General features: G+C 30.1%; 222 protein-coding genes, 1 other RNA gene, 1 pseudogene, 1 riboswitch and 1 other annotated feature (2 of these 226 only partly in view). Of the genes and pseudogenes, 27 read left to right on the top strand and 197 right to left on the bottom strand.

The window, feature by feature from the left end; translation table 11 throughout:
* The 22 genes from BD821_RS01380 to BD821_RS01275 all read right to left on the bottom strand — a co-directional run.
* A protein-coding gene (locus BD821_RS01380) for a penicillin-binding transpeptidase domain-containing protein (protein ID WP_104408977.1) crosses the window boundary here: on the bottom strand, nt 1-1,108 show its 5' portion. Its footprint begins 536 nt before the window's first position; the window shows 1,108 of its 1,644 coding nt (coding positions 1-1,108); the start codon lies at nt 1,106-1,108; its stop codon lies beyond the left edge, outside the window.
* Nucleotides 1,109-1,175: 67 nt separating this feature from the next.
* On the bottom strand, nt 1,176-1,796 hold the full coding sequence (gene udk / locus BD821_RS01375; protein WP_029453348.1) for a uridine kinase: 621 nt from the start codon (nt 1,794-1,796) through the stop codon (nt 1,176-1,178).
* Nucleotides 1,796-3,022: a peptidase U32 family protein gene (locus BD821_RS01370; protein ID WP_104408976.1), complete on the bottom strand. Its 1,227-nt coding sequence runs from the start codon at nt 3,020-3,022 to the stop codon at nt 1,796-1,798. The genes udk and BD821_RS01370 overlap by 1 nt, the downstream gene beginning before the upstream one ends.
* Entirely contained in the window at nt 3,022-3,672 is a 651-nt protein-coding gene (locus BD821_RS01365; RefSeq protein WP_104408975.1) for an O-methyltransferase, read from the bottom strand. Before BD821_RS01365 ends, BD821_RS01370 begins: the two co-directional genes overlap by 1 nt.
* 22 nt (nt 3,673-3,694) lie before the next feature.
* Nucleotides 3,695-5,512 (bottom strand): translational GTPase TypA, encoded by a 1,818-nt coding sequence (typA, locus tag BD821_RS01360; protein WP_104408974.1) that lies wholly within the window; start codon nt 5,510-5,512, stop codon nt 3,695-3,697.
* Between the two features lie 293 nt (nt 5,513-5,805).
* Nucleotides 5,806-7,473, bottom strand: a complete 1,668-nt coding sequence (locus BD821_RS01355) for a ribonuclease J (RefSeq protein ID WP_029453352.1) — start codon at nt 7,471-7,473, stop codon at nt 5,806-5,808.
* A gap of 34 nt (nt 7,474-7,507) precedes the next feature.
* A complete protein-coding gene (locus tag BD821_RS01350; protein ID WP_029453353.1) occupies nt 7,508-7,972 on the bottom strand; it encodes a Fur family transcriptional regulator in 465 nt (154 codons plus the stop codon).
* Nucleotides 7,973-7,994: 22 nt separating this feature from the next.
* Nucleotides 7,995-8,258, bottom strand: coding sequence for a DUF1292 domain-containing protein (locus tag BD821_RS01345; protein ID WP_029453354.1), 264 nt, complete (start codon nt 8,256-8,258; stop codon nt 7,995-7,997).
* A 56-nt stretch (nt 8,259-8,314) separates the two neighbouring features.
* Nucleotides 8,315-8,728, bottom strand: coding sequence for a Holliday junction resolvase RuvX (ruvX, locus tag BD821_RS01340; protein WP_104408973.1), 414 nt, complete (start codon nt 8,726-8,728; stop codon nt 8,315-8,317).
* Between the two features lie 52 nt (nt 8,729-8,780).
* Complete coding sequence (locus BD821_RS01335) at nt 8,781-9,035, bottom strand: IreB family regulatory phosphoprotein (RefSeq protein WP_104408972.1); 255 nt, start codon at nt 9,033-9,035, stop codon at nt 8,781-8,783.
* Between the two features lie 244 nt (nt 9,036-9,279).
* A complete protein-coding gene (alaS, locus tag BD821_RS01330) occupies nt 9,280-11,919 on the bottom strand; it encodes an alanine--tRNA ligase (protein ID WP_104408971.1) in 2,640 nt (879 codons plus the stop codon).
* 59 nt (nt 11,920-11,978) lie between these two features.
* Nucleotides 11,979-12,150, bottom strand: a binding site (T-box leader).
* A 64-nt stretch (nt 12,151-12,214) separates the two neighbouring features.
* A complete protein-coding gene (locus tag BD821_RS01325; RefSeq protein ID WP_029453358.1) occupies nt 12,215-13,234 on the bottom strand; it encodes an AI-2E family transporter in 1,020 nt (339 codons plus the stop codon).
* Between the two features lie 22 nt (nt 13,235-13,256).
* Nucleotides 13,257-13,736 carry a PRC-barrel domain-containing protein gene (locus tag BD821_RS01320; protein WP_104408970.1) on the bottom strand — a complete coding sequence of 160 codons (480 nt, stop codon included), beginning with the start codon at nt 13,734-13,736 and terminating at the stop codon, nt 13,257-13,259.
* 123 nt (nt 13,737-13,859) lie between these two features.
* Nucleotides 13,860-14,291: a Fe-S cluster assembly scaffold protein NifU gene (nifU, locus tag BD821_RS01315; RefSeq protein WP_104408969.1), complete on the bottom strand. Its 432-nt coding sequence runs from the start codon at nt 14,289-14,291 to the stop codon at nt 13,860-13,862.
* A gap of 1 nt (nt 14,292) precedes the next feature.
* Nucleotides 14,293-15,477, bottom strand: a complete 1,185-nt coding sequence (gene nifS / locus BD821_RS01310) for a cysteine desulfurase NifS (RefSeq protein ID WP_104408968.1) — start codon at nt 15,475-15,477, stop codon at nt 14,293-14,295.
* A gap of 12 nt (nt 15,478-15,489) precedes the next feature.
* Entirely contained in the window at nt 15,490-15,933 is a 444-nt protein-coding gene (locus BD821_RS01305; RefSeq protein ID WP_029453362.1) for an RrF2 family transcriptional regulator, read from the bottom strand.
* A gap of 217 nt (nt 15,934-16,150) precedes the next feature.
* Complete coding sequence (locus BD821_RS01300) at nt 16,151-17,416, bottom strand: replication-associated recombination protein A (RefSeq protein ID WP_104408967.1); 1,266 nt, start codon at nt 17,414-17,416, stop codon at nt 16,151-16,153.
* Nucleotides 17,417-17,588: 172 nt separating this feature from the next.
* Nucleotides 17,589-18,524, bottom strand: a complete 936-nt coding sequence (gene arcC / locus BD821_RS01295) for a carbamate kinase (RefSeq protein ID WP_104408966.1) — start codon at nt 18,522-18,524, stop codon at nt 17,589-17,591.
* A gap of 144 nt (nt 18,525-18,668) precedes the next feature.
* Nucleotides 18,669-19,652 (bottom strand): ornithine carbamoyltransferase, encoded by a 984-nt coding sequence (gene argF / locus BD821_RS01290; protein ID WP_104408965.1) that lies wholly within the window; start codon nt 19,650-19,652, stop codon nt 18,669-18,671.
* Nucleotides 19,653-19,682: 30 nt separating this feature from the next.
* Entirely contained in the window at nt 19,683-20,906 is a 1,224-nt protein-coding gene (gene arcA, locus BD821_RS01285) for an arginine deiminase (protein ID WP_104408964.1), read from the bottom strand.
* A 391-nt stretch (nt 20,907-21,297) separates the two neighbouring features.
* The gene (locus tag BD821_RS01280; RefSeq protein ID WP_104408963.1) at nt 21,298-21,798 is read right to left on the bottom strand and encodes a flavin reductase family protein; all 501 of its coding nucleotides are present in this window, start codon (nt 21,796-21,798) and stop codon (nt 21,298-21,300) included.
* A gap of 118 nt (nt 21,799-21,916) precedes the next feature.
* Nucleotides 21,917-23,152: a serine hydroxymethyltransferase gene (locus BD821_RS01275; RefSeq protein WP_104408962.1), complete on the bottom strand. Its 1,236-nt coding sequence runs from the start codon at nt 23,150-23,152 to the stop codon at nt 21,917-21,919.
* 205 nt (nt 23,153-23,357) lie between these two features.
* Here BD821_RS01275 and BD821_RS01270 point away from each other — a divergent pair, with 205 nt between their 5' ends.
* Nucleotides 23,358-24,131, top strand: a complete 774-nt coding sequence (locus tag BD821_RS01270) for a threonine/serine exporter family protein (protein ID WP_104408961.1) — start codon at nt 23,358-23,360, stop codon at nt 24,129-24,131.
* On the top strand, nt 24,128-24,580 hold the full coding sequence (locus BD821_RS01265) for a threonine/serine exporter family protein (protein ID WP_104408960.1): 453 nt from the start codon (nt 24,128-24,130) through the stop codon (nt 24,578-24,580). Before BD821_RS01270 ends, BD821_RS01265 begins: the two co-directional genes overlap by 4 nt.
* Nucleotides 24,581-24,737: 157 nt before the next feature.
* Here BD821_RS01265 and BD821_RS01260 read toward each other — a convergent pair whose 3' ends face one another.
* The 24 genes from BD821_RS01260 to hflX form a co-directional block, all read right to left on the bottom strand.
* Nucleotides 24,738-25,010, bottom strand: coding sequence for a metal-sensitive transcriptional regulator (locus BD821_RS01260; RefSeq protein ID WP_104408959.1), 273 nt, complete (start codon nt 25,008-25,010; stop codon nt 24,738-24,740).
* A 153-nt stretch (nt 25,011-25,163) separates the two neighbouring features.
* Nucleotides 25,164-26,939 (bottom strand): aspartate--tRNA ligase, encoded by a 1,776-nt coding sequence (aspS, locus tag BD821_RS01255; protein WP_104408958.1) that lies wholly within the window; start codon nt 26,937-26,939, stop codon nt 25,164-25,166.
* 11 nt (nt 26,940-26,950) lie between these two features.
* On the bottom strand, nt 26,951-28,210 hold the full coding sequence (gene hisS / locus BD821_RS01250) for a histidine--tRNA ligase (RefSeq protein ID WP_104409114.1): 1,260 nt from the start codon (nt 28,208-28,210) through the stop codon (nt 26,951-26,953).
* Nucleotides 28,211-28,279: 69 nt separating this feature from the next.
* Nucleotides 28,280-29,734, bottom strand: coding sequence for a coproporphyrinogen III oxidase (locus tag BD821_RS01245; protein WP_104408957.1), 1,455 nt, complete (start codon nt 29,732-29,734; stop codon nt 28,280-28,282).
* Nucleotides 29,735-29,751: 17 nt separating this feature from the next.
* Nucleotides 29,752-30,357 (bottom strand): MBL fold metallo-hydrolase, encoded by a 606-nt coding sequence (locus BD821_RS01240; RefSeq protein WP_104408956.1) that lies wholly within the window; start codon nt 30,355-30,357, stop codon nt 29,752-29,754.
* 17 nt (nt 30,358-30,374) lie between these two features.
* Entirely contained in the window at nt 30,375-30,824 is a 450-nt protein-coding gene (dtd, locus tag BD821_RS01235) for a D-aminoacyl-tRNA deacylase (RefSeq protein ID WP_104409113.1), read from the bottom strand.
* Nucleotides 30,825-30,837: 13 nt separating this feature from the next.
* Nucleotides 30,838-33,024, bottom strand: coding sequence for a RelA/SpoT family protein (locus BD821_RS01230; RefSeq protein ID WP_104408955.1), 2,187 nt, complete (start codon nt 33,022-33,024; stop codon nt 30,838-30,840).
* A 124-nt stretch (nt 33,025-33,148) separates the two neighbouring features.
* On the bottom strand, nt 33,149-33,667 hold the full coding sequence (locus tag BD821_RS01225; protein WP_029453387.1) for an adenine phosphoribosyltransferase: 519 nt from the start codon (nt 33,665-33,667) through the stop codon (nt 33,149-33,151).
* A 29-nt stretch (nt 33,668-33,696) separates the two neighbouring features.
* Entirely contained in the window at nt 33,697-34,563 is an 867-nt protein-coding gene (locus BD821_RS01220; protein WP_104408954.1) for a DHH family phosphoesterase, read from the bottom strand.
* Between the two features lie 187 nt (nt 34,564-34,750).
* Nucleotides 34,751-35,605: a protein translocase subunit SecF gene (secF, locus tag BD821_RS13365; protein ID WP_169993886.1), complete on the bottom strand. Its 855-nt coding sequence runs from the start codon at nt 35,603-35,605 to the stop codon at nt 34,751-34,753.
* A 5-nt stretch (nt 35,606-35,610) separates the two neighbouring features.
* Complete coding sequence (gene secD, locus BD821_RS13360; protein ID WP_169993883.1) at nt 35,611-36,855, bottom strand: protein translocase subunit SecD; 1,245 nt, start codon at nt 36,853-36,855, stop codon at nt 35,611-35,613.
* An 81-nt stretch (nt 36,856-36,936) separates the two neighbouring features.
* Nucleotides 36,937-38,301, bottom strand: coding sequence for a thioether cross-link-forming SCIFF peptide maturase (scfB, locus tag BD821_RS01210; protein WP_104408953.1), 1,365 nt, complete (start codon nt 38,299-38,301; stop codon nt 36,937-36,939).
* 63 nt (nt 38,302-38,364) lie between these two features.
* Nucleotides 38,365-38,502, bottom strand: a complete 138-nt coding sequence (scfA, locus tag BD821_RS01205; RefSeq protein ID WP_035794446.1) for a six-cysteine ranthipeptide SCIFF — start codon at nt 38,500-38,502, stop codon at nt 38,365-38,367.
* Between the two features lie 70 nt (nt 38,503-38,572).
* Nucleotides 38,573-38,944 carry a TIGR04086 family membrane protein gene (locus BD821_RS01200; protein WP_169993880.1) on the bottom strand — a complete coding sequence of 124 codons (372 nt, stop codon included), beginning with the start codon at nt 38,942-38,944 and terminating at the stop codon, nt 38,573-38,575.
* Between the two features lie 58 nt (nt 38,945-39,002).
* Nucleotides 39,003-39,287, bottom strand: a complete 285-nt coding sequence (gene yajC / locus BD821_RS01195; protein WP_104408951.1) for a preprotein translocase subunit YajC — start codon at nt 39,285-39,287, stop codon at nt 39,003-39,005.
* A 16-nt stretch (nt 39,288-39,303) separates the two neighbouring features.
* Nucleotides 39,304-40,431, bottom strand: a complete 1,128-nt coding sequence (gene tgt, locus BD821_RS01190; RefSeq protein WP_104408950.1) for a tRNA guanosine(34) transglycosylase Tgt — start codon at nt 40,429-40,431, stop codon at nt 39,304-39,306.
* A gap of 209 nt (nt 40,432-40,640) precedes the next feature.
* Entirely contained in the window at nt 40,641-41,666 is a 1,026-nt protein-coding gene (gene queA / locus BD821_RS01185) for a tRNA preQ1(34) S-adenosylmethionine ribosyltransferase-isomerase QueA (RefSeq protein WP_104408949.1), read from the bottom strand.
* 22 nt (nt 41,667-41,688) lie between these two features.
* A complete protein-coding gene (gene ruvB, locus BD821_RS01180; protein WP_104409112.1) occupies nt 41,689-42,711 on the bottom strand; it encodes a Holliday junction branch migration DNA helicase RuvB in 1,023 nt (340 codons plus the stop codon).
* 27 nt (nt 42,712-42,738) lie between these two features.
* Entirely contained in the window at nt 42,739-43,338 is a 600-nt protein-coding gene (gene ruvA / locus BD821_RS01175; RefSeq protein ID WP_029453397.1) for a Holliday junction branch migration protein RuvA, read from the bottom strand.
* A gap of 176 nt (nt 43,339-43,514) precedes the next feature.
* Complete coding sequence (locus BD821_RS01170; protein WP_104408948.1) at nt 43,515-44,108, bottom strand: hypothetical protein; 594 nt, start codon at nt 44,106-44,108, stop codon at nt 43,515-43,517.
* Between the two features lie 68 nt (nt 44,109-44,176).
* Entirely contained in the window at nt 44,177-44,914 is a 738-nt protein-coding gene (locus BD821_RS01165; protein ID WP_104408947.1) for a YebC/PmpR family DNA-binding transcriptional regulator, read from the bottom strand.
* Between the two features lie 143 nt (nt 44,915-45,057).
* Nucleotides 45,058-45,705, bottom strand: coding sequence for a YigZ family protein (locus BD821_RS01160; protein WP_104408946.1), 648 nt, complete (start codon nt 45,703-45,705; stop codon nt 45,058-45,060).
* 40 nt (nt 45,706-45,745) lie between these two features.
* The gene (locus BD821_RS01155; protein WP_104408945.1) at nt 45,746-46,642 is read right to left on the bottom strand and encodes a nucleotidyltransferase domain-containing protein; all 897 of its coding nucleotides are present in this window, start codon (nt 46,640-46,642) and stop codon (nt 45,746-45,748) included.
* A gap of 61 nt (nt 46,643-46,703) precedes the next feature.
* A complete protein-coding gene (hflX, locus tag BD821_RS01150; protein WP_104408944.1) occupies nt 46,704-48,497 on the bottom strand; it encodes a GTPase HflX in 1,794 nt (597 codons plus the stop codon).
* 381 nt (nt 48,498-48,878) lie between these two features.
* Here hflX and hpt point away from each other — a divergent pair, with 381 nt between their 5' ends.
* Nucleotides 48,879-49,400 (top strand): hypoxanthine phosphoribosyltransferase, encoded by a 522-nt coding sequence (hpt, locus tag BD821_RS01145; RefSeq protein WP_104408943.1) that lies wholly within the window; start codon nt 48,879-48,881, stop codon nt 49,398-49,400.
* A 114-nt stretch (nt 49,401-49,514) separates the two neighbouring features.
* On the opposite strand, the gene yunB is transcribed toward hpt, so the two are convergent.
* The gene (gene yunB, locus BD821_RS01140) at nt 49,515-50,150 is read right to left on the bottom strand and encodes a sporulation protein YunB (RefSeq protein WP_104408942.1); all 636 of its coding nucleotides are present in this window, start codon (nt 50,148-50,150) and stop codon (nt 49,515-49,517) included.
* Between the two features lie 127 nt (nt 50,151-50,277).
* Here yunB and BD821_RS01135 point away from each other — a divergent pair, with 127 nt between their 5' ends.
* Nucleotides 50,278-52,746 carry a transglycosylase domain-containing protein gene (locus BD821_RS01135; protein ID WP_104408941.1) on the top strand — a complete coding sequence of 823 codons (2,469 nt, stop codon included), beginning with the start codon at nt 50,278-50,280 and terminating at the stop codon, nt 52,744-52,746.
* Nucleotides 52,747-52,788: 42 nt separating this feature from the next.
* Here the strand turns inward: BD821_RS01135 and dcd are convergent, their stop codons facing one another.
* From dcd to BD821_RS01100, 7 genes are all read right to left on the bottom strand, one after another.
* On the bottom strand, nt 52,789-53,313 hold the full coding sequence (dcd, locus tag BD821_RS01130) for a dCTP deaminase (protein ID WP_104408940.1): 525 nt from the start codon (nt 53,311-53,313) through the stop codon (nt 52,789-52,791).
* Nucleotides 53,314-53,377: 64 nt separating this feature from the next.
* An RNA gene (gene rnpB / locus BD821_RS01125) (RNase P RNA component class A) lies at nt 53,378-53,748 on the bottom strand.
* A gap of 57 nt (nt 53,749-53,805) precedes the next feature.
* Nucleotides 53,806-54,612, bottom strand: coding sequence for a Nif3-like dinuclear metal center hexameric protein (locus BD821_RS01120; protein WP_104408939.1), 807 nt, complete (start codon nt 54,610-54,612; stop codon nt 53,806-53,808).
* Nucleotides 54,613-54,614: 2 nt separating this feature from the next.
* The gene (locus tag BD821_RS01115) at nt 54,615-55,328 is read right to left on the bottom strand and encodes a tRNA (adenine(22)-N(1))-methyltransferase (protein ID WP_226104389.1); all 714 of its coding nucleotides are present in this window, start codon (nt 55,326-55,328) and stop codon (nt 54,615-54,617) included.
* A gap of 88 nt (nt 55,329-55,416) precedes the next feature.
* On the bottom strand, nt 55,417-56,505 hold the full coding sequence (gene rpoD / locus BD821_RS01110; RefSeq protein WP_029453409.1) for an RNA polymerase sigma factor RpoD: 1,089 nt from the start codon (nt 56,503-56,505) through the stop codon (nt 55,417-55,419).
* A gap of 2 nt (nt 56,506-56,507) precedes the next feature.
* Nucleotides 56,508-58,274 (bottom strand): DNA primase, encoded by a 1,767-nt coding sequence (dnaG, locus tag BD821_RS01105; protein WP_104408938.1) that lies wholly within the window; start codon nt 58,272-58,274, stop codon nt 56,508-56,510.
* A 246-nt stretch (nt 58,275-58,520) separates the two neighbouring features.
* Entirely contained in the window at nt 58,521-59,552 is a 1,032-nt protein-coding gene (locus BD821_RS01100; RefSeq protein ID WP_104408937.1) for a deoxyguanosinetriphosphate triphosphohydrolase, read from the bottom strand.
* Nucleotides 59,553-59,697: 145 nt separating this feature from the next.
* On the opposite strand from BD821_RS01100, the gene BD821_RS01095 reads away from it, so the two are divergent.
* Nucleotides 59,698-60,765 carry a CotS family spore coat protein gene (locus BD821_RS01095; RefSeq protein WP_104408936.1) on the top strand — a complete coding sequence of 356 codons (1,068 nt, stop codon included), beginning with the start codon at nt 59,698-59,700 and terminating at the stop codon, nt 60,763-60,765.
* A gap of 41 nt (nt 60,766-60,806) precedes the next feature.
* Here the strand turns inward: BD821_RS01095 and ppdK are convergent, their stop codons facing one another.
* The 27 genes from ppdK to gpr all read right to left on the bottom strand — a co-directional run bounded on the left by ppdK (nt 60,807) and on the right by gpr (nt 87,885).
* Nucleotides 60,807-63,434 carry a pyruvate, phosphate dikinase gene (ppdK, locus tag BD821_RS01090; RefSeq protein WP_104408935.1) on the bottom strand — a complete coding sequence of 876 codons (2,628 nt, stop codon included), beginning with the start codon at nt 63,432-63,434 and terminating at the stop codon, nt 60,807-60,809.
* Between the two features lie 76 nt (nt 63,435-63,510).
* Nucleotides 63,511-64,182 (bottom strand): transcriptional regulator CcpN, encoded by a 672-nt coding sequence (gene ccpN, locus BD821_RS01085; protein WP_423236753.1) that lies wholly within the window; start codon nt 64,180-64,182, stop codon nt 63,511-63,513.
* 103 nt (nt 64,183-64,285) lie between these two features.
* Nucleotides 64,286-64,861 carry a DUF4342 domain-containing protein gene (locus BD821_RS01080; RefSeq protein ID WP_104408933.1) on the bottom strand — a complete coding sequence of 192 codons (576 nt, stop codon included), beginning with the start codon at nt 64,859-64,861 and terminating at the stop codon, nt 64,286-64,288.
* 201 nt (nt 64,862-65,062) lie between these two features.
* On the bottom strand, nt 65,063-65,815 hold the full coding sequence (recO, locus tag BD821_RS01075; protein ID WP_029453416.1) for a DNA repair protein RecO: 753 nt from the start codon (nt 65,813-65,815) through the stop codon (nt 65,063-65,065).
* A gap of 68 nt (nt 65,816-65,883) precedes the next feature.
* Nucleotides 65,884-66,774, bottom strand: a complete 891-nt coding sequence (era, locus tag BD821_RS01070) for a GTPase Era (RefSeq protein ID WP_104408932.1) — start codon at nt 66,772-66,774, stop codon at nt 65,884-65,886.
* 9 nt (nt 66,775-66,783) lie between these two features.
* Nucleotides 66,784-67,185 (bottom strand): cytidine deaminase, encoded by a 402-nt coding sequence (locus tag BD821_RS01065; protein WP_104408931.1) that lies wholly within the window; start codon nt 67,183-67,185, stop codon nt 66,784-66,786.
* Between the two features lie 117 nt (nt 67,186-67,302).
* A complete protein-coding gene (locus tag BD821_RS01060) occupies nt 67,303-68,001 on the bottom strand; it encodes a diacylglycerol kinase (protein ID WP_029453419.1) in 699 nt (232 codons plus the stop codon).
* A 116-nt stretch (nt 68,002-68,117) separates the two neighbouring features.
* On the bottom strand, nt 68,118-68,618 hold the full coding sequence (ybeY, locus tag BD821_RS01055) for an rRNA maturation RNase YbeY (RefSeq protein ID WP_104408930.1): 501 nt from the start codon (nt 68,616-68,618) through the stop codon (nt 68,118-68,120).
* 2 nt (nt 68,619-68,620) lie between these two features.
* The gene (locus BD821_RS01050) at nt 68,621-70,687 is read right to left on the bottom strand and encodes an HD family phosphohydrolase (RefSeq protein WP_104408929.1); all 2,067 of its coding nucleotides are present in this window, start codon (nt 70,685-70,687) and stop codon (nt 68,621-68,623) included.
* Nucleotides 70,688-70,726: 39 nt separating this feature from the next.
* Nucleotides 70,727-71,851 carry a sporulation protein YqfD gene (gene yqfD, locus BD821_RS01045; protein WP_169993878.1) on the bottom strand — a complete coding sequence of 375 codons (1,125 nt, stop codon included), beginning with the start codon at nt 71,849-71,851 and terminating at the stop codon, nt 70,727-70,729.
* The gene (yqfC, locus tag BD821_RS01040; protein WP_029453423.1) at nt 71,844-72,128 is read right to left on the bottom strand and encodes a sporulation protein YqfC; all 285 of its coding nucleotides are present in this window, start codon (nt 72,126-72,128) and stop codon (nt 71,844-71,846) included. Before yqfC ends, yqfD begins: the two co-directional genes overlap by 8 nt.
* Nucleotides 72,129-72,299: 171 nt before the next feature.
* Entirely contained in the window at nt 72,300-72,749 is a 450-nt protein-coding gene (locus tag BD821_RS01035; RefSeq protein ID WP_029453424.1) for a GatB/YqeY domain-containing protein, read from the bottom strand.
* A 25-nt stretch (nt 72,750-72,774) separates the two neighbouring features.
* The gene (gene rpsU / locus BD821_RS01030) at nt 72,775-72,951 is read right to left on the bottom strand and encodes a 30S ribosomal protein S21 (RefSeq protein ID WP_029453425.1); all 177 of its coding nucleotides are present in this window, start codon (nt 72,949-72,951) and stop codon (nt 72,775-72,777) included.
* A gap of 118 nt (nt 72,952-73,069) precedes the next feature.
* Nucleotides 73,070-73,414, bottom strand: a complete 345-nt coding sequence (locus BD821_RS01025; protein ID WP_104408927.1) for a histidine triad nucleotide-binding protein — start codon at nt 73,412-73,414, stop codon at nt 73,070-73,072.
* Nucleotides 73,415-73,425: 11 nt separating this feature from the next.
* Nucleotides 73,426-74,733: a tRNA (N(6)-L-threonylcarbamoyladenosine(37)-C(2))-methylthiotransferase MtaB gene (gene mtaB, locus BD821_RS01020; protein WP_104408926.1), complete on the bottom strand. Its 1,308-nt coding sequence runs from the start codon at nt 74,731-74,733 to the stop codon at nt 73,426-73,428.
* Nucleotides 74,733-75,482, bottom strand: coding sequence for a 16S rRNA (uracil(1498)-N(3))-methyltransferase (locus tag BD821_RS01015; protein WP_104408925.1), 750 nt, complete (start codon nt 75,480-75,482; stop codon nt 74,733-74,735). The genes mtaB and BD821_RS01015 overlap by 1 nt, the downstream gene beginning before the upstream one ends.
* Nucleotides 75,483-75,494: 12 nt before the next feature.
* Nucleotides 75,495-76,436 carry a 50S ribosomal protein L11 methyltransferase gene (gene prmA / locus BD821_RS01010; RefSeq protein WP_104408924.1) on the bottom strand — a complete coding sequence of 314 codons (942 nt, stop codon included), beginning with the start codon at nt 76,434-76,436 and terminating at the stop codon, nt 75,495-75,497.
* A gap of 306 nt (nt 76,437-76,742) precedes the next feature.
* Nucleotides 76,743-76,985 (bottom strand): glutaredoxin family protein, encoded by a 243-nt coding sequence (locus BD821_RS01005; RefSeq protein ID WP_104408923.1) that lies wholly within the window; start codon nt 76,983-76,985, stop codon nt 76,743-76,745.
* A gap of 225 nt (nt 76,986-77,210) precedes the next feature.
* Nucleotides 77,211-78,329 carry a molecular chaperone DnaJ gene (dnaJ, locus tag BD821_RS01000; protein ID WP_104408922.1) on the bottom strand — a complete coding sequence of 373 codons (1,119 nt, stop codon included), beginning with the start codon at nt 78,327-78,329 and terminating at the stop codon, nt 77,211-77,213.
* 100 nt (nt 78,330-78,429) lie between these two features.
* On the bottom strand, nt 78,430-80,280 hold the full coding sequence (gene dnaK / locus BD821_RS00995; protein ID WP_104408921.1) for a molecular chaperone DnaK: 1,851 nt from the start codon (nt 80,278-80,280) through the stop codon (nt 78,430-78,432).
* A gap of 38 nt (nt 80,281-80,318) precedes the next feature.
* Complete coding sequence (gene grpE, locus BD821_RS00990) at nt 80,319-80,918, bottom strand: nucleotide exchange factor GrpE (protein ID WP_104408920.1); 600 nt, start codon at nt 80,916-80,918, stop codon at nt 80,319-80,321.
* Nucleotides 80,919-80,954: 36 nt separating this feature from the next.
* Nucleotides 80,955-81,989 carry a heat-inducible transcriptional repressor HrcA gene (gene hrcA, locus BD821_RS00985; RefSeq protein WP_104408919.1) on the bottom strand — a complete coding sequence of 345 codons (1,035 nt, stop codon included), beginning with the start codon at nt 81,987-81,989 and terminating at the stop codon, nt 80,955-80,957.
* 188 nt (nt 81,990-82,177) lie between these two features.
* Nucleotides 82,178-83,305, bottom strand: coding sequence for a radical SAM family heme chaperone HemW (hemW, locus tag BD821_RS00980; protein ID WP_104408918.1), 1,128 nt, complete (start codon nt 83,303-83,305; stop codon nt 82,178-82,180).
* A gap of 45 nt (nt 83,306-83,350) precedes the next feature.
* The gene (gene lepA, locus BD821_RS00975) at nt 83,351-85,159 is read right to left on the bottom strand and encodes a translation elongation factor 4 (RefSeq protein WP_029453436.1); all 1,809 of its coding nucleotides are present in this window, start codon (nt 85,157-85,159) and stop codon (nt 83,351-83,353) included.
* 111 nt (nt 85,160-85,270) lie between these two features.
* Nucleotides 85,271-85,618, bottom strand: coding sequence for a hypothetical protein (locus tag BD821_RS00970; protein WP_104408917.1), 348 nt, complete (start codon nt 85,616-85,618; stop codon nt 85,271-85,273).
* A 132-nt stretch (nt 85,619-85,750) separates the two neighbouring features.
* Nucleotides 85,751-86,851, bottom strand: a complete 1,101-nt coding sequence (locus tag BD821_RS00965; protein WP_104408916.1) for a stage II sporulation protein P — start codon at nt 86,849-86,851, stop codon at nt 85,751-85,753.
* 56 nt (nt 86,852-86,907) lie between these two features.
* Nucleotides 86,908-87,885, bottom strand: coding sequence for a GPR endopeptidase (gpr, locus tag BD821_RS00960; RefSeq protein WP_104408915.1), 978 nt, complete (start codon nt 87,883-87,885; stop codon nt 86,908-86,910).
* Nucleotides 87,886-88,062: 177 nt separating this feature from the next.
* Between gpr and rpsT the strand changes: the two genes are divergently transcribed.
* Complete coding sequence (rpsT, locus tag BD821_RS00955; RefSeq protein WP_029453440.1) at nt 88,063-88,329, top strand: 30S ribosomal protein S20; 267 nt, start codon at nt 88,063-88,065, stop codon at nt 88,327-88,329.
* Nucleotides 88,330-88,414: 85 nt separating this feature from the next.
* On the opposite strand, the gene holA is transcribed toward rpsT, so the two are convergent.
* From holA to deoC, 7 genes are all read right to left on the bottom strand, one after another.
* The gene (gene holA, locus BD821_RS00950; RefSeq protein WP_104408914.1) at nt 88,415-89,431 is read right to left on the bottom strand and encodes a DNA polymerase III subunit delta; all 1,017 of its coding nucleotides are present in this window, start codon (nt 89,429-89,431) and stop codon (nt 88,415-88,417) included.
* Between the two features lie 44 nt (nt 89,432-89,475).
* Nucleotides 89,476-91,221 (bottom strand): ComEC/Rec2 family competence protein, encoded by a 1,746-nt coding sequence (locus tag BD821_RS00945; protein ID WP_104408913.1) that lies wholly within the window; start codon nt 91,219-91,221, stop codon nt 89,476-89,478.
* Between the two features lie 71 nt (nt 91,222-91,292).
* Nucleotides 91,293-93,842 (bottom strand): HAD-IC family P-type ATPase, encoded by a 2,550-nt coding sequence (locus BD821_RS00940; RefSeq protein WP_104408912.1) that lies wholly within the window; start codon nt 93,840-93,842, stop codon nt 91,293-91,295.
* 205 nt (nt 93,843-94,047) lie between these two features.
* Nucleotides 94,048-94,806 carry an RNA polymerase sporulation sigma factor SigF gene (gene sigF, locus BD821_RS00935; protein WP_104408911.1) on the bottom strand — a complete coding sequence of 253 codons (759 nt, stop codon included), beginning with the start codon at nt 94,804-94,806 and terminating at the stop codon, nt 94,048-94,050.
* An 8-nt stretch (nt 94,807-94,814) separates the two neighbouring features.
* Nucleotides 94,815-95,243, bottom strand: coding sequence for an anti-sigma F factor (gene spoIIAB / locus BD821_RS00930; protein ID WP_104408910.1), 429 nt, complete (start codon nt 95,241-95,243; stop codon nt 94,815-94,817).
* A gap of 22 nt (nt 95,244-95,265) precedes the next feature.
* Nucleotides 95,266-95,592, bottom strand: coding sequence for an anti-sigma F factor antagonist (gene spoIIAA / locus BD821_RS00925; RefSeq protein ID WP_029453446.1), 327 nt, complete (start codon nt 95,590-95,592; stop codon nt 95,266-95,268).
* A 221-nt stretch (nt 95,593-95,813) separates the two neighbouring features.
* The gene (gene deoC, locus BD821_RS00920; protein WP_104408909.1) at nt 95,814-96,488 is read right to left on the bottom strand and encodes a deoxyribose-phosphate aldolase; all 675 of its coding nucleotides are present in this window, start codon (nt 96,486-96,488) and stop codon (nt 95,814-95,816) included.
* Nucleotides 96,489-96,882: 394 nt separating this feature from the next.
* Between deoC and BD821_RS00915 the strand changes: the two genes are divergently transcribed.
* Nucleotides 96,883-97,302 (top strand): hypothetical protein, encoded by a 420-nt coding sequence (locus tag BD821_RS00915; RefSeq protein WP_104408908.1) that lies wholly within the window; start codon nt 96,883-96,885, stop codon nt 97,300-97,302.
* A 133-nt stretch (nt 97,303-97,435) separates the two neighbouring features.
* Here BD821_RS00915 and BD821_RS00910 read toward each other — a convergent pair whose 3' ends face one another.
* Entirely contained in the window at nt 97,436-99,991 is a 2,556-nt protein-coding gene (locus tag BD821_RS00910) for a calcium-translocating P-type ATPase, PMCA-type (RefSeq protein ID WP_104408907.1), read from the bottom strand.
* 167 nt (nt 99,992-100,158) lie between these two features.
* Between BD821_RS00910 and BD821_RS00905 the strand changes: the two genes are divergently transcribed.
* Complete coding sequence (locus BD821_RS00905) at nt 100,159-101,805, top strand: putative manganese-dependent inorganic diphosphatase (protein ID WP_104408906.1); 1,647 nt, start codon at nt 100,159-100,161, stop codon at nt 101,803-101,805.
* Between the two features lie 135 nt (nt 101,806-101,940).
* On the opposite strand, the gene BD821_RS00900 is transcribed toward BD821_RS00905, so the two are convergent.
* The 71 genes and pseudogenes from BD821_RS00900 to BD821_RS00555 all read right to left on the bottom strand — a co-directional run bounded on the left by BD821_RS00900 (nt 101,941) and on the right by BD821_RS00555 (nt 171,191).
* Nucleotides 101,941-102,708: a hypothetical protein gene (locus tag BD821_RS00900; protein WP_104408905.1), complete on the bottom strand. Its 768-nt coding sequence runs from the start codon at nt 102,706-102,708 to the stop codon at nt 101,941-101,943.
* A 156-nt stretch (nt 102,709-102,864) separates the two neighbouring features.
* The gene (locus tag BD821_RS00895) at nt 102,865-103,656 is read right to left on the bottom strand and encodes a flagellar hook-basal body complex protein (protein WP_104408904.1); all 792 of its coding nucleotides are present in this window, start codon (nt 103,654-103,656) and stop codon (nt 102,865-102,867) included.
* A gap of 12 nt (nt 103,657-103,668) precedes the next feature.
* Nucleotides 103,669-104,451, bottom strand: coding sequence for a flagellar hook-basal body complex protein (locus BD821_RS00890; protein ID WP_104408903.1), 783 nt, complete (start codon nt 104,449-104,451; stop codon nt 103,669-103,671).
* Between the two features lie 196 nt (nt 104,452-104,647).
* Nucleotides 104,648-105,064 (bottom strand): DUF6115 domain-containing protein, encoded by a 417-nt coding sequence (locus BD821_RS00885; protein ID WP_104408902.1) that lies wholly within the window; start codon nt 105,062-105,064, stop codon nt 104,648-104,650.
* 5 nt (nt 105,065-105,069) lie between these two features.
* A complete protein-coding gene (locus BD821_RS00880; protein WP_104409110.1) occupies nt 105,070-105,768 on the bottom strand; it encodes a FliA/WhiG family RNA polymerase sigma factor in 699 nt (232 codons plus the stop codon).
* A gap of 38 nt (nt 105,769-105,806) precedes the next feature.
* Nucleotides 105,807-106,463 carry a flagellar brake protein gene (locus BD821_RS00875; RefSeq protein WP_104408901.1) on the bottom strand — a complete coding sequence of 219 codons (657 nt, stop codon included), beginning with the start codon at nt 106,461-106,463 and terminating at the stop codon, nt 105,807-105,809.
* A gap of 14 nt (nt 106,464-106,477) precedes the next feature.
* A complete protein-coding gene (locus tag BD821_RS00870; RefSeq protein ID WP_104408900.1) occupies nt 106,478-107,335 on the bottom strand; it encodes a MinD/ParA family protein in 858 nt (285 codons plus the stop codon).
* On the bottom strand, nt 107,329-108,609 hold the full coding sequence (gene flhF / locus BD821_RS00865; RefSeq protein ID WP_104408899.1) for a flagellar biosynthesis GTPase FlhF: 1,281 nt from the start codon (nt 108,607-108,609) through the stop codon (nt 107,329-107,331). The genes BD821_RS00870 and flhF overlap by 7 nt, the downstream gene beginning before the upstream one ends.
* On the bottom strand, nt 108,610-110,682 hold the full coding sequence (gene flhA / locus BD821_RS00860; RefSeq protein WP_029453459.1) for a flagellar biosynthesis protein FlhA: 2,073 nt from the start codon (nt 110,680-110,682) through the stop codon (nt 108,610-108,612).
* Between the two features lie 16 nt (nt 110,683-110,698).
* Entirely contained in the window at nt 110,699-112,540 is a 1,842-nt protein-coding gene (locus tag BD821_RS00855) for a fused FliR family export protein/FlhB family type III secretion system protein (protein ID WP_104408898.1), read from the bottom strand.
* 11 nt (nt 112,541-112,551) lie between these two features.
* Nucleotides 112,552-112,821: a flagellar biosynthesis protein FliQ gene (gene fliQ / locus BD821_RS00850; protein WP_104408897.1), complete on the bottom strand. Its 270-nt coding sequence runs from the start codon at nt 112,819-112,821 to the stop codon at nt 112,552-112,554.
* A gap of 10 nt (nt 112,822-112,831) precedes the next feature.
* Entirely contained in the window at nt 112,832-113,599 is a 768-nt protein-coding gene (gene fliP, locus BD821_RS00845; RefSeq protein WP_104408896.1) for a flagellar type III secretion system pore protein FliP, read from the bottom strand.
* On the bottom strand, nt 113,592-113,954 hold the full coding sequence (locus BD821_RS00840; protein WP_104408895.1) for a flagellar biosynthetic protein FliO: 363 nt from the start codon (nt 113,952-113,954) through the stop codon (nt 113,592-113,594). The genes fliP and BD821_RS00840 overlap by 8 nt, the downstream gene beginning before the upstream one ends.
* A 45-nt stretch (nt 113,955-113,999) precedes the next feature.
* Nucleotides 114,000-114,470, bottom strand: coding sequence for a flagellar basal body-associated FliL family protein (locus tag BD821_RS00835; protein WP_104408894.1), 471 nt, complete (start codon nt 114,468-114,470; stop codon nt 114,000-114,002).
* Nucleotides 114,467-115,201 carry an OmpA family protein gene (locus BD821_RS00830; protein ID WP_029453465.1) on the bottom strand — a complete coding sequence of 245 codons (735 nt, stop codon included), beginning with the start codon at nt 115,199-115,201 and terminating at the stop codon, nt 114,467-114,469. The genes BD821_RS00835 and BD821_RS00830 overlap by 4 nt, the downstream gene beginning before the upstream one ends.
* The gene (locus BD821_RS00825) at nt 115,194-116,006 is read right to left on the bottom strand and encodes a motility protein A (protein ID WP_029453466.1); all 813 of its coding nucleotides are present in this window, start codon (nt 116,004-116,006) and stop codon (nt 115,194-115,196) included. The genes BD821_RS00830 and BD821_RS00825 overlap by 8 nt, the downstream gene beginning before the upstream one ends.
* Before the next feature lie 13 nt (nt 116,007-116,019).
* Nucleotides 116,020-116,211 (bottom strand): flagellar FlbD family protein, encoded by a 192-nt coding sequence (locus tag BD821_RS00820; RefSeq protein WP_029453467.1) that lies wholly within the window; start codon nt 116,209-116,211, stop codon nt 116,020-116,022.
* 116 nt (nt 116,212-116,327) lie between these two features.
* Entirely contained in the window at nt 116,328-117,407 is a 1,080-nt protein-coding gene (locus BD821_RS00815) for a flagellar hook-basal body complex protein (protein WP_104408893.1), read from the bottom strand.
* Nucleotides 117,408-117,484: 77 nt separating this feature from the next.
* Nucleotides 117,485-117,880, bottom strand: a complete 396-nt coding sequence (locus BD821_RS00810) for a TIGR02530 family flagellar biosynthesis protein (RefSeq protein ID WP_104408892.1) — start codon at nt 117,878-117,880, stop codon at nt 117,485-117,487.
* Between the two features lies 1 nt (nt 117,881).
* A complete protein-coding gene (locus BD821_RS00805) occupies nt 117,882-118,553 on the bottom strand; it encodes a flagellar hook assembly protein FlgD (protein ID WP_104408891.1) in 672 nt (223 codons plus the stop codon).
* Nucleotides 118,554-118,575: 22 nt separating this feature from the next.
* Entirely contained in the window at nt 118,576-119,928 is a 1,353-nt protein-coding gene (locus BD821_RS00800; protein ID WP_104408890.1) for a flagellar hook-length control protein FliK, read from the bottom strand.
* Between the two features lie 5 nt (nt 119,929-119,933).
* Entirely contained in the window at nt 119,934-120,371 is a 438-nt protein-coding gene (fliJ, locus tag BD821_RS00795) for a flagellar export protein FliJ (RefSeq protein ID WP_104408889.1), read from the bottom strand.
* Between the two features lie 41 nt (nt 120,372-120,412).
* Nucleotides 120,413-121,720, bottom strand: a complete 1,308-nt coding sequence (fliI, locus tag BD821_RS00790; RefSeq protein WP_104408888.1) for a flagellar protein export ATPase FliI — start codon at nt 121,718-121,720, stop codon at nt 120,413-120,415.
* 21 nt (nt 121,721-121,741) lie between these two features.
* Nucleotides 121,742-122,482, bottom strand: a complete 741-nt coding sequence (locus BD821_RS00785; RefSeq protein ID WP_104408887.1) for a FliH/SctL family protein — start codon at nt 122,480-122,482, stop codon at nt 121,742-121,744.
* Nucleotides 122,466-123,482: a flagellar motor switch protein FliG gene (gene fliG, locus BD821_RS00780; RefSeq protein ID WP_029453475.1), complete on the bottom strand. Its 1,017-nt coding sequence runs from the start codon at nt 123,480-123,482 to the stop codon at nt 122,466-122,468. The genes BD821_RS00785 and fliG overlap by 17 nt, the downstream gene beginning before the upstream one ends.
* 5 nt (nt 123,483-123,487) lie before the next feature.
* Complete coding sequence (gene fliF / locus BD821_RS00775; RefSeq protein WP_104408886.1) at nt 123,488-125,044, bottom strand: flagellar basal-body MS-ring/collar protein FliF; 1,557 nt, start codon at nt 125,042-125,044, stop codon at nt 123,488-123,490.
* A 20-nt stretch (nt 125,045-125,064) separates the two neighbouring features.
* A complete protein-coding gene (fliE, locus tag BD821_RS00770; protein WP_104408885.1) occupies nt 125,065-125,364 on the bottom strand; it encodes a flagellar hook-basal body complex protein FliE in 300 nt (99 codons plus the stop codon).
* A gap of 10 nt (nt 125,365-125,374) precedes the next feature.
* Nucleotides 125,375-125,803, bottom strand: coding sequence for a flagellar basal body rod protein FlgC (flgC, locus tag BD821_RS00765; protein WP_104408884.1), 429 nt, complete (start codon nt 125,801-125,803; stop codon nt 125,375-125,377).
* 2 nt (nt 125,804-125,805) lie between these two features.
* Entirely contained in the window at nt 125,806-126,210 is a 405-nt protein-coding gene (flgB, locus tag BD821_RS00760; RefSeq protein ID WP_035794453.1) for a flagellar basal body rod protein FlgB, read from the bottom strand.
* Between the two features lie 443 nt (nt 126,211-126,653).
* Complete coding sequence (locus BD821_RS00755; protein WP_104408883.1) at nt 126,654-127,499, bottom strand: flagellin N-terminal helical domain-containing protein; 846 nt, start codon at nt 127,497-127,499, stop codon at nt 126,654-126,656.
* A 588-nt stretch (nt 127,500-128,087) separates the two neighbouring features.
* The gene (locus tag BD821_RS13355; protein ID WP_169993876.1) at nt 128,088-128,249 is read right to left on the bottom strand and encodes a hypothetical protein; all 162 of its coding nucleotides are present in this window, start codon (nt 128,247-128,249) and stop codon (nt 128,088-128,090) included.
* A gap of 369 nt (nt 128,250-128,618) precedes the next feature.
* Nucleotides 128,619-129,039 (bottom strand): annotated as a pseudogene (locus tag BD821_RS00750) (flagellin N-terminal helical domain-containing protein); the annotation flags it as partial.
* Between the two features lie 275 nt (nt 129,040-129,314).
* Complete coding sequence (gene fliT, locus BD821_RS00745; protein WP_104408882.1) at nt 129,315-129,671, bottom strand: flagellar protein FliT; 357 nt, start codon at nt 129,669-129,671, stop codon at nt 129,315-129,317.
* Nucleotides 129,672-129,674: 3 nt separating this feature from the next.
* Nucleotides 129,675-131,330, bottom strand: coding sequence for a flagellar filament capping protein FliD (gene fliD / locus BD821_RS00740; protein ID WP_104408881.1), 1,656 nt, complete (start codon nt 131,328-131,330; stop codon nt 129,675-129,677).
* Nucleotides 131,331-131,386: 56 nt separating this feature from the next.
* Complete coding sequence (fliS, locus tag BD821_RS00735) at nt 131,387-131,773, bottom strand: flagellar export chaperone FliS (RefSeq protein ID WP_104408880.1); 387 nt, start codon at nt 131,771-131,773, stop codon at nt 131,387-131,389.
* A 14-nt stretch (nt 131,774-131,787) separates the two neighbouring features.
* The gene (locus tag BD821_RS00730) at nt 131,788-132,102 is read right to left on the bottom strand and encodes a hypothetical protein (RefSeq protein ID WP_104408879.1); all 315 of its coding nucleotides are present in this window, start codon (nt 132,100-132,102) and stop codon (nt 131,788-131,790) included.
* Nucleotides 132,103-132,144: 42 nt separating this feature from the next.
* Nucleotides 132,145-132,504, bottom strand: coding sequence for a flagellar protein FlaG (locus BD821_RS00725; RefSeq protein WP_104408878.1), 360 nt, complete (start codon nt 132,502-132,504; stop codon nt 132,145-132,147).
* A 23-nt stretch (nt 132,505-132,527) separates the two neighbouring features.
* On the bottom strand, nt 132,528-132,743 hold the full coding sequence (gene csrA / locus BD821_RS00720) for a carbon storage regulator CsrA (RefSeq protein WP_104408877.1): 216 nt from the start codon (nt 132,741-132,743) through the stop codon (nt 132,528-132,530).
* A 4-nt stretch (nt 132,744-132,747) separates the two neighbouring features.
* Nucleotides 132,748-133,173: a flagellar assembly protein FliW gene (gene fliW, locus BD821_RS00715; RefSeq protein WP_104408876.1), complete on the bottom strand. Its 426-nt coding sequence runs from the start codon at nt 133,171-133,173 to the stop codon at nt 132,748-132,750.
* 21 nt (nt 133,174-133,194) lie between these two features.
* Nucleotides 133,195-134,166, bottom strand: a complete 972-nt coding sequence (flgL, locus tag BD821_RS00710) for a flagellar hook-associated protein FlgL (protein ID WP_104408875.1) — start codon at nt 134,164-134,166, stop codon at nt 133,195-133,197.
* A gap of 24 nt (nt 134,167-134,190) precedes the next feature.
* Nucleotides 134,191-135,972 carry a flagellar hook-associated protein FlgK gene (flgK, locus tag BD821_RS00705; protein WP_104408874.1) on the bottom strand — a complete coding sequence of 594 codons (1,782 nt, stop codon included), beginning with the start codon at nt 135,970-135,972 and terminating at the stop codon, nt 134,191-134,193.
* A 13-nt stretch (nt 135,973-135,985) separates the two neighbouring features.
* Nucleotides 135,986-136,396, bottom strand: a complete 411-nt coding sequence (locus BD821_RS00700; RefSeq protein WP_104408873.1) for a flagellar protein FlgN — start codon at nt 136,394-136,396, stop codon at nt 135,986-135,988.
* A complete protein-coding gene (gene flgM / locus BD821_RS00695; protein ID WP_029453494.1) occupies nt 136,397-136,681 on the bottom strand; it encodes a flagellar biosynthesis anti-sigma factor FlgM in 285 nt (94 codons plus the stop codon).
* A 200-nt stretch (nt 136,682-136,881) separates the two neighbouring features.
* Nucleotides 136,882-138,072, bottom strand: coding sequence for a flagellar motor switch phosphatase FliY (gene fliY, locus BD821_RS00690; protein ID WP_104408872.1), 1,191 nt, complete (start codon nt 138,070-138,072; stop codon nt 136,882-136,884).
* A complete protein-coding gene (fliM, locus tag BD821_RS00685; RefSeq protein ID WP_104408871.1) occupies nt 138,065-139,060 on the bottom strand; it encodes a flagellar motor switch protein FliM in 996 nt (331 codons plus the stop codon). Before fliM ends, fliY begins: the two co-directional genes overlap by 8 nt.
* Before the next feature lie 20 nt (nt 139,061-139,080).
* Complete coding sequence (locus BD821_RS00680) at nt 139,081-139,482, bottom strand: chemotaxis protein CheW (protein ID WP_104408870.1); 402 nt, start codon at nt 139,480-139,482, stop codon at nt 139,081-139,083.
* Between the two features lie 15 nt (nt 139,483-139,497).
* Complete coding sequence (locus tag BD821_RS00675; protein ID WP_029453498.1) at nt 139,498-139,857, bottom strand: response regulator; 360 nt, start codon at nt 139,855-139,857, stop codon at nt 139,498-139,500.
* A 17-nt stretch (nt 139,858-139,874) separates the two neighbouring features.
* On the bottom strand, nt 139,875-140,483 hold the full coding sequence (locus BD821_RS00670; protein ID WP_104408869.1) for a chemotaxis protein CheC: 609 nt from the start codon (nt 140,481-140,483) through the stop codon (nt 139,875-139,877).
* Nucleotides 140,484-140,525: 42 nt separating this feature from the next.
* The gene (locus tag BD821_RS00665) at nt 140,526-142,541 is read right to left on the bottom strand and encodes a chemotaxis protein CheA (protein ID WP_104408868.1); all 2,016 of its coding nucleotides are present in this window, start codon (nt 142,539-142,541) and stop codon (nt 140,526-140,528) included.
* Between the two features lie 12 nt (nt 142,542-142,553).
* Complete coding sequence (locus tag BD821_RS00660) at nt 142,554-143,321, bottom strand: CheR family methyltransferase (RefSeq protein ID WP_104408867.1); 768 nt, start codon at nt 143,319-143,321, stop codon at nt 142,554-142,556.
* 1 nt (nt 143,322) lies between these two features.
* Complete coding sequence (locus BD821_RS00655) at nt 143,323-144,417, bottom strand: protein-glutamate methylesterase/protein-glutamine glutaminase (protein ID WP_104408866.1); 1,095 nt, start codon at nt 144,415-144,417, stop codon at nt 143,323-143,325.
* A 15-nt stretch (nt 144,418-144,432) separates the two neighbouring features.
* A complete protein-coding gene (locus tag BD821_RS00650) occupies nt 144,433-144,921 on the bottom strand; it encodes a chemotaxis protein CheD (protein ID WP_104408865.1) in 489 nt (162 codons plus the stop codon).
* 9 nt (nt 144,922-144,930) lie between these two features.
* Nucleotides 144,931-145,380 (bottom strand): chemotaxis protein CheW, encoded by a 450-nt coding sequence (locus BD821_RS00645; protein ID WP_029453504.1) that lies wholly within the window; start codon nt 145,378-145,380, stop codon nt 144,931-144,933.
* Nucleotides 145,381-145,394: 14 nt separating this feature from the next.
* Nucleotides 145,395-147,332 (bottom strand): flagellar assembly protein A, encoded by a 1,938-nt coding sequence (locus tag BD821_RS00640; RefSeq protein WP_104408864.1) that lies wholly within the window; start codon nt 147,330-147,332, stop codon nt 145,395-145,397.
* 149 nt (nt 147,333-147,481) lie between these two features.
* Nucleotides 147,482-148,333 (bottom strand): aminotransferase class IV, encoded by an 852-nt coding sequence (locus tag BD821_RS00635; RefSeq protein WP_104408863.1) that lies wholly within the window; start codon nt 148,331-148,333, stop codon nt 147,482-147,484.
* Between the two features lie 156 nt (nt 148,334-148,489).
* Nucleotides 148,490-149,131, bottom strand: coding sequence for an HAD-IB family hydrolase (locus BD821_RS00630; RefSeq protein WP_104408862.1), 642 nt, complete (start codon nt 149,129-149,131; stop codon nt 148,490-148,492).
* 78 nt (nt 149,132-149,209) lie between these two features.
* Complete coding sequence (locus tag BD821_RS00625; protein WP_104408861.1) at nt 149,210-149,644, bottom strand: DUF1292 domain-containing protein; 435 nt, start codon at nt 149,642-149,644, stop codon at nt 149,210-149,212.
* A gap of 201 nt (nt 149,645-149,845) precedes the next feature.
* Nucleotides 149,846-153,364: a pyruvate:ferredoxin (flavodoxin) oxidoreductase gene (nifJ, locus tag BD821_RS00620; protein ID WP_104408860.1), complete on the bottom strand. Its 3,519-nt coding sequence runs from the start codon at nt 153,362-153,364 to the stop codon at nt 149,846-149,848.
* A gap of 257 nt (nt 153,365-153,621) precedes the next feature.
* Complete coding sequence (locus tag BD821_RS00615) at nt 153,622-154,047, bottom strand: flavodoxin (RefSeq protein ID WP_029453510.1); 426 nt, start codon at nt 154,045-154,047, stop codon at nt 153,622-153,624.
* A 215-nt stretch (nt 154,048-154,262) separates the two neighbouring features.
* Nucleotides 154,263-155,327 (bottom strand): undecaprenyldiphospho-muramoylpentapeptide beta-N-acetylglucosaminyltransferase, encoded by a 1,065-nt coding sequence (locus BD821_RS00610; protein WP_104409109.1) that lies wholly within the window; start codon nt 155,325-155,327, stop codon nt 154,263-154,265.
* Nucleotides 155,328-155,421: 94 nt separating this feature from the next.
* On the bottom strand, nt 155,422-157,491 hold the full coding sequence (locus tag BD821_RS00605; RefSeq protein ID WP_242971442.1) for a PAS domain-containing sensor histidine kinase: 2,070 nt from the start codon (nt 157,489-157,491) through the stop codon (nt 155,422-155,424).
* 224 nt (nt 157,492-157,715) lie between these two features.
* A complete protein-coding gene (recJ, locus tag BD821_RS00600) occupies nt 157,716-159,479 on the bottom strand; it encodes a single-stranded-DNA-specific exonuclease RecJ (RefSeq protein ID WP_242971441.1) in 1,764 nt (587 codons plus the stop codon).
* A 151-nt stretch (nt 159,480-159,630) separates the two neighbouring features.
* Nucleotides 159,631-160,179, bottom strand: coding sequence for a DJ-1 family glyoxalase III (locus tag BD821_RS00595; protein ID WP_104408859.1), 549 nt, complete (start codon nt 160,177-160,179; stop codon nt 159,631-159,633).
* A 52-nt stretch (nt 160,180-160,231) separates the two neighbouring features.
* Entirely contained in the window at nt 160,232-160,810 is a 579-nt protein-coding gene (locus BD821_RS00590) for a glycerol-3-phosphate responsive antiterminator (RefSeq protein WP_104408858.1), read from the bottom strand.
* A gap of 15 nt (nt 160,811-160,825) precedes the next feature.
* On the bottom strand, nt 160,826-163,756 hold the full coding sequence (locus BD821_RS00585) for a DNA topoisomerase IV subunit A (protein ID WP_104408857.1): 2,931 nt from the start codon (nt 163,754-163,756) through the stop codon (nt 160,826-160,828).
* 56 nt (nt 163,757-163,812) lie between these two features.
* Nucleotides 163,813-165,768 (bottom strand): DNA gyrase/topoisomerase IV subunit B, encoded by a 1,956-nt coding sequence (locus BD821_RS00580; RefSeq protein WP_104408856.1) that lies wholly within the window; start codon nt 165,766-165,768, stop codon nt 163,813-163,815.
* Nucleotide 165,769: 1 nt separating this feature from the next.
* Entirely contained in the window at nt 165,770-166,816 is a 1,047-nt protein-coding gene (gene mnmH, locus BD821_RS00575; RefSeq protein WP_104408855.1) for a tRNA 2-selenouridine(34) synthase MnmH, read from the bottom strand.
* A 324-nt stretch (nt 166,817-167,140) separates the two neighbouring features.
* Entirely contained in the window at nt 167,141-168,565 is a 1,425-nt protein-coding gene (locus tag BD821_RS00570) for a spore germination protein (protein WP_104408854.1), read from the bottom strand.
* Nucleotides 168,566-168,570: 5 nt separating this feature from the next.
* Nucleotides 168,571-169,713: a Ger(x)C family spore germination protein gene (locus tag BD821_RS00565; RefSeq protein WP_104408853.1), complete on the bottom strand. Its 1,143-nt coding sequence runs from the start codon at nt 169,711-169,713 to the stop codon at nt 168,571-168,573.
* Nucleotides 169,691-170,791 carry a GerAB/ArcD/ProY family transporter gene (locus tag BD821_RS00560; protein ID WP_104408852.1) on the bottom strand — a complete coding sequence of 367 codons (1,101 nt, stop codon included), beginning with the start codon at nt 170,789-170,791 and terminating at the stop codon, nt 169,691-169,693. The genes BD821_RS00565 and BD821_RS00560 overlap by 23 nt, the downstream gene beginning before the upstream one ends.
* Nucleotides 170,792-170,927: 136 nt before the next feature.
* The gene (locus BD821_RS00555) at nt 170,928-171,191 is read right to left on the bottom strand and encodes a hypothetical protein (RefSeq protein WP_029453522.1); all 264 of its coding nucleotides are present in this window, start codon (nt 171,189-171,191) and stop codon (nt 170,928-170,930) included.
* A gap of 214 nt (nt 171,192-171,405) precedes the next feature.
* Here BD821_RS00555 and BD821_RS00550 point away from each other — a divergent pair, with 214 nt between their 5' ends.
* Nucleotides 171,406-173,145: a MutS-related protein gene (locus BD821_RS00550; protein ID WP_104408851.1), complete on the top strand. Its 1,740-nt coding sequence runs from the start codon at nt 171,406-171,408 to the stop codon at nt 173,143-173,145.
* 115 nt (nt 173,146-173,260) lie between these two features.
* Here the strand turns inward: BD821_RS00550 and BD821_RS00545 are convergent, their stop codons facing one another.
* From BD821_RS00545 to BD821_RS00520, 6 genes are all read right to left on the bottom strand, one after another.
* Nucleotides 173,261-174,622, bottom strand: a complete 1,362-nt coding sequence (locus BD821_RS00545) for an MATE family efflux transporter (protein ID WP_029453524.1) — start codon at nt 174,620-174,622, stop codon at nt 173,261-173,263.
* Nucleotides 174,623-174,839: 217 nt separating this feature from the next.
* Nucleotides 174,840-176,567 carry a phosphoenolpyruvate carboxykinase (ATP) gene (locus BD821_RS00540; protein ID WP_104408850.1) on the bottom strand — a complete coding sequence of 576 codons (1,728 nt, stop codon included), beginning with the start codon at nt 176,565-176,567 and terminating at the stop codon, nt 174,840-174,842.
* Between the two features lie 410 nt (nt 176,568-176,977).
* Nucleotides 176,978-177,229 carry a GlsB/YeaQ/YmgE family stress response membrane protein gene (locus BD821_RS00535; RefSeq protein ID WP_029453526.1) on the bottom strand — a complete coding sequence of 84 codons (252 nt, stop codon included), beginning with the start codon at nt 177,227-177,229 and terminating at the stop codon, nt 176,978-176,980.
* A 246-nt stretch (nt 177,230-177,475) separates the two neighbouring features.
* A complete protein-coding gene (locus BD821_RS00530; protein ID WP_104408849.1) occupies nt 177,476-178,867 on the bottom strand; it encodes an MATE family efflux transporter in 1,392 nt (463 codons plus the stop codon).
* A gap of 289 nt (nt 178,868-179,156) precedes the next feature.
* The gene (gene nrdG, locus BD821_RS00525; RefSeq protein WP_104408848.1) at nt 179,157-179,666 is read right to left on the bottom strand and encodes an anaerobic ribonucleoside-triphosphate reductase activating protein; all 510 of its coding nucleotides are present in this window, start codon (nt 179,664-179,666) and stop codon (nt 179,157-179,159) included.
* Nucleotides 179,667-179,698: 32 nt separating this feature from the next.
* Entirely contained in the window at nt 179,699-182,008 is a 2,310-nt protein-coding gene (locus BD821_RS00520) for an anaerobic ribonucleoside triphosphate reductase (RefSeq protein WP_104408847.1), read from the bottom strand.
* A 185-nt stretch (nt 182,009-182,193) separates the two neighbouring features.
* A riboswitch (cobalamin riboswitch) is annotated at nt 182,194-182,371 on the bottom strand.
* Nucleotides 182,372-182,569: 198 nt separating this feature from the next.
* Here BD821_RS00520 and BD821_RS00515 point away from each other — a divergent pair.
* On the top strand, nt 182,570-182,854 hold the full coding sequence (locus tag BD821_RS00515; protein WP_104408846.1) for a DUF1294 domain-containing protein: 285 nt from the start codon (nt 182,570-182,572) through the stop codon (nt 182,852-182,854).
* A 5-nt stretch (nt 182,855-182,859) separates the two neighbouring features.
* Here BD821_RS00515 and BD821_RS00510 read toward each other — a convergent pair whose 3' ends face one another.
* The 7 genes from BD821_RS00510 to BD821_RS00480 all read right to left on the bottom strand — a co-directional run bounded on the left by BD821_RS00510 (nt 182,860) and on the right by BD821_RS00480 (nt 188,591).
* Complete coding sequence (locus tag BD821_RS00510) at nt 182,860-184,911, bottom strand: HAMP domain-containing sensor histidine kinase (protein WP_104408845.1); 2,052 nt, start codon at nt 184,909-184,911, stop codon at nt 182,860-182,862.
* Nucleotides 184,889-185,581: a response regulator transcription factor gene (locus tag BD821_RS00505; protein WP_029453531.1), complete on the bottom strand. Its 693-nt coding sequence runs from the start codon at nt 185,579-185,581 to the stop codon at nt 184,889-184,891. Before BD821_RS00505 ends, BD821_RS00510 begins: the two co-directional genes overlap by 23 nt.
* Before the next feature lie 282 nt (nt 185,582-185,863).
* Nucleotides 185,864-186,019 carry a hypothetical protein gene (locus BD821_RS00500; protein ID WP_104408844.1) on the bottom strand — a complete coding sequence of 52 codons (156 nt, stop codon included), beginning with the start codon at nt 186,017-186,019 and terminating at the stop codon, nt 185,864-185,866.
* 400 nt (nt 186,020-186,419) lie between these two features.
* Nucleotides 186,420-186,641, bottom strand: a complete 222-nt coding sequence (locus BD821_RS00495) for a YdbC family protein (RefSeq protein WP_104409106.1) — start codon at nt 186,639-186,641, stop codon at nt 186,420-186,422.
* Between the two features lie 97 nt (nt 186,642-186,738).
* Nucleotides 186,739-187,923, bottom strand: a complete 1,185-nt coding sequence (locus tag BD821_RS00490; RefSeq protein ID WP_104408843.1) for a coenzyme F420-0:L-glutamate ligase — start codon at nt 187,921-187,923, stop codon at nt 186,739-186,741.
* 147 nt (nt 187,924-188,070) lie between these two features.
* On the bottom strand, nt 188,071-188,301 hold the full coding sequence (locus BD821_RS00485) for a CsbD family protein (protein ID WP_104408842.1): 231 nt from the start codon (nt 188,299-188,301) through the stop codon (nt 188,071-188,073).
* A 59-nt stretch (nt 188,302-188,360) separates the two neighbouring features.
* Nucleotides 188,361-188,591 carry a CsbD family protein gene (locus tag BD821_RS00480; protein WP_104408841.1) on the bottom strand — a complete coding sequence of 77 codons (231 nt, stop codon included), beginning with the start codon at nt 188,589-188,591 and terminating at the stop codon, nt 188,361-188,363.
* A gap of 320 nt (nt 188,592-188,911) precedes the next feature.
* Between BD821_RS00480 and BD821_RS00475 the strand changes: the two genes are divergently transcribed.
* On the top strand, nt 188,912-189,970 hold the full coding sequence (locus BD821_RS00475; RefSeq protein ID WP_104408840.1) for an endonuclease/exonuclease/phosphatase family protein: 1,059 nt from the start codon (nt 188,912-188,914) through the stop codon (nt 189,968-189,970).
* 57 nt (nt 189,971-190,027) lie between these two features.
* Nucleotides 190,028-190,294, top strand: a complete 267-nt coding sequence (locus BD821_RS00470) for a hypothetical protein (protein ID WP_104408839.1) — start codon at nt 190,028-190,030, stop codon at nt 190,292-190,294.
* Nucleotides 190,295-190,406: 112 nt separating this feature from the next.
* On the opposite strand, the gene BD821_RS00465 is transcribed toward BD821_RS00470, so the two are convergent.
* The 4 genes from BD821_RS00465 to BD821_RS00450 all read right to left on the bottom strand — a co-directional run bounded on the left by BD821_RS00465 (nt 190,407) and on the right by BD821_RS00450 (nt 196,015).
* Nucleotides 190,407-191,681, bottom strand: coding sequence for an L-cysteine desulfidase family protein (locus BD821_RS00465; protein ID WP_242971440.1), 1,275 nt, complete (start codon nt 191,679-191,681; stop codon nt 190,407-190,409).
* A 26-nt stretch (nt 191,682-191,707) separates the two neighbouring features.
* Nucleotides 191,708-193,006 carry an APC family permease gene (locus BD821_RS00460; protein WP_104408838.1) on the bottom strand — a complete coding sequence of 433 codons (1,299 nt, stop codon included), beginning with the start codon at nt 193,004-193,006 and terminating at the stop codon, nt 191,708-191,710.
* A gap of 19 nt (nt 193,007-193,025) precedes the next feature.
* A complete protein-coding gene (locus tag BD821_RS00455) occupies nt 193,026-193,760 on the bottom strand; it encodes a gamma-glutamyl-gamma-aminobutyrate hydrolase family protein (RefSeq protein WP_104408837.1) in 735 nt (244 codons plus the stop codon).
* 245 nt (nt 193,761-194,005) lie between these two features.
* Nucleotides 194,006-196,015: a sigma-54 interaction domain-containing protein gene (locus tag BD821_RS00450; RefSeq protein WP_104408836.1), complete on the bottom strand. Its 2,010-nt coding sequence runs from the start codon at nt 196,013-196,015 to the stop codon at nt 194,006-194,008.
* Between the two features lie 225 nt (nt 196,016-196,240).
* On the opposite strand from BD821_RS00450, the gene BD821_RS00445 reads away from it, so the two are divergent.
* The 4 genes from BD821_RS00445 to BD821_RS00430 all read left to right on the top strand — a co-directional run bounded on the left by BD821_RS00445 (nt 196,241) and on the right by BD821_RS00430 (nt 198,991).
* A complete protein-coding gene (locus BD821_RS00445) occupies nt 196,241-196,858 on the top strand; it encodes a HutD family protein (protein WP_104408835.1) in 618 nt (205 codons plus the stop codon).
* Nucleotides 196,859-197,120: 262 nt separating this feature from the next.
* The gene (locus BD821_RS00440) at nt 197,121-197,492 is read left to right on the top strand and encodes a GntR family transcriptional regulator (RefSeq protein WP_104408834.1); all 372 of its coding nucleotides are present in this window, start codon (nt 197,121-197,123) and stop codon (nt 197,490-197,492) included.
* Between the two features lies 1 nt (nt 197,493).
* Complete coding sequence (locus BD821_RS00435; RefSeq protein ID WP_104408833.1) at nt 197,494-198,195, top strand: ABC transporter ATP-binding protein; 702 nt, start codon at nt 197,494-197,496, stop codon at nt 198,193-198,195.
* Nucleotides 198,196-198,232: 37 nt separating this feature from the next.
* Nucleotides 198,233-198,991 carry a hypothetical protein gene (locus tag BD821_RS00430; protein ID WP_104408832.1) on the top strand — a complete coding sequence of 253 codons (759 nt, stop codon included), beginning with the start codon at nt 198,233-198,235 and terminating at the stop codon, nt 198,989-198,991.
* 152 nt (nt 198,992-199,143) lie between these two features.
* Here BD821_RS00430 and BD821_RS00425 read toward each other — a convergent pair whose 3' ends face one another.
* The 5 genes from BD821_RS00425 to BD821_RS00405 form a co-directional block, all read right to left on the bottom strand.
* Nucleotides 199,144-200,082 carry a DUF2935 domain-containing protein gene (locus BD821_RS00425; RefSeq protein ID WP_104408831.1) on the bottom strand — a complete coding sequence of 313 codons (939 nt, stop codon included), beginning with the start codon at nt 200,080-200,082 and terminating at the stop codon, nt 199,144-199,146.
* 95 nt (nt 200,083-200,177) lie between these two features.
* The gene (locus BD821_RS00420; protein WP_104408830.1) at nt 200,178-201,287 is read right to left on the bottom strand and encodes a 2-aminoethylphosphonate aminotransferase; all 1,110 of its coding nucleotides are present in this window, start codon (nt 201,285-201,287) and stop codon (nt 200,178-200,180) included.
* Nucleotides 201,288-201,308: 21 nt separating this feature from the next.
* Nucleotides 201,309-202,442, bottom strand: a complete 1,134-nt coding sequence (aepY, locus tag BD821_RS00415) for a phosphonopyruvate decarboxylase (protein ID WP_104408829.1) — start codon at nt 202,440-202,442, stop codon at nt 201,309-201,311.
* Nucleotide 202,443: 1 nt separating this feature from the next.
* Nucleotides 202,444-203,742: a phosphoenolpyruvate mutase gene (aepX, locus tag BD821_RS00410; RefSeq protein ID WP_104408828.1), complete on the bottom strand. Its 1,299-nt coding sequence runs from the start codon at nt 203,740-203,742 to the stop codon at nt 202,444-202,446.
* Nucleotides 203,743-203,773: 31 nt separating this feature from the next.
* Nucleotides 203,774-204,718, bottom strand: a complete 945-nt coding sequence (locus tag BD821_RS00405) for a winged helix-turn-helix transcriptional regulator (protein ID WP_104408827.1) — start codon at nt 204,716-204,718, stop codon at nt 203,774-203,776.
* Between the two features lie 376 nt (nt 204,719-205,094).
* Between BD821_RS00405 and BD821_RS00400 the strand changes: the two genes are divergently transcribed.
* Complete coding sequence (locus BD821_RS00400; RefSeq protein WP_104408826.1) at nt 205,095-205,862, top strand: SDR family NAD(P)-dependent oxidoreductase; 768 nt, start codon at nt 205,095-205,097, stop codon at nt 205,860-205,862.
* A gap of 225 nt (nt 205,863-206,087) precedes the next feature.
* Here BD821_RS00400 and BD821_RS00395 read toward each other — a convergent pair whose 3' ends face one another.
* The 4 genes from BD821_RS00395 to pip all read right to left on the bottom strand — a co-directional run bounded on the left by BD821_RS00395 (nt 206,088) and on the right by pip (nt 210,362).
* The gene (locus tag BD821_RS00395; protein ID WP_104408825.1) at nt 206,088-207,191 is read right to left on the bottom strand and encodes an ABC transporter permease; all 1,104 of its coding nucleotides are present in this window, start codon (nt 207,189-207,191) and stop codon (nt 206,088-206,090) included.
* Entirely contained in the window at nt 207,191-208,312 is a 1,122-nt protein-coding gene (locus BD821_RS00390) for an ABC transporter permease (protein ID WP_104408824.1), read from the bottom strand. Before BD821_RS00390 ends, BD821_RS00395 begins: the two co-directional genes overlap by 1 nt.
* 14 nt (nt 208,313-208,326) lie before the next feature.
* Entirely contained in the window at nt 208,327-209,097 is a 771-nt protein-coding gene (locus BD821_RS00385) for an ABC transporter ATP-binding protein (protein WP_243169642.1), read from the bottom strand.
* A gap of 305 nt (nt 209,098-209,402) precedes the next feature.
* Complete coding sequence (gene pip / locus BD821_RS00380) at nt 209,403-210,362, bottom strand: prolyl aminopeptidase (RefSeq protein ID WP_104408823.1); 960 nt, start codon at nt 210,360-210,362, stop codon at nt 209,403-209,405.
* 270 nt (nt 210,363-210,632) lie between these two features.
* Here pip and BD821_RS00375 point away from each other — a divergent pair, with 270 nt between their 5' ends.
* The 6 genes from BD821_RS00375 (at nt 210,633) to BD821_RS00350 (ending at nt 216,037) form a co-directional block, all read left to right on the top strand.
* Nucleotides 210,633-211,841, top strand: a complete 1,209-nt coding sequence (locus BD821_RS00375) for an alanyl-tRNA editing protein (protein ID WP_104408822.1) — start codon at nt 210,633-210,635, stop codon at nt 211,839-211,841.
* A 113-nt stretch (nt 211,842-211,954) separates the two neighbouring features.
* Nucleotides 211,955-212,221 carry a spore coat associated protein CotJA gene (locus BD821_RS00370; RefSeq protein WP_169993874.1) on the top strand — a complete coding sequence of 89 codons (267 nt, stop codon included), beginning with the start codon at nt 211,955-211,957 and terminating at the stop codon, nt 212,219-212,221.
* Nucleotides 212,211-212,498, top strand: coding sequence for a spore coat protein CotJB (locus tag BD821_RS00365; protein WP_029453564.1), 288 nt, complete (start codon nt 212,211-212,213; stop codon nt 212,496-212,498). Before BD821_RS00370 ends, BD821_RS00365 begins: the two co-directional genes overlap by 11 nt.
* A gap of 3 nt (nt 212,499-212,501) precedes the next feature.
* Nucleotides 212,502-213,083: a manganese catalase family protein gene (locus BD821_RS00360; protein WP_104408821.1), complete on the top strand. Its 582-nt coding sequence runs from the start codon at nt 212,502-212,504 to the stop codon at nt 213,081-213,083.
* Between the two features lie 772 nt (nt 213,084-213,855).
* Nucleotides 213,856-214,725: a ribosome small subunit-dependent GTPase A gene (gene rsgA / locus BD821_RS00355; RefSeq protein WP_242971439.1), complete on the top strand. Its 870-nt coding sequence runs from the start codon at nt 213,856-213,858 to the stop codon at nt 214,723-214,725.
* Between the two features lie 124 nt (nt 214,726-214,849).
* A complete protein-coding gene (locus BD821_RS00350; protein ID WP_104408820.1) occupies nt 214,850-216,037 on the top strand; it encodes an anaerobic nitric oxide reductase flavorubredoxin in 1,188 nt (395 codons plus the stop codon).
* Between the two features lie 210 nt (nt 216,038-216,247).
* Here the strand turns inward: BD821_RS00350 and BD821_RS00345 are convergent, their stop codons facing one another.
* From BD821_RS00345 to BD821_RS13605, 4 genes are all read right to left on the bottom strand, one after another.
* Entirely contained in the window at nt 216,248-216,457 is a 210-nt protein-coding gene (locus tag BD821_RS00345) for a hypothetical protein (protein WP_104408819.1), read from the bottom strand.
* Between the two features lie 94 nt (nt 216,458-216,551).
* Nucleotides 216,552-216,833, bottom strand: coding sequence for an ASCH domain-containing protein (locus BD821_RS00340; RefSeq protein WP_341456777.1), 282 nt, complete (start codon nt 216,831-216,833; stop codon nt 216,552-216,554).
* Nucleotides 216,834-217,083: 250 nt separating this feature from the next.
* Nucleotides 217,084-217,305 (bottom strand): N-acetyltransferase, encoded by a 222-nt coding sequence (locus BD821_RS13610; protein WP_242971438.1) that lies wholly within the window; start codon nt 217,303-217,305, stop codon nt 217,084-217,086.
* A 54-nt stretch (nt 217,306-217,359) separates the two neighbouring features.
* Complete coding sequence (locus BD821_RS13605; protein WP_242971437.1) at nt 217,360-217,566, bottom strand: hypothetical protein; 207 nt, start codon at nt 217,564-217,566, stop codon at nt 217,360-217,362.
* A 371-nt stretch (nt 217,567-217,937) separates the two neighbouring features.
* Between BD821_RS13605 and BD821_RS00330 the strand changes: the two genes are divergently transcribed.
* A complete protein-coding gene (locus tag BD821_RS00330; protein WP_104408817.1) occupies nt 217,938-218,945 on the top strand; it encodes a DUF1002 domain-containing protein in 1,008 nt (335 codons plus the stop codon).
* A 72-nt stretch (nt 218,946-219,017) separates the two neighbouring features.
* Here the strand turns inward: BD821_RS00330 and arsM are convergent, their stop codons facing one another.
* Both arsM and BD821_RS00320 read right to left on the bottom strand, forming a co-directional pair.
* On the bottom strand, nt 219,018-219,818 hold the full coding sequence (arsM, locus tag BD821_RS00325) for an arsenite methyltransferase (protein WP_169993871.1): 801 nt from the start codon (nt 219,816-219,818) through the stop codon (nt 219,018-219,020).
* A gap of 178 nt (nt 219,819-219,996) precedes the next feature.
* Complete coding sequence (locus tag BD821_RS00320; RefSeq protein WP_029450650.1) at nt 219,997-220,269, bottom strand: ArsR/SmtB family transcription factor; 273 nt, start codon at nt 220,267-220,269, stop codon at nt 219,997-219,999.
* A 297-nt stretch (nt 220,270-220,566) separates the two neighbouring features.
* On the opposite strand from BD821_RS00320, the gene BD821_RS00315 reads away from it, so the two are divergent.
* Entirely contained in the window at nt 220,567-220,758 is a 192-nt protein-coding gene (locus tag BD821_RS00315; protein WP_104408815.1) for a YwbE family protein, read from the top strand.
* 105 nt (nt 220,759-220,863) lie between these two features.
* Here the strand turns inward: BD821_RS00315 and BD821_RS00310 are convergent, their stop codons facing one another.
* Nucleotides 220,864-222,522: a M3 family oligoendopeptidase gene (locus tag BD821_RS00310; protein WP_104409102.1), complete on the bottom strand. Its 1,659-nt coding sequence runs from the start codon at nt 222,520-222,522 to the stop codon at nt 220,864-220,866.
* Between the two features lie 276 nt (nt 222,523-222,798).
* On the opposite strand from BD821_RS00310, the gene BD821_RS00305 reads away from it, so the two are divergent.
* A complete protein-coding gene (locus BD821_RS00305; RefSeq protein WP_242971436.1) occupies nt 222,799-224,433 on the top strand; it encodes a methyltransferase domain-containing protein in 1,635 nt (544 codons plus the stop codon).
* A gap of 146 nt (nt 224,434-224,579) precedes the next feature.
* On the opposite strand, the gene BD821_RS00300 is transcribed toward BD821_RS00305, so the two are convergent.
* Nucleotides 224,580-225,635: a uroporphyrinogen decarboxylase family protein gene (locus tag BD821_RS00300; protein ID WP_104408814.1), complete on the bottom strand. Its 1,056-nt coding sequence runs from the start codon at nt 225,633-225,635 to the stop codon at nt 224,580-224,582.
* Between the two features lie 136 nt (nt 225,636-225,771).
* Nucleotides 225,772-226,689 carry a LysR family transcriptional regulator gene (locus BD821_RS00295; RefSeq protein ID WP_104408813.1) on the bottom strand — a complete coding sequence of 306 codons (918 nt, stop codon included), beginning with the start codon at nt 226,687-226,689 and terminating at the stop codon, nt 225,772-225,774.
* 145 nt (nt 226,690-226,834) lie between these two features.
* Between BD821_RS00295 and BD821_RS00290 the strand changes: the two genes are divergently transcribed.
* Entirely contained in the window at nt 226,835-227,767 is a 933-nt protein-coding gene (locus BD821_RS00290) for a (4Fe-4S)-binding protein (protein WP_104408812.1), read from the top strand.
* Nucleotides 227,768-227,875: 108 nt separating this feature from the next.
* Here the strand turns inward: BD821_RS00290 and BD821_RS00285 are convergent, their stop codons facing one another.
* Nucleotides 227,876-229,093 (bottom strand): NAD(P)/FAD-dependent oxidoreductase, encoded by a 1,218-nt coding sequence (locus tag BD821_RS00285; protein ID WP_104408811.1) that lies wholly within the window; start codon nt 229,091-229,093, stop codon nt 227,876-227,878.
* A 289-nt stretch (nt 229,094-229,382) separates the two neighbouring features.
* Nucleotides 229,383-230,686, bottom strand: the 3' portion of a protein-coding gene (locus tag BD821_RS00280; RefSeq protein ID WP_104408810.1) for an ABC transporter permease/substrate-binding protein. The gene runs 121 nt beyond the window's last position; only the last 1,304 of its 1,425 coding nucleotides appear in the window; its start codon lies beyond the right edge, outside the window; the stop codon is at nt 229,383-229,385.

The following is a 230,686-nucleotide window of genomic DNA, read 5'->3' as shown; positions in this document are numbered from 1 at the left end:
CTGTTACCTCTCCATTTCCACTAATATTAAGTACTTTTTCAAATATTCCTTGTTTTTTTGCATATTCTTCTATAGTATCCCACCCTATTGTCTTTCCCACTTGTGCAAAAATATTATTGCAAGAAATTAAAAGAGCCTCTTCTAATGTTAGCTCTCCATGAGCCCTTTTACATATAGAGTATTCATTAAATTCACAATTGAATTTACTTTGTATTGAAAACAGACCCTTATCGATAGCTATTTCTTCTATTAATAATTTAAATATAGAACCTGGCACATATCCATTTTCTGTAGTTGATGCTAAATTTATATTAGGTTTTTCTTCATCTCTTTGAGCCATTACTTTTATTTTTCCTGTATGTGCTTCTACAAGGGTTATACCTATTTGATTGTAATGTTTATATTTATCTTGACTTAGTATTGTTCTAACAGAATCTTGCATATCTTTATCTAAGGTTAATCTTACATTTATTCTTTCATCATCTATACTATAATTCCCATCTTGCATACTTCCATCTAAGTTCTTTTCAAATGTTACTGTAGGAACTTTGTTACTTTTTGTATTTTCATATATATTATATTCTAAAGAATCCACCTTTTTTACTTCTTTATTGGATTTTAAATTAGTAATCATATTTTCAATTTTCCAGGCTTCATTTCGATTTACTTCGTCATAAACATACAGATAGATTCCTTTTACATCCTTTAGTAATTTTAGTTTATCATAGGTATCTTTATCTAATTTCAAATATATCTTAGAACTATTAGATGATATTAACATTTTTGAAAGATCATAGTCTTGATTGCAATTTTTTAATATGTAACTAAACGCATATATACTACTCACGCTTGTAGAGTTATTATTTCTTTTAAATGTAATTAAGTCTACCGCTAACATATATCTTCTTTCATATTCTACTAAGTCATTACCCTTTGAATCTAATACATTAAAATTTAGTTCATTTATCTTTTCTATATATTTATATTGAGAGTCTGCAATTACTTCAAGTTCATTACCCTTAAAGTACTGTATCTGCAATATTCTTGCTACTAAAATAATAAAGAGCAATGTTAAAATAATTTTTATAGTTTTAATTCTTTTTAGCATAAAAACACCTCACTATCTAAAATTCTTGACAGTAGCGAGGTGTTTTATTCATTTTAAATAAAATTTATTAGTTTTGTAATATATGTTTTATATTCGCAACTATTATATCTATAGCCACTTTATTATGACCACCTTCTGGAATTATTATGTCTGCATACCTTTTTGTAGGTTCTACAAATTGCAAATGCATAGGCCTTACTACATTTAAATATTGATTAATCACTGATTCTACAGTTCTTCCTCTTTCATTTATATCTCTAAGTAACCTTCTTATAATTCTAACATCTGCATCTGTATCAACATAAAGCTTTATATCTAATAGGTCCCTAATTCCAGGATCTTCCAATATAAGAATACCTTCTAGTATTATTATATCTCTAGATTCAACTTTAACAGTTTCTTTTCTTCTGGTATGCTCTTCAAAATTGTACATTGGTTTTTGAATAGTTTCTCTATTTAATAAAGCTTTTAAATGCTGAATAAGTAGGTCCGTATCAAAAGCTTTAGGATGATCATAATTAGTTTTAATTCTTTCACTTATATCCATAAAACTTTGATCTTTATAGTATGAATCTTGTTCTATCATAGCTATACAACTTTCATCAAATCGGCTATATATTTCTTTTGATATAGTGCTTTTTCCAGATCCAGTTCCACCAGCGATACCTATTAATACAGGATTATTCATTATTTCGCCCCCTTGCTCTTAATAAGCATATCCTTGGGTTTCAATGAAGTCGTTGTATGAAATTTAAATATCATTTGGGCCCTTGGAGCAGAATCTATATCATTATTTAATTCATCTGTCATATTGTTTACACATACCAAAACACCATTTCCATAAGGACTTAGTACTTCTAGATCATCACCTTTTAAAACTTTATTACGTTGTTCTACAGTAACAATATTAGTTAGTGGATCATAATGTTTTACTACACCTACTATGTCATAATCTCTTATATACGAAGATGTTTCATATATTTGTTTATTAGATTCATCAAAATAAAATCCTGTATGATAATCTCTATGACTAACTTTCATTAACATTTCAATTAGACTTTGATCAACTTTATAATTTTTAGGATCTTCGAAATAATCATCTACAGCTTGTCTGTAGGCCTTTACCACAGCGGCAACATAGTATGAACTTTTCATTCTTCCTTCAATTTTGAAGGAGTAAATGCCGCTCTTAACAAGTTCTGGTATATGTTCTATCATGCATAAGTCCTTTGAATTCATTATGTAGCTTCCCTTATCATCTTCTATAACCTGAAAATATTCTCCTGGTCTTTTTTCTTCCATAAGGTAGTACTTATATCTACATGGCTGAGCACAAGCTCCTCTGTTCGCATCTCTTCCTGTCATATAATTAGATAAGAGACATCTTCCAGAATAAGACATACACATAGATCCATGTACAAACGCTTCAAGTTCACAACTAGATGGTATATTTTTTCTAATTTCTTCAATTTCTACTAATGATAATTCTCTTGCGAGTACAATTCTTTTGACCCCTATACTATGCCAAAACATAGCTGATTTCCAATTTACATTATTAGCTTGAGTACTTAAGTGAAGTTCTAAGTTAGGTACTACTTCTCTAGCAGTCATTATAATTCCAGGGTCTGACACTATCAATGCATCAACTCTCAAAGATTCTAATTCTTTAAGATAATTTTCAAGTCCAATAATATCATCATTATGAGGAAAAACATTTAAGGTAACATATACTTTCTTTCCTCTATCATGAGCATACTTAACTCCAAGCTCTATATCCTCTGTAGTGAAGTTATCGGCAAAAGCTCTAAGATTTAATTTGCTACCACCTAAATAAACTGCATCTGCACCAAAATCAATGGCCGTAATTAACTTTTCAAGGCTTCCTGCTGGAGCTAATATCTCTGGTTTTCTCATCATATTCCCCTCCTTTTTGTAACTGCTATTCCGTCCCCCATAGGTATGACAGATGTAATAAGTTCCTCATCTTTTGAAACTAGTTCAAGATAGGTTCTCATTCTTTTTACTATAGTTATTTTTCTTCTTTTTACTAATTCATCAGATGGAACCATTCCTCTAAAAAGTACATTATCCGCTATTATTATTCCATCCTTATTAAGAAGCCTTAAGCAGTGTGGCAAAAAGTGATTATAATGACCTTTTCCAGCATCCATAAATATAATATCAAACTTATCTTCTATAGATTCAATTATTTCTAGGCAATCACCTTCTAATATTTCTATATCATCCTCGAATCCATATTTATGTATGTTTACTGTAGCCTTTCCCACCATTTCTTTGTCTCTTTCAATAGTAGTAATCTTACTATTTCTTTTTGAAGCAACGCTCATTAAGATAGATGAATATCCAATAGCTGTACCAAGTTCTAATATACGTTTAGGTTTTGTTAAATCTACCATCAGTTCTAAAAACCTTCCTGTTTCTTTTTGAACTATTGGAACTTTGTTATCTATTGAATATTCTTCTAACTCTTTTAGCATGCCCTGGTGGTCAGGTATTAGCCCTCTTAAATACTTTTCCATGTAGTCAAAAGTTACACCACCCATTTTATCCTCCTAAATTAATTATTTAAGCTCTGCTTTTTCTTTTTCTTTCGTTACTATCTAAAATTCTTTTTCTCATTCTAATAGTTTTTGGTGTTACTTCTACTAATTCATCACTAGTTATAAACTCCAGACACTGTTCAAGTGACATTGGGCTTATAGGTGTTAATTTTAAAGAGTCATCTGCTCCTGAAGATCTAGTATTTGATAAATGCTTTTTCTTGCATACATTTACTTCAATATCTTCTCCTCTTGAACATTCTCCAGCTATCATTCCATGATAAACCTCTGTACCTGGTGATATAAATAAGCTACCTCTTTCTTGAGCATTATATAATCCGTAAGTTATAGCTATTCCATCTTCAAATACTACTAATGATCCTCTTTTTCTTTCAGGAATATCACCTTTATAAGGTTCATATGATTCAAATATGTGGTTCATTATTCCGTTTCCTTTAGTGTCTGTCATGAATTCATTTCTAAATCCAATAAGTCCTCTTGCTGGAATTAAAAATTCTAATCTTGCATAACTGTTTATAGCTGAAGTCATATTAACCATTTCTGCTTTTCTAGGTCCTAATTTTTCCATGATTACTCCCATGAATTCTTCTGGTACATCTATAGTTAATCTTTCTATTGGCTCGTACTTTCTACCATTTATTTCTCTATATATAACAGAAGGCTTTGACACTTGGAATTCATATCCTTCTCTTCTCATAGTTTCAATTAATATGGATAAATGAAGTTCTCCTCTTCCATTAATTTTGAAACAATCTGGAGAAATTTCTTCTATTCTCATACTTACGTTAGTTTCAAGTTCTTTTACAAATCTATCTCTTAAGTGTCTTGATGTAACATATTCTCCATCTTTACCTGCGAAAGGTGAGTCATTAACCATAAAATTCATACTTAAGGTTGGCTCATCAATATCAACAAATGGAACAGCTTCTGGTTCAGTAGCATCTGCTATAGTGTCACCTATATTAACGCCTTCTATTCCACTTAATGCTACAATATCTCCAAGTTTAGCTTCTTCTACATCTTCTCTTGCAGTTCCATTATATACATAAAGGTTAGATATTTTTGCATTCTTATTTTCTCCTGTTCTAGACATTAAAACAACATTTTCGTTTTTCTTTATAACTCCTCTTTGTACCTTTCCTATGGCAATTCTACCTACATATTCATTAGAATCTATAGTTGTTATAAGCAATTGAAGAGGCTTATCTATATATCCTTCTGGTGCTTTTACTCTTTTAATTACCATATCAAGCAAAGGTATCATATCCATATTTCCATCTTCTGGATCTAATCTAGCATAATTTCCTTTAGCTGATGCATAAACTATAGGGAAGTCTAATTGTTCATCAGTAGCTCCAAGTTCAATGAACAGTTCAAAAACTTCATCGATAACTTCTACTGGTCTTGCATTAGGTTTATCTATTTTGTTTACTACAACTATTGGGTTTAGTCCAAGTTCTAATGCCTTTTTTAGAACAAATTTAGTTTGAGGCATAGGTCCCTCATATGAGTCAACTACTAGTAGAACACTATCTACCATTTTAAGAACTCTTTCTACTTCTCCACCAAAATCAGCATGACCTGGTGTATCTACTATATTTATTTTAACTCCATTATAAGTTACAGTTGTATTTTTAGATAAGATAGTTATTCCTCTCTCTTTTTCTAGATCATTAGAGTCCATAACCCTCTCTTCTACTCTTTCATTTGCTCTATAATTATGACTTTGTTTTAGCATAGCATCTACAAGTGTAGTCTTGCCGTGATCTACGTGGGCAATAATCGCCACGTTTCTAATATCGCTTCTTATAAATAAACTCATGTTTTAGCCTCCAAAATTTAAGATTTGATTCTTATACACAAAACAAAATTGGATACGCCAAAGTACCCAATTTTGTTCTTAACCATATTAATTCTAATATTATGTTATTGAAATGTCAACTTAGTAATTAATAATAATTAATATATAGGATAAATTTCTATTTATACAATTTATGCAAGTATTTCATTTTGCCCTTATTAAATGGCTTATATACTTAGTTTCACATTAAATGCTTATGCACTTTAATGTAAAATAAAAAGTTTTTTTACAAATTATTTTTTTGTATAATTTAACTATATCTCCATTATTATAGGAAGTATCATAGGTCTTCTTTTTGTTTTTTCATATAAGAAAACTCTTAATCCTTCTTTTATTGTAGATTTCATGGTAGCCCAATCTGTAGAATGTTTTTCTTCACATATTTTTAAAGATTTCTTCACTACTTCTCTAGCCTCTTCCATAAGTTCTTCAGATTCTCTTACATATACAAATCCTCTAGAAATTATATCCGGACCTGCAATAACATTGCCTGTTTCTTTTTCAATAGTGATAACTACTGTTAAAATACCATCTTGAGATAAATGCTTTCTATCTCTCAATACGATATTCCCCACATCTCCTACACCAAGTCCATCCACAAATACTTGACCTGAAGGCACAGTTCCATTTTTTCTTATAGTTTCTCTACTAACTTCTACTACATCTCCAATATCCATAATTAACATTCTTTCCTCTGGTGTTCCAAGCTTTAATGCCAGTTCAAAGTGTTGCTTTAAATGACGATATTCGCCATGTACAGGCATAAAAAACTTAGGTTTAACTAATGTATGCATAAGCTTTAGTTCTTCTTGACATGCATGACCTGAAACATGAACATCAGCTAAAGCCTCATATATAACCTCTGCGCCCTTTTTAAATAATTGATTTATAACTTTAGACACTAATTTTTCATTTCCAGGGATAGGTGTTGCTGATATAATTACCATGTCCCCTTCTATAATATTTACTTTTCTATGTTCAGATGCAGCCATTCTAGTTAATGCCGACATTGGCTCTCCCTGACTTCCTGTAGTTATAATAACCAATTGATCATTTGGATATTTATTTATGGAGTCTATATTTATAAGTATATCCTTTTCAAAATTAAGATATCCAAGTTCTGTAGCTACACCAACTATATTTTCCATGCTTCTACCTGAAACAGCTACTTTTCTATTATACTTTGAAGCTGCTGTTATTATCTGTTGAATCCTATGAACATTTGATGCGAAAGTAGCAACAATAATTCTTCCTTTAGCTGTGGAAAAAATATTTTTAAAAGTTTCTCCAACTGTACTTTCTGACATAGTGTATCCTGATCTTTCAACGTTTGTACTATCTGCAAGCATAAGCAATACACCTTTTCTTCCAAGTTCAGCAAATCTAGATAAATCAGCTACATCTCCATCTATTGGTGTATAGTCTATCTTAAAATCTCCAGTATGAAGTATAGCTCCTAATGGAGTGTGGATAGCTATAGCTACAGAATCAGCTATACTATGATTAGTTTTTATAAACTCTACAGATACACTTTTCAATTTAATTATATCTTTAGGGCTTACTCTTATTAGTTCTGTGGTGCTTAAAAGACCATGTTCCTTAAGTTTTGTTTCTACTATTCCGAGTGTAAGCTTAGTTCCATAAATAGGTACATTCAACTGTTTAAGCACATATGGAAGTGCACCTATATGATCTTCGTGTCCATGGGTCAAGAAGATTCCCCTTACCTTATCCTTATTTTTTATGAGATATGTTACATCCGGTATTACTATGTCTATACCAAACATATCCTCATCTGGGAACTTTAACCCGCAGTCAATTACAATAATGTCCTCTTTGTATTCTATGACAGTCAAATTCTTACCGATTTCATTGACTCCGCCAAGAGGAATTATCTTTACTTTTTCCTTTTCCTTTTTCAAATCAACTTTCCTCCTTTTATGTTAAACACCACAGCTAGTCTTTATGATCCTTTTTATAGCATTCTTCGCAAATACCAAAAAACTTTACACTGTGGTCTTTGATTTTAAATTTGTATCCTTTTTCAATTTTTTCTTCTAAGGATTCTAAAAGATCCCCTTGAACTTCTATTACTTTTCCACAGTTATTACATATCAAATGATGATGTCTATGAGTTTCATCCTCATGAACTAACTCATATCTGCTACATCCGTCATTTAAATCTAACTTATATATTATACCAAGCTCCTCAAGTAAAACTATAGTTCTATATACTGTAGCCAAGCCAATCTCAGGACATATCTTTTTAACCTCATCATAAATTTCTTCAACGGTTAAATGACTTCCTTCATTGTCGATTATAGTATCTACTATAGCCCTTCTTTGAGGAGTTAGCTTATATCCTCTTCCTTTTAGATCTTCTTTTAATTTATTAATTTGTGCTGATGTTAAAATTGACATCATAAATACCCCATTTCACCAATTAATTAAGCTGATCCTCTGAGAAAATTGCACTATAGGCTTCAGCTACTATTTCAAATTCTTCATCATCGTCTACAGTAACTAAAATGTCATTTCCTTCACTATCCTTTAATATCTTCAAAGCAATTGCATCAGTTTCACTTTCCTGCATAGAAGCCACTATTAAATATTCATTTTCCTCTATATCAAACTTTGTAATTATTTCAAATTCAATTTCATTTCCCTCTTCGTCCTTAAGAACTACTGTATCTGTATTTTCTTCCACTTTATTCTCTCCCTTATTAATATCATTTTAAAAGTTACATCTATTTTTATCAAGTTTTACTTAGAGATTCTATCTAAGTAACCTTGAAGTATATATGTAGCTGCAACTTTATCTATTATTTTCTTTCTCTTTGACCTTGAAAGGTCCGCCTCTAGCATTGCCTTTTCAGCAGCAACAGTCGTAAGTCTCTCATCCCACATTTCTATAGGTAAATTTAAAGCTTTTTTTATATGTTCTGTAAAGCTTAAAATGCTTTCTCCTTGAGGTCCTATGCTTCCATTCATATTTTTAGGTAGACCAACCACAATAGTTTCTACTCCATATTCTTCACATATTGTCCTAAGCTCTTCTAAGTCACTTTTTTTGTTCTTTCTTCTAATAGTAGTGATACCTTGGGCCGTATAACCTAGAGGGTCACTTATAGCCACCCCAATAGTTTTAGTTCCCATATCAAGTCCTAATATCCGCATAAATTGTCCCCTTTTAAAATATTAAAATAATAAGTGCCCCAAAGGGCACTTATTATTTTATACCTAAATAAGATTTTAAAACTTCTTCAAGTATTTCATCTCTTTCAAGCTTTCTTACTAAAGCCCTCGCACCATTATAATTTGTTATATAAGTTGGATCTCCAGAAATTAAATAGCCTACTAATTGATTTACAGGATTATATCCCTTTTCTTGCAAAGAATCAAAAACCTCTGTAAGGATCTTTTTAGTTAAAGCCTGTTTATCTCTATCAAAATCAAACTGCATAGTATTTTCATTATTACTCATATTTTTGCTGCAAAAAAACTAAAAGTTTAGAGCAGCTTCACCCCCTTACACATTATGAATTAAATGTAAGAATGATATCTCCATCTATATTATTTATCTTTACATCTACACTTATTCAAATCCTCGATGCTCATATTTATATTATAAATCAAAATACCAAAATTGTACACTATATAAATTATGAGTTTGAAATATAATAAACTTTTTGTAACAAGTTTATATATATTTACAATTCAAAATAATTTTATTTTATTAATTCTTTAAGTGTTTCTTCTACACTTTCTAAGGCTTCTTTAATTTTTTCAGTATTCTTACCACCGGCTTCTGCCATATCAGGCCTACCGCCTCCGCCTCCGCCAGCTATAGTTGCAGCTTTCTTTATTATCTTGCCACAATGTACGCCTTTTGATACTGCATCCTTTGATGCCATAGCTACTAAACTAACTTTATTTTCTTTACTACTAGCAAGAACCACTAAACTATTTTCAATTTTATTTCTTAATTTATCTGCAATCTCTCTTAACTCATTTGAATCCATATTGTGAAGCTCCGATGTTATTATCTTAAATCCAAGAACATCTTTTACATCACTTAACATTTCATCTTCTAATCCTTTTGCAAGTTCAGATTTTAACTGATAAATTTCTTTTTCTTTATCCTTTAACTCTTCAATATTACTGTTAATTTTAACTATAAGATCCTTTTCTGAACATTTTAAAATTGAAGAACTTTCTTTTATTAGCATTTCCTTATTTTCAAGATAGTCTATAGACTTAAATCCAGTTATAGCCTCTATTCTTCTTATTCCTGAAGCTACCCCTGATTCAGATAAAATTTTAAACAGCCCTATTTCTCCAGAATTATTAACATGTGTTCCTCCACAAAGTTCTTTACTAAATGATTCTATAGATACAACCCTTACATTTTCTTTATATTTATCTTCAAATAGAGCTATAGCTCCAGTATCTTTAGCCTCGTCTATAGTCATCTCCTCTGTAGTTACAGGGAATGCTTCCATTATCTTTTCATTAACAAGCATCTCTACTTCTTTTATTTGTTTGGATGTAACTGCTGAAAAATGAGTAAAATCAAATCTTAATTTATCCTCATCTACGTAAGATCCAGACTGTGCAATATGCTCTCCTAAAACTCTTTTTAAAGCTTCATGTAATAAATGAGTAGCTGTATGGTTTCTACAAATTGCTTTTCTTCTTTTATTATTTAATACTAACTTCACCTCATCATTTATGGATACTTCTCCATTAATAACATTAACAAAATGCATTATTTTTCCTGAGATGTTCTTTTTACAATCGTAAACCTCTGCCTTAAACAAGCTATTTTCAATTATTCCTTGGTCTCCTACCTGGCCACCCATTTCTGCATAAAAGGGTGTGCTTTCTACTAATATAATGCCACTTTCTCCAGCTTTTAAAGTAGATACATTTTCTTCTCCCTTTATTAAAAGAAGTACCTTAGAACAATCTTTAATGCTTTTGTATCCTACAAAATTAGAAGTTAAATTTTTATCTATATTCTCTAGTATACCACTATTACTTCCCATATAGTTTGTTTCATTTCTAGCCCCTCTTGCCCTTTTTCTTTGAAGCTCCATTTCTTTATTGAACCCTTCTGTATCTACCGTTAGACCTTTTTCATTCAATATTTCTTCAGTTAATTCTAATGGAAATCCAAAGGTATCATAAAGTTTAAAAGCCTTAATTCCTTCTAAAGAAGCTTTGCCTTCCTTTTGGAATTCTTCTATATATTCTTTTAATATGTCTATACCAGCATCAATTGTTTCATTAAATCTTTCTTCTTCTAGTAGTATGACCTTATTTATATAATCTTTTTTATCTATTAATTCTTTATATGCTCCGCCATAATTTTCTATTACCTTTTCAACTATATCATTAATAAATGTTCTTTTTATCCCTAAAAGTCTTCCATGTCTTGCAGCTCTTCTAAGAAGTCTTCTTAATACATAACCTCTACCTTCATTAGAAGGTAGAACGCCGTCTGCTATTAAAAAAGCCACACTTTTAGCATGATCTGCAACTATTCTTAAGGATATATCCATGTTTTTATCTTTTCCATAAGTAACTTTTGATATCTTTGCTACTTCCAATAATATATCCTTTATACTATCAATTTCAAATATACTTTCTGTTTCTTGCATAATTGTAGCGATTCTTTCAAGTCCCATACCTGTATCAATATTAGGATGGTCTAACTTATTATATACGCCATTTTCATCTTTATTAAATTGAGTAAATACAAGATTCCAGAATTCCACTATTCTATCATTTTCTGAAGCCTTAATAAAATCCTCATTAGTTTTTATTTCACCTTCGCCTCTATCAAAATGTATCTCTGAAGATGGTCCACAAGGTCCTTGGCCTATCTCCCAGAAATTATCTTCTTTTCCTAATCTAAATATTCGGCTTGAATCTATATCTGTTTTATTTACCCAGATATCAAAAGCTTCATCATCTTCTAAATAAATAGTTACATATAATTTATCTTTTGGTATATCTAAAACCTTAGTAACAAACTCCCAAGACCATGGTATTATTTCATCTTTAAAGTAATCCCCGAAGGAAAAGTTACCTAACATCTCAAAAAAAGTAGCATGCCTTGATGTCTTACCTACATTGTCTATATCTCCTGTTCTAATACACTTTTGACAGGTTGTTACCCTTTTACTTGGAGGAGTTTTAATTCCTGTAAAATAAGGTTTTAATGGCGCCATACCTGCATTTATAAGTAATAAGCTCTTATCTTCTTTTGGAACTAGTGGAAAACTTTCTATTACTAAATGGTTTTTAGCCTCAAAAAACTTCAAATACGTTTCTCTTAACTCATTCAAACTCATATATTTCATATACATATGCCTCCTAATATAAATTTTATAAAATTGAAACAAAAAAAACTCTCATCCCAGACAGGGACGAAAGTTACACTTCCGCGGTACCACCCTAATTATGCATATTAAATGCATCTCTTTAATATTTAGCTCTGAGATAGCTTTCATCTTTTAACTTAAGAAGTTTCCACCAGACACTTCCTCTCTACATAAATTAATAAGACTACTCTTTCTCTTCACAGCTAAAATATTTATTTATATGAAGATTATAGATTATACTTATATTTATGTCAATATTTCAAAAAACATTTTTTTAAAATAAGTAGTAATTTATATCTTCATAAACAACCTTTATAATAACACCTATAGGCACTGCTATAATAAGCCCTAATAGCCCTCCTAGTTTGCCTCCTACTAGTATTAATAGTATAATTATCATAGGATGCATAGATGTGCTGTAGCCTATGATTTTAGGGGATACAACATCTCCTTCAATTTGTTGAATTATATATAAAAATAGTGTGATCCATAATGCCTTTTCTGTAGACTTAAATAAGGCCATGATTATAATGGGAATAGCTCCAAATAAAGGTCCAAAGTAAGGTATTATATTAAAGAGTCCATTTATCAGAGATAATAATAAAGGAAATTCTATTTTAAAAATGATTAATGATATAAATGTAAAAGCCCAAATTACAAAACAAAGTATAAATTGACTTATTATGTATCGTCCTAAAATTTCGTCTATATCTTTAGCTATGTTAGTTACAACTCTTCTATTTTTAACTGGAAAAATCATAAGAAGTTTCTCTAATATAATTTCTTCATCTATTAAAAAATAATAAGATAAAACAGGAACCACAGCATAGCCTAAAGAGTTTTCTCCAATTTCTATTATTCTTTCTACCGTATTACTTGAAATATCAACTACATATCTATTTATTTTTTCTCCTATTAATTCTTCTAATATCATTAGGGTTTTATTGTTAGATAACTTTAGTTTTCCATATATATTACTTATAAAACTATCCATATACTCTAACCTTGGATATAGGTTCTTACTTTCTCTAATTATTATAGGGATTATTGTAATAAATGAAAATATAAATAACACTAAAAAAAAGCTTATAACAAATATTGCAGAAATCTTTTTGTTTATTCCAAGTTGCATAACCTTTTTATGAACTGGTTTTAGGCTATAGGCTAGCATAAATGAAAATATAGCTATACCACCTAATTTTCTAACTATATCAATAGAAAATAAAATATAAAATAGTAATAACAAGACTATAAATATAACTAAGTATTTTATCTTTTTATTTAAAACCTTCATATTTTTACCTCAATAATAGAGCTTACCATAACCTTTTATTTGGTAAGTTCATAAATTCTATTCCTTCCCTTTCATAAATAATTATATTATCCTCACCTAGTATAAGGTTTCTTGGTGATATTATCTTTTTATGGCTAAATAACTTGTATAAAAAGCCTTCACATATTACCATTGCCTTTATAGTGTAATCTTCTGGGTCTATTATTATATCTTCTAAAAAGCCTACTATATTGTCATCCTTATCTATAACTTCTAAGTGTCTTATACTATTAAATTCTAAGAACCTATCTTTACATTTACCCTTCGCTATTATTCTTTCATTTATGTATATTATATCCTTAATAGAAATATTTATATCCTTTGCCATTAAAGATGGGGAGGATACTTTAAATCCTGTAACTTTAGCTTTTGAAAAGTTAATTAAGACATCTTTAACTTCACCCATATTCTTACCATCTTTATCTATAACCTTTTTAAAAATTATATCTTTATATCTCCACATACTATAATCATCCTATCTTTTAAATAACCTTTCTTATTACTCCTAACTTATACATATATATATTTTGCCTAATAACGCAAAAATAATACCCGAGTTCGGGTATTATTTTTATATATTTAATATCTATTCTCCATGAACTTCGCTATGTAATTCATCATGGTTATGTTCTTTGTAATCCCATGGTTTAAGCCCAATGGATTCTCTATAATTGTTTATAGCTTTATGAATTGCCTCTTCTGCTAAAACTGAACAATGCATCTTAATGGCTGGTAGACCATCTAACGCTTCTGCAACCGCTTTATTAGTTAATTCCCATGCTTCTTCTAAAGACTTTCCCTTTATAAGTTCAGTTGCCATACTTGATGATGCTATAGCTGATCCACATCCAAAAGTCATAAACTTAACATCTATTACTATATTATCTTCAACCTTCATATATATCTTCATTATATCTCCACATTTAGCATTTCCAACTTCACCAATACCATTTGCATCGGCTATTTCCCCTACATTTCTTGGATTTCTAAAATGATCCATTACCATATCGCTATACATATTAAAATTCCCCCTTTTTAATAAAATCATGCCATAAAGGTGACATATTTCTGAGTCTATCTATTATTTCAGGTACCACAGATAATAAATAATCTACTTCTTCTTCTGTGTTTCCATCACCTATAGATAATCTTAATGAACCATGTGCTCTTTCATGATTAAGACCTATAGCTAAGAGGACATGCGATGGATCAAGGGCCCCCGAAGTACAGGCACTACCGCTAGATGCACAAATATTCTTATCATCTAAGGATAATAATATACCTTCACCTTCTATGAATCTAAAACATACATTAACGTTTCCTGGTAATCTATTTTCGCTTATAGGTCCATTTAATTTAGTGTGAGGTATTTCCATAAGCCCAGTTATAATCTTATCTCTTAATATTGTAAGTCTTTTACTGCTTTTATCCATTTCATTTACTGACATCTCCAAAGCCTTACTAAGCCCTACTATACCTGCTATATTTTCTGTCCCTGCCCTCTTACCTCTTTCTTGAGCTCCGCCATGAATTAAATTATCAATTTTAATTCCTTTTTTAATATACAAAGCACCTACACCCTTAGGTCCATAAAATTTATGTGCTGCAAGAGACAACATATCTATATTCATTTCTTTAACATCTATCGGTATATGTCCTACAGCTTGAACTGCATCAGTATGAAATACAACATTTTTATCTCTACAGATTTGTCCTATTTCTTTTATAGGCTGTATTGTTCCAATTTCATTATTAGCAAACATTATTGAAACTAATATAGTATTATCCTTTATAGCAGATTTTAACTGTTCTAAATTTATAAATCCTTCTTCATCCACATCTAAATATGTAATTTCAAAACCGTGTTTTTCTAAATATTCGCAGGAATGTAGTACAGCATGATGTTCTATTTTGCTTGTTATTATATGGTTACCCTTATTAAAATTAGCAAATGCAAATCCTTTTATAGCGAAATTATCTGCCTCAGTTCCACCACCTGTAAAAAATATTTCATTTCTATCGGCATTTATAGCCTTGGCTACCTTATCTCTACTTGAATCTATAACCTTTCTTGTGTCTCTTGATATGGAATATACCGATGAAGGATTTCCATAATGTTCGCCAAAATAAGGTATCATTTCATCTAACACCTCTTTTTTTGTATACGTAGTTGCAGCATAGTCCATATATACTACCTTTTGCATATTACCAGCCCCTTACTTTTCAATTTTAATTTCTTGGCTTGAAGACTGTATTCTATTATAGTCATCTACCATATCTTTTAAAGTAACAGATTGCATAACACTGTCTATGCTATTTTTTACTTTAGCCCAAAGAAGTCTTGTAGCACAGCAATCCATGTTATTACAATGAGTACCTTCAACGCAATCTGAAATTTCTATAGGTCCTTCTAAAACTTCTATAATATCTGCAACAGTTATCTCTTCCGGTTTTCTATTTAAAATGTATCCACCCTTTGCACCTCTTACGCTCTTTATTATATTTGCTTTTCTAAGAGGAGAAAATAACTGTTCAAGATAATACTCTGATATATTTTGTCTTTCTGATATACTTTTAATCGAGATAGGTGTTTCATCACAATTTACAGCTAAATCAAGCATTGCCTTTACACCATATCTGCCTTTGGTAGATAGTTTCATATTAATCACTCCTATTAATGTTGAGTGTTTCACTTGGTTTTCATGATAATTTTATCAAATCCGACTAGAATTGTCAACAATGATTTAGATAGTAAAATTTCAGATTATTTATTAATTAATGTTTCTAATATTATCTTTATACAATTAAACATATTGTAATAATACTATCCTTTAATAATGATATATCTCAATACTAAATGCTGATTAATTTTTAAACCTATTTAATCTTATCCCAGTATTCTTTAGATGTCCTCTCCATTTTATTATTCCCATATTCATAATAAACACTATCTTTAATATTATTTGGTAAGTATTGTTGTTGCACATAATTGTTTTTATAATTATGTGGATATTTATATTCCACTCCCCTATTTAAATTTTTAGCTCCACTATAGTGAGCATCTTTTATATGAATTGGAATATCTCCAACTTCCCTTTTTTCTAAATCATCAAGTGCTCTATCTATAGCAACTACTACAGAATTAGATTTAGGAGACGTAGCTAATAATATAACAGCCTGTGCTAAGGGTATCCTTGCTTCTGGGAAGCCTAACATCATAGAGCAATCCACGCAGCTTTTAACCATGGCAATTGCATTAGGATATGCAAGACCTATATCTTCACTTGCTATAACCAATATTCTTCTACATATAGATATCAAATCACCAGCTTTAATTAATCTTGCTAAGTAATGAAGTGCAGCATCTACATCACTTCCTCTTATGGACTTTTGAAAAGCACTTAAAATATCATAATGGTTGTCGCCTAACATATCGTAGGCTATAACCTTAGTCTGAGTGCTATCTTTTGCAATATTTAAATCTATAATCACACTATATTTTTCATTTGGTGGAGTTGAATATATTCCAATTTCTAAAGCATTTATAGCTTTTCTCACATCTCCATTAGAAGCATCTACAATATATTCTTTTGCCTCATCTTCTAACTCTACGTTTATATTTTCTTCTTCCTTATTTATTATTTCTATAACCCTGTCTATAGCAATTTTCATATCTCCTTTTTCTACAGGTTTAAATTCAAATATAGTGGATCTGCTTAAAATAGCTTTAAATATATAATGATAAGGATTTTCTGTAGTACTAGATATAAGCGTAATCCGACCATCTTCGATAAATTCAAGTAAAGATTGTTGTTGTTTTTTATTAAAGTTTTGTATCTCATCTAAATAAAGAAGTATTCCATTTATACCTTCAAAAGTATCTAGAGTACTTACAATTTGTTGAATATCCTTCAAGCTAGAATTTGTTGCATTAAGCTTATAAAATGTTTTATTGCTTTTTTTTGCAATTATATTAGCAACAGTAGTCTTACCTACCCCTGGTGGTCCATAAAATATCATATTAGTAATACGTCCACTTTTTAAAATTCTATCTAAGATCTTTCCATTACCTAATATATGTTTTTGACCCACTACCTCATTTAGTTCATTAGGTCTTAATTTATCTGCTAAAGGTTTCCTCATATTAATCACTCTTTCAATATAATAATTCATATTCTTTTATATTTATTTTACCATAAAAATAAAAGGATATCCTACGTATCTAGGATATCCTTTTATCTCTTTTTACAAAATAATTTTTATATACTGATTTTATATTAATTATATTTTAACTTAAAATATTTTATTAAATTAATTATAAACTTATAGATGTGCCTGTAATACCCTCTAAACCTTCTTTTACTTTATCTAATGATGTTATTACAGTTTCTCTATCTTCCTTAGATGCCGCAAACTTTATAGCTGCCTTAACTTTTGGCAACATAGACCCTGGTGCAAAATGACCTTCCTCCATATATTTATCCATTAATTCCACAGTTACTTTGTCTAAAGACTTTTCTTCTGGTTTTCCGTAATTTATATAAACCTTTTCTACTGCTGTTAAAATAAGCAGTTTATCTGCATCTAATATTTCCGCTAATTTTTCTGATGCAAAATCTTTATCTATTACAGCGTCTACGCCTTTAAGATATTCATCCTTTTCTATTACAGGTATACCCCCACCGCCTACAGTGATTACAATATGGCCTGCATCTACTAGAGCTTTTATAGAGTTTTCCTCCACTATTCTAACAGGTAAAGGTGATGCCACAACCCTTCTCCATCCCCTACCAGCATCTTCTTTAAATACATATCCTTTTTCATCACTAATCTTTTCTGCTTCTTCTTTTGTAAAAAATGAACCTATTGGTTTAGATGGATTATTAAAATTTTCATCTTTTTCATCAACTACAACTTCCGTAATTAATGTAACTACATCTTTATTTATATTTCTTTTCATTAATTCAATTTTTATAGCTTGTTGAAGATGGTATCCTATGTATCCTTGGCTCATAGCACCACACTCTGGAAAAGGCATCATCACATTGCTACTTGAAGACTCATAGGTAGAAACTATTTGACCAACCTGTGGTCCATTTCCATGAGCTATTATAATATTATGACCTTCCTCTACTAAATCTACCAAATATTTTGCTGTATCTTTTGCTGTATTTAATTGACTATTTGCAGAAGTATCCTTGGGATTTGCTTGAAGGGCATTTCCTCCTAAAGCAATAACTATTTTACTCATTTATCCATCTCTCCTTGCAATCTTATTTTACACATAATAATTATATCATTTTTATAAGCTCTTACGTCTTCTTTATAATAATTAAAGGAGCTAATTTTAAAATTAGACTCCCTTAATTATTATTGTTTAATTTTTAATGTAAAATTACAATGTAGATACCATAACTGCCTTTATTGTATGCATTCTATTTTCAGCCTCATCAAAGACTACTGAATGCTTACTTCTAAATACTTCATCTGTAACTTCTCTAATATCAAGATTATTATTTTCTTTAGTTTCTTTTGCAACCTTAGTTTCAAAGTCGTGGAATGAAGGAAGACAATGCATAAATATAACATCATCATTTTCTGTTGTTCTTAACATATCCATATCAACTTTGTAAGGAGTTAATAGCTTAACTCTTTCTTGTAACTTATCTTCTTCTCCCATAGATACCCATATATCTGTATAAATAACATCTGCGCCCTTTATATCTTTTACATCATCTGTAAGTTCTATAGTTGCACCAGTAGTTTCTCCAATTAATTTACACTTTTCTACTATGCTCTCATCTGGCCATAATTCTTTTGGAGCTAAAGCCATATATTTCATTCCCATTTTTGCACATCCGTACATTAAAGCATATCCCATGTTATTTCTTGCATCACCAACAAAAACCATTTTAACTTTGTTTAAAGGTTTGCTTATATGCTCTTCTATAGTCAAAAGGTCTGCTAAAACTTGAGTTGGATGATCACCATCTGTAAGTCCATTCCACACAGGAACTCCTGAGTGCTTAGCTAAAAGTTCCACTGTTTCTTGCTCATATCCCCTAAATTCCATACCATCATAGAATCTTCCAAGAACCTTTGCAGTATCTTCAATAGACTCTTTTTTACCCATTTGAGAATTACTTAAAAATGTAACATGAGCACCTTCATCAAGTGCAGCGACTTCAAAAGCACATCTAGTTCTAGTAGATGTCTTATCAAAAAGTAACACTATATTTTTTCCTTCTAGTAATTTACCATGAATACCTGCTCTTTTTTTAGACTTTAAGTCCTTAGATAAATCTAATAAATACCTTATTTCTAGTGGTGTGAAATCCAATAATGTTAAAAAACTTTTACCTTTTAAATTAACAGCCATTTTAATACCTCCATATATGTTATTTTTATATTATACATTTTCTCTCCATATAGGCATACTCATGCATCTTGGGCCACCTCTGCCTCTTGAAAGTTCAGAACTTTTCATAGTTAATACTTTTATATTGTTTTTATCAAGTAGCTCGTTTGTCACATAGTTTCTCTCATAAGTAATAACTTTTCCTGGAGCTATAGCTAAAGTGTTAGATCCATCATTCCACTGTTCTCTAGCTGCTGAAATAATATCTCCTCCACCACATCTTATAAGGTCTACTGATGGTAGTTTAAGAACCCTTTTTAAAACTAGATTTAAATCTTCTTTATGTGCTTTAAACAACAAATTTTTGTCCTTATCTTTTGTTATTTCATAAATATTAAGTGGGCCTTCTATTTCAGGGTGAATTGTAAACTTGTCATAATCTACCATAGTAAATACAGTATCTAAGTGCATAAATGCCCTGCAAGAAGGTATTTCTAAAACTAATACTGTTTCAAAACCTGACTCACCATTCAATAAGTTATCTGCTAAAATCTCTATAGCTTTTGGTGATGTTCTTTCACTACATCCTATTGCAAGAACCTTTTTTGATAACACAAGCTGATCTCCACCTTCTAAACTGTAAGGTATATCTTCGTTATACCAAAGTGGAATATCCTCCTTTTTAATTGAATTATGATTTTCATAAATATATTTTGAAAATAAACTTTCTCTACCCCTTGCTAATGTATGCATATGATTAATACTTAAGCCCCTTCCAATTGATGTAGATGGATCTCTAGTAAAATATGCATTTGGCATTGGATCTAAATAAAAAGGATATTTATTATCTATTAGTTCCACCAAAGAAGAGGGTTTAGCAATTCTTATTTCATCTTTTCTAACTCCAGCTATTAATTTATCTACCATTTCTTTTGTATCCATACAAAGTAGGTATTCTTTTAAAGATTCTTTAATTTGATTTGAAGTTATATTACTTTCCTTTAAAAATTTCGACAAAAATTCTTCTTTCACTTTTTGATCTTTTAATGAATCTGCTAATAATTCTTCTAAATAATATACTTTTACACCATTTTCTTTTAAAATGTTTGCAAATCCATCATGTTCTTTTTGTGCTTCTTTAAGATAAGGTATATCGTCAAAAAGTAATCTATCAAGGTATTCTGGTACAAGGTTTTCTATTTCCTTTCCAGGTCTATGCAACATTACTTTCTTTAATTCACCTATTTCAGAAGTTATGTTTATACTTTGAGACAACTTGTACACCTCCATATATTTATTGCATTATACATATTACATTATAAGCTATAACAAGTTTTAGTTAAAATCAAAATTACCCCTTAAAAGCTCATATAAAATGGTAGCTTTCAAAATATTCAATTTATTCGTGCTAACATCTTGCTATATAGTATATACTTTATTATGCTATTCCATACTAGAGTTGTTTTTCTTAATATACTATGTATTATCGCATAAATCCATATTAATATTCACTTACCTTAATTTTTTGTATAACTATGCATATATAGTTTAGCAAAATTTTAAATTATTTTTATTAAAACCTAAATTTCACTTGAAAGTTGTACTATATATTTTTAAAAGGAATATTATATAAATATATCTACTGCAAATATACCATATAAGTCATTTAATCTTCTCCTATGTAGTAGTCCACTATTTCTCCATAAAATACGGTATGATAGTCGCCTTCTAAATAAGTGTTTTTACTTATTTCATCATCCATTATTTCAGGATTTATATCATGTTTGTAAATGACTTTACACTCAAAATATGCATCACAGCCTTCAATAATAGGTGTATTTAGTTTGTTTGAATCTTTTGATTTTACTCCTGTTAATTTAAACTTATCTATATCTCTCCCAGAAGTAGATCCAAAGACTCCTAATTGTTTTTTTATATTACTATCTAGAGGTATACTTATTGTAAACTCTCCACTTTTATTTATTAACTCATTTGTAAATCTTGATTTTCTGACATATATAATAAATATAGGTTTTCCAAAAGCAACACCTATATTCCCCCAGCTTATAGTCATTGTATTCAAAGTTTTTTCATTCTTACAAGTTAAAAAGCCTCCATGTTTATGAAAACTTTTCATAGCTTTATCATTACTTTTTAGACCTTCCATTGTTTATAATTCCTCCTACTTACTTACATATTGTGTATCACTATTATAACATACTTTCAAAAAATAAGAATGTGAAGAGAACCTTCACATTCTTATTAATAATCTTTTATGTTAAATCTTAGTCATATAGAGGAAATCTTTTGCAAAGTTCAATTACTTCTTGTCTAACACTAGAGATATCTTTATCTCTATTTTCTATAACTTCATTTATAAGTTTTGCTATAGTCTTCATATCTTCTTCTTTAAAACCTCGAGTAGTAACCGCAGGTGTTCCTATTCTTATTCCGCTAGTTACAAAAGGACTTAAAGTTTCAAAAGGTATTGTGTTTTTATTTACAGTTATCCCCACTGTATCTAATAACTTTTCTGCATCTTTACCTGTAATATTTTTATTACTTAAATCAAGTAATATTAAATGGTTGTCAGTACCATTAGATACTAATCTAAATCCGTACTTGGTTAATTCTTCTGCTAAAACCTTTGCATTTTTAACCACTTGATTCATATAATCTTTAAATGAATCTTTTAAAGCTTCTTCAAAACAAACAGCCTTTCCTGCTATAACATGCATCAAAGGTCCGCCTTGCATTCCTGGGAACAAACTCTTATCTATTTGCTTTGCAAATTTTTCTTTACATAATATAGCTCCACCTCTAGGGCCCCTTAAAGTTTTATGAGTTGTAGTAGTTACAAAATCTGCATAAGGAACTGGTGATGGATGAAGTCCTGCTGCAACCAGCCCTGCTATATGAGCCATATCTACCATTAAGTATGCTCCTACTTCATCAGCTATCTCTCTAAATTTTGCAAAGTCAATAATTCTTGGATATGCACTTGCCCCTGCAACTATCATTTTAGGTCTATGTTTTAAAGCCATTTCCCTAACCTTTTTATAATCAATTTGCTCACTATCTTTTTCTACACCATAGGAAACGAAATTAAATAGCTTGCCTGAAAAATTTACTGGGCTACCATGAGTTAAATGTCCACCATGACTTAAATCCATCCCGAGTACAGTATCTCCTGGTTTTAATACTGCAAAGTATACTCCCATATTAGCTTGTGATCCAGAATGAGGTTGTACGTTAGCATGCTCTGCATTAAATAACTTTTTCATTCTATCTCTAGCTAAATCTTCTGCTTTATCAACAACTTCACAACCACCATAATATCTTTTTTGAGGATATCCTTCTGCGTATTTATTTGTTAAAGGTGATCCTACAGCCTCCATTACAGCTCTGCTAGTAAAGTTTTCTGAAGCTATTAACTCTATATTGTATTCTTGCCTCTCCATTTCTTCTTTTATAATATCTAATATTTCCCCATCGTTTTTTTCTAAATATGAAAATTCCATATCAAACACCCCTTTAAATCGTTATTATAATTGAAAAATATCCTTCTAACCCCCATTATAGATTTTAATAGGATAATTTTCAACTATAATTTACAATAAACTCAAAATAATTTTAATATTCTAAACAAACTCTTAGATATTTTTTTTGTGATATAATTAATTTTAATAGAATATGTGAAAGGTCACATAGAAAGTGGTGACATATATGGACGTGAACAAAATTATTTCTATAGCAACTGAAGCTGGACGTATAATGCTTCAAAGTGGTGGAGAAACCTATAGGGTTGAAGAAACTATTTCTAGAATATGTGACGCTTACCTTATAAAAAATTCAGATAGCTATGTAACACCTACAGGTATAATGGTATCAGCTACTGATATATATGGACATAATATTTCTATAGTAAAAAGAATAAAAAATAGAACTATTGACCTAGAAAAAGTATCTCAAGTAAATGATTTATCAAGAAATATTAAATCTAAAGGTATTACTGCTGATGAATTTTTAGAACAACTTAAAGTCATAGAAAAGGAACCTAGATATGGATATAAAATCACCATACTTGCTTCCTCATTTATTGCAGCATTTTTCACACTTATATTTGGTGGAAGCTCTGGTGATTTTTTAGCGTCATTTTTTATTGGCGGTATTATCCAATATATAACAATTTACGGTTCTAAACTAGACATAAACAGCTTTTTTATAAATATAATTGGTGGTATGTTGTCCTCAATATTAGCTATATTATTTGTTACCTTAGGTATTTCATCCAGTATAGACAAAATAATTATAGGTTCTATAATGCTTTTAGTACCTGGCATAGCCATAACCAATGCTGTACGGGATACCATAGCTGGGGACTTGGTAGCAGGTCTTGCACGTTCTGCTGAGGCCATGTTAATAGCAGTTGGGATAGCAGTTGGATCAGGTATTGTTCTAAGTTTTTGGTTTTTATATGGCGGAGGTTTTTTAATATGATATTAAAAATAGTTTATTCTTTTATAACAACTTTAGGATTTGGCATATTATTCAATATAAAAGGTAAAAAATTAATATTTGCATCTATTGGAGGATCCATAAGTTTATTTTTTTACCTCTTGTTTTTAAAATTTAATTTTTCAGATTTATCTTCTTTATTCTTCAGCACTATTATTTTTAGTATATACGCGGAAATATTAGCTAGAGTTTTAAAAACTCCAGTAACTACTTTTACAATTTGTGCATTAATCCCCTTAGTTCCTGGAGGTGGAATGTACTATACTATGTTAGAGTCTATACAAGGAAATGTAGAACAATCTTTAAAAATTGGCATTGATACCTTATCCAAAGCTGGAGCATTAGCCATTGGAATTGTTTTTGTTTCTTCTATATCAAAATTTATACGCGCAAGAAATTTTACGCATTTAAAAAATACAAAGGATTCTTAATACTTGTATCTTTTAAATTTTTACTACTCTTACATACTATTAAATCTATTACATGAGTTTATTTATAAAATTAGAGGGCAGATTTTTATCTGCCCTCTAATTTGTAATATAATAGCCCACTTGATATTAATTATAAAAGGTCTTTAGGTCTTCCTGCTTATTTCAAAAACATCAAGAGTGTACTTACTAAGTTTTCTACCTTTTCATTATTTTCCTTAGTTTCTTCTAAATCCATGCAATTTATAGCATAATTTTCTAGCATAAGTCCACCCACCTTATTTATTGCTGCCCTAACCGCAGCAATTTGTACTAACATATCCTTACAGCAAGCTTCCTTTTCCACCATGTTTTGTATTCCTTTTACTTGGCCTTCAATTCTTCTTAATCTTACATATATATCCTTTTTTAAATCCTCACTTCTATCTTCCATGAAATCACTCCTCATACATACCTATACCCCGTATAGTCAATTTATTATAACATCAATTTTATACTATATCAATAACAAAAAACAAACCCTATTTTGCTGTTTAATGTTTTCCATTAATCAATGATACAAAATAGGGTTTTAATTTAAAGTTATTTATTTAATTAATTCTATTCCAAGCTCCTTAAGTTGCTTTAAATCTACCACATTTGGTGCTTCTGTAAGTGGGCAGAATGCATTTTGATTTTTAGGAAACGCAATAACATCTTTTATATTATCTGTTCCTGCCATAAACATAACTATTCTATCAAGGCCAAAAGCTAATCCACCATGAGGTGGTGGTCCAAATTTAAAGGCCTCTAATAAGAATCCAAATCTTTCCCATGCACTTTCGCTGGTAAATCCTAAAACATTAAACATTCTTTCTTGAAGTTTAGAGTCATGTATTCTTATACTTCCCCCACCTAATTCTTCCCCATTAAGAACCATATCATAAGCTTTAGCTCTAACTCTACCAGGATCTGATTCTAGATACTTTATATCCTCATCCATTGGAGATGTAAATGGGTGGTGTGCTGCCTGAAATCTATTTTCTTCTTCGTTATATTCTACAAGTGGAAACTCTGTAACCCATGAAAAGTTAAATTCCTTATTATCTTTTAAAATTTCAAGTTTTTTAGCAATTTCTAATCTTAAAGCTCCTAAAGCTTGAAATACTACAGAATTTTTATCTGCTACAATTAATATTAAATCTCCAGGTTTTCCTTCTACAGATTCTATTATTCCATTTAATTCATCTTCACTTAAGAATTTAGCTATTGGCGATTTTATTTCTTCACCCTTTAAAGATATCCATGCAAGTCCTTTTGCCTTATAAGTCTTTACGAACTCACCTAATCTATCTATATCTTTTCTTCCCATAGAGGATCCGCCTTTTACGCAAAGAGCTCTTACTGAACCTTTTATTTCCAGAGCATCTCTAAACACTTTAAACTCTGAATCTTTTACTACTGAACTTATATCTTTTATTTCCATGCCAAATCTTAAATCTGGCTTATCTGATCCGTACTTTTCCATAGCTTCCTTGTATGTAAGTCTTTTGAAAGGTATTTTTACTTCTACATTTAAAACTTCTTTAAATACAGTTGCTATTAACCTTTCATTTAGTGTCATAACATCATCTGCTTCAACAAATGACATCTCAAGATCTACTTGGGTAAATTCAGGTTGCCTATTGGATCTTAAATCTTCATCTCTAAAACACTTAACTATTTGAAAATATCTGTCAAAGCCTGACACCATCAATAATTGCTTAAATAACTGTGGTGATTGAGGTAATGCATAAAACATACCTTCATAGTTTCTACTAGGTACTAGGTAGTCTCTTGCACCTTCTGGAGTGCTTTTAGTAAGCATTGGAGTTTCTATTTCTAAAAATCCTTCTTTATCTAAAAAGTCTCTTATAGCTTTAGACGCCTTATGTCTTATATAAAATATATTTTGCATATCAGGTCTTCTAAGATCTAAGTATCTATACTTTAATCTTATAGATTCTGCAGCATCTAAATTTTCTTTTATATATATAGGCGGTGTTTCTGATTCAGATAATATCTTTATTGTTTCTACATTAAGTTCCACCATTCCTGTAGGCATATTTACATTTATTGATTCTCTTTTTACAACTACTCCTGTTACTGCAATGCAATATTCTGGTCTTATGGCATTTCCTTTTATAGATACTTCCTCAGCTACATCTTCCTTGAAAACCACCTGAAGCATGCCTGTTCTATCTCTAAGGTCCATAAAAAGTAGTCCACCTAAATTTCTCTTCCTTTGAACCCATCCCATAACAGTAATAGTTTCACCTATATTTTCTTCTCTTAACTCTCCACACATTTTTGTGCGTTTAAGTCCATTTAAAGCCTCGCTCATTATATTTCCTCCTACTGTAAGTTATTTTTCATTGTGTCAATAATTTCAGCTATATTATTTAATTCTACATTAAACTGTTCACCGTCACTCATTCTCTTAATCTTAACCTTATTTTCTTTAAGTTCATTTTCCCCAAGTATCATTGTATACTCAGCACCCATTTTATTAGCATATCTCATCTGAGCTTTAACGCTTCTTTTTAGATGATCACATTCGGCTTTAATGCCTTCTTGTCTTAATTTATAGGTTATTTTATATGCTTCTAAGTTTGCCTCTTCTCCAATGGATCCTACATACATGTTAATAATCACAGGTTTTGGTATTTCTATTCCCTCTTCATCTAATGTCATAAGTAATCTTTCCATACCCATTCCAAAACCTACTGCTGGCATCTTTGGACCATCAATTTGTTCTATCAAATAGTCATAACGTCCTCCACCACATACAGTAATATTATCATTTACAATTTCAAATACTGTTTTGCTATAATAATCAAGCCCCCTTACTATATAATGGTCTATTTCATACTTTATACCTACAGTCTCTAAGTGAAGTTTTAGATCCTCAAAATGTATTTTGCATTCATCACAAATATAATCTAATATAACAGGAGCATTCTTTGTTATTACTTTGCAACTTTCTTCTTTGCAATCTAGAATTCTCATAGGATTCCTACTATAACGTGTCTTACAGGTATCACATAACTCATTAAAGTTTTCTTTTAAGAATTCTTTTAATACTTCATTATATTTTTCCCTACAAACTGGACATCCTATACTATTTATTTTGAGTTTTAATCCTTTTATACCAAAGCTTTCATAAGCATTCATAGCAATACTTATAATTTCAGCATCCAATGATGCTCCTGATACTCCAAAGGCTTCAACGCCAAATTGATGATGTTGTCTAAGTCTTCCTTTTTGCACATTTTCATATCTAAATACAGGGGTAAAGTAATACATCTTTGTAGGTTGAGTTTCACTGTATAATGCATTCTCTATAAATGCTCTTACAGCAGGCGCAGTACCTTCAGGTTTTAGTGTTATACTTCTTTTAGCCTTATCCTCGAAGGTATACATCTCTTTTTGAACTACATCTGTGGTTTCTCCCACACCCCTTGTAAAAAGTTCTGTATGCTCAAATATAGGCGTTCTTATCTCTCTATAACCAAAATTTTCTGCTATATTTGAAAGAATATCTGCTATATAGTGCCACTTATATGCATCCTGTGGCAACATATCCTTTGTTCCTTTTGGTGCCTTTATACTTATAGCCAATTGACTTCACATCCTTACATAAAACTTAAATTTATTAAAATCACACTTTATAATATATACTTATTATTTATATAGGGTTTCTAATAAAGCTTTCTTTTTTTCTATAACTTCATCAATTCTTTTTATATATTCCCCTACATCTTTTATGTTTGCAAATCTTTCAATTCTATTTTCATCTAAAAATACTACCTTCGAAACAGCATCTGCTCCTAAAGCAATTATAGTCTGTCTTTCTTCAATGATTTGCATGTTATATATGCATTCTTTACCCAAAACGCTGTAACCTATGTTTTCCATATTACAAGGCATGTTTTTTTGCCTATACATATAATATGGTTCCATATTCAAGTCCTCTGCTATATTCTTTGCCCCATCATACATTTTTGTAATTTCATCTTGATTTGCAAGTTCATAGTTTTTATTTAATTTTAGATCTTCATATAGCTTTGAAGCTCTTTTTACTGAAAGTCCATGAACAGTTATACTTTCAGGTGCTATATCTTTTATAACATCTAAAGTATGATTAACATCATCTGACTTTTCACCTGGTAAGCCTAAAATTATATCCATATTTATATTATTAAACCCTAAATTTCTAGCCATATTAAATTTATCTATAACATCTTCCACCGAGTGATTTCGTCCTATAATCTTAAGTGTATTATCGTTCATTGTTTGAGGATTTATACTAATCCTATCCACTAAATAGCTTTTCATAGTTTGTAACTTATTTTTTGTTATCGAATCTGACCTTCCACATTCAACAGTAAATTCTGTTACCTTAAAATCCTTAATTAAATTTTCATATATATTTTTCATTACATATTCGAAATCAGAATCTCCAACTGCTGTAGGTGTTCCTCCACCAAAATAGATGGTATTAATATTAAGATTTTTCAACTTTATAAAATGGGATAATTCTTTTATTTCCTTTATCAAAGCGTTTATATAGGGCTCTACTAAGCTTTTATTCCCTGATATAGGGTTAGATGCAAATGAGCAGTACAAGCATCTAGTAGGACAAAACGGCATGCCTAAGTATATGCTAATATTGTTCTTATCCGTATTTATGAAGTTTTTCTCGTGCTTTGCAACCTTTATGCAAAGTTTAACCTTATTTTCTTTAACCAGATATTTATGATTGAAATATTCAATTATTTCTTCTTCTGAATATCCTTGTTTAACTAAATTTAATGCTATTTTACTAGGTCTAATTCCTATTAATGTACCCCACGGTAATTCTGTTGAATATAATTTGCTAAAATAAAGATAAATATATCTTTTTATCTGATTCTTTTTACTATCCTCTTCATTAAACTCAAAGTTTTTAGTGAAGTCTTTACCTGATATTTCTATAAACCTTTCTTCTATATCTATACAAAAATCTTTCTCTATTTTAGAAAGTTTAATTTCTTCTATTTTAGAGAAGGTAATTTCTTCTAGACTGTGAAACAAACTCACAATTTGATAAACTTCATATCTATAATTCATATCATTTAGTTTTATATTAACACTCATAATTACTCCTATCCATATTATAAAAATGGATTACTTTTCTTTTCTATTCCAATGCTAGATTTTGGGCCATGACCTGGATAAACTATTGTCTCTTCTTTTAATACCATTAATTTAGCCTTTATACTATCTATTATAGTTTGAAAGTCTCCTCCAGTTAAATCTGTTCTTCCTATGGATCCCGCAAAAAGGGTGTCTCCTGTAAAAACTTTATCTTCTACTAAAAAGCTCACTCCCCCCGGAGTATGCCCTGGTGTTTCTAAAACTATTATTTTCTTGTCACCAAAACATATAGTATCTCCGTCTTTTAATAGAAAATCAACCTGTTCATGATTTTCAAATTCTCCAAACATATAGGCTCCATTAATCATTAATTCTTCATCCCTTTGGTTTATACCTACTTTACAGTTATATTTCTCTTTAAGCTTTATAACTCCACCGGTATGATCTACATGTCCATGAGTGAGTAAAATATATTTTATCTTAGCACCTATTTGTTCTATTGATGACATAATATCATCCTCATCTCCACCTGGATCTAAAATCACAGCCTCCTTAGTAGATTCATCCATAATTACATAACAGTTAGCAGCATAAACTCCTGCAGGTATTCTTTTTATTATCATCTATAATCAACTCCTTTTTAAAAAGTCTTTTTACTTTCTAATATTAAAGTAACAGGTCCATCATTTTCAATAGATACTTTCATATCTGCTCCAAAAATTCCAGTACCAACATTTAAATCTTCCTCTTTAAAAAGAGAAATAAAGTATTCATATAATTCTTCTGCTTCTTTTCCCGATAATGCCTTAATAAAACTAGGCCTTCTCCCTCTTGTACAATCTCCATACAAAGTAAATTGAGAAATTATAATAATATCTCCCTTAACATCCATTAATGATTTATTAAGCTTACCATTCTCATCTTCAAAAATTCTAAGGTTAAAAATTTTATTTTTTAAGTATTTTGCATCCTCTATAGTATCATCTACTGAAATACCTAGTAGTACATTAAGTCCCCTATCAATACTTGATATGGTTTTTCCGTCTATAGCTACACTAGAATTTATTACTCTTTGAACTACAGCTTTCAATGCATTCACATCCTTAATATTTTTTTCTATATACCTCAATAACTCCTTGTATTTTTTTAACTCTTTTCATAAATTCCTTAAGCTGTTCAATATCATTTATTTTTAATCTTATATTTATAGTTGCTATATTTCCTTTAATGGATTTAGCATTAATTGCATGCAAATTCATTTTAGATTCTACAATTACAAGCATAACATCTGTTAATAAACCACTTCTATCTTCAGCTTTTAGTTGTATATCTGATATATATCCATCAACTCTATTATTTCCCCATTCTACTTCTATAAACTTTCCATCATCATCCGAATCCATGTTTTGTATATTTTTACAATCTGACCTATGCACTGATATTCCTCTACCTTTAGTTATATAACCTATTATATCGTCACCTGGAACTGGACTACAGCATTTAGCAAAACGTACCAATACATTAGTAAGTCCTTTTACAGTTATTCCATAACCTTTATCATTTCTAGATTTTTCATCATGATGACTTATATCATCCTCTGTGATTTTTGATTGTAAACTTTCTAAAGCGCTACTGTTATTACTAGAAGTTCCTTCTTTTAATTTTATAACTATAGTAGAAGGTACCACTGCCCCCATGCCAACAGCTGCAAATAAATCATCTATATTATTAAAATTATATTTTTTTAAAACCTTATCAAAAATTTCGCCTTTAGCAATTTCGCCAAAATTATATCCTTGTTTTTTAGATTCTTTTTCAAGTATCTCTTTACCTTTTGATGCATTTTCTTCTCTTTTTTCTTTTTTAAACCATGCTCTTATTTTACTTTTTGCTTGATTACTTTTTGCTATGTTCAGCCAATCGATACTAGGTCCCTTAGGTGTAGCTGAAGTTAAAACCTCAACTATCTCACCGGTTTTAAGTTTATAATCAAGTGGTACCATATTTCCATTTACCTTAGATCCTATACACTTATTGCCTATATCTGTATGAATTCTATAAGCAAAATCTATAGGCGTTGAATCATAAGGTAAGTTTATCACTTTACCTTTAGGTGTAAATACAAAAACTTCATCTGAAAATAAATCTATTTTAAACCCTTCCATAAATTCTTCTGCATCTGAAGTTTCTTTTTGCCATTCCAACATATCTCTAAGCCAAGAAAATTTTGAATCTGAGTCCCCACCCTCACCTTGACCTTTATCTCCCTCTTTGTACTTCCAATGAGCTGCTATACCATATTCTGCAGTCTTATGCATTTCGAAGGTTCTTATTTGTATTTCAAAAGTTTTTCCTTGAGGTCCTATTACTGTTGTATGAAGAGATTGATACATATTAGGTTTAGGCATAGCTATATAATCTTTAAATCTTCCTGGTATGGGTTTATATACCGTGTGAACTATACCTAAAACCGCATAGCAATCTTTTATATTATCTACGAGTATTCTTATAGCTGTTAAATCAAATATTTGATCAATAGTTTTATTTTTATTAACCATCTTTCTGTATATACTATAAAAATGTTTTGGTCTTCCTTCAATATCTGATTCAATAGATGCATTTTCTAGCCTATTACTAAGATCCGATATTATAGTACTAATGTACTCTTCTCTTTCAATTCTCTTTTCAGCTATACGTCTAACTAAATCATAATATTCATTAGGATTTATATATCTAAATGCTAAATCCTCTAATTCCCACTTTATTTTAAACATTCCAAGTCTATGGGCTAATGGTGCATATATATCAAAGGTTTCTTTCGCCTTTTCTTTTTGTTTTTCTACAGGCATATATCTAAGTGTACGCATATTATGCAATCTGTCTGCTAGTTTTATGAGGATAACTCTTATGTCTTTTGTCATAGCAAGAAGCATTTTTCTTACATTGTCAGCTTGTTGCTCTTCTTTAGTTTTATATTTTATTTTTCCAAGCTTTGTGACACCGTCTACCAATATCGCTACTTCTTTATTAAATTCTCTTTCAATATCTTCAAAACTATAGTCTGTATCTTCTATAACATCATGAAGGAGTCCAGCTGCTATAGTATTATCATCCATACCAAGGTCTGCCAAAATGCATGCAACCTCAATAGGATGAACTATATAAGGTTCACCTGATTCTCTCCTTTGCTTTTCATGAGCATAATTAGCCAAATTATAAGCCTTTTCTATAAATTCCTTATCTACGTTATTACAATTTTTATCGATTTTCCTCATTAACTTTTCTAGCATTGGATTACTCTCCTCTAAAAAACTTTCATTATATTTATCATTAGGTATAAAGCCAATGGCTGGTTATATAACCAGCCATTGTTTTTAATAATTATATATTATATATTAATATTTTTCAATGAAGTTATATATCATATTTTACTAAAGACATAACATCGTAACCTTTAAGCTTATCTTTTCCTTTTAAATCTGTAAGTTCAATTACAAAATCTATGGCCTGTACTTTTCCACCCGTATTTTCTACTAATTTAGCTACAGAACATATAGTGCCACCTGTAGCAAGTAAATCATCTATTATTGCCACTCTTTGTCCCGGCTTTATAGCATCTTTATGAATTTGTAATATATCACTTCCATATTCTAAGTTATACTCTTCGCTTATAGTTTCATAAGGTAATTTTCCTTTTTTCCTAATAGGTACAAATCCAACTCCTAAAGCATAAGCAACCGGAACTCCAAATATAAATCCTCTAGCTTCAGGGCCTACTATAACATCAATATTTTTGTCTCTTAGATGATCTACAATACTATCTATTGTGATTTTTAAAGATTCACCATCACCTATCAACGTTGTTATATCCTTAAAGCTTATACCTTCTTTTGGAAAATTTTCTATTACCCTTATTTTTTCTTTAAAGTTCATCTTATTACCCCTCCACAAATCAAAAAATGTTATGCATTTAAAATGCTATTGTTTACCTCTTTACTTAAATACTTTGATATTTGTATAGCTCTGTATGGTTCCTCTGTAGTTAAAAGTTCTACAACAATTCTAGCATTATCCATTCTCCCTATAGCGTTTAAAGTTGGTGTTAATAAAAAGACTATCTTTGTTAAATTTTCTTTGTTAAATTCTCTAATATTATGATATTTTAATAACGCCTTTAACCCATAATTATTTGTATGAGTAAGGTATTTTAATCCAGCTTCATATATTATTTTATTTTCGCCTTTAATTTCTTTACCTGAAGCTATTGTTCCAAGCATAACTAGGTCTATGTACTTATTTATACTTTTCATATTATAATAACTTGCTATAGCTTGGCATAGCTTAAAAACCACTCCACAATTAGAAAGATTCCTTTCTTTATAATTAGAGTCCCTTAAATTAGGATTTAGCACTAAGAAGCAATCATAATCATTTTCCGGTCTATTATCTGCGATAATAATATCAAGTTCCATATTTTTGCACCATAATTCTTGTTCTTTAGACTCAACTAAGCAACCTACTGATATTAAAACGTCTGCCCCTAAAAATTTTATGTGGTTTTTTATAACTTCACTGTCTAATTTACAGTTTTCACTAATATCTTCTGAAATATAATATTCTACATCTGCATTTAAATATTTTAAAACTAACAGTAATAAGGATACCCCAAATATACTATCTAATTCTGAAGAACCATATACTACTATTTTTTGTCGCTCATTAATGGCATTTACTAACCTATCAATGGTAAACTTCATATCATTAAACATAAATGGATCATATTCATACCATTGTTTCGAGCTATATATATTCTCTCCATTTTTGTGCATATCTAAACTCCTCCAAATTACTTAGAAACTAATTATAGTTGAATCTTTTCAATTATACAAACTACTTTATCCGATGGCTGCTATGACCCTGGATAAGTTCTTCTAAGACTCACTTGATGTAAAAAACAACATAAATCTTCAACTAGCATTGAAGATTTATGCTTATAAATTTTATTTATGATTAATATTATTTATTAAATTTTCTTTTAAATACTACCCATAGAGGGCTTGCAATAAAAATTGAAGAATAAGATCCCCAAAGTATTCCTACAGTTATAGGGAAAGTAAATTCTCTAACTGCTGGCACAAATATATAAACACTAACTATTGTTATTAAAGTAGTTAAAACTGTATTAATTGATCTAGTAAGTGTTTGAGTTATACTTGCATTAGCAACCTCTCCAATATCTTTTCTTCTCATAATTTTAAGATTTTCTCTTATTCTATCAAATATTACAATGGTATCATTTATTGAGTATCCTACTATTGTAAGAATTGCTGCTATAAATGGGGAATTTACAGGCAACTTAAATAATGAATAAATTCCAAGAGTTATAATAACATCATGTAAAAGAGCCAATATAGCTGCTAGTGCAAAACTAATTTCAAATCTTATTCTTACATAAATAAGCATTCCAAGAGTTGCTACCATTAAAGCTATTATAGATTTTTTAGTAAGTTCTTTACCTATAGATGCACCTATTTCTTCTTGAGATACTAATGCACTACTTTCTAAAGAGTACTTATCTTTTATTTCTTTAAACATTTCTGAAACCTTTTCCGAATCCAAGTTGTTACTTTTTATTTCTAACTGACTGCCTTCTACCTTGGTTGTAACTGCATCATTAGCATATTTTTTTATTATTTCTTCCTCAACCTCTATCTTAGAAAAATCTTTTCCAAAATCAATTAAAACCTTTGTACCACCTTTAAAATCTATACCAAAGTTTAGTCCATTAATAGCTAAAGAAAATATACTTATAACTATTAACACTATAGATATAGAAAACCATATCTTACTCTTTTCTACTATCTTAAGCACTAATACTACCCCCTCTTTACACCAAATCTAGATGGTTTACTTAGCATTCCCATGTTAAAAGCTAAATTCACTAATAATCTAGTAATTGTTATCGCAGTAAACATGCTTAAAATAACACCTACCATAAGAGTTAATGCAAAGCCTTTTACTGCACCTGATCCCAAATAATAAAGTACAATTCCTGCAATTATTGTAGTTATATTTGAGTCTAGAATAGAAGAAAGCGCTCTATTAAATCCTGAGTCTATAGATGATTTTATTGATTTTCCTGTCTTTAATTCTTCCTTTATCCTCTCAAATATGAGGACATTTGCATCTACTGCCATCCCTATGGTTAATAAGAATCCTGCAATACCGGGTAGTGTAAGTACTGCACCTATATATGTGAATGCATATAATACCAGTAAAATATATAATGTTAATGCAATATCTGCTAAAAGTCCTGGAACCCTATAATATAAAATCATAAATAAAAATACTAAGGATATCCCAACTAATCCTGCTTTTAAACTACTTGGTATAGCTGTAGCACCTAATGTGGGGCCAACAGTCTTTATAGATACTGTTTTAAGCGGAACAGGAAGTGCTCCTGATTGAATTACTCCTGCAAGTTTTTTAGCCTCATCATAATTTCTATTACCTGTAATGGTAGCCTTTCCATCACTTATAATACTTTGCACCTGAGGATCTGTTAATTTTTCTTCATCCATGTATATAGTTATATTTTGGTGTAAGTATTTTTCTGTAGCTTCTGCAAACTTTTTAGTTCCATCCTCATTTAGTTCAAGGCTTACTATGTTTTCACCCTTATCGTCTACAAAAGCTGTAGCCTTTTTTACATCCTTGCCTGTAAGGATAGTATCCTTTTCCGGTCCAACGAACTTCAAATCTCCAGTTTTTGTAAGTGTATCTACAATAGATTTTGAATCAAAACTTCCTGGTATATCTACTCTTATTCTGTTATTTCCTTCTGTACTTAAAGAAGTTTCTCCTACACCTAACTTATTTACTCTCATTGAAAGTAATTCTTTAGTTATTTCTAAATCTTCATTTGATACCTTCTCTTCAGACGCAACTTCTTGCAGTACCGATACTCCACCTTGTAAATCTAATCCCTTTGTTATGACTTTATCAAATGACTTAAATTCATAACTTCCAATATTCAAACCAAAGGCTCCAGCATAACCTAAAAATCCAACGACTAAGGCTATTGCTATAAACAAAATAGTACTTTTACCTTTTAACTTCATGTTTATCCCCCTCGCTAAATGCTGATAGGCTTAATTATATCCTTTAGGATATTATTAGTCAATAATATCCACCTTTTTACATTACATAGTTTGAGCTTTTAGTGCTATGGCGCACTCTATTCTTTTCTTTTGCATTTTGCATCCTAGTTCATATGGAATGTTCATATCTCCATTAAAATTAAAATTATTAGCTTGGCATCCACCACTACAATAGAATTTAGCCCAACATTCTTTGCATACAGGCTTGTTATAAATATGCGCTTTTTTAAATTTATTAGACATCTCCATGTCTAAATCTCCTTTAAATATATCTCCCATAATAAAATCTTTATTTCCTACAAATTGATGACACGGGTATATTTCTCCATCGGGAGTTACAGCTACATATTCATGTCCTGCTCCACAACCTGATATTCTCTTGTATACACAAGGTCCACCTTGAAGATCTATATTAAAGTGGTAAAATTTAAATTCATTACCTTCTTTATGCCTTTTTAACATTTCGTCATATAAATTATCATATTGTTTAAATATAGTTTCTAAATCTTCTTCTCTTAAAGATAAATCATGATCTTCAGGAAGTACAACTGGTTCTATAGATATTTCTTTAAATCCTTCCCCTGCAAGATACATAATATCTTCAAAAAAGTCTGTATTTTCTCTTGTAAATGTTCCTCTAACATAATATTGCTTAGATTTATCTCTTTTTTCTACCATCTTTTTAATCTTAGGTAATATAGATTTTTGTGTTCCACTACCATCTCTTCTGACTCTAACTGCATCATTTACAGATTCTCTTCCGTCTATAGATAGTATTATATTTACCATATTTTTGTCTAAATATTCAATTATCTCATCATTTAGTAAAGTTGCATTAGTAGTCATAGTAAATCTAATATTCTTATTGTAAACTTTTTCTTGTTCTCTTGCGTAAGCTACTATTTCTTTTATAATTTCAAATGCCATTAAAGGCTCTCCGCCAAATAAATCAACTTCAATATTTTTTCTAGGTCCTGATTTTTCTATAACAAAATCAATAGCCTTTTTACCTACCTTTGCAGACATAGTTTTTCTTGCACCTTTGTATTCACCCTCATCGGCGAAACAATATTTACATCTTAAATTACAATCGTGTATTATATTAAGACATAATGCTTTTATATATGGAGATGAGTCTTCTTTATCTGTTTTTCTTGCAATATCCTCATATAAATCTTCAGAGTATAATAACCCTTCTGTTACAAGTTCATTGATATCTTTTAAAGCCTCAGTTATATCCTCTTTAGAATATTTAAGCTTTAGATTTTCTAATATTATTTGTTTATCTTGTAATTCATTTTCATCCAAAATATCATAAACAAGTTCGTCCACCATATGTAGGCTTCCGCTATTTACATCTATAACATAATAATCATCATTTTGAATAAATTTGTGTATTAATGACATTAATATTCCCCCTAACGAACATAAGGCAGTAACATTTTAAGTTACTGCCATGCAATTTAAAAATTAGTTTTCACAGGCTAAGTTAGCAACTGTGCAAGATGTTTTACATGCAGATTGACATGAGTTTGCACACTCTTTACATCCAGGTTTACTTAAGCTATTCTTTATATTAGACTTGTTTAAAGTTTTTATATGTTTCATGTCCTCATCCTCCATTCATCAACGTTTTCTGTTTCATTGTAACACAATTATATCCTTAAATAAAGAACTTTTATAGATTTATTCCTAACATTCCTGATAATGCCCCCATACCCAAAGCTATAAGTATTCTATAAAATGCATATAGGTTTATAATATCTTTAAATCCTTGCATAAATCCAGATATACACATTATTAAAATCATATAAACTAAAGATAATATCATTCCACTAAGCCATCCTTTTTTTTCATTAGCTCTTGCTACATATATGGCTCCATATATTACACTTAAAGAAGTTATTATAAGGTACACAACGGAACTTACATTACTATTTATATCTATAAACCTCATTAGTATGGAATAAACTATTACCATGATTACCGTTAATAAAAACGATCTTGCAGTACCCTTTACTAAGTTATTTACAAAAGCATTATTTTTCAAAATAAAACACCCCCTATCTATTAATAATTATGAAGATAGGAGGTGTTTTATTACATTATTATTCTATTGTCTTATCTTTTTCTTCCACTACGCTAGCAATTCCTTGTTTAGATATTTTAAGTCTTGATCTTTCAGGACCACTTTCAATTATTACAAAGTCATCTTGAATATTTATAACCTTACCCATAATTCCACCTCGAGTTAATACCTCATCATTTGCTTTTAACTCTTGAAGCATATTGGAGTATTTTTTTCTTCTTTTATTTTCTGGTATAAATACAATTGCATAAAATAGCCCTAGCATTAATACTATAGGTAAAACATTTTTTAATATTTGTGACATTAATATCACTCCTTTCTTAAATTTCTCCCCACTCTGTGAGTTTTTGTTTTTTAAAATCTCTGAAATAATCGCCATCTATAGAATCTCTTACTTCTTCCATTAGTTTATTATAAAAATATAAATTATGCAATACGCAAAGTCTCATAGCTAACATTTCTTTAGCTTTAAATAGGTGCCTAATATAGGCCCTCGTATAATTCTTACAAGCTGGACAATCGCATCCTTCATCTATAGGTCTTTTATCTAACTCAAATTTGGCATTCATAATATTTATTTTTCCGCTTTTTGTAAACACATGTCCATGCCTACCATTTCTAGCCGGTAGCACACAATCAAAGAAGTCTACCCCTCTTTCTACAGCTTCAAGTATATTTTTAGGCAGGCCCACGCCCATAAGATATATAGGTTTATCCTGAGGAAGATGTGGCACAACAGAATCAATTATTCTATACATATCTTCATGACTTTCTCCTACTGCAAGACCACCTATAGCATAGCCATCTAAGTCCAATTTAGATATAGTTTTTGCATGTTCTATTCTTATATCTTCATAAACTCCACCTTGATTTATTCCAAAAAGCATTTGTTTTTTATTTATAGTATCATCTAAAGAATTTAATCTATCTAATTCATTTTTGCATCTAATAAGCCATCTAGTTGTTCTATCTACAGAGGCTTCAACATATTCTCTTGGAGATGGATTTGGTATACATTCATCAAAAGCCATTGATATTGTAGATGCTAAATTACTTTGAATCTGCATGCTCTCCTCGGGTCCCATAAATATTTTACGTCCGTCTATGTGAGAGTTAAAATAAACACCTTCTTCTTTTATTTTTCTCATGCTAGCTAAGGAAAATACCTGAAACCCACCTGAGTCTGTTAATATTGGTCTATCCCAATTCATAAACTCATGTATTCCTCCTAATTCCTTAATTACTTTATCCCCTGGTCTTAAATGAAGATGGTATGTATTAGAAAGCTCTACTTGGCATTCAATTTCTTTAAGATCCATAGATGATACCGCTCCCTTTATAGCTGCTAAGGTACCAACATTCATAAACACTGGGGTTTGAATAGTCCCGTGAGGCGTTTTAAACTCTCCCCTTCTTACCTTCCCTGTAGTTTTAAGTAATTTATACATCATTTCACCCTTTTCTCATCACAACTATATTTCAAATTGTATTAATATTATATTAATTTATTGACTATTTTATCCGATGGCTACCATCCGTAACATCCCTCTCCTCTTCAAAGTGTGGGATGACGGCTGCTACACCCCTTTATAAGTTCTTCTAAGACTTTGATTGAGATATGTATCTCTTATAAGCAAACTCCATCTAAGTCTAAGAATCACTTGATGAACATAGCATCTCCAAAGCTAAAAAATCTGTATTTTTCTTCTATAGCTACCTCATAAGCCTTTATTACATTTTCCTTTTTAGCTAAAGCGCTTACAAGCATTATTAATGTAGACTCTGGCAGATGAAAATTAGTAATTAATTTATCTACAACCTTAAATTCATATCCCGGATATATAAATATATTTGTCCACCCGCTACTTTCTTTTAAAGGAAATCCATCTTTACCTAAAGTTTCTAAGGTTCTACAAGATGTGGTTCCTACAGCAATAACTTTTCCGCCATTTTCTTTCGTTTTATTTATTATATCTGCATTTTCCTTATCTATATGATAATACTCTGAGTGCATATCGTGTTCTTCTATAGTTTCTACCTTAACAGGTCTAAATGTTCCAAGCCCCACATGTAAAGTAAGGTAAGCTATATTAACTCCTTTTTTCTCAATATTCTCAAGAAGTTCTTTTGTAAAGTGTAATCCTGCAGTAGGAGCGGCTGCTGAACCGCTTTCTTTAGAATAAACTGTTTGGTACCTTTCTTTATCTTCTAATGTAGCTTTTATATAGGGTGGCAAAGGCATTTGTCCAAGTTCATCTAAAACTTCTTCAAATATACCTTCATAACAAAATTTGATTATCCTATTTCCATCGTCTTTAACTTTTGTAACTTCAGCCTTTAATCTTCCATCCCCAAAACTAAATATAGCGCCAACCTTTGCTCTTTTACCGGGTTTTGCAAGAGCTTCCCAGCTATCGCCTTCCGTCCTTTTTAATAATAAAAATTCTATTTTCCCACCGGAATCCTCTTTTTCTCCGATAATTCTTGCTGGTATAACCCTAGTATTGTTTAATACTAAAGTATCTCCTTTATTTAAATAATCTACTATATCATAAAATATCTTATGTTCTATTTGTCCAGTATATTTATCTAAAACCATAATTCTAGATTTTGCTCTATCCTTTAAGGGATATTGAGCAATAAGTTCTTCTGGTAAATCAAAATCAAAATCACTAACTTTCAATTACTACACCTCTTACACAAAGTTACTCTCCAAAAAGAGTTGGTTTATCTTTATTTAAATTAAATTTTTCTAATTTGTTTAAATGAATATATGCTTTTTCTGTTGCCATTCTTCCCCTAGGTGTCCTTACTATAAAACCTTTTTGCAAAAGATATGGCTCGTACACATCCTGTATTGTATCTAATTCTTCACCTACAAAATAAGACAATGTCTCTACTCCAACAGGTCCACCATTAAAACTGTCTACTATAGCTTCTAATATTCTATTGTCAATTCTATCGAATCCCATATCATCAACATCTAAAAGTTCTAGTGCAAGCCTTGCAGTTTTATAATCAATATTCCTATGTCCTTTAACCTCTGAATAATCTCTCACCCTTTTAAGTAATCTATTTGCTATTCTTGGTGTACCTCTGGATCTTCTAGCTATCTCTGAGGCTCCTTCTCTATTTATACTACATCCTAGTATATGAGAAGACCTTATTATTATTTCTGTAAGTTCTTCATCTGTATAAAACTCCATAGAGCAAAGCACACCAAATCTATCCCTAAGAGGAGATGTTAAAAGACCAATCCTTGTGGTAGCTCCAATTAAAGTAAACTTACATAAATCAAGTCTAATAGATTTTGCTGATGCACCTTTTCCGATAACTATATCTAATGCATAATCCTCCATTGCCGGATAAAGTATTTCTTCAATACTCCTATTCAATCTGTGAATTTCATCAATAAATAACACATCATTTTCTTTCATAGTTGTTAGGATAGCTGCTAAATCACCACCTCTTTCTATGGCAGGTCCTGATGTAACCTTTAAATCTCCACCCATTTCTTTAGCTATAATATTAGCAAGTGTAGTTTTACCAAGACCTGGTGGCCCATAAAGCAATACATGATCTAATGATTCTTTTCTATTCTGGGCTGCCTTTATAAATATATCTAATCTCTCTTTAACTTTTTCTTGACCTATATATTCTTTTAACTTTTGAGGTCTTAAGCTATATTCATTAGTAATATCTTCTTCCTTAGATTTTGCAGAAATAATTCTATCTTCATCCAAAACTTGCCCTCCCTAATTCATTAAGTACTTAAGACAATCTTTTATCATTGTTTCAACAGAATCTGAAGGCTTTAAGCTTTTAAGAGCACTTTCTACTTCTCTTTTTGTATATCCTAAAGATAGTAATGCTTCAACTACTTCTTCTTGTATATTTTTAAATGCCTTATCTTCAGCATTATCTCCCTTTAAGTCTTCTATCTCCACATCTTCTACCTTTATCTTGTCTTTAAGCTCTAATATAATTCTCTGAGCGGTCTTTTTACCTATTCCAGGTGCTCTAATAAGTGTCTTTTCATCCTCAGTAAATACTGCATACTTAAGTCTTTTCACAGTAGATATAGATAATAAAGAAAGTGCTGCTTTGCTCCCCACACCATTTATAGTTAGAAGTAATTTGAACATCTCTAATTCTTCTTTAGTTATAAACCCATATAATCCTATAAAATCTTGTCTTACAACTTGTTCGATAAAAATCAAAGCAGTTTCATCTATCTTAGGCATATTAGAAAGAGTACTTCCTGATGTAAATATCTTATATCCAATACCGTTATTTTCAATTACTATATAATCTTTATGCATGCCTTTAAATTCGCCTTTTATATATTCATACAATCTATTTACCCCTTATACCATATTTATTTAAAATCTATATATTACTTTAACATTTACGCTAAAATAATTCAATAATGCCAGCTTTTATTTTCAAACATTAAATATATTAATATTACGAAACTAGGTTTAAAGCGAGAACAAGTATCCTTTAAGATTTGTCCTCGCTTTTTAATATTCTATGATTCAATTTCAGCTATTTGATCATAAGCCTCTTCTTTAGTTTCAAATTTTAATTGCTTATTTTTGAGCAAAACTCTATCTCCTTCAGGTAAGCTATCTACTTTTCGTGTTATAATATCTTTATTATAATCTTCTATAAATAACTTACCTTTATCATCGCTCTTAAATATAGCTACAAAACCTTTTTCCTCTCCTAAGTAATACCTACCAGGTTCAAAAGATTTTTCAATGTTTTTCACTAGAATTATCTCCTTATCAGTTACGGAAGATAATTCGTATCCTTCTTTAAGGTAAATTTCTTCTAAAGAGCTTTTTGTAATTTTGTCTTTATCCTTTGTTTTAAACTCTTTTATGGTCTTTTTTAATTTTACTGTAGAATCACCAGTTGTAACATCTACCTCTTTTAAAACTAAACACAAATCATCATCTAATTGATCTTCTTGTTTAGAATCATACACTGATAAATTACTACTTGCACTCTTATCTAAAGATGCTTCTTTCGATCCACCTATAAAATATCCTACAAAAAACAAGGAACCAATTAAAAATAGTCCTATAATCAATAATAATACATTCTTTTTCGCTTTCATAACATCACTCCTTAGTGACATTATGTCCAAAAATATAAACCTTATACATCAAATAATACTATTATCTGTTATTCAAAGCCTTCTGGAAATTCAGCATTGTGCCATACGTTTTGTACATCATCATCTTCTTCTAAAACGTCTAGCATCTTTTCTACTTGAGTAGATACTTCTTCATCTATAGTGACGTATGTATCCGGTATCATTTTTATTTCAGCCTCTAAAAATTCTATGGACTTTTCTTCTAATTTCTCTCTAACGGTGCTAAACTCTTCAAATTCAGTAGTTATGATATAAACCTCATCTTCTGATTCAAAGTCCTCTGCTCCAGCTTCTAAAGCCATCATCATTAATTCATCTTCATCTAAAGAATCATTCTTTTCAATTACTATTTGCCCTTTTCTCGTAAACATAAAGCTTACACAACCACTAGCTCCTAGATTACCGCCATGTTTTGTGAATGCATGTCTTACATTACTTGCACTTCTATTCTTATTATCCGTTAAGACCTCCACAATTACAGCTATACCAGAGGGCCCATATCCCTCATAAGTTATTTCTTCATATACAACGCCACTTAAGTCTCCAGTAGCCTTTTTTATAGCCCTGGTTATAATATCTTGAGGCATATTATTAACTTTAGCTTTTGCAATAACATCTCTTAATTTAAAGTTTGTATCTGGACTAGGTCCTCCTGCTTTAGTTGCTACCATTAATTCTTTACCTATTTTAGTGAATATTTTACCTCTCTTAGCATCTGCCTTCCCTTTTTTAGCTTGTATATTGTGCCATTTTGAGTGCCCTGACATAAAATTTCCTCCTAACTTAAAATAAATATTTGTCTTTGATTTTCCTACACTATTATATCACAAAACCTTCATTTTCTTCAATAAAACATCATAAGTAAAACTTTTAAGGATAATAACTAAATTTTACGAAACTAAACTATAATTTATATATTCTTAAATAGTCTATTACCTTGTTTAAAAAACATATCTTTTTCACCTTTTATTACGGTTACTTTACCACTAGTAGCATCTATAATTTTAGTTTCAATAATTTCTATTTTTTCTATCTCACTATATATATTAATCTCCACTTTGTCCGTGTACAATATATCTTCAATATACCATTTGTTTTCATTACATATAAATTGAACTTTACCTAATGACTCATACTCTAAAATAAACTTTAATAAAATTCCACTTACCTTTTCTACTATGCCTGCCTTTTTAATAGCTAAACTAGCACCTTTAGTATAAGCTCTTATAAGCCCTCCCGCTCCTAAAAGTATGCCTCCAAAATATCTAGTTACAACAATTACACAATCAGTAATGCCTGTTTTTTTAATTACTTCTAAAATTGGTACTCCAGCAGTACCTTGAGGTTCACCATCATCGCTATATCTTTGTATCTCAAAATTTTTTCCAACTATGTAAGCATAAACATTATGTGTAGCATCTTTATGCTTAGACTTTATATGTTCTATAAAATCCTTGGCTTCATCTTCCTCTTCTATTCTTTTAATATAACCAATAAAAAGGGACTTTTTTTCTTTAAATTCATCAATAGCTTCCTGTTTTACTGTTATATACTTCAAAATTATACCTCTTTCTTATTTTAAATCTTAAACTATACAATTAAATAAAGTATACATTTTCTTTAATTATATAATTTCCTTTTAAATCATTGTAATTTCTAAAATCTTTTTTTACGAGATTATTTTTCCAAAGTTCATTTAATATATCTTCCATATCTATTTCATAACTTTCAAATAATGGATCGTTTTTTATTTCTTCTGCACTTAAAAGATCATCTTTTATCCTCATAAATTCAAGCAGTAACCTAGTGCTCTCTTTTATATTCTTATCTACAGATGACTTTAAAAAGTCTAAAGTTTCTTGCACTATTTTAACTGAATCTTCTTTACTAAAAAACAACTTATCCACACATTCTTTAAATTCATCATTAATATTCATTGCCATGGAAGTAGCATCTTTGCTTATCATATAACCATTGCAATTTACATATAGTCTTGCAAAATCTTCTATAGCACGAATTGCAGTACTGTAAGCTACATATATTCCATCATTACTTAAATATTTTTTACAAACATCTATACTTTTAAGGGTTTTACCAAGATACACCATATTCCATCTTTCTCTATCTAAGTCTGGGTAATACCTGCCATTATTATATCTTGTAGTAACGTCTAAGTCTTTTGAAAATACTAATCTTGAAGATGCAAATATTCTATGGATAAATCCTCCTCTAAGGTCACTTTCATGAAGTTGCAAGAACTTTTCCTTGCTCATAAGCTTTATGTGTACAGCTACTCCCTTTTCTTCTGTGTATATATTTTTAATCTCATTAGAATAATCTTTTAATATAACAAAAAGATCTATATCTGATTCTTCCCAAAAGTCTCCTGTAACCATACTTCCAAAAACCATAACCGCTAAGATATTTTCACTTGGTTTCATTTTATTCATAAGCGAATTAAAAGCCTTTTGGTATTTCAATATGATATTATCCATTTCTTCTCTTCCCCTTTTATAATTATCTATATTTAATATAAATACCATTCAATTATAAATATTAATTTTCTTTAATGAATTGTCTACACTTATTGTAAATTTCATCATCAACTTCTGCTTTTATATATGTTCCTTCATCTTCATAAGTAGATTCTATTATTTTTGCATTTCTGTGTAAGTATGCTACTACAGATTGTTCACTATAGGGTATTACATATTCCACCTTCTTTAACTTGTTAGGTAATTTGTTTGCAATAGTTTCTAGTAACAACTCAAGGTTTATATTTTCTTTAGCTGATATTGAAACAATTTCATACTTTCCCTTATACATATTAATTAAATCTTCTAGTTCTTCATTGCTTATATTATCTATTTTATTTAATGCAAGTATCATAGATTTATCTTTTACACCTAGTTCACTTAATACTTCTTCTACTGCCTGTATTTGTTCATTAACATACTCTGCTGATGAATCTACTACATGTATTAAAACTTCAGAATAAATAACCTCTTCCAAAGTAGATTTAAATGCTTCTACCAATTCATGAGGTAACTTTCTAACAAATCCTACAGTATCAGTTAGAGTAATTAATCTATTATCTAAAAGATTAATAGCTCTTGTTGTAGTATCTAATGTTGCAAATAACATATCTGCTTCAAAAACCTTTGATTTTTCAATAGAATCTTTTGGCATTGCCATATCATATAAGGCATTTCTTAATGTAGACTTTCCTGAGTTAGTGTACCCTACTAAGGATATTTGTGGTATGTTTTGTTTGTTTCTTTTTTCTCTTTGAGTTTCTCTAGTCTTCTTAATTTTAGAAAGTTCTGCTGTTAAATCATATACTGTTTCTCTTATATGTCTTCTATCTGTTTCTAATTTCTTTTCTCCAGGTCCCCTTGTTCCTATTCCACCACCTGTTCTTGAAAGTATAGCACCAAGACCTGTAAGCCTTGAAAGCCTATATTTCAATTGGGCAAGTTCTACCTGTATTTTCGCTTCCTTCGTTTTAGCTCTTGTTGCAAATATTTCTAATATTAATGTAGTTCTGTCTATTACCTTACATCCAATAGCTTCTTCAAGATTTCTTACTTGGGATCCTGAAAGCTCATCATCAAATATTATTACATTAGCTCTTAACCCTTGCCTTAATAGGGATATCTCTTCCACCTTACCTTTTCCAATGTAATAGGTTGGATCTATCTTACTTCTATTTTGAAACACACTAAAAAGCACAGGAATATCACAAGCTTTTGCTAGTTGACCTAGTTCGTCTAAGCTCTCTTCTGTATCAGATCCAACTATAATTGCCTTTTCCCCGTTATCCTCTTCTATTTCATTACTTTCTATTATATTTTCAATACTTTTCACCTTATTTATAAAATCAAAATCTAAACTTTCTTTTAAAGTTAATCCTTCCATAATTTCTGGTACCAATAGGTTATCTTTAACATCACAAAATCCAACACTTATATCCGTAAGTTTTTCATTTAAAACACCTATGGCAACTATAGAGTCCAGTTTTAATTTAAGTAAAGCTGAGTTATCAATTGCAGATAATCTTGAATTTCCATTGGGATGAGTATGTATTATCCTAACTCCTGAAAGCTTCTTTTCTTTTATATTAATCATGGGTATTTCTACAGTGCTACTATCTCCTATAGCAACCCCTACTACCTTACCTTTTCTATCTATAGCAACACTTATTTCTCTTCCGAGCCGAGAGCTACTATCTACTAAAACATTTAAAATTTCTTCAGTAAATAACATATACTTTGGCAAAGTCATTTCACTTATATCTTCTAAATTATCTATTATATTCTTTTTTACACCATCTATACTTCCATATATCATAATTTTCACTCCTTTTATAACTATTTCAACTTTTCATTTTAAAAAATTTTCCTATAAAATACGCCTGCTTCGAAAACTAAAATATATTGTTTAAATTCAATTACATTATACTTTTCAACTTTCATATAATTTTATACCATAAAAACATGGTTGTAAATAGACTAGACAATGATTACCCTTTAAAGTAAGCTATAATTAATATTAAAAAAATACTAATTTAGTGTATATATTTTTCTTAAATAGGATATTCTATTTAAAATAATTCTTTTGAATTTATCTGTTAGATTTATAATCCTAAATAAAAAGTCTTGAAATTGGTACTTTTAAAAGGTATATTAATTATATAATTTTTTTTGAAAATATCATATATGGAGGATAGCAATGGAAGAAAAAAGTCGTAACATACTAATAAGTGAAAAGGAAATATCTAATAGGATAATTGAGGTTGGCAAGAGTCTTTCAGAATATTATAAAGGGAAAAACTTATATGTGCTATCTTTATTAAGAGGTAGTTTTATTTTTACAGCAGATCTTGTAAGAAGTATTACTGTGCCTACTAAAATAGAATTTATGACTACTTCTAGTTATGGACATGGTGAAGAAAGCTCTGGTTTAGTTAAAGTTGTTAATGATATTCCAGACAACATACAGGGATATGATGTCTTAATAGTAGATGATATTGTAGACAGTGGTATCACTATGGAATTTGTTAAAAATCACGTTAAATCTTTAGGTGCATCTAGTGTTAAATGTTGTGTTCTTTTAGACAAGCCAGAAAGAAGAAGCGTAGACATAAAGCCTGATTTTTGTTGTTTTGAAATAGAAGATGTATTCGTAGTTGGTTATGGGCTTAATTATGGTGACTATTATAGAAATATACCTTACGTTTTCAACTGGGAATAATATTAAATCTACCTATTAAATAAGTCTGGCACTATATTTTATATTGTGTCAGACTTATTTAATTACATTAACATCTTCGTGCAACTTATATTTAATAATATTTTATACTTGTTATTAATGTACTAAGTCTAAATCTACTGAAGTTCTTGGAACCTTTCCAACTATTATTGTTTCACTTACAGGCATTTCACAAACTACCTCTATATCAGAACTATTAAATGGTATTACCACTCTAATATTACTTACAACTTGCACATATATTTTATGCCTAGTTTGATTTATCCCTGCACTTTCAAAAATAGAGCTATAACTAACTTTAGTATCTCCAATAGTCCGCATTTTTATATTAATATCAGGTCCTAGATTTGATATTATATTATTATTAAATACATACCCAATAGGTATTTTTATACCTACCTCACCAAGATCTTTTATGTCCTTTTGACATTTCATAGCTACATTAATAGATAAGTAATTAAGTTTTATTGTATCCGCCCTAAGCATCACAATATCGCCTTGATTATCTTTTTCTATACTTATAATATCATTGTAATCAAATTCCTTAGAATATTCCTTTAATATATTTTCATTTATAATTTCATTAACCCTAATACGCACTTCCGCGTTAGCTACATATACTGCCTTATTACCTATACTTTTTTCTATAAAATATAAGGATATTATAGCTATAAAAAGAATAATACATAAGAAAAATAATACTTTTAAAATCGGGAGCTTTTTTGTCTTCATTTTATATCCTCCAGTAAAAAAAGTTTTTATAATCTAATCATTTTATAATATGATATAATATGGTATAATATTTTAAATCTGACCAATTTAAATAAAGTTAGTTTTAGATAGAAGATAGGAGGAACTTATGGTTCAGCATAAAAATAAAACAAAAAAAGATAAAAAGAGTAAGCATATATTAAGAAATATACTGTTAACCTTTTTATTCATATGTTTATTTTCAGGAGCTACTCTTTTAGGAATTGGATATTCTATGATTAAATCAGCTCCAGAACTGAATATAAACGAATTATTATTATTAAATGAAGTCTCAGTAATGTATGATAATAAAGAAAGTTACATGGATAACGTTCCAACAGATGAAAAACGAACAGTTATTACCATTGATAAAATGCCAATAGATCTTCAAAATGCTTTTATAAGCATAGAGGATGAACGTTTTAGACAACATCATGGAATAGATGTTAAAAGAGTATTTGGTGCCGTGTATATAGATGTAAAGAATAAAATAACTGGTAAATCTGGCCTTCATGGAGCATCTACCATAACACAACAACTTCTTAAAAATACGCTTTTAACTCCTAAAGTTTCAATAAAGAGAAAAGTTCAAGAGATGTACTTAGCCATTGAACTTGAAAAAAAGTTAAATAAAGATCAAATATTAGAAGCCTATTTAAATACTATATTTTTAGGTGGAAAAGCTAATGGAGTAGAAGAAGCTTCTAATCAGTACTTCAATAAACCAGCTATAGAATTAAACCTTATTGAATCTGCTTACTTAGCTGGTATGAATCAAAGTCCATCAGTATACTACCCATTTTCACCTTCCTCACAAAAAGACCCCTCAAAATATCTAAACAGAACTAAAATTGTTTTACAAAAGATGTTGGAGATGGGAAGTATTGATGAGGAAAGATATAATACCGCTATAGAAGATTTAGATAATGGTTCCCTAGTATTTGAAAAACCAAATTATGAGGAAAAATTAAATTATGAATGGTTTTCTTTGGAAGTTTTAAAAAGAGTGAAATCTGATTTAAAAAGACAATATAACTATACCGATAAAGAGGTTTCAAGACTAGTTACCTACGGTGGTTTGAAAATTTATACTACCATGGATAAAGATCTACAAGACTACTCACAAGATATAATAAATAACACTAGTAAATATATAAATATACAAGAATATACTATTAAAAGTGGTGACATAGATGTTGTCCAGCCTCAAGTGGGGGCTGCTATAATGGACTACAGAAGTGGTGAAGTAAAAACCATAATTGGCGGTAGGGGTGATCTCCCACCTACATCTTATAATAGGGGAGCTTCATTAGGTTTTTTAAAACCTACAGGATCTGCTATTAAACCTTTAACAGTATATGCTCCAGCTATAGACATGAAACTCGCAAATGCAAGTTCACTAATAAATGACACACCATTAACCGATGAAGAATTTAAAAGATTTGGTTTTAGCAATGGTGATGTAGTAAAAAACGTGGATGGTCAATTTAGAGGACCTATAACCTTAAGAACAGCACTAACTTACTCAGTTAATATTGCTGCTTTAAAGTTAGAGGATAATATAGGGAAGTCCAACGGCGTAGAATACGGCAAAAAATTCGGACTTATATTTAATAAAAGATCACAAGAATCTCTCTCTGCTATATCCCTTGGAGAATTTGATAATGACCCTAAAGATAAGGATGGTTCTAATCCATTGTATATGGCTGCTGCTTATGGTACTTTCGGTAATAATGGAATATACACAGAACCAATACTTTACACCAAGGTAACAGATAGAACAGGAAAAGTAATTTTAGAAAGAACCCCTGATAAAAGAAAGGTTATATCTCCTGAAGCATCTTATATATTATATGACATGCTTAAGGGCCCAGTTATAAATTACAGTGGCAGAAATGCTAAATTTAGTGATATGCCTGTAGCTGGTAAAACTGGTACTTCAGAAGGAAATAAAAATCTTTGGTTTGCTGGACTCACTCCTTACTATTCAGCAGCTGTTTGGATAGGAAGTGATACACCAAAGGAAATTAAAACTATTGGCAATGGCGAGACTGCAAGTGGTAACACTGCTGGAATCTTATGGCGAAAGCTTATGGAAAAGGTTCATGAAGGATTAGAGGTTAAAGACATTAATATTCCAGAAGGCCTTAAAATGTCAAAAGTTTGTTTAGACTCTGGAAAGCTTGCCACGGAACTTTGTTCAAAAGATCCTAGGGGTAATCATAGAATAATTGAAGATTACTTTATTGAAGGCACCATTCCAAATTCTTTATGCGATGCCCATGTAGAGGTTAAGATAAACAAACTTAATGGTAAAAGGGCTACAGAAAATACACCCAAAGACCTTATTGAAACAAGGGTTTTCATAAGCAAAGCTTATGCCGGCTCTGTTACAGATGCTTATATGGTTGAACCTACGGAACTAGATGATTATAAATTAACTCCAGAACCTGATAAAATTATTAAAGATGAAAAGGTAATTCCTCCAGTTCCTGATAAACCTGGAAGTGGCAATGTAAATGTTCCACCAATAGAGCTCCCTGTAACACCACCACAAACTAAACCTAATAACAATTAAAACAAAACACCTAGACACTTATAGTCTAGGTGTTTTTACTATTTATTCTTCCTTAAAATCCTTAAATAATAAGCTTGGTTGTATATCAGTATTATTTTGATACTTGCCACTTATATACTTATCATAGTCTCCTTCAATCTTATGGTAATATATCTGACATATTTCCACTCCAGCATAAATTCTAATAGGTTGAATACAAAACATTTCAAGTGTCCAATATCCACTAAATCCCACATCTCCAAATCCTGCTGTTATATGAACAAACAAACCAAGTCTACCTACAGAAGATCTTCCTTCTAGCATGGGAACATAATTTTGAGTTTTAGTATACTCTAAGGTCCTACCAAGATAAAGCTTATTAGGCTCTAATAAAATCCCCTCATTAGGTATAATAATCTTTTTTGCTTTGTTTTCTTTTTTCATATCTAATATATGGTTATCATAAACCAAAAGTTCGTTATGAAGTTTTAGATTATAACTATTAGGGTTAATTTGGGATTTATTAAAAGGCTCTATAAATATTTCTTTTCCAATTTTATTTTGAATTTCTTTTCCTGATAATATCAAAATGATACCTCCTTATTTATACTTATATATAAAAATAACACTCAACAAAATCGAGTGTTATAAGTATGCGAGACAAACCTGTAAGCCGAGTTCTGTATTAAGCAATCATCTATCTAGGCCCATTGTTACCAATAGGCTCCAGCGACGCACCCGAAGGCAGAACGAGCAGTTCCATTTACCTTCCTATTCGGTCTTGCTCCAGATGGGGTTTACATAGCCGCAAAGTCGCCAATGCGCTGGTGAGCTCTTACCTCACCTTTCCATCCTTGCCAGTAGTCAAAGACTAACTCGTCATCTTACGATGATTCTGGCGGTATCTCTCTGTTGCACTATCCTTAGAGTCACCTCTACTGGGAGTTACCCAGCACCCTGCTCTATGGAGCTCGGACTTTCCTCTCCTGAGAAATTCTCAGCAGCGATTGCTTGGTTTACTTGCAAAGACAATATTAACACATTACTCAAAGAAAATCAAAGCATTTTTTTAAAAATCATTTAAAATATTTCATAAGGTTCTTTTTCAACCTCCGAGAAAAACACTTTCACGGTTGGATCCTTTAAATTTATATAATCTTCTATATTTTTAGAAATAATTTTAAATAATGGCTGTTCGCAACTAAAATGTCCCACATCTATTATAAATAACCCCATCTCCTTATAGTCACTAACAAAATGATATGTTGTATCACCAGTAATTATACACTGTGCCCCTAGATTTCTAGCTAACTCAAAATAGTCCTGTCCGCTGCCATTTATTAATGCTATCTTGGTTATTTTATTATTTAAGTCCCCAACAAATCTTATGTTTTTTAACTGAAACTTTTCTTTGACTGTATAACATAGTTCCTTTGCAGTAATCCATGTTGTAAGTTCTATTATTCGTCCTATACCTGCCTTTTCTATACTTGAACTAGATTTGTCCATTATATATGCATCTTTTATGTTTAAATCTAATAATTGTATCATTGTATCATTCATTCCATTCTTTACTGAGTCTAAATTTGTATGACTACTATAAAGATTTATATCAGCTTTTATAAGTTCAATAATCTTTTTTCCTTGAAGTGTTTCTGTGGTTATAGATGATGGCTTTTTAAAAAGTAAAGGATGATGTGATATTATCATATCTACACACTTTAACTTAGCTTCATTTATAACTTCTAAGTTACAATCTAAACAAAATAAAATAGATTTAACTTGATCCTTTTTATTGCCTATCATAAGACCTACATTATCATAAGATTCCTTTAATTCAATCGGAGCTATGCCTTCCATGTAATCTACAATATCTTGAACTATCATAATTAAACTAACAACCTTTCTAATTTAATTTTAAAATCTTCTAAAAATAATTTTCTAGCAATTGCATTTGAAGTATTACCATTTAAATATAATAATATCTTTTCTAATTCTTGTATTTTAGATATAATATAATCTTTTATTAATGGATGATTTTTATCTATGAGTAAAGGACTCACAGTATAATATATATCTTCATTAGTTCTAAATCCATTACCACCATATCTTATCTTAAAAAACTCATAATAAATACCTTCATCTATGCACATTTCTTCATCTAAAATTTCAAAATTATTATTATAAAGATACTTTCTTAATACTTCTGCATTTTGGGTTGGTTGTAAAACTAAATATTGGAGACTTTTAACTATGCTTAAATTTTCTATAAGTATTTCTTTTATAAGGTTACCACCCATTCCTGCTATAATAACACCCTGAACTTTTTCATCTTTTATTGTGTTTAATCCTGATCCTTTTTTACATTTTATTCTCTTTTCTAGTCCATAGCTCTTAACATTAACTTTTGCTCTTTCTACTGGATGACTATTTATATCAGATGCAATAGAAAAATTACAAATATCTCTTTCTATAAGGTTTATTGGTATGTATCCATGATCAGTTCCTATATCAGCTATAGTATTGCATTTATCACAAAGGTTAATTAATTTATTTAATCTATTACTTAATTCCATATCTTTTCCCTTTCTTTTCTTTCCCATAAATTTTAAAAAGTCTCCACTCAAAATTATTATATTTTGAATAAAGACTTTTTAAAATTACTCTCTTTGATATTAGATTAAATATATTTTAATCTAAGTAATCTTTTAATTTCTTGCTTCTACTTGGATGTCTTAATTTTCTTAATGCCTTTGCTTCAATTTGTCTTATTCTCTCTCTTGTTACATTAAACTCTTTTCCTACTTCTTCAAGTGTCCTTGCTCTACCATCATCAAGTCCAAATCTAAGTCTTAACACTTTTTCTTCTCTTGGAGTTAATGTATCTAAAACACTTATCAATTGTTCTTTAAGCATAGTAAATGCAGCCGCCTCTGCTGGAGCTAAGGCATCATCATCTGGTATGAAGTCTCCAAGATGACTATCTTCTTCCTCTCCAATAGGAGTTTCTAAGGATACCGGTTCTTGAGCTATTTTCATTATCTCCCTAACCTTTTCTACCGGCATATCCATTATAGTTGCAATTTCTTCTGGCTGAGGTGATCTCCCAAGTTCTTGGAGTAGTTGTCTTTCAACTCTTATTAATTTATTTATAGTTTCTACCATGTGAACTGGGATTCTAATAGTTCTTGCTTGATCTGCAATTGCTCTAGTAATTGCCTGCCTTATCCACCATGTAGCATAAGTGCTAAATTTATAGCCTTTTCTATAATCAAATTTTTCTACTGCTTTAATAAGTCCTAGATTACCTTCTTGTATAAGGTCTAAGAACATCATTCCTCTACCTACATATCTTTTAGCAATACTTACTACAAGCCTAAGATTAGCTTCAGCTAACTTCTTTTTAGCAACGAGGTCACCCTCTTCTATTTTCATAGCTAAATCCACTTCTTCTTGAGAGGTTAAAAGTGCCACTTTACCTATTTCTTTTAAATACATTCTTACAGGGTCATCTATAGAAACACCTTCAGGCACTGATAAATCAACAGTTGTCTCTTCTGGTGCAGCTTCCTCTTGAATATCTCCGTTTATTTCTATTCCTAATGATTCTAATACCTCGTATATTTTTTCAATCTGTTCTGGATTTAAGTCTATTTCATCAAGTTCATCCATTATTTCTTTGTAACTTAATGACCCAGCCTTCTTACCCTTTTCCATAAGCTTTTTAACTAAAGCCATTTTTTCGCCTTTGTCTTTAAGTGACTTTCCTAACTCTGCCATACTTAATCCCTCCCTTCTGCTTTTTGAATTCTCATAAGTTCTGTTGTTAATCTCATAGACTCATCTATATCACCATTTAGTTCCAATTTCTTAATTCTAATCATAATTTTCTTTTTCGACTCCTCTAGCCTATAATTTTTAATTTTTTCAAAATAATCTTTAACAACCTTTACCTTATCACTATCTTCATCTAAAGGCTTAATTTCCTTAATAAGTGTCCATTCTTTAATACTTTCAGCATCATCACATTTAGACTCAATATATTTATATCTATCTATTCCTTTTATATGTTCACTATCTAATATAAAATCAAGTATCTTTTTATGTGTATCTATTATAAAGCCATCTTTTCCCATATTTTCTTTAATATATTCATATATCTGTATATCTTCTATCATTAAGTTAAGTAAACTTCTTTCAGCTTTCACATAAGCTGGCTCTAAATATGATTTTGAACCAAAACCTTCTGTGTTATTCATTTTCTTGTTATATTCAAATTCTTTATTATTAGATTTCTTAACACTATCATAAAACGCTTGTTCTTTTATTCCTGTTTGTTCTGAAACCTTTTTTATATAAATATCCTGCTCAATAGGATTCAAATCTTCTATTATATCTGTAACTTCCTTTGCATATTGAATTAAGTCTGTTTCCTTAAATAGATTTTTATTTTCTTTTGCCCTATTTAGTTTATAATCTATTAATGGAACAGAATTAGATATTAACTTTAAAAACTCTTCTTTTCCATGAATTCTTACATATCCATCTGGATCTTTACCATCAGGTACTGTAAGAACTTTTACATCAAGCCCTACCCCTTTTAATACATCTAACCCTCTAAGCGTAGCATTTTGGCCTGCAACATCTGCATCGTAAGCTATAATAGCTTTATCAGCATATCTTTTTAATAACCTAGCCTGGTTTACAGTAAGTGCAGTCCCAAGGGATGCGACAACATTAGTTATTCCAGCTTGATGAAGTGATATACAATCCATATATCCCTCTACTATAACAAGACATCTATCTTTATTATCTTTTATAGCAAAATTAAGTCCGTATAAATTAGTCCTTTTGGAAAATATTTGAGTTTCAGGTGAGTTTAAATATTTAGGTTTAGAGTCATCTAGCACTCTACCTCCAAAGCCTATAACTTTTCCACGATGGTCAAAAACAGGAAACATGACCCTGTTTCTAAATCTGTCATAAAAGCCACCCTTATCCTTAGCTACAGCGAGGCCTGCTTCGCTTACTAATTGGTGGGAAAACCCCTTTCTTTTTAAAAATTTAAGTAACTCTTCCCAGTTGTTTAATGAATAACCAAGTCCGAATCTTCTTATTGTTGCTTCAGTTATGCCTCTTTTTAAAAAGTATTCTTTTTCTTCTAAGTTTTTGTTTAAATTGTTAAAAAAGAACCTAGCTGCTTCCACATTTATCTTATATAAGATATCTTTTTTATCCTTTATCTTTTTATCTTGGCCTTGTTCTATACTTATATTGGCCCTTTCTCCAAGGTATTCTATAGATTCTACATAAGATAAGCCCTTAGTTTTCATCACAAAAGTGATAACATTACCTGCCTCCCCACAACCGAAGCACTTATAAATTTGTTTATCTACTGATACACTAAAGGATGGTGTTTTTTCATTATGAAAAGGACAAAGCCCAAGATAATTTTTTCCTGAATGCTTTAATTTAACCTTTTCAGATATAATATCCACTATATCATTTTGTTCTTTTATCCTTTCTATTACGTCTTCTGGTATGGCCAATAATTTTCCCACCTATCCTAATGCATAATTTAAATAAAGCATTATGTATTCGACATAAAATATCATATTCCCTTTTATATTGTTTACTTTTTGTAACATTATAATATTTTAAAGAATATCATAGCCTTTTAATTATATATTCTTTATAAACCTTAAATATCCTTCAAAATTTAATATATATATATTAACTTTTATAAATTCATTAATAGTCTGCCCATAATCCAAGTAAAATTATTCCTAAATTTCTTAATATATTACAAACTTTGGAACATATATTTTATTAAATGCTAAAAGGCAATAATCATCACTCATTCCAGCAATATAATCTGCAACGCCTCTTTCGCTTCCTTCTCTTTCTACAATTTCCTTATATAAATTAGGCATTTTTTCTATGTTTTTAATATAATAATTATAAACATTGTATAAAACAAATTTTGCTTTATCTCTCTCTTCTTTTAATATATTCCCTAAATATATATTTTCAAACATAAATTTTCGAAGTTCTACTAAAGATTCATTTACAAAATCACTTAAAGATACCTCCATAATCCCCTTGTCTATATTCTCTAATGTACTGTAAATACAATCATTAACCAAAGTATTTATCCTTTGTCCATGGGTATGCCCAAGAACTTTAATTGTATTTTTGGGAATATCAGATATATTAAGCATTCCTGCTCTTACAGAGTCATCTATATCATGATTTACGTAAGCTATTTTATCACTGTATTGAACTACTTGTCCCTCTAAAGTCATAGCTTTATTGTTAAGGCGTTTAGAAAACCCACTATGTTTCAAAATGCCATCTAAAACTTCTTTTGTTATATTTAACCCTTGTCCATCCTTCTCTAAGCATCTTAAAACCCTGACACTTTGCTCATTGTGTTTAAATCCGTCTTTTAAAAGTTCATTTAATGCATCCTCCCCACTATGTGCAAAGGCTACATGTCCTATGTCATGCCCCAAAGCAATAGCTTCAATAAGGTCTTCATTTAATCCAATACCCTTTCCAATAGTCTTAGATATCTGAGAGACTTCTAATGTATGTGTAAGTCTAGTTCTATAATGGTCTCCTGAGGTTTTTATATATACTTGTGTTTTATGTTTTAATCTTCTAAAAGATTTACTATGAACTATTCTATCCCTATCAACCATATAAGGAGTTCTGATTTTATCTAATTCCTCTTCTTTTTCTCTTCCAGCAGTATTTTTTGAAAGGGCAGCACCTTTTATAAATGTGTTTTTTTCATTCATTTCAATTTTCTCTCTGATAATCAACTTCATCACCCCTTATTATTAAATTCTATAATATTATTAAAAAGTCCTCTATTTTAGATATATATATAATTAAAATTGACTTTTTAGTATATTCTTAAATTTAAAGTAATATTATTATAGTGAATTAATATTTAGGAGTGTTATAATGCCCTCAGAAGCAAAAAGAATTTCCTATGAATTATTATTAGAAAGCAACATAAAAAAAGTAATACTTCCTTACTATGATTTGCAAGACTACGAAGTTACACAAATCAAATTTAAAGATACAGATAAGCAAAGAGCTGTTTATAAAATAGATAATGGCATAAATTCCTACTGCTTAAAAAAGGTATATTACAATATAGAAGAATTATTATTTGTATATTCTGCCATGGAGTGGTTATATAGGAATAAGATCAATGTTCCAAGAATACTTCCAACAAATACAGGTGGCCGATTTGTAATTGAAAGTGATATGTTATTTATATTATCACCTTGGATTGACGGAAACAAATGTGACTATGATAACGTAGAAAATATCATAAATTCCGCCTTAAATCTTTCTAAATTTCATAATGCTTGTGATAACTTCATTCCAATCAAAGGTAGTAAATACAAAGAAGCTTATGCTGATATTACTCTTTCTACAGAAAAGCATTTTGAGCAACTTTTAAATTGTTCTAATAAAGCATTTAAATACGGTGATAAATTTTCAAAGATATTCTTAAACAACTTCGAAAGTAGTATGAAACTTGCAAAGTTAGCACTTGATGTATCTTCTACCATATCTATGAGTAATCTTAGCATTTCTTTATGTCATGGCGACTATGTAAATAAAAACATAATATTTGATAATGAAAATAATATTTGGACTATAGATTTTGATAAATGTAAAATTGATTATTGTACACATGATATCTCTTATTTTTTAAGAAGATTACTAAAAAGAGATAACACTCGCTGGGATCTAGAAATAGCCATAAGCGCACTTGAAATATATGATAGCATAAGGCCTTTGTCACTTGATGAATACAAATATATATTTATATACCTAGCCTTTCCTCAAAAGTATTGGAAAATTTCTAAAGATTATTATAATAATATAAATAAATGTAATAAATCTTCTTTTTGTAACCTTTTAAATAAAGCGGCTTCAAAAAACGACTTTCAACTTCAGTTTGCTTTTGAATTTAAAGATTACATAGAAAATAAATTTAAATGCACACTAAATTAAAAAGGACTATCCTAAAGGATAGTCCTTCATAATTTTATATATTATCTCTTGTTTTTAACTTGAGCTTGTGCTGCTGCAAGTCTTGCAAGAGGCACTCTAAATGGTGAACAAGAAACATAGTTAAGTCCTACGTTATGGCAGAATTCAACTGATGATGGGTCTCCTCCATGCTCTCCACATATTCCAAGCTTTATGTCAGGTCTAGTTTTTCTACCTTTTTCAGTAGCAATTTCAATAAGTTGCCCGACTCCAGTTTGATCTAATTTAGCAAATGGATCAGATTCATAAACCTTCTTTTCATAATAATCTTTTAAGAAATTACCAGCATCATCTCTTGAGAATCCAAAAGTCATTTGTGTTAAATCATTTGTTCCAAATGAGAAGAATTCTGCTTCTTTTGCTATTTCATCAGCTGTTAAAGCAGCTCTTGGTATTTCTATCATTGTTCCTACCAAATATTTTAACTCTACGCCTTTTTCTTTTATTATTTTATCAGCAGTAGTTGTTATTATATCTTTAACATACTTTAATTCTTTTATTTCTCCTACAAGAGGTATCATTATTTCTGGCACTATATCGAAGCCTTTTCTTTCTTTAACTTCTATAGCTGCTTCTATAATTGCTGTAGCTTGCATTTCAGCTATTTCTGGATAAGAAACGGCTAAACGACATCCTCTATGTCCCATCATTGGGTTTACCTCATGTAAGGATTCTATAGTTGACTTTAATTCTTCATACTCTAACTCCATATCTTTTGCAAGTGCTCTTATTTCATCTTCATGAGTTGGTAAGAATTCATGAAGTGGTGGATCTAAAAGTCTTATAGTAGTTGGTTTACCTTCCATTACTTCATATAGTCCAACGAAATCTTCTTTTTGCATTGGAAGAATTTTTGCTAAGGCTTTTCTTCTTTGAACTTCATTTTTAGAAACTATCATTTCTCTTACAGCTGCTATTCTATCCTCTGCAAAGAACATATGCTCAGTTCTACAAAGACCTATGCCTTCTGCACCAAATGTTACTGCCTGAGCCGCATCTCCTGGTGTATCTGCATTAGCTCTAACTTTTAATTTTCTAACATCATCAGCCCAAGCCATAAATGTTTCAAAGTGTCCACTTATTTCAGGATCAACTGTTTTTATAGATGTTCCATATATGTTTCCTGTACTTCCATCTATAGATATATAGTCATCTCCTGTATAAACTTTTCCTCCAACTGTTAACTTCTTTTTAGCTTCATCAACTTTTAATTCTCCACATCCAGCAACACAGCAAGTACCCATACCTCTAGCAACTACAGCAGCATGAGATGTCATTCCGCCTCTCACTGTAAGTATACCTTCAGCTGCTATCATACCTTCTATATCTTCTGGAGATGTTTCAAGTCTTACAAGTACAACCTTTTCTCCTTTTTCGTGTCTTTCCTTAGCTTCCTTTGCTGTAAATGTTATTTTACCACAAGCAGCTCCTGGAGATGCAGGCAGTCCTTTAGCTATTGGAGTATTATCTTCCAAGTCCTTTATATCAAAAGCTGGATGTAACAGTGTATCTAATTGCTTTGGTTCTACTTTTAATATAGCTTCTTCTTTAGTTAGCATCTTTTCTTCTACAAGATCTACAGCAATCTTTAAAGCTGCCTGGGCTGTTCTCTTACCGTTTCTTGTCTGCAAGAAATATAACTTTCCTTCTTCTATAGTAAATTCCATATCCTGCATATCTTTATAGTGATTTTCTAATTTATGAACTATATCCATAAATTCTTTATATATCTCTGGCATTTCTTCATTAAGTTTTTCTATTGGTTCTGGTGTTCTTATTCCCGCAACAACATCTTCACCTTGAGCATTCATTAAATATTCAGCAAATATTTTATGTTCTCCTGTTGAAGGGTTTCTTGAGAAAGCAACTCCTGTACCTGAAGTTTCACCTTTGTTACCAAATACCATTTCTTGAACATTAACAGCTGTTCCCCAGCTTGCTGGTATATCATTTAATCTTCTGTAAACTACTGCTCTTGGGTTATCCCAAGATCTAAATACAGCAAGGATTGATTCTATTAACTGCTTTTTAGGATCAGATGGGAAATCTTCACCCTTTTCTTTTTTGTAGTATTCTTTAAATTGCCCAACTAATTCTTTTAAATCATCTGCTGTTAAATCTGTATCTAATTTAACGCCTCTTTCTTCCTTCATCTTATCGATTAAGGCTTCAAAGTTCTTTTTATCTATTTCCATAACAACATCTGAAAACATTTGTATAAATCTTCTATAAGAGTCATATGCAAACCTTTCATTACCTGTAAGCCTTATCATAGCTTCAACTGTTTCATCATTTAACCCAAGATTTAATATGGTATCCATCATTCCAGGCATAGAAGCTCTAGCTCCTGATCTAACTGATACTAATAATGGATTCTCTAAACCACCAAATTGCTTTCCAGTAACCTTTTCTAACTCAACTAGCTGTTTATATATTTGGCCAGTAACCTCATCAGTTATAGTCTTACCATCATCATAATATTTGTTACATGCTTCTGTAGTTACAATGAATCCTTGTGGTACTGGTATTCCAATTTTAGTCATTTCTGCAAGATTGGAACCTTTTCCCCCAAGAAGATTTCTCATTGAAGCATCACCCTCATTAAAAAAGTAAACATATTTCTTTTCCATGTTAACACTCCTTCGATTGTATAATCTATTGAATTGTATTCTAACGGGACTTTTTTTGTCCCGGTTAGTATAGAATTTACTTTGATTGGCCTAATTTAACAAAAAGCTTTGTAATGTTGGTCTTAGAAACCTTTCCAATAATTTTAAGTTGTTCTTTTCCTTCTTCGAACACTCTTTCAACTACTGGCAAGCTATCAATTTCATGATCAATTATCTTTTGGGCTACTAGGTATGCACTATCTTCTTTTTCTACAAATATAATATTAGGCATCCTGGTCATTATAATACCTACTGGAACCTTATGTATATCTGTTCCTCCCATGGCTATTTTCAAAAAGTCTTTTCTAGATATAGCACCTGTAAGCATTCCTTTATTTTCAACAAATAACGTTCCTACATCATTTAAAAAAAGATGTATTATGGCATCGTATACTGTAGTTTCTTCGGATACTACTACAGGTTTAGACATTATATCTTTTGTCTTAATGTCTACTATATAATCATAAATCATGCTATAAGAGGGCTTTTGTGAGTATATATATCCTACCTTAGGGCGTGCCTCTAATACACCTATCATTGTTAAAACAGCTAAATCTGGTCTTAAAGCAGCCCTTGTAACCCCTAAATTAGAAGCTAGGGTTTCACTTGTAATTGGGTGATTTTCTTTTACTAATCTAATTATTTCTTCTTGTCTTGGCGTTAGCTTAATATTAATCACCTCACTTATCCTCTTAGAATATAACAGCATATTATACTAGTATATTCAAATATATTATACACGAATTTTATAAAATAGTATAGATAAATCACATAATTTTATCTATTCTTCGTTAAATTTTGTGCAATGTTTCTTATTCTTTATCTATATCTTCAAATTTTACAGTATATTTATATACTGGCTCGTCATTACTTTTTATTTCATCTTTAGATTTTTCTTTTTTAAACTTATCTTTTACTACATTTGTTATTCCATCAATTTTTCCTTTAACATCTTTAGTAAAGTTACTTGTTTTACTTTTTATAATTTTATTTACAACTTCTATAGTTCCATCATCTTTTGTTATTTCAACTGTTACAGTTGTTAAAGTTGCAGTTGCAAGTCCAATAGCAATAAGAGGCTTCCAAACTGCGGCAATAACTCCTACAGCAATGCCAGCATTTATTGGTACATCTACCAGTACTCTATCTTCCTTTTTTATTCTTATTCTATTTACATTTCCTTTATTTACAATGTCTTTAAGCCATTTAATCAATTCATCTAGGGTAGAATATATCTTTTTTTCTTTATCTTCTAAGTTTGATTCTATATAAATAAGCGAATCCACTATATTTCCTTCATTAATTTCTAAAACTTCTTTTGCTCTTGCATAAGTAACACCAGCTCGTTCTCTTATTATATCAATCTTTTCTAAAGTTATATCTTCCATAAATTCCACACTCCCTTTATATACTAAATTATTGAGCTTAGCCCTTTTATCTATATTTATTTTATCAGATTGCTACCATCCGTAACACCCCTATCCTCTTCAAGGTGGGGGATGACGGCTGCTATGCCTCTGGATAAGTTCTTCTAAGACTCAGATGGAGAGATGTATTCCTTATAAGCAAACTCCACCTGAGTCTAAGAATCACTTGATAAATTCAAGCATTTGAAGACTTTTCGGGGTTCTTGCATAATTTAATGAAATCATAGTAGTAAGAATCTTATACAATTCTTTTCGTATATTTTCACTTAAAGTTAGTCTATAGAGCTTTTCAAAGCTCGTAGTAGATAAAAATTTTAATGAATTAAAAGAAGCCTTACTCAAAAAAACTGAATCCATTTTCTCGCATTCATCGCATACCCCTCCTCCATAGGTTAAATTTATATAGTTAGAGGTTGATATTTTTTTCTTACAAATACTACAATGCTCCAATTCTAAGTCATATCCTGTATATTTTAATAACCTTATCTCAAAAGCCCTTATTAATATTTCATAATTTATAGCACCTGTACTTAAAAGATATAAGCATGTGGTAAAATCCTTAAAAAGGCTTGCGTTACTTTCTTCCTCTACCACAGCTATATCTATAAGTTCACAAATATAAGTTGAATAAGTAAGCTTTTCCAGATCATTTAATAAACTACCAAAAGAGTTAATAACCTTAGCTTCATTTATGGTATATAGATTTTTCCCCTTAAATATAACATACTCCCCAAAACAAAGTTGCATGGTAGGAGTAAGTAAACTGCTTCTATTCCTTTTGGAGCCCTTAGCAATGGCTTTAATCTTTCCAAGCTTTTCTGTAAAAATATAAACTAATTTATCATTTTCTTTAAAATCTTGTACCTTTATAACTATGCCACTTGTTTTATATGTTGACACAAGATCATCTCCCATTATTTGAAGCTGAGCTAACATTGTTATATAAAAATTATAATAACAAATTGTTTTATGCATATTTCATTTTATTTCTTTATTTTATACCCTAACTCTTTTAAGTAATTAGGATTATCTCTCCACTCTTTTCTTACCTTAACCCATATTTTAAGATTAACTCTTGATTCTAAAAGTTTTTCTATATCTTCTCTTGCATACTGCCCTATACGCTTTAGCGTCTGACCGTTTTTACCTATTATTATCCCCTTGTGAGAATCCTTTTCACAAAGTAAGTCTACCTCAATATGATACATCCCCTTGGCATCCTGTTTCATTTGAATTACATCAACAGCTATTCCATGAGGAACTTCCTCATTCAAGACTCTTAGTGCCTTTTCCCTTATAATTTCTGATACAACAAATTTTTCTTGAACATCAGCTATCATATCTTCTGGATAATATTTAGGTCCTTCAGGCAGTGTTTCCTTCATAAGTTCTAGGAGCTTATCTGTATTTTTGCCCTTTAAAGCTGATATAGGGATTATTTCTTTAAATTTAAAGTGCTCTCCATATTCTTTTAAAGTTTTTGCTACATTTTCTGCAGTGTTTTCATCTACCTTATTTAATACTAAAAACACAGGAACAGAAGTGTTTTTTAGTTCCTCTAATATGTGCATATCACCTTTTTCTAAATGTCCTTGAGGAGTAGTTAAAAACAAGATAAGATCTACCCCTTTAGTAGAATCTTGGGCAACCTTCACCATATATTCTCCTAATTTATGCCTTGGTTTATGTAGTCCTGGGGTATCTACAAATATTAACTGATAATCTTCCCCTGTCATTATAGTTTGTATATTATTTCTTGTAGTTTGAGGTTTATTAGAAACTATGGAAAGTTTCTGCCCCATTAAGTGATTTAGCAATGTGGACTTACCCACATTAGGTCTTCCTATTATAGTTACAAATCCTGATTTAAACATTCTTCCTCCTTATAATTCCAAGTCTTTTTTCGTAAACGAACCTGGTAACATTTCATCTAAAGTTTTTATTATAAAATCTTCTTTGTTTTTAATTAATATTATTGGAATATCTCCGCTTTGTGCAAATTCAGATATTACTTGCCTGCATATACCACAAGGGTTTGTATATGTAGTAAGATCGCCTATTACAGCAATAGCTTTTATGACTTTGTGTCCTTCAGATACTGCTTTAAAAATAGCTGTTCTTTCAGCACAATTCGTAGCACCAAATGAAGCATTCTCAATATTACATCCAGAATAAATCTTATTATCTTCTGTTAAAACAGCAGCCCCTACTGGAAATTTTGAATAAGGTACATATGCAAAGTTTCTAACATTTATAGCTGTTTCTATTAATTCATCATAATTCATTGTTAATTACCTCCATATATAAATATAATTTATTAATTTGAAATATCGTATTTAAATTATAGCACTAATCAAGGCTAATACAATATAAATTTATATGTTGGATTTATTTTATAACCTTTAACTAAATATTTTAAATATAAATACGGTTAAAACTGTACCAAATACTGCACCTACTACAACTTCTTGTACAGAGTGAACCTCAGAATCCACCCTACTTTGTGCAACAATAACTGCCAAAAGATAACTAAGAGCCATAGACACAGGCTCTTCTGCAATTAATGCAATTATTGTAGCTATAGAAAAGGCAATAGTACTATGTCCGCTAGGCATTCCTCCTCTAAGAGGAGTTCCTTCCCCATAAATAGCTTTTACCATGATGGTAACTATACTAACCATAACTAATATTATAAAAACCATATAGGGATCTGAATGCTTTATTTTAAGAATTATAGAAAACGTGACATTAGTTAATTTATCCCAAAATATTATATATCCCACTATGACAGCATTAATAGCAGTAACCAGCACAGCTCCTGCTGCTGTGTTTTTAGCTATCTTAGCTAAAGGATGATAGTAATTAGTTGTAGCATCAATAGCACTCTCTACAGAGGTGTTTATAAGCTCTGCTGCTATAACCAAAGTAATCGTTATAGTTATAATTAAAAGTTCAACCTTACTAATATCATATACAAAACATGCTGACAGTACTAGAAAGGTGGCGACCAAATGTATTTTCATATTTCTTTGAGTTCTTGCAGAATATATTAACCCCTGTATAGCATAATTAAAACTGTCTATTAACTTTTTTATTTTCATAAATTCACCACCATAGTAATTTTACCTTTTCCTAAAAGTTTAAAATTTCTTAAAAACATTTTAAATCTATTATCTTATTTTAAAAGTATAAACTTCTATATTATAGTTAACATAAGTCACCTTCCTATGTTAAGCTCACCTAATATATGTTCCTCTCTCTTTCTCATAATAGCTTTTTCATCCATCTCCATATGATCGTAACCCAAAAGGTGAAGTATAGAATGCACTATTAAATAGGCTACTTCTCTTTTAAACGAATGTCCATAATCTTTACTTTGTTCTAAGGCCTTTTCAAGAGATATGACTATATCACCAATAAGCAAATCTTCACCATCAAGATATGTCTCATCAAATTTATATTCAATATAGACTTCACTAAATACTTTATCTTTAGGATAATCCAAAAGAGGAAATGATAAAACATCAGTTTCACAATCTATATTTCTATGTTTTTTATTTATATCCTTTATTTCTACATTATTTACAAGTAGTATGCTAAGCTCATAATTTATATTAACTTTTTCTTTTTTTAATGCAAAATCTACTATCTTTTCTATGTCTTTTATAAAATCTTCATCTATTAAAATATCATTTTGTTTATTTTCAACATATATCATTGTTACTTCTCCTTAATTATTTTAGTGTTATCTGAAGGATACTCAATTCTTTGGTGATATATACTATTTAATGTTTTTAAGAAAGATTTTCTTATAAGCTCTAAGTCCTTTAACGTTAAGTCACAATCATTTAATTGTCCATCATTTAGCTTATCTTTTATTATATTATTAACCATTTCTTCAATCTTACCCTTAGTTGGGCTTGGAATTGATCTAACAGCGGCTTCCACACCATCTGCTAACATTATTATACCAGATTCCTTAGTTTTAGGTATAGGGCCTTGGTACCTAAAATCCTCTTCTTTTATATCCTCTGGTTTTTCGCTATTGTTTTTAGCCGTAAAATAAAAATATTTCACAAGAGTATTCCCATGGTGTTCTTCTATTACATCTTGAATAACCTTTGGTATATTATACTCTTTGGCAAGTTCCAATCCATCTTTCACGTGAGAGATTATTATTAAGGTACTTAAATTAGGGGTTATTTTATCATGAGGATTTTCATTTCCTACTTGGTTTTCTTTGAAAAAGTACGGTCTTTTAGTCTTTCCCGCATCATGATAATAAGCTGCAATTCTAGCTAAAATGGCATTACCACCTACCTCTTCTGTGGCCATTTCCGCAAGATTTGCTACCATTATACTATGATGGTAGGTTCCTGGTGTCTCCATTAATATCTTCTTTAACAATGGATTATTAGGATTTGAAAGTTCTAACAGCTTTACTGTAGTTACGATATCGAAGGTGCTTTCAAATAAAGGAAGTAATCCTAGTGTAAGTATACCTGACCCTAGTGTTGCTATGCCCATAAAAACTGTCCTTTTAAGCGTTTCAATTATATTATTGCTAAGTAAAACACCCATAGATAGATTTATTACCATATTTATTATTCCAATATATATAGCAGAATATATAATATCATTTCTTTGTTGCATTTTTCTTATAAATGTAGACCCAAGAACTGCATTTAACACCGCTATCATTGTAACTTCTATATTAAATCCTATATTTATACTTATTAATATACAATTTATTACACTTAGTGCCATAGATACCTTATAATTTATAAGGATTGTTATGAGCATAGGGCCCAGAGCTAAAGGTATTAAAAAGGGCGTAGCAAGCCCTACACTTCTTGCAACTATTACACACAATACATTAATAAGGCTAATCAATAAAAGCTTACTCGTATCTTTAAAGATCTCTTTGTAATATCTATAAAGATAATACCATTGTATCATTAGTAATATAAAAATCATTACAGCTAGTGCCGTATATATGGGCCATTGAGATGATGAAGTATTTAAAAGTGCAAGATCCTCCAACAGTCGTAATTGGTTTTGAGTTATAGGTTCCCCTTCCTTAACAATCATTTGATTTTTCTTTATAATTACAGGAACCACATCTTTAGTTGCTTGCTTTTTAAGTTCCTCTGTTTTTTCTTTATCATAAAAGAAGTTAGGTTTAATTTGGGATATGGTCAATTGAATACCAAGACTTTTAACATTCTTAGGAATATTATAAGTATTAATATTGTTTACTACATTTTCTTCAGTAAGTTTAATATCCGCTGGTTTATTTTCCTCTATTCTTCCTTCATATATTTTTGTTAAGGTATCTAATGTTACCACTTGAAGGTTTTTAATGTCTTCTTTTGAAAGTTTAATAACTTCTATAAAATCCTCTTCAGACATTGAAATTTTTGACTCAGCTTTTAAAATTTCTAAAATTTCCGCTTCTGACGTTCCCGCTTCTTTTAATGAATTTATTTTATTAAAGAATATTCTTGAATTATCCAGTGCCTGCTTTTTCACTTCTGGCTTTTGATTAAATTGAAGCTCAACTTCCTCTATAGCCTGCTTTTCTTTTGCCTCTGTAGCAGCCTTATCTATAACTTCTTTATTAGCTTTAATGTTTTCTCTTGCTATATCACCAGCTTCAAGGGTATATCTTTTAGTTATAAATGATGTTAATGATACAAAGTAAATTATAAGAAAAGAAATTATAAATATCAAAGCCCTTTTATGTTTAAAAATGCTTTTAACGTTACTACCTTTTTCTTTAGCCATAATTATTCCACCTTTTCTTTTTATAAAGTGTACTAAATTCTATTTTAAAGATATGTTTTGTTCTACTATAAAAATTATATTTAAATTTAAGGCATCTTCTGTATTATCTTTGTTTATTATATTATCTAGTATTTTACAATCTATAGGTAATTCTTTAATAAGCTGATTTTTCAGTTCTTCTGTAGATTGATTTATAACCTGATTTTCATCTTTTTCAAAATTAATTTCTTTTAACTCATAGTATATAACCTTTTTAATAATTTTTCCACCTTGTTCAATATCTTTAAAGTCTTTATACTCATTATTATATTTTTTCAAATACAACCTTTTACCAAAAATACTTATATATATTTCTTCCTTCATATTTCCAGTGGGCTCTTTTACTGTTCCTTTTAACTTAATACTTTTATTAAATTCATAAAAGGTTTTAGCCATTACATCTCCCTCAGCTTTAGTAATATAAGTAGCCCCTTCTTTTCCTTGTTCAGCATTTATCAATATATCGCCTTTTTTTACTAGGTCTCCAGGCTTTACAAGAGCTGTTCCTGAAACTGTATACACCCTTATTACTTCTCCATCCATTTTTGAAATTATATTATTTGTGCTGTTATCTTCTTCAATGATTGGAGGAGACTTCCTTTCTGCAATCTTTATTTTCATTTTAGATCCCTCTACCCTTGCCCTTATCCACATTATATCCTCTCTCTTTTTCATTTCTTCTTCTATCTTAGCCACACTTGCATCCTTTTTTTTAATTCCAGGCTTAACCCCTAAATCCATTAAATATTTTCTTACCTCATAAGGCGATAAATATTTTTCTGTCTCTATTTCAATAGACCATATGAATGTAGACATATAGTATATTAATACTAAAAATAGCACACTCCCTATAGCAAGACCTAGGTATTTTTTAATCTTTATAATAAAAAAGTATATTCCACTTCTACTTGTTATCCTTATTTTTGAGTTAGTTACCTTTGCTGCTTCCTCTAAATACTTGTAATCTTTTATAGCAATATAAAATCTTACGGTACTAATATTAACTTTTCTTACATTCTTTATAATTACGCCCTTATTCCAAAGAAGATTTATTATCCTTTCAGGTATTAAACATTGAACTTCCACTTCTATTGTTCCCTTATAATTATTTGAAGCTTTATTCATTACCCTCATACACCACCGATTTAAATGTTCCTTTTAAACTAAAAGTCTTTCCGCCTAGAAATAGAACCTCAAAATCACTACCATATATGGTTATAGCCCCTATTTTAGAATTAATTTTAACTTTATCTTCATCAAAGATAATTATGCCTTTATGATTTTCTATATTTATATCTCTATTACCTGTAATAGTTATCATGGGCAAGTCCAAAATTATTTCTCTTGGGAGCTCTAGCTTTTCTGATAAACCTTCTTTTATTATGTCTATTTTATTATCCATATTTTGTCACCTCAAATTATTTCTTTCATAATAATTTATGAGTTTTTATTTAAGTTAATACCACTTATATGAATAATTTAAACTAAACTTAGAATATCCTCTTGTATAAATTAGTAAAAAATAAAAGGATTCACTATTTATGTGAATCCTTTATATTTCTTATCATGATTTTTATTTATTATTTAAGTATTCTTTAACAACTGAACTAACATATTTAGCATCCGCTCTTCCAACAACTTTAGGTCTAAGCTCTGCCATAAGTTTGCCCATATCTTTCATGCTATTTGCTTCTACCTTTGAAGCCGCCTCTTTAACTAATGAAAATACTTCTTCGTCGCTTAACTGCTGAGGAAGGTAACTTAACAAAATCTCAATTTCGGCCTTAGCTTCATCTACAAGATCCTGCCTTTTTCCTTTTTCGAACTCAAACATAGCTTCTTTTCTTTGCTTGATTTCTTTAGCCAAAATCTCAATAACTTGCTTATCCTCAAGTTCAATACCATCAGTTTTTTCAACTAAAAGTATTGAAGACCTAGCCATGCTTATAGTACTAGCCTTTAGTTTTTCCTTAGCTTTTAAAGCTTGTTTCCAGTCTTCTTGAAGTTGTTCTTTTATTGGCATTATTGTACCTTCTTTCAAAGAAACTCTATTTGAACTTTCTCTTTCTCGCAGCTTCTGATTTCTTCTTTTTCTTTACACTTGGCTTTTCATAATGTTCTCTTTTCCTAACTTCTGAAAGCACTCCTGACCTAGCACATTTCTTTTTAAATCTTCTTAATGCACTGTCTAATGTTTCATTTTCTCCAACCTTAATTTCTGACATATATTTTCCCTCCCTCCGCTAGCTAAAATTTTATATGATAGCTTCAAAGGCTTAAATAGCACACGCTCTATTATACAGTAATATTAGTGCAATTGTCAACAATTTCATATGAAATTGTTTAGCCTGGTGGCCAAGTTAAATCTCTACCGCCTAGCATATGAAAATGCAAATGTTCCACAGTCTGCCCTCCCTGTTTTCCACAGTTATTAACAACTCTATAGCCACTTTCATCTACGTTTAACATCTTTGCTATCTTTGCTACACTAATGAATAAACTAGAAATGACACTAGCATTTTCTTCATTTATTTCATTAGTATTTGTTATATGGGTCTTAGGTATTATTAGTATATGAATAGGTGCTTCTGGATTTAAATCTTTAAATGCATATACTTTATCATCTTCATAAACCTTTTCTGATGGTATATCTCCATTTATTATTTTACAAAATATGCAACTTTCCATTTTATCACCTCCTAATCTTTTATTACTCCTTTAGCATAATCATTTTCTACCTTTTTAATAATAGTTTCTGCTACTTTACCTATAATATTTTCATCGCTATACTTAGATTTTATTTTTATGTAGTTTTCTGAATAACCTTCGTATACTCCATTTTCTTTTAAAACCTCTTGTTCATATAAAACTTTAAAAGTCTTTCCAATAAACTTATTTATGAATTCTTTTTCATTTATTAAATTAAGTTCTATTAGTCTATGGCTTCTTTCATCCTTTATATTCCCATCTACTTGGTCTTTCATAGTTTCCGCTTTAGTGCCTTTTCTTGGACTAAACTTAAACACATGAGTCTTTGATAATTTTATTTCTTTTAAAAATTCATAGGTTTTTTCAAATTCTTCTTGAGACTCACCTGGAAATCCCACTATAACATCTGTAGTTATTGATACATCATCATAAGTTTCTCTTAATTTTTCTACAATATTTTTATATTCCTTTGATGTATATTTTCTATTCATTCTTTCTAATGTCTCATCACATCCACTTTGAAGTGAAAGATGGAAATGATGACAAAGTTTCTTTAATCCCTTTATTTTTCTTAATACCTCATCAGTAAAAAACGTGGGATCTATGGAGCCTATCCTTACTCTTTCAATTCCAGGTATTTCTTCTATTAAAGACAATATATCAACTAATGTTACATTTCCATCTAAGTCAACACCATAGGATGCAGTATGTATTCCTGATAATATTACTTCTTTAAAGCCATGTTTAGCTAAGTTTTTTATCTCTTGAATCACTTTATCTGGATCTTTACTACATACTCCACCTCTAGCATAAGGTATTAAGCAATAAGAACAAAATCTATTGCATCCATCTTGTATTTTAATAAAAGCTCTTGTCCTATCTTGATATTCTTCAATATTTAAATCTTCAAAGTCATGATTTTTAAGAACCTGGCCAACCTTTATAATTTGTTTGTTTTCATCTCTTGCTCTATTAACAAAATAAACTATATCACCTTTATTTCTTGTTCCTAAAACTACATTTACACCTTCTATTAAAGAAACTTCTGTGCTAGATATTTGTGCATAGCAACCAACTACTGCTATTATAGCCTCAGGATTTTCTCTTCTAGCTCTTCCTATTATTTGCCTTGATTTTTTGTCGCCCATGTTAGTTACCGTACATGTATTTATAACATATACATCTGAGAACCCATCAAAATCTACTATTTCATATCCTTCTCTTATAAACTTTTCTGCCATAGCTTCAGATTCATATTGATTAACTCTGCAGCCTAAAGTAGAAAATGCAACTTTCATCAATTAACTCCTCCTAAATCGCCTAATTCATATTGAACTAAAGTTGTTGCAGTGAATCCTGCAGTTTCAGTTCTTAATATTCTAGGTCCTAAGGTAATTATTTTGGCTCCTACCTTTTTTAACATTTCAATTTCTTCTCTCTCAAATCCACCTTCAGGTCCTATTATTATAGCTACTGTTTTAATATTACTTTTATCTAAAGATATTACCATTTGTTTTATGGTAACCTCTGTTTCATCTTCATAGGGAACTATAACTAAGTCAAACCTTGGCAAACTATCTATAACTTCAGTTAGAGATATAGGTTCCCTTATTTTAGGTATCAAAGTTCGTTTGCTCTGTTTTGACGCTTCTAGTGCTATTCTTTGAAGTCTATCTATTTTCTTAAATTCACCCTTTAACTTAACATCCACTCTTGATGTTAATATAGGTGTGATTTCCTTAATACCAAGCTCAGTATTTTTTTGAACTATTAAATCCATTTTTGTAGCCTTCGGAAGCCCTTGGAATAAATAAATTTCTACAGGACTTTCATTATTTATATCTAGCTTTTCTAAAATTTTAACCTTTACTAATGTCTTATCTATGCTAGATATCACACCTAGATATTCACACCCATTTTCATTGTTTATTATTATCTTCTCACCAATTTCAAGTCTTAGAACCTTATATATATGCTTTACATCTTCTCCACGTATTGAAGCTTCTTCTAAAGATATATCTTCTGGTTTTAGGAAAAACTTATGCATAATACTATCTCCTTATTTAGCCTTGGATATTATACAATTCCATTCGCCATCTTTATTTACCTTAATAATTTCAAAGTTTTCTTCCTTCAGCTTATCTATTACCATATCACATCTATCATGGATTATTCCAGAGGTAATAAATAAGCCCCCTTCTTTTAGAACCTTTTTTATATCTTCAGTTAAAAGGCATATTATTTCTGCTATTATGTTAGCAACAACTATATCTGCTTTTCCATCCACTACATCTATAAGATTACCCTCAAGTATAGTTATATTATCAATGTTATTAAATTTAATATTTTCTCTTGCTGAATCTACTGCTACAGGGTCTAAATCAACACCTACCACACTTTTAGCTCCTACCTTAGATGCAGCAATAGCAAGAATTCCAGAGCCTGTTCCTATATCAAATACTGTCATATCCTTTTTCACATAGCTTTCCATAGCCGCCACACACATTCTTGTAGTTTCATGAGTTCCTGTACCAAACGCCATTCCAGGGTCTAATTCTATTATAATTTCATCATTAGACTTTTTATAATCTTCCCATATAGGTTTAATTACTATATTTGAACCTATCTTTGTAGGTTTATAGTACTTCTTCCAGTTATTAGCCCAGTCTTCTTCCTTTACTTTAGAGTAAATTACTTTACCTTCTCCTACATCTATTCCAAAGCTTTTAAGATCTATTACCTTTTCCTTTATTTTTGCTACAATAGATTCAATTTCACCTTCTACACTGAAATATCCTGTAACTACTGCAGCTTCACCTTTATATTCTAATATATTAATATCAGCAAAATCCCATGTTAAAGCCCCTTGCTTTCTTTTTAATATATCATTTGGGTCCTCTATTGCAACCCCTTTTACATCTAAACTATAAAAAATGCCTGAAATAGGCTCTATTGCTTCACTTTTTGTTATAACCTTTACTTCTAACCACGTACCTTGCATATTATTCAACCCTTCCTGATAATTTCCTTATTATTTCTATGTATCTTTAAATAAGATTTCCTTATTACTTCTATATATTTTACACTTTAGCCCTTTCTATGTCTACTTAATTTCATTATTTGATATAATATATATATCTTTAAATTCAAACATAAAAAGTGCCAATTAGCAAATTATATTCTCTATACTTTACTAATTGGCACCTTTTTCATTAACTAAAATTTTATCCGATGGCTACCATCCGTAACACCCCTAATCCTCTTCAAGGTGGGGGATGACGGCTGCTACGCCCCTTTATAAGTCCTTCTAAGACTCACTTGATAAAGATAGTACCTTATCAATATTTTCTTTATCAAATCCTACTATTATCTTACCGTCTATATCCAATACAGGTACGCCACCTTGACCTGACTTACTCATCATCTCAATAGCTGCATTTCTATCTAAATTTATGTCTTTTTCATTAAATGAAATCTTATTTTCTCTTAGATATTCTTTCACCTTTATGCACCAAGGGCATGTTTCAGTACTATAAACTGTTATATTCATATCTATACCTCCATTTTTAATTTTATAAATTAATCTGTACTATTCTAGGGCTATATACCCTCCATAGGTATATAATATCACAGTATCATATTTTGTCAATACGTTTTATTTTTTTAATTAAACTTTTTTACATCCTATGTTTCCTTAATTCTTATTAGGATATACATGATATAAATAAAAAAGTTAGTTTTTCAAAAATTGAAAAACTAACTTTTAATTTTATTATTATTTATTTTTAAATATCTTACCTATAAAGCCCGATTTCTTTTCGTCTTCCATACTTTCACCACTAGCCTCTGCAAAAGACCTTAAAATATCTTTTTGCTTTTCATCCATATGTTTTGGAATATCAACTATTACATTTATATATTGATCCCCTCTAAGATGGCTATTTATCTTAGGTACACCTTTTCCTTTTAATCTAAACATAGTACCTGGTTGAGTTCCTGCTGGCACTGTATATACCACATCGCCATCTACTGTAGGAACCTTAATATCAATACCTAAAGCAGCTTTAACCATACTTATATGGCTATCCATATAAATATCAAAACCCTTTCTTACAAAGGTAGAATGTTTTGCAACCCTGATGTTTATATATAAATCACCTGGAGGTCCACCGTTAACTCCATGGTTCCCTTGTCCTCTTAAAGGCATCACGTTTCCATCATCTACACCTGCTGGTATGTTTATGGATATCTTTCTTTCTTTTTTTATTTTTCCTGTTCCATGACAAGTATTACATGGATCTTTTATTATGCTACCTGTACCACCACATTTATCGCAAGTGGATGAGGATACAAAACTTCCAAGTGGAGTGTTTCTTTGAGTTTTAACCTGCCCTGATCCTTTGCATTTGTCACAGGTAGTTTTAGATGTACCTGTTTTTGCTCCTGTACCATTACAGCTCTCACAAGACTCACTTCTTAATATTTTGATTTCTTTTTCCACTCCAAAAACTGCCTCTTCAAAAGTAAGATTCATTCTGTATTCTAAATCTTCTCCCTTTTCAGGACCATTTCTTCTTTTTCTAGAGCCACCTCCAAAGAAAGAACTAAATATATCACCTATATCATCAAATCCACCCGAAAAATCATAATCTCCAAAGCCGCCGCCACCATTGAAATCAGTAGTTCCAAATCTATCATATTGAGCCTTTTTATCAGCATCACTTAATACCTGATAAGCCTCATTGATTTCTTTAAATGTTTCTTCAGCTTCCTTATTACCTTGATTTTTATCTGGGTGGTACTTAACTGCCAGTTTTCTAAAAGCACTTTTTATTTCAGCGTCACTGGCCCCTTTTTGAAGACCTAAAACTTCATAATAGTCTTTTTTAGCCATTAGTCTTTCACCACCTAATCTTGAATTTAAACTTAATATAAGGGAAGTGCCTTAGCCTTCCCTATATATTATATATTCATAATAATGATTTTTGCTAGTATTATTTTTCCTCATCAACCTTAAAGTCTGCATCAACTACGTTGTCATCCTTTGGTCCTTCACTAGTTCCATCACCATTCATATCCATGTTGTTTGGATCAAACCCAGCATTTTCTGGATTTTCTTGATATAGTTTAGCAGATACAGCATAGAATTCTTGAGTTAATTCTTCTGTGGCCTTTTTAATAGCTTCTATATCTTCTCCATCTTTAATAGCCTTTAATGCTTCTAACTTTTCGTCTACCTTAGCTTTGTCTTCTGCTGATACCTTTTCTGCAAGTTCAGTTAAAGTCTTTTCTGTTTGATATACTAATTGGTCCGCATTATTTTTAACTTCAATAGATTCTTTTCTCTTTTTATCTTCTTCAGCAAATTTCTCTGCTTCTTTTACCGCCTTATCTATCTCATCGTCATTTAAATTTGTTGATGCTGTTATAGTTATATTAGCTTCTTTTCCAGTTCCTTTATCCTTTGCAGAAACATTTACTATTCCATTAGCATCTATATCAAAGGTTACCTCTATTTGTGGTATTCCTCTTGGAGCTGCTGCTATTCCAGAAAGAGTAAATCTTCCAAGAGTTTTGTTATCTGTAGCCATTTGTCTTTCACCTTGAACTACATGTATTTCAACAGAAGTTTGACCATCTGCTGCTGTAGAGAATACTTGACTTTTCCTAGTTGGAATTGTAGTATTTCTTTCAATTAGTGGTGTTGCTATTCCACCTAAAGTTTCTATTCCAAGCGTTAAAGGTGATACGTCTAATAATAGAACGTCCTTAACATCTCCAGTTAAAACACCTGCCTGTATTGCGGCACCTAATGCAACGCACTCGTCTGGGTTAACTCCCTTAGATGGATCTTTTCCTGTAAATTCTTTAACTGCATCTTGAACTGCAGGAGTTCTAGTGGATCCGCCTACTAATATTATTTTATCTATTTCATTTATTGATAAGCCAGCATCTTGTAAAGACTTTCTCATTGGCTCTATAGTTCTTTGAACTAAATCATGAGTAAGTTCATTAAACTTAGCTCTTGAAAGATTCATTTCTATGTGTTTTGGACCTGTAGCATCTGCTGTTATAAATGGTAGATTTATGCTAGTTTGCATTGAAGATGATAACTCTATCTTTGCCTTTTCAGCTGCTTCTTTTAATCTTTGGTGAGCCATTTTATCTTGTCTTAGGTCTATTCCGTTTTGTGATTTAAAGTTATCTGCTATATAATCAACTAACTTATCATCAAAGTCATCCCCACCTAAACGAGTATCTCCGTTTGTAGATTTAACTTCAAAAACCCCATCTCCAAGTTCAAGTATGGATACATCAAAAGTACCACCACCAAGATCGTAAACTAGTACCTTTTGACTCTTTTCTGTCTTATCTATACCATATGCTAGAGAAGCTGCTGTAGGTTCATTTATTATTCTTAAAACTTCAAGTCCTGCTATCTTTCCTGCATCCTTTGTTGCTTGTCTTTGACTATCATTAAAATAAGCTGGAACAGTTATTACCGCTTGAGTTACTTTTTCTCCTAAATAAGCTTCTGCATCTGCTTTTATTTTTTGAAGTACCATTGCTGATATTTCCTGTGGAGTATAATCTTTTGAATCTATTGTAACCTTATGGTTACTTCCCATATGTCTTTTTATAGAAGCTATAGTTCTTTCTGGATTAGTTATTGCCTGCCTTTTAGCTACTTGACCTACTAATCTTTCTCCATCTGCTTGAAATGAGACTACTGAAGGAATAGTTCTTGCTCCTTCTGAGCTTGATATAACTACTGCCTCTCCACCTTCCATAACTGCCACGCATGAGTTAGTGGTACCTAAATCAATTCCTATTACTTTTCCCATTTAAATTCCTCCTTAAATATATATATGAAGTTTACAGTTTAATTGGCAACTTTAACCACACTGTATCTTATAACCTTATCACCTTTTTTGTATCCCTTTTGGAATACCTCTACAATTTCTTTTTCTCCCAAATTTTCATCAACCACATGCATTACTGCATCGTGCATATTAGGATCAAATCCACTATTAGTATCTATTTCTTCTATTTGTAATTTTTCTAGAGCTTCTTTAAATTGCTTTAGTGTAATCTCTACTCCTTTTTTTATATCCTCTGCACTTCCATCTGTAAGAGCAGCTCTTTCAAGATTATCTAATACAGGTAAAATGTTCTTTAAAACATCTTCACAAGCATATCCATAGATACTTTCCTTTTCTTTTGTTGTTCTTTTTCTATAATTTTCATATTCAGCTGTAACTCTAAGAAGTCTTTCTTGTAATTCATTATTTTCTTCTTTAGTTTTTAAAGCTTCATCTTTATATTTAGAAAACTCCTTAAGGTCTACTATATTATCATATTCTTCTTTTTCTAAAATCTCTGGTTCATTTACTACACTAGATTCTTCTTTAACATTTTCATCTTCTAAATTAAGATTTTCTACTTTTTCTTCTGGATTCAAATCATTTTTGTTCTTATCCATAGCTATGAAGCACACCTCATCTCTAATATATTTTTACTATGATTCCTCTTCAAGTTTTTTCAAACTGTCATTAAGCCCTTTCATAATTTTGGACATAATAGACACAATTTTTGAATAAGGAATTCGAGTGGGTCCTATAAGACCAATTGTTCCAATAGGCTTGTTTCCCACAGAATATACTGCTGATATTACACTACAATCTTTAGCTTGCTTTAAATAATTTTCTTCACCTATTTTTATGGTAAGCTTATTTGTTGTATCTAGAAGTTCTTGCATATAACCTTTATTATCAAGCAAAGAAAGAAATTCCTTAGCTTTATCTATATCATTATACTCAGGGTAATTGAATATATTAGTAGCTCCTTCAAGATAAACCTGTGAATACTCCTCATCAGTAAGCGCATCTATAAGTATTGGTATAACACCATTTATAATGTCTTCATATCCTTTAAGATCAACTTTAATATCTTTCATAACTTGACTACCCATCTTCTCTATAGGTAAGTTTTTAAATTTTTCATTTAAAACATTACTTATCTTATGAAGATTGTCTTGGCTTGGAACGTTGCATGCTTTAAGAATATTATTTTTTATAATACCTGTATAAGTTATTATAACCACAAGTATACTATTATTATCAATACTTATGAGCTGTACAGATTTCAATTGGCTCTTTTTTACAGAAGGTGTATTTAATATGCAAGTTAAGTTTGTGAGTTCTGACAACATATGGGTAGTTCCTTTTAATAGTTTATCTATCTCATATATTGCCATACTAAGTATATGTGATTTTATCTTCATCTCTTCTTCTAATGTTAGTCTTTCAACTATCATAAGTTTATCTACATAAAGTCGATATCCTTTATCTGAAGGTTTTCTTCCAGAAGAGGTATGAAGTTGTTCTAAATATCCCATATCTTCTAAATCAGCCATTTCATTTCTTATGGTAGCTGAGCTTATGCCTAAGTCATACTTTTTAGCTATGGTCCTGGATCCCACTGGTTCCGCCGTAATAATGTAATCATTAATTATAGCTTCAAGAATCTTTATTTTTCTATCATCCACATCCATGCTTTCACCTCTTTTATTAGCACTCACTCTTGTTGAGTGCTAATTGCTACGCTTTTAAAATAACATTTCAAGTTTTTTTTGTCAACATCATATTCACGTCATAATGCTAATTTATTATGCTGTAATATGCTTTTACCATTGTAAACTTTCATTTACTCATTATTGCTCTATTATACACCTTAATTTATTTAATCTATCAAAAAATCAGCTAATACATAATTAGATAATTGTATACCTTCCGCTGTAAACTTCAAATATCCATCTTCTCTTTTTAAAAGTTTCACATTTATATATTTATTAATTATATCTTTATAATAACTATCTATATCTTTACCAAATCTATTTAAAAATTCTTTTTCTTCTATACCCTTGGTCTTTCTAAGTCCCATAAACATAAATTCTTCAACATCTTCTTTAATTAAATTTTTATATTTTTCCTTGTAAGCTTGTTTATCCGTATTTATCTTTTGTATATATTCTTCTACACTTTCAACATTTTTATATCTGATGCTTTCAATATAGGATGCTGAAGATGATCCAACTCCAATATATTCATCCATACTCCAATAAACCATGTTATGTCTGCATTCTCTACCCTCTTTTGAAAAATTTGAGATTTCATATTGATTATAGCCAAAATCTTTTAATATAGATAAAAGGCTTTCATACATACCTCTTTCAACATCTTCTTCCGGCAAATTTAATGTACCTTTATTATTAAGATCATAAAACCTTGTATCCTCTTCTAATATAAGGCTATAAGCTGAAATATGCTCTGGGTTTAATTTTGCAACCTTAATTAAAGACTCCTTCCAAAGCTCAGAAGTTTGATTTGGAAGTGCAAACATCAAATCTATATTTATATTTTCAAATCCTATAGATCTGGCAAGCTCATAATTTTTTAAAAATTCGTCTACATTATGTATTCTTCCAATCTCTTTTAATAATGAGTCATCATAAGCTTGTAGACCAATGCTTAACCTATTAACCCCCATATCTTTTAACAGTTCCAATTTTTCCTTATCTAATGTTCCTGGATTACATTCTACGGTAAATTCCACATTTGGTGTTAAATTCAATTTCTTTATATGTGCTTTTAAATCTTCTAACATTTTTAAAGGCAAATAGGTGGGAGTACCCCCACCTATAAATATAGTCTTTATATTATACTGTAAAACTTTAGCATCAATTTCTTTACCTAAAGCCTTAATATAACTATCCATTAGATTATCTTTACCGCAAAATGATGGAAAATCACAATACCAACATTTACTTTTACAAAATGGTATATGTATATATAATGATATATCCTTCATAGTTACCTCCTAATTGCTTGCCAAGAGTTTCGCTTTTTTAAAAATCTAATCTACTTTTAGTACAGCCATAAATGCTTCTTGAGGGATTTCTACAGACCCTACTTGACGCATCCTCTTCTTACCCTCTTTTTGCTTTTCTAAAAGCTTTTTCTTTCTGCTTATATCTCCGCCATAACATTTTGCTAAAACATCTTTTCTCATAGCCTTTACAGTCTCTCTTGCTATTATTTTACTCCCTACAGAAGCTTGTATAGGGATCTCAAATAATTGTCTTGGAATTATTTCTTTTAACTTTTCTGCTATAGCCCTACCTTTAGCATAAGCCCTTGAATCTGGAACAATCATAGATAAAGCATCTACTATTTCTCCATTTAGCAATATATCTAATTTTACTAAATGAGTTGTATTATATCCTTTAAGTTCATAATCTAAGGATGCATAACCTCTAGTTTTTGATTTTAGTGCATCAAAAAAGTCGTATATTATTTCATTAAGTGGTATATTATAGTTTAAAACTACCCTTGTAGTTTCTATATATTGCATATCTATAAAGTCTCCCCTTCTAGATTGGCATAATTCCATAATGGCACCTACATAATCTGTAGGTGATATTATAGAGGCCTTAACTATAGGTTCCTCCATATGTTCTATTTCTGTAGGATTAGGCAAATTTGCTGGATTTGTTATTTCAAGCAGTGTTCCATCTGTCTTTATTATTTTATATATTACAGAAGGAGCTGTAGTTATAATATCTAAATTAAATTCTCTCTCTACTCTTTCTTGCAATATTTCCATATGAAGAAGTCCTAAAAACCCACACCTAAATCCAAATCCTAAAGCTGCAGAAGTTTCTGGCTCAAAGGATAATGCAGCATCATTTATTTGTAATCTTTCTAGTGCTTCTTTTAATTCACCATACTTTGCACCATCTACAGGATATATACCACTAAACACCATAGGTATAGCAGGTCTATAACCCTCTAACGCTTCTGTTGCAGGTCTAGTTGCTTCTGTTATTGTATCTCCAACTCTTGCATCTCGAACATTTTTTATAGATCCTGTTATATACCCAACTTCTCCTGCCTTTAGCTCACCAGTTGGTAGATAACTTGGAGAAAAAACTCCAACTTCAGTAACTTCATAAACCTTCTTGGTTGCCATAAGCTTGATTTGAGTTCCTACTTTAACCGATCCTTCCATAACCCTTATGTAACAAACTACTCCCTTATAACTATCATAAGAAGAATCAAAGATAAGGGCTTTTAGAGGAGCTTCTTCGTCACCTGTAGGTGCTGGAACCTTTTCTATTATAGCCTCTAGTACATCAATTATATTAAGACCTGATTTTGCAGATATTAAAGGGGCATCGGAAGCTTCAATTCCAATTACATCCTCTATTTCTTTTCTTATTTCTTCCGGTCTTGCACTTGGAAGATCTATTTTATTTACCACAGGAACTATCTCTAAATTATGATCTAAAGCTAAATAACAATTAGCCAAGGTTTGAGCTTGTATACCCTGAGTTGCATCCACTACAAGAACTGCTCCTTCACAAGCAGCAAGACTTCTTGAAACCTCATAATTAAAATCTACATGGCCAGGAGTATCTATTAGATTTAATATATACTCTTTACCATCCTTTTCTCTTTTATACATAAGCCTTGCTGCTTGGGATTTAATCGTTATACCTCTTTCTCTTTCTAGATCCATCTTATCTAAAATTTGACTTTCCATTTCTCTTTTAGCAAGCGTTCCAGTCTGCTCTAAGAGTCTATCTGCAAGAGTAGACTTGCCGTGATCTATATGAGCTACTATAGAGAAATTTCTTATATATTTTTGTCTTTCACTTTGCATATTCATCACCCATCTTTCTAGCAATAATGCTTTAGACAGTAGTCTTCACCACTATGAATTTTAATCAAAGTAAATTATATCATAATATATCTCTATTATGTATATAAAAAATTATTTCCTTATAGAATTAATTTTTATTTTTATATTGCCTTTGATTTTATCCATTGAGTAATGAAATACTTCTTTGTTTATAACTATATCAAACTTTGGCAATAAAATCTTTATATCTAGAGGGTTTTTATTATAAAATATTTTTATAGGAGCATTGTCAACTATGTTATATAAATTTAAATATTCTTCTTTTATAGATCCATCCTCGTATAATTTATGGTTTGCACTCATAGTTTCTATAGTTTCATCTTTAGTTCTATTGCATTGAACGTTTACCTTTATAAAGCCTAACACCATTATAAATAAACATGTTATGATTATAATCTTATACATACCTTTACTTTTCAAAAAGAGCACTCCTCACAATGAATTCTTATATTTAAAATAATATTATTACATTTCTTAATTCAAAATTCTATAACCCTTTTATAAGGATGCTCTTATTTATTAACTTTTATTCATAATATAGCAATTTAGGCGTTACTCTTTTCCATTCAAATATTCTGCAATAAGCCTTGCTGTATATTTAGCTGAACCTGTAGCTTCTTCTACTTTATTTATCCTAGCTCCAACCTCTATAAGTATTGCATTATTACTTAGATCTTGATTGAAGTATCTAGTTCCAACATTATAATTTGTACCTTGCCTTATAAATCCTGGGAAAAGTTCATTTGCATTACCTATCATATTTTGTACTATAGCATTATTCTTATCAAAATGGGGATTCTTCTCTGTCATTACAAACATTATTTTCGTTACGTCTTCGCCATTTAAATTCACAGTTACACTATTCTTACTTTTTACAGAATCTCTATGAAGATCAATTATAAGCTTAAAATCTCCATACTTATTTAAATACTGTGTAAGTGTTTCTCTAGATCGTGAATAGCTTTGAGTATAGGTGGTGTTATGCACTGTTTTATCATGAATCACTGATATGCCATAATTTTCTTCTAATTCTCTAGCAAGTTCATTGCCTACAGCACATACATTTTCATTTTCATCCATACTATCGTTGGAATTACTTTCTACATCAGTTGTATAGCGCTCAGATGTATGCGTGTGGTATATAAGAACCTCAGGTTTAGATGAATTAAGAGTCTTTTTCAAACTAGGATTATATGCTTTTAAAGAAGCTAAGTTAGACTGTTCTCCCTTTTGAATTTCCTTTTCAGAAAGCTTTGAAACGCTAGTATCCTCTAATTTAAAAGAACTTATTTCCTTATTTAAATTAATGGTCTTTTTACCATCATCTGATTTTAACATTGAAAAATATTTAATTTCTCTTGATATAATATTTATAGGATCTTTTCGATTAATACCTAAAGTATCCAAAACCTTATCTTTTAAAGAAAAATTTTCTTCTACTAAGTCCTCTGAATCAAAGGATAATTCCTTTACTAAGGGCATACTTTTATTTAAAATTTGAACATATATCATATTTCCCTTTTTTTCATTATAGCCAAGTCCTTGTATAGTTTTAGTTAGCAATATCATGGAAATAAGTAAAAATAAAATCATGGGTATTAGTATATAAAATTTTCGGATCTTCTCTTTTACATTTGTATAATAATATTTCATCTTAAATTCCCCCCCATATACCTTATTTATATGAGGGTCTTTTAAAAATTATAGCTTTAATTCATAAATTGATTTATATCCTCTAAATCTAGTGAAGGTTGAAGCGCAAGATTTATACCATTAGAAATTACTCTAGATACTGAGTCTACTATTATATCCACTTCTTTAGGTGTGACTATAAGGTCGCCTCCTTTTGAACTTAGTAGTTCTTCAATAAGTCGACCCTTTTCATTTTTATCTATAGACTTTAACATATTATAAAACTCGCCACCTTTAGTCGATTCTTTTATCATTTCATCTAATACAAGGTCTATACTATCATTAGCAATTGTTGCTGCATCAACTACTGTTGGAACCCCTATAGCTATAACTTTGATACCTAAGGTTTCAATATTCAAAGCTTTTCTATGATTTTTAAGTCCTGATCCTGGAGAAATACCTGTATCACTTATTTGAATAGTCCTATTAACCCTATCTAATCTTCTTGAAGCTAACGCATCTACACAAATTATAAGATCTGGTTTTGTTTTATCTACAACACCCTTAACAATTTCTACTGTTTCTATGCCAGTAAGACCTAGTACACCTGGTGATAAGGCACTAACAGATGCTATCTTTTCATCTATCTTATCTGGTATTAATTCTTTTAAGTGCCTTGTTATCATAGTTTTAGAAATAACCCTTGGTCCTAACGCATCTGGCGTTACATTCCAATTACCAAGTCCTATAACCAGCGTGTTCCTATGCTTATCTTTATTAATAATTTTTGATAAGCTATCAGCCACTACTTTACTTACCCTATTCATAGTTTCTCCATCATAATAAGTAAACTCCGGAATATCTATAGTTATATAATTCCCTATTGGCTTTCCCATGTTTTTTTCGCCTTCTTCATTAGTTATTGAAACTTTAGTAACTTTTATATCTTCATAAGGAATATCTTCTTTTACCACTATTCCTTCTGGATCCTTATTATGAGCACTGCTATACATTTCTCTTGCTTCTACCGCAAGATCTGTTCTTATTTCAAACATTAAATCACACTCCTAGTTATTTTTAAACTTATATAAATATTATTCTATTAATAAATGGGAATTATACTTGAATTCTTAAAATTTTAATGCTATAATATCACTTGTTAAATATGAAACTCGAAAGCAGATTTCCCCACGACTGCAGAGGCCATATTATGATAAAGGTGGTGAAAGTTAATGGCAAATATAAAATCTTCAATTAAGAGAATAAAGACTACAGAAGCTAAAACTTTAAGAAATAAAATGGTTAAATCTTCACTAAAGACTACTATAAAGAAGTTTGATACTGCAGTTATAGAGAAAAACGTAGAAGAAGCAACTGCAACATACAAAGAAGTAGTTAAAGCTTTAGACATGGCTGTTTCAAAGGGAGTAATACATAAAAATATGTCTTCCAGGAAAAAGTCAAGATTAGCATCAAGATTAAATACTTTATCAGCATAGTAAGTAAACCGGTAGAGATACCGGTTATTTATTTTCCACTATTTATTTAATTCATTTCTTTTATTTGTTTTTATTTTTTCTCCTATCACATTACTGTATTTATTATTAAAAGTTCTAATTCAGTCTTTTTATTTAAACTTAAGGTTTTTAAATTTCTTTCACTATTTATACAAAGTTCCATGCACCTTTTTAATTGTTTGAAACTAAACTTTTCACTTTGATGCATCATCTTATCACATATATATATATTTAATTTAAGTTCACGCGATAAAATTTCTTTACTTTTTCCTTTTGACATACCAAGTTTTAGATTAAACAAAATTTTGAACTGCCTTTCTATCATAGAAAGAATATAATTCTCTTTTTCTCCTTTAAAAATCAGTTCATTTAATATATTAGTAGCCTTTTCTGGTCTTTTTTGAGATAAAAAATCCACCATATTAAATATATCTTTTTCACTCTTTTGAGAAAACAAATCCAAAATATCTTGTTTTGTTATATTTCTTCCTTCTGTATAGCTTATTAACTTATCAATTTCGTTATTTATTATTCTCATATTATTATCTACATTGTCCACAAAAAATCTGAGTTCAATCTTACCTATAGGCTTTCCATTTTGGATAAATATATTCTCTACCTTTTTATATAACTTTTCACCTTTAAGTTTATCTACTTTTACAACTGCAACATCACCTTTTATTCTATTAACCTCAGGTGTTATTTTATCTCTTTGTTCCTTAAACACATAATATAATATAAGAATGCAATGGTCAGGAAGTGTATCTATGTATTTAGCTATTTTTTTAAAAGTTTGCTCCCCTTTTTTATCTTTTTCCCAGCTTAAAAATTCTGCCCTATAAACTTCAACCACCTTTTTTTCAGACATAAAGGGTAATGTTTCTGTGGCATTTTCAATAACCTCAAAACCTTCTTTTATACCATCTATTCTTAATAAATTTAAGTCTAGGAAACTAGGATCTAAAGTATCCTTTATTATTGTAGACACTATATCCTGAATAAGCGCTTCGTCCTCTCCATAAAGTATGTAGCACCTTTTAAATTTTTTATTTTTTATATCTTTTTCTAAAGAAATAACATCCATATAAAAATCTCTCCCTACTAAATATATACTGGCTAAATCTAATCTTATTTTAGGTTATATATATTAAATTCTGTAATTATAACACTATTAGTTTCATAAGCTCTTCTAAATCCGACTTGCTTTTTTGGTTTTAAAAGTATTATATCATAATTTTTCTTACCCCTATAGTTCATAAACTTAAAAATTCTATTTTCTTTCATAGGTAATACAGTTATACTTACCTTTCTTTCTCCATTACCAATATTGATTATTTCTACATTGGTATTATTTTTATCTTTAATATTAAATTTCAGTGGATATGTACCAATATCTTTCACTTCATCTATATTATATCCTTTAATCAAATCCTCCCCAACTTTATTCGAATTTGTTAAAAGCACATTTCTTTTTTTATAGCTTATTATATAAGCTTCCTTACCTAAAACATCTAATACTTTAATCTCTGTATAAGGCTTATAATATTCAAATATTATAAGAGTACATAAAAAGAGTGGCAGATATTTGTATTTTTTATTTCCCTTTTTAACTAACAAATAGCATATATAAATAGCTATGACTATGCAACCTTCTAAATAGCTTAAATAGCTTGTCTTTAGTGACATACTATGTAAAATATATATACCGCCATTTAAAATTTGCATTATAATTTCCACAAAGTATTTTATATATTTAATTAAAAATGTATTTAAAAATATAGCTGCACAATTACCTAATATAATTAATAGCGTAAATAGGGGCACTAAAAACAAATTTCCTATTAGAAATCCTAAATTAAAACTTCCAAAAGTAAATATCATATACGGAAATGTAAATACCTGTGCGCTCATAGTTATACTAATAGGTTCTCTCAAAAACGAAGGTAACTTATATAATTTATTATTAATAGTTTTTTGAAATAATACTATTCCTAAGGTAGCTAGAAAGGATAGGCAAAATCCTACATCCATTAGGTAGTATGGTTTTATACTAAGTAGTATTATGCCAGCTAAAGATAAAGCAGAAACCCCATCATAATTTCTATATAATTTAAAAGAAGCCTTAGACAGGAATATCATAATAAATGCCCTCCAAGTTGAAGATTTACCTCCTGTAAATATGCCATAAAAAAATGTTATAATTAAAGCTATGTTACCTCCTAAAATAGTAGAAACGAGTTTATACACTAAAGCTATATGGAATCCTGAAACACTTATTACATGAATTACCCCTAAAGATTTCAATTTTTCTTTAGTTTCAATATCAATAGAAGAATTATCTCCAAAACATAAGTTGCTTAATAAAATGCCATCCTCCACTCCAAATATAGATTGAAACTCTTCATCTAAAAAAGATCTATACCCTATTATCTTTGAATATAAATCTTGTTTTCTTTCTATTTCATTATTTAATGAAAATTCACCAATTATTCCTTTATCATATTGTATATCTTCTTTAAAATCTCCCTTAGCATATATTATATCCCCTATATCTCCTCCCTTTAAATTTTTTATATAAACCATTTTATCATTTATTATTCCTATAATCTTATATCCTTTTTTATTGTATACTCTTATTTTAACCACATCATTATCCTTTGGTAAGTTAACATTGAAGTAGCTATAAGCATTATAAAAAGAAAATATAACTATAATAATATTTATAAGAACTTCTTTGTAACTTATGCCCCTAACAAGTAATAAAATAAAAAAAGTCATAAATAAAAAAGCTAAAAATGAACTAAAAGAATAGAATATAAAAATTATAATTCCTAAAATAAAAGATACAAAAAAATAGATTAATGGTTTATCCAAAATAACACCCCCTAAAGTTAGTTATCTTGAATTTTAACCATTAATCTTTAAATTAAACCTTATATTTAATATTATAATTCCGGCTTTTGCCTTGTAAAAAGGTAACAAACAATAGAAAATATAACAAATAATATTATATCATTAATTTGCATATAAGAATGGAAATAGTTTGTAGATATAAATACTATTAAAAATAACCCTACACCTTGTACTAAAAAAAGCATTCTAGTGATAGCTTTACTTAAACTATACTTAGTTCCTCCATTAAAAGATTTTATTATAAAATAACTTGTAGCAAGTAAATATATCTGTTGCTTTGAAGATTCATTAAAAAATATTAAGTTCATCTTATAAATCCCATATATTAAGATTCCCATAATCCCCGATTTAATTATAGTCCTTAAAAATCTTATGGATATATTATCAGGTTTATTGAATTCACTATCTCTATTTATACTTATCAGTATTTTTAATGTTCCCACAGGAATCATGATTCCTACTAAAATAATTATGACATATTTATCTATATTAAAGCTTTCATATTTGAAAAAATTTAAAACTAATAAAATAATTAAAATCAATGAAGACGTAAAAAGATACTCCAATGCTCTTTTAATTTGAATAAGCAGCTTAGGGCTTAAATTTATCAATTTATTTAATTTTGATATATAATCCTTTTTTATGTAAACATCTGAAAGAGTTTTAACAGCTTCACTGCTGCTTCCTACAGCGATAGAAACACTTGCCTTATTCATTGCAGGCAGTTCAGTCATGTTCTCACCTGCACATAATACCTTTAATGCTCCTTCATTCCACTTTTCTACAATATTAACCTTATCTTCTGAACTTATTCTTGAAAATATCTTTATTTTATTTATACTTTTACTTAATTCTATGTCATCCATATACTTCATTTCAATTCCTGACCAGATTTCTTCAATAGATTTTATTAGCTTTATATCCTGACCCCAATCATTAGCTGTAAGCTTGTTTTCTTCTGTAGCTATAGCTATCCTTATACCTTTTTCTTTAAGAGATAACATCTCTTCATTTATGTTCTCTTTTAAAGGATTTTCAAATCCTGCTATGCCAAGTAATACTAAATTACTTTCTATATTTTCTAAAGCACTTGGCTCATAATTAAAATTTCTATATGCAAATCCTATAGTTCTTAGCCCCTTTGAGGATATTGATATATCTGCATTTTTTATTTCAATTACGTCCTCTGGTGTAATTTCTTTTTCTATTCCATTTTTCATTATATGAGTGCATCTTTCTAGAAGTATATCTACAGCACCTTTTATATTTGCCCTAAAATTATTATCTATTTTATTTAAACTTGTTTGAATTCTTTTATCACTATCATAAGGTATTTCAAATATTCTTCTTTGCTCCTTTAATAATACATTTTTATTTAATGAAAATTCATTTCCATACTTTATTAAAGCTTGATCTATTATATCCCCTGTTCCAGTATTCCTATTAAAGTCATAGGATCCATTATTACATAAAAGGGCTATATTTAAAAATCTATCTAGATGTATATTATTAATTTCATTTTCTTTTGATATATTATATGTAATTCCATCTGTATATATCTTTTTTATATACATATTGTTTTCGCTTATAGCACCTACCTTGTCTAAGAAGATCATATCTATACCATTCATAAGATAAAATATAGACATCCCTTTTATATATACATCTTGTTTCTTCCAGTAGTTTTTAATATATATGGAATAAATATTAAAAGCTATCAGAAAACTGCATGGAGAAAAACCTAATAATAAGTAATTTATTAGATATATAGAAGATTGTATATCTTTGCTTTTGTATAAAGTTAAAATGAATAATACAATAGTTAATACTAAAAATATAAAGGATATTAAGTTTACATTTCTAGTTACCTTATCATCAAGTCTTTGTTTTTCCTTTCTATCGTAAACTAAAACCTTTACAGTCTTCCCTATTTCAGTTTCTTCTCCAATAGCAGTTACAACACCTCTTCCACTACCTTTAATAATTTTAGATCCTTTAAATATTATGTTCTTCATGTCTGATAAAGGTATGTTTTTTTCCTCTATTTTAGTTTCATATTTTTCTGCACTATAGTCTTCCCCTGTAACCAAGGTTTCTCTTACTTTTAAATCTTCACTTTCTATTAATCTAATATCTGCTGGTGATATAAAATTCTTATCTAATATGACTATATCTCCAACCACCAGTTCCTTACAGCTTATGTTACTTATAACCTTATCCCTTAAAACTGTACATATAGTATTATTCAGATTTTGTAGTTTTCTTAAGGGTTTTTCATTTTTATATGCTATTTTAATATTAAATATAAGTGTAAAAAGTAAAAGTGCAAATATTATTATTGATATTAAAATCTCTCCAAAATATACATTCACCAAAATTAAAATTAAGGAATATAATACCCATACATTAAGTAACTTCCTCACAATTAGATTTATAATCGATAAAGGCTCATTCATTTCTAAAATATTAGCTCCAAAGGCATTCCTTCTTTTTATTATCTCTTCTTTAGAAAGTCCATTATATTGATCCGTTTTCAATGTTTCTAGTACAAAACTCCATGTCATATTATAAAACTTATTCATATAATCACCTAAACCCCATCATCTTTTATGTATTAATTTTAATTATATAAAAAATCTCATTAAAAAGCTACCTAAAATTATGTTTTAATTTTATATTCAAAAGACAATATGCTTACATGTACCATATAAATAACCTTATTTTAATAAATAGCAGTTGATAAATATCGAAATATCTATTAACTGCTATTTGTGAGCAAACCCTATGTTATTCCTTTTCTAAGGTTTTCCTCATGGTTTTTAATACTTTTTTTTCAATTCTAGAAACTTGTACCTGACTTATTCCTAGCATTTTAGCAACTTCTACTTGAGTATTGTCTTTAAAGTATCTAAGCATTATTATTTGCCTTGATTTAGCATCTAAATCTCCTAGGGCTTCTTTAAGTGCTAGTCTATCTATTAGCGAATCATCTTCTTCATACTTTTCACTAAGCTTATCTATTAAAAGTACTGGTGCGCCATCGTCTTGATGTATAGTGTCATAAAGATAATGTATGCTACTAGCAGATTCCATAGCGTATACTATATCTTCTTTATCCACTCCTGAAAACTTTGAAAGTTCATCTAAAGTAGGCTCTCTATCTAGTTCTTTGCTTAAAGCTTCTTTATCATAATGTAATTTCCTCGCTATACTTTTAACACTCCTACTAACTTTTATCATCCCATCATCTCGTATAAACCTTTTTATTTCTCCTATTATCATAGGGACTGCATAGGTAGAGAACTTTACATTATAACTTGCATCGAAGTTATTTATTGCCTTTATAAGTCCCATGGATCCTATTTGAAATATATCTTCATACTCATACCCTCTATTCATAAATTTCTTAGTAATAGATGAAACTAAGGGTATATTTATTTCTATAAGCTTATCCATTGCAAGTTTATTACCCGTTTTTGACAAAACTATAAGTTCTAAATTATCTTCATAACTATACTCTTCTTTCTTTAGTATTTCCTTATCCATATTTTCACCTATTCCAAAGGTCTAAATTTCTTTTTCATTATTACCTTAGTACCTTCTCCTTCTTTACTTAAAACCTTTAGCTCGTCCATAAAGGTCTCCATAACAGTAAATCCCATACCAGACCTTTCTAGATCAGGTCTTGATGTGTATAAAGGCTCCATTGCTCTTTCTATATCAGTTATACCAACGCCATTATCTTTTACAATAATGGTTACTTCAAAGTTCTCTATATAAGTTTCTATGAAAACCATGCCTTTTTTATTTTGGTATCCATGTATTATAGAGTTTGTTACAGCTTCAGAAACAGCTGTTTTAATATCTGCAATTTCTTCTAGGGTAGGGTCTAGTTGGGCCACAAAGGATGCTACAGCAACTCTTGCAAAGCTTTCATTTTGAGATTTGCTCATAAATTCTATTTTCATAATATTATCTACCATCTTTTATTCCTCCATTGAATATCTATAAGGCTTCTTCTAGGGTGTTATAGCTTTTTATTATCTTAAACATACCTGATAATTCAAATACCTTTTTTACCCTGTCCTTTACTTCTACTACACAAATCTCGCCATTTTTCCCTAAAAGCTTTTTATACCTACCTATAACTACCCCTATACCTGAACTATCCATAAATGTTACCCCAGAAAAATTCATTACAAGCTTGTTTATGTTATCCCTGTCTAATCTATCATCAATCTTTGCTCTTACCTCTTCTGCGCTGTGATGATCTAATTCTCCCGTTAATAAAACTATTAGTTTATCATCTTTTTTATCAAATTTAAGATACATAATCACACTCCTAATTTATTTTAAGAGCATTTCACCTCCTATAAAGTAATCTCCTAAATGAGTATATTCTATAAGGTTCATTATTTTCCTTCTTTTTCAACTAAATTCCATTTAATTATTTTATTATAATTTAAAAAGTACTATATATATCTATTAATTAGCTATTAAACGCAAAAAAAGAAGTAGAAATTAAATTCTACTTCTTTTTATACTTTAAAATTTTAATAATTAGAGTCTGATTTTCCACCTTGGCATATAGCTATGGAAGCTGAAGCTCCTATTCTCGAAGCACCTGCATTTATTACATTTATTGCATCTTCATAAGACCTTACTGCACCAGATGCTTTTACTCCCATATCTTCTCCAACAGTATCTCTCATAAGTTTAACATCTTTTGCTGTTGCTCCTCCTGTAGAAAACCCTGTGGAAGTTTTAACATAATTTGCTCCTGCTTCTTTAGAAAGTTTACAAGCCATTATTTTTTCTTCATCTGTAAGAAGGCAAGTTTCTATTATAACTTTTGTAAGCGCTTTCTTGTTTGCTGCATTTACAACGGCCTTTATATCTTCTCTTACATAATCATAATCCTTAGCTTTAAGCTTACCTATGTTTATAACCATATCCACTTCTTCGGCTCCATTTTTCAAAGCATCTTGAACTTCAAAGGCTTTAACCTCTTTAGTGTTAGCTCCTAAAGGGAATCCTATAACTGTACATACTTTAACATCACTGCCCTTTAATAGTTCTGAACATAATGCAACATTGGAAGGGTTTACACAAACTGATGCAAAATTGTGTTCTGAAGCTTCCTCACATAATATTCTAATTTGTGCCTCTGTAGCGTCTGCTTTTAATAAAGTGTGGTCAATATACTTTGCTAATATTTTTTTATCCATAATACGCCTCCTAAAACTTTTTTATAAATACTTTGATAAGTATTTCAAAAAAACTGCAAATATATTTATTAATTGCAATTTTAATACCTTATACATAATTTCATTTTATACCAATATATATAATTAAACAATATGTTTAATAGTTTTCCTACAATTAATATGTTAATTAGGCTTTAAAATTGTCTTTATACCTTTGTATCATGTTTTAAATTTATTAACTTTCTGATATAATATATAAGATAGTCACAATATACATTGTGAATTATTATTTTTTAATTTCACATATTTTTATGCTGTGTTATAATACACTTTAGTAGTAGCATATCTATATATTTTTATTTTACAAAGCATTAATAAATTCATACATTATATTATTAGAAAAGGAGTTATAACTATGGGTTTTAGAGAAAAATTAGCTAAGCACTATACAGATGCTTATATAACTAAGTATGGAGATAGATTAGCACAAATTCAAGGAAATGTAGTGTCCGTTAAAGTAGAAGAGAAGACTATACTATGGCTGTTTCATAAAATAAGTGCAATATTAATTGTAAGACCTGAAAGAAGTAAGGGAATAGTAAAGTGTATTTACAAAAAAAATAAATGGTTCAAAAAACCTGGCTTCATAAATATTAATCCAGGTCACCTTCTAGTTATTCAAGGTCTTAAATCAAAAAAGGGTAAAAAGTCTAAAGATAATAAAGAATCTATTCAGATAATGAATATCATGAATCTTACTACAAAAAAAGATTTAGTACCAGTTGATAAATCTCAGTTAAAAAAATCTCAAAAGGTTCAAAGAATAAAGCAATAAAATAAAATCTCTTCTCTAATATATTGGGAAGAGATTTTATTTTATTACAAAATCATATTACTTTTAATTGATCTAAATAATTCATTTTCTGCTTAATACTAATACTATTTATATCTAATTAATAAAAACTTGTTTAACCTTTATAATGATCTTTCTTATAAAGATACAATCCATTTATAAGTGTAATTATACCAGAAAAGAATACTATAAATAACCACTGACCAATTCCTAAAGCTGTAGTTTTAAATATGTTTTGAAATAAAGGTATATAAATTATGCCTAAAAGCATCAATACAGATATTAAAACCGCTGCTAATAAATAAATATTAGTAAATGGATTTATCTCAAATATAGAATGATTTTCAGACCTACACTCAAAAACATGAATAAGCTGAGATAAAACTAAAGTACTTAAAGCCATTGTTCTACAAACTTCAAGACTCATATTATAATATTTACCTACAATAAAAGAGAGTAAAGTACATATGCCAATAAGGCTACCTCGTATTAATATCTTTTCACTAAGACCATGTGAAAATATACTTTCATCTTTATGTCTAGGCTTTTCTAACATCACATCTTCCTCTGATGGATCTACCCCTAAAGCTATAGCTGGAAGTCCATCTGTAACTAAATTAACAAAGAGTATTTGTATAGGTGTAAGTGGATTTTCTAAATAAAATATAGATGCTAAGAACATAGTAAGAACTTCTCCAAGATTACAAGATAAAAGATATCTAATAAACTTTCTTATATTATTATAAATAGTTCTCCCCTCATCTATAGCTGCTACTATTGTGGCAAAATTATCATCCATTAATATCATAGATGAAGCCTCTTTTGTTACATCTGTACCGGATATTCCCATGGCGATACCTATATCAGCTTCTTTAATTGCTGGTGCATCGTTAACGCCATCCCCTGTCATTGCCACTATGTTACCTTGATTTTTAAAAGCCTTTACTATTCTTAATTTATGGCTTGGACTTACTCTTGCAAATACCTTTATATTTTTTACAGCCTTTTCTAGGTCTTTATTTTTAAGATTTTCTATTGTCTCACCAATCATCACCTCATCTATATTAGTACAAATACTAAGTTCTTTTCCTATGGCATAAGCTGTATTTTGATGATCCCCTGTAATCATAATAGGTTTTATGCCTGCCATTTTGCATCTTAAAACTGCATCTTTTACCTCAGGTCTCGGCGGATCTATTATACCTGCTATGCCTAAAAATATTAAATTTGTCTCTAAACTATCTCCCTTTGATAAATTCTTATCTTTATAAGCTGCAGCTATGCACCTTAATGCACTTTTAGACATTTTATCCACTGCATTTAGTATTTTTTTCTTTTTATCCAAGGTAAGCATTTCTACCTTACCATTTTCATAAATGTACCTACATCTATCAACTACTCTTTCCGGTGCTCCTTTAACATAACAACATTCTCTACCATTTTCTCTAATTATTACAGACATCATCTTTCTTGTAGAATCAAAGGGTATCTCATGTACCCTACTTGATCTTAAAACAAAGCCTTTAAGGTCCTTAGGATTTTTATAAAACATTTTAATCAATGCTACTTCTGTAGGGTCTCCTCTTAATGAATCTTTTATATTTTTTGCTTCAAAATCATAAGAACAGTCATTACAATATACAAAGGCCTTTTTTAACAATATGTTGTCTGATAAACTTATCTTTTCTAAATCATAGATATGTTGATTTTGATATACAACTTTAACTTTCATTTTATTTTCTGTAAGAGTTCCAGTTTTATCGCTACATATAATTGAAGTGCATCCTAAGGTCTCTACTGCTGGTAGCTTTCTAACCAAAGCCTTCCTTTTTAACATCCTTGATACACCTAGGGCTAAAGACACTGTAACTATTGCAGGTAATCCTTCTGGTATAGCTGCAACAGCAAGACTTACTCCAAGTAAGAACATTTCAGTGGGCTCTTGTCCTCTACTGATACCAACTAATGTAACTATTGCACAAATGCAAAGACACATTACTACAAGCACTCTACCAAGAGAAGCTAACTTTTCTTTTAAAGGCGACTTTTCTTCTTCTATGTTTTGGATCATATCTGCTATCTTTCCCATTTCAGTTTTCATACCTATGGCAAAAACTCTAGCAGTACACCTTCCTTTTAATATGGTAGTTCCCATAAATAATTTATTTTCCTTAACACCTATGCCTTTATTTGCTCCTTTTGATTCCCCTGTAAGTATGGATTCGTCTACCACAACATTTATGCCTTCAAGCAGAATAGCATCAGCTGGCACCCTATCTCCTGCCTCTAGGATGACTATGTCTCCTATGGTAATACTCTTAGCATTTATAACTGTAATCTTTTCATCACGTAAAACTTTTGCTGTAGGTGCAGCGATATTTTTAAGTGCTTCTAGCGATCTTTCTGTTTTATATTCTTGAATGAACCCTAAAATAGCATTTATTATAACAATAATTATTATTGTAATAGCATTTGCCATATCCCCCATTATTCCTGATACTATAGTTGCTGCAATAAGTATCCAAGTTATAAAGTCGTTAAATTGAGATAAAAATATAATTAAAGGTGATATCTTCTTTTTCTGATAAAGTTCATTAAATCCGTAAACTTTTTGAAGTCTTTCAGCTTCTTTAGTTTTTAGTCCCCTATATAGTTCTTTTTCTTGAAACATTTCTTGTCCTCCTCCTTACAAACTTATGATGTTTTTAAAATCCTCTTCACAATATTTATTGCCTATAGTAATATATGTTTCATAAGGATACTTTACAACTTAAAAGTTTGTAGCTAAAATAGATTAATAAAGATTTATAAAAAATCTTTGAAAGGAGTTATTTAAAATTGAAAGATGTAATATATATATCAGGGCATAAAAATCCAGATAGTGATTCTATTTGCGCAGCTATTGCCTATGCTGAATTTAAAAATAGAACAGAAGATACCGAAGCGGTTCCTGTAAGACTTGGGGAACTAAATAGAGAAACAAAGTTTATTTTAGACTACTTTGAAGTGGAATCTCCAAAACTAATAGAAACTGTAAAACTTCAAGTTTCTGATTTAAATATAGATAAGATAGCTCCTATATCACCAGACATATCCCTTAAAATGGCTTGGAACATAATGAAAAAACATAACCTTAAAACCTTGCCAGTAACAGATGAAAATGAATACTTAAAAGGTATAGTTTCAGTATCTAATCTTACCTCAACATTTATGGATGTTTGGGATACTAATATACTTTCTAAAAGTAATACTAAACTAGAAAATATTTTAGAAACCTTATCCGCAAAACCAATTTTTATTTATAAAGGGTCAACTAGCTTTAAAGGTAAAATCATAGTAACTGCTATGAAACCTGAAAGCATACAATGTTTAATTGAAGAAGGAGATATTGCAATTGTAGGTGATAGAGAAGATAATCAACTTATCTCCATAAATGCTAAATCCTCTCTAGTTATAGTTACAGGAACTCAAGAAGTAAGTGATGCTGTAATAAAAAAAGCAGAAGAAAATGGTTGCACTCTAATTTCAACCTCCTATGATTCTTTTACTGCTGCAAGGCTTATAACTCAGAGCATTCCTGTGGAATATGTTATGGCAAAAGATAATATAATTAACTTTTCCACAGAAGATTTTGTAGATGATATAAGAGATGTTATGATAGAAACCAGATATAGAAGTTATCCTGTTGTTAACATTGAAAATCGAATAATAGGAAGTATTTCAAGATACCATCTAATATCAAGGAACAAAAAGAAGGTTATATTATTAGATCATAATGAAAGAGGTCAATCTGTAGATGGTCTTGAAGATGCTGAAGTTTTAGAAATAATCGATCACCACAGAATTGCAGACGTACAAACAGGTACTCCAATTTACTTTAGAAATGAACCCGTTGGAAGTACATCCACAATAATAGGATCTATTTTCTTTGAAAATGGCATTAGACCTTCAAAAAAGGTAGCTGGAATATTATGTGCTGCTATAATTTCAGATACGCTTTTATTTAAATCACCTACTGCCACTAATGTAGATAAAATGATACTTAAAAGATTAGCTCAAATAGCTGACTTAGATGTAGAAACCTTTGCAAAGGAAATGTTTAAAGCTGGCACTTCATTGATAGATAGAACTGCTGAGGATGTATTCCATCAAGACTTTAAAATATTTAACCTTGGTAATATGAAAATTGGTGTGTCTCAAATAAATACTATGGACATAGAAAGTTTCTTGCCTATAAAGGCAGATATGATAAATCTTATGGAAGCTAAAGCTGTTAAAGAAAACTTTAATATTTTAATATTTATGTTAACAGATATATTAAATGTAGGTTCAGAGATTATGGCTAGTGGTCCAAGTAAAGATATGGTATCAAAAGCTTTTAATATAAAACTTAATAATAAGGAATCTGTATTCCTACCAGGAATCTTATCCAGGAAGAAACAAGTAATTCCTCCTTTAAGTACTGCTATAACTATGGTTAAATAAAATTAAGTAATAGTACCTATAGCCCATAAAAAAAGAAGAAATAAATTATATTATTTCTTCTTTTTTTATTTAAATATTAATAAGTCTTAAGTAGGCTAATAAAATACATATTAAAAGTAATCATATTTAGTTAATCTATTTATATAAAAATACTACTCCCATAAACATTGCAAAAAATATAAATGATAGGGCGTAGGTGACACTTAAATAATCCTTTATACAATATTCATCTATTTTACTATTATATACTCCATATTCTTTAATATAATTTATAGAATTTTTTTCAAAGTGATGATAGAAGTTTACAGATTCTATATAAGCTGCCATTATCTCTATATTAAGGAGAGGCTTTGTAAGAGAGTTTTTAATATAATCTCCTTTAAAGTCTATTTCAAACTTTTTATTTCTAAAGATATATATAAAGTAAAAAAATAACTGAATAATTAGAGCTGGTAATATGTTTAAAACATTGTGTAATATTTTAAATATATCATAATCTTTAAGTTCGCTAATATTATATATTAAAAAGTATATGATACCTACAGTATTAGAAAATAGAGCTATATAAAATAGTGGAGCTACAAATCCACATAAAATTGACTTGCAAGCTAAAGTTATTGATCCATAAAATTTTATAGGTCCTTCATGCTCTAAATTTTTCTTTTCACTATTACTAATATCTATAACTATAAAGGCTATTATAAAATTTGTTATTTCATTTTTGGGGGCTATTTTCATTAAATTATATACAAGAAATATAAATATTATATAAAATATATTCACTAATATTTTATATTTAAACCTTTTCTTAAGTATATTGTCACAGTTTCTAAAAACAACTTGTCTTTCTGCTTTCCAAAAAATTATACTTATTAAGCACCCCAATATATATCCAATTCCCATAAATCTTCTCCTTAAATAAATACTATACTAATGTATATTTTAATATAGAAGGATATATTCTAAACTCTTAACATTCTTATAAAATATTATAATTAGACATAAAAAAACAGGAAAGTCTTTAGGTCACATCCTAAACTTTCCCGATTCATTAAATCACTATCTTCCTCTAAGGTTATTTATTAATCCCCACATTTCATCTGCTGTTTTAAGACTTTTTGAATTTAATTCAAAAGCTCTTTGAGTTAATATAAGCTGAGTGAATTCTTCTGACATATCTACGTTAGACATTTCTACAAAACCTTGTCTTAAATCATAATCTGATGTTTCAACTACTTCAGCGCCTTCTGCTAAGGCAAAATAGCTTTCTCCAACAGAAATTAAAGCCTCATCTCCTACAGGTTTATATAGTGGTATTCTTCCTATCTCTACCCTTGAGTTAGCACTCCCACTATAAATAGTACCATCTTTATTTACGGTTAATTTGCTACTTTCAAGACCTACATTGTTTAAATCTACTCCATCCTTATATTCTATATTTAGGTAACTTCCCATATCATCTACTAAAGTGCCTCTAGCTATATCTATATTAAAGGATCCAGCTCTTTTATATACAATATTGCCATCTGGCCTTGTAAGTCTAAAAAGTCCATCACCATCTATAGCAAGATCAGTGTTTATACCTGTTTGTTTTAGGTTTCCTTGAGTAAATACCCTTATACCCTCTGTACTTCTTGAACCTCCACCATTATATGGATCCACTTGTCTATTATTATTTTCAGTTAGAGGATACCCTTGTCTATTTAAAGTTTCATACATAAGATCTTTAAATCTTACATCTATCTTTTTATATCCATCAGTATTGGAATTGGATATATTATTTGATATAGAATCTATTTTATTTTGATTTGCCATCATGGCAGTTTTACTATTCCAAAGTGTTCTTAACATATGTAATCTCCCCTACCTTACAGCACCTATTTCATTTGCTGCCTTATTTAATGTTTCATCAAGAGTTTGTACAATCTTTTGATTTGTCTCGAAGTTTCTCATTACAGTCATCATGTTAACCATCTCTTCTATAACATTCACATTCGATTTTTCTAAAGCCTTATGTTTTATTAAAATATCTTCTGTGTTAATAGGGTTTTCACCTTGATATAAATTATCACCTATTTTTTTAAGTCCTTTATAATCTTGAAAGTCTACAGTACTTAATCTATAACCTTCTACATCATTTAATTTTAGGTTCCCGTTATAATCCATAGTTAACTTTGCATTGCCTACAAATATAGGTTCTGTAGCACCAGTTCTACTGTTTATTCCCATAACATCATCACCACTATCTGTAACCAAATAGCCCCTAGAATTAGTATGAAAATGACCATCCCTTGTATAAAACGTGCCATTACCATTTGGTGGGTTTTTCCTCACTGTAAAAAAGCCTCTGCCCTCTATTGCAAAATCAGTTTCCTTATCTGTAGATTCAATAGAACCTCCAGTAAAATCAACTACTGTCTCATCTATTTTACTCCCAAGTGACAATCCTCCTATAGTGTTTCTTACATTCTTTCCACCTGCAACCTTATCATAGTTTTCTATTAAAACATCTCCGAAATTCTTAATTATAAGGCTATCTGATTTGTATCCTACAGTATTTGCATTGGCCATATTAGAAGATATGACATTTTGATTTGCTTCTTCAGCTATTAGTCCCGATACTGCAGTATATATACCTCTTATCATTACTCCACTTCCTTTTTGTTTATAACTTTAAATTCTTCTGGATAATCCATTCCATAAATTCTAGCCTTTTCTTCTATCTTTTCCCTAGTCATAGAATTTTCAACCTTATAACTAAACATAAAAACAACTCCAATAAGTATACCTACGCCTATACCAAATAAAATCTTTCTATCGCTAAAAAAAATAAATACATCTTTTATTTTTTGTATAATTCTTTTATTAATAGTACTTCCCCCTTGCCTAGATTAAGCTCTGTTGAAATCTCATCTACATCCTTACCTATAGATAGAAGCTTTATTACTGCTGTAACTTTATTATTTTCATCTATTTTTTCTTCATTTTCTTCTTCTTTATTTTCTTCTTCTTTATCATTTTCTTTGTCTTGTTCTTTATCGTACTTAATCACACTATGCTTTAGTAATTCTATATCTTGTTGTATTTCTAAAAGGCTTTCTGCTACATCTTTCCTTATTTCACCTATAGCAATATCAGATGGCGTCATAGACCTTTCTTTTTCATCTAAAACATCTTTAAATTTTTTATCTTCATTTTTTATAGCCTTAATATTAAAAGTTATAAGTAATACCGCTATAATTATAAGAACTATTGGCATAGAATTCACTCCATTTGACTATATTTTAATTTTTTCATAGCTGTTTTTAAATTTACTATAGCTCTAGTATGAAGTTGACATACTCTAGACTCTGAAACTTCTAACACTTTTCCTATTTCTTTTAGTGTAAGTCCCTCATAATAGTATAATGACAATACTAACTTATCTTTTTCTTTTAATAAATCTAACCCTTTCACAAGATACTCAAGCTTTTCCTTTTCTTCTAACATATCTGATGGTGATGGGCTTAATTTATCTTCTATAGACCCCATGAGATTCATCTCATCCTCTTCATAAAAAACTAAGTTTTCAAGAGATACCATAGATATATAATTTATGCTATTTTCAATTTCAACTATATCATGAATAGAGATACCTAATTCTTTTGATATTTCATTTACATCTGGTTCTCTCATAAGTTTATTTTGAAGCATATCTACTGCCCTATTATATCTGTTAAGCTTGTCCATAGCAGTTTTAGATATAGGTGCATTTTTTCTTATCTCATCTATCATGGAGCCTTTTATTCTTATAGATGCATAACTTGAAAATTTCATACCCTTACTCTCATCAAATTTATTAAAAGCATCCATAAGTCCTATCATACCACAGCTTAATAAATCTTCGTAATCTATGTATTTAGACTTTCCAATTATAACCCTAGATGCTAGATATTTAACTAGTGGAGTGTATTCCTTTACCATTTCTTCTTTTATCTCTAAATTCTCTAAATTCCCCACCTTTATCCCTCCTTAAGTGCAGCATTTCTCTGCTTTCTCATAAGAAGAAAGACAAATTGTATAACCTTTTCTATGGTTTTCCCATCCATATCTATAAAAGATATTCCACAAATATTTTGCTTATTTTCATCTTTTATGCTTCTTAATACTCTGCCTTTAACAAAAAGTTCTGTATCATCTATTGTAAGCTTTGATATGATAATATCTCCTAAAGATAATTCTTTAGATGTTTTTATCTTCATACCGCCGCCACTTATATCTATAATTATAGCATCTTCAAAGATACCCTGACCTAAATTTATATTTGAATTTAACTTATCTTTTAAGATATAATATTTTATATTGTGGCCATAAAATACCCTTACATAATTTCTTCTTTGAACCTTTTTTACATCTTTCGGGTGTTCTATATATATCTCATGCAAATTGTCCTTAATATCTCTTCCTATAACTTTACTATGAAACTTATATATCTCTTTAGAGTTATAATATGTAACCTCTATATAATCTCCCTTTGATAAGGTAAGATATCCTCCTTCAAGCATTGGAATATTTATAGTAATAAACTTATCGTTCACATCCATTATATTGCTCTTATAATACTTTTTATCCCATTCTACTTCAATTTTATTATTTATATTTATGACTAAATCCTTCAAATCAACCCAACTCCCTATGAAAATATACTAAATATTTTTTTAAACAAACCCTGAACTCCAATCCCCATAGTTTCTTCTTCTTTACTTCCATTTAGCTTTTCTGCTATAGATAAAATGTCATTTGATGCTACAGATAAAGGATACGCAAGCACAAAAGGCTTTTGACTCCTAACTGCCTTTGTAACTTTTTTATCATCTAAAATTGTTCCTAAATATACAGCTTCCATTTTTAAAAAAGAATTCATTGCATTTTTTAATTTATTGTAGGTTATTTCACCTTCTTTGTAATCTGATGCTCTATTTATTATTATATTAACTTTACTTTTTAATTTAAAGTGACTTACAGCTTTTAAAAGGCTATAAGCATCTGTAATTGATGGTGGCTCTGGAGTTGTTACTACAATAAGTTCTTCTGCTGTAGATACAAAAGCAAGTACAGTTCTGCTTATTCCAGCTCCAGTGTCCATAAGAATAAAGTCCAAATCTTCTAAAGATGTTAATTTACTAAGAAATTTTCTTCTTTCATCATCAGTAAGCTCCTCTATCTTATTTACGCCAGACCCACCTGGTAACAGCTTTATTCCAAAAGGTCCTTCTATAAGCACCTCTTCTATTTCTTTATCTTTATCTATTATATCAAAAACATTGTATTTAGATATAATTCCTAAAAGTACATCATCATTTCCCATACCTATGTCCGCATCAAAAACCATAACTTTATTACCTAATCTTTGGAGAGCAATAGCTAGGTTAACCACAATGTTACTTTTTCCAACCCCTCCTTTTCCAGAGGTTATGGTTATTATCTTTGGGCTTTTATTAGTCTTATGATCATAGGCTATTTCTCTTAGTCTTTCTGCCTGATCTAACATATAGTATCCTCCTGAAAGATTAACTTAAGAAGTTCTTCTTTGCTTAAAACTTTAATATCATCAGGCACATTTTGTCCTGTGCTTACAAGACTTAAAGGCTTACTTGATCTATTTAATATCTGTAATATTGACCCATAAGAAGATGTTTCATCTAATTTCGTAATAATAACATTATTATATTTAAGTATTTTATAGGCCTCTGTTATAAAATCTATATCTTTATCCTTAGTTGTACAGCTTAATACTAGATATATTCTTGCCTCATCAATCTTATTTATATAGGACCTAAGTTCAGATATTTGCATTATATTTTTGCTACTTCTACCTGTTGTATCAATAAGTATTGTGTCCATATTTTCCATGGATTTTAAGGCTTCCTTCATTTCTTTTTGATTCATTACTACTTTAAAGTCTATACCCATAATATCTGCATAAGTTCTTAGCTGATCTACAGCACCTATTCTATAGGTATCTAAGGTTATAAGTCCAACCTTCTTCTTCTCTATAAGAGAAAGCTTCCCTGCAAGCTTTGCAATAGTAGTGGTCTTCCCTACGCCTGTTGGTCCCACAAATATAACCTTTCCAATAAAATTATCCTCTGTAGATATATTTATACTATTTAATATTACCTTCTTTACTTTTTCTTTCATATCTAAAGGATCTTTTATATTTTTTGCATCTTCTATTATATTATCAACTAAAAAGCCATCTATATCTAGTCCTCTAAGAAACTTTTTCATTTTCTCTATTTCTATATATTCTTTGGAGTCATTTAAATCTCCAATTTTTTTATGACTATCCTCTATAATTGAATCATCTTTTTTTATGGAAAGTTTATTTAAAATATCTTTCATTTCTTTTATTTGCTGAGTAAGTTCATAATTGTCTTCTTTATGTAATGAGCTATTTTCGTTATCCTTTTCTAAATCTTTATTATTCTCATCTTTTATATGAATATTTGTTTTAGGAATTATAATATCATCTTTTATTGAAGGTTGGTTATTGCTCATATTGTTTTCAATCTTATATTCACTTTCATTTTTAATTATATTACTTATGGTTTTTAAGCTGTCCTCCATGGATTCTTCTTCTTTTTTAGAAGAAGGATTTTCAGCTGCAGCGGTTACTTCTATAACCTTTTTAGCGAAAAATCCTTTTATACCTGGCTTTCTTATCTTTCTTTGACTTATAATTACTGCATCTTTCCCAAGTTCATATCTTATTCTTGTCATTGCTTCATTCATGTTGTTTACGACATATTTCTTAATAATCATCTATATACTTACAACTCCTTCAGCCTTAATTTCTACATCATTTGGTATCTCATTTAATGATATAATTGCAATATTAGAATAAACCATCTCAATTAGTTTTCTAAAAGCTGGCCTTATTTTAGGAGATACTAGTATAACTGGTTGATTATCATAAAAGTAAACAGTATCTAGAACATTCCTTATAGCTGTAAGTATTCTACCTGTGGTGTCTGGATCTACTGCTGGAAAGCTTCCACTCATAGTCTTTTGAATATTGTTTGATACTATATCCTCAATACTAGGATCCAGTGTTGCCACAGTAATTGTTCTATTTTCATCAATAAAAGCATTGCAAATGGTTCTTCCAAGGGAAAATCTTACGTATTCTGTTAAAAGTTCTATATCCTTTGTGTTCTTAGAGTTATCTGCTAAAGATTCTAAAATGGTTACCATATCTTTTATAGGTACCTTTTCTCTTAGTAAATTTTGAAGTACCTTTTGTACTTCTCCGATGGTCATAAGATCTGGAATTAACTCCTCTACTACAGTGTTGTACTTTTCCTTTACAGAATCTATAATCATCTTAACTTCTTGTCTTCCTAAAAGTTCATGTGCATGAGCTTTTATGGTTTCAGTTAGGTGAGTTACCATAACTGTTGTAGGATCTACTACAGTATATCCTTTGATTTCGGCATCTTCCCTTTGGTCTTTATTTATCCAATTAGCTGGCAGACCGAAGGTAGGCTCTACTGTTTTTATTCCTGCAATATCTAAATTTTCATTACTTGGATCCATACATAAAATCATATTTGGCATAAGCTCCCCTGATTGTATTATGGTACCTCTTATTTTAAATACGTACTCGTTAGTCTTTAATTGGAGGTTATCCCTTATCCTTATAGGTTGAACAACTATGCCCATCTCAATTGCACACTGCCTTCTAACAGAAGATATTCTTTGTAATAAATCTCCTCCTGTAGACTCATCTGCTAAAGGTATTAACCCATAACCCATTTCTACTTCAATAGGTTCAACATTTATTAAATTCATTACATCTTCTGGTTCTCTTCTTTCTGTTTCTGTTATTTCTGCTTGTTCTGTTTCCATTGCCATAACTACCTTTTCATTTGCTTCTTTATAAAGAGCATAAGCTAGAGCACCTACTGCCACAGCTAAAAACAGAAATGTAAATGTAGGTAGGCCTGGTATTATTGCAAAGAAAAACAAAGTAGCAGAAGCAAGGGCTAAAACTTTTGGAAATGCTGTTAACTGCTTGATTATTACATTACCAAAGTTTTCTTCACTTCCTGATCTTGTAACTAAAATACCTGAAGCTGTAGATATTAATAGTGCGGGAATTTGGCTTACAAGTCCATCTCCCACTGTAAGACTTACAAAGGTCTTAGCTGCAGTTGATGCATCCATTTTAAGCATAACCACACCTATGATTATTCCACCTAGTATATTTATAATAGTTACTATAATACCTGCGATGGCATCTCCTTTTACAAATTTAGATGCTCCATCCATAGCTCCATAAAAGTCTGCTTCTTGTTGCAACTTTTTTCTTCGATCCTTAGCTTGCATTTCATCTATAAGTCCTGCATTAAGATCTGCGTCTATACTCATTTGTTTACCTGGCATAGCATCTAAAGTAAATCTTGCTGAAACCTCTGATACTCTACCAGCACCGTTTGTAATTACCACAAATTGTATTATTATTATTATTAAAAATATAATTATTCCTACTACATAGTTTCCCCTAACAACAAAGTTTCCAAAGGCATTAATTATTTCACCTGCATAAGCATCTGAAAGTATAAGCCTTGTAGATGATATATTAAGTCCTAATCTAAAAAGTGTAGTTATTAGTAGCATTGTTGGAAAAGCAGAAAATTCTAAAACCTCTGTTGTAAATAAAGTAAGTAACATTATAACCACAGATATAGTTATATTAAGTGCTAATAATATATCTAAAATCCAAGCTGGCAATGGTATTATTATCATCATTACAATGCTAATTACGCCAATTGCAACTATTACATCATATTTAGTTCTTATATCAAAACTATATTTTTTCTTTTCAGCCAAAATTAATCACCCTTTAAAGCTATTTTATTCTTTTTTTACTTAACTTAAAAACTATAACAAGTATTTCTGCCACTGCTTGATACATGTTAGCTGGTATGTCAGAATCTATTTCAACCTCTTCATAGATAAGTCTTGCAAGAGGTTTATTTTCAATTATAGGTATGTTATTTTCTTTTGCTATTTCTTTTATCTTAAGAGCAATACTCTCACTTCCCTTTGCTACAACCATTGGTGCTTCGCTTTTACCTTCTTCGTATTTGAGCGCTACAGCTATATGAGTTGGGTTTGTTACAACTACCGTAGCATCTGGAACTGATTGCATCATCCTTCTTGTAGCCATTTCTCTTTGTTTTTGTTTTATCTTTCCCTTAATTTCGGGATCTCCTTCATCTTGCTTGTATTCTTCTTTTATTTCTTGTTTTGTCATTTTAAGATCCTTATTGTACATATATCGTTGATATATGTAGTCAGAAACTGCTAATACAATCATTATTAAAGTTACCTTTTTAAATATAATCAAAATAAGTTGTTTGAAAAAGGGTCCAATAGAGCTTATATGTAAATTTCCTACTGTAAGTATTTCTTTATAGTTATCCATCATAAAATTATATCCTACATAACCAACTACAATAACTATTCCCATAGACTTAAAAAGCTCAACTAGAGTTCGTGAAGAAAACATTCTTTTAAATCCACTTATAGGATTAATTTTTGAAAGCTTAGGCTTTATAGGTTCAGTACTAAATAAAAATCCGCTTTGAGCATAATTAGCAAGAATGCCCATAAGCATTATAGGTAACACTATGGGTAAGAAACTTTTAGCAAACTCTAAAAGAGTTGTTATTGCAAGATTTCTTAAGTTTAAGTCATTTATAGCCATATTTAATTTATCACCTAAAATATATACTACATTTTCCTTAAGTACTTTAGAAGAAAAACTACTTAAAGTTGCTATAACTAAAGTAGTAGCCAAAAGTGTCATTGCAAGTCCTACTTCTTTACTCTTAGCTATTTGCCCTTTCTTTCTCGCATCCGATTTCTTACGAGATGTAGCCTCTTCAGTTTTTTCTTCTGTTGCAAAAATAAATACTATTGGTATGAACTTATACATTTCTCTCATTATTTCAGGTATATGATCCATAGCTGATACCACGCCTTTAAAAAACATTGGAAGCGCTAATGAAAATGTAAGTAATCCCACAACTATTTTCATTGGGAGACCTAAAATCATTATATTTAGCTGTGGTACTGTCCTTGCAACCAGTCCTAAAGTAAGATCTGTAATAATTATTATCATAATAATAGGTAATGCTATTTTTATTCCAATCCAAAAATATTGTATAAATGAATGTATAACCTGCATTGCTGATTCTTGTGTTATAAGGGACTTACCTAAAGCTACCGCATCAAAACTTTCTAAAAAGCTCCAAATAATCATGTGATGACCATCTAATATGAAAAAAATAATTAAACTCATCCAGTACATTAATCTTTCAAAAAGGGTTGAATTACTTTTTGTATTAGGGTCAAACATACTTACCATAGCAAGACCTATTTGGACATCCATTAAGTTTCCAGCCATTCGTATAAAATAAAAACACATACCTGTAACAATTCCAAGTACAATTCCAGACATAGCCTCATTTATTATGGCAAGTATAAGTGCATAATTATTATTTATAGCCATAACTGAATTTGTATAATCAATGCCAGGCAATACAGCGTATGCAATAATAATGGATAGAAAAAGCTTTAATCTATTAGGTGTTCCATTGGGGAAAAAGATTGGTGTTACTATAAAAAAACTACCAAGTCTTATGAATACTAACATAAGTGCCGTAAAATATGCTAAATCTAACAATCCAATTCCCCCTATTGTACTATGGTAGAAATAATTTGAAATATTCTTTCAGTAAATCCCATCATTTTATGCAACATCCAACTCCCTGTAGCAAGCCCTACCAAAGCTATAGCTATAAGTTTTGGTACAAAGGTAAGCGTCTGCTCTTGTATTTGTGTTGTTGCTTGAAATATACTTATAAGAAGCCCAACTATTATAGATACTGCTAATATAGGTGCTGCTATCATAAGTCCTGTACTTACAGCTTCTTTCAAAATACCCATCAACATATTTTCAGTCATTTATACCACCTCACGAAAAACTTAGTATTAAAGAACGTACAACTAAATACCATCCATCTACCATAACAAATAATAACAATTTAAAAGGCATAGATATAAGTACTGGTGGAAGCATAAACATTCCCATAGACATTAAAACACTTGCTACTACCATATCTATAACAATAAATGGAATGTATATCAAAAATCCTATTTGAAATGCAGTTTTAAGTTCACTTATAGCAAATGCAGGAACTACTACATATAGAGGAACATTTTCTTTTGTTACCTCTTCTCCCATTTTTCCTATTTCCATAAATAAGCTTAAATCCTTTTGTCTCGTTTGCTTAAGCATAAACTCTCTTAAAGGTTTTGCTCCTTCTTCAAAGGCCTTTTCTGTTGTTATCTTTTCCTCCATCAATGGCTTAAATGCAACCTCATTTATATCATTATATACAGGTGCCATTATAAATATAGTTAGGAATAAAGCAAGTCCAATTAAAACCTGATTAGGTATTGATTGTTGAGCTCCAAGAGCTCCTTTTAAAAATGAAAAACTTACTATTATTCTAGTAAAACTGGTCATCATTATAATAAATCCTGGAAGCATTGTGAGTATAGTAAGCATTATAAGCATTTTTATACTGCTTACATAATCACCATTTGAAGTTGCCCCATCTATATTAAAATTCATTTTTGGAATAGGTACAGTTGGAGCCGCGTTTGCTGACACTGAACCTATTGCAATCATTACTATAACCATAGCTAAAACTGTCATACAGGTCTTTTTTCTATTCATCCTTAAATCTTCCTTTTTTTATCCGTCTTTTAAACTTCTTTCTATATTCTTTAAATTGATCATCTGAAAGTTTTTTGTCTACTTCATATTTTAAAGCTTCCTCTTTGCTTAACACACCAATTTCTTTTATTTCTTTATTTGTTGAAGTCATTATGTGATATTCTTCTCCTATTTTAACTAAAATTATATTGCCTTCTTTACTTACATTTACCTTTTCTAAAACTTTTATGTACTTTCCATTTTGAATAGATTGAACTTTTCCTCCCCCAAACCTTAAAGATACGTAAACAAGAAATAAAATAAAGGGAAGGAATATCACGATTTGAATCATCATCTTTATAAATTCATAGTCCATTTATTCATCTTCCTTATTCCAAATTACTAAAACTCATATTAATCCTTATTGAACTAATAAATCACTAAAATATACATTTGTTAATTTACCATTGTTTAAAAGAGGGTTTAATCTATCTAAAATTTCTTTTTTAAGGTCTTCTGTTCCCTTTACTGTCACATCTGTAGATTTTTTATTTCTTAAAACGCTTATAACAGTATCTCGCATAATAGCCTTTTTTTCTAATAGTTCTTTTTCTAGTTTCTTATTTTTAGGTCCATATCCTACAGATACATTAACCTTTAAATATTTCTTGCCACCTTCATCGGATAAATTAACTAAAAATTCATCAAGAGAGTTAGTTATCTCTTCACCCTTCACCACAGCTACCTCTGCACTTGCAGTTTGCTTGTTTTTTGTCATAAAAAACATTCCTCCAAAAACAATCCCACCCAAAAGTACTAAGGTGAGTAATATTATTAAGATTATCTTTAGAGTATTTCCACCTTTTTTTTCTTTTAAATCTTTTTCACTCATTGCTTCTTCTCCTTATCTGTAGCTAGAATTAAAATATTAACTCTTCTATTTTTTGACCTATTATCATTGCTATCATTTGCTACCATAGGTTTATATTCGCCATATCCAGCAGCAGCAAATCTTGCGGGCTTTTGTCCCTTTGTTTCTACAAAATATCTAACCACATTTACTGCCCTAGCTGTAGAAAGTTCCCAGTTACTTTCATATTTAAATGTATTTATAGCAAGATTATCTGTATGACCTTCTACTACAATATGATTTGGAAATGTATCCATAAGATTATTTATTTTATCGAGTATAGACTTACTTTCCTCTCTTATATCAGCCTTTGCTGATTCAAAAAGGATATTATCCCTAAGTTGTATTATTACTCCTCTTTCATCTTGCTGTATATCCACTGTAGACGAAAGATTATTTTCATCTACAAACTCTTTAACTTTACTATACATATCAGCCTCTGCTTGAGGAAGATTATCCTTTTGAATAGATTCTCCTACAATAGGAACATCTCCATTATTCATATTAAATTCTAAGATTCCAACTCCTCCGCTTCCATTTAAAACACTTTGTAGAGCTGTAGAAATTTGTTTTAACTTTTCTTGATCCACTGAAGAAAAAGAATATAGCAATATAAAAAATGTAAGTAAAAGAGTTATAGTATCAGAATATGTAGCAATCCACTCATCTCCAGTTAACTCTTCAACTTTTGGACCATCCTTTTTTCTAGCCATCTATTGTCCCTCCCTGACCTGTAGAGCTAATTTTAGCATATTCCATTCTTTCCTTTGGTGATAGATATGTTATAAGCTTTTCCTCTACAATTCTAGGATTAACTCCAGATTGTATAGATAAAATGCCCTCTAGCATCATCTCTCTTGTGGCAACTTCCTTCCCACTTTTTAAACTTAGGTTTGCTGACATTGGATTAAAGAATAAATTAGCCATTACAGCTCCGTAATATGTAGTTATAAGAGCCTTTGCCATACCTGATGCTATAGCATTAGAGTCGGTTAAATTTGAAAGCATTTGTATAAGACCTATAAGTGTACCTATCATACCAAAAGCAGGTGCATATCCTCCCCAAGCTTTTAATATGTTTGCTCCTGTTATATGTCTTCTTTCCATTTCATCAATTTCAAGTTCCATTATATCTTTTATAGTTTCAGGTTCAATTCCATCTACTACCATTTGTAGACCCTTTTTTAAGAACGCATCTTCTAATTTAGAAATATCATCTTCTAAAGATAATAATCCCTCTTTTCTAGCCTTTCTTGATAAACTTCCAAATTGACTTACCATTTCCTGTTGTGAAAGGATAGGTTCCTTAAATGATTCTAACAAAACCTTTCCTAGCTTCTTAAATTCTGATATAGGATAGTTTATAAGTAAAGCGCAAAAGGACCCAAATACAGTAATTACAAGGGATGAAAAGTCCCAAAATATTTTAAGATTTGCGCCTCCTAAAGCCATCCCCCATACAAGCATTGCGGCCCCTACCACAACACCTATAAGAGTGAGCACATCCTGTTTTTTCATCTTTAGTTGCCTCCTACAAATTTAAATTAAATATCTTATTTTTATACTTTATAACTTTGTTTATAACTTCTTCCGGGGTTTCTAGAACTATATACTTTTTTCCATTTACCAAAGTAATCAAAGTTTCCGGAACTTCTTCTATTTTTTCAATCTGTTCGGCATTTAGTATAAATTCTTTTTGATTGAGGCCTACAAGTTTCACCATATTATACCCCTCCCTATAATTACAAGTTAAAAATTAGGAGTTAAAAGTAAAATTTCTTTTACAGTGTTTCATTAACAACTTTATAAGATTAATATTTACTTCTAACCCTTAACTATCTATCTTTTAAGATTTATTATATCTTGAAGTATTTCATCTCCTGTAGATATTGACTTACCATTAGCCTGAAATGATCTTGTTGCTACTATCATTTCTGTAAATTGCTCTGCAAGGTCTACATTTGACATTTCAAGTACACCTTGAAGCATATCGCCATAACCTGCTTCATTGCTAGGGTTTACATCATCTGGATTTTCTGATTTAGGTATTATTCCTGCTCTAATTATTGCATTACCTGAGTTTGGAGAACTCTTTAATAAGTTTCCTCCCATCTTTTCAAGGCCTGCAGGATTTTTAAATGACGCCATAGCTATTTGACCTATAACAGCCTTTGACCCACCTTCTAAGGTAGCCTTTATTAAACCATTTTTCTCAATAGAAAAGGATGTAATTCTTTTATCTTCAGTTCCTCCAGCAGTTGTTACTTTTATTGTTTCAGGTATTTTAAGTGTCCTTAAATCTCCACTAGCATGTAGCTTTTTAGAATCTGCGTCTACAAAATTCAAATCACCTGTGCCACCAACTGGCATACTTTCAGCATCAACATCTTCTGGCTTATCTTTGGCATCTGTACTACCAATTAAAGAATATCCAAGCACTCTAAGTCCATCTGAATTAAGAAGGTTTCCTTGGTGATCTGTGGTAAATGATCCATCCCTTGTAAACATAATATCTAATCCCTTAGTATCCGTTGGTAACTGAAAGTCTTTAGGATCAGCAGCATCATAAATTTTAATTCCATCTACAAATGTTGTTTCACCTCTAGCTACCATGAAGTATCCATCTCCATCTACTGCTACATCCAAATTTCTTGCTGTAGGCTGCATATTTCCTTGAGATACCACTGTATCTATTCCTGCAAGTTGCACTCCAAGTCCTACCTGCCTTGGGTTAACTCCTCCTAGATTCCTACTTGGTCCTGAAGCACTCCCCATATTTTGACTTATCATATCTTGAAATCTAACTCTTTGAGTCTTAAATCCTGTGGTTCCAGAGTTTGCTATATTATTTCCTATAACGTCTAACTTTACTTGATTTACCCTCATACCACTAATTCCTGAATACATGGATCTTATCATTTAATATACCTCACTTTTATTTAATATCCTTGTTTCAATATTTCCACAAGGAAAGGCCCCCTAAAATTAGGTCCAGCCTATAACATAACTACGCTATCTATATTAGTAAATACATTTTCTTTTGTTCTTTCTTTATCTACTACGGTTATTATTGTTCTGTTTTGTACACTTGTTACAAAAGCCATGTCTTTATATAATATTAAAGAATTTTTAGATCCCTTTTTTTCAGCTTTATTTATTCCTTCTTTAATATTTTCCATATCTATGTGATTTAAATTTAAATCCTTCATTCTTTCAGATGCATGATTAGAAATTTTTATGTCCTTTTGTATGTTTAATTCTAAAACTTCCTTAAAACTTTTAGAATCAGATAATTCTTTATTATTGCTAACCTTTTTAGCTACTTCTTTAGACTTATAGCTCTGCAAATCATCTATTAAATAAGGCTTTCCATTGATTATTCTATAACTCATTTTACTCCGATATCTTATTTATCTTAGTATAAGAATATTTTTTTATTTCGCCATCTTCAAGCCTTACAGTAACATTAATAAGTCCTTTTTCCCTAAACACTGAAGTAACTATTCCATTTATCTTTTCATCTTCTGTCTCACCTGTAAGCTCCACCTTTTTTCCAATAAGGGAAGAAGCATATAATAATGATGTATTTGAATTTATATTTTCTACATCAAGATTTGGTACATCTAGTATGGACATAACATCTCCAATTGCAAATTCTAAGATTTCGGTTTTATCACCTTTTCTAACTTCTACACCTAAAATTGTTTCTCCACGTCTGTTTTCTGTACCTCTTACTATTCCGGTATAAGGCTTTCCATCATCATCAGCATAATTTAAGGTTACACCCTTACCAATAAGCGAACTCGCTGCCATACTAGATGTAGTGTTATTTAAGTTGGCCATTTGTTCTAATGATGCAAATTGAGCCATTTGAGCTATATATGCTGTAGTATCGCCTGTATTAGATGGGTCTTGATTTGATAGCTGTGCCGCTAATATCTTTAAAAATGAATTTTTATCAAGTCCTCCCCCATTTTTAACTATCTTTGTCCTTCTATCCGTATAATTATCAGTAACTACACCATCTTTTAAATTAAATTCAGTAGGCCTATTTATTCCTGACATTTAACTCCTCCTTTAAAATCATTTAAGCTAACATATTAATCTTACCATTCTCTATAATTTCTTTATCATTGTCCTTTATCATTGCGTCTTCAGCCTTAGTTACATTTTTAGGCTTTCCACCATTATTAGATTGTCGTTTCTCAAATTCACTTTCAAAAAAGCCCTGTGGTAAATTTGAATAAGACATAAAATCTTCTGTAGAAATACCTACTTGAATTTCATTTACTTTTAAATTCATTTCAAGCATGCCGTTTTTAAGATCCTTTAAATTAGAATTTAATAAGCTATAAGTTTCTTTGCTACTAGCCATTATTTTAGCCTTCATACCATCTGATTCTTGTACTAGCGTTATAATAACTTGTCCAAGTTCCTTTGGATTAATTTTAACTGTAAGTTCTTTTACATTGTTTATCTCCATAAATCTTACAGATTTAATCACATCAGAAACCATGGTTTCCTTTGTAGCTACTATATTTTCAGTTCCATTAGCTTCTAATATTTCTCCATTATTCATAAGACTTTTATTTATCATAAAGGTTTTAGTAAAGTCTTTTTCAACCTTCTTTTCTCCTATTAAACTCTTTAACAGGTTTAACTCTTTATCTTCTTCATTGCCACTAGTTAAAAAAGGACTTTTATTATCTGAATCTAGTGACGTTTCTACTTTATTTGTTTTTAAGGATAAAGTAGTTTGTTTATTTTCAGATTCTCCCTCTAGGTTTGATTCTAAAGCTTCTGTCTCATGAGACTTTCTATTTAATGAAAGATCATATATTTTATTTATTATATCCTTAATATTGCTATTTTCCTTAGGTTCCTTTTCAATATTAATAATATTTACCTCATCATTAACTTTTAAGTTATTTACCTCACTTTTCAAAGCCTCTAATTCCTGGCCCTTTAAAGGTTCTAATTCTTCCCCTAGCATTTCATTTAATAAGCTTTCAATATCATTTAATGAGGGATTTATATCTTTTGAGTCACCTTCATTAAAATTAAATATTATTTTATCTAAGCTCTCCTTAATTTCCGGCTCCTCTTCAACAATTTTAGTCAAATCTAAATCATTATCTTTTAGCAATGCAAAAAGCCCCATAAAGAATGGTGATTTATCCATTGAACCTTTAGTTTCTTCATAAGTTTCAGCTTCTTCTAAATCACATATGTCTTCTTTTGGGGGATAATTATCCTTTTTTATTATATTTGTGGAATCACTACCTGCTTTATCTTTTAACGCATTTGTAGATTCTTTTTTATTATCTTTAGATAATAAAGCAAGATTTTCTGTAAAAGATTTGTCTTCTAAATTTTTAGGCTTAGGGTAATTAGTTTTAGCATAATCATAAGTATTACTAGGCCTTATTCCTTGCATCATATATCTCACCTCCCTTCACGATTTCTCATATACCCATATAAGGCAAACTCATCATTTTGTACTTGTTCTACATGTTTTTCTATATCTAAAAACTCTGTTTTCTTTTTATCTTTTAATATTTCTACAGTCTTTCTATCTATCTGTTTTTCTTTTAGCTCTTCTCGTTTTTTGTCTAGTACAATTATCTTTTTATTAAGCTCAATAGTTTTCTCATCTATAGATGTATTTAATGCATAAAGATAATTTCTTCTTATCTTTTGTTGTACAACATCTTCCTTAACAGTTACAGAATTATATCTACTATAATTTTGTTTCATATTATTTAGAGAATTTTCTACCTTATCCTTTTGACCCTGTGCTTCTTTGAAATTCCGTTTGCTTTCTTCTTCTTTTTCTGTCCGTATATCTAAAAGTTTTTGAAGTCTAAAGTTAAATAATGCCAATGCTTAATCTCCTCTCTATTGTTGCATTTTAAAGCCTTCATCTAATTAAACATGCTAAGTAACCTTTCAATACTATAATCAAATTCCACCTGCTCATTTATTCCTTGCATAAGATATGCATTTAATGCTTCATTATATTTTATAGCAGTATCAACCTTTTTATTGCTACCTTTAACATAGGCTCCTATACTTATAAGATCCTCTGAATCTTTATATGTAGCTAAAAGATCTCTTGCAAAGGAAGCTAGCTTTTTATGCTCCTTTGATGCAACTTCTGGCATAAGTCTACTTATACTATTTAATATATCAATAGCTGGATAATGGTTTTTGTGGGCTAAAGATCTAGATAAAACTATATGTCCATCTAATATTCCTCTAACAGCATCGGCTATAGGCTCATTAAAGTCATCCCCATCAACTAAAACAGTATAAAAGGCAGTTATAGATCCTTTGTCTGACATTCCTGACCTTTCCATAAGCCTTGGTAACATGGCAAATACCGATGGTGTATATCCTTTTGTTGCCGGGGGCTCACCAATAGCAAGTCCTACTTCTCTTTGAGCCATAGCAAATCTAGTAACAGAATCCATCATAAGAATAACCTTTTTACCTTGGTCTCTAAAGTATTCTGCAATAGCTGTTGCTGTAAAGGCTCCTTTAATTCTAACAAGAGCTGGCTTATCAGAGGTTGCACAAATTATTATGGACTTTTTCATTCCTTCTTCACCTAAGTCTTTTTCTATAAAGTCTAAAACTTCTCTACCTCTTTCACCTATAAGTGCAATAACATTTACATCAGCCTTTGCATACTTAGCTATCATTCCAAGTGTTGTACTTTTACCAACCCCTGATCCTGCAAATATACCTATTCTTTGTCCTTCACCGCAGGTCAAAAAACCGTCTATCGCTCTTACCCCTGTAGGTAATACATCTTTTATCCTTCTTCTCTTTAAAGGGTCTGGTGGTTCTTTATCTAATTCGTATTGTTCACCTCTTATTATTTCTTCACCATCTAAAGGCCTTCCAAGTCCATCTAGCACTTTTCCAAATAAATCATTACTACAATTAACACTAAGAGGTCTTCCTTCTGGAACCACCTTACAACCTGGTGAAATACCTATAAGTTCTCCTAAAGGCATAAGGATAACATTATTATCTTTAAATCCCACAGCCTCGCAGGAGATAGCTGTATTTCTTTCATTATATATAGTACAAAGTTCTCCAACAAAAGCCTTTATACCTTGTACTTCTATAGTAAGTCCTATAACTTTTTTTACTCTTCCTTCTGAATAAAAGGTATCACAATTTTTAACTCTATTTTTTATTTTATCAAAATCTATTTCAAGCATATTATCCCCTTATTTTAAAAGTTAATAAAGACTTTTTTTGATATTTTCAAGACCAATATCTATTCCTACTGTAATACTACCATTATCTTTTTCTATAACTGCATTACCTTCACCTAGAGAATCGTCTTTTATTACAAATATATCCCCTTTAAAAGCAGATTCATCTTTCCACTTCACTATATTTTCTCTTATATGGTCTACGTATCCTTCTTCACACCTTATTATAAAAGATTTATTATCCCTATGTTCTTTTAAAATCTTTAATATAATATCATCTAAACCATCTTCTTTAATTATCTCTTTTTTCAATATAGTTTTGGCTATTTCATAGGATAAATTTAAAATCTCATCCTTTTTTTCCTTAAGATAGCTTTCAAAGTTATCTCTAGCACTTTTAGCTGTTTCACTTGCTTTATATCTACTTTCCTCTAATATAGAATCTGCCTCCTTTAAAGCCTTTTCTATATGTGCTTCATAAGAGTCAGCATATCCCTTTTCGTAGCCTTCCTTATAGGCTTTTTCATAGGCATCTTTTTCTATAATAATAGCATCTTCATAAGCACTCTCAAGTATTTTTTCTCTTTGTTTTTTTGCTTTTTCCATAATAGACTTGCCAATAATCTCATAACTATATAAATTATTATCATCAAAGCCCTCTGATATTTGTTTTTCATTATTCCCTATATCATGTACAGTATCTATTAATTTTTCCCCTGTATCTTTTACTTCTTTCCCTTTAATAACCTTATAAAACGATGGCATCTTCTCCACCTCTTGCTATAACTATTTCACCGGATTCATCTAGTCTTCTTATTACAGCAACAATTTTTTGCTGAGACTTTTCAACATCCATAAGTCTTACAGGTCCAAGGAATTCCATGTCTTCTTTAAGTGAAGCTGCTGCTCTTTTAGATTGATTCTTAAATATAGCTTCTGATACTTCTTCAGAGCATCCCTTAAGAGCTAAAGCTAAATCTTTTACTTCCACTTCTCTTAAAATTCTTTGTATAGATACATCTCCAAGGGATATAATATCTTCGAATATAAACATAGATTCCTTCACCTTTTCTGCAAGTTCTGGATCTTCTCTCTCTAAGTTTTCTGTAATATTCTTTTCTGTAGTTCTATCAACCTGGTTAAGTATATCTACAAGTGTTGGTACTCCTCCTATTATTGTCATATCAGACCTCACTACAGAAGACAGCTTGCTATCAAGCACCTTTTCTATCTCCTTTATGACCATTGGTGAAGTATTACTCATAGTTGCAACTCTATAGGCTACCTCAGCTTGAATATCTTCTGGTAATGAAGATAAAAGCTGTCCTGCCTTATCTGATTGAAGGTAACAAAGTATTAAAGCAATAGTTTGTGGATGCTCATTTGATATTACACTCATTAATTGGTGAGCATCTGCCTTTCTTGCAATAGAAAAGGGTCTATATTGTTGTGTAGCTTCTGTTACCTTATCTAATATTTCCTTAGCTCTTTGTGGTCCAAGTGCTCTTCCTAAAAGGTTTCTTGCATATTCCATACCACCTTCTAAAAGATAATCTCTTGCCTTATTCATCTCTATAAATTCTTGAAGTATATCCTGTCTTTGGGTTTGTTTTACTGTGGTTATATTTGCTATTTCATAGGTTATCTTTTGTATTTCCGCCTCTGGAAGTCTCTTTATTATACCAGCTGAAGCCTCGGGCCCTAGAGTAATAAAAAGTATAGCCGCCTTTTGCACACCTGTAAGTTTGTCATTATCCTTTGGCACTCATATCACCTCTCATCCTCTGAAATCCAGGACTTAACTATATCAATAACTTGATCTGGTTTTTCACTGGCATATTTTTTAATTTCTTTTTCTATATGATTACTTTCACTGTTAGATTCAAATTCTATAGGTGCAAATTCTACTTTTTCTTTAGGTTCTATATTATCCCCAATAATCACATCTAACCCTTCTAACTCGTCTTCTATATCTTCTTCTTTTCTTTTTCTAAGTATAACTAAAACTATTATAATTGCTAAAAGTGAAACTAAAGCAATACCTATGTTTCTATAAAGCTTTCTCTTGTTTTCTGCTTCAGCTTGCTTTTGCATATCTTCTATTTCTTTTTTTGCATTATCTTTTAATGTAGGATCAAAGGTCATTCCTACAACACTTACCTCATCTCCTCTATCAGCCTTATAACCAATCGCATTAGAAACTAAAGATTTGATGCTTTCTTCCATTCTTTCATCCAAGTTTCCATCAACAACAACAGAAGCTGTTAATCTTTTCACCTCTCCTGGTGCTGCTATAACTTTCCTTTCTGTTTTTCCTAGTTCATAGTTTGTATTCAATTCTTCTTTGGTAGTTGAAACATTACCATTATTATTTGCAATAGTATTATTCATATTATTATCAACTGGGCTTTGAGCTACTCGCTCTTCGCCACCATTACTTGTTTCCTTTAATGAAGATTCACTTACTGGAACCTTTTCAGGATCTATTACTATTTTGTTTTCCTCTACAGCATCGAAATCAAGATCTGAGTTAACTTTCACTTTAACCCTATCCCTTCCAATAACTGTTTCTAACATATCTAAAACTGAATTTTCAAGCTTTGTTTCATAATCTATTTCTGCTTGTTTATGTTTATCTAAAGCTGCTATAGACATAGCGTTATCATCATATATATCCTTAGATAATAGATTCATTTTATCATCTATAACCTCAACACTCTCTTTAGGAATGTTTTGAGCTGCTCCTGAAATTAATGCTACTATAGACTTTACCTGTTCTTCGTCAATCTTTTCGCCTTGATTAAGTTCTAAATAAACCGATGACTTTCCAGGCTTTGCATCCTTTACAAAAACAGAGTCTTTAGCAGGGGTTAAATGCACCCTTGCATTTTTAACCTGTGGAAAACTTTTTATAGTTTTTTCTATTTCTCCTTGTAACATTCTTTGCTTTTTAACTGAAAATTCTTCATCTGTCATACCAAATGAATTTCCATCATCTAGAAGTTCATATCCTTTACTACCATTTGAAATTTCTGTAGCAAGCTCTAGTCTAAGTTCATCCACCATTTCTTTTGGTACATAAATAGAATTTCCCCTAACTTCTACCTTAACCTTTTTCTCTTTAATCTTTTCAGTTACTACTTTTGCATCAGCTGGATCTAAATTTGAAAATAAAACCCCATATTTATTAGATTTCATATATGTACTTAAAAATATAATAGCAATAATAAAAGCTATCAAAGATATCCCTAAAGCAATTTTCGTACCAAGCTTCATGCTTTTAAGCTTATCTCGCATATTCCTTAAGCCTTCCTTAAGCTTCTCCATTACCCGCACTCCTCACTAGCTTATAACTGCATCCTATTTATTTCTTGATAAGCTTCTACAAGCTTATTTCTAACTTGTACTGCCATCTGCAAAGATAGCTTGGCCTCTTCTGTTGCTAACATTACCTTATGTACATCCATTTGTTCACCCTTTATAAGGCTTTCCATATTTGAATCTGCTAAAACCTGTTTATCATTAACACTATTCATACCTTGTTTTAAAACATCTAAAAAGTTTTCTTGTTTTTCTTGCTTTTCCTTATTATTTATCTTCATATTATCAAAAATGCTACTATCTGGCACAAATCCATTAACTTTCATATTAATCCCCCTATCTACCAATTTCTAATGCTTTAGAGTACATACTCTTCATAGCATTCAAAGTATCTACATTAGCTTCATATGAACGTGACGCCGCTATAACATCAGCCATTTCATTTAATACATTAACATTTGGCATGGTTACATAACCCTGCTCATCTGCGTCAGGGTGGCTTGGTTCATAAACCTTTCTAAGGTCACTTTGGTCTTCTGATATGCCTACGGCTTTAACCCCCATAAGCTTTTCACCTTTATTATCTGTTTTGTTAAGTTCTTTTTGAATATTACTTTGAAACACAGCCACCTTTCTTATGTAAGGTTTACCATCTGCTCCTCTAGTAGTTTTAGCATTAGCAATATTAGATGCAATGGTATCCATCCTAAGTCTTTCAGCTGAAAGCCCACTAGCACTTATTCTCATGGAATCAAAAGTACTCATAATTATCTCCCCCCTCCTGTTATAACGTATCTTAAGTTAGAGAGTTTACTATTAGCTTGAGATACTAATGTATTATACATTAAAGTATTGGCTGCTTGATTAACCTTTTCATTTTCAATATCTACATTATTTCCATCTTCCCTCATGCTAGAGCTTTGATCTTGAACTACTTCAATGTCTCCATAATTTCGTCCATTATTTATGTGTTTTTCATGTGTTGTCTTAAGTTTAAACTCATTAAAGCTTTCATTTAATGTTTCTTCAAATTTTACTTGATATTTTTTATAACCTTTAGTATTTATATTTGCTATGTTATTTGCTATGGTCTTTCCCCTTATGGAAGAAGCGTCTAAAGATTTTTTTAGCATATTATAAGATCTTTCTTCCGGTATTAAAGAACTTTTCATAAACCCCAACTCCTAGCCAACATTATTATTTACAATATACAACATATTATATCAAACTTATACATAGAATAATATATAAATAAAATTTAAAGTTATATTTATATTTCAAAAATAATATTTAACACAAACTTCCTTAATATTTATTTTAAAATATATTATTTATTTCTGTTATCAATATTATTGTTTAAATTATAATATAAATTAAGTTTGTATTATAATTTGATTCTATAGTGAGTTATTACACTCTAAATAGTAATTATAATTGTTTTTTAAAATAGTGCTATACATAATGTAGCAAATTTTTACAAGATAGTCAAATAAATTTTAAATTATATAAAAAAAAGATGTAATGGATTTCACCCTATTTACATCTTACTTTTTTATTCATCTAAATATATAATTTTCATTGTAGTTCCATTTATCCCATGGCTACCATCCGTAATTTATTTTAGTCTTTCTAATACCCTAAGCACATCTTGAGGCATCCTATTAGTTTGCACCATCATGGCATTTCCAGCCTCCACTAAAAGATTATGCTTTGCTAAATGCATCATTTCCTCGGCAATATCCACATCACCGATATTACTATCAGCACCTTCCATAACTAAAGAGTTTTGCCCTTGAATATCATATAGGGATTCCATTCTATTTTGAATAGCTCCATACTTACTTCTTATAGATAAAACCTTATCTATAGATCCGTCAATTATACCTAATGCCTCATCTATTTTACCTTCATTTACCTTTATGTCTTTAAGGGATAATGTGCCTTCCTTATTAGTTAAATTTCCAGAAGTTAAATTATTCGCAGGTATAACTAATGTATCACCTACATTTGCACCAGAAGCCATTTTTATATGATCAGGTTCTGTGCCTGTTTTAGCTAAAAGCTTGACCCCGTTAAATTCTGTGTTATTAGCTATATCATCTATAGATTTTAACATTTGTTCTATTTCTTTTTGTATTACAGCTCTATCATCTTCTATTTTTGCCCCTCCGCAGCTAATAGTAAGCTCTCTTACTCTATTTAAAGCCATAGTTATGTTATCTAATCCACTTTCTACTGTTTGAAGCATACTTATACCATCTTGCATATTTCTTTGAGACATTTGAAGTCCTCTAAGCTGCATTCTTATCTGTTCTCTTTGACCCATACCAGCAGGATTATCCATAGCCTTTCCAATTTTATCTCCGCTAGATACATTGGACATAGATTTACTTTGAGCGCCTACATTTTTCGTGTAATTTCTATAAACATTTAAAGACATAAGATTATGACTAAGTCTCATATAATCAACTCCATCTTTGTTATATTATCATCTAAGCATCTTCAACTATGTTTTTTCAAGATGCATTACTTCTTAATTATCGTAAGCCTTTTCAAAAACCTTAGTCTGATAAATTAGATCAAGAATTTTTAATTTTTATAAAGTGATTCAGAGAAACAACTTATTAATGCCTTTTATACTAAATAGGATGAATTGTTTATTTTAGAGTGGAAAAAAGATGGTTTGTCAAATGCAGAGATTGAAGAAAACTTAATAGTTCTTATTGAGGGTGGGTTGATAAAATAAGGAGAATGGAAAAATAAACATAGAGTGTATTTAGTTTAAGCCACCTTCAAATATTTCAATATATTATACTTGTCATATATTCTAACTTTAACTGAGATTTAAACCTTCTTTTCATATACATCTATGTTTATCTTAATATCTACTACAATATTGTTTATCTTTTCTACCATCTGAGTAAAGGCTTATTTATTAGTATTCATTTTTAGATTTATGTCTTACAGGCATCTTAAATATTTTAAAAACACAGTCTGAAATACAAAGTTTTACAAATTTTTTTTTACTAAAACAACACTAAAAACGATATTACAAATTATTACAATCTGATATCAATTTAGCCCTATAATAAAAGTTTTCGCTATTAACCAATTCAATAACATTAGCTCTTATAGTTTTTCTCCATAGTGCTCTTTCATCTGTAATATACTTCAATTCATTATTTGAATCATTATTTTTCTTTTGTATCATTGCCGTAACTAATGATCCAAGAAATGTAGATCCTAAAATTATACCTGTTGCTCTAACTCTTTTTCTTTAAAGGTAACTCCGTCTCCTTGCGTCCATGGAGTAAGCGACCATCACCAGCTGTTCCTAATGTTGAAGCTGGTGTTGCAGTTAAAGTAACTTTTAATCCTATCGAATTGCCTGAAGTAGATGTTAATGTTCTACCTGATCCTTGTGCTGCAGCTAAATTTTTTAATGTATCATCTTGCTTTCCTGCTACAGAGTTAAATGTTACATTAGTTCCATTAATATTTACAGTTTTTGCTGTACTATCCAGTACGTCACCATCAATTAAAGCAACATTATTATTTGTTCCGTAAACAACTTTGTTACCAGAATCACCATTTAATAGCTTCTTAGTGTTAAATTCAGTGGTATTAGCTCTTCTATGAATTTCTTGTGTTAATTGGCTAACTTCTTTTTGTATTTCGCCTCTATCTACTGTAGTATTTGTATCATTAGCAGATTGAAAACTTAATTCTCTCATTCTTTGTAATATTGAGTGAGTTTCATTTAAAGCACCTTCAGCTGTTTAAATAAGCGATATAAAATCTTGAGCATTTCTTCCTGCTTGGTCAAGTCCTCTGATTTGTCCTCTCATTTTTTCTGAGATTGCAAGGCCTGCTGCGTCATCTCCAGCTCTGTTTATTCTAAGACCTGAAGAAAGTTTTTCCATAGCCTTTCCTGCTACTGAAGTATTACCCATCATATTTCTGTGAGCATTCATTGCGTTCATGTTGTGATTAATTATAATAATATATTCCTCCTTGAATTTTGAGATTTAGACATCCATGTCTTTTTTTAGGTAAATTATTTTTATCCGATGGCTACCATCCGTAACACCCCTATCCTCTTCAAGGTGGGGGATGACGGCTGCTACGCCCCTGGATAAGTTCTTCTAAGACTCAGATGGAGAGATGTATTCCTTATAAGTAAACTCCACGTGAGTCTAAGAGTCACTTGATAACTTAGTCTTAATATATACTTCAGACTGTTTTTATAATGCTTTATAGCTTTTTTGAAATTATTTTAAATCTTTTTATTAAAATATATAGAATCTACACTAAATCTTTTATTATAGCTTTTAGAAGCGCTTTTTAATTCTACTAGCTTATCTATTTCTTCTTTAACTTCACTCTTTTTTTCATTTAGCATAGTGGATAATTTACTTTGAAGAGGTATTATATTTAGATTAGTACATAAATCTTTAAATATTTCATTATCGTACTCCTGAGATTCAATATGATTTATTAAATCCTGCCTTTTTTCTAGTAAAGGGTCTAACTTATCAATATTATCTTCTTCTAAAGCTTTTATTAAATCTAAAGTTGCATCTTTATATTCTATAAGGTGGGACTTTAATATTTTCACCTCTTTTATATTCATATATTAACTTTGTCCCCCTCCAAATTGTTGCATAAGCCATGCACTTTGTGAGTTCATTTTGTTCATGGCCTTTTCTAGTGCTGCAAACTTTCTGTAATATCCATTTTCTCTATCAAAAAGCTTTTTTTCCATCTCTCCTATACGTTTATCTCTATCTAACATATCCTTACTAAGAGTATTATTTACCTCTGAAAAGTCCCCTTTTATTCCTGCTTTTTCTATAAGTAATCCTTTTTTACCGTTACTATTCCTTGTAGTTCTTGTATAGTCTAAAAGTATATCATTAACTCTTTGAAATATTCCTTCTTCATTCCATCTAGCTTCTCTATCATTAGATGACATATCTGGGTCATAATATTTTACTGTATCTGATTGTTTTGTCAAAAGTTTTATTACCTTTTCTGGATTGTTTTCTAATGCTTCTTTTAATTTTGTCTCATTTATTTCAAGCTTACCTCTTTTAGTAGTATCACTTACTGTAGATATACCTAAGTCTGTTATGGATATACCTGCTTCTTTTACTCCGTCATAAAATGAGCTTCTAAGCTTTGATAGCATATCTTCAAGATTACTATCACCTTTTAAAAGACCTTGCTTTGCTTTATCTTCCCACTTTTTAATTTCCTCTTCTTTCATTCCACTTTTTTGTTCTTCTGTAAGAGGTAAAAATTTATATTGCTTTTTCTCTGAAATTTGATTATTTATTTTTTCTATAACTTCATTATACTTTTCTACAAAGCCTTTTATCTTTTCTAGAGGCTTATCTACATCTTTTTTTATAGAAATATTATTAGATCCTTTTGAAACTAATGAATATTTTATATTATCTATTACAAAGGCATTAGTTTCTTTACTAACTTCTACAAAATTCTCCATGCCAGGGGCCTTAATCTTAGCCTGTGAATTTTCACCTTTAACTATATTATCTGAGACTGTTCCATCTTCTCTATTATCCATTGCCAGTAATTTCTTTAGGCTATCATCAATACTTAAAACTGAATTTTCTCCTGTTTTCACTGTTTCGAATTTAAAGCTTTGGGTAAGCTCGCTAAAGGATAACTTAACATTTCCCTTTGTTTCACTTTTTACTAAGTCCACAAGCTTATCTATTGTCATGTTTTCATCAACTTTTATAGTGTAGTTTTCTGAACTATTAATAGTAGTCCCATCTAATGCAATACCTTCTTTACCATAGGATATTTTAAACTCACTATTTCCAATTCCAATTTCCGAAACTTTTGTATCTCTTTTTAATATTACTTTGGACTTGAATGCATCCTTTCGACTTTCAAAGCCTGCACCCTTTGCAAGTTTTATTACCTCTACCTCATAATTACCCGCCTCTGCTCCAGCTAAGGCTTCTATATCCACACCAGGATTTTCACCAGCTATTTTATTTGATATTGTAGCCTTGTATCCAGTAAATGTATTAGGAGATAAAAGGTAGGTGTCTGTTTTAAGCACATCAAAATAATTTTTCTTGAATTTATTTATATCCGATAGTGTATCTCTATAAATTTCTTGTCTCCACTGTGTTATTTGCCTATCTTGCTTCATCTTATCCATTCTCATTTGATAAGGTTTCATCATGTTTTTAACCATGGTATCTGTATCCATACCAGTGGCAAGACCTGTAATTCTATTTGGACTTATATTCATACAATCCCTCCTAGTTCTTTTAAAATTATTAATTATCCATTAAATAATTTTGGTTTTTAGCTATTTGTTTTAGAAATCTTATAAGCCTCTTCCCAGGTGTTTCGTACATCTTCTATTAGTGGTATAATTTCATCCATTATATTTATGTCTTTTTTCATATTAGCAACAACTAATCTATCTACTATAAATTCATATACTTTTAAAAGGCTTTCTGCCCACTGCCCGCCTTTTGATACATCTAAGCTATTTATTAATTCATAAAATATATTTTGAGTTTTTATTATGTTTTCGTGAGCTTTTTTTATATCTTTATCTTCTATAGCTTGTCTTCCCATTTTTGAAAATTTTACAGCACCATCTAAAAGCATGAGCAAAAGTTGCTCTTTAGAGGCAAAGTTAACGCTATTATTTTTATACACATTATAAGCATTATTCCCTTGCATTTTATCTATTCCCCCTATTTCCTTATATCAAGGAATCTTCCCTTGTAAGTTTCTTTAGTAGTATTTTTATGTTCTATTGTAGCCTCTACCTCTACATTTTCAGGCCTTGTGGCCTCTATAGATATATCTTTATGACCCTTTGCATATTTAGATAAGTTAAACTTCTCTTTTGAATCTTTTTTATTTTTCCATCTTCCGTTTCTTCTTCCGGAGTCATTTTCTTCTTTATTTATAAGAAGTGTTCTTTTAGAATGAACCTTACCTTCTCTTGTTTCTGCATTAATCCTATCTCTTAGGTCATTATCAACTTTATTTAATCTAAATTCCATGGTATCACCTCAATAATAGTATATATTTGATGTATTTTTAAGTTAAGCTTTTTTATCTACTAAAAGTCCTACCATTTCACACATTTTAGCCACCATATCTATTATCTTTCTTGGTGGTATTTCCATTATCACTTCTTTAGTGTCAGTATTTACTATCTTTATCATAATCTGATTCAATTTTTCATGCATCTCATATTCCGCATGCACATTTTCACCTTGTAAAAATTTATTTAACTTTTCTACAGAAACTTTCATATCTTCTTTAGAAAAATCTTTGTTTTGTGACTTTATAGGCTCTATAGGTGGTAACATAGATGTATCTACACTTGTGTCTTTCACTACTATACTTAAGTTATAATCTGTGGAGTTTTGTCTTCCCTTACTTATCCTTGTAACTTCCATATTAATACTCCTTCTACATCATATTATTTCTTAAAGTTTTTTAACATATCTATACTAAAGTTTGTAGATTTTTTATTTTCTTCTCTTACCTCATCATAGAGCTCTTTTCTTAAAATCTTTATTTCCTTTGGTGCTGAAATGGCTAGTTTTACGCTACCCTCTTCTGTCTTCACTACTGTAATTTCAATATCATCCCCTATGAGCAAAGATTCACCTTTTTTTCTGGTTATAACTAGCATCTTATCACTCCTTAATCAAAGGGTATTTTATAGGATACTTTTCATCCTGTAGTATTATTTGTTCCCCTAAATCTTTTTTTATATTTATAATTATAGGTGCTCTAAGATTTACTGTTATACTATTTATATTCGAACTTAAAGTAACAGTATTAAGCATTAATACATCACTTTCTTCTTCTATCTTTAATGTTTTTAATGTGTTTTCTGGTAAGACTACTTCATAATCCACTGCAAAATCAAAAGGATTAATAACTATAATGCCTACGTCTTTATCTTCTATAGAGTGTAAAATTTTAAAAACTTCATTACCCTCCACTGAAAATAGCACAAATTCTCTTAAATCTTCAAATCCTGGAATACCTTTATTAAACCTTATAATATCTTTTTCTTCAAAGCCTATAATCCCATGATATTTAGTTTCAAAATTCATTTTATAAACACCTTCTTAATTTTATCTTATATAATCCATTAGTGTTGGTTGTATTATTCTAGCACTTGCTTGAAGTGATGCCATGTAGACTGTCTGCATTACATAGGATTCCATACTGTTTTCTGTAAAGTCTATATCCTCTACCTCTGAAAGTATTTCAGTCATATTAAAGTTTTCTTCTATATTTCTTTCCTTTGCAGATTCCATCCTATTTTGCTTTGCTCCAACACCAGACCTTAGTTTTAATATATTGTCTAATATATCACTTACTCCTTGAAGGTCTTCCCCTATTAGTTTATCCCTATCCTCTGGCTTATCACTATCTAAATGATCTGTTATATTGCTTAATATTTTTCTAATATCTAAGTCTTCTTTTTTTGAGTTTTGAAACTTAGTTATTTCAGTTGCCGTTACATTATATTCAATATAAACACCTTGAGATACCTCTACGCTAAGCTTTGAATTTATCATATTATATTCGTCATTACCAATATCAATTTCTTGTCCTTCGCGGCCTCTATAAATAAGTTTACTATTTTCTCCTGTCTTTACTATGTCCATAGGCTTTGATGTTCCTCTTGTTCCTCCGAATATATACTTCCCATCAAAATTTGTATTTAGTATTTGCGAAAACTCTTCTATCTTTTCGTTTACTTCATCTTTAATTGCCTTTCTTTCAGAAGATCCGTAGGCTGCATTTCCAGCTGATACTAAAAGATCTCTTACTCTTTTAAACACTTCTCCAGATTGTCCTAAAGCTGTATCTGCTGAATCAAGCCAGTTTATTGTATCTTTTATATTTTCATTATATTGCTTATTTGCAACTATATCTGAATTAATTTGCATTATTCTTGAAACTTTAAATGGATTATCTGAAGGTCTTCTTACCTGTTTTCCTGAGGTTCCTTGTTCTTGTATTCTTTTCATATTATTAAGATTATTTCTCATATCGCTTAAAAAGTTATGGGAAAGCATCTTATTTGTAACTCTCATAATTACACCACCATTTTTATAATTTTATCTTTTAAGTCCATTAATTACTACATCTAGCAGCTCATCTATTGTAGCTATAACTTTAGCATTTGCCTGATATGCATGTTGAAATTGTATAAGATTAGTCATTTCTTCATCCTCTGATACTCCAGATATACTAAGCCTTGACTCTTCAAAGCTTGCTAAAAGTTTCCTTTGGTTCTTTGCTGTTTGATTAGCTTCTTGGGCATCTACACCTAATTTATTTACCATATTTTTAAAATAAGCATCCATCTTCATACCTTTAACATTGTTTTTTATAAAAAATTCATTAGGAGCTGTATCAAATCCATTTGAACCTTTTACGCCAATTAAGTCTTCTCTAGTTTTTATGTCGGATCCTATATCTTGTATCATTAAAATTGTATCTTTTAATCCTGCTATTGCAAGAGCTCTCTCATTATCAGATTCCCCTGATTCCTTACTTGATCCTACAAATATCTTCATTACATCTTTCATTATTTCTGGATTTACAGCTATATTACTTGCATTTATATCATCTTCGCTACCACCATCTTTATTTATAAAAAATAGAATTTGATCATTTTTATCAATGTTTTTGGTGTGTATAGCGTTTACTGACCAAGCTAAGGACTTTGCTAGTCTATTTAAATCATTTTCGTACTTTTGAATATCATCATTTATAGACATAAGACCTTTTAGTTCACCTTTAGAAGGTTTAAACAAAGAGGTATTGAAGGATTTGGTTGGATCTAAATTAAGTTCCCCTGTAACACTATCTATAGTGCCTAAGGATACTCCATTATCATCTACCGGTTCTCCATTAACATTAGTCCAAATTACTCTTGAATCTTCTAATTCTTTTTTAATTCTAGAAATTTCATTTTGATCCGCCGGATCCATTTTTAGTGTAACAGTAACTTTATTTTCAGCACTAAGCTTATTACCAAGCTTATAATAAGTTACTTCAATATCTCCTGTATACTGCCCTGTTGATGGATCCTTTTTAGCATCTATACTATCTACATAAGATAATCTATTAACTTCTGTCTTGTTATTAACTGCTTTTATCATATTTAGATTTGAGTCTTCTGCTTTAAGGTTTATGCCTTCATAATTGCTTTTTTCTATTTTTATATTAAACTTTGAACTTATTTCATCTAATAACATATCCCTTTGATCCATAAGATCATTCGGCATTTTTCCCGATACATTTACTGTCATTATCTCTTGGTTTAACTTGTCGATTTGATCTAAAAGAGCACTTACCTCTGCTACAGCTGATCTTGTAAGTTCTTTTGAGTTTTCTTTTAGCTTTTCAAGCTGTCCATAGGTATGGTTTATAGAATTTGCTAAGGATGCTGACTTTTCCGCTGCTACTACCCTGGTATTTGATCCTTCTGGATGTTTTGAAAGATCCTGCCATGCTTTATAAAATTCTCCCATCAAATTAGATATTCCAGTATCTGTAGGTTCATTTAATATTCCCTCTACTTCCGAAAGAAACTTTTCTCTTGTACTGTATTGACCTAATATACTACTTTCTGCCCTAACTTGAAAGTCTATAAAGGAATCTCTGATTCTTTCTATTGCCGCAATCTGTGATCCTGTACCAAGCTGTCCTGGTTCTGCTGTGTTGTGTATACTTGGTGTTGCAAAGGGCCTTGTAGTAGTGATTTTTGCTCTTTGCCTTGAGTATCCATCAGTATTTGCATTTGCTATATTATGTGCCGTTACATCTAATGCCTTTTGTTGTGTAAACATTCCTCTTTTTGCTATATTAAAAGTTCCGAATAATCCTGACATACTTCCACCTCAATTATTTTCCTATCTTCCCCAAAGAATTATAGGTTGTATTTGGTCTATTAGGGTTTATTATATTTAATATCTTACCTGTATAGACAATACCTTGCTTTAGTATCATTTCATTAGTATCTTTTTGAATAATTAAGCTACTAAGAATGTTTTTAACATTAATATAACTATCCTCTAAATCATCACTGTGAAGTTCTTTAATAACTTCACTCATAGCTCTTCCCTTTGTAATTGCTCGCCTTTTCACTTCTGCTTTTGCAATGGTTTTATTGCACTTTTCAATATCTTCTATTATAGCTTCTAATTTAAACACATCTTTTTTTAATATATAATCATGTTGAAGATTTAAAAGTTCTAACAATTCTCCTAAGCACTTAGCTTCTTCATCCATTATATCCTTTAGTTCTTCTCTCATTTATAAAAATTCTCTCCCTTTCATAATCTTTAGCATTTTATCTGCTAAATCTTTAGAGTGAACTTTATAGGTTCCATTTTCCACACTAAGCTTTATGCTTTCAACCTTTTTTTCGTCCTTTATCATATCTATATTATCAAAGGACATATCCCTTAAGCTTCTAGCTGTAGATGATATTTCTATAGAGTCCTTCTTACTTATTGATTTATTACTTTCATTTACCTTCTTATTATCTCCATAAGCTTTTATAAAACTTACATTATGATTTATTGGCTTAATATTCATATAACCACCTCCGGTTTAAGTTCACCTAATACATTCTTTTCATATATTAATTATCGTATGGTTCTTTAAAAGGTTTAGTAAAAGCCTATAAATTTAAAGTGTAAAGTATAAAATAGTGCTAATAAGATCCTCATTTTACTTAAAATCTTTATAGCACTATTTTATGTTTTTAACGCGTTTTATTTATATACTTTAATGATTTATCTTCCAAGAGTTTTAACTCTTTCTGTATTATTAACTATACTGGTAATTCTAACTCCAAAGTTTTCATCTACCACAACTACTTCGCCATAAGCCACTCTTTTTCCATTTACTAAAATTTCTACTGGTTCTTCTGCAAGTTTGTCTAGTTCCACTAAAGACCCTGTACCTAAACTTAAAATATCCTTTATAGACTTTTTAGTTCTTCCAAGTACTACGGATATTTCTAAAGGAACATCTAAAATAAGATCGATATTTTTCACATTTCCTTGAACTCTTTGTTCTTCTAATGGTTGGAAAGAAGCTTTTTGTACATCTACCTCTTCTTGTTTCATTGTTATAGCTGACTCTTCGATGGATTTCTCATAAATCTCACTATTACTAGGTGTATCATAAGATCCATTCCTTTCGCTATTAGCATTTGTATTAACTTTTGTAGTCTCTTTTGCTTCTTCAGTTACAGACTTATTGTTATTATCTGACAGCTCTTCTTGTGTAAACTTTTCTTCTTCCCCCATCATTATTTTAACGATTTTTTTGCCTGTAGCAACTGGTAATATTTGCATTATAGTGCTATCTATTAACTTCCCGATAGTCATACTAAAGGAAACTTTTATTATAGGCTCATCTTCGCTTATATCATCTGCTAAAGGTTCCGTGTTATCCGTCCATATCTTTGATACAGGTGGAGATATGTTGACCTCCCTTGAAAACATAGTTGCCATGGAGGTAGCTGCTGAAGCTATCATTTGATTCATTGCCTCTGATACTGCGCTAATCTCTATTTCCGAGAGTTCCGGTGTGGAGTTTAGACCATCTCCTCCCATCATAAGACTGGATATGACAGATGCATCTGGGGTTTTCATCACCAAAAGATTTTGTCCTATTATTCCACTAGTGAATTTAACCTGTAGTGCTATATTAGGTATCTCAAAAGAATTTTTAAGTTCTCTTAATGTAGTCAAAGTAACTACAGGTGTTGTAATATTAACCTGTTGATTTATTATTTGAGAAAGAGTAGTGGAGGCAGAACCCATGGATATATTACCTATCTCTCCAAGTAAATCTTTATCTATATCGGATAGTACTTCTTCCTCTATATTTATATTTTCATTAGAATCCTCACTATTCCCTCCGTCTCCCTTTAATAAAGCATCTATTTCCTCTTGGGAAAGGAATCCATTACTCATAGTTTTCCACATCCTTATCTATAATATCCAAAATTTGTGCACCCTTATTTTTACCGATGAGACCTGGCTTAATATAGAAGCATTCCTCATCTTCTACTATAAGTTTTATAGGCTTGTTGCACTTACTATCTAGTGTAATTACATCTCCAACTGTTAACTTTAAAAAGTCATCTACAGTTAAGGATGCCTTACCTAATATAACTCCTAGGGATACATCTACAATATCTAACCTAGTTCTTAATCTTTCTCTAGACTCTTTTAGCACTCCTTCATCATTTTGTTGGAACCAATATTGAACTACTAATTTATCTAGAACTTTTTCTATACTTAAATAAGGAATACATATATTTATAAAAGTATTGTTTTTCCCCATCTCCACAGAAAATGTAACTAGTGCTACTGGCTCATTAGGTGCTAATGTTTGATTTAATGCTGGGTTTGTTTCTATGCCCTCTATTTCTGTTTGAACACTTAAAATATCTTCCCAAGCTAGTTTTAAATTACCTATAAGTCCCTTATTCACTTGAGTTATTATATTTTTATCTATATCTGTAAATTCTCTTAACTTATATTTATTATCACCTTTTCCTCCAAGTAAAATGTCTATTATTTGAAACACAAATTGAGGATTAGTTTCAAATAATATGGATCCATTTAAAGGTGGCATTTTAAATATAGTCAGTATTGTAGGGTTAGGTATAGAATGTATAAATTCTTCATAAGTTATCTGTTCTACCGATTCTATTTTTACCTTAACATTAGTTCTTACTTGGGCTGACAGATAATTTGATATAATCCTTGCATAATTATCATGAATGAGTTCTAAAGTCCTTATATGATCTTTTGAAAACTTTTGTGGACTTCTAAAATCATAAGGCTTTACCTTTTGTTTTTCTTCTTCTTTTGGAAGCTCGTCTGGCTCAATTTCTCCTGAAGACAAGGCAGACAGCAATGCATCAATTTCGCTTTGGGATAATACCTCTGCCATTATATTCCCTCATTTCCTTCTTAATTTGCTAAGAGTTTATTTATATCTATTAAAGTTACGACTCTATCTCTAAAATTTATAACCCCTTTAACGTATGAATTCATGCTTTGTTCTTCAACTCTTTCAATAATATCTTCTTTTATTTCTAAAACCTCGTCTACTTGATCTACGGTTATAGCCACTTGTTCTTCTTCCATATTTAAGATTATGATATTATTCTGATCTTCTTTAGATATTCCCATATCTAAAATCATATTAATATCTAATAAAGATATTATAGTACCCCTTAAATTTATAAGCCCTTTTATGTATACGGGAGCCTTTGGTACCTTAGTTATTTCCATGATATCACTTATACCTTGTACTTTTGAGGTCTCTACAGCAAATTGTTCGTCATTTAATTTAAATATTACTATTTGCATATTAAAAAGCCTCCTTTAACCTATAGTCTTTTTTATAGCTTCTAAAACTCTATCTGCTTGAAATGGCTTTACAATAAAATCTCTTGCTCCAGCTCTTATAGCTTCCATTACCATGCTTTGTTGTCCCATGGCACTACACATTATTACCTTAGCTGCTGGATCAAATTCTTTTATTTGTTTAACAGCTTCAATACCATCCATATCTGGCATTGTAATATCCATTGTTACAACCTCTGGCTTTTCTTTTTTATACATTTCTACAGCTTTTATACCATTACTTGCTTCACCTACTACTTCAAACCCATTTTTCTCAAGAATGTCTTTAATCATCATTCTCATAAAAGCAGCATCATCAACTATTAATACTCTTGTCATTTTTTCTACCTCCAACATTAAATTACTCCTAGTGCATTTAACATTTTCTCTAAAGATCCCGGCATTGGGACATAATAAAAATGTCCACTAATATCCTGGTTTAAATCACTATTTAAAAACATGGTTTCAATATCTAATACGTATTCATCATATTGACCTGATTCAATAAATGTAGTGCTAAGTATTGCTCCTAGCATATCATAAGTTACCGCTGGTACAGATGGAGTTATAAGTAAATTTGTGAATTTTGAAATAGCATTCATATAAGATCCTGCTATTATATTACCTATTTCACAAAGCACTGAATACCCCATTTCGCTTATTTCTTCTTCTTCCCTTTTCCCTGTCATAAGTTCTATTATATTTAAAGCTACAATTCTTTCAAATATAAATAATATATTTCCAGGAGCACTACCAAGTACCCTAACAATAACACCTACTACAGGCTCTTCTCCACTTATTCGCAAAAATACCTCATCAAACTTTACTATATTTACATAAGGCACTGTCATATCAATTTTTCTATTTAATAATTGTGAAAGAGCTGTAGCAGCGTTTCCTGCACCAATATTCCCAAGTTCCTTTAGGGCATCAAGTTGCATATCACTAAACTTTAAATAGCTCATTATGAATTATACCTCCATCTAAGCTTATAGAGATAGTCCTTATCATATTAAGGCTCCAACATCAAGAATTAATGTAACCAATCCATCTCCAAGAATAGTAGCTCCAATGTATTCCTTTGATGCTTGAAGAGTTTTACCAAGAGGTTTTATTACTATTTCTTGTTGTCCTAAAAGACCATCTACTAAGAGGCCTACCGTCTTTTCACCTACATTTATTATTACTATAAATCTTTTTTTATTTTCCTTATCTATTTCTAAATTTATTTTTTCATTTACCCTAACTAGTGGTATTATGGTATCTCTATATATTATAACTTCTTTACCATCAGTTCTTTTTATTAAGTCTTCGCTGTAATCTATTACCCTATCTATATATCCTAAGGATATAGCCATAGTTTCGTTGCCTACTTTTACAAGAAGGGCTTGAATTATTTGCAAAGTTAACGGAAGCTTAATTATAAATGTCGATCCTTTATCTATTTCACTTATAACATCTACAGTTCCACCTAAAGCACCTATCTTTGTTTTGACAACATCCATACCAACTCCACGTCCTGAAATATCAGTAACCTTTTCATTAGTACTAAATCCTTGAAGAAAAACTAGATTTCTTATGTCATTATCATTCATACCTTCTGTGCTTATCCCCATTTTTTCTGCCTTGTTTTTAACTTTTTCTACCTCTATTCCCTTACCATCATCCTCCACCTTTATAACAGCCTTTGTACCTTCTTGATAGGCACTTAATGTAATTGTTCCAATTTCACTTTTCCCTTTTTTAAGTCTTTCTTCTTTGCTTTCTATTCCATGATCTGCAGCATTACGTATAAGATGTATTAGAGGTTCTCCTATTTCATCTATTACTGTCCTATCTAGTTCTGTATTTTGACCCTCTATCTTAAATTCTATTTCCTTATCAAGTTCTACTGAAAGATCTCTTATCATTCTTGGAAATCTATTGAAGACAACATCTAGTGGAAGCATTCTTATTTTCATAACTAAATCTTGAAGATCAGATGTAGTTCTAGCTACTTGTTCTAAAGTCTCATTTAATTCTAATAATTTATAGCTTGTACTTATCTGTTCTAGTCTGGTTCTATGAATAACAAGCTCAGACACCATATTCATAAACTTATCTAATCTTTCTAAGTCAACCCTTACAGATTGGTGTGTCTTTTTATGATTAGTACTATCACTTTCTTTATGTTCATCTTTTGGTTGAATTTTTACCTTCTTTACTTCATTTATCTGTTTTTCCTTATTAACTTTAGCACTAACATCCTTTATTTCTTTTGATTTATTTTGTTCTAAATCTATTTCGCTAACTTTAACATCTCTTACCTCAGAAATATTGGATATAATGTTAAATACCTCTTCATCATTTTTAGTTGTTATATATACTAAAGAAATTTGAAAATCAAATATTTCATTTTCTATATCTTCTGCACTAGGAATAGATTTTATTATTTCTCCACTTTCCTCTAATGATTTAAATATTAAAAAAGCTCTCGCTGACTTTAATAAAGTATTTTCATCTAATGTTATGTATATTTCTTTAGCATAAAAATCTTTTTCTACAGCTTGCTTAATTACGTTAATATCATATTCATTAAGTTCTATACCATCTTCTACTAATTGTTCTTTTTCAATTTCTTTTATTTCTACCTTTTCTTCATGATGCTCTTCAGCTATAGATTCTAACTGACTTATTATACCTGCTATATTTTCTTCTGATTCCACACCCTCTGATACATTATCCACCATTTTCTCAAGAGTATCAAGGCATTCAAAAAGTACTGTTACAACCTTTTGTGTAACTTTAAGTTCTCCTTCTCTAAATCTAGATAACACATCTTCCATTTTATGAGTAAGTTCTGCCATATCATTATATCCCATGGTGGCTGCCATTCCTTTTATTGTATGTGCTACCCTGAATATTTCATTTAATTTATCTATATCCTCTGGTCTTTGTTCAAGTTCTAATAAGGACTCATTTAATGTTTGAAGATTATCCATAGACTCTTCTAAAAACATGGATAAATATTGTTGTGTATCCATCTACTTACCTCCTTATAGCTTCTTATATATAAAAGTAGAAGCCTTTTCAAATCCAAATTCTTTATAATTATATATACTTTCAGTGGCACCTACAAAAAGTATACCACCTGGGTTTAAAGCGCTGCTAAATTTTTTATATATATTATCTTTTATATCTTGATTAAAATATATAACTACGTTTCTACATATTATTACATCAAAACCATTGCTATATCTATCCATAATAAGATCATGTTTTTTAAAGCTTACCATGTTTTTTATCTTACTATCTAAAATATATTTACCTTCTGATATACTAAAATACTTATTTGCATAGTCTTTTGGCATATTTTTAATATCTGAAGCTGAATATTCACCTTTCTTTGCCTTTTCTAAAATTGTATTATCTATATCTGTAGCTATAATATTGTGTTTTACGCCCTTAGATATATCATCTAGTATCATAGCTATAGAGTACGGCTCAGCTCCAATAGAGCAGGCAGCACTCCAAATTTTAAGAGGTCTTTTACTTCTCGTTATTTCTTCTTTAAGCTTTAATTTGAATTCATTAAAAATCTCTGGATTTCTAAAAAATTCCGTAACATTTATAGTTATAAAATCAAGAAACTTTTGTCTTTGTTCTTGATCCTTTTTTAATAAAATTACGTATTCATCAAGATTGTTTGCACCAACCCTAGACATTAAGCTTTTAATTCTTCTATGAAGTTGATTTGACTTATAGGCGGATAAATCAATACCAAAATCCTTTAAAACCCACTTTTCGAATTCTATAAAATCCATACTATCTTCTAACCCCCATAACAGTCTTTACAATATGTACTGGTATATCTTGCAATGGTAGTACTATATCAACCATACCTGTTTCATAAGTAGCTTTAGGCATACCATATATTATACAAGTAGATTTATCTTCTGATATTGTAAGTCCACCTCTTTTTTTAACTTCAACAGTGCCTCCGGCACCATCTTTACCCATGCCAGTCAAAACAACACTCATAAGATTAGTTCCGTAGACCTTTGAGGCCGATATAAATAACTTATCAACTGCAGGTCTCACCCCCCAAATTGAAGGCTCTGTGTTAAGATGTATCTTCTTGTCTTCCCACACTTCCATATGGAATCCTCCTGGTGCTATGTATACTGTGTCCTTTTCTATATCGTCACCTTCTGCTGCTTCCTTAACCCTTATATCACTATTAGCATTAAGTCTTTCAGCAAAAGCTTTGGTAAATCCTGCAGGCATATGCTGTACAACAAGCACCGGTACTCCAATATCTTTTGGGAGGGCTGTAATTACGCTATAAAGTGCCTTAGGTCCTCCTGTGGAGGCTCCAATAGCTACTGCTTTTATTCTACCTATGGCATTAACTTCTGCTTCTTTACCCTTTTTTAGGGACTCTCTTCTTATTTCTCTTTGTTCTTTTAAAGTTATCCTCATCCTTTTAAATTCTCTAGAATTATTGTCTGGAGATATTTTATTATATGCTCCTCTTATCTTTTCTGTCAAATCTTCCCTAACCTTATTAATATCTAAAGAAATTTCACCAGAAGGTTTTGGTATAAAATCAAAAGCTCCTGACTCAAGACACTCAATGGTTAGTTCAGTTCCTTTTATAGATATACTACTTAACATTATAACCGGTACAGTTATTCCTCTTTTTTTAAGTTCTTTCAAAGCTGTGATTCCATTCATCTTAGGCATTTCAACGTCTAATGTTATTATATCCGGGTTAAGTGTTTCAAGTTTTAATAGGAGTTCTTCGCCATTTTTAGCTATACCTATAACTTCTATATCCTCTTCCGCATTTAACATATCTGATATAATTTTTCTCATTAAAGCGGAATCATCTACTACAATAACTTTGATTTTATTCAAGCTTCATCAACTCCACTATAATTCTTTTGTACCCATTCCAACAGTCCTTATGTATACAATTCCACTTTCAGCATCTAATATCATGGTCCTACCTTTATTTCCACCTATATCTATTGATATCAATGGTATACTTAACTTTTCTAGGCTCGCCTTTACTGCTAGCCCATTTCTATTACCTATATCATTTATCATGCCTTTATCTGAAAAATTAAACATAGAGGCCCCACCAGCTATTTTAGCTTTTATATTTCTTTTCTTAGCTCCGGCCCTTTCCATCTTTTCTAATAACAGTGGTATAGCTAAATCAGCAAATTTAAGAGGCTTACTTAAGCTATTAAACTGTGTACTATCTGGCAACATTATATGTGCAAGTCCTCCTAATGATATTTTATTATCATATAATGCTATTCCTATACAAGACCCAAGCCCTACTGTAATTATTTTGCCTGGAGAACTCACTATATTAAGATCCGCAATTCCTATTCTTACTTCATTACTTTCCATAATTCACCCTTATATTATGCTCTTTTTCTCTTTATCAGTGAGAATATTTCCTAGATTTAAAAATATAACAATCTTTTGATTTACTTTTATAAGTCCCTTAATATATCTTTTGGAAATAGGTGTTGCTATATCAGGAGGACTTTCTATATCTTCAGACTTAATATCTTTAACTTCTGATACTACATCTACTATCATACCTACTTTTTGCATATCTTGTTTTACTACTATGATCTTAGTTTCTGCGCCTTTTTCACCTTGAATTAAGTTGAATCTTTTAGCAAGGCTTACTATAGGTAATATATGTCCCTCATAATTTATTACTCCCTCCACAAAATCTGGAGTATCTGGAAGTACTGTAGGCACTTCATATCCTAATATTCTTTCTACTTCTATTATATCTGTGGCATAATTTTCGCCATTTAGGTTAAAGATTAAAACTTTAATCTCATTTTCATTCATCTAATTAAATCCTCCTATAACTTTAATCTATCTATTACTATCTCTCCCTCGGAATCCACATAAGCATGTACATCTTTACTTGCTATTTCTAATATATTTTCTTTTTCTCCAAATGCAAAAATCGTATTTTCATAAGCTACATCTACATATATATGACCACTAGGTTCTACTGAAAGTGTCGTAAAAACAGATCCAGGGCTTCCTACCACCCTAGCTCTTATCTCATTTTTAGCTTTTATCTTTCCTCCTCTTGCAATAGCTCCTGGTTGCTCAAAATATATATTATTATTAGATGAAATATTAGATATATACTCACCCTTCCCCTTAAAAATAATATTTCCCGAACTACTTACATCAGAATCTTGGCAGTAGCTTATTGAAATATTTGATGGTAAATTTAAATTATTATTTAATATTTCTATTTTATCTTTAATCCTAGAAATTATATCATCTATTTCACTAAAATGTTTTATATTTAAAGGTCCAAAGCCCATGATGTTTTTTTTGAGTATATCTATGAGCTCTGTATCATAATCTTCATCTAATCTAGCATATTTTATAATATTCATACATAGCCTTGGTATGTTTTTAAATTTACTATCTATTAAAGCTTTAATTAATTCCCCATCACCCGTATCTCTACCTACTAAGTTAAATTTTTTAACTTCTAATATATTTTTTACCATTGATTCAAATGTTGTTAAAAGTACAGTAAGATTTTGAATATATTCTATCTTTAATACGTCCTTACCTCCACCATATATCTTAGATAAAATAATATTACCATTAATATTTATATCCCCTTTACTTACTATCTCTGACGACTCTACAGCCCCCTGAATAACTACAGTACTTCCGCCTTCAACTTTCATGCCTTCGGTGACATTTCCCTTTACAACTATTTCTCCAGAAAATTTTATGTTTCCAGTCTTTAAGTTTACATCCGAGGGCACTTCATGTATAGGTTTTACAAAAAATGCTCCATTTCTAAAAGAAGGTTTTCCATCTATTGAAGATATTATTTTATCCCCTTCTTCTGAAACATAACAGCCTTCTACAGCTTTAAATATAATAGCTTTAGCTGGTTTATAAGGCAAATCTACACCTCTAACATTTTTACCTACTCTACCTTCTTTTCCAGCTTTCTTTTCTGCAATAATATCACCTTTTTTAATAGCCTCTACAGAACCTATACTTTTATAATCTATGGTTCCACTTTTATCTTCTTTAAATTTATTTGTATCTTTTCCAAACTTAAAGCTTATGTAATCTTCTTCTTTATCTATAGGAAGTAGTCCTTCAGCCACAAGAATGTGATTTTGATTTTTTATCTTTGTTAACTTCTTTATTTGCTCATCAATTATACCAAAAACAACCCCAACCTTCGTTAAAGCTTCTATTATCTCTTCTTCATTATAAAGTGGTGAGTATAACTGTTTTTCTTCAATTTCAATATGCAAGTTCTGAACGTCTTTGCAGTCCTTTATTTTAAAAATCTTTTTTGGTGTAAATTCTGTACTTATATAAACTTTCATCTTATCTGGAAATACGTTTATATCTAAAGTCCTTTTAGGTATAGTATCATCTTCTGGAAAACTAGTTTCAATATTAGTGCTACTAAATACTTCAACTTCCTCTTGTATCTCTTCTCCATTAACTTTAATAATTAAATTTTTAGAAGGATTTATTTTTGCAGGTAATCCCCCATCTTTAGGATCTGAAACATAAATCTTTCCATCATTTATGCTAATTGTCCCTTGCTTTTGTTTAATAGCATTTGATTCTTCATCTTCCTTTTGCAAAATAACATTAATCACAGCCTTTTTTATAAAGGTACCTTTTTTTTCTTCAATTATTTTGTAAATTAAATCTTCCTTAGCTATACCTAAATCTTTAGTTGCTTTTAAAATACACTTTTCTATGGTAGATGCGGAATAAATTTTTTCATTCATCTTAATCTCCCCAATATATTATTTTTATGTTCTAAATTTTATCACATTGAAAATATTATATATGATTTATTTAATGTATCTTGGCTAAGTTATATATATATTTAGTTTTTATACCTAAATATATAATATGTCTATATAATTATCGTAGGTTACACCCAATAATTTATATAGTCTTTCACTTTTTCACGATATTTATCCATTATTATTTTTATTATACCATTTTGTGTAGACTTTAATAAGTTTTCATCTATATATTTTATAGGTAGAACACTTGGAGATGTTCCTGATATAAAAGCGCCATCTAAATTCATTAATTCCTCATACTTATATCCTTCTTCTTTGACATTTATTTTATTTTCTAAGCATATTTCTAAAATCTCATCTCTTGTTATTCCAGGTAGAACTTCTGAAATAGGAGATGTTATCACACAGTCTTCTTTTATAAAAAATATATTAGACTTACTACCTTCTGTTACTTTTCCATTTTTATCTACCAATATAGCTTCATAAACCTGTTTATCATTTATTTTTTCATTAATCTTTTCTCGAAAGTCATCGTTTACAATCTTAGCATTAGGATTATCTCTTTCACCGTGATAAAGAATAGTCCTTACCCCTTCTTTATAGTCTGATTCTGTAGGATATGCATGATTTATATAAAACATAATAAAATCTTTTTTAGGTTTGTCAGCATTAATAACAATTTTTATATTACCATCAAGTTTACCATTAAGTTCTATAAGCTCCTTTACATAGCCCTTACATGTTTCATAGCTATAAGGTAGCTTCATATCAATTAATTTCATTGACTTTTCCATTCTTTTTATATGTTTTTCAAAAAATAAAGGCACTCCATTTACAACTCTTATAACTTCATATACATTTATACCACTATATATAAAGTCATTATTAAATTCAGCACACTTTTCAACTTTTCCATTTTTAATCAAAAACTTATTTATACAATCCACCATAAAATATATACAGGTTATGAAAATCATATTAAAACATAGCCTCTCCTTTCTTATTTTTTATATTATGATTTTTTTAGTCTATAATATATTTAAATAACTCTTAAGAATGCAAAAATTATCACTAGACAATATGCATTACCGCTTTATAACTTTTTAAAATTTTATAATAAACTCTTTTTATATCTACTTCCAATTTAATATCTTTATTCCTTTACCGTCTTTTTTAAAGTTTATAAGATATGGGTTTCCTACTAAATCAAATAAAGGCTTATCTGAGAGAGAATCTGAAAACATATAAGAAGCTTCATAATCTACCTCTATATTTTCTTTACTAAGCTCTTGTTTTAATCTTTTTACCTTTTCTTCACCCTTGCAATTTAATCCATCCATCCTTCTAGTATGTCTCCCGTCATTAGTTATATACTTAGTTCCTATTATTTTATCTATTTCTTTTATATTATAAAATTCATTTAAATAAAATTCTGGTGAAGCAGATATTAAATAAATAAGATAGCCTTTAGATTTCATCTTATATATCATATCCATAGCATCTTTATATAGAATGCTACTAAGTCTTTTATTATAAAATTCTTTCACAAGTTCATCTACCTGCTCTTCTTCCATACCTTCAATAAATTTTAAGAAGGTTTCCTTTGTCTGTTTTTCATCAAAAGCTCTAGTAATAAACATAATACCTGAAAGCAAGGCTCTTGGAATATATCTAATATTTTTCAAATCTTTTTTTATCATAAATTTAAAAAATTCCATTAATGTTTCTTTTTTAGTTAATGTATAATCTATATCAAATATAGCGAGCTTAACCATAATTAAATATATCACCTACCTTTAGAAATAACTTGATAGAAAAAAACTGCTGCAAAAGCAGCAGTTTAATATTCTGTTTTATTCTTCTTCTTCTTCTTGGTCTTCTTCTTCTAAAATTGTTTCATAATATCTTGAAACCTCTTCAAATTCTGTATCTTCTGGTATAACAAGTTCTCCATCTTCACCTACTGATTTAAATAAGTATACGGATCCGTCAGTTGGATTTTGAACTAGGACATATTGTCCTTCTTTGTATTCAAAGCCATCTACCACTTCACATGGTGTAACATTTCCATCTTCGTCCTCTAAATCAACTACGAAAGATTCAAATTCATTTTCTCCGCAGCCGCAGCCGCATCCTTCGTGGTCATGATTATGTCCGTGGTCTTCTGATCCACATCCACAACCTTCTTGTTTTTCGTTATTATCTCCACAGCCACAACCGCAACCTGATTGTTCCTCATTGTTTTCTCCGCAGCCACAACCACATTTTTCTTGTTCTTCGTTATTCATATAATCTCTGATTTTAAATTAAACCTATAGTCTAATAAAATTTCAGATTTTCACCTCCTTAACTCTTATGTATCCATTTTAACCTTAAACTATAAATAATAAAAGGTTTTTTTGAAAAATTATTTATTTTGCTTATTAAAAGTTTATTATTATGGATAATTAATCAAAAAGGCTGCCCTAAGGCAGCCTTTTTTTTATAAACTATTGTTGATTTGCAAGTTTTTTGTAACCATCTAATCTTTCTTTAGCATCTTGTTCAGTCTTTGCAAATAATTCTTCTGCAAAGTCTGGATATGCTTTTTGTAATGAAGCATATCTAACTTCTCCTAGTAAGAAGTCTCTAAATGGCATTTTTGGTTCCTTTGAATCTAAGCTAAATGCATTCTTTTCTCCACCTCTTAAAGTTGGATTATATCTGTATAAAGCCCAGTATCCACTATCTACTGCTAATTTAGATTCTAACTGGCTATTTCCCATTCCAGCTTTAATACCATGATTTATACATGGTGCATATGCTATTATTAGGGATGGCCCATCATAAGCTTCTGCTTCTGCAATAGCCTTTAATGTTTGATTTTTATCTGCTCCCATGGATATTTGAGCTACATATACATATCCGTAAGTCATAGCTATCATTCCAAGATCTTTTTTCTTAGTTCTCTTACCTGAAGCAGCAAACTTAGCTATAGCAGCTGTTGGAGTAGCCTTTGAAGATTGTCCGCCTGTATTTGAATATACTTCTGTATCAAATACAAGTATATTTACATTCTCGCCTGATGCAAGTACGTGGTCAACTCCTCCAAACCCTATATCATAAGCCCAGCCATCTCCTCCAAATATCCAATGTGATCTCTTAACCAAATAATCCTCGTTAGATATAATATCTTTAGTTAGATTATTTTGTTTTTCACTTGATACAGCTGCAATTACTCTATCGGCTCTATCTCTTGTTCCTTCACCATTATCGATATTTTCTAACCAATCTTTAAGTATTGATTTTGTGTTTTCACTAATATTTTCTTCTATTAATGCCTTAACAGTTGAAGCTAACTTTTCTCTCATAGCTTTAACTCCAAGGAACATTCCCATTCCAAATTCAGCATTATCCTCAAATAATGAATTAGCCCATGATGGACCATGCCCATTATGATTAGTAGTATATGCTGTAGCTGGTGCTGAAGCTGCCCATATTGATGAACATCCTGTAGCATTTGCTATCATCATTCTATCTCCAAATAATTGAGTTACAAGTTTTGCATAAGGAGTTTCTCCACAACCAGCACAAGCTCCTGAGAACTCTAAAAGTGGTTGTTCAAATTGACTTCCTTTAACAGTTGATTTAGTCATTGGGTTATCCTTTGGTGAAAGTGTCATTGCATAATCCCAATTTTCTGTTTGATGTAACTGCTCGTCAATTGGTTTCATTATTAAAGCTTTTTCAGGTGCTGGACATACTTGAGCACAATTTCCACATCCAGTACAATCAAGAGGACTTATTTGTATTTTGAAGTTTAATCCTTCAAAAGTTTTTCCTCCAACTGCTTTCTTAGTTTCGAAACCTTCTGGAGCATTTTTAGTTTCTTCTTCATTTAATAAGAATGGTCTTATTACAGCATGTGGACAAACGTATGCACATTGGTTACATTGTATACATTTATCTATTTGCCATTCAGGAACATTTATAGCTATTCCTCTCTTTTCAAATGCTGATGTTCCACTTTCAAATGTTCCATCTTCCATTCCAACAAATGTACTAACAGGAAGGCTATCTCCCTCTAATCTATTCATAGGGTAAACTATCTTTTCTATAAATGCTGGAACTTCTTTTTGTATTTTAGCTTCTTCGCTCTTAGCATTTTTCCATGAAGACGGTACATCTATTTTAATTATTGATTCTATACCTTTATCTATAGCAGCGTTATTCATATCTATAACTTTTTGTCCTTTTTTACCGTAGGACTTTATAACTGCTTCCTTTAAGTATTTAACTGCATCTTCTACTGGAATTATATTAGCAAGCTTAAAGAATGCTGATTGCATTATCATGTTTATTCTTCCACCAAGACCTATTTCTTGTGCTATTTTAACAGCATTTAATGTATATACATGTATATCATTTTCTGCTATATATCTCTTATATTCAGCTGGAAGATGAGTATCTAATTCTTCTGGTGTCCAAATTGTATTTAAGAAGAAAGTACCACCTTTTTTTAATCCTTCTAATACAAAATATTTATATACATAAGCTTGGTTGTGACAGGCAATAAAGTCTGCTTTATTTATTAAGTATGGAGATTTAATAGGTGTCTTACCAAATCTTAAGTGTGATACAGTAACTCCACCTGATTTTTTAGAGTCATAAGAAAAATATCCTTGAGCATACATGTCTGTATGGTCTCCAATAATTTTTATAGCACTCTTATTAGCTCCAACAGTACCATCTGATCCAAGTCCCCAGAACTTACAAGCTTTTGTTCCTTTTGGTGTTGTATCTATATCTGCTTTTAAAGATTCAAGTGATGTATTTGTTACATCATCTATTATCCCTATAGTAAATCCATCTTTTGGTGTTTCTTTATTTAAGTTTTCATATACACTTGCTATATGTGTAGGTGTTGTATCTTTTGATCCAAGACCATATCTTCCACCAACTATAACTGGGAAATTTGCTCTTCCGTAGAATGTATTTTTAACATCTAAGAATAAAGGCTCTCCTGGAGCACCTGGTTCTTTAGTTCTATCTAAAACTGCTATTTTCTTAACAGTGCTTGGTATAGCCTTAATCAATCTTTCCATTGAAAATGGTCTAAATAATCTAACCTTTATTAGTCCAACCTTTTCTCCAGTTGCATTTAAGTAATCTATAGTCTCTTCAATAACTTCTGTTACAGATCCCATAGCAATTATTACTCTTTCTGCATCTGGTGCTCCATAGTAATCGAAGCAATGATATTCTCTTCCTGTAAGTTTTGTTATTTCTTCCATATGACTTTCAACAAGTTCTGGAATTGCATCATAGAATTTGTTTACAGTTTCTCTTTCTTGGAAGTAAATATCTGGATTTTGAGCTGTTCCTCTAGTTACAGGATTATTAGGATTTAAAGCTCTTTTTCTAAATGCATCAACTGCATCCATATCTAATAATTTTGCAAGTTCATCATATTCTAAAACCTCTATCTTTTGAACTTCATGTGATGTTCTAAATCCATCAAAGAAATTTAAGAAAGGTATTCTTGATTTAATTGCTACTAAATGAGATATTGCAGATAAATCCATTATTTCTTGAACAGATCCTTCAGCAAGCATAGCAAATCCTGTTTGCCTAGCAGCCATTACGTCTTGGTGATCACCAAATATACTTAATGAACTAGTTGCAAGTGCTCTCGCTGATACATGAAATACTGCAGGCAATAATTCACCAGCCATTTTGTACATATTAGGGATCATAAGTAATAGCCCTTGTGATGCTGTAAATGTAGTTGTTAACGCTCCTGCTTGAAGTGAACCATGAACTGCACCTGCTGCCCCTCCTTCAGATTGCATTTCCATAACCTTTACAGGTTGACCAAATATATTTTTTCTTCCTTGTGCTGACCATTCATCAACACTCTCTGCCATAGGTGAAGAAGGTGTAATAGGATAAATTGCAGTTACATCAGTAAAGGCATATGCCACATGAGCTGCTGCAGTATTACCATCCATTGTTTTCATTTTTCTCATTGCTTCTGACCTCTCTTTCGATTTTTATATGATATGTCTTGGAAACTTAATAAAATATAGGGTTTTTTCAGAACAATTAGCTCTAAAAGGTTACTTTTAAAGCTAACAAACAATGTCTTAACTCTACTAAATAATAGATTTACCAAGCTTTAATATGTTTATACATAATATCAATATAAATATAAACAAATTCCCTCTTTTAGTAAATTTATATTTTACAAAAGCAAGAAATCGTTATACATTGACTTATCAAAAATTTATTTTGCTAAAATTTTGCCTAAGTTTATTGCCTCTTCTAATTCTTTTTGACTTGGTGCTTCTTTTACTGAAATGGTATCTATTAAATTGAATCCATAACCTTGCATTCTAGTTGACCATTCTTTCATAAATTCACCGTTATCCCAGCCGAAAGAACCAAAAAGTACAAGGTCTTTATTTTCGTTAGATATCAATTCAAATTGTTTTATAAAAGGCTCCATTTCTTCTTGCTCAATTCTATTATTATCCATAGAAGGGCTTCCAAATGCTACTGCATCTGCCGAAGTTACATCTTCTAGGGTTGCTTCATGTACATGTTTAACAACTACAGTTGCTCCTGCTTCTTTAGCTCCCTTAAATATACGATCAGCTAATACTTCCACATTGCCCCCATTGCTCCAATATATTATTGATACTTTTTTCATAAATTCACCCTCTTATAATTATTTTAGGCAAAATTAGTAGATTTTAATTTTAACAATTAATATTTATCTACATCTCTATTATATACTAAAGATGACTTTTTTCAAGTTTAAATATATATAATAAGAAAGAAAAGTAATTATGTAATTATATTTACTTTAATTTATAATTCGCTAAATAAACAAAGTCTCCTAGATTAAATCCCAGGAGACTTTGTTTATTTGCTATTCCACCCTTTGGTATTCTCAGTTATAACATTAATTATATTATCTACTGCATCTTTTACTGGACTTTGTTCCATTTCTTTAATGTATTTTGCCTTATTTTTATATACCTCATTAATTTTTTCCGATATTGTTCCTTTTTTTATTTCTTCCTCTTCAATAACCATACTGTATCCACTTTTAAGAAATGACCCTGCATTTAAAATTTGGTCACCTCTACTAGATCTTTTTGAAAGAGGTATTAATATATTAGGTTTTTTAAGAGCCAAAAGTTCATATATAACATTTGCACCAGCCCTTGAAACTACTACATCAGATATTTTTAGCAAATCAGGTAGTTCCTCACTTAAAAATTCAAACTGTTTATATCCTTTTTTATTTTTCAAAGTTTTATCTATATTATCTTTGCCACATATATGAATAATATCATAAGATTCTAGTATTTCATCAATTTCAGCCCTTAATGCGTCATTTATAAATTTAGAGCCTAGGCTACCACCTATAAATAAAACTATGGGTTTGTCACCATTAAGTCCCACAAATTCTAATCCTTTTTTAGAACTACCTCTGAAAAGTTCTTCTCTTATAGGTGTTCCGGTAAGTACAGCCTTGTCTTTTTTTACATATTCTAATGACTCTGGAAATGTAAGACAAAGTTTAGTACAGTAGGACGCAGATATCTTATTTGCAAGTCCTGGTGTCATATCCGATTCATGAGCAATTACAGGGATTTTATTAAGATAAGCACCTATAACCACAGGCACAGATACAAATCCACCTTTTGAAAATACTATATCCGGCTTTTCATTTTTTATTATTCTAAAGGCCTCCATGACTCCTTTTATAACCTTAAAAGGATCTGTAAAATTCTTTATATCAAAATATCGTCTAAGCTTTCCACTAGATATTGAATAATAAGTAATGCCACTATCTTTTATTATTTGTTTTTCTATTCCTTCCTTACTTCCGATATATTTAATTTCATAACCTAAAGCCTTTAATTTTGGCACTAATGCAAGATTCGGGGTAACATGTCCAGCAGAGCCACCACCAGTCATAATTATTTTATAATGGGGCAAAGAATCATCTCCTTAATATAATGCTAATTATAATTAAGATTTAGCCTTTTTAAGCTATATCTATTAATAATTTTTATACGATGTCAGAAAACTCTGTACTTATTTTATCCTCTATGTTTTCACCTATTATAGTATACCTTTTTTCTTCTTTAATTTCTATTATATTCTTCGGAAACATTATAGTGAATTCACTTCCTTTATCAACCTTGCTTTTCACTTTAATGGTTCCCCCCATAATTTCCACTAACTTTTTAACTAAAGATAATCCAATACCTGTACCTTCAGCCCTTCTTGATAAAGAACTATTTACCTGTGAAAATCTATCAAATATAAAGTTAATTTTATCTTCTGGTATACCTATTCCTGTATCTCTTACTTTAAGGTATACATTTCCATTCACAAAGCTTAATTCTACTATTATCTTATTCCCTTCTGGGGTAAACTTTATAGCATTAGACAACAGGTTTAATAATATTTTTTCGTATTTTTCTTTATCCATGGTGACCATTTGTTCTTCCTTTGAAGTATCAAATATAAGGTCTATATTTTTAGATTTTGCATAATGATTTATAGATGTTACTATATATTCTGTAAGTGCCACTATATCAAAATTTAATTCATCCAAAACTATGAATCCTGCCTCTGCTTTAGATATATCAAGTATATTATTTACAAGTTTTAAAAGCCTTGCACAGTTTTGTTCTATTCTAGATAATGTTTTATCAATATTAGGGCCAATTTCGTTAGGGTAAATGTTATAGGCTAATTGAAGTGATGAATAGATTATACTAAGTGGCGTTCTAAGTTCATGGGATATCACAGTAAAAAATTCATCTTTTAACTTAGTTACATTTTCAAGCTCCATACTATGGTTTATTTCTTCTGTAATATCAGAGGCATAAATACATATACCTTTTATATCTCCATCTGCAAATTTATAAGGTAAGAATTTTATTTTATAAAACCTATCTTTATCATAACAGTCCTTTATGCAATAAGGAGAACAAGTATATTCTTTTCCTATTTTTCCACAAAACTCTAAGGCCTTCTCTATACTATCATCTTCCACATTCTGAAAGATATCATTCCAATAACTATTTAATATAGTCACCTCTTTTTTATCATTAAGAACATATTTTATGAAGTCTTCAAAGTTTTTATTTGCAACTCTAATTTTTAAAGATGGATAGTTTAAAACAGCCATTGGAATATCTACATTATCAACCAAATCTTTTATAAAGTTAGTCTGATCTTCTATAAACATTTCATGCTTTTTTATTTCTGTAATATCCTTTACTGTAATTATAGTGTATAACACCACTTTATTCTCATCTGTTACAGCTTCACTACTAAAGTCTATATACTTTACAGTGTTAATTTCTTTGTCTGTAATTTTCATAACTAAATTCTTAATATTTCTTGCATTTTCCAAAGCATTTTTAATATAATTTTCAAATTGAAAGTCATTTACAATTAAATGTTCAAATACAAATCTTTTCACTATTTCTTTAAAAACAAACTCTTTTTCATCATTTATATCAAATATGTTGTAGATAGCTTTATTACAAAAGTCAAACTTATTATTTTTATCTAAAACCATAAGACCTTCTGATATATTGCTTATTACATCTTTTAAATATATAAGATGCTTCTTTTCTCTTCCTCTTAATATTTCTATTATGTTACATTTAGCCTTAAGTTCCGTAGACAAACCTATGAAATTTTCTCTTTCTTTTACAATTCTTCGGTTTTCTATATATTCATTAGTTATATTAGAAAAAGAAATAAGTGACCCTTTTATTACATCCCCATTCATTAAAGGCATACTATTAATAGAAAATATACTTACCTTTCCCTTATATTCCTGTCTTATAATTAGCTTTTTAAAATCAACATCTTCTAATGTGTTTCGTTTTGAAATGTTCTTTTCCTGAAAATCATTATGATCAGTTATAATAGTTATACTTGGATGATTAAATATATCGAAAACATTATTATTTTTACCTTCATTAGAATAACTTAAATATAAACCTTTAGCTAGTTTATTATAATTAGTTATATTACCTTCTCTATCTACTATAAGTACATAATAAGGCAAAGCTTCTATTATTGATTGCACTATATTATCATTATATATATCCATAATTATTGCCCCTTTTTATATTTATTTCTACTTATCTTTATAAATATAGTTCTTTAAAAGATATCTTTTTCCTTCTAAAAATAACCATATTTGATACCTAAGTTTCTCTATAAAAAGCCAAATAAAAACAAATATATTTAGTTAGCAACAATTTTCACGTTTATTTTATAAAAACCAACATAAACTTTCCTTCATATATATTAAAAGCTTTATCTTCGTAAATCTTATCTAAAAGACTCAATTACTATTTGAATATTGGAGTACCCATTATACTCATTTATACTTGGGTAAAAAATAAGATCTAAATAAATATTGTTTGGAGCCCCCTTATACAGATTTTCTAATTCCGTTTTTTTATACTTAGATATTATTGTGGCCTCAAACTTTTCTATATCTCCAAAGTATATTCCATTAAAAGCTTTTCCATTTTCTGATTTAATGCTTAATCTTAATACATTTTGTTTCTTCCCTAAAATGTCACCTTTAATAAGCTTTAAGTTTTTATTTGCAAAAAGTGGCTTAGTATTTCCTTTACCAAAAGGCTCTAACCTCTCTATTTCATAAATAAGTTCATGATTAATATAATCTAAAGGAAGTAGCATATCAACTGTAACCTTTGGTATTAGATCCTCATCTTTTAGATTCGTATTTTTATTTAACTCTTCCCTTAGTTTTTCTATATTGTTTATGTTTAGAGACAAACCTGCAGCCATAGGATGTCCTCCAAATTTATAAAATAAACTTTTACACTTTAATAGTTCTAAAAACATATCATATCCTTCTATAGATCTTCCAGATCCCTTTGCACCTTCATAAGACTTTGTAATAATTATAGTAGGCACATTGTATTTTTCTCTTATTCGTCCAGCTATTATACCTGCTAAGCTTTCATGTACGTCTTCTATATATATAACAAATACTTTTTGATTTTTTATTTCTGTGGTTTCAACTATCTCTATAGCTCTTTCTACACCCATCTTTGTCATATCTTTTCTTTCTTCATTAAGTAAAAATAATTCTTTAGCTAGTATCGAAGCCTCTTCTTCCGTATTTGATAAAAGAAGTCTTACACCTCTTTTTGCATTATCTAGCCTTCCTGATGCATTTATAGAGGGCCCTATTACAAAGCCTAAGTGATAAGTTGAAATCTTCTTTCCTTCTATTCCAGTTTCTTTTATCAACGCTTTTAATCCTATATTAGAGGTTTTATTAATCATATCTAATCCATTTTTAACAAATATCCTGTTTTCCCCTATTAAATCTACCACGTCACATACTGTTGCTATAGCTACAAATTCTATAAGCTTATAGGCCTCTATCTTTTCAATCTTCATTTCATTGAAAAGTGACTCTATAAGTTTAAATGCAACTCCTGCACCACATAGCTTTTTAAACTCATAGTTACAATCCTTTTGTTTTGGATTTATTATAGCATCTGCTACTGAAGATATATATTCTATCTCACCATCCTCCTTTTCTAAAAATGGTATGTCATGGTGATCTGTTACTATTATTGTTAAACCAAGCTTTTTACCATATTCAATAGTATCAATAGCCGCTATACCATTGTCACAAGTTATAATTGTATCTATACCATCTTCCTTTGCCTTCTTCATTATGTTAATATTTATACCATACCCATCTTTTATCCTGTCTGGTATGTCATAATCTACATTAGCATTACACTTTTTAAGAGCTCTATATAAAATATAAACGCTTATAACTCCATCTACATCATAATCCCCGATAATTCTTATCTTCTTGTTTTCTTTTATCTTCTCTTTTAATATATCTATAGCTCTTTTTATATCCTTCATACCCTCTGCATTATGAAAATTTTTCAAATCAGGTTTTATGAAAGATTTTATTAATTTATCCTCTATAATATCTCTATTTATAATAAGCTTCATTATAAATTCACTTACTCCATACTTTGAAGCTAAGTCTTTATAATTTGCTTTTTTATTTTTTATAAACCATTTTTCCAAGCTTATTTCACCTACCAAATTAGATTTTTATATATCCTAATAGAATTATACCTTATTTTTATACTTTACTCCTGAGGCTTTTTATATTTTTATAAAAATAGCGCAAAAAATAAGCACTTATCTATAATTAAGTGCTTATTTAAATAAATCATTAAATATTATATAACATTTCCTCTTTTAATTGTTCTACTTTTTCTTCCTCGCAAAGTCTACTTAGTATAGAAAATGAGAACTCTAAAGCTGTTGCAGGTCCCCTACTTGTGAGTATATTCAAATCTTCAACTACTGACTCTTCCTTGTATATTGAGTTTCCAAGCTTATCTCTAAATCCTGGATAAGACGTAACTTTAACACCTTTTAATATACCCGCCTCTTCTAAAATGATAGGCGCTGCACATATTGCTGCCACAAGCTTTCCATTAGCATAAAATTCCTTTACTGTTTCTATTACTCTTGTACTGTACCTTAAATTTTCTGCACCTGGCATCCCCCCCGGAAGCACTACTGCATCATATGTTTTTAAATCATCATCCATTATATTTTTATCTGCCTTAACCACAATGTCATGACAACCTTTTACATACTCATCTTTAATTGAGCAAGTATCACAAATAATCTCTGCTCTTCTTAGTACATCTACCACTGTCAATGCTTCAATTTCTTCGAAGCCCTCAGCTAAAAACAACAAAACCTTTTTCATAAACCTTTCCTGATATTACAGGAAATTTCACCTCACTTATTTTTATTTAAAATTAAATGCTCCATAATTCTTCACAGGTGGTTGAAATTGCTAAAGCCCCCGCCTTTAGCGCTCCCATAACATCTTTTTTGCTACTAACAAGTCCACCTGCTATAATTGGAACCTTTAATCTATCTACCATACCAGTAATGATATCTCCTACTATTCCTGGCATAACCTCCACAGCATTGGGTTTAACATCATTAATATTCTTTATCCCTGTAGCTAGGGATAAAGAGTCTACTAAAAACACTCTTTGAACAGCATATAAGCCTATAGCCTTAGCATGCTTTATATTAGAAGGTTTAGTAGTTAATATACCCATAGGCTCTACATATTTTTTAATAAACTCTACGCCTATATGGTCTCCTTTAAGTCCTTCAATAAGATCAATATGTATAAACACAATCTTACCTTTATCCTTTAAAATTTTACATATATCGCTTATATTCATTATATTTCCATACAAGACAAACACTATTAAAACATTGCTTTTAAGCACATTTTCTAAATCTTGTTTATTTCTTATAGCTGCTATTACTGGGTTTTCTATAAGTAACTCTTCTATTTCATTAAAAGATACCTTTTTCATACCATTCTCCTAACATCATTTTAATTTTATATCTTTTATATACTCGCCGGTACTGATAGCCATTATATTATTTCCTCTTCCAGCCCTGTTTTGAAGTTTTATATTTTCTAATTTCACACCTTCTTTTCTCCCACTTGAGGATAATAAATTTATACTTTTTATGTTAGTTGTAAAAGCTATTTCTTTATTATAGCATAAATTACTATTTGAATCATCAGAATTTTCTGTCAAGGTTCCAAAAACAACCTTGTCTTCTTCTTTTAGACTTATTCCTGTTACCCCAGATGCAACCTTCCCCATTTCTTTTATACTGTTTGAAGTAAACTTAATTCCCATAGCCTTCTCAGTTACTAATAATATTTCTTGATTTTGATCCTTACCAAACTCTACAGTAACAAGGGTATCATCTTCATATTTGTATTTATAAACTTGGGTTTCTATATACTCGCCCTTTAATTCTTTTATATTAGTCTTTTTAATCATTCCTCTTTTAGTAAAGAAATACATCCATATCTCTTCATTAAAATCCTTTGAAGATAAGATATTAAGCACTTTTTCTTTACCCTTTAAAAATGTGTCTACTAAATCTTCTATATTTATAGTAGAATCTTCTATATTTCCAATCATAAATCCTGGGATCTTATATGCAAATCCTCTATCTGTAAATATAATTATAAATTCCTTACTATTGGTTAATACCTTTTTATATGTTGAAGCGCTATTTTTTTTGAAGGATTTTAAATTTCCCTGTGGATTTACTCCAATTATCATTTCTGAATACTTCATTTCTTTACAGTATTCAGCCTTAATTATTTCATCTTCTTTGCATAATAAAAATAATTGTTGTCCCAAAACATTTCTATCTGATTCCTCAAGCTTTGGTTCTTCTAAGTCAAAATTAAGGCCTTTTTTAGTAATTATATTAATAAAGCCTTCTTCCCTATCTTTTTTTACAAGCTTAACATCTATTAAATAATCTTCTTTTTTTAGTTTTAATGCAGAATACCTAGAATAATTTGTTTGAAATTTATCTAATGAGGTCTTCTTAATGTTTCCTTTGCTTGTTAAAAACATAAAGTCTAAACTTGATGAAAAGTTTTCAATAGAATAAACATCTACTATAGTTTCTTCATCTAGATTAAATGATCTTATAAGAGAATCAAGTCTTACTCCATTATCTTTCCATTTACGTTCTGGTAAATCATTGCCTCTTATTTGGTACATTTGACCCTTATTTGTAAAAACTAATATTGTATCTTTAGTATTAGATTGAAATAAGAATCTCCCAGCATCGCCTTCTCTATATTCTATATCACTAATATCACTATTTATTCTATTATAAGATTTCATAGGAACCCTTTTTATAAATCCATCCTTAGAAAGAGTTACCATAATATCTTCTACAACTAATAATTCTTCTAAATCGATCTTCCCTTCACTATCATCTTCTACTATTTTTGTTCTTCTTTCATCACCATAGGTATTTCTAATTTCCAAAAGCTCGCTTTTTATAACTTTTAATAGTTCCTTCTCATTTTCTAATATATTTTTTAATGATTTTATAACCTTTGAAAGCTCTTTATATTCTTTTTCAAAGACTTTTATTTCAAGCCCTGTAAGTCTATAAAGCATTAGTTCTAGTATAGCCTCTGTTTGTTCCTTAGAAAATTCGAATCTTTCTATTAAGTTGTTTGAAGCATCTTTCTTTGATTTAGAGGCTCTTATAATAGATATAATCTCGTCCATAGCGCCAACAGCCTTAATAAAGCCCTCAACTATATGAAATCTTTTTTCGGCTATATTAAGTTCTCTTTTAGTCCTTCTTATAACAACTTCTTTTTGATGATTTACATAGTGCTTTAATATAGATTTTAGTCCAAGGGTCTCTGGTTTACCGTTAGCTAGGGCTACCATATTAAAATTAATATTGCATTGTAGATCTGTCTTTTTAAATAAATACTTTAATACCTTTTCTGCATCTTCATATTCCACAGTCTTTTTAAGTTCCACTACTGATCTTACCCCTGTTCTGTCTGACTCATCCCTTATATCTACTATGGATTCTAAATATTTCGCATGCTTTTTATCTCCAGTCATATCTGAAATAGCTTGAAGTATCTTTGATTTGTTTTTTCTATACGGAAACTCTGTTATAATTATACCAAATCTTCCATTTTCTAAAGTTTCAATGGATGTTTTAGCCCTTGACGTTACCTTTCCCTCACCAGTTTCATAAGCTGCCAAAAGAGACTCTTTACCTAGGATTATTCCTCCTGTTGGAAGATCTGGTCCCTTTATATATTCCATAAGTTCTTTTGTTGTAATATTTTCATCTTCCATAAGTTTTATGCTTGCATCTATAACCTCTTTTAAATTATGAGGTGGTATATTAGTAGCTAAGCCAACTGCTATTCCAAATGCCCCGTTTACTAAAAGATTTGGGTACCTAGAAGGTAGAACAGTAGGTTCAAACTCTGTATCTGAATAGTTTAATGCCATATCTACTACGTCTTTATCTATATCTCTAATCATTTGAAGTGCAAGTGGAGTGAGCCTTGCTTCTGTGTAACGCATAGCCGCTGCTCCATCACCATCCATACTTCCCCAGTTTCCATGACCATCTATTAGTTTATACCTAGTACTGAAATCCTGAGCTAGTATGGTCATAGCATCGTATACTGAAGTATCTCCGTGAGGATGAAATTTTCCTAAAATATCCCCTACTATTCTTGCTGATTTAAAGTAAGCCTTATCTGGAAAAGCCTTTAAAAGATAAGCTCCATAAAGTATTCTCCTATGAACAGGCTTAAGGCCATCTCTTACATCTGGTAGCGCCCTATCTTTTGCAACTTCTACTGCATAGGGTAGATAGTTTTCAGGCATAGCTTCCTCTAAAGGAACTTCTATTATATTATTATCTTTTGGAACAATAAATTTTTTTGCCATAAATTTCAACCTCACTAACTTCAATTACTAATTTTAAATACTAATATATCATTTTATTAAAACTCTGCATATTTGTACATGTAATTTTTCCGTGGTTCAACTATATCTCCCATAAGAAGGGATACCATCTTTTCTGCCTTAGCAGCATCATCTATTGTAACCCTATGAAGGGTTCTTGTTTCAGGATTTAATGTAGTTTCCCATAGTTGGTCTGGATTCATTTCTCCAAGACCTTTATATCTTTGAATTAGGGAACCTTTACCTATTTGTTTTTTAACTGCTTCTAATTGTTCATCACTATAAGCATATTTATGTACCTCACCACTTTTTGCCATCCTGTATACCTTGTACAATGGTGGCTGAGCCAAATATAAATGCCCATTAGTTATAAGTGGTCTCATATATCTATATATATAAGTCATCCAAAGTGTTCTTATATGATAACCATCTACATCCGCATCACTTAATATAATTATTTTATCGTATTTTAAATCCTTTTCTTTGTAATTATCTAAAGTACCTACTCCCACAGCTGTATTAAATATCTTAAGTTCTTCACTTGCTATAACATTTTCAAGCTTTTGCTTTTCAGTGTTCATTATTTTACCCTTAGATGGCATTATAGTTTGAAACCTTCTATCTCTAGCTTGCTTTGCACTTCCTCCTGCAGAATCTCCTTCTACTACAATAAATTCACTAACTGTCTTATCCTTCAGTGTACATACAGCTATTTTACCTGCTAGAGGCGCTGTTCCTTTACCTATTTTTTTCTTTTCTGCATCATTTATCTTTCTTATTTTTTCTCTTCTTTGTGCTGCATCTAAAGCATTCCCCATTATATTTTGTGCAAGTTCCTTATTATCCTCTATCCATTCCTTAAGCTTTATATATGTAAGCTCATTCATCATTGTATAAGCTTCAGCATTTCCAAGCTTTGTCTTAGTTTGTCCTTCAAACATAGGATTGTTTATTTTTATTCTTATTATGGCGGTCATACCTTCTCTAAGATCATCGCCCTCAAATTCTTTGTCCTTATCTTTTATAAGATTTAATTTTTTTGCCCATTCTTTAAAAACTCTGGTCATTCCTGTTTTAAATCCAGTTTCATGGGTTCCAGCTTCCGTAGTTGGTATATTATTTACATAACTTGCTATATGATCTGTGGTAGAATCTGTGAACTGTATACATACTTCTGCATACATATTTATTTTCTCCACACTTTTTTCTCCTTGAAAAAGAATAGGGGTGTTATGAATTGGCGTTTTGCTTTCATTTAAATACTTTATAAAATCTAATAATCCATTTTCAGAAAAGTAATCCTTTTCTATAGACTCTTCTTGCCTATTATCTATAAGTTTTAATCTTATTCCTTTGTTTTGAAATGCAAGTTCTCTAAGTCTTTCATCTATTATGTCAAAGTTAAAATCTATATTACTAAAGACCGCTTTATCTAATAAAAACGTAACTTTAGTTCCTGTTTTTTTGCAACTTCCAATAACCTCTAAATCTGATACTGTAGTCCCAGGCATCTTTTTCTTTAACTTTTTATCCATAGCATAAGCAAATTTTTGCCTGTAAATTTTAGAGTTTTGGTACACTTCAACTTCCATCCATTCTGATAGTGCATTAACTACGGATGCACCAACTCCATGCAGTCCACCTGAAGTTTTATAATTCTTATTATCAAATTTTCCTCCTGTATGAAGTTCAGTAAATACCATCTCCACTCCAGATTTCTTCTTTAAAGGATGCATTCCTGTAGGTATACCTCTTCCATCATCAATTACACTAACGCTTTTATCCTTATTTAAAATAATAGTAGCTAAGCTACCATATCCGTTAGTAATCTCGTCTATAGCATTATCTAGTATCTCCCAAATACAATGATGCAATCCCTTAGAGCCTGTAGACCCAATATACATTCCTGGCCTTACTCTTACAGGTTCAAGCTTTTCAAGAGATGTTAAATCAGATACATCGTATACTTCTGTCTTTTGTTTTTCTATATCCATACTATACCTCCAGGGCTAAATTATCTTCAAACCAATTTTTAAGTTTGTTTACTCCATCATCTATACTCTTTATGTCCATAAATGCTTCAAAGTTGTGACTCTTAGAAGAATTTTTGTACATAGGATCGTAATATTTAAGCATAAGCTCTTCTGATACTTTTTCATACTCTTTGTTGTTTATCATATCTTTATATTTATCTATATTTTTTTCATTTATATATTTCTTCATATTTTCTAATGCCTCAATTATTTCTATATTAGCATTAGGTGACATTGTATAATCATTTATTAAGTTTTCTGACCTAAAGCTGATACTTCCATCAATATATATATGATAACCATCTCTCATGGCACTAAATATATAATCAGGGATTATGGTTTTTCCTATTCTTTTGCTTTCACCTTCAACAAATACGTACCTTCCCTTTTTATCCTTTAACTGCTCGTAAATTAAAGTTTCAAACATTTTTTGACTGCTTGGTGCTCCAAGTCCTACGCTTCCTAAAAGTGATCCTCTATGATTGGCAGCACACTCTAAGTCTAGCACATTAAATCCTATATTTCTTAGTTTTTCTAATATTTTAGTTTTTCCGGTACCTGTCTTACCATGTATTACTATGTATTTAATATCTTCATTAACTGATGGTAACTTACGATTTATAAATTCTCTGTAGCCCTTATATCCACCTTTAAGCTTGCATGTAGTAACCCCAAGAGAGCTTATCAAAGAACTTATGCTTCCACTTCTCATTCCACCTTTAGCACAAAAAAACACAAGTTTTTTATGGGGTTTATGAAGTAATAAAATCTCATCATACATGTATGGAAGTTTTTTTGAAACAGCCTCTATTCCAATACGTTTTGCTTTTTCTACACTTTCATTCACATATATATATCCAATTTGTTCTCTTTCTTTATCATCAAATAAAGGTATATTTACAGCACCTGGTATAGTTGCTTCACTAAACTCTTTAGGTGATCTTACGTCAATTATTATATATTCTTCTATTTTTTCTAATACTTCACTATATTCAACAAGCTTAACCATTTTACCTCCATTAATTGTAAGTCTATTTTTCCCATACTAATTACCGTCCTAACCTAATATAGCTTTTAAGATTAAGGTTAGGCTAATCAGGGCCACAAAGGCCAGAATACTGTTTACAGTATAAACCCTAACTTAAATCATGTCAAACTTACGTTCTTATGTGTCTAAGCCAAGTACTTAAAGGAAATAGCAGTTTTTATTATATCATATTTTTATTTATCTTCTCTAACCTTTTTGAAATCATATTATTCTAAGTTGTATTTTAATTCTGTTTTTATTTTTTTACTTAATCTTTAACATATAAGTTCTTATTATTTATACTAATTACCTTCGCTTTTTGTCTTTAGTTTTCATAAATTTTGGACGAGTACCTTTGTGAAATAAGGATGTATATAAAGATGTTAGAATTTCTTTAAAGTTGCTTGGAGACAGTGGTGCCATATATGGGACAGTTATACTATATGTAGATATCAAATTTATTAAAATTATGGTAAGTCCCATTGCCACTCCATAAAGCCCGAACATACCTGTGATAATGATCATAAAAAATTTTAATATTCTTACGGGATTAATCACTGTATAATCTGGTGCTACAAATGAAGTTATTGATCCTAATGATACTATTATAACCATAAGAGGGCTAACAAGACCTGCTATTACGGCTGCTTGACCTATAACAATAGTTCCAACTATTCCTATGGCTGGGCCTATTTTTTTAGGTAACCTTATACTAGCTTCTCTTAATATTTCTACTACTATTTCCATTATAAAAGCTTCCGTTATTGCATTTACCGGAACTCCCGCTCTAGTAGATGCTAAAGCTAATATATACTGAGATGGAAGTACATCTGGATGAAAAGATACAATAGACACATACATAGGTGATAAGGTTAAGGTTATTATAAAAGATAATATCCTCGTTATATAAACAAAGGTTGAAAAATACGTATTAGAGTAATGATCTTCCCCTGAATCAAAAAATTCTATAAATGTTTTTGGTGCTAAAAGTGCCAAATTAGATCCATCAATTAATATACACACCTTTCCTTCTAGCAAATTTGCACCTACAGTATCTGCCTTTTCTGTTATACCCATTTCAGGAAACAAACCATTTTTTTTATTTGAAATTGTCTTTTCTATATATCCAGATTCAAATATTCCATCTATAGAAATCTTTTCTATTCTGCTACGTATTTCATTAATATAATTATCATTAGCTATATCTATAACATAAGCCAGTGCTATATTGGTCTTTGTTCTAGTCCCTACAATAAACTTTTCCACCTTAAAACCTGTATCCTTCATTCTACTTCTTATTAAATTTAAATTAGTATTTAAATCTTCATTAAAAGCATCTAGTGGAGCTCTTATGGAATTTTCAAATTGAGGTGTTTCTATATTTCTCTTTTCTTTTTTAATTACATTGGTTGCTATATAACTATTTTCACCTTCTACAATAATTATGGAATTTCCTTCATAAATGTAACTTAATATTTTATTTTCATCTTCATCTATTAAAATATTATCGGTATAAATAATTGAATGAGCTATAATCTCAATTGTAATATCGTCTTTATCATATTGTAATAATGGACTTATTATTTTACCTGAAATATCATTTTTATCTGTTATTTGAGATATAAACGCCACATGTATAATATAATCTTTAACTACTAACTTTCTTACATAAAGGCCATACCCAACATTTAGGTCTTCTTCAATCTTATCTAGAAATATCTTACTTTTCATTTTATTTACTTCTCCTCTTCCATAGGGTCTAGAAAGCTTGCAATTGTAACAGAATTTTTTATATTTACGTTAATCTTAGCATTAGGATATTCAGCTTCCCATGACATATTTTTGTATTCCCTTGGATTCTGACCTTTAAAATATCTCCCAAAGCCTAAAAAGTCTGTTCTATAATCTTCCTGCGATAACTTTATAATAGTGTTTATGTCATCTTTTATATTTTTTGTCATAGTATCCTCAATCTTTTTAATATCCTCTTTGTCTAATAATTCTATATTATACTCATATAACATTTTTGAACTTATATCTAAATCCACATTAATATTAATTTTACCATCTACATATTTTGTATGTATTTTTCTTTCATTTAATCTGGTATTTATAGATATTGTATTTTCATTGTTCCTTGGACTTTCAATAGTATAATCTAGTGATACCTTTTCTGATAATAGATATAATAGTCCATTACTATCATCATAATCAACTGTTCCTATACTTTTTGAGCCCTTTATTATAGAGTATCCCAAAAGCTTTACAGATGGATTTTCATATCCTATGTAGGGAACTACATAACCTATGGTTTTAAATGATATATCTGATCTAATTTCTTGAACCGTTTTATGAATAGCTTTACCCTCCTTACATAAATATGAAATTAAATCTTCTATTCCGTAGCTTATAGATGTATCAGTTTCTATCTTTTTTTGAAATAGTTGTCTAGCTGATGTATCACTTATAACAACCATCATGGACTTTCTAAAGCTTGATAGATTAGTAACTCTATTTATGTAAGGTTCTATATCTTTTTCTGCAAATGCTTTACTAAATACTATAACCCTAATAGCCCCCGTGAAATCTCCTAATGGTGTTAATCTGTCATATTCATTCCTGGCTTCTTCAAAAGATTCACCATCTGAATAAAAATTATATACACTAGAAAAAGTCGATGAAACTCCACCTACCTTTTGCCCAGCCATGAGCTTTGCCACTTCACCAGTAAAGTTGATTTTTTCATTTATCTGGTCTATGCCTACACCCAAAATTATACTTTTATTATTTATATCTAAACTATCCCAGCACCCTGTAAGCACTAATGATGAACTTATAAGAAGCGCTACAAATAATCTATTTTTTCTTTTTATTCTCATACTTTTTCACCTTCAATGTTATTAATAATATAATGGGGAATATTGTTACTAGAATTAGTCCAATATAATTATTGATTTTCATAATAGCTTTAGCTTCTTCTATATTCCTTGGATATTGTGAAATTAAAAAAGATGCTATTATAACAATTACACAAATTAAATTATATTTCTTTTTATCTTTACATATATCACTAATAAAACTTATAGTTCCATAAGTCCAAACACAACAGGCACATACAATATTAAGAGTCCAAACCATTATATATAATCCATCTAGTCTTCTGAAAAGCTCTAAACTTTCTAAATCTATACCAAGTATAATGTTTAATGTAGTAGAATTATACTTAACTAAATCCTCTACTCCTACTAATGCAATGGCAGACTCCACTACATAAATATACATACATCCTATAATCACAATCATACCTAAAATATGTCTAAATAAGCTTTTGCTTTCCTTTCCTTTTAGATTTATAAAAAATAATATTTCCATACCTAAAAATGGATATATTAAGTCCTTAGATCCTTTTATATACGTTGAAACCTCGCTTATATCAAAAATAGGTTTTATATTTATAACCTTACCTTTTATTAATATAAGAAAATTTATAAATAAAAACCCTAGCATACTTAACATCCCATAAATTTCACATAAACTGCCTATTACTCGAATCTTTTTAAATACAGCATAGTATATTACCATAAAGAAAACTGTGCTAATAGCAAGTATAGGTGTTTCGCGAAGAATGGATATTTTTATGATTTCGGAATAAGACCTAACTATTAGAGAGCCTGAAACTAAAAAATATACAATGAATACTAAAATTATTATTAATGATGGTATCCTTCCAAATAAAACATTATTAAACTCATAAAAGTTCTTTTCTCTATTTATTAGTTGAATCTTGGTTATAATATAAGTTAGTAATATAGCAAATATAGTAATTATAATTATAGAAACCCATGCTCCTGTGCCAGCAGCCTTTGAAGCTATCTTTGGAAAATCACTTATACTATAACCTACTATAGTGGTGTAAAGAATAAGTGCTATCTGCCTATTCGTAAGTGACTTTTCCATGTAACCCCTCCTAAGAAATAATTAACTGTTTAATAGATTATTTGTAAAAACCTATTAAATTATTCCTTTTTGTAAATAAAAAAAAGAACCATGCAAGTTTTTCTATCCCTGCACAGTTCATTTTTTATTCTTTACACTACTCTTCAAGAGTATTTGTGTAATTTAATACATCTCCTAAACTTTCAGAAGTATACATGGCATCGGTTCCACCACCATGATAATATACAGCAAATTCAGAAGGGCTAAGGTAAAATATATGATAATTTCTATCTCCTACCTTGCGGTGTCCGAGGCAACTTTCCTTGCTTTCAATCATATCTTCAATTCTCTTTTCTCCAGCTACCACATTTTTCATATCCTGTAGTTCTTTAAACCTATCATAAAATTCAAATTTTTCCATACTTATATCTCCTTTCAAACATGAATCATACTAGAATTATACCACATAATCATATTTTCTCCATTTAAATCATTTAATACACACTACTTTTTTATTCATATTATGATAATTTAAATATAATATATTTAAACTATTCAAACTAAATGCTATAATTGGTAAGGACTAACATCTTGTTATATTTCACGTTTAAACTATAAGGAAAGTTGGTGCTAAATTGAAAAATAAAATTAATCTATCGGAAGTATTCACCCTTACACTTTTATCTCTAACCATATTTTCTATCTTATTACTTTTTAAAGATAAAATAGAGGGGTGGTATTTTGGTGGGGCCTTATTTTTAATAATAGTTTTAGTCTTTATTTATAATAATTTTATAAAAAGAAAGAGAAATAAATCTTCAGATTATATAAATAATAACCTAGAATCTATAAACAAAAAGAAAAGAGACTTTAATACTATAAACAAGTTATTCAATCTATTAAACTCAAAACATGAGAAAAATAATATTATAGATGACCAAACATTTAATGATTTAGATATGCAAAAGGTTTTTTCAAAGCTTGATTATACCTTAAGTACTCCTGGCGAACAGTCATTATACAACCTTTTAAGAAATCCTCTATATGATAGCTTTGAATATGAACATAGAAAAACCTTAATAAACCTTTTTCAAAAGGATACCACTACTAGAAACAAGCTTCAATCTTTTTTATATGAACTTGGGAAACAATATAAGGGAGATATATTAGAACTTATTTATACTGCTTCAGATGTAAGCAAGCACAAAAAGTTCTTATATAACTTTATGTTTGTATTATCTTGCTTATCATTAATATCTATTGGGTTTCTTAAACAATATTCTGTGATTTTTATAATGATTGTCTACTCTATAAATATGTCTATACACTATAAAGCTAATAAAAATATACTTAGCCAGGTTATATCCATTACCTATCTTTCTAAGGTATTATCCTGTGCTAAAAACATAAGTAATCTAAAAAATGAAAATTTAACCTATTATAATGATATTATTAATACCGATATAGAAAAATGTCATGTGATACTTAAAAACTCAAGAAATATTAGCAGAACAGAAGGTATTGATATTTTAGGAGATTATTTCAATGTATTCTTTTTATCTCAAGTTAGAAGCTATTATAATATAATTGGCGATATTGAAGATCAAAGGGAGTATCTAAAAGAAATATATTCTATTATAGGAGAGATAGATTCTATAATATCTATCTCAATTTATAGAAATTTAATAAAAGACTATGTAGAGCCTGAATTTATAGATAAACCTTGTTTTTTAGAAGCTACAGACCTTAGAAATCCTTTAATTGAAAATGCTATTCCTAATGACTTTATAGTTAATAATAATGGTATTGTTATTACTGGCTCAAATATGGCAGGTAAATCAACTTTTCTAAAAACTTTAGGAATAAATAGTGTACTCGCACATACTATATGTACTTGCCTTGCTAAAGATTACAAGACTTCTTATTTTAATATTATAAGTTCTATAAGCCCTTCAGATGATATAACAAAGGGTAAAAGTTATTACCTTGCTGAAGCAGAGGCTGTACTTAGAATAATCAATTCCTTAAATGATAAAGTATCTACGCTTTGCATAATAGATGAAATATTTAGAGGTACCAATCCTTTAGAAAGAACAAGTGCTTCTTTAGAAATACTTAGATACATAATAAATAAGAATGCAATACCGGTAGTTGCTACCCACGACTTAGAAATTGCTGAACTCGTAGGTGGTCAATATCAGTGCTACTATTTTTCTGAAGATGTAGATGAAGAAAATGGTCTTAAATTTGATTACAAAATGAAAAAAGGCATTTCACCTACAAGAAATGCAATTAAATTATTAAAATATTTAAAGTACCCTAGTATAATAACTGAAAATGCTGATGAGCGAATAAGACATTTATTAGAATCTTGATTTAGCTAAAAAGGTATACTGATTTATTTTCAGTATACCTTAAATATTTTTATTTTGTATATACAATTTTGATTTTAATAGAAGATTACTGTAATTTACTTATCCTTTAAATGAGCTACCTTATAACCTGTGTTTGCCAATTATTTTTTCTATACACATAAAATCCATAAAGACAGACAATCAAATTACTAAAGCCCATAGAAAACCAAATTCCTGAAGGACCTACACTTGTAAAATATTTGAATAACAAAATCATAGGAAGTCTTACAAACCATAATCGACCAATTTCCATAGCCATGGAGTACTTAGTATGTCCTGTGCCTTGGAAAACACCTTGAAGCACACTAAATATGCCCATAAGAGGCATAGATACAGATGTAAATTTAAGATAAGTTATACCCTGAGATATAACATCTAAATCATCTTTTGACTGCATAAAAAAGTTTATTATAGGGCTATTAAAGAAAAGAAGTAAGCTACATCCAACCACAGAAAATGAGATTGTAAGTTTTAAAGACTTTGTGAAAGCCTCTTTTATTCTATTTATTTGATTTGATCCTAAATTTTGCCCAACAATAGACGTCAAAGCTGCGCCAACCCCCATAGCTGGTTGCATTATTAATGATGTTATCCTATTAACCATAGCAAAAGCACCTAAGGTTGATGTTCCATAGGAAGCAATAAAGCCATTTAACACAATAAAACCTAATGCTGATCCAGATTGTCCAACTGAAGATGGCAATGCCACATTTACAATTCTTTTTAATATCTTTTTATCAAATTTAAAGTTTTTAAAACTTGGCCTTACTAGCATCTTTGAGGATCGCATTAGAATAAAGATTCCTGCAAAAGCAAGTAACGCCTTGGCTATTAATGTGGCTATAGCAGCTCCTGCTACCCCCATACCAAGTGTGAATATGAATATAGGATCTAAAACTATATTTATTATAGCACTAATACCACTTAGCACAGTTGGTAAAACTGTATTTCCCTGTGCATTCATAATAGAGTTAAAGCTAAAAAATAAGAACATGAATGGCATATCTAAGAATGTTATCTTTAGATATATGTTGCTATACATTCCAAGATCCCCTGATCCTCCCATAAGCCTAATAACACCAGGACTTATTAAATATCCAAGTATGGCAAAAACAACTGATGATATAAAAGATATCACAATAAGTTGTGTAGCATAAATATTTGCTTCTTTATATTTAGAAGCTCCTACTAATTGAGATATTATAGATGTACCTGCAATTGAAAGACCGATACCAAGTGATATAAATAAAAAGTTTATTGGCCATACAAAAGCTGTAGCAGCAAATTCAACTGAACCTATCTTACTTACCCAAACTCCATCTGCTAAGTTATAAAGAGTTTGAATAAGATTATTTACCATAATAGGCAAAGCTAATGTTATTATTACTTTGTACAAACTACCATTAAGTATCAGATCTCTTTTCTCCGAAGAGTCCATGAAATTCCCCCCATCATAACCACCTAAAAAAATTTAAACATTTCAATCTTATGGCGGATAAATAAATTATACCATTAAATAAGTATAGATTGTCTTTAAAACATAGATTTAAAGCCTTGATTTATCATAATCTGATACCATACAGTTACACACTAACTTAATAAAAATACCCACATATACTTGTACCACAAGTATATGTGGGTATTTTGAATACTTTTTATAACTTTTTAATCTCCTGCAATAATTTTAAAGATGCCTCTCTTGGCCCCTTCTTTTCATTACCAGCCATACCAAGTTTTGTTCTTAATTGACCTACTCTTATCCCTTTATTAAAAAACTCTTTAAAGAATATTGGAATAAGTTCATCCATCTCCTGTTGTTTTTGAACTGGTCCAAAAGGATTAGAAAAATAAGATGTTACAAGTCCCTTTTCTGTAGTAGTTCCCTTTGCCATTCTAGTTCCTTCTTTAAATACCCTAATAGCCTCCTCTTCACTATTGAAAAGTTCTAAGGCTTCTCCCTCTTCATAATTATTAGCATAAAGAAATAAATCTATAGCTTCTCCTTTTATGATTTCATTATAACTAGCTACAGGCATAACTAATCTTGCATTTATTTTATCAGGATTCATAAATATACTTCTATCTAGTTGCTTAAATGCATAACCCGTGTCTAAATCATCCAACCTTACAAAGGCGCCTATTTCTGTGCCGTAGCCTAAAGGCCTTCCTTCACCATTTAACTTTACTACACCCATATCATCAAAAATTATGGTCATATCACTTATATATTCGGATCCAAGACTTCTTAAAGCTTCAAGACTTTCCGACTTTCCAGCTCCACTATCACCCATAATAACTATATTAAAGGTTTTATCGTCTTTTGTAACTATATTAACCATGGCTCCATGAACAGGTAAATTACCTCTTTTTATCATTATTAAATTGTGTAATGTTAAAGTCATCTTTTTCATGTATCCAAAGTAGTCCATATCATGGTGATAGTTTATATATCCTGTCATTATGTCATTTTCCACATCATCATAAAAGACTGTTTTCATCTGCTTTTCTTCATCTTTAGCTCCAAAAACATAAATTATATCTGGCTTTTTATCTTTATATTCTTCTTCTTTTGCCATTTCAAACAAGTTACATAAAGTAACCCCATGAGCCATAAAATCCCTATGGAAATAAATATACGCAAGTAGTGTTCCTACTTTTGCAGGATAACAAAACCAATGATCAGTATTTATAAAGCAATCTTTAAGTGGATTCTCAAAACTTTCGTTAAATATACCATCTCTAGTGTTCTTTTTAGGATAAGTTATAAATGGAGTATCTAAAACTATAGACTGTATAAATGGTATCTTACACAAACACTCGTAACCTTTACCATATACAAAGTTAGTCTGATTTAATATAAGTCCTGCATTGCCACCTGCTGGTAATTGTCTATATATGCTTGGCTTTACACCTAGTACGTTTTCTTCTACTTTTCTATATACATCTAAGATAAGTTTTGAAAATTCGTTATTAGCATCTATAAAATTAACATTTTGAAGACCTTCACCCGTTTTTTTGTTTTCAACAATAGTATATCTTTCTAGCTTTCTCCAAAAGTTATATAGATCCTCTACAAAACCTATAAATTTATCTTTATCTTCCAAAAGCTTTTTATACCTTAAATCAATTTTTATTATTTCATCTGCTTTTAAAACTATTAAAAATTTAAATATCTTTATTAATTCTAAACATATTTCATCCTGATTTAAAGATTTATTTATGTACTTATATATATTGCTTTTATTGCTCTTTCTATCCTCTAAATACTCTGAAAGAATAATTTCAAATCCTTTACTATCTAATAAACACTCCTCCGTATTACAGTATTTTGCTGTGAAATTAATCATTGCCTTCCCATTACTAAGCGAAAATTCTTTTTTCATGCAAGCACCTCTATCTTATTTTTTCTGATAATTATGAAATTTAGCATTATGAATTATGGTTTTATTAATGTGTCAGTTTCATTTGCTTTTTTTAATAATATCACATCTTTATGAAAGTTTCTTCTTATCCTTCTTTCATTTTTAAACATGTAAAGATTTACATCCTTTGAAAGAATAATATTTTGTAGTCTCCCTTATACTTTTATCTGATGGCTACCATCCGTAACACCCCTATCCTCTTCAAGGTGGGGGATGACGGCTGCTACGCCCCTTTATAAGTCTTCTAAGACTTTGCTGGAAAGTTGTATTCCTTATAAGAAAACTCCACTTGAGTCTAAGAATCACTTGATATTTAATTTTAAAAAGCAAAAAAAACTCTGATTTATAATCAGAGGTTTTTTGTACACTCACTATTTCTTTTTTATTGCATTAATTATGGCTAATAAAATAACCGCTCCTATAACGGACACAAGTAGACTCCAAATATTAAATCCTGTGATTCCTTTCCCGCCTATGAGTCCAAATAGAAAGCCTCCTAAAAAGGCACCTATAATTCCTACAATTATATTTGCCATAGCTCCCATTTCAGAGTCTTTGCCAGTAATCATACTTGCAATCCAGCCAGAAAGGGCTCCTAGTATTATCCATGCTAAAATTCCCATAGTATTTTCCTCCTTATAATAGACTATCTAACTAAGATAGTTTTTAATAATTACTTATCTTTTAATATAAAAGATTTTTAAAGCTAAATGGATTACCATCTCTATCTTAATTGTATGTTTATTATTTGTTTAGTTTTGAAATTTATACATGAATTATTTTTTATTAACAAGTATATTTTTTGTTTTGATTACTTGTTTACTATGGGTTATAACGTGTTTTAATATCTATCTAGGTACATCATTATCTTATATGCTATTTTCTACCTCTAATTCTTCCACCATGTTATTTATCCACTTATAAGATATAAATCTTTTTATAAGTATAATTACCTTCACTATTTCTTCACTGCAAGCAACTAAAACTACCATATATACAGGTAATTTAAATATAAATGCAGCTAAAAATGCAAAAGGAACTCCTATAAGCCATAAGGTTATTGATTGAACTATAACACCATATTTAGCATCTCCACCAGCCCTTAATATGCCAACTATAACTAATGCATTATACACTTTAACTGGCATAAATAACGCGTAAATATATAATATATACTTAGCATCTCTAATTACTACATCTGATACATTAAATATAGAAAGTATAAAAGATGTAGATAAAAACAATACAACCGAAAGTATCATCCCTATGCCTATTGAAATTGCACAAAGTCTTCTAGCATAAAGTTTTCCTGTTTCTTCATTCCCGGCTCCAATCTCCTTACCAACAACCACAACCGAAGCATTAGCAAGTCCAAAGGTTACAATCATAAATAAATTAAGAACCGTAGTACATATTTGTATAGCTGCTATAGCCTGAGTTCCTATTCTTCCATATATAATTGCATAGCTTACATTTCCAAGTCCCCAGCAAGCTTCATTTAATACTACTGGTATTATAATGTTATATACATTTAAAGTTAACTTTTTAGAAGCACCTCTAAAGTCCCTTAATCTTCCTGAAAGTATACTTTTTGATACATAAATATGTATTAAAAGAACTAAACATTCCATTATTCTTGCTATTACTGTTGCTAACGCCGCACCCTTAACACCCATAACCGGGAATCCAAACTTTCCAAATATGAATACGTAATTTAAAAATCCATTTACTATCAGTCCTACAAGACTAGCTAGCATTGGAACCACTGTTTTTTCTATACTCCTAGAAGCTGTTGCAAAGTTAAATGTAATTGTTGTAAATATGTAACTTATACTAACTATTCTAAGATACTGACTTCCAAGTGCTATAACATCTTTATCTTTATTAAATATAGATATTATACCCTGTGGCCATATTAAGGCTATTATTGTAAATATAAAGGTTACTATAATTCCACTAAATAATCCTATACCTAAAACTTTTCTTATATTCTCTTTATCTTTTTTACCCCATAATTGAGCTATAAATACTGAACACCCAGAACTTATACCCATAGCAATTAAACTAAACAAAAAGTAATATTGATTTGCTATACCTACTGAAGCTAGCTCAATTTCGCCAACTTTACCAATCATCACTGTATCTAGCATATTTATAGATGATGCAATAAGATACTGAAGTACTATAGGCATTGCTAATATAAAAGTACTCTTATAAAACCTCCTGTCAGAAAATAATTCTTTAAATCTTTTATTATTCATTAAAACTCTCCTTATAATGTAAATTTAAACAAAAAAATAAAATCCCCTTTGAGTTTTTTCAAAGTGGATTTCAACACCTGCATTTAAGAACTCTTTATAGACGTCTTAAACAACTTAAATATTATATGCATCTTAAAAAATTAAATACTATCTTAGTTTTACAAAGCATGTTATCTTTGAAACCTTTAAGTATATTTCGTAAAATATTATATCAATATTAATATAAATTGTCTACATATATTTGATTAAAATTAATTATATGTAGACAATTTAAAATACATAATATTAGTTAAATATCTGCTATTTGTATAATATCTTTTTGAAAAGTTTTTTTAACATCTATTATACGCTGATTTTCCGATCCCCTATATTTTAATAACATATTCTTTTTAGATAATTCAAATCTTCCATCTATAAGTATATCTATTTTCTCTAGAAACTCTAACCACTTATTTTTTTCATCACTATGACTTACTATATATTCATAAGTATATCCTGTATATGAAATTATATTATAGCCTTCTTTTTTAGCCCTTTTTGAAAGTTCAGTGAAAGCATTTGCCTGTTCAAAAGGCTCTCCTCCGCTTAATGTTATTCCATCTAAAAGCGGATTGTTTCTCATTTCATTTAATATTTCTTCTATGTCTATAAAACTTCCTCCATTAAATGAATGAGTATGTGGATTGTGACAGCCCTCACAATTATGTGGGCAACCTTGAGCAAACACTACAAGTCTTATTCCTGGTCCATCTACAATAGATTCTTTTATTATGCCTGCAACCCTTAATTTAGTATCCATATAGAATCCCCCTATAAAATAAGTTAATTTCTTTATAAATGCTTAACTCTATCTCTTTCTTCTGCTTTTTTTGCATCATTAAATCTATCTAAAGTACCTACAAGATACCCTGTTATTCTACGAATACGTTGGAATTTTACATCTTCTTCTTTTCTACCACATCCTGGGCACTGTTCCCCTATTATACCTGAATATCCGCAGACTGGATCTCTATCTAAAGGGTGATTTATAGAACCATATCCTACACCACACTCTTTCATAGTTCTAATTACCTTTTCAAAGGCTTGAAGATTCTGACTTGGATCACCATCTAACTCTACATAAGTTATATGTCCTCCATTTGTAAGTTCATGATAAGGTGCTTCTATTTTTATCTTATTAAATGCTCCTATTTCATAATAAACTGGAACATGAAAACTATTAGTATAGTACTCCCTATCCGTAACTCCTTCAATTAATCCATATATTTCTCTATCAAGTTTTACAAAACGGCCAGCAGTACCTTCAGCAGGAGTTCCTATAATAGAAAAATTAAGCTTATATTTTTCTGTTGCAAGGTCCATAGCATTTCTCATGTATGAAATAATTTCAAGTCCTAACTTTTGGGCATCCTTTGACTCTCCGTGATGACTTCCTGTTAATGCTTTAAGGCATTCACCAAGTCCTATAAATCCTGCAGATAAAGTTCCATGCTTAAGTACTTCTCCTACTTCATCTTCCCAGGATAACTTATCTGAATCTATCCAGACTCCCTGTCCCATAAGAAAAGGAAAATTCTTAACCTTTTTCTTTGATTGAATCTCAAATCTTTCTTTTAATTGGTCTATAACAATATCCATTTCTTTATCAAGCTCTTCAAAAAACTTTTCTATATCTTTATTGCTTTTCAAAGCTATTCTTGGAAGATTTATGGTTGTAAAGCTAAGATTGCCCCTTCCATAAACTACTTCTTTTGACTTATCATTAATATTACTCATAACTCTTGTTCTACATCCCATATATGCTATTTCTGTATTAGGATTTCCTTCTTTGTAATATTTAAGATTAAAAGGAGCATCTATAAATGAATAATTGGGAAATAGCCTTTTTGCACTAACTCTAAAAGAAAGTTTAAATAAATCATAATTAGGATCACCTTCATTATAATTTACCCCTTCCTTAACTTTAAATATTTGAATAGGGAATATTGGCGTCTCACCATTTCCAAGTCCTCTTTCAGTAGCTAAAAGAAGATTTTTAACTACCATTCTTCCTTCCGCGGAAGTATCAGTTCCATAGTTTACAGAACTGAATGGAACCTGCGCCCCTGCACGGCTATGCATGGTATTTAAATTATGTATAAAAGCCTCCATTGCTTGATATGTGCATCTATCTGTTTCACTATTTGCCTTTCTTTTAGCAAATTCTTGAACCTTTTCTACTATACTATTATCATCTATATATTTACATAAATATTCTTTTTCAATTTTTATATATTTTTCATCATTTTCTAGAGAAGGCATGAGATCATAATCTTCTTTAATCTCTTGGAATATATTCTCAGTAAAATCTAATATATCTTCTTTTTCTGTTAATAGTTCTAAAGCATTTACAATATTTTTTCTATATAATTTCACATAAGTCTTCCTTACACCAATAGCTAACCCATAATCAAAATTTGGAATACTTTGGCCTCCATGCTGGTCATTTTGATTAGATTGAATAGCAATACAGGCTAAAGCAGAATAACTTTGAATATCCTTAGGTTCTCTTAAGTATCCATGTCCTGTGCTAAATCCATCTTTAAATAACTTAATAATATCTATCTGACAACAAGTAGTAGTAAGTGTTAAAAAATCTAAGTCATGTATGTGAATATCTCCATCCTTATGAGCTCTTGAATGCTTAGGATTTAAAACAAACATCTCATTAAATTCCTTAGCACCTTCTGAACCATATTTAAGCATAGTCCCCATGGCAGTATTTCCATCTATGTTAGCATTTTCACGTTTTATGTCATTGTCTTCTGCTTGTTTAAATGTTAAATCCTCATATACCTTCATAAGCCTTGTATTCATTTCTCTAACCCTTGTTCTTTCAGCTCTGTACAATATATAAGCTTTTGCAGTTTTTGCATATTCATTTTCTATAAGAACTTTTTCAACTATATCTTGTATCTCCTCAACAGTTGGAATATTTATTTCGTCTTCTTCTAGTAAATTCGCTACTTTTTTAGCTAAATCAAACGCTATATCATAATCATATTCATTTATAGATTTAGTGGCCTTAATCATGGCATTCGTAATCTTCTCCATATTAAAAGCTACTTCTCTACCATCTCTTTTTTTAATCTTTGTAATCATAAACATTACTTCCTTCCATAAAAAGCTTTGCTTTCTTTTTTAAACAATAACTTTTCCATCATAAAACATTTTCTAGTTTAAATCAATAGAATTAAATTAAAAAATCCTTCTGCAAATGTAGGCAGAAGGATAATAGCTAAAATTTAGATTTTAACTACCTCACCCCTCTATACTTCGTAGAGTAAACAGTGATTACAATATAGGCAGGTCTTCTGACTTTGGCTCATCAACATCTGCCCCTTCCCGATAAATCAGTGGTAATGGCAAATCTCTCTCCAGTACAGCGGCGAGACCGTTTAGGATTTTAACCTAATTCCCTTTTAAGCTACAATGTTTGTAGCCACCTATATAATTCAATATCTAGTTAATAAAATCTTATCACACACTATATATTGTGTCAACGAAGATATTTTTTATTGATTTAATTATTAAATTAACTTTATCACAGTATTATTAACATTTAAATTAAGGGTCTGCAGGCCATTATCAAGGTTTCCACTTTACTTTTTATATTCTTTCAACTAATGATATAATTAATTAGATATACTAAAAATTTATGATATGGGGCTGATTATTATTTACAAATTTATTTTACTTTATTTTATACTTTTAAATATCTTAGGATTTTTATCTATGCACATAGATAAATCAAGATCTAAAAAATCTCAGTGGAGAATAAGAGAAAGTACCTTAATTATTATAGCTATTTTGGGAGGCAGTATTGGTTCTTATTTAGGCATGAAAAAATTCAGACATAAAACCAAGCATTCTAAGTTCAAATATGGTATACCTTTTATTATACTTATTCAAATAATAATTATATTCTTCTATAACCGCTTACTTTAAATCTATTAAACTTTGGGGAATTCTATAATCACCTTAAATAAGTCTCCATCTACGCTGACTCTAAAATCTCCCCCTTGAAGCTTTGTTAAATTATTTGAAATAGCAAGGCCTAATCCAGATCCTTCAGTATTTCGAGACTTATCTCCTCTTTTAAATCTTTCTAGTATCTCATCTTCATTAAAATCTATTTCAAAAGCTGATATATTTTTTATAGTTATAACTACTTTATTATCTATGTCTTCTATATTAATATAAACTCTTGTATTTTCTAATGAATATTTTAAAGCATTACTAATTTGATTTTCTAATATCCTCCAGGTCTTTTTACCATCTACCATTATATATAATTTCTCTTTAGGAAGATTAATCTTAAAATCTAAAGAGCTTTCCTTGATTTTTTCCTCAAATTCTGCTAAAGCTTGTTTTAAAAGTGATGTTATATCTACCTTTTCTATATTAAGCTCCACCTCTCCGCTAGCAGCTTTTGATGCTTCAAAAAGATCTTCTATAAGAATTTTCAGCCTTTCAGACTTTCTTTCTAAAACCTTTATATAATCCATTCTTTCCTCTTTAGTAAGATCCTCATTTTTAATTAAGTCTACATAGGTTATTATAGAAGTTAGGGGAGTCTTTAAATCATGAGACACATTAGTTATAAGCTCTGTTTTCATCCTTTCACTTTTTATCTCACTATCAATAGAATCTTTAAGTCCACTCTTCATATTGTTTATATTATGAGAAAGCTCCTTTAAAATTCCCTTGCCGCCTTCATCAATAACGTAATTTAAATCTCCATTAGCGATTTTAAAACTACCAACTACTATCTTATTTAAATAATTTGCAGATTTTACTACATATGATATAACTGAAATTATATAGGTAAGTATATATATAACTAAAATTAATGTTATAAAATCACTAGATCCTCTTAAAGATAACATGGATATCATAAAAATAAATGATAGAATTAAAAATATTGATATCTTAATTCCTGTAGACTTTATAAGAAATACCTCTTCTACTATTCTCCTTACTATCTTTTTTACCCAGTTTATAATTTTATAGATTAAGCTTTTTCTTCTAAAGAACTCCTTAATCCCTAATCCTTTTACTTCAATTATGCTTCCATAAGTAAATGCCATTAAATAATAGGTACCTATCATAGCTATTCCTAAAAGTATTGTATACACTGGCTCTTTTAAAGATTCATAAGCAATACTAATAATTAAAATTAACGCTATACATAATATTACAGTTTGAAATTCAATGTATATTTTATTGTATAGTCTTTCAAGAATACCTTTATCTTTGTTTTTATCTTTTCTTTGAATATTTAGATATATTAAAGCTAAGATTGTTAAGGTAACAAGAACTGCTGATAAAAGAATCGCTTTTTCCACCAATGCTTTGGATTTTAACTTATTATAATTTTCTTTTCCTAAACTTATCTCATCTTCATAAATAAAACTTTTTGGTACAAAATAAGAGATTTTTAAATTTTTATTTTCTGTATTTCTATAATTGAAACTATCATTGTTAATAATATTTTTTAGTTGTTCTTTAGTAAAATTGGAATCTGCACTTTCAAGTACATTCTTCTTATTTTCTATATTTAAAATTAAATAAAAATCACTGTCGTTTTTTAAATTAGTAATAGTTTCTTCGCTTAAATCATTTTCTATATTAGTGTTAAGTCTATCTTCGCTAGTATCTTCTATAATATATTTTATATTTGGGTATCTATTAATAACATTTAACCTGTTATTATATCCTTGTGCATTATTTTTAATATTTACATTCAAATACTCTTCTTGTAAATTTATAGGATTTTTTACTTCTTCCTCACTTTTATATATTGTGAAACTATCTATAATTGCAGAATTTAAATCATTAAATGGATTTTTGAATTTATTTGTCTCATAAAAATTTTGACTTTTTACACTATCATAATTTTTTAGTATATATATACCCATGAAAGCTAATAAAATTAGGCTAACTGTTAAAATTACAACTGATATAAATCTTAATATCTTACTACTTTTCAATTTTGTAGCCAATACCCCACACCACCTTTAAATATCTTGGATCACTTGGATTTATTTCTATTTTTTCTCGTATTCTTCTTATATGAACTGTTACAGTATCTGTGTTATAAGATGGTTCATTCCAAACCTTTTCGTATATTTCATCAATAGAAAACACCCTACCTTTGTACGTCATAAGTAATTTTAATATCTTATATTCTAAAGGTGTTATCTTAACTAACTCACCATCAACAGTTAATTCTTTAGTAAGATCATTTAAAGATAAAGCACCTGCTGTTATTATTTCATCAGTAGTACCTTTATAGTTTCCAAGATTCACATATCTTCTAAGTTGTGACTTCACCCTTGCTATAAGTTCTAATGGATTAAAAGGTTTTGTTATATAGTCATCCGCTCCCATATTAAGCCCAAGAATTTTATCTGTGTCTTCCGACTTTGCAGAAAGCATTATTATAGGGATACTCTTTTTCTCTCTTATCTTCATTGTAGCTCTCATACCATCCATTTTAGGCATCATTATATCCATTATTATTAAATGTATCTCCTGTTCACTTAAAATTTCCAGTGCCTCTAATCCATCATAAGCTTTAAAAACTTTAAACCCTTCATGAGTAAGATATATATCTATAGCATCAACTATTTCTTTCTCATCATCTACCACTAATATATTATATTGTTCCATTCAATTGCCCCCTCTTGATACTTAGGCATTTTATTTTACCCTTTTGTCTAATGTTCTTTTAAAACACCTTATAAAATATTATAACATCTCCCTTTATTTCTGCCCTAATTAAATTATATAGCTAAAATCTTACAGGTACCTGTTTGTAATCATTAAGACTTTCTTACAATAAAGAAGAACTAGGCATCTTTTGCCTAGTTCTTCTTTAACTTCTATATTATCTAATAAATCTTTCAGATAACTTTAACTATAGAATTTTTTGAAACTACAAGTTTATATAGACTAATATCCTTTTCTTTTAGCTTCTAGCCCACTCTCATTAATTCCTGGCTCCTCTACTGTAGTTGCAAGCTTATTTTTAGCCCATTGATTTTGAGTCTTATGGCCATTTGCTAAATAATTTTCTTTACTCCATTCTTTTTTATCTTTTTTCTTCATATCTTTCACCTCTAATCAAATTTACTTTTCTTCAATACTAGTATGTATATTTAGGCTTATAAATAATCCTAAATATAAAATTAAAAATTACTCTAAAGAGTTATCCAATCTTAAATTTATATAGATTTAATTGTTAACAAATAATATTTATTGATGACATAGAATTGTAACAAAATACTATTATAATAATATTATAGTAATTAATAAAACCCCTTTAATATATAGATACTAGTCAGTCCCCCTCTCTAGTATCTATATTAAAATAATAAATTACTTTATACCCCCCCCCTTATTAAATGTAAAATAAAACATCCTCAGTATTAGTTTTTAAACTTTACACTGAAGATGTTTTATTTGTTTTTTTTGTTATTGCTTATAACAATAATAACTTTAAAAAGTTTTACAATTCCATATTGTTTAACATTTCTCTAATTAGTTTTAATTCTTCTTTACTAAGGGTTATTCCTTTACCCATCTTTTTATGATCAGGATCCCATTCTCTTATATCATATTTATCTGCATTTCCATTCCAGCTTATTAGATTTAATTCTTTTTTCCAACCTTTTGATGATTCAGAAATAGTTCCTACATTTTCTTTTATTTCATATTTTATATCTGCCATAACATTACCCCCTTTATAAGTTTTTCTAAGACTCACTTGACTTTACTCCTAAACTATCTTTATAATAATTGAATCTTTAAAGGTAATTTACAATGTTTTAATATTCTGTAGCGTAATTATCGAAATAGCCTTGAACTAAAACCACTGGCGTCCCCTTATCTCCACTACCACTTATTAAATCACATAAGCTACCTAAAAGATCTGTAATTTGTCTTGGTGTAGTTCCAAGAGTTTCATTTCCTTCTACCTTTTTGCCTTCTTTTGCCTTTATCTTTTTCTTCATTTCATCTGTCATTTCAGCAGAACTCATACCTTTAAAATCATTATCCGCTATGTATTTTATCTTTATTTCATTTGGTGTTCCTAAAAGACCATCTGTAAAACCTGGTGATACTACAGGATCTGCAAGTTCCCATATTTTACCTACAGGATCTTTAAATGCACCATCTCCATATACCATAACCTCAATATTTTTACAAGTACTTTCTTTTATAATCTTTTGTACCTTAGTAACAAATTCTTTACAGTCTCTTGGAAACAACTTTACTTTATCCTCAGTTGCTTTATTTGAACCAAGAAGACCATAATCAGCATTATATCCACTGCCATCTATAGATTCTGTTAAAATCTCATCAAGTCCATATACAGTTTTTGCTCCTGCCTTTTTAAGTATCCTTTTTGTTCTTTCTCTTTCATGTATGTTAGCAACTAAAATTTCTTTGCTATACTTTAATGCTTCTCTTGGGTCATTTGCAAGGTATATAATTATATTATCTGATATTTCTTTGTACATACTGATATAATCAATCCCTGTAAATTTATGTTCTACCCTTTCTCCAAAGAGTTTTCTATAATCCTTTTCTGTTAATAGATCTATATATGGGTTAATGTTAAGTTCATCCATCTTATCTACATCCATTAAAGAATTACCAACCTCATCGGATGGATAATTTAAAAATAAATGAATTTTCTTTCCTGTTAATGCTAATGCCTTTAATATTACTGAAAATCTATTTCTACTTAATATTGGAAACATAAGTGCTATGTCCCCTTCAAATTTTTCATTAACATCCTTTGCAATATCTTCAAGGGTTACATAATTTCCTTGGGCTCTTGCTACTAATGACTCTGTTATTCCAATAACATCATTGTCATGAAGTGCAAATCCTTCACTTTCTACTGCCTTTAAAAGAGATTCAACAACTATTTGTGGAAGATCGTCTCCTTCTTTTATGATTGGAGTCCTAATCCCTCTCGCTGTGGTACCTAAAGCTCTCATCATTACTTTTATCTCCTTTAACATATATTTTAAACCTATATAAGTATACAATACATCCACTAATCAATCTACATATTATTAAAAAAATGCCACAAAAAGATTGTGCCAAAACCTTGTTTGGCACAATCTTTATTTGAATATATTCTATATTTATTTTCTATTTAACCTATTTTTTACGGATGGATCAAGTTCATTATACCAATTATTAAATTCTGATTCTGCTTGCTCTTTACTTTTACCATACTTTTCTTGTATCTTACCTATAACTACATCTTTTTCTCCATCTAATCTATCTATTTCATCATCAGTAAGGTTTCCCCATTGTTTCTTCATTTCACCTTTAAGTTGGTTCCATTTCCCTGAAAATATATCATTATTCATAAATTTTCACTCCTTAGTTTGCATTATATATTATATTTATATTCTATATATCTTATAATCTAATTCATATTTATTCTTTCAATTATTAATGGATCTAGCCCATTATACCAAGTATTAAATTGAGCCTCAGCTTCTTCCTCTGATAAGTTATATCTTTCTTGAATCTTTCCAATAAGGACATCGTGTTCACCTTCTAATTTGTCTATTTCATCATTAGTAAGGTCTCCCCATTTCATTTTTATTTCACCTTTAAGTTTGTTCCACTTTCCTGCAAAAGGTTTATTCGCCATAAATATTACCTCCTCAATCTTTTGTTTTAAAGTATAGCTTAATAATATACGAAATCCTTTGTAGTTGCAACAATATTCTCACTATTTAACACAATGTATACTCATTAGATATAACTTATACACTTTTATCAATAAAGATCTTTATTTCAAAGAAAGTTTTTGTCCCCGCCTATACTCTAAAATCATTATTTTTTCCTTATTGTTACTTTTAACATTAGAACTCTCTTTTGAAAATATAACTCACTATAACTTTTTTAAAATTCATGATATTATATACTTGAAGTTTAAGTTACTTTTTATTTTTAAGGAGGTAGGATATAATGTCAAAATTAACAAAGACGCTATCTTTAATAGTTGTAATTATAATATTATTATCTTTAATCTTTGTATGCACCTTGATGATAACAGACTACAAACCTGCTGCAGTAGTAGATTTGACCACTGAAAATAATCCTTCTGAGGCTATTAAAAAAAATGTTACTTTTTCAGTTTCAACTTTCAATATAGGTTACTGTGGTATGGATAAAGGTCAAGACTTTTTCATGGATGGAGGAAAAGGGTCTCGTTCAAGTTCGAAGGAACAAACGGTCAATAATTTGGAAGGTGTAACAAATTTTCTAAAAGATCAAAACTCTGACATATACTTTATTCAAGAAGTTGATGAAAAATCCACTAGAAGTTTTAATGTAAATCAACGTGAACATATATCCAATGAAATAGATACTTATGGTAATACATTTGCATATAATTACAAAGTCTTATGGGTCCCTATACCAGTTACTAAACCACATGGGAATGTCAACTGTGGACTACTTACCCTATCTAAATTTAATATTTCTGCAGCATCAAGATTTGACTATCCTGGAAAAGAAAATTGGCCAAGGCAACTTGGAGATCTTGATAGATGCTTTATTGAAACTCGTACTACCGTAGAAGACGGAAAGGACCTTGTCCTAATTAATTCTCATTTATCTGCTTACGATAAGGGCGGAAATATAAGACAACAACAACTTAGCTTCTTAAAAGAACATATAACTAATGAATATGAGAAGGGAAACTATATAATTGTAGGTGGAGATTGGAACCATCTTATGGAAGATACTGATCCAACCAAATTTGATTCTACAGAGAGCTTTCCAGATTGGCTCCAAAAGCTACCTGATAATTTTAAGCCTACCGATTTTGAGTGGGCTGTAGATGGAAATGTTCCCTCATCAAGAACAGTTGAGTTTCCATATGAAAAAGGGGAAAATTTTTTATCGGTAATTGATGGATTTTTAGTTTCAAAAAATGTAGGTATTGAAAAGGTAACAGGTCATAACTTAGAATTTGAACATACAGATCATAATCCTGTAACGGGTTATTTTATACTAAAATAGATTATACTAATAATACATCTAGAACCCCTAATTACTATGTAAAGGAGCGTAATTACAATGAATTTAATTAATAAACCTATATCTGTTGTATATGAATTTGATAATGCTGGAATAATTAATCCACATAAGTTTATTTTTACTAATGAAGCTGGAATGGAAAACGAATTTAATATAAAGAGAATAATAAGAAGAGATAAAGAAAAACTCGGACCTGATGTTTATGGGTATACCTTTACTTGTGAAATAATAGTGAATGAAAAAATAGCATTATGTGATTTAAAAGTCAATATGAAAACTTCTGAATGGATTCTTTTTAGGATGTAATTATAAAACAAAAAGTTAAATTTGAAATTAACTCATAGCAAATAGAAAAATAGCTATTATACCTTAGGTGTATAATAGCTATTTTTCTATCTTTTTACTATCTATATTTATCCTATCTGTTCAACATCATATTTAATATTGTTTTATCCGTGTTTTCCATTCCTTTTACACCCAGTGTTCCAAGGTTTTCTATGCTCTTTTCTACATCTATTCCTACTATACCTTCATTTCCCATGGGTTCTATATCGTTTAAGGCAAGAGTTGCACATTGTATTGCTGCATTAACTCCAGTAGCAATTTTCAGAGCACAAGTTGTTTTTGCGCCATCGCAAATCATCCCCGAAATATTTCCTATCATATTTTTTATAGCATAATTTATATTTTTTAGTTTACCATCTAGAAGATATGTAATAGCAGCTGAAGATCCTATTGAAGCTGCTATACCTGCTCCACATAAAGCTGATAATCTTCCTATATAAGACTTAACATGTATAGTTACAAGATTACTAATAGCTAGTGCCCTGGCTAACTCTTCATCACTTTTCCTAAGTTCAGCACTTAAAATAACCGATGGCATTGTAGATGTTATTCCTTGATTTCCACTACCAGATGTAGTCATTATAGGCATTGTGCATCCTGACATTCTAGCATCTGATGCAGCTGCCGTACTTGCAACCATTCTATTTTGAAGACTATCCCCTCCTAAGACTATGTTAGTAGAATTAAACATCTTTTTTCCTACATTAAGGCCATAATCACCCTGTAGTCCTTCATCAGAAACAAGCTTATTCATTTTAGCCCCTTCTAATAAAAATTCAATGTTCTTAAACTCTACAGTTGTTGCAAAGTCGTAGATATTTTCTATAGTAATTTTTCTTCCTATATTACATTCTTCATTTTTAAATTCATTATTAACATTGTCTAAAATTATATTTTCATCTAACTCTATCTTTACTATATTATTGTGATTTCCACTTATAATTACCTTTGCAATATGATCTTTAGTTTTACAATGGGTCTCTATATAAAGCTTATCACAATTTTCCTTTAATTCAATTTTTACCTTCCCCTGGCTTACCATTGATTTGGCTTTGTCTATATGCTCTTTTGTAACATTATTCAGTACTTGAAGTTCTAGTTTAGAATCTCCACCTATAAATCCTAGAGCTGCTGCAATATCTATACCTATCATGCCCGTTCCAGGTATTCCAACCCCTAAGGCATTTTTTATTATATTTGCACTTAAAAACAAATTAATACTTTCTACTTCATCTTTTAACAACTCTTTACACTTAGAAGTGGCATATGCTATAGCTATAGGTTCTGTGCAGCCTAGCGCTGGTACAACTTCTTTCTTTAAAAGTTCAATATACATATCCTTCTCCACCTTATGCCCCCCTTTAATTCTTTTGTTTATTTTACAGTATTACTTTGTTTATTGTTGTAACTTTTCATAATAAAGTATATTGGTACTCCAACTATAAGTCCGCCAAGTCCCCACAAAATCTTTTCTAAAGAAGATTGTGCAAGAAGCCATATGCTTACAGCTACTGCTATTATAGGTATTACAGGACCAAAAGGAACTCTAAATGAACTTTTAAGATCTGGTCTCTTTTTCCTTAATACTATTATAGATAAACATGTAGGTACATACTGTGCAAATCTTGATACAACACTTATAGCTGCAAGTTTTGTAAAGCTTCCTGATAAAGCTATTGGTATAGCTAAAGCTACAGTTATAATTATAGCTATATATGGTGTACCTCTAGTACCTTTTTTTGCTATAACCTTTGGTATTAATCCATCTTTTGCTAAAGCTACCCCACTTCTTGGTGTTATAAAAGATGCTGCTATATTTATTCCACCTATAGATATTAGAGTACCTGCACTTACTATCGCTCCTCCAAAAGATCCGAGAAATACAGTAGCCGCATCAGCTACTGGTGTTTTACTAGTTGCAAGTCCTTCACCCAATATTCCTATAGAAACTCCTTGTATTAATAAATAAAACATAGAAACTATTATCATAACTGTTATTATTGCCTTTGGTACATTTTTTTCTGGGTTATCCATATCCTCAGCTGCCACTGCTATGGATTCAAATCCTGTAAATGCATAAAATATTAAAAGTGCTGCTGCCCCAAAAGATCCTCCAACATAGGTTCCACTTGGAAACATAGGAGTAAAGTTACTTCCCTTTATATAAAATATTCCTATAGCAACGAACATTACAAGCGGAACCAATTTACCAATTGTAATTATATTATTTAATGCCTTAGATATATTAACTCCCAATATATTTACTAATCCAAGCCCCACCAATATACAGACAACTATTATATTGCTTACAGTTTTATCTGCTGCCGCTGGCCATACCTTTGCTAAAGCTGTTGAAAACGCTACAGCCATGGTAGCCCAAGCTATGATACTTATAGCCCATTTCATAAAACCTACTTCAAAACCTACAAAATCTCCAAAGGCCTCTCTTGCATAAACATAAGGTCCGCCATTTTCTTTGAACATACCACCTGCCTCGGCAAAGCACATAGCAATACTTATAACAAGTAGCATATCAAAAACTATTACCACCATACTAAAAGGGCCTATTAAAAGCATAGCCTGATTTGGCAGTAAAAATATACCTGAACCTATAATTGCATTTATACCTAAAAGCACAATGCTCCAAAACCCTAGTTTTTTATTATCAAACATAAAAATCTCCCCTATCTAATTAAATTTTATTTAAGCATGCTTCTACAAGTTTTATAAATATAGAAAGCATATTTTTATTTTCTGCAGACATCATTTCCGGATGCCACTGTACTCCCATCACAAATTCTTCACCTTCATGTTCTATAGCCTCTACAATTCCATCCTTTGATACAGCAGACGCAATAAATCCCTTGGCAACTTCTTTAATAGCTAAATGATGAAAGCTATTACACATTGTTTCTTCCCCTAAAATTTCTCTTAACTTTGTTCCTTCTTTTATTTTAATAGTGTGAGTTGGAATATTTGATAGAGATGCTTGATTATGTTTTATATAACACCCTTCTATAAATGATAAATCTTGATATAAACTTCCTCCATTAACCACATTCAGCAATTGATGACCTCTACAAATTCCAAGTATAGGCTTTTTTGCTTTCATTGCTAATCTTATTAAATTTATATCAAAGTCATCCCTCTTTGGTAATATTCCACCAAGCTTTTGTGAAGGCTCTTCGCCATATAATAAAGGATTTACATCATGACCTCCTGAAATTATAATTCCATCCACCATGTCCAACTGTTCTTTTATATCTTTTTCATCTTTTATAAGTGGAATAATCACTGGAATTCCACCTGCTTTTATAACAGATTTAATATAATCATCGTTTACATAAGCTCTTTCATATCCTGGAAACATCCCTCCTTCATCTACAATAATACTTCCTGATATTCCTATTCTCGCTTTTCTTTTCATATATACCTCCTATCATAATTACATGTATATTAATATTAATTAGCAATATCTATGCCAAGACTTAGAAATCTTTATATTATTTTAGTTGAATCTTCTAACACGCCCATTTGAAAACATTTTCAAACCTTATATATATCTTATTTATTTTTTATTATTAAATTTTTAACATTATTCACGATAAACAGGTCGATTAATAGGACTACATTCCTTTTAATCGACCTGTTTATTGTATATAACTTATATATTTACTTATTTTTAATTAAAAAGTTATAACCCTTTTTAGTTATTTTGCTTCCCTTCCTCCCTACATATGAGTTTATTAGCTCTAAGTCTTTTAATGTTTCTAAAATCTTCTTAGCCTCTCCCTCAGAAATTTCTAATCCTCTCTCCTTCAATATATTAATTATGGCTACTCTTCCAATATTCTTTTCTAATTTATTAAAACTATTTATTAAATTAAGAAACTCTATAGATTTTTCAAAATCACAGCTGCTTTTCAAAATTTCTTTTTCATAATTACAATTCTTCTCTTTATAATCTAGTGTTGATGGTAAATTCTTTACTTCTACCTTATCATCACACATGAGTGAAATATAAGAGGCAACATTTTGAAGTTCTCTTATATTTCCAGGCCATCCGTAACCAATTAAAATATCTTTTACCTCATCTTCTATGTATATTTTTCTTCCAATAAAATAATTTAAAAGATCAATTATATCTCCCGTCCTCTCTCTAAGTGGTGGTACCATTATCGGAAGAACATTAAGTCTATAATAAAGATCTTTCCTGAATTTATCTTCTTTAATCATTTTAAGAATATCTTTATTTGTAGCTGCAATAATCCTTACATTTATATTTATAATATTTTCTGATCCTATTGGCATTATCTGTCTTTCCTGAAGAACTCGTAATAGCTTTGTTTGAAGTAAAACTGGCATATCCCCTATTTCATCTAAAAATATTGTTCCATTATTAGCTGCTTCAAACAGCCCCTTTTTCCCTTCTTTTAAAGCTCCTGTAAATGCGCCCTTTTCGTAACCAAAAAGTTCGCTTTCAAGCAAATTTTCTGGCATAGCTGCACAATTTACAGCTACAAAGGCCTGCTTTTTTCTTTCAGATTCATTATGTATTGACTGAGCTAAAAGTTCTTTACCTGTTCCACTTTCACCTCTAATAAATACTGTAAGATCTGATTTTGATATCTTTTTAGCAAGATTAATACATTGAATCATAGACGGTGAATTTGTTTTTATATTATTAAAATAATATCTTGCAATTTGCCCCCTAGCCTTTATTTGTTTTGTAAGGTTTTGTTCTAATTGCTTTATGTAAGTTATTTCTTGAATATTATAGTAACTACCTGCTTTAACTCCTAAATTATATATACTTGTCTTTTTAACATTTATATATTTATCTTTAAACTGAAAAACTTCGTCTAAGATTTCTTCTTTTTTTAAAATTCTTTCAAGTCCTTTTTTAAAGATTTCTTCTACCGACACTCCTTGTATATTGCCTTCTAAATCTAAAATGTTTCTAAAGCTTTCATTAAATACTTTTATTATTCCCTTATCATTAGTAAATATTACACCATCCCTAGATATATTTACTATGGTATCAAGCTCATCCATTTTTAAAAATAATTCCTTATATTTGTCTCTAATACCACCATCAAGACTTACAATTTTCTCAGAATATTTAATAAGCTTCTTGCCTATATCTATTGTATCTATTTCAAGAGCACTTATTACTTGCATAAATGTAGATATATCTATGTATCTATTTCCAAGGTCTATAATTTTTTTTATATGACTTGGTATCCTTTCTGATACCCCAGGGGTAAGAGCTATATTCACATTAGAGTAGTCTACATTTTCTTTGTAAGCTATTAGGTTTAAATGAGTTACACCTACTTCATAAAATAAAGATACAGTTTCGTAGGTAGTTTGATCATTATCATTAACCACTAAAACCTCTGTCCCTTCTGGGATGGAAAATACCTTGTATATTTCATCTTCTCTAAATGTCCTGTTTACTACTATTATTTTGCTCTTTGCACTAACATATTTTTTTATTTCATAAGCTCTTTCTCTTATCATTACGAGAACAACCTTATCCTCTATAATATCCTTCTCTTCTAGATGATCTAGAAAGTAACTATTAATCACAATCTTATCCCCTAGCACTTGTCTTAGATTGTCTTCTAAGAACTTAGTAAGGTAACTATCCCTATCAGTTATTATACCTATAGACTTCATATTTTTTCCTCCAAAATTATATCAATTTTTCATGTGTGCTAATTATTGTTTTATAATAATACAAAACTAAAAGTAATCATTCAAAATACTGTTATAATGAAATTATAGGATACTCACATTAAAAATAATAGATAAATATTAATTACGTTAACTTATTTAATATATTACCAACTCAATCTTATCATTAATTTCTTATATAATTATAATTTCAAAAGGAGTGTTTTTATGAAATATGATATAAATGTTATCACTAAAGAAAACCAAATTACTAAAAGGTGGTCTGGTGGAACTACAACTGAAATTTGTATTTTCCCGAAAGACTCTAATTATGAGGATAGAAATTTTATTTGGAGGATAAGCTCTGCAAACGTTGAAAATGAAGAGTCTAATTTCACATATTTAAAAAATATATGGAGAGAAATAATGATTTTAGATGGAAATATAAAATTAATTCATAATGATGAAACCTCGATAAATTTAGGTAAATTTGAAAAGCATAGTTTTAGTGGTCAGTGGGAAACTAGAAGCTATGGTAAAGTAACAGATTTCAACTTAATGGTATCAGAAAAAGCAAACGGAAATATTTCTTATATAAGATTAAATGAACATACTATGAGCGAGTTCTCACTAAACATTAAAAATAAAAGGAATCATAAAAACTTATCCTATGGATTCTATTGTTATGAAGGTAATATAAAAGTGTGCTTAGACAATAAATCCTTTACACTAAATAAAAATGACTTTTTCCTTATTAACTTAAAAAAGGGCTTTGGTTCTATGTCTTTAATTAATGAAAGCGATAATACAGCTCATATAGTTAAGGTTAAAATAGTATATAATTAAGTAGCAAATTATATACTTGATTAAATAATTATAGTAGACTCTTTATTAAAGACTCTACTATAATTGTCTTTTTCCAAAAGTACGTTATAACTTTATAATATTTCTCTTGTTTTTTCAATGTCACTCTTGCATATATATTTTACAGTATTATATTGACGCTTACACGTTACTAGTGTACTATGTACTTAGTACACTAATTCATTAATATTGAATCTGAATTATAAATATAATCTATTAAACAGCAAAGAAAGAAGGTGATATTTTGGATTTTGTATTTAATGATAAACTACCTATATATATTCAAATTATGAATTATATCAAAAGGAAAATAGTTTTATTGCAAATTTGTGGAGGTGATAAATTGCCATCAATAAGAGACCTATCCTCAGAATTAAAAATCAATCCAAATACTGTTCAAAGGGCTTACCAAGAGCTTGAAAGAGAAGGCTTAACCTATACTAAACGAGGTATGGGTAGCTTTGTTACTGAAGATAAAAATATAATATTTAAGCTTAAAAAGGATATGGCAAAAGAAGTTATAGATAAATTTGTACAAGAAATTAAAGATCTTGGTTTTGAAAATGAAGACATTATACGAGTTGTTTCAGAAGAAGTTAATAAGGGGGACAAATAACATGAAAAATATAGTTGAAGCCAAAAATTTAAGCAAATCATATTTCAAGAAAAAAGCATTGGATAATCTTAATCTAACTATACCCGAAGGTCAAGTTTTAGGACTTCTTGGTCCAAATGGTAGTGGTAAAACAACTTTTATTAAGATCTTATCAGGAATCTTATCACAATCTAGTGGAGACATCATAATAGATGGTAATATTCCTGGGGCCTATACAAAATCCGTAGTTTCCTATCTTCCCGATAAAAATTATTTATATAAATGGATGACTGTAAATGATGCAATTCTTTTTTTCAAAGATTTTTACAGTGATTTTGATGAAGTTAAATCCTATGAGTTATTAAGTTTTATGAAACTTGATAAAAATTCTAAGGTAACTTCACTATCAAAGGGTATGAGCGAAAAACTTAATCTTACCCTTGTATTATCAAGAAAAGCAAAGCTTTATGTGCTAGATGAACCTATAGCAGGTGTTGATCCTGTTGCAAGGGAAAAGATTTTGGATGCTATAATTAATAATTATAATAAAGATAGCTCTATGATTATAACCACACATCTAGTACGTGATATAGAAAGAATATTTGACCATGTATCTTTCATATCCGAAGGCAAGATAATCCTTTCGGGAAATGCAGAAGAGCTAAGAGAAGAAAAAGGAAGGTCTATTGACGAACTTTATCGTGATGTTTTTGGTGAACAATAAAAATGTATATTATAAAATTTGATTGGAGTGTTTTAATATGTTTAAATATTTGAAATATGAATTAAAAGGAAGCTATAAACTTCCTATAGGTTTACTTGTGATTATGGCTTTATGGTGTCCTATCTTATATAGTAGGATAGGAAAGTGGGATATTCAAATTATCTCAACATTAACTTTCTTAACTTGCTTTGCAGCTCTTTTAGTAGCTTTTATATATATAATCCACTTATATAAACAGGACTTTTCAGATGAGAGAGGATATTTAACATTTACATTGCCATTAAACGGAAAATCCATACTATGTGGCAAACTTTTATTAAGCTTTATATGGTTAATAGTAGCAAGTATAGCTTCTATAGCCTTTATAAGTATTATATATATCAAAGGTCTTAATACCACATTGGGGCAAATATCTATAACCTTACCACTACTTATTCCATTTCTTTATATGGTTGTAGGTCTTTTAACTACTATCCTCACTATATTTATTTCTATAACTTTAAGCAAGGTAGCTTTTAGAAATAAAAGGATTGGCGGTATAAGCTTTGTAATATTCATATTGCTCAATACAGCCATAGGATTTTTAAATTTACAATTGGTTAAATTATTTCCACAGTCAATAGAGCTTCCTGGTGGAAGAATTGTTAGTATTGTGTCATCTTCTATGAATGGTTCAACTAACCTTGGCGGTTTTTATTCATATATAAATATAGTTACTGCAATCTTTTATCTTGTGGTAATTGTGGGGTTATTTACTTTTAATTCTTATCTTATAGATAAAAAGCTAGACTTATAATTTAAAGATTAGTATTTTAACATTTATACTGTAATTATTAATCTTCATATAACAAAAAAGATTTTCTGTACTCTTAATTGCAGAAAATCTTTTTTGCTTGTATATTGTTATATTAGATGTCTTTTAAAAATGATACTTCAATATATTTTTTGTTAATACATACTACCTTTTTCAAATATCTTTAATAAACGTAAATAGTGATTGGCTTCTCTTAAAGTGTGATCACCAAGCAGGGGCATTATAATAGATTTAATTTTACACTCTATTAATCCTTTTGTAGCCTCATCCTTAAATTTGCTTATTTCTATAGTTGCTTTAAGGCTATCATTTGTCACTTTTGAGATTGGAATTGTTTTATCCATGGCTTCTTTTGACTGTGCTTCTAGTTCAGTAAACTCGTTTCCAAAATCATTTGCTATATTTATAAGATCATTTTCCGTAGGATCAAGAAGTCCACGAATAAACTTTGAGTGTTCTGCCATAATTTCATTCCAAAAAACTTCCTCCACATAAGCTTCTCTTTCTAGTATAACCTCTTCCCGATTTTGAAGTTTTTGAATAAGATTATAATAAAACTTTGCTTCTTCTAAAATATGCTCTATAAGTAAAGGATAATTATTTGTAAATAACCTACAAGTTAAGATATTTGATAGTAACATAGTCTTAAATTCTGCTAAAGCTTTAACTAAATACATAGCTCTGTTATTAATCATGCATACTCTTTCTTCAAGCATAGGATTCTCTATAACTTTACTTAAATCCCAAGGCCTTAATTCTTGCTCCGCCCTTGTTAAACTAGTTGGGATATTTACCCCTGTAAGATAAGCTGAAGCCATTTCTGCTTTTAATGTAAAAGGTGTCACCACTTCCCCTGACTCTAATACGCTAGCACTAACAACACCATTAGAAAGTGATATTACATCCGCCAAAAGCCTATCAAATTCTGCTCTAAACATGTCTGCTTTAACCATAAGACTTGAATCTCTTTGCACAAAACCTATTTGTAAAAAAAATGAATGCTCCTTCATTATCCGCGCAAAGAAAAGATGCAACTCTAATGATTGTCTTATAAAATTACTATTTGATAACATAATCAACCTCTTTAATATAATTATTCACTGTTATTATATTAATGAAATAAACATTTTATCACATAAAAAGGAAGCACCTCTGAGGTGCTCCCTTTTTATGGGTGCACCTCAGAGGTGCTTACATAATTTTCTAGTTCTGTTATGAACCTTTCCATATCTTTATAATCTATTTCACCGATATTTGCTACCCTAAAGGTATTTGTATCGGATACCTTTCCTGGATATATAGTAAATCCTCTTTCATATAAGAAATCATGCATATCATCAAATTTATATTTAGGATTTGTTGGTTCTAGTATTGTGGTTATAAGTTTTGAATGATCCTGTGGCTTTACCAAATGGGTAAGATTTAACCTATCTAATCCTTCTAATAAAACATCGCAACTCTTTACATATCTTTTATTTCTTACTTCGATGGTTTCTTCTTTTGCCTCTATTATAGCTTGTTTTAAGGCATAAAGAACTTGTACTGGTGGAGTAAATCTCATTTGATAATTTTTTATAAAATATTCATATTGCTTATATAAATTTAGGTATACATTTCTTGGCTTATTATTTTTTGTGAGTACGAGGCTATTTATATTTGCAATTACGAAGCTTATTCCAGCCATGCCTTGAATACACTTATTTGAACTAGATGCCATATAGCTTATATTCATATCTTTCATATCTATAGGAATGCCTGCGTAGGAGCTCATTGCATCTACTAACATATCTACATTATACTTTTTACAAAGTTCTCCTAGGATTTTAACATCATTTAATAGTCCTGTGGTAGTTTCATGATGAACTACAGCTAAGTGACTCACTTCACCTTTTTTTTCTTTAATAACCTTTTCAAGCATTAATATGTCAATAGCCTCTACATTGGAACTTTTAAATTCTATAAAACTTATATCATAGGCTTCTGCTATTTCACACATACGCTTTCCATAAGCACCATTATTTATAATAATTAAAGTCCCATCTCCTACTACAGAACTTATCATAGCTTCTACAGAGGCTGTACCTGAGCCCCCAAATAAAATCGTAGTATATTCTTCAAGGCTACCTACAAATTTAGTTAACTCCTTTGAAACAAACTCCATAACCTCTCCAAATTCTTCTTCTCTTGGGCATATATCAGGAACTACTTGGGCAAGCTTTACAGTATCAGTGGTAGTTGCTGGACCTGGGTTTAACAATACATTTCTCTTTATTTCCATAACATATTAGCCTCCTGTTAATTATTTCGCTAAAAATTTCATAAACATATCTTTGTTTTCTATAGGAGACGTAGTTGGTCTTCCTAAATCTTTTCTAGCTCCTTTTCTTACCTTAACTTCTAATAATACTGGGCCTTTAGCCTCAACTAGGATTTTAAGATAAGCTTTTAAATCTTCAAATGTTGAAACAGTAAAGGTCTTTTTATATCCGCAGGATTTAGCAATAGAGGGTATGTCTATATCAAGGCCTACTGTTGATTGCCCTCCAACCGAATCATGAGCTCCATTATTAATAACAATATGTTTAAAATTTTCTACCTTTTGTGTTCCTGTAATAGCAAGTCCACCTAAATGCATTAAAAGCGCTCCATCTCCATCTAAACAATATACATTTTTCTTAGGCTTTGATAGTGCAATTCCTAATGCTATTTGAGACGCATGTCCCATAGACCCTACTGTTAGAAAATCTTTTTCGTGCCCCATATTTCTAGCTTCTCTCTCTTCAAATAACTCTCTAGATGCCATGCCGGTTGTGGATACTATTGTATCTTCATCACCTAAAGCATTAACTATTTCCTTAATTGCATCTTCCCTGCTCATTTCAAAGTTAACCTTTGATTGTTCTTTTAACTTGTAAGTAGAAAATGTACCTTTAGTAACCACTAGTGCATAGGGTCTCTTTTCCTTTTTCATATATTCTACAGCTTCGGATATCTTCTTTTTCCATATGCCCACATCGTCTTTTTCTGTTAATATACTGTACTCAATGTCTAGCGCCTCTAAAAGCTTTAAAGTTACAAGACCTTGCTTTTTATGTTGAGGCTCATCCTTTTTGTTAGGCTCGCCTCTCCAACCTATTACAAGTAAAGCAGGTATACTATATACTAAAGGATCATTTAAAGATGCTAAAGGATTTATTATATTTCCCTGTCCTGAATTTTGCATATAAACTAATGCAGGATTCCCTGTAGCTAAGTAGTATCCTGAGGCTATAGCTAATGCATTACCTTCATTTGCTGCAACTATGTTATTCTTACTATCCACATTTTCTTTAATATATGCACAGAAATCTTTTAATAAAGAATCTGGAACTCCTACAAAAAAATCTATTTTATTACTTTTTAAATTCTTGTAAAATTCTTCAGTATTTATCATTTTATTTTCCTCCAGGAATTAAAGTTAAAATTTCTTTTATTGGCATACAATATTCATCAGCTTCTAGCGCTCTTTCATTTTCTAATATAGTTTTAGCAGTTTTCATCATAGCTGGATATGCACTTCTTATAAGGTGATTTGCATATATTATAATATTAGCCCCAGCATCCTCTAGTTCTCTTTCAGTTATATGAGCATATGATGTTGGTACAACCACTAATGGTACTCTTTTATCAAACTCTTTATATTTTGCACAAAACTCTAATATTTCACTACCATCTTTATGCTTACTATGAATCATTATTCCATTTGCACCTGCTTCTATATAAGCTTTAGCTCTGTTAAGTGCATCGTCCATTCCAGCATTTAATATTAAGCTTTCTATTCTAGCTATTATCATAAAGTCATTAGTAACTCTTGCTTCTTTCCCCGCTGTTATCTTCTTTGAGAAATTTTCAATTGTATCTTGATTTTGCTCAGCATCAGTTCCAAAAAGAGAATTTTTCTTAAGTCCTACCTTATCCTCAATTATAATAGCAGATACACCTAGCCTCTCTAGAGTCTTTACTGTATATATAAAATGCTCGATCTTTCCACCAGTATCACCATCTAATATTATAGGTTTTGTAGTTACTTCTAATATATCATTTATAGTGTTAAGTCTTGATGTAAGATCTACAAGCTCAATATCTGGCTTTCCTTTTGCCGTAGAATCACAAAGTGAGCTTATCCACATTCCATCGAATTCTTTTATTTTATTGTTTTGCTCTATCTTTGCCTTCTCTGCTATAAGACCTGTTAGTCCATTATGAGCCTCTAAAATTCTAACGTGACCTTTGAAGGATAGGAGATTTCTAAGCTTTTTCATTCTTACCTGTGGAGTTGTACCAAGCTGAGTTATAGTTTCATCTAATTTAGTTATAGAAACTCCCTCAGTATATTTAACCTCTACAAGCTCTCCTCCCCATTCTTCTAAGGTTTTTATTACTCTTTCTCTTAAGTTTTTTTGTATTCCCTCTTTCCAGTCATCACCGTGAACCACATAGTCAGGCTTTTCCCTTAATAAGTTTGGAACTTGATCTAAAGTATCTTGAGGAATAACCTTACATACACCTTTAATGTTTTCTACTACTTTCTTTCTTTCCTCATACTTTAAAAATGGATTTCTAAAGTACTCACATATAACTTCATCTGTATGTAATCCAACTACAACCTCACCTAATTTTCTAGCCTCTTCTATTACATTTAAATGTCCATGATGAATTATATCAGCACTCATTGCTACATATACCTTTTTCATAATACCCATCCTTTACTTTAAATATTTATTTTTATATTTCATCCCTACTTTTTAAAATAGGAAGAACTTTTTCCTTTACTCTTTTTATATCCTCTGCATTATCAATATCAGCCCAAACAAAATCTTCTAATTTTATAATACCTACGTTATGTTCCTTAGCTAAATCCTCCAATGCATATTCATAATGATAAAATGGATTTGTACTCTTCTCATACTCTCTTAACATTTTTTTATATAAACTATTAGATATTTTTGTTATCCCAACCATTTCTCCAGAAATAGAACTTAATGAATGCCTACTCTTTGAGATCTTACAAAGATTATTATTTTTAGCCTCTACAAAAACCACATCATCATGTTCTGTTATATCACTTAATAGTGTACAATCCTTCAATTGTGTATACTGTATTTCTTTAATTGCTATTTCCTCATATATGAGATCGCTTTCAATCAATATAAAATCTTCATTTATATATCTGTCAGCCAAAGCTAAAGACAACATGCTGCCATTACTTTCAAACTTTTCATTTTTGATAGTTGTTACCTCTTTATACTTTTCCTTTAAATCTTCATAATACTTATTAAGATGCCCAGTTACTATTATTATTTCTTCTATACCATTATTAATAAGTTTTTCCATGCTTATTTCTATGAGACTTTTACCATTTATCTTTACAAACCCTGCTGGTATAACTTTATTATCACCAGATTCTAATCTCATGCCCATACCTGCTGCAAGAATTACAGCTTTTGTAACAAATTGATTATCTAAAAATTCTAATGCCTTTTTTGTAATCTCATATTCTATATTTCTATAACTTAGCTTATTTCTTAAAACATAGCCTTCATCAATTAACATATTGATTATGGTATTTACACTTCCTAAAGAGAGAAATGAAATTTCTGATATTCTCCTTTGGCTTATTAATTTCTCTTTATATAGTATTTTTAGCACCTTTAGTTCTTTATCTTTCACACCTTATCACCTTCGTTCAAATTATGAACTACAAACTATGAACTAAGTCTACTTTATTGAACGATTTATATCAACTACTTTAAGTAATATTTAAAAAATCTTTTTAATAAATATATTTTACACCATAATATGGAAGCACCTCAGAGGTGCTTCCATGTTATTTCCAAATGATTTTACTGATAATTTTGATTTCATATTGCAATTATCTTTTTTTAGATTTATAATTACAATATTAACTACTTAATATCTAATGTTCCTTAATAACATGTATGTGAAAATAATATCTAACGTTCAAAGTCACTGATGATATTATCTAAGTATTTAAAAAAGCAAAAGTATAGAGTAGTTTTATTAAATTTAAAGGGAGATGTTTATTATGAATAACTTATTTGATTTAACTGGTAAAGTTGCCGTTATAACTGGAGCTTCAAGTGGAATTGGTGTTCAATTTGCAAAAGCTCTAGCTGATCAAGGTGCTGATATAGCAATACTTGCAAGAAGATATGATAAACTTGAACCATTATGTAAAGAAATTGAAAGCACAGGAAGAAAAGTTCTAGCTGTAAGATGTGATGTCACAAAAGAAGAAGATGTTAAATTAGCCGTAAAATCTATTATAGATAAATTCGGTAAAATTGATATCTTAATGAATAATGCTGGTGTTACTTCAATAGGTTCAGTAGATACACTAGAAGAAACTGAATGGGATAGAATTATAGATACAAATTTAAAAGGTGTGTTCTTAATGTCGAAACATGTAGTTCCTCATATGAAAGAACAAAAGTATGGCAAAATTATCAACACAGCCTCAGTTTGTGGACTTATAGGAAGTAAAGCTATTCCTCTTCATGCATATAATGCTTCAAAGGGTGCTGTGATTGCTTTAACAAAAGGTATGGGAACTTCACTTGCTCAATATGGTATAACTGTAAATGCAATTGCACCTAGCCTTTTTGAATCAGAAATGACAGAAAAGTCTTTATTTCAAAGTGACTATTTAAAATCATACAATATGTTGTGTCCAGCTGGAAGACCTGGTATGACTGGAGAATTAAATGGAGCTGCAATATACTTTGCCTCCGATGCTTCTAGCTATACCACTGCTCAAATATTATTTGTAGATGGTGGTTGGACATCCGTTTAGTATTTTTCAAAAAATAAAAAGGTAGCTTAATAAATAAATTTTATTAAGCTACCTTTTTTATTTGTATTTCATTACTAATTTCAAACCCTAATTAAAAGAACTTACCTTTATAAAACAAGATAAGTTCTCAAAAACTAATAATTTCTATGAGATAGATCTATTAAATTATTAAAAACATATAAAAATATTTTGTTGTAAAATATTCTCATGTCATCTTATATTTACTTAATCATTATTTCTTAGTTTCCTTACAGATAACAATAATAATACTACAGATATACCTAATAATAGTAATATATAATTCATAACATAAGATAATCTTTCTCCATATAAAACTTCACTGCTAGCTACATTAATCCAAGTAGTAGGTATAAATTCTGATATTTTTTTTAAAAAACTTGGCATGATCTCTCTTGGCCAAAAGCATCCTCCAAGCATAGCAAAAGGTATATTAATAACTGCACTTATGGCTCCTGATTGTCTTAGATCGTTAGAATGAGTTGCTATAAATAATCCTAAAGACACAGTAAACACTGCAAATATTATAAATAATACTAATATACTAAACGGAGTATCTCCTAAATTAAACTTAAATAAATACTTCATAAAAGAAAAGAATAATATAACCTGAAATACTGATATAGTTAAAAAGCTTAAAAGATTTTCTACAATATACCTTCCTCTAGTCAAGGGAGTGGTAAAATATCTTGTAAATAAGTTCTTTTCTTTATCCTTTATTAACATGTTAGTAGTAGAAGTAGTTAGAAACAGCATATTTAGCACTATAAACCCAAGTGCTGCTGAGGTTTTAGATTTATTTCCTTCCCCCTTATCAACACTTTCATATTGAACCTTATAGCTTCCCTCTTCATAATATTTTATTCCTTTGTAAAACTCTTCCTCACTACCCTTAGATACTGAAGCTATCTTTTTTATATTATTTAAATATCCATCTAAATAAAGTTTTATGGACATTGCTGCGTTTCCTTCTTTTACTTCATAACTTTCTAAAGAAACATCCTTACCATTAATTATATCCAGAATAAAACCTTTTGGTATAACAATTGCATAATCTACATCGTTATTCACAAGGCTATTTTGAATGTTTTCCTCATCCTCCAAAATCACTGTGCCCTTAGTTTTTATGTTTTCTATAAGCTTGTTTGAAAACTCTGTCTTATCTTTATCTACAACTGCAATCTTTAAAGGTTCAGTTCCATTAGAACCTGAAAAAGCTATAATCATAAATATAATAGGCAAGACAAGTATAAACAATAAATTTATCTTATTTTTAAATAATCTTTTTAAATTTGTTAAATAAATAGTCATTACACTATGTCCCTCCTTCCGGAAATCTTAGCTCCTATAAATAGGATAAATGTAAATACCCAAATCCCCAATATGCTAAATAGCACCTCTTTTGAATCTGCACCATAAATACTTTTAAATATAGCATTTTGAGCTAAATAATTTGGTGTCATACGTGATAACTTTCCAAGTATGCCATCACCAAAATCTATCTTTACAAAACCTCCGCCTAAAAATGTAAGTATAGGCACTAAGATATTTAAAATAGCTAATCCATACAACCCCTTCTTAGTTGCCATACAAACAAATATTCCAAGCATAGTGGACATAATTGCAAGCGATAAAATTGTTATGAATATTACGCCTAAATTATTACCAAAATTAACATTAAACATAAACCTTGATACAAGCAATAATACTAAAGCTTGCCACAAGAGAGTAAATACTACACCTATGCCTTCTCCAAGGAACATTTCCCAAAGCTTTACAGGTGATGACTTAACCCTTCCACCAACCACACTATAATAATCCTTATCTATAGCAAAATTTGCATATATAGCTCCGAACATCATAATCATTATAAGCATAGTTACAGCATAGTAATCTATAGCTGTAGGCTTTTTACCTAAAACACTTACTACCTTAGAATCTATATTGTTATATTCTTTTATAGAAAAGTCCCTAGCCTTTAAATTAGCTAAAGCTTCAAAACTGTTGGCCTTATCTGCATAAGATTCCATGATGCCTTTAACTATAGATACCTTTAAAGCATTATAGTCACTCCCAATTACTTTAAATTTACCTTCTATATTTTCATCATATATAATCAAAGCCTCGTATTGTTTCTTTTCAATAAGCTTTTTGGCTTCCTCTACATCCTCTATTTTAGTTGGTGCTATAATATCTGAAAGTTCTTTTAAGTTTATAAACTTTTCAAAATTATCTCCATTAACTCCGCTAGTATTATTAACATATAATACATTTACCTGTCCTATGTTTTTAGCAGTAAATTCATCACTACTTCCTAGGGCATTACCTAATATAGCTATCAATATAATAGGTATTACTAGCATAGACACTAATGATTTTTTGTCTCTTATATATTGAATTATTCTATATTTAGCTATCACAAGAAAATTCATAGCCCTCTCCTCCTTTAATCTCTTAGCTTTTTACCTGTTAAGTCTAAAAATACTTCTTCTAAAGTTATATTGCTTCCATCTTCTTTACTAACAAGTGACTTTAATTCTTCTTTACTTCCCCTTGCAATAATCTTTCCGTTATCCATTATACAGATATCTGTGCATATAGCTTCTACTTCTTCCATATAATGAGATGTGTATATTATAGTGGATCCTTGCTCATTTAGTTTCTTTACTGTTTCTAATATATTGTTTCTTGATTGAGGATCAATTCCAACCGTAGGTTCATCCATTATTATTAATCTAGGCTTATGAACAATTGCACAAGCTATATTTAATCTTCTTTTCATACCACCTGAAAACTTTGTAGGAAAATCTGACTTTCTATCCCACAACCCTACAAATTCTAATGTTTCTTTTACTGAAGCCTTTAACTTTTCACCTTTAAGTCCATATAATCTTGCAAAAAATGTTACATTCTCGTAGGCAGTTAAATCATCTACTAAGGCTAAATCTTGTGGTACTACCCCCATATTCTTTTTTATTTCAAGAGAGTCTTTCTTTACATCCTTATCAAAGATTTTTACATCCCCTGTAAATTTAGTATATATACCACTTAAAACACTTATAGTTGTAGTTTTTCCTGCGCCATTAGGTCCTAAAAGCCCAAAAATTTCACCTTCCTTTATGTTTAATTCCTGTATATCTACTGCTTTAAAATCTTTATAACTCTTTTCTAAATTCTTTATACTTATTATCATAATTAAATCATTTCCTTTCTTCATCAAAACTTAAAACTTAGATAATAAAAGTTTCTCTTTATCTTACTATTTTATTTTGCTCCTTCTAATAATAATTATCAAGCACTATTTAGTATTAACCAATCTTATTTTTATAAATTAAGCTCTTCATACTTTTATATACTTACAAATTATCTTATTCTATATATAATTTAGAGATACAATATTTTTAATGTTATCTATTAAACTTAAAAATATTAACCTATTGCCTGCTTAAATATATTCATTATGTACTAAAGTTAAAGAAGCCATTTATAATTTAAATGGCTTCTTTAACACACTAAAATCTTTTACTTATATAACTTTTTAAAATCCTCAGTAGACTTTACAAGTTCACTTAAAGTTCCTGGTTCCATGCCTGAATGGCCAGCATCTTTAATTATTTCAAGTTTTGACTTAGGCAATAATTTATGGAGTTTGAAAGCCGCTGAAACACGACAATCCATATCATATCTTCCATGAACTATTCTGCAAGGTATTTCCTTTATCTTATAAACATTTTCTAATATATAATTATCAGATTCATTAAACATATTGTTTATAAAATAATGACACTCTGTTCTCGCCATAGAAAGAGCTAAGCCCGACTCACCAAACTTATTTATGGACTCTTCATCAGGAATTAAATTAACAATATTTCCTTCCCAAACACTCCATGCTTTTGCAGCCTTTAGTCTTTCATCCTCATTGTCACAAGTTAACCTCTTGTAATAAGCTTCGATCATATTCCCTCTTTCACATTCAGGAATTAAATTAAGGTAATCCTCCCATTTATCAGGATAAATTTCTGATGCTCCTTCTTGATAAATCCAATCAATTTCAGCTTTTGTACCAAGAAATATTCCTCTTAAAATAAGTCCTAAAACCATTTTAGGATAATGAATTGCATAAGTTAATGCTAAAGTAGTACCCCAGCTTCCCCCTAAAACCACCCATTTATCAATATTTAAATGTTTTCTTAACTTTTCAATATCAAGCACCAAATTTTCTGTTGTGTTTTCCCTTAATTCTGCATGTGGAGTACTTTTACCTGCACCACGCTGATCAAATAAAATAACTCTATAAAAATTTGGATCAAAGTACCTTCTATAAGCATCACTTAATCCGCCACCCGGTCCTCCATGCAAAAATAATATTGGTTCGCCCTTTGGATTTCCAACTTCTTCATAATAAAGCGTATGTAAATCGGAAACCTTTAGCATCCCATTATTATATGGCTGAATTTCAGGAAACAATTCTTTTCTTTGCATAATACAACTCCCCTTTACTTTATTTACTTTAATTATATCATACAGAGCTTTTTAAAGTATTTCTACATTTTAATATTGTAACTAATAAATTTAGTGTTTTTTGTATAAAACAATTAATTTATAAAAAGAGATTAAATTGATATTTGTATAAACCTCCTCTTATTTGATATAATTTAAATGTAACTCACTTTTTAAAGTAATAATCCAACATAACTAGATAATCTTAATAAGTATAATACAATAATAAATCATTACTGTGGAGGTAATTAAATGGATAAGCTTTTTTACGAAGACCAATATATAAAAGATTTTACTGCTGAAATAATTGATATAAAAGACATAGATAATAAATTTCATGTATCCCTAGATAAAACGGCTTTTTTCCCAGGTGGTGGTGGTCAACCTCACGATTTAGGATTTATAGAAAATCATGAAGTTATAGATGTATACGAAAAAGAAGGTATTATATATCATGTTGTAGAAAAAAGGCCAATTAAAATACATAGGGTTAAGTGTTCTATAAATTGGAATAAAAGACTAGATGGTATGCTTCAACATTTCGGTCAGCATGTTCTTTCTGGATGCTTTTTCAAACTATTTAATGCAAATACTGTAGGATTTCACCTAGGGTCTGATATTAGTACCGTAGATATTGAAGGGAATCTTACTGAAGAGCAAATAAGAAAAGCTGAAATCCTTGCTAATGATATTATTGAAGAGAATATCATTGCTGAATTCTTCATACCTTCAAAAAAAGAACTTAAAAATTTAAAATTAAGAAGAGCTCTCCCAAAAACAAATGATGAAATAAGAGTTGTCAAAATAGGAGATTTAGATATAAATGCATGTTGTGGTGTCCATCCTAGCTCCACCTTAGAACTTAGAATGATAAAAATAAAAAGGTGGGAGAAAAATAAAAATGCCACAAGAATAGAATTTTTAGCTGGAAGACGAGCAGTAGACTATTGTTTTAAAAAAGACAAATTTTCTCACGATCTTTGCAGACATTTAAGCTGCAATGAAGACGAGGCTACAAATGCCATCAAGAATTTAAATGATAACTTAAAATCAGCTCTAGATAGTAATAAAAAGTTAAAAATCGATCTTCAAAGTTATCAAATTAAAGAAATCCTAGAAGACTCAGAAAAGGTAGGAAACTTTAATGTTATAAATAAAATATATGTTGATGATGACCTAAAGTATATAAGTAAATTAACCTCAAAGCTTGTAGAACATGAAAATACTATAGCGCTTATTGTAGTAACTTCAAAGGAAAGAGCTAATTTAATATTTGCATCTTCAAAGAATGTTAAAAGCTTAAACATGAATGATCTTTTAAAGGATTCTATAAGCCTTATAGATGGAAAAGGTGGCGGTAGTAACTTTTTAGCTCAAGGTGCTGGTAAAAACAATAATAATCTCCAGTCAGTTATTGATTACGCATCTAGAAAGGTAAAAATCATTTTAAAAAATCCATAAAATAACTTTTAAATAATATTTTTCATATATAAATTAAATTATATTGTGTCAGTTATGAACTAAAGGAATATATTGTAATTGTATAAGGAATAAATAAGGAGATAAATATAATTATGTTTTATATGGAAGACCCTGAAGATTCTAGACTTAGTTCAGACTGTATAACACAGAAAAAATGTATTCCACAAGAAACTGTAATAACTAATGTTAGGCTTGCTGCAGCATATGTTCCATACCAAAAGCTATGTACTCTTTTTTCACCTATTGAATCACTTAAAAGAGGTACTGCTTTTCCGGAACTTTACAGTCCCTTTGAAGGGGAAAATAAAAAAGGTGTTAAATTAAGTAAGAGTGAAAAGGGAGGTTGCTATGAAAGGTGAAATAGATAGAATGGAACTTTTAAAACTAATTACTATTTCAAGTTTTATGAAAGAAGACCTTTCTTTGTATCTTAATACTCATCCAATGGATGAAAAGGTTATTACAAGATATAACTTCCACGTAATGGAATCAAAGGCCTTAAAAGAAAGGTATGAGATGAATTATGGAATGATATCCGAACATGACTCTTGTAGTCCTTGCCCTTGGCAGTGGATAGACCAACCTTGGCCTTGGGAATATGAGGCTAATTTTAGATTTCATAAGGAGGGAGTATAACTTATGTGGACATATGAGAAGTTTTTACAATATCCTATTAAAATAAAGAATCCTAATCCTAAAATGGCAAAAGTAATTATAACTCAATACGGTGGCCCCGATGGCGAACTTGCTGCGTCGCTTAGATACTTAAGCCAACGATTCACTATGATTACTCCTGAAGCTATAGCCACATTAAATGATATTGGCACAGAGGAATTAGCCCATTTAGAAATGGTTGGTTCCATGGTCCGTCAATTAATGAAGGGTGCAAGCATTGAAGAAATTGAGGCGCAGGGTATGGGTGCTTATTTTGCCGATCATGGTAGAGGGATATATCCTGCAAGTGCTTCCGGTGTACCATTTAACGCTGCCTATATTCAGTCTAAAGGTGATCCAATTGTAGACCTTACAGAAAACTTAGCAGCAGAACAAAAGGCAAGAGCTACTTATGAGTATTTAATAACTATGGCGGATGATCCTGATGTAATAGAACCTTTAAAGTTTTTAAGAGAGAGAGAAGTTGTACACTATCAAAGATTTGGAGAAGCTCTTAGAATTGTTCAAGAAAAGTTACAAGAACCACGCCTATATATGATGAAATAATTATCTTTTTGAGTTTAAAACAAATTTTAAATTAATATTGAGATTTATAATATATATCTCAACATAGTAAACCTGCCACCTTTACGTGGTGGGTTTTGTTTTTCTAAATATTAGGTTAAAATTACATATGGCTATATAAGGGAAATCATCTAAACTAAAACTTTAAATTTAGAAACATAAGCTACACGCATCATTTGTTAATATAATGAAAGAACTGCATAATAAATATTTTTAATTTTATAATTGACAAAACATTCTTGAAATATTACAATGTTAAATATACAATATTAAAATTATAATAATATTTCTATATGAAAGGAGATGTTTTTAATGAATATGATTTTAAGGGTGATTATAATTTAAAACTAAATATGGGCAAGAGGTGACCTTAGAGGATAGTATATCCTTTGTTTGCGTTGCATTTTGCAGTAATATATAACCTTTCATAATATACTGCCTATAAAGGATAAGTAGCGCGACAGGTAGGTCGTGTTTTTTTGTACCCGTAGATAGCAGCCAAATTTAGAAGGCTATTATCTACGGTATTTTTATGCCCATTTTTAGAATGTAAACATATTAAAAAGGGAGTGATTTGATAATGGATAATATAAATATTGAATGTTATGGCTATACGGAATTTTATAAAAAGCAAATAGAATGATTTACTATAGAGTATAAGGATTTAATACCAGCAAGAATAATAGAGGTGCATAGAAATCAATACACCATTGTAACAAAGTTCAAAGAAAGCAGCGCTAAGCTAAAAGGTTCATTGTTCTATAATGATGAACAAAATATTATATACCCTGCCATAGGAGATTTTGTATTAGTAAAATATAATGACCAAGGTGAATCTATTATTTACAAAGTATTTGAAAGAAAAAGCAAGTTTTCACGTATGGACTCATTTTATGAGAAGGAACAAGTTGTAGCAACTAATTTTGATTATGTTTTTATTATAACCTCTCTTAATAATGATTTTAATGTTAAGAGGATAGAAAGGTATATAACTGTATCTTTTGAAAGCGGAGGTATGCCTATAATTATTCTAACAAAATCTGATTTATGTAGTAACTGTAGTTATTATAAAACGTTGCTTGAAAAAATAGCTATAGGAATTCCAATATTAACAGTCAGCTCAATTACAGGAGATGGGATTTGTGAAATCCAAAATTATATTAAGCCTTCAGAAACAATTGTATTCCTTGGATCCTCTGGTGTTGGGAAGTCTTCACTTGTAAATGCTATTGCAGGCGAAGAAATTATGAAGGTAAATCATATAAGAGAAGATGATAGTAAGGGTCGTCACACCACAACTCACAGGCAACTTATTATGCTTAAAAATGGCGCTATGATAATTGATACTCCAGGAATGAGAGAACTTGCTATGTGGGATGTATCTGATGGACTTAATTCAGCCTTCGATGATATTAAAGAGCTAGAAAGTGAATGTAAATTCAGCAACTGTACCCATAAATCAGAACCTGGATGTAAGGTGAAGTCTGCATTAGAAAGTGGAGATCTTTCAATAAAAAGATGGGAAAATTATATGAAACTAAAAAAAGAAGATAAATTTTCAAAATGGAAAGAAAGTATTAAAAACAGAAGTAAATCTAAAAAAAGATATAAAGAACACAGATAATAAAGAAACACATGTGTTTATATATATTCGTTAATCATTTATCATTATTAACTTATATTATGGTATAATAAAATTAATTAAGAAATACAACATAATATAAAACAATATGCAGGAGGTACAATTTATGAGTTTTAAAATTACGAATAATGTAACTTGGGTAGGTAAAATTGATTGGGAACTAAGGAACTTTCATGGAGATGAATATTCAACTCATAGAGGATCTTCTTATAACTCTTATCTAATAAAAGGTAAAAAGAACGTACTTATAGATACTGTATGGGAACCCTTTGCAAAAGAGTTTATAGAAAACCTAAAAAAGGAAATAAATTTAGAAGACATTGATTACATCATAGCAAATCATGGGGAGGTTGATCACAGTGGTGCATTACCATTACTCTTAAAAGAGATACCTAATGTACCCGTTTACTGTACAGCTAATGGGGCAAAAATATTAAAAGCACATTATCATGAAGATTGGAACTTTGTTGAAGTTAAGACAGGAGACTCATTAGATATTGGTGATGAAAAGCTAACATTTGTTGAAGCAAGAATGCTTCACTGGCCAGATAGCATGATGACTTATATGAGCGGAGATAACATATTATTTAGTAATGATGCCTTTGGTCAACATTATGCTTCAGACTTAATGTATAATGATTTGGTAGATCAATCAGAATTATACCAAGAAGCTATAAAATATTATGCAAATATTTTAACACCATTTAGCCCTATTTTAACAAAGAAGATAGAAGAAATTTTAAGCTTTAACCTTACAGTTAATATGATAGCCCCAAGTCACGGAATCATATGGAGAGATAATCCATCTCAAATTATTGAAAAATATATGGATTGGGCTAAGGGTTATTCAGAAAATGAAATTGTTATAGTATATGATACTATGTGGAATGCCACTAGAAAGATGGCTGAAGCTATAGCAGATGGAATAAAGTCTGTAGATAAAGATGTAACTGTAAAGTTATTTAATGCAGCACATTCAGATAAGAATGATATAATCACAGAAATGTTTAAATCTAAAGCAATATTAGTAGGATCATCCACAGTAAATAAAAGCATAATGTCAGCCACTGGAGGAATTTTAGATATGATAAAAGGCCTTGGCTTAAAAAATAAAAAAGCCGCTGCCTTTGGTTCTTATGGATGGAGTGGAGAGTCTGTATCATTATTAAATGAGAGACTAAAAGGCGCTAAACTTGAACTTGTAAATGACGGAATAAAAGAACTTTGGAATCCAGATGTAGAAGGTTTAAAAAGATGTAAAGAGTTTGGAGTAGACTTTAGTAAAAAGTTATAATATAAAAAAACTATGAATTAGATATCAAGTGATTCTTAGACTCGGGTGGAGTTTGCTTATAAGTAATATATCTCTCCATTCGAGTCTTAGAAGAACTTATAAAGGGTCGTAGCAGCCGTCATCCCCCACCTTGAAGAAAAGAGGGGCGTTACGGATGGTAGCCATGGAATAAAATTTTAAAGCAAATATAATAATCTAAAAGCCCTAATATTAGAGTTCGTCTACCTTTAGAGCTACAAAGATTAGGGATCTTAAAGCATCTATATTCAAGTATGCACTTATTATCGCCATTATTTTATATGGCGTAGATTCTTTTTCAGGTTTTTTTATAGCATTGATAATTCCAATGACAAGCGTTAATGGTGTGATAAATACTGCAATTTCACCAAGTCCCCCCATTAATTTTAATATTTCCATCATGTAAACTCTCCTTTCAGAAATTAAAACGTTGTATTTTATAGGGTTGCAACCTTCTCAAAATTACGATTGCTGCAACCTTTATAAATATTATTAATTATTCTTTCCACACTACTTCAAATTCTTCACAAACAATCATCATGTTTTCAGAAAAATCTAAATTATATGTTTTGAATTCCTTTGAAAAAAAATCTTTATGTACCATTCTCCAATATGATATGGAGCAATCCCCTTCACCCTCTTTAAAAGCATGACTTTCTGACACTTCCCCAAATGGGCAAGTATAAACTTTAATTGTTTGGGTTATACAAACAGCATTATTATCAGAGTCTAAAATAATATTCAAACCACCTATTGGTGGCAATGGGCTGTTATCAATTACTATTGTTTACTAATATTTTTCAGATAACTTTTCATATAATCTCCACTTCTGTGGTTATCCATTATTTCCGAAGTACTCAGTTATTTCTTCAATTATCTTGTCTTTTTAATTTTAAAAAAATGTCGAATAAAAACTTTCTTCATTATTTTTATTTGATACTTTAACCACTGCAACAACATTATAGTCCTTTGATATTACTTTTTCTATTGTAACAATTCTCAGTCCTTAATTTACTTTTTAAAATGTATTAGCAATTGTAACCATCGGATAGACTCTTAACCATAATTAAGCATGGATTTTCTTCTCCCCATATTTCTTTTATCTCTTCCAAGGGATAAAATCCTAATTTATTGTAAAACCTCCTAGTATTTTTGTAGTGCTTGTCTGGATGAGATTCCCCTAAAGTTTTTACCATAAGAAACTTAACTTTGCTGTTAATTAATACTTGCTGTGATGTTTCTAGAAGCATTTTACCAATACCACCATTATGATATTCCTTTTTTATTCCTATAACATATATCTCTTATGTATAACTATTATTTGATTTTATACTTATGAATCCAATTGCTGTATTTGAATCATATGCAACATAATAATCAGTATTTTTTACCCCATTTACATATTCAACTATTGCTTCTTCTATACCGAACCACTCTGGTAATTCTCTTAATATAGAATTTGTAATGGTTTGTTTCTCATCATTATTTATTAATTTACTTATTTTAATCATATAGCCTCCTCCTTGTAACAAAGGATAGTGTTAACCCCATACTAAATATATCATAAATAATGGATTAAATTCTAAATTTATAATGAAATATTATAGTAACTTAGATAAAGTAAGCTCTATGCTAAATCCAACGGAATAATAGATATATTACAAAGGTTATTTACAGAGGTACTATTATATTTTATAAACGTATCTATATATATACCCTATATTTTCAATATATTTCTGCTATAATTAAATAAGAGTAATTAAACATGTCTGGTGTTACAATTGCTTAATAAGACTAACCTTTAGTTATTCTAAACATCAAAAATTATATAAAATCAAAGTTCCAATTCACAAACTTATTATTGAAAGCGAGGATATGTTAAATGAAAAATAAAGTTATTTTTATACTTTTGATAAGTGCTATAATTACTGGTTTATTTTCTCCAGTAAGCGTAAGGGCAAAGGATGAAAATAAACGTATAGTAACCTTAGGTGCTGATTTAACAAATGACCAAAGACTTCAGATGCTAAAAAGATTTGAGGTAACAGAAAACCAAATAGAAAAAGATGAAATTAAAGAAGTGGAAGTAACTATACAAGATATAAGAGAGCAACTCGGTATGGATACTAGTAAGCCTGTAGCTAAGGGCAGCGTTTCTATTTCTAGCTGTTATGTAGAAGTTTTGCCTAAAGGAAAGGGTATAAGTGTAACCACAAATAATTTAACAGAAGTAAATAAGAACATGCTATCTAATGCCATTGTGACCTCTGGAATAACCGATGCAAAGGTAATAGCAGATGCTCCATATAAGGTAACAGGAACTGCTGCACTTGCAGGTATACTAAAGGGATTCGAACAATCTATGGGTAAGGAATTACCTTTAGAAAATAAAGAGGTAGCAAGAGATGAAATAAATGTAACTAAATCTTTAGGAAATGAAATAGGACCAGATAAAGCTGCTTCATTAATAAATGATGCAAAAACAGAAGTTATAAAAGAAAAACCTAAAGATAAAGAAGAGATAGTAGGAATAGTAGACAAGACTGCTGATAGATATGATGTTAAGCTATCCGAAAGCCAGCAACAAAGCATAACAGATCTTTTAACAAAATTAAATGATTTAGATTTAAACTATAAAGACCTCAAAGGCACTTTATCTAAGTTGAATGATACAATGACAAAAAGTTTAGAAAAGTCAGGAGTTATATTACAGGAAAATAACACTATATTAAAAAAGATTTCCAGGCAACTAGATAGGTTTGGAAGCTTTATTAAAGGAATATTTAATAAAGACTCAATAGAAAATATAGAACCTGCTGATATAGAAACTAAAAAGACACAAATTAAAGATACCATAGATGATCTAATTGAAAAAGTACCAGCAAAGTAAAATTTAATTAAACATTTAAAAAGACTATGAATTTAGATATGTATTCTAAATTCATAGTCTTTTTATATTATACTATTTGCTTGACTTCATAGCGGATACTTCTGCAGCCATGATGTATTCTCCAACCTTTAGCTTATGTCCCCATTTTTCAGCATATTCTTTTGATACCTTTTTTGTAGTTATATTAATGTCATTAAAACCAGCCTTTTGTAAATAATCTTTTAATTCTTCCACGGAAGATGCGCCGGTAACTCATCCACAGTAAAGTTTTTCATCTTGCTTCATTTCAGATGTTAATTCTTTCATAAGAACTATATCAGAGATTGCAACTCTGCCACCTTCTTTTAGCACCCTATAAGCTTCATTATAAACCCTTTGCTTATTTGGCGATAGATTTATAACGCAATTAGAGATGATTACATCTGCTATATTATCAGCCACAGGCAGATTTTCGATTTCACCTAATCTAAAGTCTACATTTTTATATTGGTGTTTTTTACAACTTCGTCTTGCACTAGTTATCATCTCAGGTGTCATATCTACCCCTATAATATATCCATTATCTCCAACCTTTTTTGAAGCTAAAAAGCAATCAAAGCCTCCACCACAGCCAAGATCTATAACGGTTTCACCTGACTTTATCTTAGCTATTAGTTGAGGATTACCACATCCAAGTCCCATATTAGTCTCCTCTGGCGCCCCTAATATCTCTTCATCAGAATAACCTATTTTGCGAGAAATCTCTAAGGCGGACTTTTTTAATGATAACTCATCACTATCACAACAGCCAGATTTTTTTGAATTAGATATAGCAATCTTTTTATAACTATCACGAACTAAATTTCTAACATCTATTTTTTTAATATCACTCATTTTACAATCCCCTTTTAATATCACGAATAGTTTAGGCTATACGTATTTATCCGATGGCTACCATCCGTAACACCCCTATCCTCTTCAAGGTTGGGATGACGGCCGCTACGCCCCTGGATAAGTTCTTCTAAGACTTTGATGGAGAGATGTATTCCTTATAAGTAAACTCCACATGAGTCTAAGAATCACTTGATTTAAATTCTTCTAAAGTTGATAAAATATCTAAAACTTTATAATCTACAATACTATAATGAGTCCACATGCCTCTTTTTTCAGATCTTAAAATGTTAGCTTCTTTTAAAATTTTAAGGTGTTGAGATAAGTTAGACTGACTAAACTCTACATCTTCATTTAACTTACATACACAAAGCTCCCCTAAAGATAATTTTTTCACTATTTTTAATCTTATAGGATGGGCCAAGGCTTTAAGAATCTTAACTTCATTTTCCATAAAAATCTCCTAACCCTTATTTCAAATAGGTATAATGTTGTGACTATATAAGCATATGATTAAATAGTAATATAGTGTTAAAGCTTTGTCAATAGTTAAAAAACAAATTATTATATTTTGTTTTTTAATGTTTTATCCTTATATTTTAGTGTATAAAAGTATAACTACTGTGGTATTGAAAATTAAGAGTATGCCTATAATTCAAGTTTTATGATATAATTTATAGAATGTAACCAAATACTTTTCTTTGAAAGTATAGTATGTTACAAAACTTAAAGTAAAGAGGGAGAATATATTTTGATAGGAACTAAAAGAGATAACATAAAGATAGGATCAAAGGTAACAGTAGTACAAAAGCAAGATCAGCGCTCTGGAAAGCTTACAGAAGGAACTGTTAAAAGAATCCTTACAAATTCACAAAATCATCCACGTGGGATAAAAGTAATGTTAGAAAACGGTATTGTAGGAAGGGTAACGGAAGTATTTTAATTAATATAAAGTACCCTAGAGTAATAGTTAATCTAACTACTGTTCTAGGGTACTTTAATAATTTAATAGAATCTATTTTAAATCACTTTAAAATACTAAATTTAACTACATATTACTATCATCAACAGCATCTAACCACTGTTTAACTGGTGTTATAACACTTTCGATGCATCCATCTTTAAATGGATTATTTAAATTCGCATACTTAGTAAGTTCTAAGAAGGACTTGCTCCCGCCAACTTTACATAATCTTAAATAATCTTCCCATGCCAATTCTTTGTTTTCATTAAATTTAACCCAAAACTGCAATGCACAAACCTGGGCTAATGTATAGTCTATATAATAGAAAGGTGACTCAAATATATGTCCTTGCCTAAACCAATATCCACCATTATTTAGGAATTCACTATCTTCATAGTCCTTACTTGGTAAATATTTTGCTTCGATTTCTCTCCAAGCCTTTTTTCTTTCTTCTGGTGTGGCCGCTGGGTTTTCATACACAAAATGTTGGAATTCATCTACTGTAACTCCATAAGGTATAAATGTTAGCGCACTACCTAAATGAGTGAATTTATATTTAAGTTCATCTTCTTTAAAGAATAACTTCATCCAAGGCCATGTAATAAATTCCATACTCATTGAATGTATTTCTGCAGCTTCATAGGTTGGAAATTCATATTCTGGCACTTCAAGATCTCTACTAGAATAAACTTGGAAAGCATGTCCAGCTTCGTGAGTAAGTACATCTACATCTCCAGATGTTCCATTAAAGTTAGAAAATATAAATGGAGCTTTGTACTTTCCAATGAAGGTGCAATAACCTCCCCCAGCTTTACCTTTCTTACTTACCAAATCCATAAGTTCGCCTTCTACCATAAAGTTGAAGAACTCATTAGTTTCTGGCGACAATTCTTTGTACATTTGTCTTCCATTATTTAAAATCCAATCTGAATCTCCCTTAGGTACAGCATTTCCACTTAAGAATTTTAACGGTTCATCATAATATTTAAGACTTTCAAGACCTAATCTTTTAGCTTGTCTTTTCTTTAATTCTTCTGCTACTGGCACTATATAATCTAGTACTTGCTTTCTATAATTTGCTACCATAGTTGAATCATAATCCGATCTCATCATTCTTATATATCCAAGCTCTACGTAATTATTATATCCTAGCTTTTTAGCTATTCTATCCCTTACCTTAACTAATTTATCATATATTTCATCAAACCTTTTTTCATTTTCTACATAAAAGTTAGTAGAAGCTTCGTAAGCTTTCTTTCGCATTTCTCTATCCTTTGATTGTATAAAAGGATCAAGTCCTGCTAAGTTTCTTTCTTCTCCTTCAAACATTATCTTAGCTGAAGCTTTAAGCTTACCATATTCAGTTGAAAGCTTGTTTTCTTCTTGAAGATCACCTATTATTTCGGGTTTAAATGTCTTTAGCTGCATTTGTGCTAAAGTAAATAATTGTTTGCCCCATTTCTCTTCTAATTCCTTTTTAAATTTAGAATTTACTAAAACCTTATAATAATTTGATATAATTCCTTCATATATTGGCATAGATTCATCTATAAATTCTTGCTCTTTTTCATAAAACTCATCTACAGTATTAATAGAGTTTCTTATACCAACTAGTTGTGCCATAGAGTCTACTTCACTTCTTAAATGATTTATTTCCTTCATTATTTTATCTTGCTTTTCCATACTTTGAGCCTTTTCAAAATCTTCTATTAAGTGATTAAATGACTTTTCTAACTTATCCATATCTGGTCTTTCGTACTTATAATCTTTGAATTTTAACAATATACTTCCCCCTCTTATCTTTAAATTTTCCAATTAAAATAATATCCACAATAATTTTATCTTACCATATTTTCAGAACTTTGTGAATTTATACTTTTAATAATTAATAAAAGATATTTTCATTAGTCTAATATATAAGGTATAATTAGATGAATTATGAGCTAAGAATATACTAATTAATCATATTGCTATTTAAACTGTTATCTTTTTAAATAGTTTTACATTAAAATACAAGGAGTGAGTTACATTAAAGATACAAATTATAAAATTTTAATAGAAAACTTAAAAACTTCGGAGGATAAAGAGAGAGCCAAAATAATAACTATACTTTCAAAGGATTATACTTTGGCACTACCTCTTTTATGGAATGAAGCTTTAAGTGATGAAAACCCAAGAGCAATACTTTCTGCTATAAGAGATATTATAAAAAAAGAAAAGCCAAGAGAAATGCTTAAAAGAAACATAGGTAGTTCTAAAGAAAAGCTTAAAACCTTTCTTCAAAGTCCAGATGCAAAAACAAGAAAAAACACCTGTGGCATCATTAGTGAATTAGCTGATCCTGCCTATTTAAGTTCGTTATACACTGCTTTTGAAAAAGAAGATCAGCTATTTGTAAAGTCTTCATATATCCTTGCCATCGGAAACTGTGGAAAAGCTTCTGATGGTGAAAAGCTAGAGAAAATACTTGAAAGTTTAATATCAAATGAAAAAGCTTGTACCGATAAAAGTGAGCTAATAAAAAATGCAAAACATATAAATGAAGAGAAGCTTGTCCTCGGAAGAGCAATAGCTAAATTGTCTAAATCCGTAAAGCATAAATTTAAAGGCTTTGAAGAGGCTGTTCCTATGCTAGTTACAGCAATGAATAAAGAGTTTAGAGTTACTCTAAATGAGCTTAAAGAAAAGTCAATTAAGGGTAAGCTTGTAGATGATGGTATCCTTATTAAAGAAAAAGACTTAGATAACATCTACAGCTGCAGAACCTTTTATGAACTTCTTTACCCTTTAGATTCCTTAGAAAAGCTAGAATTTAATTCTGATATAATAGCTACAGCAATTTTAAAAGCTAATATTATAAACTTTTTAAATAGCTGTCATGAAAATACATCTACTTATGATAATTATTTTCCTTATAGAATTGAATTAAAAACTGAAAATTACAATAAGGAAAGATCTGACTTTTTAAAAAGCTTATCTATAAAATTAGATGAACTTTCAAAGGGAAAACTTAAAAATAGTCCATCTTCCTATGAAGTTGAAATTAGAATAGTTGAAAAAAACAGCCTTTGCAATGTATTCATTAAACTATATTCATTTAAAGATACACGATTTGACTATAGAGAAAACACCTTAGCAAGTTCTATAAACCCAGTTACAGCAGCAATTGTAGTAAAGTCTATAGAAAAATGGTTAAAAAATGATTCAAAGGTTTTAGATCCTTTTTGTGGGACCTCTACTATGTTAATTGAAAGGGCTAAGTTAAAGGAAACTTCTAGTTTAACAGGCATTGATATATTTGGTGATGCTATAGATTTCTCGAAAATAAACTCAAGACTTTCAAATACAAAAATAAAGCTTATAAATGAAGATATATTATCTTACAAAACCTTTGATGTCTTTGACGAGATTATATGTAATATGCCCTTTGAAGCTAACGTTGGAAGCAAAAATCACACTATAGATTTATATCGTGAATTTGTAGATATGATTCCAAAACTTGTAAAGCCTACTGGCATGGTATTCCTTTATACCGTGGAAAAAAACTTACTTAAACAAAATTTATCAGGTAATAATCATTTAGAACTTCTTGATGAAATAAAGATTGAAAGTGGCGGACTTACACCAAATGTCTTTGTTCTAAGAGTTAAGTAATCTATTATATTAATAGATATAATTAAAAGTATTAACTTTAAAGGTTAATACTTTTAATTTTACACATTATAATCCATAATTATGAGTAAAATATATTTTCTTATACTTTACATCAAAGAATATCCACCTTTTAAAATGTTACTTTTTTAAAATAAATCTATTGGATATGTACCATAAGTCTTAGCTGCATCTATAAACATTTCAACCTTTTCAATTGGTGTATTCATTGGAATTTGACATCCGGTGCTTAAAATATACCCCTTTTTAGAATCATGCCCCTTAGCAATACACTCCTTAACTGACTTAAAGATTTCTTCTTTAGTCCCCTTATAAATCACATCCACCGGTGGAACATTTCCAGTAATTATAACTCTATCCCCCATAACCTTTTTAGCCTCTTCTAAATCTTCTATATTATCTATACTAAAATTAGAAATACCTGTCCTAGTGACATCTTCCCATATACCACGGCTCTTACCGCATATATGTATACTTGGAGCATTACCAGTCTTTTCTTTTATCTTATCTACATTTTTTTGAAGATAAGGTAATGAAAACTCTCTAAATTGCTTTGGACTTATAAGACTATTAGATGAAACTGGATCTGCAAATCCAATAGATAAACCCAGATTAGCTACTGCTTCTATATATTTATTGTTAGATTCAACTACTATTTCCATTAGTGTATGAATACTCTTAGGATATTTTATCATCCATTTTAATAAATTTTCTGTCCCTACTAAAGAAGCTGCCACACTAAAAGGTCCAGACATAGCAGCCCCAACATCCACTTCTTTTATAAGTGCATCTCTAGTAAGTCTTAAAGCTTCTATTAATATTGGCAACTTTCCGTCTTTTAACGGATTTGCAACTTTAAGAGATTCAATTTCTTTCGGGGCTTTAATAATAGGTTCTAATAGATAAGAAATATTATAATCAGGATAACAAACCTTAGAACCCATAGCCTCAGCAACACCTCTAAGACTAGTAGATATTCCTACACTATCATGCCCAAGCCTTCTAAACAGTGCTATTTCAAGATCTGCCATAAGCCTTGCCGAATGATAATAATCCCTAGCTGTTACTCCTATAAAAGGAACCATAGTAACTCCCATATCAGGGATACAGAGTATACGATCAATTTCTTCACCTTTAGAAAAAGCATCCATTCTTTCTCTCGGAGTCATTTCTTCCCTTTTCAATTAAATCACTTTCCTTCCCTTATAAAAAGCAAACCATCATATAAGCTAATATACCTAACTCTAAATGATTATATCCAACATAATGAAATAAGTATAATAGAATTATCTTATAGAAAAGTAAGGTTTAATTGAATTATTAAATAAGCCACCCTGTTTTAACCTCTTGAAGTATGTCCATATGTTTATAATTTTTTACTACCTCTATTAAATCTTCCATGGATTTGTTTATAAACTTATTTTTATGATATACAATACTAAAGTGTCTATTCCATGCACATTCTGAATTTTGTATTACATAGATTTCACCATTTTTTATTTCTTCTTCTACAAGCCTAATAGATATAGCCGCCAAATACTGATTTTCTAAAACTGCCCTTTTAATAGCTCCAGGACAATTGCTTTCCCATTTAGTTTTAATAGTTACTCCATTTTGTGACATATAATTTTCAAACAGTTCTCTAGTTCCACTACCTTTTTCACGCATGGCAAAGCCTACACCCGATAATTCATTTAATTTAATTTCTTTTCTACTGGCAAATGGATGTTTAGTACTACAAACAAGAACTAAATAATCCTCTACCTCAGGAATACAGATTAAGTCAGAACTCTTAATCTCACCTTCTACAATACCTATATCTAATTCAGAATTCAATAACTTTTCTTCTATGATTTTTGTATTATTTACATAAGCATAGGTTTCAACCTCAGGACTACTTTCATTAAAGCTACTTAAAATATTGCTTAAAATGCAATTGCCTATTGTAACTGTTGTTCCAATTCTTATCTTCTCTACATGTTTTGACTGAATCATATTTTCTTCTAAGTCATCAAATTGATTTACCACATACCTTGCATAAGAAAGCAATCTTTTTCCTTCCTCTGTTATGTATAATTTCTTACAAAAACGTTCAAATAAAAGAACACCATAGTGCTGTTCCAATTCTTTAATTGTTTGACTTACTGTTGGCTGTGAAATAAAAAGATTTGATGCAGCTATACTCATCTTCCCACTATCTGCTACTTCAATAAATATTCTTAAATGTCTTATAGTCATAGTGTTCTCCTCTCTTTAAGGGCTTTTAAAATGATCCATAGGTTTTACCTATGATATTGATAAGATATTATCACTTTCTTAATAACTGCACAAGTGATATATTTATGTTATAAGATAATTATTATATTTGATGGGGGATTATATTATGGCAACTTTAACTATTAGTACTGAAGATGAAAAAAGGGTAAAAGGGCTGGGGTTTCTTAGTAATAAAGGAACTGACAACTTCTCTGCTAGAATTATCACTGTAAATGGTAAGATTACATCAGCTCAAAATAAATGTATATCAGAGGCAGCTGAAATCTTTGGAAATGGAATTGTAACTTTTACTACTAGGCTAACTGTAGAAGTCCAAGGTATACCATATAATAAAATTGATGACTTTAGAGCATACCTGGCGAGAGAAGGGCTTATAACAGGTGGTACTGGGGCTAAAATCCGACCAATAGTCTCTTGCAAGGGTACAACCTGCCAATATGGATTAATTGATACCTTTAGCTTATCAGAAGAAATACATGAAAGATTTTTTAAGGGCTACTCAAATGTTAAGTTACCTCATAAGTTTAAAATTGCTGTAGGTGGCTGCCCTAATAACTGTGTTAAACCTGAATTAAATGACCTTGGTATAATCGGCCAAAGGATTCCAAATTTTAATGCAGATGAATGTAAAGGTTGTAAAAAATGCTCTGTAGAAAGTGCCTGTCCAGTGAATGCCTCTAAGGTAGTTGGTGGCGTTCTAAAAATTGACGAGGATAAATGTAATAATTGCGGACGTTGTATTGGTAAGTGTCACTTTAAGGCTATGGAAGATGGTACAACAGGCTACAAAATATACATAGGCGGTAGATGGGGGAAACGCATTTCTCACGGAATAGCACTTAATAAAATATTTCTAGATAAAAATGAAGCTATGGACGTAATAGAAAAAACTATACTTTTATATAAGGATCAAGGTAAAGCTGGGGAGCGTCTGGCTGAAACTATTGAAAGACTTGGTTTTTTAGATATTCAAAATCAGCTACTATCAAATGACCTTTTAGATAGAAAAGATGAAATATTATCAATAACATCTCTTTAAAAATTCTAATTAAAAATCAAAAATAAAAACCACTCAATTCACGAGTGGTTTTTATCATTCATAGTATACCTTAATATAGACACTCTCCATTAAAATGATGTGGCTATCTTAAGATTTAATACTCTTTTGCATTTGTGATATTAATTCTTTTATAGTTATAGTATCTAAGTCAATCCCGTCTATGGATAACCCATCTTCAATACATGTCTTAACTGTCCTTGATATACTAGCATCACCAATTGAAATAGCACCAACTATGCTATTATCTTTTATGAATATTTTAATATACTTACCATCTACTTCTTCACTTATACTATTATCATAGCTTCCGTAACTTACATCTCCCATAGAAAATAAGGAAGTATTGAAGGCGTTAAATACAGTAACAGGAACTGCATTTTTATATATTACATTATCTTCAGCCATATTACTTCCAGCTACTGTACCTTGTTCCGTAGCTTTCATCCATAATCCTTCTATATTACCTTTAAATTCAGCAACATCGCCTGCTGCATAAACATCTTTAATGGAAGTTTCCATATTGTCATTTACTACTATACCTTTATTAGTTTTAATTTTAGTATCCTTTACTATTTCAATATTTGGAATCATTCCTATAGAGTATATTACGCTGTTACAAGGAATAACCTGTTTTTCATTTATGCTAACAGCCTCTACTTTTTTGTGTCCTAAAATTTCATCTACTCTAGTATCACAAATGAATTTTACTCCTGTGTTTTCTATTTTTTCTTTTAATATAGATGACGCTCTTTCATCTAATAGCCTAGGCATAAGTCTCTTTCCAGCTTCAACAATAAATACTTCTTTTCCATTTGAATGCAATGTCCAAGCGGTTTCAAGACCTTGAACCCCTCCACCTATATGAACAACATTGTGTTTTTCTTTAAGATAATCTTTAATATTATTTGCATCTAATACATTTCTAAGTGTAAACACCCCTTCTTTATCTGAACCTATAATAGGTAACCTTCTATTTCTTGACCCTGTAGCGATTAACAATTTATCGTAGGAAATGTTTTCTCCCTTTGAACTCATTAAAATCTTATTTTCTACATCTATCTTTAAAATTCTTGTATCTTTAAAAAAGCTTATATTGTTTTCTTCATACCACTGTTGCTTTTTCAAAAGAATTTTATCATTATTTAAATCTTTAAATAAGTCTTTAGATAACTTTATTCTTAAATATGGCATCATAGACTCTTCTCCATATATGGATATACTTCCACTTTTATCTTTATCTCTAATAGCCTTAGCTGCACTAATTGCAGAAATACCACTTCCTATAATAACATAACCTTTATTCATATCCTGTACCTCTTTCATCTATAATTATCATAAGTTTATTATAATTATTTTAAGTCTTTATTAGATTATACTTTATTTCCTTATGAATATCTTTGATCCTGATCACTTTTTCCTAGATATAGTTCCATCTAAAGGTGATATTTCATACAAATATATGAAACCTTTATTCTTTATAACCTCTACATAATAAGCACCATTACAAGTATGGTATCTGTCATCTTTTCATCATTAGACTCATATAAAAAATATATTTTACCTTAATCAAACATTATATTAGTACAATTGTTAGTTATTTAAGTAATCCCTCTTTTTCAAGATATTCCTTCGCAACATCTTTAGAGGATTTTCCTTCTACGTTGACTTCATAATTCATTTTACGCATTTCATCCTCTGTTATTTTACCTGAAAGTTTATTTAACGGCTCCTTTATTTGTGGATACTTTTCAAGAGTCTTTTTAAGCATAAGTGGTGCTCCTTGGTAAGGAGGAAAGAAATTCTTATCATCTTCTAATACCTTAAGATTATATTGCTCAAGTTCACTATCTGTAGCATATGCATCAAGTAAATTAATATCACCTGATTTTATTGCACTGTAACGTAGTTTTGGTTCCATAGTCTTTATATTGTCAAAATTTAATCCATAAACTTTTTTAATACCTTTATAACCATCTTCCCTGTCTACAAATTCTAAGGTAAATCCTGCTTTAACGTTACCTTCTATATTTTCCAAATCTGATATCTTTGTAAGATTATGTTCACTTGCAATGTCTTCAGATACAGCAATAGTATAAGTATTATTGTATTTCATAGGCATTAAAAATTCCATTTCAAAATTTTCCTCAAGGCCAGTTCGCGCTTGCTCATAAACCTCATCTGGTTCATGACTTATCGCATTTTCTTTTATAAATGATTCTAGAACTGTCCCTGTAAATTCAGTATATACATCAATATCGCCTGAATTTATGGCGTTAAAAAGGAAACTTGTTTTTCCAAGTCCAGGTTTTAAGATTACATTAAGATCCGTCTCCTCTTCAATTATAAGTTTATACATATTAATTAAAATTTCAGGTTCTGATCCAAGCTTTCCTGCAATAATAACTTCTTTCTTTTGCGTTGTAAAATATGGTAGAACAACAACATAAGATATTACCATAACACCTATGCCAATTGCTATCATACTCTTTTTTAAAGATACCTTTTCAAGATAACGAAGTAGTACATCAAAAACAATAGCAAGAAGTGCTGCAGGTACTGCTCCAATTAAAATGAGATTATTGTTATTACGATCAATACCTAGAAGAATTAAATCTCCAAGCCCACCAGCTCCAACTAAAGCAGCAAGTGTAGCTGTACCGATTATTAAAACCATAGACGTTCTAACTCCAGCCATAATAACAGGCATTGCAAGTGGTAGTTGAACTTTATAAAGTTGCTTTCTCCTATTCATACCCATAGCCTCAGCAGCTTCTATTAACACAGGGTCAATTTCTTTAATGCCAGTATAGGTATTCCTAAGTATTGGTAAAATTGCATAAATCACAAGTGCAATAACAGCAGGAACCTGACCAATTCCTACTAATGGAATAAGTATTC

The organism is Clostridium algidicarnis DSM 15099, assembly GCF_002934235.1.
Classification (GTDB): domain Bacteria; phylum Bacillota; class Clostridia; order Clostridiales; family Clostridiaceae; genus Clostridium_L; species Clostridium_L algidicarnis.
Note: the sequence above shows the minus strand (reverse complement) of the source record. Positions and strands in the feature narration are given on the sequence as shown.

Excerpts from the sequence above, each read along its gene's own strand:
- udk (WP_029453348.1), bottom strand. The coding sequence starts at position 1,796 with ATGAATAATCCTGTATTAATAGGTATCGCTGGTGGAACTGGATCTGGA.
- BD821_RS01370 (WP_104408976.1), bottom strand. The coding sequence starts at position 3,022 with ATGAGAAAACCAGAGATATTAGCTCCAGCAGGAAGCCTTGAAAAGTTA.
- BD821_RS01365 (WP_104408975.1), bottom strand. The coding sequence starts at position 3,672 with ATGGGTGGTGTAACTTTTGACTACATGGAAAAGTATTTAAGAGGGCTA.
- typA (WP_104408974.1), bottom strand. The coding sequence starts at position 5,512 with ATGAGTTTATTTATAAGAAGCGATATTAGAAACGTGGCGATTATTGCC.
- BD821_RS01350 (WP_029453353.1), bottom strand. The coding sequence starts at position 7,972 with ATGTCAATTTTAACATCAGCACAAATTAATAAATTAAAAGAAGATCTA.
- ruvX (WP_104408973.1), bottom strand. The coding sequence starts at position 8,728 with ATGCGGATATTAGGACTTGATATGGGAACTAAAACTATTGGGGTGGCT.
- BD821_RS01335 (WP_104408972.1), bottom strand. The coding sequence starts at position 9,035 with ATGAGTAATAATGAAAATACTATGCAGTTTGATTTTGATAGAGATAAA.
- alaS (WP_104408971.1), bottom strand. The coding sequence starts at position 11,919 with ATGAAATATATGAGTTTGAATGAGTTAAGAGAAACGTATTTGAAGTTT.
- BD821_RS01325 (WP_029453358.1), bottom strand. The coding sequence starts at position 13,234 with ATGAAGGTTTTAAATAAAAAGATAAAATACTTAGTTATATTTATAGTC.
- BD821_RS01320 (WP_104408970.1), bottom strand. The coding sequence starts at position 13,736 with ATGTGGAGATATAAAGATATAATTTTTAAAAAGGTTATAGATAAAGAT.
- nifU (WP_104408969.1), bottom strand. The coding sequence starts at position 14,291 with ATGTATAGCGATATGGTAATGGATCATTTTAGAAATCCAAGAAATGTA.
- nifS (WP_104408968.1), bottom strand. The coding sequence starts at position 15,477 with ATGCAAAAGGTAGTATATATGGACTATGCTGCAACTACGTATACAAAA.
- BD821_RS01305 (WP_029453362.1), bottom strand. The coding sequence starts at position 15,933 with ATGAAACTATCTACCAAAGGCAGATATGGTGTAAAGGCAATGCTTGAT.
- BD821_RS01300 (WP_104408967.1), bottom strand. The coding sequence starts at position 17,416 with ATGAGGAAACCTTTAGCAGATAAATTAAGACCTAATGAACTAAATGAG.
- arcC (WP_104408966.1), bottom strand. The coding sequence starts at position 18,524 with ATGAGTAAAATAGTTATTGCTTTAGGAGGAAATGCCCTTCAAGCAAAT.
- argF (WP_104408965.1), bottom strand. The coding sequence starts at position 19,652 with ATGGCTGTTAATTTAAAAGGTAAAAGTTTTTTAACATTATTGGATTTC.
- BD821_RS01280 (WP_104408963.1), bottom strand. The coding sequence starts at position 21,798 with ATGGAAGGTCTAAAAAGTAATGATAAAGCTATGAAAAGTTTTCATAAA.
- BD821_RS01275 (WP_104408962.1), bottom strand. The coding sequence starts at position 23,152 with ATGGAATTTTCATATTTAGAAAAAAACGATGGGGAAATATTAGATATT.
- BD821_RS01270 (WP_104408961.1), top strand. The coding sequence starts at position 23,358 with ATGGACGTGAACAAAATTATTTCTATAGCAACTGAAGCTGGACGTATA.
- BD821_RS01265 (WP_104408960.1), top strand. The coding sequence starts at position 24,128 with ATGATATTAAAAATAGTTTATTCTTTTATAACAACTTTAGGATTTGGC.
- BD821_RS01260 (WP_104408959.1), bottom strand. The coding sequence starts at position 25,010 with ATGGAAGATAGAAGTGAGGATTTAAAAAAGGATATATATGTAAGATTA.
- aspS (WP_104408958.1), bottom strand. The coding sequence starts at position 26,939 with ATGAGCGAGGCTTTAAATGGACTTAAACGCACAAAAATGTGTGGAGAG.
- BD821_RS01245 (WP_104408957.1), bottom strand. The coding sequence starts at position 29,734 with ATGAGTGTTAATATAAAACTAAATGATATGAATTATAGATATGAAGTT.
- BD821_RS01240 (WP_104408956.1), bottom strand. The coding sequence starts at position 30,357 with ATGATAATAAAAAGAATACCTGCAGGAGTTTATGCTGCTAACTGTTAT.
- BD821_RS01230 (WP_104408955.1), bottom strand. The coding sequence starts at position 33,024 with ATGCTAGAAAAGTTAATGAGGAAAATCGATAAAAATTGTAATAACGTA.
- BD821_RS01225 (WP_029453387.1), bottom strand. The coding sequence starts at position 33,667 with ATGAACTTTAAAGAAAAAATAAGGGTAATAGAAAATTTTCCAAAAGAA.
- BD821_RS01220 (WP_104408954.1), bottom strand. The coding sequence starts at position 34,563 with ATGCACAAAAATGGAGAGAATATATATAGCTCGAAACAATGGTATGAA.
- secD (WP_169993883.1), bottom strand. The coding sequence starts at position 36,855 with ATGAAGTTAAAAGGTAAAAGTACTATTTTGTTTATAGCAATAGCCTTA.
- scfB (WP_104408953.1), bottom strand. The coding sequence starts at position 38,301 with ATGTCATTAATACACAAATTTATTCAAAATGATGATTATTATGTTATA.
- scfA (WP_035794446.1), bottom strand. The coding sequence starts at position 38,502 with ATGAAACATATAAAAACTTTAAACAAGTCTAATATAAAGAATAGCTTA.
- yajC (WP_104408951.1), bottom strand. The coding sequence starts at position 39,287 with ATGTCACAAATATTAAAAAATGTTTTACCTATAGTATTAATGCTAGGG.
- tgt (WP_104408950.1), bottom strand. The coding sequence starts at position 40,431 with ATGTATAAATTACTTAAAACTACAGGGAAGGTAAGAAGGGGAGAGTTT.
- BD821_RS01170 (WP_104408948.1), bottom strand. The coding sequence starts at position 44,108 with ATGAAAGCGAAAAAGAATGTATTATTATTGATTATAGGACTATTTTTA.
- BD821_RS01165 (WP_104408947.1), bottom strand. The coding sequence starts at position 44,914 with ATGTCAGGGCACTCAAAATGGCACAATATACAAGCTAAAAAAGGGAAG.
- BD821_RS01155 (WP_104408945.1), bottom strand. The coding sequence starts at position 46,642 with ATGGATAATATCATATTGAAATACCAAAAGGCTTTTAATTCGCTTATG.
- hflX (WP_104408944.1), bottom strand. The coding sequence starts at position 48,497 with ATGATATATGGAAGTATAGATGGTGTAAAAAAGAATATAATAGATAAT.
- hpt (WP_104408943.1), top strand. The coding sequence starts at position 48,879 with ATGGAAGAAAAAAGTCGTAACATACTAATAAGTGAAAAGGAAATATCT.
- yunB (WP_104408942.1), bottom strand. The coding sequence starts at position 50,150 with ATGAAGACAAAAAAGCTCCCGATTTTAAAAGTATTATTTTTCTTATGT.
- BD821_RS01135 (WP_104408941.1), top strand. The coding sequence starts at position 50,278 with ATGGTTCAGCATAAAAATAAAACAAAAAAAGATAAAAAGAGTAAGCAT.
- BD821_RS01120 (WP_104408939.1), bottom strand. The coding sequence starts at position 54,612 with ATGATAGTTCAAGATATTGTAGATTACATGGAAGGCATAGCTCCGATT.
- BD821_RS01115 (WP_226104389.1), bottom strand. The coding sequence starts at position 55,328 with ATGGGAAAGAAAAGAAAGGGAAAAGATATGGAATTAAGTAATAGATTA.
- rpoD (WP_029453409.1), bottom strand. The coding sequence starts at position 56,505 with ATGGCAGAGTTAGGAAAGTCACTTAAAGACAAAGGCGAAAAAATGGCT.
- BD821_RS01095 (WP_104408936.1), top strand. The coding sequence starts at position 59,698 with ATGCCCTCAGAAGCAAAAAGAATTTCCTATGAATTATTATTAGAAAGC.
- ppdK (WP_104408935.1), bottom strand. The coding sequence starts at position 63,434 with ATGGAAAAGAAATATGTTTACTTTTTTAATGAGGGTGATGCTTCAATG.
- ccpN (WP_423236753.1), bottom strand. The coding sequence starts at position 64,182 with ATGCTGTTATATTCTAAGAGGATAAGTGAGGTGATTAATATTAAGCTA.
- BD821_RS01080 (WP_104408933.1), bottom strand. The coding sequence starts at position 64,861 with ATGGAAGATATAACTTTAGAAAAGATTGATATAATAAGAGAACGAGCT.
- recO (WP_029453416.1), bottom strand. The coding sequence starts at position 65,815 with ATGGGAGATGATCTTGTGTCAACATATAAAACAAGTGGCATAGTTATA.
- era (WP_104408932.1), bottom strand. The coding sequence starts at position 66,774 with ATGTTTAAATCAGGATTTGTAACTATAATAGGAAGACCTAATGTGGGT.
- BD821_RS01065 (WP_104408931.1), bottom strand. The coding sequence starts at position 67,185 with ATGAATTATGATGAATTAATAGAAACAGCTATAAATGTTAGAAACTTT.
- BD821_RS01060 (WP_029453419.1), bottom strand. The coding sequence starts at position 68,001 with ATGAAAATAAAAAAGTTAATAGACAGTTTTAATTATGCTATACAGGGG.
- ybeY (WP_104408930.1), bottom strand. The coding sequence starts at position 68,618 with ATGATATATGTTGAAAATAAACAAAATGATATTTTAATAGATGAAGAT.
- BD821_RS01050 (WP_104408929.1), bottom strand. The coding sequence starts at position 70,687 with ATGGCTAAAGAAAAAGGTAGTAACGTTAAAAGCATTTTTAAACATAAA.
- yqfD (WP_169993878.1), bottom strand. The coding sequence starts at position 71,851 with ATGAATAAAGCTTCAAATAATTATAAGGGAACAATAGAAGTGGAAGTT.
- yqfC (WP_029453423.1), bottom strand. The coding sequence starts at position 72,128 with ATGGATAATAAAATAGACATAATAAAAGAAGGTTTATCAGAAAAGCTA.
- BD821_RS01035 (WP_029453424.1), bottom strand. The coding sequence starts at position 72,749 with ATGCCAATAAAAGAACAACTTCAAGAAGACTGGAAACAAGCTTTAAAA.
- rpsU (WP_029453425.1), bottom strand. The coding sequence starts at position 72,951 with ATGTCAGAAATTAAGGTTGGAGAAAATGAAACATTAGACAGTGCATTA.
- BD821_RS01025 (WP_104408927.1), bottom strand. The coding sequence starts at position 73,414 with ATGGAAAGTTGCATATTTTGTAAAATAATAAATGGAGATATACCATCA.
- mtaB (WP_104408926.1), bottom strand. The coding sequence starts at position 74,733 with ATGAAAGTTGCATTTTCTACTTTAGGCTGCAGAGTTAATCAATATGAA.
- BD821_RS01015 (WP_104408925.1), bottom strand. The coding sequence starts at position 75,482 with ATGCATAAGTTTTTCCTAAAACCAGAAGATATATCTTTAGAAGAAGCT.
- prmA (WP_104408924.1), bottom strand. The coding sequence starts at position 76,436 with ATGCAAGGTACGTGGTTAGAAGTAAAGGTTATAACAAAAAGTGAAGCA.
- BD821_RS01005 (WP_104408923.1), bottom strand. The coding sequence starts at position 76,985 with ATGAATATAACAGTTTATAGTACTGAAACATGCCCTTGGTGCATAAAG.
- dnaJ (WP_104408922.1), bottom strand. The coding sequence starts at position 78,329 with ATGGCTAAAAAAGACTATTATGAAGTTTTAGGTCTTCAAAAAGGGGCC.
- dnaK (WP_104408921.1), bottom strand. The coding sequence starts at position 80,280 with ATGGGAAAAGTAATAGGAATTGATTTAGGTACCACTAACTCATGCGTG.
- grpE (WP_104408920.1), bottom strand. The coding sequence starts at position 80,918 with ATGGATAAGAACAAAAATGATTTGAATCCAGAAGAAAAAGTAGAAAAT.
- hrcA (WP_104408919.1), bottom strand. The coding sequence starts at position 81,989 with ATGGATGTGGATGATAGAAAAATAAAGATTCTTGAAGCTATAATTAAT.
- hemW (WP_104408918.1), bottom strand. The coding sequence starts at position 83,305 with ATGAAGGATATATCATTATATATACATATACCATTTTGTAAAAGTAAA.
- lepA (WP_029453436.1), bottom strand. The coding sequence starts at position 85,159 with ATGCAAAGTGAAAGACAAAAATATATAAGAAATTTCTCTATAGTAGCT.
- BD821_RS00965 (WP_104408916.1), bottom strand. The coding sequence starts at position 86,851 with ATGAAATATTATTATACAAATGTAAAAGAGAAGATCCGAAAATTTTAT.
- gpr (WP_104408915.1), bottom strand. The coding sequence starts at position 87,885 with ATGTTTGAAATAAGAACAGATCTTGCGGTAGAAGCAAGAGAAATGTAT.
- rpsT (WP_029453440.1), top strand. The coding sequence starts at position 88,063 with ATGGCAAATATAAAATCTTCAATTAAGAGAATAAAGACTACAGAAGCT.
- holA (WP_104408914.1), bottom strand. The coding sequence starts at position 89,431 with ATGGATGTTATTTCTTTAGAAAAAGATATAAAAAATAAAAAATTTAAA.
- BD821_RS00940 (WP_104408912.1), bottom strand. The coding sequence starts at position 93,842 with ATGAATAAGTTTTATAATATGACATGGAGTTTTGTACTAGAAACATTG.
- sigF (WP_104408911.1), bottom strand. The coding sequence starts at position 94,806 with ATGGATAAGGAAATACTAAAGAAAGAAGAGTATAGTTATGAAGATAAT.
- spoIIAB (WP_104408910.1), bottom strand. The coding sequence starts at position 95,243 with ATGGTAGATAATATTATGAAAATAGAATTTATGAGCAAATCTCAAAAT.
- spoIIAA (WP_029453446.1), bottom strand. The coding sequence starts at position 95,592 with ATGTATCTTAAATTTGATAAAAAAGATGATAAACTAATAGTTTTATTA.
- deoC (WP_104408909.1), bottom strand. The coding sequence starts at position 96,488 with ATGGATAAAAAAATATTAGCAAAGTATATTGACCACACTTTATTAAAA.
- BD821_RS00915 (WP_104408908.1), top strand. The coding sequence starts at position 96,883 with ATGGGTTTTAGAGAAAAATTAGCTAAGCACTATACAGATGCTTATATA.
- BD821_RS00910 (WP_104408907.1), bottom strand. The coding sequence starts at position 99,991 with ATGTTTCAAGAAAAAGAACTATATAGGGGACTAAAAACTAAAGAAGCT.
- BD821_RS00900 (WP_104408905.1), bottom strand. The coding sequence starts at position 102,708 with ATGGGAATTGGATATATATTGGGGTGCTTAATAAGTATAATTTTTTGG.
- BD821_RS00895 (WP_104408904.1), bottom strand. The coding sequence starts at position 103,656 with ATGTTAAGAACACTTTGGAATAGTAAAACTGCCATGATGGCAAATCAA.
- BD821_RS00890 (WP_104408903.1), bottom strand. The coding sequence starts at position 104,451 with ATGATAAGAGGTATATATACTGCAGTATCGGGACTAATAGCTGAAGAA.
- BD821_RS00885 (WP_104408902.1), bottom strand. The coding sequence starts at position 105,064 with ATGCCAATAGTTCTTATAATTATAGCGGTATTACTTATAACTTTTAAT.
- BD821_RS00880 (WP_104409110.1), bottom strand. The coding sequence starts at position 105,768 with ATGGTAAAGGAATACACTCCACTAGTTAAATATCTAGCATCTAGGGTT.
- BD821_RS00870 (WP_104408900.1), bottom strand. The coding sequence starts at position 107,335 with ATGTTAGATCAGGCAGAAAGACTAAGAGAAATAGCCTATGATCATAAG.
- flhF (WP_104408899.1), bottom strand. The coding sequence starts at position 108,609 with ATGATTATTAAGAAATATGTCGTAAACAACATGAATGAAGCAATGACA.
- fliQ (WP_104408897.1), bottom strand. The coding sequence starts at position 112,821 with ATGACTGAAAATATGTTGATGGGTATTTTGAAAGAAGCTGTAAGTACA.
- fliP (WP_104408896.1), bottom strand. The coding sequence starts at position 113,599 with ATGAATAGAAAAAAGACCTGTATGACAGTTTTAGCTATGGTTATAGTA.
- BD821_RS00840 (WP_104408895.1), bottom strand. The coding sequence starts at position 113,954 with ATGGACTATGAATTTATAAAGATGATGATTCAAATCGTGATATTCCTT.
- BD821_RS00835 (WP_104408894.1), bottom strand. The coding sequence starts at position 114,470 with ATGAGTGAAAAAGATTTAAAAGAAAAAAAAGGTGGAAATACTCTAAAG.
- BD821_RS00830 (WP_029453465.1), bottom strand. The coding sequence starts at position 115,201 with ATGGCTAGAAAAAAGGATGGTCCAAAAGTTGAAGAGTTAACTGGAGAT.
- BD821_RS00825 (WP_029453466.1), bottom strand. The coding sequence starts at position 116,006 with ATGAAAAAACAGGATGTGCTCACTCTTATAGGTGTTGTGGTAGGGGCC.
- BD821_RS00820 (WP_029453467.1), bottom strand. The coding sequence starts at position 116,211 with ATGGTGAAACTTGTAGGCCTCAATCAAAAAGAATTTATACTAAATGCC.
- BD821_RS00815 (WP_104408893.1), bottom strand. The coding sequence starts at position 117,407 with ATGATAAGATCCATGTATTCAGGAATTAGTGGTATGAGGGTAAATCAA.
- BD821_RS00810 (WP_104408892.1), bottom strand. The coding sequence starts at position 117,880 with ATGAGTTATAGAATAATCAATGGAAAGCCTTATTTAATAGATGATTTG.
- BD821_RS00805 (WP_104408891.1), bottom strand. The coding sequence starts at position 118,553 with ATGTCAGGAATAAATAGGCCTACTGAATTTAATTTAAAAGATGGTGTA.
- BD821_RS00800 (WP_104408890.1), bottom strand. The coding sequence starts at position 119,928 with ATGATGCAAGGAATAAGGCCTAGTAATACTTATGATTATGCTAAAACT.
- fliI (WP_104408888.1), bottom strand. The coding sequence starts at position 121,720 with ATGCTTGAAATAGATTTTGATAAAATAAAAAATAGAGTTAAAAATTGT.
- BD821_RS00785 (WP_104408887.1), bottom strand. The coding sequence starts at position 122,482 with ATGCCATCGTTTTATAAGGTTATTAAAGGGAAAGAAGTAAAAGATACA.
- fliF (WP_104408886.1), bottom strand. The coding sequence starts at position 125,044 with ATGGAGAAGCTTAAGGAAGGCTTAAGGAATATGCGAGATAAGCTTAAA.
- fliE (WP_104408885.1), bottom strand. The coding sequence starts at position 125,364 with ATGAAAGTTAATGGATTTGTGCCAGATAGTAGCATTTTTGATAATATG.
- flgC (WP_104408884.1), bottom strand. The coding sequence starts at position 125,803 with ATGAGTACTTTTGATTCCATGAGAATAAGTGCTAGTGGGCTTTCAGCT.
- flgB (WP_035794453.1), bottom strand. The coding sequence starts at position 126,210 with ATGAAAAGTTCTTTAATACCGGAAGAAAGATCTTATAATATGCTAAAA.
- BD821_RS00755 (WP_104408883.1), bottom strand. The coding sequence starts at position 127,499 with ATGAGACTTAGTCATAATCTTATGTCTTTAAATGTTTATAGAAATTAC.
- BD821_RS13355 (WP_169993876.1), bottom strand. The coding sequence starts at position 128,249 with ATGATACAAAAGAAAAATAATGATTCAAATAATGAATTGAAGTATATT.
- fliT (WP_104408882.1), bottom strand. The coding sequence starts at position 129,671 with ATGAATATAAAAGAGGTGAAAATATTAAAGTCCCACCTTATAGAATAT.
- fliD (WP_104408881.1), bottom strand. The coding sequence starts at position 131,330 with ATGAATATAAGTCCAAATAGAATTACAGGTCTTGCCACTGGTATGGAT.
- fliS (WP_104408880.1), bottom strand. The coding sequence starts at position 131,773 with ATGCAAGGGAATAATGCTTATAATGTGTATAAAAATAATAGCGTTAAC.
- BD821_RS00730 (WP_104408879.1), bottom strand. The coding sequence starts at position 132,102 with ATGGAATTTAGATTAAATAAAGTTGATAATGACCTAAGAGATAGGATT.
- BD821_RS00725 (WP_104408878.1), bottom strand. The coding sequence starts at position 132,504 with ATGGAAGTTACAAGGATAAGTAAGGGAAGACAAAACTCCACAGATTAT.
- csrA (WP_104408877.1), bottom strand. The coding sequence starts at position 132,743 with ATGCTAGTTATAACCAGAAAAAAAGGTGAATCTTTGCTCATAGGGGAT.
- fliW (WP_104408876.1), bottom strand. The coding sequence starts at position 133,173 with ATGAATTTTGAAACTAAATATCATGGGATTATAGGCTTTGAAGAAAAA.
- flgL (WP_104408875.1), bottom strand. The coding sequence starts at position 134,166 with ATGAGAGTTACAAATAAGATGCTTTCCCATAACTTTTTAAGCGATATG.
- flgK (WP_104408874.1), bottom strand. The coding sequence starts at position 135,972 with ATGTCAGGATTATTCGGAACTTTTAATATAGCAAAAAGAGGAATGTTT.
- BD821_RS00700 (WP_104408873.1), bottom strand. The coding sequence starts at position 136,396 with ATGAGAGAAGAACTAAAGGATATAATGGATGAAGAAGCTAAGTGCTTA.
- flgM (WP_029453494.1), bottom strand. The coding sequence starts at position 136,681 with ATGAATATTAAGCCAATAAATCATAATGTAAGTTTTATAAAAGCTTAT.
- fliY (WP_104408872.1), bottom strand. The coding sequence starts at position 138,072 with ATGAGTAATGGATTCCTTTCCCAAGAGGAAATAGATGCTTTATTAAAG.
- fliM (WP_104408871.1), bottom strand. The coding sequence starts at position 139,060 with ATGGCAGAGGTATTATCCCAAAGCGAAATTGATGCATTGCTGTCTGCC.
- BD821_RS00680 (WP_104408870.1), bottom strand. The coding sequence starts at position 139,482 with ATGCAAATAGTAATATTTAAATTAAATGACGAACAATTTGCTGTAGAG.
- BD821_RS00675 (WP_029453498.1), bottom strand. The coding sequence starts at position 139,857 with ATGACAAGAGTATTAATAGTTGATGATGCTGCTTTTATGAGAATGATG.
- BD821_RS00670 (WP_104408869.1), bottom strand. The coding sequence starts at position 140,483 with ATGAGCTATTTAAAGTTTAGTGATATGCAACTTGATGCCCTAAAGGAA.
- BD821_RS00665 (WP_104408868.1), bottom strand. The coding sequence starts at position 142,541 with ATGGATACACAACAATATTTATCCATGTTTTTAGAAGAGTCTATGGAT.
- BD821_RS00660 (WP_104408867.1), bottom strand. The coding sequence starts at position 143,321 with ATGGATTTTATAGAATTCGAAAAGTGGGTTTTAAAGGATTTTGGTATT.
- BD821_RS00650 (WP_104408865.1), bottom strand. The coding sequence starts at position 144,921 with ATGGAAAGTAATGAAGTAAGAATAGGAATTGCGGATCTTAATATAGTG.
- BD821_RS00645 (WP_029453504.1), bottom strand. The coding sequence starts at position 145,380 with ATGAATGAAAATGAGATTAAAGTTTTAATCTTTAACCTAAATGGCGAA.
- BD821_RS00640 (WP_104408864.1), bottom strand. The coding sequence starts at position 147,332 with ATGAATGAAAAAATTTATTCCGCATCTACCATAGAAAAGTGTATTTTA.
- BD821_RS00635 (WP_104408863.1), bottom strand. The coding sequence starts at position 148,333 with ATGATTTTCATAACCTGTATATATTTTATGGTGGATTGTATAAATAAG.
- BD821_RS00630 (WP_104408862.1), bottom strand. The coding sequence starts at position 149,131 with ATGGTTAAGCTCGCTATATTTGATATAGATTATACATTAACTAAAAAA.
- BD821_RS00625 (WP_104408861.1), bottom strand. The coding sequence starts at position 149,644 with ATGAATAACGAAGAACAAGAAAAATGTGGTTGTGGCTGCGGAGAAAAC.
- nifJ (WP_104408860.1), bottom strand. The coding sequence starts at position 153,364 with ATGAGAAAAATGAAAACAATGGATGGTAATACTGCAGCAGCTCATGTG.
- BD821_RS00615 (WP_029453510.1), bottom strand. The coding sequence starts at position 154,047 with ATGAAAAAAGTATCAATAATATATTGGAGCAATGGGGGCAATGTGGAA.
- BD821_RS00610 (WP_104409109.1), bottom strand. The coding sequence starts at position 155,327 with ATGACTGGTGGTGGCTCTGCTGGACATGTTACCCCGAATCTTGCATTA.
- BD821_RS00605 (WP_242971442.1), bottom strand. The coding sequence starts at position 157,491 with ATGGATATATATAATGATAATATAGTGCAATCAATAATAGAAGCTTTG.
- BD821_RS00595 (WP_104408859.1), bottom strand. The coding sequence starts at position 160,179 with ATGAAAAAGGTTTTGTTGTTTTTAGCTGAGGGCTTCGAAGAAATTGAA.
- BD821_RS00590 (WP_104408858.1), bottom strand. The coding sequence starts at position 160,810 with ATGAAAAAGGTATCTTTTAATGAAATAGAAGAGTTACTTATAGAAAAC.
- BD821_RS00585 (WP_104408857.1), bottom strand. The coding sequence starts at position 163,756 with ATGGCAAAAAAATTTATTGTTCCAAAAGATAATAATATAATAGAAGTT.
- BD821_RS00580 (WP_104408856.1), bottom strand. The coding sequence starts at position 165,768 with ATGGATATAGAAAAACAAAAGACAGAAGTATACGATGTATCTGATTTA.
- mnmH (WP_104408855.1), bottom strand. The coding sequence starts at position 166,816 with ATGGTTAAGCTTGTTGAATATAGTGAAGTATTAGAAAAAATAGAAGAA.
- BD821_RS00570 (WP_104408854.1), bottom strand. The coding sequence starts at position 168,565 with ATGAAAAGTAAGATATTTCTAGATAAGATTGAAGAAGACCTAAATGTT.
- BD821_RS00565 (WP_104408853.1), bottom strand. The coding sequence starts at position 169,713 with ATGAGAATAAAAAGAAAAAATAGATTATTTGTAGCGCTTCTTATAAGT.
- BD821_RS00560 (WP_104408852.1), bottom strand. The coding sequence starts at position 170,791 with ATGGAAAAGTCACTTACGAATAGGCAGATAGCACTTATTCTTTACACC.
- BD821_RS00555 (WP_029453522.1), bottom strand. The coding sequence starts at position 171,191 with ATGGAAAAATTTGAATTTTATGATAGGTTTAAAGAACTACAGGATATG.
- BD821_RS00545 (WP_029453524.1), bottom strand. The coding sequence starts at position 174,622 with ATGGACTCTTCGGAGAAAAGAGATCTGATACTTAATGGTAGTTTGTAC.
- BD821_RS00540 (WP_104408850.1), bottom strand. The coding sequence starts at position 176,567 with ATGAAAAAAGAATTTTCGCTTAGTAATGGGAAGGCAATGATTAATTTC.
- BD821_RS00535 (WP_029453526.1), bottom strand. The coding sequence starts at position 177,229 with ATGGGAATTTTAGCATGGATAATACTAGGAGCCCTTTCTGGCTGGATT.
- BD821_RS00530 (WP_104408849.1), bottom strand. The coding sequence starts at position 178,867 with ATGAATAATAAAAGATTTAAAGAATTATTTTCTGACAGGAGGTTTTAT.
- nrdG (WP_104408848.1), bottom strand. The coding sequence starts at position 179,666 with ATGGATACTAAATTAAGGGTTGCAGGCATAATAAAAGAATCTATTGTA.
- BD821_RS00520 (WP_104408847.1), bottom strand. The coding sequence starts at position 182,008 with ATGATTACAAAGATTAAAAAAAGAGATGGTAGAGAAGTAGCTTTTAAT.
- BD821_RS00515 (WP_104408846.1), top strand. The coding sequence starts at position 182,570 with ATGGGGCTGATTATTATTTACAAATTTATTTTACTTTATTTTATACTT.
- BD821_RS00505 (WP_029453531.1), bottom strand. The coding sequence starts at position 185,581 with ATGGAACAATATAATATATTAGTGGTAGATGATGAGAAAGAAATAGTT.
- BD821_RS00500 (WP_104408844.1), bottom strand. The coding sequence starts at position 186,019 with ATGAAGAAAAAAGATAAAAAAGAATGGAGTAAAGAAAATTATTTAGCA.
- BD821_RS00495 (WP_104409106.1), bottom strand. The coding sequence starts at position 186,641 with ATGGCAGATATAAAATATGAAATAAAAGAAAATGTAGGAACTATTTCT.
- BD821_RS00490 (WP_104408843.1), bottom strand. The coding sequence starts at position 187,923 with ATGATGAGAGCTTTAGGTACCACAGCGAGAGGGATTAGGACTCCAATC.
- BD821_RS00485 (WP_104408842.1), bottom strand. The coding sequence starts at position 188,301 with ATGAATAATGATATATTTTCAGGGAAATGGAACCAACTTAAAGGTGAA.
- BD821_RS00480 (WP_104408841.1), bottom strand. The coding sequence starts at position 188,591 with ATGGCGAATAAACCTTTTGCAGGAAAGTGGAACAAACTTAAAGGTGAA.
- BD821_RS00475 (WP_104408840.1), top strand. The coding sequence starts at position 188,912 with ATGTCAAAATTAACAAAGACGCTATCTTTAATAGTTGTAATTATAATA.
- BD821_RS00470 (WP_104408839.1), top strand. The coding sequence starts at position 190,028 with ATGAATTTAATTAATAAACCTATATCTGTTGTATATGAATTTGATAAT.
- BD821_RS00460 (WP_104408838.1), bottom strand. The coding sequence starts at position 193,006 with ATGTTTGATAATAAAAAACTAGGGTTTTGGAGCATTGTGCTTTTAGGT.
- BD821_RS00455 (WP_104408837.1), bottom strand. The coding sequence starts at position 193,760 with ATGAAAAGAAAAGCGAGAATAGGAATATCAGGAAGTATTATTGTAGAT.
- BD821_RS00450 (WP_104408836.1), bottom strand. The coding sequence starts at position 196,015 with ATGAAGTCTATAGGTATAATAACTGATAGGGATAGTTACCTTACTAAG.
- BD821_RS00445 (WP_104408835.1), top strand. The coding sequence starts at position 196,241 with ATGAAATATGATATAAATGTTATCACTAAAGAAAACCAAATTACTAAA.
- BD821_RS00435 (WP_104408833.1), top strand. The coding sequence starts at position 197,494 with ATGAAAAATATAGTTGAAGCCAAAAATTTAAGCAAATCATATTTCAAG.
- BD821_RS00430 (WP_104408832.1), top strand. The coding sequence starts at position 198,233 with ATGTTTAAATATTTGAAATATGAATTAAAAGGAAGCTATAAACTTCCT.
- BD821_RS00425 (WP_104408831.1), bottom strand. The coding sequence starts at position 200,082 with ATGTTATCAAATAGTAATTTTATAAGACAATCATTAGAGTTGCATCTT.
- BD821_RS00420 (WP_104408830.1), bottom strand. The coding sequence starts at position 201,287 with ATGGAAATAAAGAGAAATGTATTGTTAAACCCAGGTCCAGCAACTACC.
- aepY (WP_104408829.1), bottom strand. The coding sequence starts at position 202,442 with ATGATAAATACTGAAGAATTTTACAAGAATTTAAAAAGTAATAAAATA.
- aepX (WP_104408828.1), bottom strand. The coding sequence starts at position 203,742 with ATGAAAAAGGTATATGTAGCAATGAGTGCTGATATAATTCATCATGGA.
- BD821_RS00400 (WP_104408826.1), top strand. The coding sequence starts at position 205,095 with ATGAATAACTTATTTGATTTAACTGGTAAAGTTGCCGTTATAACTGGA.
- BD821_RS00395 (WP_104408825.1), bottom strand. The coding sequence starts at position 207,191 with ATGACTATTTATTTAACAAATTTAAAAAGATTATTTAAAAATAAGATA.
- BD821_RS00390 (WP_104408824.1), bottom strand. The coding sequence starts at position 208,312 with ATGAATTTTCTTGTGATAGCTAAATATAGAATAATTCAATATATAAGA.
- BD821_RS00385 (WP_243169642.1), bottom strand. The coding sequence starts at position 209,097 with ATGAAGAAAGGAAATGATTTAATTATGATAATAAGTATAAAGAATTTA.
- pip (WP_104408823.1), bottom strand. The coding sequence starts at position 210,362 with ATGCAAAGAAAAGAATTGTTTCCTGAAATTCAGCCATATAATAATGGG.
- BD821_RS00375 (WP_104408822.1), top strand. The coding sequence starts at position 210,633 with ATGGATAAGCTTTTTTACGAAGACCAATATATAAAAGATTTTACTGCT.
- BD821_RS00370 (WP_169993874.1), top strand. The coding sequence starts at position 211,955 with ATGTTTTATATGGAAGACCCTGAAGATTCTAGACTTAGTTCAGACTGT.
- BD821_RS00365 (WP_029453564.1), top strand. The coding sequence starts at position 212,211 with ATGAAAGGTGAAATAGATAGAATGGAACTTTTAAAACTAATTACTATT.
- BD821_RS00360 (WP_104408821.1), top strand. The coding sequence starts at position 212,502 with ATGTGGACATATGAGAAGTTTTTACAATATCCTATTAAAATAAAGAAT.
- BD821_RS00350 (WP_104408820.1), top strand. The coding sequence starts at position 214,850 with ATGAGTTTTAAAATTACGAATAATGTAACTTGGGTAGGTAAAATTGAT.
- BD821_RS00345 (WP_104408819.1), bottom strand. The coding sequence starts at position 216,457 with ATGATGGAAATATTAAAATTAATGGGGGGACTTGGTGAAATTGCAGTA.
- BD821_RS13610 (WP_242971438.1), bottom strand. The coding sequence starts at position 217,305 with ATGCTTCTAGAAACATCACAGCAAGTATTAATTAACAGCAAAGTTAAG.
- BD821_RS13605 (WP_242971437.1), bottom strand. The coding sequence starts at position 217,566 with ATGATTAAAATAAGTAAATTAATAAATAATGATGAGAAACAAACCATT.
- BD821_RS00330 (WP_104408817.1), top strand. The coding sequence starts at position 217,938 with ATGAAAAATAAAGTTATTTTTATACTTTTGATAAGTGCTATAATTACT.
- BD821_RS00320 (WP_029450650.1), bottom strand. The coding sequence starts at position 220,269 with ATGGAAAATGAAGTTAAGATTCTTAAAGCCTTGGCCCATCCTATAAGA.
- BD821_RS00310 (WP_104409102.1), bottom strand. The coding sequence starts at position 222,522 with ATGGATAAGTTAGAAAAGTCATTTAATCACTTAATAGAAGATTTTGAA.
- BD821_RS00295 (WP_104408813.1), bottom strand. The coding sequence starts at position 226,689 with ATGACTATAAGACATTTAAGAATATTTATTGAAGTAGCAGATAGTGGG.
- BD821_RS00290 (WP_104408812.1), top strand. The coding sequence starts at position 226,835 with ATGGCAACTTTAACTATTAGTACTGAAGATGAAAAAAGGGTAAAAGGG.
- BD821_RS00285 (WP_104408811.1), bottom strand. The coding sequence starts at position 229,093 with ATGAATAAAGGTTATGTTATTATAGGAAGTGGTATTTCTGCAATTAGT.